We start from the raw sequence: 230112 nt of genomic DNA, 5'->3' as shown, positions 1-230112 counted from the left end.
GTTGAAGTGTTGTTCAGCGACGCCGTTGGCCTGGCCATCGGCAAGCCTGGGGACTATTTGGCGCGCCCGGGCTTCTGGCAAGGCGGCATCGGCATCGCCGCCTGCTGGTACGGCGCGGCACAACGCTTGGCGGAGGCCTTGCGCGAGCAGTGCGCAAAACGCCCGGAGCCCCACGCCCTGGCGCACCTTGGCAGCGTCGACAGTGCCTTGCACAGCGCGGCCTGTGTGCTGCGCGACAGCGCCACCCATATCGACCGGCAGCCCAAGGCAGATGCCCGGCTGTTGGCACAACAGGCACGGGCCTGTATCGAAGAAACCGTCGACCAGGTGATTCACCATGTCGGCCGCGCACTGGGCGCCGGGCCGTATTGCAAGGACCCGCATTTTGCCCAGTTGATGGCCGACTTGCCGGTGTACCTGCGGCAAAGTCACGCCGAGCGCGACCTGGCCGCCCTTGGTCAACAAGTCGCCGATGAGCGCCCAGGGAGATGGGAACTATGAAGATCAATCCAATCGTCGGCCAGGGCACGCCCTTGCATGTGTGGCAAGGCTCGTCGCGCCTGGCCGAGCTGCCTTGCGTAGACATTGCCGAACTGGTGCCTGAAGGCAGCCGCGCCGTGATCATCGCGCCACATCCGGATGACGAAGTCCTGGGCTGCGGCGGGCTGTTGCAAGGCCTTGCCGCGCTGGATCGCCCTATCCTGCTGATCTCCGTCACCGACGGCAGCGCCAGTCATCCCGGTTCACGCCGCTGGCCGGTGGAACGCCTGAGCGTGGTGCGGCCGCAAGAGTCGGCGCAGGCCCTGCACCGGCTGGGGTTGCCGTTGCACAGCCTGAAATGGTTGCGGGCCGGGTTCAGCGACAGCCAGGTCGCCGCAGGTGAAGAAGACCTGAGCCGCTTCATCGAGCGTTACCTCAAGCCCGGCGACGTGGTCTTCACCACCTGGCGCGAAGACGGCCATTGCGACCACGAGGCCGTGGGCCGTGCCAGTGCCAAGGCGACCCGGGCGGTGGGCGCAACCTTGCTCGAGCTGCCCGTGTGGACCTGGCATTGGGCAACCCCGGAAGACAGCCAGGTGCCCTGGGATCGCGCTCGTAAAATCCCCCTGACACCTGAAGCCGTGGCCCGTAAACGGCACGCCATCCATGCCTTCGCCAGCCAGTTGGAAGGCGACCCGCAGATCGGCCTGCCGCCGGTGCTCGCGCCCTATGTGCTGGAGCGCCTGCTGCAACCTTTTGAAGTGGTGTTCGTATGAGTGTCGCCACGCCCTATTTCGACGAGCTGTTTGCCGGCAACGACGACCCTTGGGCCTTTCGGCAACGCTGGTATGAACAGCGCAAGCGAGCCCTGACCCTGGCGCTGCTGACCCGGCCGCGCTATGCCTCGATCTTTGAACCCGGCTGCGCCAATGGCGAACTGAGCTTCGAGCTGGCCCCGCGCTGTGACCGCCTGCTCTGCTGTGACACGGCGCAAGCGGCGGTCAGCCTGGCACAGGCGCGGCTGCGGGGTTTCAGCCATGCCACCGTGCAGCAGAGCCGCCTGCCGCAGCAATGGCCCAGCGATACCTTCGAGCTGATCGTGCTCAGCGAGCTTTGCTACTACCTGGACCCGAAGGATTTCGATGGGCTGATCGATCGCGCCCTCGCCTCCCTGACGCCTGATGGACAAATCCTCGCCTGCCACTGGCGCCCGAACATCGAAGGCTGCCCGCAGACCGCCGAACAGGTGCATGCGCGCCTCGGCCAGCGCCTGGGCATGCCGCATCTGGCGCAGCATCACGAAAGCGATTTTCTACTGGATTTGTGGAGCCGCGACGGCACCACGGTTGCGACCCTGGAGGGACTGCGATGATCGGCATCCTGATACCCGTGCATAACGAAGAAAAACTGCTGCCCGAATGCCTGAAAGCTGCGATGGTCGCCGCCAGTCATCCGGGCCTGCTGGGTGAAGAGGTGCAGATTCTGACAGTGCTCGACAGCTGCAGCGACCGCAGCGCCATGATCGCCCGCGAATACCAGGTGCACAGCCTGGAAGTGCAGGCGCGAAACGTGGGCCACGTGCGCGGCGTGGGTGCGCGGCACCTGCTTAACAACGGCGCGCGCTGGATTTCCTGCACCGACGCCGACAGCCGCGTCGCTCCCGATTGGCTGGTGGCGCAACTGGCCCTGGGCGTGGATGCGGTGTGCGGCACGGTGACGGTGGACGCCTGGAGCGAGGGCTTCGACCCGGCGGCGCAGATCCGCTATCACCAGGCCTACACCGCCCGGGACGGGCATCGGCATATCCACGGCGCCAACCTGGGCGTCAGTGCCGGCGCCTACGTGCGGGCCGGCGGTTTCGAGCCCCTGCCCTGCCATGAAGACGTGGAGTTGGTGCGCCAGTTGGAGCGCTGCGGGGCTTCCATTGCCTGGAGCCACTCGCCCCAGGTGATTACCAGTGCCCGCCTGGATTGTCGCGCCCAGGGCGGCTTCGGTGATTACCTGAAGAGCCTGATGCAGGCCTCCTGAAAAAATTGCGACACCCGGCGGTGTTAAAGCGGCGATTCATAACTATCATCACTATTCCTTGCACGGCAATCCAGGGTTGGAACGCCGTCGCGCCGCGAGCGTGCAGTACCTGACGCTCGCGTACCACAAGAGCCGTCCCGTCAACGGGGTACGGCCTGCACCACCGATAAACAAGGACGTGACACCCATGAAGCCTGCACTGTTAAGTGACAACCGCCGGGGCCCCGCGCAAATCTGGAACAGCGCCCCGCAACTCGCGCAAATCCCTGCCATCAACCCCGCAACCCTGGTGCCCAAGGGCGCCCGCGTGGTGATCATCGCCCCGCATCCCGGCGACGAAGTGATCGCCTGCGGCGGTCTGCTGCAATTGCTCTGCACCCTTGAATACTCCCTGCAACTGATCTCCATCACCGACGGCAGCGCCAGCCATCCGGGGTCTACCGTGTGGCCGGCCAAACGCTTGAGCGTGGTGCGGCCCCAGGAAAGTGTCGAAGCCCTGCGCCGCCTGGGCGTGCCCCTGCACAGCCTGAAATGGATACGCGGCGGTTTCGCCGACAACGCCCTGGCCGCGCGGGAACAGCAAATGAGCCAGTTCATTGCGCGCTACCTGCAACCCGGCGACGTGGTGTTCACCACCTGGCGCAACGACGGCAATGACGACCACGACGCCGTCGGCCGTGCCGCTGCCAAAGCCTGCGCAGTCAAGGGCGTGCGCTTGCACGAACTGCCGATCTGGGCGTGGCACTGGCCGCTTCGGGAAACCGCCGCCATCCCCTGGCAGCGCGCGCGCAAGGTGCGGCTCGACACCTGGAGCGTCGCCCGCAAGCTGCACGCCGCCCACGCCTATGCCAGCCAACTGGCAGGCGACCCGGAAATCGGCCTGGCGCCGATCCTGGCACAGGTGCTGCTGGAGCGCATGCGCGAGCCCTATGAGATTGTGTTTTTGTAGGCGCACCCACTCGTCTATACCTGTAACTTCTGACAGTAGCGAACGCTCTCTCTGTGTGGCTAGCTTGGAACACCGGCTTGCAGGGAGGGCGAATCATGAGCACGCGGTTTTCATCAGTGACGTATCTGAGCGTCTGCAGCGTGACGACGCTGTTGCTCAATTGGCCCCTCCCCGCGCACGCCGCCTGTACGCTGGTCATAACCGCAGGCAACGACACCACCCTGTGCAGCGATGGCAGTGCTGGCGCGCTGACGGATTTACAAGGAAGCAACATCCTTGAGTTCCCCGTCGGCGGCACCGGCATCATCGTCGGCAACGTGACTTATGGAGCGGGAGATGATCGGGTCACGATGGATTCCGGCGCGATCAACGGTGCGATCAATCAAGGTGACGGAAGAAATATTTTCCAGCTGTTCAATGGCAATATCTCCGGCACGGTGACGCAAGGCGCGGGCGGTGATATTGCGCAAATCAGCGGCGGCAGCTCCGGTGCAATCTCCCAGGGTGACGGGGTAGACCAGTACTTCCAGAGCGGTGGCACCGTCGCCTCACTGGCTCAGGGCGACGGCCGTGACGAGTTCACCATGAGCAGTGGCAGGATTGTCGGTGCTTTTGAAGATGGAGATGTAGCGCTGATGACCGGTGGCAGCATCGGGCGGGTCGACATGAAGCTCGACAACAACCTGTTTGACCTGCGGGGTGGAGCGATCATCGGCAACCTCGTTACTGGCTTCGGAAACGACACCATCCTGGTGTCCGGAGGAACGGTTGGTGGCAACATCAGCGTCAGCGGCGGCGACGACATCATCAACGTCAGCGGAGGGGAAATAAGTGGGCAGATCCTCGCCAGCTTTGGCAACGATGAGTTCACTTGGGAAGGCGGCGGTCTGATCCATAAGGAAATCCTCATGGGTGATGGCGCTGACAGGGGTTTCCTGCTCAACCTGACCGAAACCACCCTGGCCTCCACACCACTTCTGGACGGTGGTTTGGGTAACGACACCCTGACCTTCGACAACACCCGATCCGCCACGCCAACCCGCTATGTCAACTGGGAAACCGTCAACCTGGACAACAATTCGCGCCTGACCCTGGGCGGCGACTTCAAGCTCGGTGACAGCGCTACAGCCACCGGTACCCTGAATATTTTTGGCAGTGCCGCCCTGCAGGTAACACAGGGCAGCATCAGCCCCTTCGCGGCCGGGCAACAAGCCAACCTGAACAACGGCGGCCTGATCGACATGACCACCGGCAGTTCCAGCGCCACCGACAGCCTGACCGTCAACGGCAACTACACCGGCAATGGTGGCGAACTCGCGCTGCAGTCGGTACTCGGCGCCGACGGCTCGGCCAGTGACAAGCTGGTAGTCAGCCAGGGCACGCTGCAAGGCGGCACTACCATCACCGTCACCAACCTTGCCGGCCCCGGCGCCATGACGCTGCAGAACGGCATCCAGGTGGTTGAAGCGCTTAACGGTGCCACGAGCAGCGACCTGGCGTTTACCCTGCGCGGTGGATCCGTTTCCGCAGGCGCCTATGAGTACTACCTGTTCAAAGGAGGCGTAACGCCGGGCACCGGGCAAAACTGGTTCCTGCGGTCCTCAGTGGTGGCGCCGCCGCTACCCAACCCTGGCGAACCTGAGAATCCCGGGAATCCCGGGAATCCTGGGAATCCTGGGAATCCCGGTAATCCTGAAAACCCGGTGGGCATCTTGCCCCCCGTTCCTGCCGATGGCACGCCAGAGCTCCCGGGGATCTTCCCGGGCGAAGACCCGATACCGATCTATCGCCCGGAAGTCCCGGTATATGCCGTGTTGTTTCCCGCCGTGCAGCAGATGGTCCAGGGCATGCTGGGCACCTACCACGAACGCACGGGCGACCAAAGCCTGCAACGTCAACCTGGCGCTTTAGCGGCCGGTTGGGGCCGGGTGTATGGCAGCAGCACGCGGCAATCATTCGCCGGCACCGTCAGCCCGTCGCTGGACAGCTCCCTGTCCGGTTTCCAGGTTGGCACTGACCTGTATGCCTGGACCAACGACGCTGGCCTGACCCAACGCTTCGGCTTCTTTGTCGGCCACAGCCGCCTGACCGGCAATGTGGCGGGTTTCAATGGCGGTTTTCAGGGCAAGGACGCCGGCAACACCACCCTGCGCGGTGACAGCCTGGGCGCGTATTGGACGCTCATCGGCGCCAACCACGCCTATATCGATGTCGTGCTGATGGGCACGCGGTTCGATGGCCACAGTGAGTCCGACCGGGGCGTCAAACTTCCAACCAAGGGCCACAACGTGCTGGGGTCTATGGAGGTGGGAATGCCGTTTGCGGTGTCTGAACAGTGGGAGGTTGAGCCGCAGGCCCAGGTGATTGTCGATAGAAGCTATGTGGACAGCCAGAACGACGGAATCTCGGATGTCTCATTCCGCGCCGACACTAACGTCGTCACCCGTCTCGGTGTCCGCCTCAAGGGCAGCTACAGCGTGAGCGGCATGCCCCTGCTGCCTTATGTGCGTACCAACGTGTGGCACGCCAGCGCCGGGAATAACACTGTCACGTTCAATGACAGCACGGACATCAACACCGAACAGAAATCCACCACGCTGGACGTCAGCACCGGGGCAACGCTGCAGGTATCGAGTACGGTCAGTGTGTATGGCGAGGTGGGGTACAACAGCAATCTGGACAGTAATCAGCTGAATGGGCGCAAAGGCACTATTGGCATAAGGGTCGACTTCTAAGCCACAACACGTCCCCACTGTGGGAGCGGGCTTGCTCGCGAATGCAGTGTGTCAGCCAAAAAATCTGGCACTGGTACTGCGCATTCGCGAGCAAGCCCGCTCCCACATGGGGTCTTCATCGTCTGGAAGTCAGGCGTCCGGTCGCAGGATCAGCACGCCCAATGGCGGCAGGTTCAACGACAGCGACAACGGCTGCCCATGCCTGGGCTCCTCCTCCGTAAACGCCCCGCCACCGTTGCCGAAGTTGGAACCGGCATAGGTGTCGGCATCGCTGTTGATCACCTCGCTCCAGCGCCCGGCAAACGGCACGCCGACCTTGTAGGCCTCGCGCGGTACCGGTGTGAAGTTGGCCACCACCAGCACCGGCCTGCCGTCCTTGCTCCAGCGCAACCAGGCGTAGACGCTGTTGATCGCGTCATCCCCAATCAACCACTGGAAGCCCTGTGGTGCGTCGTCCTGGTCATGCAGCGCCGGCTCTTCGCGGTACAGGCGGTTCAGGTCGCCCACCAGTTTCTGCACGCCCCGGTGTTCGGGGTATTGCAGCAGGTACCAGTCCAGTTGCTGATCGTGGTTCCACTCGCGCCATTGGCCGAACTCGCAGCCCATGAACAGCAGCTTCTTGCCCGGGTGCATCCACATGAAGCTCAGGTATGCCCGCAGGTTGGCAAATTTCTGCCAGCGGTCGCCGGGCATCTTGTCGATCAACGAGTGTTTGCCGTGCACCACTTCATCGTGGGAAATCGGCAGGATAAAACGCTCGGACCAGGCATACACCAGGCCGAAACTCAGCTCGTTGTGGTGATGGGCACGGTACACCGGGTCCTGCTGGATGTAGTGCAGCGAATCGTGCATCCAGCCCATGTTCCACTTGTAGTTGAACCCCAGGCCGCCCTGTTGGGTCGGCTGGCTTACGCCCGGCCATGCGGTGGACTCCTCGGCGATCACCAGCGCGCCGGGGGCCTCAAGGGCAACGACATCGTTGAGGTGGCGCAGGAAGTCGATGGCCTCGAGGTTTTCCCGCCCGCCGTGGCGGTTGGGTACCCATTCACCGGCCTTGCGCGAATAGTCGCGGTACAGCATCGAGGCCACCGCATCCACCCGCAGCCCATCGATATGGAAATGCTTGAGCCAGTGCAACGCCGACGCCAGCATGAAGCCGTGGACTTCGGTGCGGCCGAGGTTGTAGATCAGGGTGTCCCAATCCTGGTGGAAGCCTTCCAGCGGGTTGGCGTATTCGTACAGCGCGGTGCCGTCGAATTGCGCCAGGCCGTGGGTGTCGGTGGGGAAATGCGCCGGCACCCAATCCAGGATCACGCCGATGTCGGCCTGATGGCAGGCGTTGACGAAAAACGCGAAATCCTCCGGCGAGCCGAAACGTGCCGTCGGGGCAAATTGCGACAGCGCCTGATAACCCCATGAGCCGCCGAACGGGTGCTCCATGATCGGCATCAGTTCGATATGGGTGAAGCCCAACTGCTGTACATAAGGGATCAACCGCTCGGTCAGCTCGCGCCAACTGTACTGGCGGGACACCTCGCCGACTTCATCCAGCTCGCACTGCCAGGAACCGGCATGCAACTCGTAGATCGACAAGGGTGCGCTAGGCTTTTGTCGCTCGCTGCGCGATTGCATCCAGTCGTGGTCCTGCCAGTCGACCTGCAGCGGCGAAGCGACCTTGGACGCAGTATCCGGCGGCAGTTGCGTGGCCAGGGCCATGGGGTCGGCCTTGAGCGGCAGAATCCCGTGGGCGCCGAGGATTTCATACTTGTAGGCCGCGCCGGGTTGCAGGCGCGGGATGAAAATCTCCCACACACCGGACGGATGGCGCAGGCGCATCGGATGACGGCGCCCGTCCCAGATATTGAAGTCGCCCACCACCGAGACCCGGCGGGCATTCGGTGCCCATACCGCAAAACGCACGCCCTGGACCCCGTCGACGCTAGTCACTTGTGCCCCGAGGCAACTGCTCAGGTCGCGGTGATTGCCTTCGGCAAACAGGTACAGGTCCATCTCCCCCAGCAGCAGTTGCTGGAAGCTGTAAGGGTCTTCGGTGATCTGTTCGCCACCGGCCCACTGGATCTTCAGCAAGTACGCCTGACGGCTGCCGAAATGCCCGACAAACAAGCCCGGCACCTGGGTCGCATCGAGGCTGCCGATGTGCTCGCCGCTGTCGCGAGCCAGGACCTGGACACTCAGTGCTTCCGGCAGGAAGGCACGAATGAACTGGCCGCCCTGCTCGTCGTCATGGGGACCCAGGATCGAGAATGGATCATGGTGCTCGGCCCGCACCAGGGCTTCGATATCAGCAGGCTTGGGCATCACACTCAACTTTTCCTGCAGCGGTTCTTTGCTTGTAAAACTCATGACGTCTCCCCACCGCGTGCAGTTTTCGATATTGGTTTCAACCCGCTGAGCAGCCCGTGCAAACCTTGCAACGGCACCGGCAACCAGCTCGGGCGATTCTCTGCTTCGTAGGCCACTTCGTACGCGGCCTTCTCCAGGCTGAACAACGCCAGCGCTGCGTCCTGGCCTTTGGCATCCTGCCAGTCATGGGCCAGTGTAGTCGTGGCAGCGTGATAGGCCTGGATAAATGCCTGCCTGGCCTCATGCAAGTAGCGATCCGCCACACGTTGCCGGGACGCATTGGCCTCGGGCGACTGGTCGACGCCCTGCACATTCACCGCCATGGCCGCCGCGTAATCAAACGAGCGCAGCACCCCGCTCACATCCTTGTACGGGCTGTGTTTGCCGCGACGTTCAGGCAGCGGCCGCGCCGGTTCGCCCTCGAAGTCGATGAGGTAGGCATCGCCCTTGACCACCAGTACCTGGCCCAGGTGCAGGTCGCCGTGCACGCGAATGCGCAACCCGCCCACCGTGGCTTTCGCCAGGTCCTGAACGTGACTGGCGATGGCCTTTTTCTGCTCCAGTAAAGCACTGACCAACGCCTGATCGGCAGGGTTCAACTTGGTTTGATGCTGTTTGAGCAACTGCAAGGCGTGGTCGATTTGTGCGCCTACGTGCCTGGCCCAGCCCTGGCTGTCCTTGAGGGTTGTGACCTCGGGCTTGAACGCCTTGTTAGTGGTGGGCGCCGCCAGCACCAGGTGCATCTCGCCCAGGCGCTGGCCGAGCAAGCCGGCGAAATCCGCCAGCTCGCCAAGGGCGTTGTAGTGCTGTTCCTGCTCGGACATGGCTTCGGCCAGTTCGTCGCGAATCGCTCGCTCCAGGTTATTCTGGGTCCAGCCCCACGCGTCGCCCTGGTTGCTCAGGTAACCCTGGGCGATCATCAGCAGGTTGTCCTGGCCATCGGCGTCGTGGCGGATCACCGAGCCCAGCAGCGGCGAGATATGCTCGTAGCCGGCCTCGGTCAGGTAGGCGCCCATTTCCAGCTCGGGGTGAACCCCGGCGCTGACTTTTCGGATCAACTTGAGCACCAGGCTGCCGCCCACCACCACGGAACTGTTGGACTGCTCCGCCGCGAGGTAGCGCACTTCCGACTCGTCGTTCAATTCCAGTTTGGCCAACTGCGCCGTGGGCTCGAAGCGAATCTCGCCATCGGTGGAGTCGAGGACGGTTTTGGCCTGCAGGCCTTGGATCACGCTGCGGATATAAGTGTCGAGGCTGAAGGCATCGGTCACCAAACCTACCTGACGCACTCGCCGTACACGGGCAAGCGCGAGTTGTTGCGGCAAGGCGCTGGTGAACTGGTCTTCGCCAAGGAAGCCGAACGGCAGTTGATAGCGGCTGACCTGGCCGGCGCTGGTGACTTCGATTTCACTGAGCAACACCGGATGCTGCGGGTCGCCGAAGCGCACGCCATAAGCGATGTGCACGCTGTCGATTGCCGTATCCTTGCTGGCAAACCAGCGGCGCTTGGGCAGCCACGCCGGCAACGCATTCTGTTCCAGGGTGGTGCGGCACGGTGCTTCGAGCAATTCTTCCATGCGTTTCTTCAGCACCAGGGTGGTGAAGTCCGGGATGCTTTGTGCCGGTTCCACGTGCCAGCTTGGCATCTGGTTTTCCGCCGCCAGCACGAACCAGTAGAAGCCATACGGCGCCAGGGTCAGCAGGAAATTCAGCTGGCCAATCGGTGGGAAGGCATTGCCACCGAGCATCTCCACCGGAACCATGCCGGCAAACGCCGAGAGGTCCAGTTCTGCGGCCTGGGCACTGCGGGACACGTTGGCCACGCACAGGATGATTTCATTCTTGCCATCGGCGCCTGCGTATTCGCGGGTATACGCCAGGATGCGGCGGTTGCTGGGCGAGAGCATTTTCAGGCTGCCGCGACCGAACGCCTTGGACTGTTTACGCACCGCGAGCATGCGCCGCGTCCAGTTCAGCAAGGAGTGCGGGTCCTGGGTCTGGGTTTCGACGTTGACCGACTGGTAGCCGTATTGCGGGTCCATGATTGGCGGCAATACCAGGCTGGCCGGGTCGGCGCGGGAGAAGCCGCCGTTGCGGTCGATGGACCATTGCATCGGCGTACGCACGCCGTCGCGGTCACCGAGGTAGATGTTGTCGCCCATGCCGATTTCATCGCCGTAGTACAGGGTCGGCGTGCCCGGCATCGACAGTAGCAGGCTGTTGAGCAGCTCGATGCGTCGGCGGTCGCGTTCCATCAGCGGCGCCAGGCGGCGGCGAATCCCCAGGTTGATACGTGCACGGCGGTCGGCAGCGTAATAGTTCCAGAGGTAGTCGCGCTCTTTGTCGGTGACCATTTCCAGGGTCAGTTCATCGTGGTTGCGCAGGAAGATTGCCCATTGGCAATTGGCCGGGATCTCCGGGGTCTGGCGCAGGATATCGGTGATCGGGAAACGGTCTTCCTGGGCCAGCGCCATGTACATGCGCGGCATCAGCGGGAAGTGGAACGCCATGTGGCACTCATCGCCGTCGTCGCCCTTTTTGTCCCCGAAGTACAACTGGGTGTCTTCCGGCCATTGGTTGGCTTCGGCCAGGAGCATGCGGTCGGGGTAGTTGGCGTCGATCTCGGCGCGGATCTGCTTGAGCACGTCGTGGGTTTCGGGGAGGTTTTCGTTGTTGGTGCCGTCGCGCTCGATCAGGTACGGAATGGCGTCCAGGCGCAGGCCGTCGATGCCCATGTCGAGCCAGTAGCGCATCACCGACAGGACGGCTTTCATGACCTGCGGGTTATCGAAGTTGAGGTCCGGCTGGTGGGAGTAAAAGCGGTGCCAGAAGTATTGGCCGGCGACCGGGTCCCAGGTCCAGTTGGACTTTTCGGTGTCGAGGAAAATGATCCGGGTGCCGTCGTATTTCTGATCGTCATCGGACCATACGTAGAAATCCCGCGCCGCCGAGCCGGGCTTGGCCTTGCGGGCGCGCTGGAACCAGGGGTGCTGGTCGGAGGTGTGGTTGATCACCAGCTCGGTGATCACCCGCAGCCCGCGTTTATGGGCTTCGGCGATAAAGCGCTTGGCGTCGGCCATGGTCCCGTAGTCGCTGTGCACGCCGCGGTATTCGGCGATGTCGTAGCCATCGTCACGGCGTGGCGAGGGGTAGAACGGTAGTAGCCAGATGGTGTTCACACCAAGGTCGGCGATGTAGTCGAGCTTGGCGATCAGCCCGGGAAAATCACCGATGCCGTCGTTGTTGGAGTCGAAATACGATTTGACGTGAACCTGATAAATCACCGCGTCCTTGTACCAGAGCGGATCTTTGATAAAGGTGGCAGCCTTGGGTTTCTTCGCCATTGGAAACTCCTGGGAATTCGAAAAATTCTGCCTGAAGGAACTCGGTCAATGTGGGAGCTGGCTTGCCTGCGATAGCGGTGGATCAGCCAGTATTATCTGCACTGACACACCGCTATCGCAGGCAAGCCAGCTCCCACATTTGATCTCCTTTGGATTGGAGATCAGCTTCAGGAAACGGTAATGCGCCAGATGCCGAATGGCTGATGCCACGGTTCGATGCGCATCCACTGGGTCTTGCCGTACCAGGTCCAGCGGTGGCCGGTCATCAGGTCTTCGCCCTGGGTCTGGGCGTCGTCCGGCAGGCCCATCTCCCACAGCGGCAACTCGAAATTGGCCTCCTGGGCGTTGAACGGGTCGAGACTCACGGCCACCAGGATAAAGTTGCTGCCATCCTCGCTGCGTTTGCCGAAGTACAGGATGTTGTCGTTCCACGCGTTGTAGAGTTTGAGCCCCAGGTGCGTCTGCAAGGCCGGGTTCTGCCGGCGGATGCGGTTGAGCTGGGCGATCTCGGCAATGATGTTGCCCGGCGCCGTGAAGTCTCGCGGGCGGATCTCGTACTTCTCCGAGTCCAGGTACTCTTCCTTGCCCGGCACCGGGGCCGCTTCGCACAGTTCAAAACCCGAGTACATGCCCCACAGGCCTGAGCCCATGGTGGCCAACGCGGCGCGGATCAAGAAGCCGGCGCGGCCGGATTCATGCAGGAAGCCGGGGTTGATGTCCGGGGTGTTGACGAAGAAGTTCGGCCGGAAGCACTCGCGCCACGGCGACTCGTTCAGTTCGCTCAGGTACTCGCTCAACTCGGCCTTGGTGTTGCGCCAGGTGAAGTAGGTGTAGCTCTGGGAGTAACCAACCTTGCCCAGGCGCGCCATCATCGCCGGGGTGGTGAAGGCTTCGGCGAGGAAGATCACTTCGGGGTATTTAGAACGCACATCGCTGATCAGCCATTGCCAGAACGGCAGCGGCTTGGTGTGGGGGTTGTCGACGCGAAAGGTCTTCACGCCCTCTTCCACCCAACCGACCACGATGTCGCGCAACTCGACCCACAGGCTGGGAATCGCGTCGGCCGCATAGAAGTCGACGTTGACGATGTCCTGGTACTTCTTCGGCGGGTTCTCGGCGTATTTGATCGTGCCGTCGGGCCGCCAGTTGAACCAGCCCGGATGCTGTTTGAGCCATGGGTGGTCCTGGGAGCACTGGATGGCAAAATCCAGGGCGATTTCCAGGCCATGGTCGGCGGCGGCCTTGACCAGGTTGCGGAAATCCTCACGGGTGCCCAACTGCGAATGGATCGCCTCGTGGCCGCCCTCTTCGCTGCCGATGGCATACGGGCTGCCCGGGTCGTCCGGCCCGGCGGTCAGGGAATTGTTCTTGCCCTTGCGGTGGCTGCGACCGATCGGATGGATCGGCGGGAAGTACAGCACGTCAAAGCCCATGTCGTGGATCATCGACAGCCGTGAGTGCACATCGTTGAATGTGCCATGGCGCGCGGGATCGTCGGTGATCGAGCGGGGAAACAACTCGTACCAGCTGGCAAATTGCGCAGCCTCGCGCTCTACATCAATCGGATACACCGGGCTGATGCTCAAATAGGCGCGGTGATCGGCCTGGGTCATCAGGTGTGCACTGTCTTCGTGCAGGAACAACGCGACCTGCTCGGTTTCCAGCAAACCGGAGAGTTCGTGGTGCAGCAACATCAAGCGGTCACGCAGCTCATTGTCACTGCGCTCGGCGGCTTGCAACACCTGGCTGCGGCCTTCCTGCAACTCCAGGCTGACCGGCACCCCGGCCTCGTGTTTCTTGCTCAGTTCGTAGCGAAAGCTGGCAAACGTGTCGATCCAGGCTTCGATGCAATACTCATGCGGGCCCTGGGCGGTCACGGTGAATGCGCCCTCCCAGCCGTTGTTGCCGACATCGGTCATCACCACGCTGTGCCAGCTTTCTTCACTGCGCGGGCGCCAGCGGATCATCACCGCAAGCTTGTCGTGGCCATCAGCGAACACCTTGCTGGCAACCTGCACGCGCTGGCCAACCACAGCCTTGACCGCGAACTCGCCGCCATCGATCACCGGGGACGTGCTTTCAATCGCGATCCTTGGCAGCAACAGTGCCTGGGACAGCGGTAATGTGGAGGTTGAATCGTCTTGAGTCAGTGTTTCAGCAGTCATCGAGCATCTCCCCTTAACGCCCAGTGGACGCTCTTGTGCTTGATTCAAATTCTGAAACGACGCCACTCTCCCTGAGCAGGGCCGTCTAGGTTCCGAGCATGCCGACGAGTGAAAAGTTCAGGCGGATATCCCGCCATCGGGCGGGGAATCAAATCCACCACGCGATTGTCCACCGATAGAGCAAAGCACAAAGGAGGCCATACCGATGAATATCCCTATTCCGGCTGAAACGCCTGATCCCAATATAGATAAGCCCACATTACCGCCGACCGAACCCGACCCGGTTCCCGAGCAGGAACCGCCAGGCACACAGCCACCACCGGTGGAGGAACCACCGACGACGATGCCGCCGGTCATCGTCTAGTCCTTCTCCAGCAACCGCACAACCCTTGGCATCACACTGAACACCGCCAAGGCCAACAACGTGCTGAGTACCGCCGTGGATTCCCGCCCCATTCCCGCCGCCACCCCAATGGCGGCGGTCATCCACAAGCCGGCGGCGGTGGTCAGCCCTTTGACGTGCTGACCCTCCTCGTCTTCCTTGCCCTTTAGGATGGTGCCGGCGCCAAGAAAGCCGATGCCCGCGATCACGCCCTGCAGCACACGGCTCATGGCGTCTGCCTGGGAGCCGGACATGCTCGGCACCAACACGAACAGCGCGGCGCCCAGGGCCACGAGCATGTGGGTGCGTACCCCGGCGGCCTTGCCTTTCTGTTCGCGCTCGTAACCCAGGATCCCGCCCAATATCGCCGCAATCAGCAGCCGAACGGTGATTTGCGTGAGTTGCCGGGCATCGCCGATATCGGCAAATTCCGCTTGCAGGGTTACCCAGACTTCATGCCACCAGGCGTCCATGGACGTTTCCTTGTTGGGGGTCGATAGAACATGGACAGCATCGACCGTCAGTCAGTTGCGCAGAACCATTGCCTGCGCATCCCACCCTAATCAGTAATAGCCCACAAAAAGGAGATCGATATGCCCGTACGTATCGAAGGTCAGCAATGTTTCTTCACCGTCGATGTGGACGGCCACGAGAAACAACTGGAAGCCACCCATGTCACGGTCGAAACCGACAGCGAAAAATCCATGTCGTTCGTGAAGCTGAACGGTGACCGCACCTATATCACCGAAGCCGAAGCCGACGCATTGACCGTAGCGGGTGCCAAAGACGGCCGTAAGCACTTGAAAGCTACCGACGGTGATTCGGTGATTTGATTGACCTGGATCAGCCCCGCCTCAAAAGCGCTGCACCCCGCGCACCACCGGGTGCAGCACATTGTCGCAGGCATGCACGGGCGGCCCATCTGATCCGCTTTTTATCGCCATACCTGAGTCTGTTATGCAAACAGAGCGCCGGTCATAGTTCATCTGCCTGATGGAGGCTGATGAGCGAAAGACCATGAGCGATAGAATCCCCGTCCGAACCGTAGAAGTGTTTGAGCCTGCACATCCAAAGAAGATGAAGGCCAAATCCAGCGACAACCTGATTCACACCCGCAGTTTTACCGGCCTGTTCCGTACCTTGCGCGTGGCAGGCGCAGGCTTTCTGTTCCTGGCATTTTTCGGCACCGTGTGGCTGAACTGGGGCGGACGGCAGGCGGTGTTATGGGACCTGGCTGAAAGCAAATTCCACATCTTCGGTGCCACGTTCTGGCCCCAGGATTTCATCCTGCTGTCGGCGCTGTTGATCATCTGCGCGTTCGGCCTGTTCGCCATCACCGTATTCGCAGGGCGTGTGTGGTGTGGCTATACCTGCCCGCAAAGCTCGTTTACCTGGTTGTTCATGTGGTGCGAAAAGGTCACTGAAGGCGAGCGAAACCAACGCATCAAGCTGCAAGCTGCGCCCTGGAGCCTGGACAAGCTGGCGCGGCGCTCGGCCAAGCACACGCTGTGGCTGGGGATCAGCGTGCTGACCGGGCTGACATTTGTCGGCTACTTCACGCCGATCCGGCCGCTGGCCGAGGAGCTGCTGACCTGGCAAATGGGCGGCGTAAGCCTGTTCTGGGTGCTGTTCTTTACCGGCGCCACCTACATCAACGCCGGCTGGCTGCGTGAAGCGGTGTGCATGCACATGTGCCCGTATGCGCGGTTCCAGAGTGTGATGTTCGACAAGGACACCCTGACCATTTCCTACGACGTAGCCCGCGGCGAGAACCGTGGCCCGCGCAAACGAGACGTGCAACCGGCGGACGTCGGCCTGGGTGATTGCATCGACTGCCAGCTGTGCGTGCAGGTATGCCCCACCGGCATCGACATCCGTGACGGCCTGCAAATGGAATGCATCGGCTGCGCCGCGTGTATCGATGCCTGTGATTCGATCATGGATAAAATGGGCTATGCCCGCGGCCTGGTCAGCTACACCTCGGAGCATCAGTTGCAAGGTGGCAAGACCCATCTGCTCAGGCCACGCCTGATCGGCTACAGTGCCGTGCTGCTGGTGATGATCGGCGCGCTGGTGGTGGCGCTGGTAGAACGCCCGATGGTGTCGCTGGACGTGACCAAGGACCGGGGGATGTTCCGCGAGAACAGTGACGGCTTGATCGAGAACATCTACAGCCTCAAGGTCATCAACAAGACCCAGCAGCGCCAGGATTACCGCCTGGAGCTGATGGACGGCGACGGCTTCCAGCTGCAGGGCAAGACCGAGATCAGCCTGGCACCAGGTGAGATTACCGATGTGCCGGTGTCGGTGGCGATGACCGCAGAGAAGCCCGCCAGCAGTTCGCAGACGATCCGCTTCAAGGTCTCGGACGTGGATGAGCCGTGGATTTACAGCGCGGCGGACAGCCGGTTTGTGGCGCCATTGAATCGCTGAGCCCAGCTTTCAGCAACACTGGAGATCAAATGTGGGAGCGGGCTTGCTCGCGAAAGCGGTGTGCCAGTCAATGGATACATCAACTGAAAGATTGCTTTCGCGAGCAAGCCCGCTCCCACCGTTTGATCTGTGTTCAATCAGCAAAATCTGTTCAAAGCACTGAGCCCCAATGAAACGCTACGAAAAATTCGCCGACGACATCGCAGAACTGATCCGCTCCGGCGTGCTCGGGCCCGGCCAGCGCGTGCCTTCGGTGCGTTATGCCAGCCAGACCTACGGTGTCAGCCCGTCCACGGTGTTCCAGGCCTACTACCTGCTGGAGCGACGCGGGCTGATCCGCGCCCGGCCGCGCTCCGGGTACTTCGTCAACACCCATGCGCCCAGCCCGTTTTCCGAGCCGGTGGTGAGTGCCCATGTGCACGAGTCCACCGAGGTGGACGTCAGCGAATTGGTGTTCTCGGTGCTCGATTCCATCAAGGACCCGCAAACCGTGCCCTTCGGCTCGGCCTTCCCCAGCCCGACGCTGTTCCCGCTGCAACGCCTGGCCCGTTCCCTGGCCAGCGCCAGCCGGGAAATGGACCCGCGCATGGTGGTCACCGACATGTCGCCGGGCAACCCGCAACTGCGCCGGCAAATTGCCTTGCGCTACATGGTGGGCGGGCTGATGTTGCCCATGGAAGAACTGTTGATCACCAACGGCGCCCTTGAAGCACTGAACCTGTGCCTGCAAGCCGTGACCGAGCCGGGCGACCTGGTGGCCATCGAAGCACCGGCGTTCTACGCCAGCCTGCAAATCCTCGAGCGCCTGAAACTCAAGGCGGTGGAAATCCCCGTACACCCGCGCGATGGCATCGACCTCAAGGTGCTGGCGCACAGCCTGGAGCGTTACCCGATCAAGGCCTGCTGGTGCATGACCAGTTTCCAGAACCCGATGGGCGCAACCATGCCCGAGGCCCGGAAACAGGAACTGGTGGAGTTACTGCGCAGCCACCAGGTGCCGCTGATCGAAGACGACGTGTACGCCGAGTTGTACTACGGTCAACAGGCGCCCAAACCGGCGAAGGCGTTCGACACCGAAGGCCTGGTGATGCATTGCGGCTCGTTCGCCAAGAGCCTGGCTCCGGGCTACCGCATCGGCTGGGTCGCCGCCGGACGTTATGCGCAGAAGATCGAGCGGCTGAAATTGATGACGTCGCTGTGTGCCTCGATGCCCGCCCAGGCGGCGATTGCCGATTACCTGCAACACGGCGGGTACGACCGGCACCTGCGTAAATTGCGTTACGCGCTGGAAGAACAGCAAAGCGCCATGCTCGCCGCCATCGCGCGCTATTTCCCGGCGCAGACACGGGTCAGCCAGCCTGCCGGCGGGTACTTCCTGTGGCTGGAATTGCCGGAACAAACCGACTCGTTGAAGTTGTTCCAGATGGCGCTGGCCCAGGGCATCAGCATCGCACCGGGACCGATCTTCTCGCCGACACAGCGCTTCAGGAACTGCATTCGCTTGAACTACGGCAGCCCGTGGGATGAGTCGTGTGAGAAGGCGATGGAGACGCTGGGGAAGATTGTGCGGTCGTTTTAACCTACGGATGGGAACCGTAGCCGGGCTAGGAACCACACAGGAGTGCGCTATTTCTTACGATAGAAAGAGCGCATTCACTTGGTTCACATCAGAGATGCCTTATGACTATTTCTTCAGCTGCCGGCCTGCGACCCCTTCCCGTTCCTCCCCACTATATGCGTGCCGCAGAGCAGCAACAGGTGCGCGAAATGACAGGCGCTACCGGGCGCCCCGCGGGAGATCATCGATCGAGTGACCAGATTACCGAACAAAGCCCTGTGCTGAAGAACTTCCTGGATAACCGCGACCACTACGAAGTGAGCGATGACCTGAAGCGCCAGGTGGGTGACTGGAGCGCGGCCAACCAAGACCCGGACTCTCGCGCCGACGCCACCTACAACCTGGATAAGGTACTGCGATTTATCGACAACGTGGACGATCTCAAATTAAGCGCCAGCCATAGCCGCAACGGTGTCCTGGACGGTTTTTCGAATCACGGCTACGCCATTCATCCAGACTCGGAGGCCAGCCTGCTCAAGGCGTTTTCCCTCAGGGGCTATGAAGCGCTGCGCGGCGCCTGATACCTGGGCTGTGGCGAGCGGCGTGCCCCTCGCCACAGGCGGTACAAAACTACCGACCGCCCGCCAGGTCAAGAAAGGTTCCCGTCGCATAGGACGCCTTGTCCGAGAGCAGCCAGATAATCCCTTCCGCGACTTCCTCTGCACGCCCGCCACGGGCCATGGGGATGCCCGGTTCAAGCTTGCTGACCCGATCCGGGTCGCCGCTCAGGGCGTGGAAGTCGGTGAAAATAAACCCGGGACGCACGCCATTGACCCGGATCCCCTCGCCCGCCACTTCCTTGGAGAGCCCGAGAGTGAAGGTATCCAGCGCGCCCTTGGACGCGGCGTAATCCACATACTCCCCCGGCGAGCCCAACCGCGCGGCGGCCGATGAAACGTTGACGATGCTGCCGCCCTGCCCGCCATGCTTGGGCGACATGCGCAGCAGCGCATGCTTGGCACACAGGATCGGCCCCAACACATTGGTCCTGAGGGTCTTCAGAATGCGGAACTCGGACATCTCATCGACCCGCGACTTGTGCCCGACGGTACCTGCGTTGTTGACCAGTGCCGTCACCCGGCCCAGTTCGGTATCGACCCGGTGGAACAGGCCAATCACTTCGTCTTCGATGCTGACATCAGCCCGCACGGCAATCGCTTGGGCGCCGAGGGCACGCACTTGCTCAAGTACGCGGTGGGCGGCGTCTTCATCGGCCTGGTAATTGATACAGATGCGATAGCCCTGGGCGGCGGCCAGCAGCGCCGTGGCGGCGCCGATCCCACGACTGCCACCGGTGATGACGACGACTTTGTCCATGTGTAAGGTCTCCTGGTTCAACGTGAGCTGATGGATCCAATACTACCTGCGCCCTGCAGGTTTTGCATGGGCTCACATCACCGAATGCACACTCACCACCTGCTCGGCGCGCTGGATGTCGGCCATGAAACCCTCGGCCGGCAACGGATGCCCCAGCAGATACCCCTGAAGCGAATCGCAGCCCAGCCGGGTGAGGAAGCTCTGCTGTGAGTCGGTCTCTACACCCTCGGCCACAATGCGCAGGCCCAGGGCCTGACCGAGGGCGACGATGGCCGAGACGATAGCGGCGTCGTCGCTGTCGTGCTCCAGGTCACGCACAAAGCCCCGGTCGATCTTCAGCTCATTGGCCGGCAGGCGCTTGAGGTACATCAGGCTCGAATAGCCGGTACCGAAGTCGTCGATGGACAGGTCGACGCCCATGTCCGAAAGCTTCTGCAACACCGTCATGCTCGCGTCGGCATCGCTCATGGCGGTGGTTTCGGTGATTTCCAGGGTCAGGCTGTTGGCTGGCAAGCGGTGGCGTTCCAGGGCAGCGGCGACACTCTTGACCAGCCCGGCGTGGCAGAACTGCAACGCCGACAGGTTCACGGCAATGCGCCAGTCGTGATAGCCCTGGGCATACCACACCTGCATCTGGCGGCAGGCTTCGTTGAGTACCCATTCGCCGATGGGGATGATCAGCCCGGTCTTTTCCGCCAGCTCGATAAACTTGTCCGGCAACAACAGGCCTTGTTGCGGGTGTTCCCAGCGCAGCAGCGCCTCGGCACCGACCGGGCGGCCGCTGATGGCGTCGAACTTGGGCTGGTAATAAAGCCGGAACTGCTCGTGCTCCACGGCATTGCGCAAGTCCTGCAGCAGTTGCAGTTGCTTGCGCGCATTGGTGTTCATCGACACGTCGAAAAAGCTGTAGCCGTTCTTGCCCATGCCCTTGGCGTGATACATCGCCGCGTCGGCGTTCATCAGCAGTTCCTGGGGCGTGGCGCCGTTGCCGGGGAACAGTGCGATGCCGATGCTGGCGGAGATTTTCAGCTCATGCTCGGCGACGTGGAAGGCCTGGTTGATCATGCCCACCTGGCGCTCGGCCAGGCGCAACGCATCGTCGGGCTGGCCCAATTGCACCAGCAATACAAACTCGTCACCGCCGATGCGGGCCAGGGTGTCCTGGCTGCGCAAGTCTTCGCGCAGGCGCAGGCCGACTTGCTGCAACAGCTGGTCGCCCATGTGGTGACCAAAAGCGTCATTCACCGGCTTGAAGCCGTCCAGGTCGATAAACATCAGCGCGAAGCAGCCGCCCTCTTCGTTCACCCGCTGTATCGCCTGCTGGATCCGGTCGGCGAGCAGGGTGCGATTGGGCAAGCCGGTGAGCATGTCGTGCAGGGCCAGGTGGGTGAGTTCCTGGTTGGCCTGGGTCAGGGAGTCGGCCAACACCGCGGTGCGGGCTTCCAGGCGGGCATCGGCCAGGGAGGTCAGCAGCGCGATGATCAACACTGCCAGGGTGGTAACCAGCACCAGGTTATCCAGGCCCTTGCCACTCAAGCCGTCCAGGGCCGCGCCGCAGAAGCTGCCATCGGCGAAACGCGCGGCGGCCATGCCGGTGTAGTGCATGCCGACAATCGCCACGCCCATCACCATCGCCGCCCCGCCTCGGGCCAACCGCACATACGGCGTGTTGCGCCGCAGGTTGAAGGCAATCCACAACGCCGCCGCCGACGCACCCACGGCAATCAGCAACGAGGCGGTGAACAGCGTGGGGTCGTAGTCGATGCCGGGGGTCATGCGCATGGCGGCCATGCCGGTGTAGTGCATGGCGCTGATGCCGGCGCCCATGACCAATGCGCCAAATGCCAGTTGCCACGCCGGCAAACGCGGCTGGCTCACCAGCCACAAGGCAAAACCGCTGGACAGGATCGCGATCAACAACGACAGCGCCGTGATGCCGACGTCATAGCCGAGGCTGATGGGCAGGCGGAAGGCGAGCATGCCGATAAAGTGCATCGACCAGATCCCCACGCCCATCGCCAGCGCGCCGCCGCCCATCCACAGGTACACCGCGCGGCCCCTGGCAGTGGCGATGCGGCCGGTCAGGTCCAACGCCGTATAGGATGCGAGGATCGCGACGAACAGGGAAATCAGGACCAGGGCGGGGGAATAACTACCGGTGAGCATGGGACTTCTCGTGACCTATGGGCCGAACGGCATCCGTGCCGGGCTGAAAAGTCAGGGATTGTAGCGAGAATAAATCTTGTACACCTGAAATATTGTCGTATAGCCATCATTCAAAATTTGACGCCAATCCGCTGGCTCAAAAACACCGCAGAACCCTTGTGGGAGCGGGCTTGCTCGCGAAAGCGGCGGGTCAGTTCATACACAGTTGACTGCCCCACCGTTTTCGCGAGCAAGCCCGCTCCCACACAAGCCCGTACACCTGCCAGAGCGGTGTTTACTTCTTGTCGCTCAGCTGCATTTGGCCATCCCAACCACCGCCCAGTGCAGCGATCAATTGCACACTGGCAACCAGCCGGGTTTGCAGCAGGGTCAGCACCGTACGCTCGTTGCTCAGGGCGGTGGCTTGCACGGTGACCACATCGAGATAGGCGATCAACCCGGCCTTGTACTGGTTCTGGGTCAGGCGCAGGGATTCCCGGGCCGCTTCGAGGGCCTCGTTACTCACGACCGCCTCGTCTTCCAGGACCTTGAGCTGGACCATGTAGTTTTCCACCTCGCGGAAACCGTCGAGTACGGTCTGGCGGTACTTGGCCACGGTTTCATCGTAGGACGCCTCGGCGCGGTCAACTTCCGCCGAACGCTGGCCCCCGTCGAACAGGGTCATGGCGAGTTTCGGCCCCACCGACCAGAAGCGGTTCGGCAGGCTGATCCAGTCGGCGTAGGTGCTGCTGGAGTAGCCGCCGGCCAGGCTCAGGGTCAGGTCCGGGTAGTAGGCGGTCTTGGCCACGCCGATGTTGGCGTTGGCCGCGATCACCGAGCGCTCCGCCTGGGCGATATCCGGGCGGCGCTCCAGCAGTTGCGACGGCAGGCTCACCGGAATCTGCGGCAGCGCCGGAATGTCCGTGCTCACCGCCAGGTTGAAGTTGGCCGGTGGCACACCGATCAGCACGGCAATTGCGTTTTCCAGCTGCGCCCGCTGCCAGATCAGGTCGATCATGCTGGCCTGGGTGCTTTTCAGCTGGGTCTGGGCCTGGGCGATGGCGTCCTTGCCCGAGACACCGGCGCGGTATTGGTTCTGGGTCATCTGCAGGGAGCGCTGGTAGGTGTCCACCGTGGCTTGCAGCAAACGGGTCTGTTCGTCCATGACCCGCAGTTGCAGGTAATCCTGCACCAGTTCCGATTGCTGGCTCAGGCGCATCGCCGCAAGATCCGCCGCGCTGGCTTCGGCGCTGGCTTCATTGGCTTCCAGGCCCCGGCGCAGTTTGCCCCAGATATCGGCTTCCCAGCTCACGCCCAACTGGGTGTTGAGGGTGTCGCGAATACCGCTGCTGGAGCTGCTGAGGCTGGCGTTACTGCTGCCGGTACCCTGGCTGGCCCGGCTTTTCGAGGCACTCAGGTCAACCGTGGGGAAGAACGCCCCACGGGCACTGCGCACCTGCGAGGCGGCCTGGCGATAACGCGCCTCGGCCTGGGCCACGGTCTGGTTGGAGCTGTTGAGTTTTTCTACCAGCTCATTCAGTTGTTTGTCGCCGTACAGCTCCCACCAGGCGCCCCGGGCCAGCGAGTCGCTGGGCGCGGCCTGGCGCCAGCCCTGGGCCTCTTTGTACTGGGCAGGCTCGGTCAATTCGGGGCGTTTGTAGTCCGGGCCGACGGCGCAGGCGCTGAGCATCACGCCGCACAGGGCCAGGCTCAGCAGCTTTGAGCCGCGAGTCATCGCCAGACGTTGCACGGTGGGAAACGTTGAATCGGTCATAGCGCAGTGTCCAGGGCAGCATCGGTACGCACTCCGCGCCAACCGTTGAAACGGTGGCGCAGGCGGTCGAGATAAAGGTAAACCACAGGCGTGGTGTAGAGGGTCAGGATCTGGCTGAACACCAGCCCGCCGATAATCGTCAGGCCCAGAGGCTGGCGCATTTCCGCGCCTTCGGCCGTGCTGAGCAGCAGCGGCACGGCGCCAAGAATCGCCGCCAGCGTGGTCATCAGGATCGGGCGCAGCCGCACCAGGCAGGCGGCGCGGATCGATTCCAGCGGGCTCATGCCGTCCTTGCGTTCCAGTTGCAGCGCAAGGTCGATCATCAGGATCGCGTTTTTCTTCACCACCCCGATCAGCAGGAACAGCCCCAGCAGCGAGATCAGGCTGAACTCGCCCCCCAGCAGGTAAATCGAAAGCAAGGCGCCCACCCCCGCCGACGGCAAGGTCGACAGAATGGTCAGCGGGTGGATATAGCTCTCATACAGAATCCCCAATACCAGGTACACCGCTACCAGTGCACCGAGGATCATGAACGGCTGGCCTTTCTGGGTGGCGGCGAAGGCGTCGGCCGTACCGGCCATCTTCGCGATCACCTCTTCCGGCAGGCCGACCTTGGCAATCGCCCGCTCGATGGCGGCCGTGCCCTGCTCCACCGTGACGCCGGGCGACATATCAAACGCAATGTTTTCCGAGGCGAACTGGCCTTCATGGCTGACCCGGTCGTCCGCCAGGCTGTTCTCATAGTGAGCGATGGCCGACAGCGGCACGCGCGCACCGGTGGACGTGATCACCTGCATCTGATTGAGGGTGATCGGGTCCTGGGCGTACTTCGGATTGACCTCCATCACCACCTGGTACTGGTTGAGGCTGTCGTAGATGGTGGAAATCTGCCGCTGGCTGTAGGCGTTGTTGAGCACGGCAGTGACCATGTCCATGTCAATGCCCAGGCGCTTGGCCTGGTCGCGGTCGACAATCAACGTCACCTGGGCCGCCCCACGTCCTTCACGGGCATCGATGGCGGTCAGCTCCGGCAGCTCACGCAACGCGGCAACCACTTTCGGGTACCACAGGCGCAAGGCCGCCAGGTCGCCGCTTTGCAGGATGTAGGAATACTGCGAGGTGGTCTGGTCGCGGCCGCCGCCGAATTGCAGGTCTTGGTCAGCCATCAGCATCAGGCGCCCGCCGGGCACCAGTGGCACATTCTTGCGCATGCGCTCGATCACCGCCTGGGCAGAAATCTTGCGTTCGCTGATGGGCTTGAGCCGCACCAGCATCACCGCGTTGTTGGTGCCGCTGTTGCCGCCAATAAAGCCCGCCACGCTCAACACCGCGGGGTCCTGCAGGACCGCCTTGCGGAAAATTTCCATCTTCGGCTGCATCACACTGAATGACAGCCCGTCGTCGCCACGCACAAAGCCGATCAGTTGCCCGGTGTCCTGCTGGGGCATGAAGGTTTTCGGCACCACCACATACAGCGCGACGTTGACTCCGATGGTCACCAACAGGCTGAGCAGCGTCAGGCGCTTGTGGCGCAGCACCCAGTCCAGGCTGCGGGCGTAGCCGGCCACCATGCGATCGTTGATCTTCTGGCTCCAGCGCTGCAAGCCTGTTTCCTGGCCTTTGACATGCGGCTTGAGCCAGCGGGCGCAGAGCATCGGGGTCAGGGTCAGCGACACCACCAGCGAGACGATGATCGCCGCTGCCAGGGTGATGGAAAACTCGCGGAACAGGCTGGTAACGATACCGCCCATAAACAGGATCGAGAGGAACACCGCCACCAGCGAGACGTTCATCGACAGCAAGGTGAAGCCGACTTCCTGGGCCCCCAGGTAAGCCGCCTTCATCGGCGGCACACCCTCGTCGATGTGCCGGGAAATGTTCTCCAGCACCACGATGGCATCGTCCACCACCAGGCCGGTGGCGAGGATCAGCGCCATCAGCGACAGGTTGTTCAGGGAAAAGCCGAACAGGTACATCACTGCAAACGTGCCCACCAGCGACACCGGCACCGCCAGGGTGGGAATCAGCGAGGCGCGGAAGTTGCCGAGGAACAGGTACACCACCAGGATCACCAGGGCCACGGCAATCAGCAGGGTCATCTCGGCTTCGTGCAAGGTGGCGGTGATCACCGGCGAACGGTCCATGGCCAGGTTCAGCTTGACGCTGGACGGCAACACCGCCTGCAAGGCCGGCAGTTGTGCCTTGATCTGCTTCACCGTCTCGATGATGTTGGCGCCGGACTGGCGGTTGATCACCAGCAGCACCGCCGAGTCATTGTTGAAGAAGCCGCTGTTGTAGCGGTCCTCGACGCCGTCGCTGATCTTCGCCACATCCCCCAGGCGCAAGGCCGCGCCATTCTGGTAGCGGATCAGCAGCGGTTCATAGTCCTTGGCCTTTTCCAGCTGATCGTTGGCCTGGATCTGCCAGTTGCGCTGGCTGTCCTCCAGCGAACCCTTGGGCCGGCGCACGTTGGCATTGGCGATGGTATTACGCACATCGTCCAGGGCCACTCCGTACTGGTCGAGGGCCTTGGGTTCCAGTTCGATACGCACGGCGGGCAAGGAGCTGCCGCCGATCTGCACTTCACCCACGCCCGGCACCTGGGACAGGCTCTGGGACAGGATGGTCGAGGCCAGGTCGTACAGCTGGCCCTTGGGCAACACGTCCGAAGTCAGGGACAGCACCATGATGGGCGCCTGGGACGGGTTGATCTTCTTGTAGGTGGGCATGCTGCGCATGCCACTGGGCAGCAGGTTACGCGAGGCGTTGATCGCCGCTTGCACTTCCCGCGCCGCGCCGTTGATGTCGCGATTGGAGTCGAACGCCAGGATCACCCGGGTCGAACCCTGGCTCGACGAACTGCTCATGGTGGTAATGCCGGCAATCGCGCCGAAGGAACGCTCCAGCGGCGTGGCCACCGTAGACGCCATCACCTCGGGGCTGGCCCCCGGCAAGCTGGCCGACACCACGATCACCGGGAAATCGATCTGCGGCAATGGCGACACCGGCAACAGGTTGAAGCTGACGCCGCCCAGCAGCATGATCGCCAGGCTCAGCAGCATGGTGGCTACCGGCCGGCGAATGAAAGGTCCGGACAGGTTCATGACTCAACCGGCTCCAGGCGCACCGGCTCTTTGCGCCAGCGACGGCCGAGGCGGTCGAAATACAGGTAGATCACCGGGGTGGTAAACAGGGTCAACACCTGGCTCACCAGCAACCCGCCCACCATCACCAGGCCAAGCGGCTGGCGCAACTCGGCGCCGGAGCCGGTGGCGAGCATCAACGGCACGGCACCGAACAGCGCCGCCAGGGTGGTCATCAGGATCGGCCGGAAGCGCAACAGCGCCGCCTGGTAGATCGCGGTTTGCGGGTCCAGGCCCTGGTTGCGCTCAGCGTCGAGGGCAAAGTCGATCATCATGATCGCGTTCTTCTTCACGATGCCGATCAGCAGGATGATGCCGATGATCGCGATCATCCCCAGGTCGTTGCCACTGAGCAGCAAGGCCAGCAAGGCGCCCACCGCTGCCGACGGCAGGGTCGAGAGGATGGTGATCGGGTGGATATAGCTCTCGTAGAGCACCCCAAGCACGATGTACATGGTCACCACCGCCGCCAGGATCAGCAGCAAGGTACTCGACAGCGAAGCCTCGAATGCCTGGGCCGCGCCCTGGAACTGGGTCTGCACGCCCACCGGCATGCCGATGTCTTTCTGGGTCTGGTTGATCAGGTCGACGCCCTTGCCCAGCGCCACGCCGGGGGCCAGGTTGAACGACATCATCACCGCCGGGAACTGACCGATATGCGCGATTGCCAACTGGGCCTGGCGCTGTTCCACATGGGCCAGGCTCGACAGCCGCACCTGGCCGCCGTCGGTGGTTTTCACATGGATCTGGTTCAGGGCGTCCGGGCCGAGGGTTTCACCGGACTGGGCCTGCAATACCACGCGGTACTGGCTGGCCTGGGTGTAGATGGTGGATATCTGCCGCTGGCCGAACGCGTCGTACAGCGCGTCGGTGATGGTCGACACCGACACACCAAGGCGCGATGCGGCGTCACGGTCGATCACCAGGTACACCTGCAGGCCCTTGTCCTGCAGGTCGCTGGCGACGTCGGAGAGTTCCGGCAACTGGCTGAGGGCGTGTACCAGCTTTTCACTCCACAAGGCCAGCAGCTCGGCGTCCGGCGAGGACATGCTGAACTGGTACTGGGTACGGCTGACGCGGTCTTCGATGGTCAGGTCCTGCACCGGCTGCATGAACAGGCGAATCCCCACCAGCTTGTCCAGTTGCGGCTGCAGGCGCGTGATGATCTGTGCCGCGCTCAGGTCCCGTTCGCCGTGGGGCTTGAGGTTGATCAGCAGGCGACCACTGTTGAGGGTGGCGTTATCACCGTCTACCCCGATATAGGACGACAGGCTCTCCACCGCCGGGTCTTCGAGGATGATCTTCGCCAGTTCCTGCTGGCGCTGGCTCATCGCCGCAAAGGAAATCGACTGTGGCGCTTCGGAAATGCCCTGGATCACACCGGTGTCCTGCACCGGGAAGAAGCCCTTGGGCACCACCATGTACAACACCACGGTCAGGCCCAGGGTGGCGATGGCCACCAGCAGGGTCAGCGGCTGATGCCTGAGCACCCACTGCAACTTGCGCCCGTAGGCCTCGATCAGCCAGTCGATCCAGGCGCCGCTGGCCTTGTAGAAACGGCCCTGCTCTTCCTCTTTCGGCTCACGCTTGAGCAACCGCGCGCACATCATCGGCGTCAGGGTCAGGGACACCACCAGGGAAATCAGGATCGCCACCGCCAGGGTGATCGCGAATTCACGGAACAGCCGCCCCACCACGTCCGCCATGAACAGCAGCGGGATCAATACCGCGATCAGCGACAGGGTCAGGGAAATCAGGGTGAAGCCGATCTGCTTGGCGCCCTTAAGCGCCGCATTGAGCGGTGTATCGCCTTCCTCGATGTAGCGGGAAATGTTCTCCAGCATCACGATGGCGTCGTCCACCACGAAACCGGTGGCGATGGTCAGCGCCATCAGCGTCAGGTTGTTGATGGAGAAACCGGCGAGGTACATCACGCCGAAGGTGCCCACCAGGGACAGCGGCACGGCGATGGACGGAATGATGGTCGCGCTGAAGCGGCGCAGGAACAGGAACGTCACCATCACCACCAGGGCAATGGCGATCAGCAATTCGTGCTGTACATCCTTGACCGAGGCCCGGATGGTCTGGGTACGGTCGGTAAGCACCGTCACGTCCAGGCCCGCCGGCAGGTTGTCGGTGATGCTTGGCAACAGCGCCTTGATCCGGTCCACCACCTCGATGACGTTGGCCCCGGGCTGGCGCTGGATGTTCAGCAGGACCGCCTGGTTTTCGTTGGCCCAGGCCGCGAGGCGTTCGTTCTCGGCGCCGTCGACGATCTGCGCCACATCCTTGAGCCGCAACGGCGCGCCGTTGTTGTAGGCGAGGATCAGTTCGGCGTATTCCTTGGGCGAGACCAACTGGTCGTTGGCGTCGAGCATCGACACCCGCGTGGGGCCGTCAAAGTTACCCTTGGGCTGGTTGACGTTGGAGGCGGCGATCAGGGTGCGCACATCCGACAGGTTCAGGCCGTTGGCCGCCAGGGCCTCGGGGTTGACCTTGATCCGCACCGCCTGGCGCTGGCCGCCGGCGATGCTGACCATGCCGACGCCGCTGATCTGCGCGATCTTCTGCGCCATGCGCGTGTCGACCAGGTCATTGAGCTTGGGCAGCAACATGGTCTTGGAGGTGATGGCCAGGGTCAGCACCGGGGTATCCGCCGGGTTGACTTTGTTGTACACCGGCGGCGCCGGCAGGTCCTTGGGCAGCAGGTTGGTGGCGGCGTTGATCGCGGCCTGCACCTGTTGCTCGGCGACATCCATGTTGATGTCGAGGTTGAAACGCAGGGTCAGCACCGAGGCGCCGCCGGAGCTGGTGGACGCCATCTGGGTCAGGCCGGGCATCTGCCCGAACTGACGCTCAAGGGGCGCCGTGACCGCGCTGGTCATTACGTCCGGACTGGCGCCGGGGTACAGGGTCATCACCCGGATGGTCGGGTAATCCACCTGGGGCAAGGCCGAGACCGGCAGCAGGCGATAAGCGATCACGCCGGCCAGGACAATGGCCAGCATGCTCAGGGTAGTGGCTACCGGGCGAAGGATGAACAGCCGCGAGAGGTTCATGCGCCGCCCTTTTGCGCCTTGGCGGCATCAGCCGGGCCTTGTTGCGTCTTGGCTGCCGGTTGACCCTGGAGGTGTTCGGTCGGCGTGGTCGGCACCTCAGTGCTGTCGTTGACCACTTCAATGTCACTGCCGTCCTTCAGGCGGTCGGTGCCTTCCAGCACCACGCGGTCGCCGGCGGCCAGGCCTTGCTTGACCACGGTGTTGTCGCCGTCGGAATCACCGATCACCAGCGGACGCACCTTGACCTTCTTGTCGCCATCGAGCACGTAGACGAAGGTGCCGGTATTGCCGAACTGAATCGCCGCCGACGGCGCCAGCACCACGTTGTGCAGGGTGTCGGCCAGCAAGTGCACGTTCACGAACTGGTTGGGGAACAGCGCCTGGTCCTTGTTATCGAACCGCGCCTTGAATTTCAGGGTGCCGGTGGTGACGTCGATCTGGTTATCGAGGCTCTGCAGCACGCCCGTGGCTTTCACCGCGACATCGCCACGGTCCCAGGCTTCCACCGGCAGCTTGTTGCCGGCGTGATAACGCGCCAGCACGGTTTCCAGGGTGTTTTCCGGCAACGTGAAGACCACGCTGATGGGTTGGGTCTGGGTGATCACCGCCAGGAAGGTGGTGTCGTTGGCGGCGACGAGGTTGCCCACGTCCACCTGGCGCAGGCCGACACGCCCGGTAATCGGTGCGCGGATCTTGGTGAATTCGAGGTTGAGCTTGGCGTCATCCACCGCGCCCTGGTTGGTCTTGACCGTGCCCTGGTACTGCAACACCAGCGCTTCGGCGGTGTCCAGGGTCTGCTTGGCGATACTGTCCTGGGCATACAGGTCGCGATAACGCTGCACGTCGACCTGGGCGTTTTTCAGCTGGGCCTGGTTCTGCAGCAACGTGCCCTGGGCCTGGAGCAAGGCATTCTGGTAACTGCGCGGGTCGATTTCCGCCAGCAGGTCACCGGCCTTGACCATCTGCCCCTCTTCAAAGGCGATCTTGACCAGCTCTCCGCCAACCCGGCTGCGCACATTGATGGTGTTGAGTGCCGTCACCGTACCCAGCGCCTTGTAGTACACCGGGAATTCGCCCAGCACCGCCGGCGCCACACGCACCGGCACCGGGCCAGTAGAACCCCCAAAGCCCGGGCGCATCATCCCCGACTTGCCGGCATGCCCGGCGGGCTTCTTCTCGGCGCTGTCCTTGTGGCTGGTGCCAGGCCAGAACTTCCAGCACAGGCCGGCAATGACCAGCAGCACGAGCAGGCCGAACAGCCAGCGGCGGGAGTGACGAGGGGTGGATTGCATGGAGTGATCAACCATTGGGTGCGAGAGCTTCTTCTTCGGGAGGCTGAAAGATAAGCACTGGGGCGCGTTAAGAAAAGCGCCTTTACCGGCTATTTACCTTGGATTACAACTTTTAACTTCTGTGCTTAGTCCATTCGCTATCTGGCTAAGCCTCTGAAGCACAAATAAAAACGGCCTGGACTAGGCCAGGCCGTAATACTGCATCACGCGTGTTACTGCAAAACGACAGTAATGCGTAGTAACAGTTACTTCAAAACAGCCAGGGCTGCCTCGTAGTTCGGCTCTTGGCCGATTTCACTGACCAGTTCGCTGTGCAGTACGTTGTCGTTCTCGTCCAGTACCACGACGGCACGGGCGGTCAGGCCGCGCAGCGGGCCTGCGGCGATCGCAACGCCGTAGTCAACGGCAAAGCCGGCATCGCGGAAGTCCGACAGGTTCTTAACGTTTTCCAGGCCTTCGGCGCCGCAGAAACGTGCCTGGGCAAATGGCAGGTCAGTGGAGATGCACAGCACCACGGCGTTGTCCACGCTGTTGGCCTGGGCGTTGAACTTGCGAACCGAAGTCGCGCAGGTCGGGGTATCAACGCTTGGGAAAATGTTCAGCACTTTGCGCTTGCCGGCAAAGGTAGCCAGGGTCGCGTCCGACAGATCGCCAGCAGTCAGGGTAAAGGCTGGCGCTTTGGCGCCGACTTGTGGCAAGTCGCCGTCGACCTGGATAGGGTTGCCTTTATGGGTAACTTGAGCCATGAACGGAATCCTTCTAGTGGTGGTAGTGAAACGAATTTCAGGTGCCGAAGTTAAACACAAAGTTCGATGGGCACCTATGGGCGGACGCAAATTGTCATGGTGCGAGGCTCAACGCCCCGCCGCCACGAACCCGCGCTGCAGATCCTCGATCAACGCCTCCACATCCTCCAGCCCCACATGCAGGCGCACCACCGGGTTCAATCCACGGTCGGCGGCGCTCTGGCGATCCTGTGTATCGGCCAGGGTCACCAGGCTTTCAAAGCCGCCCCAGGATGCGCCCAGGCCAAACAGCTGCAGGCCGTCGATAAACCGTTCGACGTAGCCGGCATCCGCGCGGTCGAGTTCGAAGGACAGCAAACCGTTGCTCCCGCTGAAGTCACGCTTCCACAGCACGTGGCCAGGATGCTCCGCCAGTGCCGGATGAAACACCCGCCTGACCTGCGGCTGCGCCTGCAACCACTGGGCAATCTTCAACGCCTGGCGCTCGTGCACGTCCAGCCGGGAAGCCAGGGTGCGTGCGCCACGCAGGATCAGGTAGGCATCGTCGGCACTCACTGCATTGCCAAAGGTATCGCTCATTTTCGCCAGGGCCGGCCATGCCGCTTCGGTGGTGCAGACGCTGCCCATCATCACGTCACTGTGGCCGCCAAGGTACTTGGTCAAGGCCATGATCGAGATGTCGGCACCCAGCGCCAGCGGGCGGTACAGGTACGCCGAGCCCCAGGTGTTGTCCACCGCCAACAGAATGCCCCGCGGCTTGCACAGTGCGGCTAGCGCGGGCAGGTCACACAGCTCATACAGCAGCGAACCCGGCACTTCGGCGTAGACCATTTTGGTGTTGGCCTGCAGTTGCGCTTCCAGGCCGCTGCCGTCCGGGGCGAAATAGCTGACTTCGATGCCGAATGGCTGGAGGAACTCCCGGGCCAGTTTGCGCACCGGCGAATAGACGGCGTCGGTGATCAACACATGGTCGCCGGGCCGCAGGTAGGCCAGGAACGTCTGCGCCGCGGCGGCGAGCCCGGTGCCATACAGCCGTGTGCGATAGCCCCCCTCAAGTTCGGTGACCAGGTCTTCAAGGGCAAAAGCGGTGGGATTGCCGCGTGCGCCGTAACTCAGGACCCGCTCACTGTCGCGTCGGGAGCGCGCGTCACGCATCTGGGCCAGGTTGTCGAACAGCACGGTGCTCAGGCGGGTGATCGGTACGTTCACCGCCCGACCACCATTGCCGCCTTCGGTACGCGCCGCGTGAATCAGCCGGGTACGCACCCGTGACGCAGGCAACAACGGCTTGAGACTGGCGATTTCCGCTTCGCTCATCTGTGCCAACAGGCCAATTTCCCAGGCGAGATATTGGCGGGCAGCGTCCTTGTTGCCGCTGTGACGGTCGTGGGTGAAGAACAGGAAGTCGATGCACTGGTTGTCCGGAGGCGTTTGCGCATCCTCGATCACCGGCAAACCGGCCGCAACCCACGCGGCATAGCCACCGTCGAGCAAACGCACATCGCCGCCCAGGCCCAACGCAGCAAAAGCGGCCAGTGCCGGATCATCAGCCAGCAGCACCAGTGGACGCCCACCCGCGGTCAACCGCGAACGAATCGACCAGCGCGAACCGACAATCCGGCCCTTGCGATGGATCATGCTCGGGCGCAGGTCCACCAGGTCCACGGTGTCGTCCTTCAGCGCATCGGCCAGCGCCTGCACCGAGATCAGCGGCAGCGCGTCAAAGGGCACGGCCTCCTTGGCCTCCAGCGCCAATCCACTGTGGACGCCACCCTCCAGCACATACGCCTCATGCCCCAACTGCCGCAGCCAACTGGCGACAATCGGCGCACGCACACCATCACTGTCCAACAGCACCACCCGCGCCTGACGCACGCCGATGTACAGGTCAGTGGACTGGATCAACTGCCCGCCCGGCGTGTGTTGCGCCCCCGGCAAAGTGCCGGCGGCAAATTCTTCAGCGGTACGCACATCGCACAGGAACAGGCTACGGGCCGGGTCCGCCGCCCATTGCCGGACCTGCTCCGCCTTGACACTGACCACCCCTGTCCGCTCCGCCAACTGCCGGGCAGCCTCGCGCTGCTGGCCCAGATCCGTCGAGGCCTGGTCGGCATAACGCCGGGTGCTGCCGTGCTCCAGCTTGAAATCCGCCAGGTACCAACCCTGGGTACCGTTTTCCAATGCATAAACCGGGTTCTTCACACCCAGATTGATCAACGTCTGGGCACCGATAATGCTGCGGGTACGCCCGGCGCAGTTGACCACGATTGGCGTGGTTTCATCCGGCACCAGGTCGTGCACGCGGTAACCCAGCTCACCATTGGGGCAGCAGATGGAACCGGGAATGGTCATCTTGCGGTATTCATCGAACGGCCGACCGTCCAGCACCACCAGCGGCTCGCCCGTGGCCTGCCAGTCCGCCAGTTGCTGCGCGGTGACGTGGGGTGTGTGGCTGGCCTCTTCCACCAATTCGCCAAAGGCTTTCGACGGCACATGCACCCCGGCGAACAACTGCAGACCCGCCGCCTGCCAAGCGTTCGCACCACCTTCCAGTACATGCACATGGCGGTAGCCCAGCGCTTGCAAACGCAGTGCCGTGCGCGCAGCCACATCGCCGCCGTCCTGGTCGTAGATCACCAGGCGCACCCGGGGATTCGGTGCCAGGCGCTGCACCTCCAGTTCCAGGCGGCTATAGGGCAGGTTCACCCCGTGAAACAGGTGGGCCTCGCCGTATTGGCCGTGCTCGCGTACGTCGAACAGGGCGATTTCCTGGCCGTCAAACAGCCATTGTTGCAATTGCCCGGGTGTGATGGTCTGGCTCATGGAAGTCCCGCAAAAAATAGATGGGTTACTGCAAGGCCAGCGAACGCTCGCCGGCGGCCACTTCACGGCCCTTGGCATAGGCCCGCTGGACTGCCGGGCGCGCCTTGATGCGCAGACGCCAGGCCTGGATGTTCGGGTAGTCCGCCAGGTCCTGGCCTTGGCGCAGGGGCTGGATCCACGGGAAAATCGCCATGTCGGCCACCGAGTATTCGCCCGCCACATACGGCACCTCCGCCAGGCGCTGCTCCAGCACCCGATACAGGCGCGTGGCTTCGGCGTTCAGCAGGTCCAGGGCAAAGGGAATCGGTTCCGGGGCCTTCTCCTTGAACAGCTGCAACTGGCTCAGGTACGGGGTGATATGCCCTACCTGCCAGAACAGCCATTCCTGGACCTTCTGGCGCTCGGCGGTGCCGGCGGGCGGCAGGAAGCGCCCGGCCTTGTCCGCCAGGTAGTTCAGGATCGCCCCGGACTCGAACAGGCTCAGGGGTGCTTCAAGGCGGTGGTCGACAATCGCCGGAATCCGCCCATTCGCACTGATGCGCTGGAAGCTTTCCTGCTTCTGCGCGCCTTCGCGGATGTTGACCGGAATCAGGCGGTACTCCGCCTCCAGCTCTTCCAGCAGGATGCCGACTTTCAGGCCGTTGCCCGTAGGCCAGTAATACAGATCAATCATAAAAAACCCTGGATGAACGCGGATCCAATTGTGGGAGCGGGCTTGCTCGCTCCCACATTTGATGTGTGTTGTGCTCAGGAATAGGCCCGGATTGAAGGCGCCATCTGCGAGGCGTTGTAGTTGAGGATCCGGCCGTCTGCTTCAACGCCGTAACGGCCATTGAGGGATTCCAGCGGCAAGCCGTACAGGTGGAAATGCAAGGTCGCCTGCTCACCCTCAACGCGAATCCCGTGCAGGTCTTCACCGAGGAACGAGATAGAGGTGCCCGGCTGCACGACGACTTCTTTCTCAAGGGTCAGGGTGGTGAAGCCTTCCTCACGCCCTTCATCGTTGCGGCCATACACGTAGTTGATTTCCTGGCCTTCAACGGCACTGATGATCGCCCAGGTTTCGTGGTTGTGCGGGATGGTGCTTTTGCCCGGCAGCAACGAGTTCAGGTACAGGGTGGGCGTGTCGCCGTCGTCGTTCAGGCGATAGCGGAACGCGGTACTGCCCTGGCCCGGCACCGGCGCGGGGAATTCGCTGAAGTTGAACAGGTCCCGGCGCTCGGCCAGGGTTTCCAGCAGCCCGACGATTTCCACCAGGGCCGCGCGGTCTACGCCACGCTGGTTGATGACGCGGATCTGCTGCAGGAAGTCTTCGATAACGGCGGCACGGTTTGCGGTACTCATGACGAGGTTCCTCTTGTTAGACGGACAGGGTGTAGCGGCTCAGGTTGGTCAACAGGTACGGATCGTTGGCGATCGGCGGCCGACGGCCGGGATCGCCCAAGGCATGGCGCAGAAATTCCTGGGTCCGTTCACTGGTGGGGCGCTGGAAGATCTGCTCGGCGCTGCCGTGCTCGACGATCACGCCGTTTTCGGTGAAATAGACGATGTCGCTGATCTCTTCGGCAAAGCGCATTTCGTGGGTCACCAGCACGCAGGTCATGCCTTCTTCGGTCAGCTCGCGAATCACCGTCAGTACTTCACCGACGGTTTCCGGGTCCAGGGCCGAGGTCACTTCATCGAACAGGATCAGCTCGGGGCGCATCGCCAACGCCCGGGCAATCGCCACCCGCTGCTGTTGGCCGCCGGACAATTGGCCCGGATAGGCATCGGCCTTGTGCTCCATGCGCACCTTGGCCAACAACGCCCGGGCATCTTTCTCGGCATCGGCACGGTTACGACCGAGCACCTTGCGCGGGGCGATCACCAGGTTTTCCAGCACGGACAAATGCGGGAACAGGTTGTATTGCTGGAATACAAAACCCACACGCTTGCGCAACTCGATGCGCTGGGCTTCCTGGGTCAGCGTATCGACCCGGGTTTCGCCCACGCGAATGGTGCCGCGCTGAGGCTGCAACAGGCCGGTGATGCAACGCAGGATGGTCGACTTGCCCGAGCCCGACGGGCCGATGATCGACACCGCCTGGCCGCGATGCACGTCGAGGTCGATGCCCTTGAGCACCCGGTTGTCACCGAACGACAGCTGCAAATCCCGCAGGCTGACCAGGGGTTCAATAGAAGGCATAACGGCGCTCCAGGCGTTGGGTCAAACGGGAAATCGGGTAGCAGTAGGCGAAGAACAGGACCAACAGGCTGAGGTAGATCACCACGGTAAAGCCGGTCATGTTCACGGTGTTGCTGGCGATCTGTGCGGTGTCGATCACGTCGTGCACGCCCACCAGCGACGCCAGGGCGGTGCCCATGGTGACCACCGCGTAGAGGTTCATCCACGGCGGCAACATGCGCTTGAAGCACTGGGGCAGGATGATCGAGCTGAATATCTGGCCGCGGGTGAATGCCAGTGAGCGCGCCGCTTCCCATTGGGTGCTGGGGATCGAGCCGATGGCGCCGCGAAAGATCTCCGCCACGTTGGCGCTGGCCGGCAATGCCAGGCCAATCGTCACCTTGACCCAGTCCGGGAACGACACGTAGCTGCTGCCGATATGGATCTCGAACGGGAACACGTAGGTGGTGAAATAGATCAGCACCAGCCACGGTGCATTGCGGAAAACCTGCACCCAGATCCGCGCGGGCAACCGCAGCAGGCGCAACGGCGACAGGGCCAACGCGCCCACCATCAGCCCCAGCAGCGAACCAAGACCAATCGCCACCAGGCTGATCAGGATGTTCTGGCCGAAACCAGTCACCAGCGCCGGCGACCATTGCAGCAACGCCGACAGCACCGGGAATGAATCAATGGCCATAGCCGGGCATCCTCAGGCGCGCTTCCAGCCAGCGCCCCACACAATTGACGGTAAAACTCAGCAAGCCGAAAAAGCTCAGGATCAGAATCATCAGCTCCAGCACGTTGTCGCTCTGGGTCCAGATCATGATCGAGGCGTAGGTGATATCGCCCACGGCGATGGCCGAGGCCACGGCGGTCATTTTCACCAGGTCGATCAGGTTGTTGATCAGCGACGGCAGCGCGAAACGCAGGGCCAACGGCAACTGCACACTCCACAGCAATTGCCGGCTGCTGAAGGCCAGGGAGCTGGCGGCTTCCAGGGTCACGGCGGGCACCGCCTCGATGCCGGCGCGCAGGGCTTCGGCGTGGAACGCGCCCTTGTGCAGCGAAATCACGATCACCACCCAGGCAAACGGCGTCAGCGGGTTGGCCGCGCCGACAGCCTGGGTCAGCAGCATGTTCAACACCAGGAATGCGCAGTACAGCTGCACCAGGGTCGGCGTGTTGCGGGTGACTTCGATAAACACCCGCGCCGGTTTGGCCAGCCACGGGTTGCCGGAAGTCAGCAGCGCCGCCAGGCTGATCCCGGCCAGCAGGCTGCCGACGATGGTGAACAGGCACAACAGCACCGTGGTCAGCGCGCCCTGCTCCAGGGTGCCGCGCTGATAGCCATCCAGCAGGAAGCTGTAGTTGAGGCCGATACCGGCGGCCCAGTGCACAAAAAGCTCCAGCCAATGACTCATTCGACGCCCCGCAGCTTGCCGCAGGCGACAGCGATACGGCGGCCGGCCTCGGCCACGCTGTCGGTCGCCGTGGCGATGGACAGGCGAAACCACGGCGACAGGCCGTAGGCACTGCCCGCTACTCCGGCGACGCCCTCCTCCAGCAAGTACGCGACGACATCGCCATCATCGTCCAGGCGCTGACCGTCCGGGCGATAGCGGCCAAGCAAACCGGCGCAACGCACGAACACGAAAAAGCCGCCCTGGGGTTCGAGTACTTCCAGGCCTACGACGGTGCCGAGGGCCATCATCAACAGGTCCCGGCGCAGCTGATAGGCCGCTACCTGCTCGGCCAAAAAGCCCAGCCCGCCGGTGAATGCCGCCAATGCAGCAGCCTGGCCCACGGAGGAAGCACCGGAGGTGGATTGCGACTGAACAACCGCCATTGCATGGGTCAAGGCCTGCGGCCCGGCGCCGAAACCGATGCGCCAGCCGGTCATGGCGTAGGTCTTGGACACGCCGCCCACCAGCAGGCAACGGTCCTGCAAATCCGGCGCGACGTTCAGCAGGCTCTGGGCCGGGCGCCCGTCGAAGCGGATGTGTTCGTAGAGTTCATCCAGCAGCACCAGCACCTGGGGATGGCGACGCAGCACCTCGGCCAGCGCATGCAGTTCAGCCTCGCCATACACCGCACCGCTCGGGTTGCCCGGGCCGTTAAGGATCAGCCAGCGCGTGCGTTGATTGATGTGTTGCTCCAGCTGGGCGGGCAGCAGTTTGCAGCCCTGCTCCAGCCCGCACTCGATAAACACCGGCTCGCCACCGTTGAAGCGCACGCTGTCGGGGAACGACGGCCAGTAAGGCGTCGGCACCAGCACTTGATCGCCGTCGTCGAGGGTTGCGGCGAAGGCGTTGAAGATGATCTGTTTCGCGCCGTTGGCGATCACGATATTCGGCAGCGAATAGTCCCGGTGGTTTTCTTCGGCCAGTTTTCGCTGCACGGCCACGCGCAAGGCTTTTACCCCGGGTGTCGGCGTGTACTTGGTGGCGCCCGCAGCAATGGCTGCGCAGGCGGCTTGCTTGATGTGCTCCGGGGTATCGAAATCCGGCTCGCCGGTGGTCAGGTCCAGAATGTCGCGGCCGGCGTCACGCAGTTCCGTGGCGCGGGATTTGGCCGCCGCATTGGCCGACAGCGACACGCGCTGCACCCGCTTGGACAGGCGAACGGTCATGGCTGTACCTCCAGGACTTTGCCGGGATTGAGCAGGTTTTTCGGGTCGAGGGCCCGCTTGATGCGGCGCATCAGGTCCAGTTCCACCGGGCTTTTGTAGCGGCCCAGCAGGCCGACCTTGCGCTGGCCAATCCCGTGTTCGGCGCTGATGGAGCCGCCGTGGGCGTGGGCGCTGTCGTGTACCAGCAAGCTCAATTCGGCGTAGTTGCGCATGTGCTCGTCAACCGTTGAATCCAGCGGATGAGCCACGTTGTAATGCAGGTTGCCGTCCCCCAGGTGCCCGAACGTGAAGTTGCGAACACCGGGGAAATGCGTCTGCAACAGCGCATCGGTATGGGCGACGAAGGCGACGATTTGCGAAATGGGCACCGAGATATCGTGCTTCATATTGCGTCCGGCACGCTTCTGCGCTTCGCTCATGTTCTCCCGCAGCAGCCATAGCGCTTCGCTTTGCGCCAGGCTTTCGGCGATCAGTGCGTCGGCCAGCAGTGACTGTTCGAAGGCTTCACCGAGGACCGTTTCGAAGGCTTCGCGGGCGTGGCTTTCACCGTGGTTATCCGACAGCTCCAGCAAGGCAAACCAGGGTTGGCTGGCGTTGAGAAACGGTTGCGGGCCCTCTGGAAATTGCTCGCGCAGCAACGCAAGGCAATCGGCGCTGAGCAATTCGAATGCAGTGAGGTTTGCACCAAAACCGGCGCGGGCATGGGACAGGAACGCCACCGCCTGGGCCAACTCGTCAAACGCCAGCAGCGCTGTCGCCTGGGCCTTGGGCAGCGGGAACAGCTTCAGGGTCGCGGCGGTGATAATCCCTAGGGTACCTTCGCTGCCCACGTACAAATCCCGCAGGTCGTAGCCGGTGTTGTCCTTGCGCAACCCTCGCAGGCCATTCCAGATTTCGCCTTCGGCGGTCACTACTTCCAGGCCCAGGGTCAACTCGCGGGTGTTGCCATAACGCAGCACGGCCGTGCCGCCTGCATTGGTGCCAAGGTTGCCGCCGATGGTGCAACTGCCTTCGGCGCCCAGACTCAATGGAAACAGGCGACCGGCTTCACGGGCCACGTCCTGGATGTTTTGCAGGATGCAGCCGGCTTCGACGGTCAGGGTGTCGTTGTCGGTATCGATCACGCGCACCCGGTTCATGCGGTCGAGCAGCAACAATACCGCGCGGCCGTTGGCATCCGGTGTGGCACCCGCCATCAGGCCGGTGTTGCCGCCCTGGACCACGATGGGCGCTTCCAGGGCGACACACGCACGCACCACGGCGGCCACTTCCTCGGTGTTGGCCGGGTGCACCACGGCGATCACCTGGCCGGTGTAGCGGCCCTGTTTGTCGGTCAGGTACTGGGCGGCGTCTTCGCTGCGCTGCACATGGGCGGCGCCGAGCAGTTGTTGCAGGGTGGCGAATAGCGCTTCACTCATGGCTGTACTGCTCGTGCAGATCACGCAGGGCTTGGGACGGAGCCATGCCGGTACGTTCGCCGAGGGCGATCAACCAGCCGCTGCGATGCCAGTCGCGCACGATGGCGTCGAGCCTGGCCTGGGTGTCGTGTTCGCCTTTGCGGATCCAGATTACGGATTTGGACGGGATCAAATCCCCCGGCAACGGGATCTCGTAGCCGGACCATTCGGCATCGCCGAGCAGCGCGTGCATGGTCGGGCTGACGTGCACCGCCGCCACACAGCCATTGCCGCGCAACGACAGCAAAGATTCGGACTGGCTGCGGAACGCCTTGATCTGCGCGCCGTAGGTTTCCTGCAACGGCTTGATGAAGTTGCTGCCCTGGGACACGCACACCGGCTTGCCCTTGAGGTCGGCCCACTGGGTGATGCCGGCGCCTTTGCGGATCAACGCCGCGCCGCCGACCTCTTCATAGGGCGTGGGCACGTAGTCGAGAATCTCGGCGCGTTCGTCGGTGTACTGCATGTTGGCGATCAGCACGTCGACCTTGCCCTGTTGCAGGAACTGCACGCGGTTGGGCGCCAGTACCGAAACGGTCCTGGTCTCCACACCCAGCGCCTGGCCCAGGCCCTTGGCCAGTTCGACGTTGTAGCCCAGGTGTTCGCCGGTCTTGGGGTCGATGGTGCCAAACGGCGGACCGCTGAGGATCACGCCGACGCTGATGGCGTGGCGTTGCTGGATCTTGTCGAGGGTGGCGTCGGCGTGGACCAGGCTGGCGCACAGTGCCAGGGCCAAGGCAGTCAGGGTTCTCAATGTCATGTGTCAGGCGCCCTTGAACTGTTTCTGCAACTCCACCAGCGCCGGGGACGCCGGGGTGATGTGGTTGCGGGTCTGGGCTTCGATCAGCCAGCCGCTGCGGTGCAGGTCCTTGACGATGGGGTCGAGTTTGGCCTGGGTGTCGCTCTCGCCACGGCGGGTCCAGATTACCGATGGCGCCGGGTTCAGCTCGGGACTGAGGGTGCGGTAATCCTTCCATTCGGCGCTGTCGTTGATCAGCGGGTTGACCAGGGTGGAGTCATGCACCGCAGCGACGCAGTTGTTGCCGCGCAGGGCCAGCAGGGATTCCGAAGAGCTCTTGAAGGCCTTGATCTGCGCGCCCAGTTCGGTCAGCGGCTTGACGTAGCTGCTGCCCTGGGAGGTGCACACCGGCTGGTCCTTGAGATCTTCCCAGCGGGTGATCTTGCTGTCCTTGAGTACGGCAGCAGTGCCGCCGATCTTGTAGAACGGCGTCGGCACGAACCCGAGGATCTCGCCACGCTCGGCGGTCCATTCCATATTGGCGATCAGCAGGTCGACCTTGCCCTGTTGCAGGAACTGCACACGGTTGGCCGGCAATACCGGCACCAGCTGCACCTCGGCGCCCAACTGACGGCCCAGCTCGTTGGCCAGGTCGACGTTCAAGCCCCTGGGCTTCTGGGTGGTGGGGTCGATGCCGCCAAACGGCCCGCCAGACAGCAGCACGCCGACCACCAGCACATGGCGCTGCTGGATCTTGTCCAGGGTCGCATCGGCCTGAGCCACTGCGCTGCCGCCCAGGGCGATCAACGCGCCCAGGACCACAGGCAACCTTCGTTTTACCGCCGCGCGCACAAACCCCATGGAACTCCCCTCATTAGCGATCGGCGTACCCCGACCTGATGTGGGGGCATGCTAGGGAGAGTGCCGGGCTAACGGAAATTCAAATATCTAATATCGTTATAACTTCCCGTATATGGACGCGCTGACTTTTGGCCATATACTCGAATTCATTAGCCCTCGTAAAAACCCGGCGCGACAAAACATAAACATCTGTAATGTTTATCTTCGCACCCTTGATATAAAAAAGCCCTGGAATGGCCATGTCGACCCTCGATCTTGAACTGCTCCGCACCTTTATCGCCGTGGTCGACCACCACAGCTTTGCCGAAGCCGGCACTCACCTGGCACGCACACAATCTTCCGTCACCCAGCATATGCAGCGTCTGGAACAACAAGTGGGCGTCAGCCTGTTTGAAAAACGTGGCCGGCAAAAACAACTAACAGAACCCGGGATGCAGCTGTTGCGGCATGCGCGGCAGATGCTCTCGCTGAATGACGATGCACTCAATTCCCTGCGGGAAAGCAGCCTCAGCGGCGTACTGCGCATCGGCTCGCCCCACGACATCGCCGACACCATCCTGCCGCCGATCCTCAGCCACATCGCCCGCTCGGCACCGCGCCTGCGCCTGGAGATCGACGTCGGGCGCAGCCCGTTCCTGATGGATGACCTGCACCGGGGCAAGGTCGACATGGTGATTTCCACCCGCGCCGATGCCAACCTCGAAGGCTTTGCGCTGCGCACCTCGCCGGTGTGGTGGATTTGTTCGGCGCAATACATTCACTCGCCAAGCGAGCCGCTGCCATTGATTCTTGTGGATGAGCCGAGCATTTATCGGCGCTACGCCCTTGAGGCGCTGGAACGGGCGAATATCCCGTGGCGCCAGGCGTACCTGGCATCGAACCTGATCGGTATCAAGGCGGCAACCCGCGCAGGGCTCGGCGTGACCCCACGGAGCATGGAGATGCTAGGGCCGGATATGCGGGTATTGGGGGAAAACGATGGATTGCCGAGGATGCCGGAGGTCACGTACTACCTGTGGATCCGTCCGAACACGGCGAACCCGATTGCGCGCAAGGCATATGACCTGATCAGGGCCAGCCAGGGGCTGGCGCTGGGGTGACGGTTATTGCTGGGTCAATTGGGTCCACAGCGCGGGTGCGCCGGCAGACTTGGCGATCGCCTCAAGGCGCGCCGCGTGTTCGGCCATGTCCTGCTCGCTGGCGCGAATAATCGTGGTGGGCTGGCGATCCGCTGGCAGGCGGCGGATTTCCGAAGGACGATTGCCCGAGCCTTCCGCCGAACCATTGCCGTCCGAGGCATTACCGGCCAGGGACAGGCTGGTCTGGCCACCGGTCATGGTGAGGTAGACGTCGGCGAGAATCTCGGAGTCGAGCAACGCGCCGTGGAGTTCACGGCCGGAGTTGTCGACGCCATAGCGTTTGCACAATGCGTCGAGGCTGTTGCGCTGGCCCGGGTGACGCTCACGCGCCATCATCAAGGTGTCGAGGATCGAGCAGTGCCGGGTGATATCGGCCCGATCGGTCTGCCCCATCAGCGCGAATTCGTTGTTGATGAAGCCAACGTCGAACGCCGCGTTATGGATGATCAGTTGCGCGCCGTTGATGAACTCGAAGAACTCATCCGCCACTTCGGCAAACCGTGGCTTGCCCACCAGGAATTCGTTGGTGATGCCGTGGACGCCGATGGCGCCTTCGTCACTTTCCCGATCCGGTTGCAGGTAGACGTGGAAGTGCCGGCCGGTGAGGCGGCGGCCCATCAGTTCGACACAGCCGATTTCAATGATCCGGTGGCCGTCGGTCACCGGCATGCCGGTGGTTTCGGTATCGAGTACAACAGATCGGATGGCCATCAGGGTTCAGCTCTCAACGGTTTGGTACATTTCAAGGGGCGGGATCTTAACACGTCAGACGGCATCAGCTCTGTTTGTAGCCGCGCACTTCATCCACACCGCGGTTGGCCAGTTGGTCGGCCCGCTCGTTGCCGGGATGGCCGATGTGCCCGCGCACCCATTTCCAGGTGATGTTGTGGCGATTGCATTGCTCATCGAGCAATTGCCACAGGTCGGCGTTTTTCACCGGCTCCTTGGCCGCAGTCTTCCAGCCGCGCTTCTTCCAGTTGACCATCCACTCGTTGATGCCCTTCATCACGTACTGGGAGTCGGTCACCAGCAATACGTCGCAACGGCGCTTGAGCTCTTCCAGGCCACGGATCGCGCCCATCAGTTCCATACGGTTGTTGGTGGTGTTGGCTTCGCCGCCCCACAGTTCCTTCTCCACGCCCTTGCACACCAGCAAGGCGCCCCATCCGCCGGGGCCGGGGTTGCCCTTGCAGGCGCCATCGGTGAAGAGTTCTACGGTATCGGTCATTTCACTGTCCATTAAAGCGGGATCCATCAAAGCGGGTTGCCGATAATCGACCGACAAGTGCCCGAGGCCGAGAGGCTCGACCTGAAATCAAAAAGGTATGTTTACTGTTCGCTCTGCTTGCGATTGACCTTGGCCATCGGCATCGGCACCAGCTTGCCCATCGGCTCGCGACGCACCTGGCGTACCGGGCGCAGGCCAACGACGATCTTGCGCGCCACCAACAGGTAGAAACCCCCGCCGGACAATTGCCAGGCACCGGCCCTGCGTTCCCAGCCGGCCAGCCGGCCTTGCCACTTGACAGACGCAAGCGGCGGACGATAGCACCCGAAGCGGCGTTTCTCCAGCGCAAAGCCCAGCAGGTTCAACCAGTCGCCGACTCGCGACGGCGAGATGCAGCGAGCCTGGCGCAGCCCGTCATGGGCGAACACATGGCGCAAGCCCCAACTGCTCCAGGGGTTGATGCCAATGATCAGCAAATGGCCACCAGGGCGCACGCTGCTGGCCGCTTCGCGCAGCAAACCGTGGGGCGACAGGCAGAAATCCAGGCCATGCTGCATCACCACCACATCGGCCGCATGCTCGCTCAACGGCCAGGCCTGCTCCTCGCAGACGATTTCAACCCCCGGCAGCGGCGCCCCCAGGCGCACATTGCGTTGCACCTGGGGTGCCGACGGCGGGGTTTGTGCCGACGGCCCGTAATGCACCAGGTAACCACCAAAGAACCGACCCAGCTCGTCTTCGAGCATGCGCCGTTCTTCATCCAGTAAAAATTGCCCGACAGGCCCGGACAGCCATTCACGGGCGGCACTGATCAGTGCCAGCCACTCGGGATCGGCCTGGGCGAACGCTTTATCAGTCATTGCATTCTCCAACGCGCCAAGAAGCTCTAAGATGCACCAATGTGTTCAGCTTGGCGAATCAAAGAATGATACAGATCAGTGCCCTGCCCGCCTTCACCGATAACTACATCTGGTTGTTACAGGATCAGCCGAACAAGCGCTGCGCGGTGGTCGATCCCGGTGATGCCGCGCCCGTGCTGGCCTGGCTCCAGCAGCATCCCGAGTGGACCCTCAGCGACATCCTGGTGACGCACCATCACCATGATCATGTCGGCGGCGTCGAGCAACTTAAAAGTGTTTCAGGCGCCACGGTCTACGGCCCGGCAAATGAAAAGATCCCGGCGCGGGACGTGGCACTCCAGGATAACGACCGCATCAACGTGCTGGGTTGGGACTTCGAGGTGTTTGCCGTACCCGGCCATACCCTGGGGCACATCGCCTTTTATCACGAGGGCGTGCTGTTCTGTGGCGACACCCTCTTCGCCGCCGGTTGTGGCCGCCTGTTCGAAGGCACCCCGCAGCAAATGCACACCTCGCTGGAGCGCCTGGCGGCCTTGCCGGCCAACACGCTGGTGTACTGCACCCACGAATACACACAAAGTAACCTGAAATTCGCCCAGGCCGTGGAACCGCATAACGCGGATATCGCCGAACGGGTGGAGAACGTGCGGCAACTGCGGGCGAACGGCCAGATAACATTGCCTTCGACTTTGGCCCTGGAAAAACGCACCAACCCTTTTCTGCGAACCTCTGAAACATCCGTTAAAGAAAAAGCGGACGAACGGAATGGCCGCGATAACCGGGCCGGGAGTGAGGTATTTGCTAGCTTGAGGTCGTGGAAAGATACGTTCTAAGCGCGCGGAATTTAGTACGTAATTTCTGAATGGTTGACCGCAACCCACGCGCTTTCTAGAATCGCCCGACATTTTTGCCCGGAACTTACTTCCAGCCAATGTCGTCATCTATTCGTAAAACCAACCATTCAGACGCATTGACCCGCCTGGCTCAAGCCGTGGCGGTGGCTGTGTCCGCTACTCTGGCGGGCTGCCAATCGACCCATTTTGCCGCACAATCCACCGTGCAACCCAAGCCAAACCTTACCGCCAAGATCAAGCAAAAACCCCTTTGGCTATCAGAGAAGCCAAGCCCGGAAGTGCCCCAGGATGTCTGGGAACGCATGCGCCGGGGCTTTCAATTGCAGGACGGGTTAGGCGTCAACCCGCGCATTGAACAGCAACGATTGTGGTTTGCCAGCAACCCATCCTTCCTCGAGAACGCCGGCGAACGCGGCAGCCTCTATATTCATTACATCGTCGAACGCCTTGAAGAACGCAACATGCCCCTGGAGCTGGCGCTGCTGCCAGTGATTGAAAGTGCCTACAACCCAATGGCCTATTCCCGCAGCGATGCGGTCGGGCTGTGGCAGTTCGTTCCCGCCACCGGGCGCTATTTCAACCTGCGTCAGACCCGCGCCTACGACGGCCGCCGCGACATCACCGCCTCCACCACCGCCGCCCTCGACTACCTGACTCGCCTGCATGACATGTTCAACGGCGACTGGTTGCTGGCCCTGGCGGCTTACAACGCCGGTGAGGGCACGGTCAGCCGGGCCATCGAGCGTAACGAGAAGCTCGGTTTGCCGACGGACTACTGGAACCTGCCACTGCCCCAGGAAACCAAGGACTACGTGCCCAAGTTCCTGGCGCTGTCCCAGGTGGTGCTGGCCCCCGAGGCGTATGGCGTCAACCTGAACCCGATCGCCAACACTCCGTACTTCGAAGTGGTAGAAATCAAGACCAGCATGGACCTGTCACGGGTCGCCGCGCTGGCCGAGATCGACGAAGACGAACTGTTCCAGCTCAACCCTGCCTTGAAACAGCGCACCACCCTGGACGGCCCGCAGCATTTGCTGGTGCCGACGTCCAAGGCGCAGCTGCTGGCCAGCAGCCTTTCGGCGATGAAGCCCGAAGAATTGCTGAGCATGCGCCCGAAAAAGCCGGTGTTCGACGACGTTGAGCACAAGGCCATTGCCGGTCGCACCCGCAACTACAAGGTGCGCAGCGGCGACAACCTGACGCTGATCGCCAAGGCCAACAAGGTCGATGTACATGACCTGCAGCGCTGGAACAAGCTCAACGGGCAGGCGCTCAAGGTCGGCCAGACCCTGGTGATGCAGGACACCCGCAAGCTGGTGGCCAAGGCCGACAGCAAGAAGCCGGTGCAATACAAGGTCAAGAAAGGCGATTCGCTGTACATCGTCGCCAAGCGCTTCAACGTCGAGATGCAACATCTCAAGCGCTGGAACCCACGCACTGGCCAGGCCCTGAAACCTGGGCAGATGCTGGTGGTTTCCGGGCCGCGCTAAGCAGCAAACACGAGGGGGAACTGGCAACAGCTCCCCCTTTGTTCTTCACCCTGCCAACCCCCATCCAAGCCTGTAGTCTCCCTCCTGCGGCGCCAGCCTTTTTCCAATCGGAACAAGCTGTTACTGTACGGTTCATAAAGCCCAAGCCGCCTGGATCGGATCCCTGACTTGAAGCGTCCCCTCCTTCTACTAATAAGTCTGGCCTTGAGCTTTTCCGCGAACGCGACCATTACCGAGAGCCACGGTTATGCGCAGTTCGGCACGCTCAAGTACCCGGCCAAATTCACCCACTTCGACTGGGTAAACCCCGCAGCGCCCAAGGGCGGCACCTTGCGGGTCATGGCGTTTGGCACTTTCGACACCCTCAACCCGTACACCTTCAAGGGTTCCAGCCCGGTCTCCACCGCCAACTTCCTGCAATACGGCGTCAACGAGCTCAATGAGCCGCTGATGGTCGGCACCGGCCAGTACGCCCCCTCTGGCGATGAGCCGACTTCCAGCTACGGCCTGATTGCCCAATCGGTGGAATACAGCGAGGACCGCAGCTGGGTAGTGTTCAACCTGCGCCCTGAAGCGCGGTTTCACGATGGCAAGCCGATCACCGCCTACGACGTGGCGTTTTCCTATCGCACGCTGCTGACCGAAGGTCACCCGCAGTACCGCACCAACCTGCAGGAAGTGGCCCGGGTCGACATTCTTAACCGGCATCGCATTCGTTTTGTGTTCAAGCGCGCCGGCAACCCGTTGCTGATCCTGCGCCTGGGCGAGCTACCGGTATTGCCCCAGCATTACTGGAAAAACCGCGACTTCAAGGCCACCACCTTCGAGCCGCCGCTGGGCAGTGGACCTTACCGCATCAGCAAGGTCAGCCCCGGGCGACAACTGGTGTTCGAGCGGGTCAAGGATTACTGGGGCAAGGACCTGGCGGTCAACCGGGGTTTCTATAACTACGACAAGGTCGAGGTGGAGTTCTACCGCGACAGCGACGTGGCCTTCGAAGCGTTCAAGGCCGGCGAGTTCGATATCTATATCGAGCACCAGGCGAAGAACTGGGCCAACGGCTACAACTTCCCGGCGGTCAACCGGGGTGATGTGATCAAGGCACAGATCGCCCACCAGATCCCGACCCAGAGCCAGGGCCTGTTCATGAACAGCCGGCGCCCGGCCTTCAGCCAGGCCAAGGTCCGCGAAGCGTTGGGGCTGATGTTCGATTTCGAGTGGACCAACCGCACCCTGTTCAGCGGCGCCTATAAACGCAGCCTCAGCTATTACCCCAACAGCGAGTTCTCCGCCACCGGCGTGCCGACCGGCCATGAGTGGCTGATGCTGTCGCCCTATCGCGACCAACTGCCGGCCAACCTGTTTACCCAGCCCTTCAGCCTGCCCCAGACCGACGGTCGCGGCATTCCTCGCGACACGATGCGCCGCGCCCTGGCATTGTTGGCGGACGCCGGCTGGAAGCTGTCCGGGCAACGCTTGCTCAACAGTGACGGGCAGCCGCTGAGGCTGGAGATTCTGCTGGTGAACCCGAACCTGGAGCGCATCCTGCAGCCCTATGTCGAGAATCTGACAAGCATCGGCGTCGATGCCCGCTTGCGCACGGTAGACCGCGCACAGTACAAACAACGCCTCGATCAGTTCGACTTCGACATGATTCTGATGACCCTCAACCAGACCCTCAGCCCCGGCCTTGAGCAGTGGCAGTATTTCCACTCCAGCCAGGCGGGGATCAAGGGCAGCAAGAATTACGCAGGCATCGCCAACCCGGTGGTCGACCACCTGCTGGACCAACTGCTGGCGGCGCAAACCCGTGAAGAACAGTTGGCCGCAGGCCGGGCGCTGGACCGCGTCCTGCTGTGGCAGCACTACAGTATTCCCAACTGGTACCTCAACTATCATCGCCTGGCGTACCGCAACCGGTTCGCCTTCGTCACCACGCCGCCCTACAGCCTGGGCCTGAGCGCATGGTGGCTGAAAGCTTCGGAGAAAGCCCAATGATACCTTTGCGTACTGCGATCCTTGGCAGCCTGCTGTTTTGCGCCGCGGCCAATGCGGCCCCGCAACATGCCCTGACCCTCTACAACGAACCGCCCAAGTACCCCGCCGATTTCAAACACGTCGACTACGTAAATCCGGATGCCCCCAAGGGTGGTACCTTCCGCGTATCCAGCATGGGCAGCTTCGACAGCCTCAACCCATTCATCAGCAAGGGCGTGCCGGCAGATGATATCGGCCTGATCTACGACACCCTCGCCCAGCAAAGCCTGGACGAACCCATCACCGAATACGGCCTGGTAGCCGGCAAGATCGAAAAGGCCCCGGACAACAGCTGGGTGCGCTTCTACATCCGCCCCGAAGCGCGCTTCCACGACGGCCACCCGATCCGTGCCGAAGACGTGGTGTTCAGCTTCCAGACGCTGATGAAGGACGGCTCGCCGATCTTCAAGACCTACTACGCGGATGTCGACGAAGTGATCGCCGAAGACCCGCTGCGGGTGCTGTTCAAGTTCAAGCGCACCAACAACCGCGAACTGCCGCTGATCCTTGGGCAACTGACAGTGTTGCCCAAGCATTACTGGGAGGGCCGCGACTTCTCCAAGGGCAACCTGGAGATTCCGCTGGGCAGCGGCCCGTACAAGGTGGCCGAGGTCAAGGCCGGGCGCTCGGTCCGCTACGAGCGGGTCAAGGACTACTGGGCCAAGGACCTGCCGATCAACAAGGGTTTCTACAACTTCGATTACCGGGTCACCGATTACTACCGCGACAACACCGTGGCCCTCGAAGCCCTCAAGGCCGTGCAGTTCGATTACTGGCTGGAAATCAGCGCGAAAAACTGGGCCAATGCCTACAACACCCCCGCCGTCACCCAGGGCCGCCTGATCAAGGAAGAAATCCCCAACGGCAACCCCACCGGCATGCAGGGCTTCGTGTTCAACACCCGCAAACCGATGTTCCAGGATGTGCGGGTGCGCAAGGCCATCAGCCTGTTGCTGGACTTTGAATGGAGCAACAAGCAACTGTTCAACGGCGCCTACACCCGCAGCCGCAGCTATTTCGAAAACTCCGAGATGGCCGCCACCGGCCTGCCCGGCCCGGATGAGCTGGCGATTCTTGAACCGCTGCGGGACAAGATCCCGCCCCAGGTGTTTACCGAAGCCTTCGAGCCATCGAAGACCGACGCCAGCGGCATGATCCGCACCCAGCAGCGCGAGGCCTATCAACTGCTGCAAGAGGCCGGCTGGAAGATCGTCGACGACAAGATGGTCGACACCACCGGCAAGCCCGTGACCATCGAGTTCCTGCTGGCACAGACCGAGTTCGAACGCATCCTGTTGCCGTTCAAGCGCAACCTGGCAGACCTGGGGATCGACCTGGTGATTCGCCGGGTCGACATCTCGCAGTACATCAACCGCATCCGTTCGCGGGATTTCGACATGGTGGTGGGCAGCTTCCCGCAATCCTCATCGCCCGGTAACGAGCAGCGCGAGTACTGGAAGTCATCCAGCGCCGACAAGCCCGGCAGCCGCAACTACATCGGCCTGAAAGACCCGGCCATCGACCAGTTGGTGGAAGAACTCATCGACTCCGACTCGCGCAAGAGCCTGGTGGCCCACGCCAAGGCCCTCGACCGCGTGCTGCAGTTCGGCTACTACGTGATCCCCAACTGGCACATCAAGACCTTCCGCGTGGCGTATTGGGACCACCTCGGCCATCCGAAGGTCTCGCCACGGTATGACGTCGGCACCGCCACCTGGTGGAGCAAACCCGACGTGAAACCTGCGATAACCGTGGACACCAACCAGAGCGCCGATCCGGCGAGCGGGGGCGACTGAGATGCTGGCCTATATTTTTCGTCGACTGCTGCTGATCATCCCGACCCTGTTCGGCATTTTGCTGATCAACTTTGTGATCATCCAGGCCGCCCCGGGTGGCCCGGTGGAGCAGATGATCGCCAAGCTCGAAGGCTTTGAAGGCGCCACCAGCCGGATTGCCGGGGGCGGCGCCGAAGTCTCGGTGGCCGGTTCCAGCTACCGCGGCGCCCAGGGCCTGGACCCGGCGCTGGTGAAGGAAATCGAGAAGATGTACGGCTTCGACAAGTCGGCGCCGGAACGCTTGTGGATCATGGTCAAGAACTACGCCCGGCTGGATTTTGGCGACAGCTTCTTTCGCGATGCGAAGGTCATCGACCTGATCAAGGAAAAGATGCCGGTGTCCATCTCCCTCGGATTATGGAGCACCCTGATCATGTACCTGGTGTCGATCCCCCTGGGGATCGCCAAGGCTACGCGGCACGGCAGCCACTTCGACGTGTGGACCAGCTCGGCGATCATCGTCGGCTACGCGATCCCGGCGTTCCTGTTTGCGATCCTGCTGATCGTGGTGTTCGCCGGCGGCAGTTACTTCGACTGGTTTCCGTTACGCGGGCTCACGTCCAACAACTTTGACGAGTTGAGCTGGGGCGGCAAGGTCCTCGATTACTTCTGGCACCTTGCCCTGCCGGTGACCGCCCTGGTGATCGGCAACTTCGCCACCATGACCCTGCTGACCAAAAACAGTTTCCTCGACGAGATCAACAAGCAGTACGTGGTCACCGCCAAGGCCAAGGGCCTGACCAACCACCGCGTGCTGTACGGCCATGTGTTTCGCAACGCGATGCTGCTGGTGATTGCCGGCTTCCCGTCGGCCTTCATCGGCATTTTCTTCACCGGTTCGTTGCTGGTGGAAGTGATCTTCTCCCTCGACGGCCTGGGCCTGATGAGCTTTGAAGCGGCGATCAACCGCGACTACCCGGTGGTGTTCGGCACCCTGTTTATCTTCACCCTGCTGGGATTGGTGGTGAAGCTGATCGGCGACCTCACCTACACCCTGGTCGATCCGCGCATCGACTTCGCCAGCCGGGAGCATTGAGATGAATCTATCCCCCCTCAATCGTCGCCGGTTCGAGCGTTTCAAGGCCAACAAGCGTGGCTGGTGGTCGCTGTGGCTGTTTTTGATCCTGTTCGGCCTGAGCCTGGGCGCCGAGCTGATCGCCAACGACAAGCCGCTGGCGGTGCACTACGACGGCGACTGGTATTTCCCGGCGCTCAAGCGCTACCCCGAGACCACCTTCGGCGGCGAATTCCCGCTGGAAGCCAACTACAAGAGCCCGTATATCCAGGAGCTGCTCAAGGCCAAGGACGCGTGGACGTTGTGGGCGCCGATTCCGTACAGCTACCAGAGCATCAACTACGACCTGAAAGTTCCGGCCCCCGCCCCGCCGTCACGGGACAACCTGCTGGGCACCGATGACCAGGGCCGCGATGTGCTGGCGCGGGTGATCTACGGGTTCAGGATTTCCGTGCTGTTTGCCCTGACGCTGACCGTACTCAGTTCGATCATCGGCGTGATCGCCGGGGCCTTGCAGGGTTTCTACGGCGGTTGGGTCGACCTGGCCGGGCAGCGCTTCCTGGAGATCTGGTCGGGCTTGCCAGTGCTGTATTTGCTGATCATCCTCGCCAGTTTCGTGCAGCCCAATTTCTGGTGGCTGCTGGGGATCATGCTGTTGTTTTCCTGGATGAGCCTGGTGGACGTGGTGCGTGCCGAATTCCTGCGCGGGCGTAACCTGGAATACGTGCGGGCGGCGCGGGCGCTGGGAATGCAGAACGGCGCGATCATGTTCCGCCATATCCTGCCCAACGCCATGGTCTCCACCATGACCTTCATGCCGTTCATCCTGACCGGCGCGATCGGCACCCTCACCGCGCTGGACTTCCTGGGTTTTGGCCTGCCGGCCGGCTCGCCGTCCCTGGGTGAACTGGTGGCCCAGGGCAAATCCAACCTGCAGGCGCCGTGGCTGGGCATGAGTGCGTTTGCCGTGCTGGCGATCATGTTGAGTCTGCTGGTGTTTATCGGCGAGTCCGCTCGCGATGCCTTCGACCCGAGGAAATGAGATGAATCAGGACAATCTGATCGAAGTCCGCGACCTCTCCGTCGAGTTCGTCGTAGGCAACACCCACCAGCGTGTGGTGAACAACGTCAGCTTCGATATCAAGCGCGGCGAAACGCTGGCATTGGTGGGCGAAAGCGGCTCGGGCAAGTCGGTCACGGCGCACTCGATCCTGCGCCTGTTGCCCTACCCGCTGGCGCGTCACCCGTCGGGGACGATCCAGTACGCCAACCACGATTTGCTGACCCTGAAAGAAAAGACCATCCGGCATATCCGCGGCAACCGGATTGCGATGATTTTCCAGGAGCCGATGACCTCGTTGAACCCGCTGCACTCCATCGAGAAGCAGATCAACGAAGTGCTCGGCCTGCACAAGGGGCTTACCGGCAAGGTGGCCACCAAACGCACCCTGGAGTTGCTGGAACTGGTGGGCATCCCCGAGCCCCACAAACGCCTCAAGGCCATGCCCCATGAGCTGTCCGGCGGCCAACGCCAGCGGGTGATGATCGCCATGGCCCTGGCGAATGAGCCGGAGTTGCTGATTGCGGACGAACCGACCACGGCACTCGACGTCACCGTGCAGCTGAAGATCCTGGAGCTGCTCAAGGAATTGCAGGCGCGCCTGGGCATGGCGTTGCTGTTGATCAGCCACGACTTGAACCTGGTAAGGCGCATTGCCCACCGGGTATGTGTGATGCAAAAAGGCTGCATCGTCGAACAGGCCGAATGCGAAACCCTGTTCCAGTCTCCCCGACATTCATACACCCAGGAGCTGCTGGCAGCGGAACCCAGCGGCGGCCCCGCCACCAATGAAGTCGGCCCACCGTTGCTGGAAGTCGATGACCTGAAGGTCTGGTTCCCGATCAAGAAAGGCTTCCTGCGCAATACCGTCGATTACGTCAAGGCGGTGGATGGCATCAACTTCAGCCTGCCCCAGGGCCAGACGCTGGGCATCGTTGGTGAAAGCGGCTCGGGCAAATCCACCCTGGGCCTGGCAATTTTGCGGCTGATTGCGAGCAAGGGCGGCATCCGCTTCGAAGGCCATCAGATGGACAAGCTCAGCCAGCAACAGGTGCGCCCGCTGCGCCGGGAAATGCAGGTGGTGTTCCAGGATCCGTTTGGCAGCCTGAGCCCGCGCATGTGCGTGAGCGAGATCGTCGGCGAAGGCCTGCGTATTCACAAGATGGGCACTGCCGCCGAGCAGGAAGCGGCGATTATCGCCGCGCTGAAGGAAGTGGGCCTGGACCCGGAAACCCGCAATCGCTACCCTCACGAATTTTCCGGCGGCCAACGCCAGCGCATCGCTATTGCCCGCGCCCTGGTGCTCAAGCCCCGGCTGATTCTGCTGGACGAGCCGACCTCGGCCCTCGACCGTACCGTGCAGCGCCAGGTGGTGGAACTGCTGCGCAACCTGCAGGCCAAGTACAACCTGACCTACCTGTTCATCAGCCACGACCTGGCGGTGGTCAAGGCCTTGAGTCACCAACTGATGGTGGTAAAACACGGGCAGGCGGTTGAACAGGGAGATGCACCCGCGATCTTCGCCAACCCCCAGCATGCCTACACCCGGCAACTGCTGGAGGCGGCGTTTTTGGTGCCCGGCCCCTAGCAGTAGAACCACCGTAGCAGCTGTCGAGCCCCAGCGAGGCTGCGGCTCGACAGCTGCTACGCCATTGGGTGTCAGAAGTCGGTTGAGGCCGACAATTCACGCCAGGTGTCGGTCTCTTCCTTGACGTAGGCCAGCTTGTCCTCAATCGCCTGCAACGTGTCGGTACCCAGGGCCAGGCGCATTGGCGGATGCGGCGCTTCCACCAGCTTGATCATGGCCACTGCCAGCAGCTCCGGGTTACCCGGTTGCTGCTGGTTGTAGACCTTGGCCAGCTTGCGCACCTCGCCGGACGTGCCGGCGTAGTCGTCGATGATCAAGGGCGACTCCACCAGGGAGTTGCCATCCAGGAAGTCGGTACGGAAATAACCCGGCTCCACCACCGTCACCTTGACGCCCAAGGGTGCCAGCTCTGCGTGCAGCGCCTCGCTCAACCCTTCAACGGCAAACTTGGTCGAGCAGTACGTGCCGAACCCCGCACCCGAACGGAAGCCGCCCACCGACGAAATATTGATCACGTGCCCGCTGCGCGCCTGGCGCATGAACGGCAATACACCGCGGGTGACATTGAGCAGCCCGAACACGTTGGTTTCATACAAGCGGCGAACCTCATCGGCAGACGCCTCCTCCACCGCGCCCAGCAGGCCAAAACCGGCATTGTTGACCAACACATCAATGCGCCCGAAGTGCTCAATGGCGGCACGGGCAACGTCGGCAGCCTGGGATTCGTCGGTCACGTCCAGTTGCACCGCCAACAGCCCGGGTTGCTCACCGAAGCGTTCGGTGACGGTATGGGCGTTGCGGGCCGTCGCCACCACCGCGTCACCGTGGGCCAGAGCTGCCGCGACGATTTTCGCGCCGATGCCCCGGGAAGCCCCGGTTACCAGCCAAACACGCTTGAAGGAATGTGCCGTTGTCATGATCCGTACCTGATGGAGTGAATGTGAAGCCAAGGTACGCTGAGGCATTAGCCTGAAAAACCGTCTCGTGCTACAAGCACTCTGAAACAGAATTTCATAATGGCTAACCGATGAACCTTGATCCCTTCAATGGCTTGACCGAATTTCTCGCCGTGGCCGAACTGAAGAGCTTCACCCAGGCCGCTGCGCGCCTCGGCGTAACACCGACGGCGGTCAGCCATGCGGTGAAGACCCTGGAGAAGCGCACGGGTGTGGTGCTGTTCCAGCGCACCACGCGTCGGGTGGCGCTGACCGAGGCCGGCATGACGCTTTACAGCCGCCTGCGCCCCGCCGCCGGGGAGATTGACGAAGCGCTGGCGGCCCTCAGTGGCTACCGCGACCGGCCCATGGGCACCCTGCGGCTGACGGTGCCAAGGTTGTCGGGCAAGTTGCTGATCGAGCCGTTGATCCCGCGTTTTCGCGAGGCCTTTCCCGATGTGGTACTGGATATTTCCCTCGACGATGCCACGGTGGACCTGGTGACCCAGGGCTTCGACGCCGGTATTCGCCTGGGGGAATCCATCGACAAAGACATGGTTGCCGTGCGCCTGACCCCGGACCTGAACTGGTCGGTGGTGGGCTCTCCCGCCTATTTTGCCAAGGCCGGCAAGCCGACGACGCCGGAAGCGCTCACGGCCCATCAAACCATCGGTTATCGCTTCCTGACCTCGGGCATGGCACACCGCTGGGAATTCGAGCGGGCGGGCCGGGAATTTACGGTCGGCGTTCAAGGCGGGTTGATCGTCAATGACCGCAACCTGATGATCGCCGCCGCGCGGGCCGGCCAGGGCCTGGCGTACGTGAGTGATTTCGAGGTCATGGAGGACCTGGCTTCAGGCGCACTGGAGCCCGTGCTGCAATCTTTCGTACCGCCAAGCAGCGGGCTGTACCTGTATTTCCCCGCCCGAACCCAGAGCCAACCGAAACTGCGGGCCTTTATCGACCTGGCCACCGCATGGATTGCCGAGAAGCGTGGGCGCTGACAGCGCCGCAAAAGCAAACCAATATCATTTGCGCCGTGCCCGGCCCTTTGGTTTAATCGCGACCAATTCTTATTTACGCCAAGGCTTCTGCGCCACATGGATACTGTGTCGACCCCGTCCACCTCGTTCAGCGACCTCTACGGCAATCACCATTCCTGGCTGCTGGGGCTGCTGCGCCGGCGCCTGAGCAATCGCTGGGATGCGGCGGACCTGGCCCATGACACCTTCATCCGGGTACTCAAGCGCCCGCCGGCCGGCGCCGATGAGACGCGGGAGCGCTCCTACCTGGCCACCATCGCCCGGGGGTTGTGTATTGATCACTGGCGCCGGCGCCAACTGGAACAAGCGTGGCTGCAAAGCCTCGCGGACCGGCCGCAAGCCCTGCAACCGTCGCCGGAGCAGCGGGCAATCATTGTCGAAACCCTGTACGAAGTGGACGCCATGCTCGCGCGGCTGCCCCACAAGGTGCGCGAAGCGTTCCTGCTGGCGCAGTTGCACGGTACGCCCTACAAGCAGATCGGCGAACAGCTCGGGGTAGGCGAACGGATGGTGAAAAAATACCTGGCCCAGGCGCTGCTGCATTGCGCGGTGCTGGAAGCCGAACTGGACGGGATGCTCGTGGAGTGAACAGCCCCGGAAAGCTCAGCCATGCCAGCCTTGAGCAAGCGGCCCAATGGTACGTACGCCTGCAGGATCAGCCAGAGGCTGCCCAGCACTGGCAGGCATGGCTCGGGCAAAGTCCGGAACACCAGGCCGCCTGGGGCTATGTAGAACGGGTCAGCCAACGCTTTGCGCCGTTGGCCGAGCAATCCCACAGCGCCAGCCGTGCGTTGCGCAGCTCTCGGCGCCAGACGCTCAAGACCCTGCTGGTGCTGTGTGCCGGTTCAACGCTGGCCTGGGGCACCTGGCGCAACACCGCCCTGCCCCGGTTGGTGGGAGGCTGGAGTGCGGATTACGCAACCGCCGGCGGTGAAACCCGCGAAGCGCTGCTGGACGATGGCAGTCGCCTGTGGTTGAACGCCTTGAGCGCCCTGGATGTACGTTTTGACCGGGTCCAGCGCTTGCTGCACCTGCGCTTCGGCGAGGTGCTGATCGAGACCGCCAAGGACCCGAACCGCCCGTTCCTGGTGGAGACTCAACAGGGCCGCCTGCGCGCCCTGGGCACCCGCTTCAGCGTGTTGCAGGACGGCGACAGCACCGTGCTCAATGTGTTTGAAGGTCGGGTCGAAGTGCGCACCGCCGCCAGCCAGCAACAACGAATCATCGAGGCCGGGCAACAAGTGGCCTTCACCCGCGATGGGTTCAATCTCCATTCACCCGCATCCGCCACCCGTGAGGCCTGGAGCCGTGGCGTACTGCTGGCCGACAACCTGCCGCTTGGCCAACTGGTCGCCGAACTCAATCGTTTTCGCCCCGGCCACCTGGGCTGTGATCCAGCCGTGGCGCAATTGCCGGTAATGGGTTCGTTCCCCCTCAAAGACAGCGACCACGCACTGCGCCTGCTACAGGCCGCGCTGCCGATTCAGGTCGACACGCTCATGCCGTGGTGGGTCACGGTCAGGCCCAAACACCCAGGCACATAAAAACTTTCAGCCGTCAGTTCCCTTTTCCAAAACTCGTTCGGTTAACCCTGCAGATGCTTTCAATTCGCCGATCGATTTGATCCAAAGGGAATGTTCATGTCGCAACCCGTTCGCTTCACTTTGCGCCCGCTGGCGCTGGCCGTTACTGCTACCCTGTTGTGCCTGGGCGCGCTCGACGCGCAAGCCGCCGAGTCACCGTCGACGCAGGAAACGGCCCGCCACTACACCATCGCCGCGGGTTCGTTGGTCAACGTGCTGAACAGCTTCGCCGAGCAGTCCGGGATCTTTTTCGCCGGCCACAACAGCCTGGCCAGCGGCAAAACCAGCCCGGGCCTCAACGGCAGCTACACCCCAGCCAGCGGTTTGCAACGGCTGTTGCAAGGCAGCGGCTTGCAGGCCGTGCCCCAGGGCAACAACGGCTACGTGCTGGAGTTGGTCCCGGCCAACACCGGCGCCCTGGAACTGGGCGCCACCACCATCTCCGGCGAAGGCCTGGGCGCCACCACCGAAGACACGCACTCGTACACTACCGGCGCCATGGCCTCGGCCACCGGCCTGGCGTTGTCGATGCGCGAGACGCCGCAGTCGGTAACAGTGATCACTCGCCAGCAAATGGACGACCAGGGCTCCACCAGCATCGCCGACACCCTGCGCCGTGCGCCCGGTGTGAGCGTGCAGAACTACGACAGCGAGCGCTGGGAGTTTTCCAGCCGCGGCCTGCCGATCACCAATTTCCAGTACGACGGGGTCAACTCCACCTACGACGGCGTGTATGACTATGGCACCACCAGCACCGACATGGCGGTGTATGACCGCCTGGAAATCATCAAGGGTTCAGCGGGCCTGATGTCCGGCTCCGGCGATCCTTCGGCCACGGTCAACCTGATTCGCAAAAAGCCCACCCGGGATTTCAAGGCCTCGGTCACCCAGACCTTCGGCTCGTGGGACAACTACCGCACCGAAGGCGATATTTCCGGGCCTTTGACCGACTCCGGCAACGTGCGCGGGCGCTTCGTCGGCGTGTATCAGGATCGTCAGTCGTACCTGGACCACTACCAGAACACCAAGGACATTGCCTACGGCATCCTCGAAGCGGACCTGACGCCGGACACCCTGCTGACCTTCGGCATCGACCAGCAGGACACCCGCTCCCGTGGCGCCAGCTGGACCGGCTTCCCGATGTACTTCAGCAACTGTTCACGCACCGACTTCTCGCGGTCCTTCAACCCGGCCGCCGACTGGAGCCGCCGCGACTTCCAGAACCAGACCCTGTTTGCCTCGGTGCAACAAAAGCTCGCGAACGACTGGTCGCTGAAAGTCAGCCTTGACCGCAAGCGCAGCCAGCACGACACCCTGCTCGCCTCCGCCAGCGGCGGCAACCCGGACCCGGTCACGGGCGACGGGATGTACATGTTCATGGGCAAATACAAGGGTGACCAGGTGCAAAACACCCTGGACATCAACCTCAATGGCCCCTTCAGCCTGTTCGGGCGCGAGCATGAATTGATCATGGGCTTCATGGCCACCCGCTCGAAGCAGGACGTGCCGGTGTACGGCTCGATCTACCCGCCCGTGGGCGGCAGCATTTACGACTGGCGCGGCGAATACCCGAAGCCTGACATTCCCCGCAGCGGCCAGAACGACATCGTGCAACGCCAGACCGGCGCGTACCTGGCCACGCGCTTGAAACCCACCGATGACCTGTCGGTGATCCTGGGTACCCGCGTCAGCAACTTCAGCGGCACCGACAACACCGACTTCTACGACCCGACCAAGGCCGACAACCGTTTCACCTACCGCCAGACCGGCGTCGTCACGCCCTATGCCGGTATCGTCTACGACCTGAATGACATCTGGTCGGTGTACACCAGCTACACCAAGATCTACAAACCGCAAAACAGCAAGGACGCCGACCGCAAGTTGCTTGATCCGATTGAAGGCGACACCTACGAAGCCGGGCTCAAGGCAGCTTTCTTCGACGGCCGCCTGAACGCCAGCTTCGCCGCATTCCGCATCGAACAGGACAACGTTGCGCAGTACGTTTCCGGGTTTGAGACCGACTCGGTGTATCGCCCGATTGCCGGCGCCACCACCAAGGGCTTTGAAGTCGAACTGGCCGGTGAAGTGCTGGACGGCTGGAACGTCTCGGCGGGCTACACCTACCAGCACAGCCGTGACGCCAACGGCGATTACGTCTACGGCTCCGTGCTGCAAACCACCACGCCCCAGCAAGTGGTGCGGTTGTTCAACAGCTATCGCCTGCCCGGCGCCCTGGAGAACCTGACCGTGGGTGGCGGCGTGAATTGGCAGAGCGAGTTCTTCGGCAATGTGTTCCAGCCCGATCCCAACGACTCGGTGAATTTCGGCCACAACTCACGCATTACCCAGGACAGCTACTTCCTGGTGGACGTGATGGCGCGCTACCGCTTCAACGAGCACCTGAGCACCACGTTGAACGTGAAGAACCTGTTCGACAAAAAGTACTACACCGGCCTGGGCAACTTCGGTACCGGTTTCTACGGCGAGCCGCGCAGCCTGCAATTGGCGACCCGCTGGGATTTTTGAGCCCAAACGCCAGACTGCCGTAGCGCCCGCAACGGCAGTCGACTCGGGCTACACCCCGTCAGGAAGGTACGTCTTTTGTTCTGGCCCGGCCCATCCGACGATGCAGGCTCCGGTCGCCCATAGCACGTGGGCGACCTTGCACAGAGCCTGAACGCCATGGATGACTTACCCTTTCTGTCCCACCTGTTGAAGAATATTTCTCCCTCCGCCCTGGACCTGATCAAGCACCAGGCATTGCGCCTCAAGGACGATCAAGTGCTGATCGCCGAACTGATCGCCGGTTTGATCAGACTGGTTGCCCAAGGCACCACCCCGGCAACCGACCCCATCTTGATCAGCGTGCCGGAAAATACCATGCTCGGTCGCTGGGTGCGGCTCTTCTGTGACGCCATCGGCCGCCCGGCCTTCCGTGAGTGGGCCTCACGCCATGACCTGGAACTGGCGAGCCTGGTGTTTCGGGGCGGCGATCTGCAGGCCACGATCCTGGAAGGCACGGTCAAAACACCGTACACCTTCACCCTGGACAAAGACTCTGATTGGTGGCGCGTCGCGAATCCGATCCTGGAGGTGGTGCAGATTATCGATACGGTCAACGCCGGCTTGCCATTCATGGAAAACCTCGTCGAACCTCATTCGAGGACACTGCCTCTGAACCTGGTATTGCCCTTCTATGGCTACCCGTTACCGACCAATCATTTGCAGGCTCAGGTGATTCTCGAAGAGATCCATACCCTCGACACGCTGCCCGGTGTCGATGAAAGCGGGCGGCTCAAATCCACCCTGCGCAAGCGCTTGACCGAAGAGCAGCGGGATTACCAACAACTGGCCGATGCGCTGCAGACGCTCCTGGAACAAAGTACAAACGGCAGCCCGCCTTTCGATTGGCTGCAGCTCTACCTGCAACGATGCACGCTGGACTCGGACTCAATGTTGTCGAGCACCTTAAAGTACGCGGCACAGCTGCTTTACGCCGTGACGCAGGGCGAAGAGTTCGCGAGCCTCAACCCTGCCAGTCAAGGCGCTGCCCCCACTTACCGCTATTCCGTCGACCAAAAAGTAGTGATCGCCGTGACCGACGGCCGCGAGGCCAATACCTCACCTCTGGATCGCTCCAACAACTCAGCGCTGAATCAGCAATGGGATGAGCTGGAGCGCCTGGCCAATCTCGCCCATACCGACATATTGCCGGACGCCAGCCTCAGCCTGGCCGCGCTGATGACGGCGTATCGGCTACCCCGTCCTGCCAGTGCAGGGGACGTTCAGGTCCTGGTGGAACAACTGCGCGCCACCAGCGCAGCGACGTTTCCCTATGTCAGCTCGGCCGCCCACTCGTTGGTGGCCGTCAGCAAACACATGCGCCATATCGCAGTTCTCAATGACCGTTACACCATGCAAGCAGCACTCAAGTCGATCACCCTCGATACGCAGCTCACTAGCACCCTGGACATGACGTTCAACCTGGCGGCTGACTCGCCCTTTGCCATGCTGGTGGACAAAGGGGCGCAACTGCTCGCAGGTTTGCGCCAGGAATCGGCCTTTCAACGCGTGAGCGCCACCCGCCAATTCAACCTTGCCCGGGTGTATGTACTGAACGCGGACGGCGAACTCAGTGGTTACGCGCTGGACGATGCGCCCAAGGTACTCACCCGTGCGGACACACCGCTTTCAAGCCTGACCTCGATGGCCGAACCCCTGTTGGAACTGGCCCGCCAATCCGGCGGGCGCATCAGCACCAATGGCCAGGTCAGCTTGCGCCAGTTACTCAACCTCTACCAGATGGCGCTACCGGCTACCCGTGACGAAGCCCATGCCACGGCACGCATCCTGCGCATCCCGACAACCAAACAGCCACGCCACGGCAACTACTGGCGGGCATTGCAGGTGATGCCACTGCTGGCGGCGCAACGCAAACAGGTGCTGCAGACCGTCGCCGCCTTCCTGCCCAACCAGGACGTAAAACTGTTCGACTACCTGAGCGAAACAATCGTCGGCGAAAAAAACCGTGACCAGGTGCGCGCCGAGGCTGATCTGCTGCTGCACCAACTATTGGCATCGCCCCCGGCCCAGGCACTGGCCGCGCGGCTATCGGAAACCGTGGGCTGGTACGGTGAACACGCCAGCGCTGCAAACACCCGTGCCAGCAGAAACGCACTGTTGTTTGCCGCACTGATTCTCAGCCTGGACGCGAATGCTGGTAAGCAGCGGGCCACTGTCGCCGGCTATGACCTGACCGATTCCTACAACTGGGGCCTGACCTTCCATGAAGTCCGTAACGCCGTAGAAGCCATGGTCCAGTTCAAGGTCCTGCGCACCAGCGCCGTACCCATGGCCGCGCACCTGTTGCTGGCGGGCATCGCCCCGGAATTCCTGGTGCGGGACATCCCTGATGAGGTGTCGTACATGAGTTCCCATACCTGGGTACATTTCAAGCAATACGTGGACCTGATCGAAGCTGAAACACCGGGTGCATCACGGGCCATGCGCTTCACCGACTTCATGGCGGTGATCTACTTCATCATGCCCTCCCGCCGGGTTCGCCGAGGCAGTCTGCCGATCGTCGACTGGGCCGTGGCCAACGGAGTACTGGCCAAAAACGTTGATGGGCACAGTACCACGCAGAAGAATCGCGCCATTGCCGCGTTGAACGAGCAGCTCAACCAGTTGCAGATCAGTTCCGAGTTGAAGAAGAACGGGCATACCAGCCTGTATGAGATAGCCTTGCAGGATCTTCAGCGGGTGTTTGCCGGTAGCACCGATCTGGAGCGAATGGTCATACAATGGCAGGCCAGGCCTGGTAACCGCTCGGAGCCGGATATCGCCGCCAATACCGCCGTTTCCCTGGTTCAGTTGCACATGGCAGGCAAGCTGACCAAAGGCACAACGCAATGGCGCTCGACCCTCAAGGACGTTGATTTCGCCAGCATGGCGTCACGGTTCGATGAGTTGGGGTCAATCCATTCCACTTTCGCGGCCGAGTTCGAGAAGCGCTACACGGCGGTGCGCGCCGCGCTGCTACAGTCGATCGTGTATTGGATGTCACAACTGCCCCTGCTTAGCCGTAAAGGCATGGAATATGGCAGCCTGGAATTCCATCGCCTGCAAACGTCACGCACCAGTGCTGGCGGGCAGACATCGGGCATCGGGAGATTCGGGGTGCTGGTGTTGTGCAGGTACGCCGGCGACAAGCGCTTCTACGAATTTCTCCCAAAGCAACTGAAGGTTGCCCCATTACCGGGCCTGACCCTGCAAATATTCGAACAGGCCCTGCGCACCGGCAATACCCAAGGCAGCCCGCTGCCGATCGATTGGTCAGCGTACGCGCGCGGCACCATTCCCAACGGGCAGCAACACGCGACGGTCATTGCCCAACGTTTTGCCGAGCTGCCTGCCGTCTATGGGCCGGGCCCTGTGGTACCCAACACCTTCACCTCGCCACGCAGCCTGGCCATTGCCAGCATCGTGATTGACCAGCACTTGCTGGTAGGCGCCGATGAGGCGCGAGCGGCGGCGAAGCAACCCCTTTCCCTGGCAGACGCCATCAACGGCGTAGATCCGCGGATCGGCTTCCTGCGCAGAATGGAACCCGAAACCATGAAATGAAACGTTGCAGGCCGGTTTCTGTGTAATCATTCACTGCATTGTTTCCCGGTGAGGCTTGTAGTGATGCGATCGCCCCTCGAACCGACTGCCCCGTCCTTCTGGCGCGACGAACGCCTGCCGTTCATTGAGGCTCGCACCATCGCCGACGGGCGGAAGGTCTGCTACACCCGCCACGCCCACGAGCACTTTTCCATCGGCGCGATCACGGCCGGGCAGAGCCTGTACATCCATGGGGCATCGACCTTCAAGATCAGCACCGGCACCGTGGTCTTGATGAATCCCGGGGATGTCCACGCCTGCAACCCCATTGATGATCTGCCCTGGTCCTATCACATGCTGTATATCGATACGGCCTGGCTGACCGACCTGCAGCACCAGCTGGGTTTCAGCAAGGACCAGGACTTTCGTCCGTTCACCGCCACCCACACCACGGATGTCGCGTTGTACCGCGGGCTGAACGAGCTGTATGAGGTGCTGGTGGACAACCACGCCGAACACCTGCACAAGCAGAGTGCGGTGGTGAGTTTTTTCACCGAGGTGCAACAACGCCTTAACCCGTCGGAGACCCCGGTGCGCGAGGTCAATCACAAGCTGGAGCGGGCCGCCGACTATATCCGCGAACATTGCACCGAGGCCCTGAAGCTCGAAGACATTTGCCAGGCGGCTGAACTGTCGCCGTCGTACCTGATTCGTGCGTTCAAGCAGTATTACGGCATGACGCCCCACGCATTCCTGGTCAATCGCCGTATTCAGTTTGCCCGCACCCAGTTGCGCAGCGGCCAGTTGATCGCCGACGTCGCACTGGCGGCCGGCTTTTCTGATCAGGCGCATTTCCAGCGCACGTTCAAACAGCACCTGGCGGCGACGCCCGGGCAATATCGCGGCTGAATCAGGCCAGCAGCAGATACCCCACGCTGGCCACCAACAAGGCGGCCATCGAGCGATTGAACAGGCGCATGCCCTGGGGATTGCTCAGGTAGCGGCGCAGGAACGTCCCGGCGTACGCCCAGCACGCCACCGACAAGTAGCAAATCACCAGGTAGATCGTCGCAAACAGCCAGACTTGCTGCGCATCGCCATCGGCGACAAACAGCCCCATGCCTGCCACACACGCCAGCCAGGCCTTGGGGTTGAGCCATTGCATGATCGCCCCATAGAGCATCGACGGCGCCGCGGCCGTGCCTTCAGCGTCCAGGCGCCCATCGTCCACTGCCAGCTTCCAGGCCATGTACAACAGGAACGCCACCCCGCCCCATTGAATCAGTTGGGTCAGCAGCGGCCAGCGCACCAGCACCTCATGCAGCCCCAGGCCGATCAACACCAGCAGCAAGGTGAATCCCAACGCGGCTCCAGCCACGTGCTTTTGACTGGCGGCAAACCCAAAGCGCGCCCCCGAACTGATGGCCACCACATTCACCGGTCCCGGCGTGATGGAAGTGGCCAAAGCGAAAGCGGCCATGGAAATGATCAAGCTCATTGCAATTCCTTTTTGTTGTGCGGGTATGAGCTGAACCTTAAGGAGAAGACGGATCGCGGTATTGAAGAAAATGCCCCTGCCGGGAATGACCGAAAAAACCACCAGTTGAAACCCTTAGCCCACCCGCTGCAAAAGACAAATTTATTCCATTGATATAACTGTATTTTTCTCTTTCCAAAGGGCGTTTTTGATAGGAAAAAATGCGTGTTTCCCAAGGTAGGCACGGTGCTAGAGTCGAGCGCACATCTGGCCGGATGACCTCAACCTGCTCACAAAAAAGGAATCGCCATGTCACGTCGCTTATTGGCAGCTGCCTGCCTGTTGCTGTCCTTCTCCGGGGTTCAGGCCGCGGAACGCTGGGAAACCCTTCCGCCCACCCCGGCGCCGATTGCGGGGGCCAAGACCGGCTATGCCGCCGTCAATGGCATCAAGGTCTACTACACCAAGACAGGGCATGGTTCGCCGGTGATCCTGCTGCACGGTGGCCTGTCCAATTCCGATTACTGGGGCAACCAGGTCAAGGCGCTGGCTGCCAAACACACGGTCATCAGCCTCGACAGCCGTGGCCACGGGCGCAGTTCCCGGGACGAGAACCCCTTCGGTTACGACTTGATGGCCGATGATGTGGTCGCCGTACTCGACAGCCTGAAAATCCCCCGTGCCGATATCGTCGGCTGGAGCGACGGCGCAATCATCGGTATAGATCTCGCCCTGCGCCACCCCGACCGTATCGGCAAGGTGTTCGCCTTTGCCGCCAACACCCAGACCTCCGGGGTCAAGGATGGCGTAGAGAAAAACCCGACCTTCGCCGCCTTCATCGAGCGCGCCGGCAAGGAGTACGCCAGGCACTCGCCGACGCCAAAAGAGTACGACGCCTTCGTCGAGCAGATCAGCCATATGTGGGCCAGCCAACCCAACTGGACCGACGCGCAACTGGCGTCCATCAAGACTCCGATCCTGATTGTCGACGGCGACCACGATGAGGCGATCAAGCGAGAACACACCGAATACATCGCGGCGACCATTCCGGGAGCGGGCCTGCTGATTCTGCCGAACACCAGCCACTTCGCATTCCTGCAGGACCCGACGCTGTTCAATGCCGCGCTGCTGGACTTCCTGGACAGCAAATAGCCCCGCCTACTCTCCTGTCATCCGCTCCAGGCTGTTGCTCAAGTGCAACAGCATGGCGGCCCGGGCCGCGTCCGGGTCCTGGCGGCGGATGGCTTTCAGGATCGCCTCGTGCTCAAGGTTCGCCAGGCGCCCCAGTTCCATCAGGTCCGCGTCGCCGCGTTCCTCGGCATTGATCCGGGTGCGTGGGATTACCGAGTGGCCCAGGTGATAAATCACGTCGGTGAAATAGGTATTGCCGGTGGCCTGGGCGATCAGGCGATGGAAGCGCACGTCAGGCTCAACGGCACTGTCGTTGTTGGCCAGCGAGTCCTGGTAATCATCCAGTGCCTGGCGCATCTGCTGCAGTTGTTCATCGGTACGGCGCAAGGCTGCCAGGGCGGCTGCCTGGGTTTCCAGGCCCATGCGCAGTTCAAGAATGCCGCGCACGCTGGCGGCGGTGTCGTGGGTCAGGTGCAGGCCGTGGCGCTCGTCGCGCTCCAGCACAAAGGTGCCGACACCGTGGCGGGTTTCCACCAACCCGGCGGCCTGCAATTTGGAAAGCGCTTCGCGCACCACCGTGCGGCTGACGCCGTACTCGCCCACGATAGCGGACTCGGATGGCAGCTTCTCACCCGGCGCCATCTGTCCCAGGAGAATCTGCTGGGTCAATGCGGTGACGATGTCGTGGGCAAGGCCCGGGGAGCGCTTGCGATGAGGTGCCGAGCTGGGGTTTTGCATCAGGAATTCCGTTCTGGGGCGCCTGGCAATATTAGCATTCTTGCAAGCCCTTACTTGTATGACAACAAACAAATACCTGTAGGAGCGAGCCTGCTCGCGAAAAAACCCGTTGCAGCGCAAACATTGCACCAAACCTCGTAATCGTTGACGATTTTCGCGAGCAAGCTCGCTCCCACAAACGGTTGCCATCTCTGAAAATGCAGTTGTATGATGTCTATCAAGTTGTCAGACATCCCTGACAACCCAAATACGTCCCCGCACAACAATAATCAGTGGGAGTTTGACCCGTGACCCCTTCCAGCCCTGCGACAGCTGCGCCCGCCACCGACCCGGTCCTGGCCCGCGCGATCAAGAAGGTGAAGAGCCATGTGCTCCCACTGTTCGTGATCATGTTCATCGTCAACTACATCGACCGCGTCAACATCGGCTTTGTGCGTACCCATATGGAGCACGACCTGGGCATTGGTGCGGCCGCCTACGGCTTCGGCGCCGGGTTGTTTTTTATCGGCTACGCGCTGTTCGAAGTGCCGTCCAACATGCTCCTGCAAAAAGTCGGCGCGCGCATCTGGCTGACCCGCATCATGTTCACCTGGGGCATCACCGCCACATTGATGGCCTTCATCCAGAACGAAACCCACTTCTACATCCTGCGCTTTCTGCTGGGCGTGGCCGAAGCGGGCTTCTTTCCCGGGGTGATCTACTACTTCACCCGCTGGCTGCCCGGCGTCGAACGCGGCAAGGCGATTGCAATCTTCCTCAGCGGCTCGGCCCTCGCCTCGCTGATCTCCGGCCCCTTGTCCGGCGTGCTGCTGCAAATCACCGGGCTGGGCCTGCATGGCTGGCAGTGGATGTACATCATCGAAGGCATGGCGTCGGTGCTGCTGTGCTTTTTCGTGTGGTTCTGGCTGGACTCCAAGCCCCACGACGCCAAGTGGCTCAGCCTTGAAGAAAAGGATGCGCTGGTGGGCGAGATCGACCGCGAACAGCGCGAGCGTGACGCCGCCACCACGGTCAAGCCGACCCTGGGCAAGTTGCTCAAGGACCGTCAGATCATGCTGTTCTGCGCCCTGTATTTCTGCATCCAACTGACGATATATGCCGCCACTTTCTGGTTGCCGAGCATCATCAAAAAGATGGGCGACCTGAGCGACATCCAGGTCGGTTTCTACAACTCCATCCCGTGGTTGATCTCGATCATCGCGATGTACGCCTTCGCGGCACTGGCGGGCAAATTCAAGTTCCAGCAAGCATGGGTCGCTGCGGCACTGTTGATCGCCGCCGTCGGCATGTTCCTCTCCACTACCGGCGGGCCGATCTTTGCCTTTATCGCCATCTGCTTCGCGGCGATCGGCTTCAAGTCGGCGTCCTCGCTGTTCTGGCCGATTCCCCAGGGTTACCTGGATGCACGCATCGCCGCGGCGGTGATCGCATTGATCAACTCCATCGGCAACCTCGGCGGGTTTGTCGCGCCCACCACCTTTGGTTTCCTGGAACAGACCACCGGCTCGATCCAGGGCGGTTTGTATGGCCTGGCGGGCACTTCGATCCTTGCGGCCATCCTGGTGTTTTTCGCCAGGACACTGCCCGGCCCGACCACCAGCAGCGTGCTGCAACCCGCCCCCGTCTTGAGCAAATAAGGACTACACGATGAACACAGAACACCAGCACCACGCCAACAGCGCCCCGGTCGTTACCGGCCTGCAAGTCATCCCGGTGGCCGGCCACGACAGCATGCTGCTCAACCTCAGCGGCGCCCACGGACCATTTTTTACGCGCAATATCGTGATCCTTACCGACAGCGCCGGCCGTACGGGCGTCGGTGAGGTACCCGGCGGCGAACGCATCCGCGAGACCCTGGAAGACGCCCGCAGCCTGGTGATCGGCAAGCCCATCGGCCAGTACCAGAGCATTCTCAATGCCATGCGCCAGACCTTCGCCGCGCGGGATTCGGCGGGCCGGGGTTTGCAGACGTTTGACCTGCGCATCACCATCCATGCTGTCACGGCGATGGAAGCGGCACTCCTGGATTTGCTCGGCCAATTCCTCGAAGTCCCGGTGGCGGCCCTTCTCGGCGAAGGCCAGCAGCGCGACGCGGTGAAGATGCTCGGCTACCTGTTCTACATCGGTGATCGCCAGCAGACCGACCTGGCCTATCGCAGTGAAGACGATGCCGAAGACTGGTTCCGCCTGCGTCATGAACAGGCCATGACGCCCGAAGCCATCGTGCGTCTGGCAGAGGCGGCCAAGGCGCAATACGGCTTCAATGACTTCAAGCTCAAAGGCGGCGTACTGCGCGGCGGCGACGAAATCGAGGCGGTGACTGCACTGGCCGAACGCTTCCCCGATGCGCGCATCACCCTGGACCCCAACGGCGCCTGGTCACTCAAAGAAGCCATCGCCCTGTGCCGCGACCAGCATCATGTGCTGGCTTATGCCGAAGACCCTTGCGGCGCGGAAAACGGTTACTCCGGGCGCGAAGTCATGGCCGAATTCCGCCGTGCCACCGGGCTGCCCACCGCCACCAACATGATCGCCACCGACTGGCGGGAAATGGGGCATGCGATCCAGTTGCAGTCCGTGGATATTCCCCTGGCCGACCCGCACTTCTGGACCATGCAGGGCTCGGTGCGCGTGGCGCAGATGTGCCACGAATGGGGCCTGACCTGGGGCTCGCACTCCAATAATCACTTCGACATTTCCCTGGCGATGTTCACCCAGGTGGCCGCCGCCGCGCCGGGGGAAATCACGGCCATCGACACCCACTGGATCTGGCAGGACGGCCAGCGGTTGACCAAGGCTCCGCTGAAGATTGTCGACGGCCACATCAAGGTGCCGGCCAAACCGGGCCTGGGCGTGGACATCGACATGGACGCCGTGGCCCACGCCCATGAACTGTACAAAGGCATGGGCCTGGGTGCGCGCAATGACAGCGTGGCGATGCAGTTCATGATTCCGGGCTGGACGTTCGATAACAAGCGGCCGTGCCTGGTGCGCTGACCTCAGCTGAAGATCATCGAAAAGTGCGCGCCCACCCCGGCGCGCACACCCTCGCCGACCGCCAGCGCCACCGAGCCGCCGGCCAGGTTGGCATCGCCGCAGGCAAACACACCGGGCACGGTGGTCTGGCGCGTCTCGTTGGTCAGCAGGTAGGGCCCGGTCGGCCCTTCGACAAACTCACAGCCCAACTGCTCGGCCAATGGGCTGGCCATGCGCGTACGGGACAGGGTGAAAATACCGTCCAGCGCGATCATCCGCCCGTCTGCCAATTCCACATCCGCCCGCTCACCGACAATCCGCCGCACCGCCGAGCTTTCGACGCTGACCCCACGCCGATCCAGTTGCGCCTGCTGCTCGGCATCCGGCACAAATGTACCGTTGGTAAAAAGCGTGGTGGTGCCCCAGTCCGGCAGCAGCATGGCGTGATGCATGGCCAGTGGCGACGTCGCCAGCACGCCGATGCGGCCTTGATCCAGTTCATAGCCGTGGCAATACGGGCAATGGAACACATGCTTGCCCCAGCGCTCCTTCAACCCCTCGACCTCGGGTAACTCATCCACCACGCCGGTAGCGAGAATCAAGCGTTTAGCGTTGAACTCACCCTTGCAACGGGTTCGCACCACGAAGCCATCCTGGTTTCGAGTCGCTTCAACGGCGGTGTCCTGCACCCAGGTCACCGTCGGATATTCCATCAACTGCCCTCGCCCTTCGGCAGCGATCAGCTCCGGCGGCTGGCCATCCTGGCTGAGGAAACCGTGGGACGTGGCCGCAAACCGGTTGCGCCGCTGCCCGGCGTCAATCACCAGCACCTTGCGCCGAGCCCGCGCCAGTTGCAGCCCGGCAGACATTCCGGCGTAGCTGCCGCCCACGATAATCACGTCGTAAACCATGAAGATGACCTCTCTGGTGGCCCTTGCATCGGTTGCCGGGCACTCACGACACACCATAAGTTACATAAAAATACCTCGTCAAGCGTCTCGCAACTCCAATCGTTACGAACGATACTTTCGGGCAGGAAATCCAGAGGCTTGCAGATGAGAAACGACACCCGGCTTTCGCGCATGCTCCATGTGCTGATCCACATGGGCCGCCACGAGGAACGCGCCACCTCGGAGACCATCGCGCAGATGCTTGGTACCAACGCGGTGGTGGTACGCCGCACCCTGGGCCTGCTCAAGGAGAAAGGTTATGTGCGTTCGGAAAAAGGCCATCAGGGCGGCTGGATGCTGGGCAAGCCGCTGAGTGAAATCACCCTGCTGGACATCCACAATGCCCTTGGCACGTCGTCGATCTTTGCCGTCGGCCTGTCCACCGATCATCCGCAATGCCTGGTGGAACAGGCCGTCAATGCGGCGCTGAACCAGGCGTTTGACGATGCCCAGGCGTTGCTGCTGCAGCGTTTGGGAGAGGTGACGCTGGCACAGTTGGCGGATGATTTTGACGAGCGCTATCGGGTGGCGATAACGCCCGCACCCTGTGCGTGATGCACGCGACGCCCTAAGCGCCACCCACCGAGCGCCACGCTGCCTCGGCCAGGGTTTCCCGGTACACCCGAGGGCTGCTGGCCGAGCGCCCGGCCAGCCAGGCACGGCAGTAGCTGTCGGCCTGGCCGATGATCAGTGATGGCAAGAGTTCGGCGGGCACCTGGCTGAGCTGATCACCCCGTCCAGGCAGCACCATCCACTCCTTCAGCAACGCATTGCGCGCCTGATTGCGGCTTTCCAGTTCAGCGGCGAACGGGCCCTTGGTCACCGCGAAATGCGCGTGGTACTGGAAGCGCGCCCACTGCGGTTCGCTGTCCACCCAATCGACATAGCTGTGGACCAGTGCGTACACCCCCTCCTTCGCTGTTTTGGCCGATTCAAGGTAGCGCCCACGCAATTCGGCCTGATCCTCCAGCGCGGTAAAAAACAGCGCGGCGACCAGGCCTTCCTTGTTGCCGAAGTGATGATAAATGGCGCCGACGCTGGTATCGCAGCGCGCGCGGATCATCTCGATGGTGGTGGCTTCAAGGCCCTGCTCGTTGAACAGGTCCAGGGCTGCCTTGAAGATATCGCGCTTCAATTCGGCCCTTCGGCCAGGGAAGCAACGCTGAAGCAGATCCGGGGTTTGCATGCTGAACAGGAACTCAGTCAGTGAAGAAGAACAAGCCCGGGCAGCTTGACAGATTTCCCATGGGCAGAATACTGTTCCGTTACAGAACATTATTCTGTAACGGAACAAGATTCCGTAAAATTCATTTAATCAGCGAGGCAGCACCATGAGTCAGGCCCTGAGCATGTTCAACAGCGTTGGCCCCGAAGCGTTCAGCAAACTGGCGTGCCAGATGGCGCCCTACTTCAGCACCATCAATCCGTTGATGACCCAGTTGCGTCCGGGGTTTGCCTCGGTGGAAGTGCCGTTCAGCAAGGCCATCACCAACCACCTGGGCACGGTGCATGCCATTGCCATGTGCAACGCTGCGGAGTTGGCGGCGGGTACCATGACGGACGTTTCCGTGCCGGCGGGTGCGCGGTGGATTCCCAAGGGGATGACGGTGGAGTATCTGGCCAAGGCCAAGAGCAGCGTGACGGCGACGGCCAATGGCGAAGGTATCGACTGGCAAACGGCGGGTGACAAGGTGGTGCCGGTGGAGATGCTGGATGCGGAGGGGAAATTGGTGTTTACCGCGCGGATTATCATGAATGTAAAATTGGGGTGATGGGGTTGGGGGCATATCCGTTGCTGCGGTTATGGCCGCTATTGGGTTGCGCTCTCACAGCGGCCTACCAGCCGGCTTGAGTGGGGTGAAGCAACCGCAAAATCAAAGGCGGACACGGTCCAAATGTGGGAGCGGGCTTGCTCGCGAAGGTCGTTAACGATGACGTGGGTATCCTGATTCAACGTGGCGCTCTCAGGTTTTTCGCGAGCAAGCCCGCTCCCACATAAAGCGGCGGAGGCAGCTCCCTTTACTCACTTTGGGCTGGGCCGGCATTCCGGCTTTTCCAAAGTGACTCGCTGTAAGAGCGAAACCATAAGTCGCCGTTACCTGAATAACGGATATACCTCCCCAAAAAGCTACCCCCCACAATTCCCACCAATCACCTCCCCCGCAAACGCCTTACGCACAAACGGCGTCGAGTCCACGAGCGAACCATTGACCGTAGCGGAGTGATCCAGCTCAGGATAAAAATGCCATTCAATCCGGTCCCCGACCTTGCACGCATCCCTGACCAGCGCCTTTTGCCCAGGCACAAACACATCCTGATCCCGCCCCCCCGTACCGACAAAAACCGGAATATCCGTCTTCAACGTCGGATACGCCGACTCACGATAAACCTTGTCGAGCGCCTCTTTCGGCGACCGCTTGAAACTGTCATTGAAGCTGAGCCCATCAGCCATCACCCGCTGCTCAATGGCATGCAAACAATCCCGCCGGCTGCTCTCAAACGCAGGCACTGCACGCTCGCTCAAGTAATCCGCAGCCACAAACCCAGGATCAAACAACGTGACAGTACTCAGCCGCAGCAAGTTATAGGCAAAGGTCGGCACCACCGAACTGCGGGCCTTTTCCAACTCGGCACTGCCTCCCGTTTTATGGGTGGCCGCGTAAGGCGTACCGGTCGCCACCACCCCCACGATATCCAACTCGGGCGCATAGTCTTTCGCATAGACCGCCGTGGCAAACGCAGCACGGCCACCCTGTGACTGCCCAAACACCACCACACGTTTGGAGAGTTCGAAACCACCCGCCCCTACCGCGCGAATGCTGTCGAGCACCCCATAGGCCAGCGGACTGGTCAGCCCATACGGATGCAGGCCAGGCGTCCCAAGCCCCTGGTAATCGGTAGCGACAATCGCGTAGCCCTGAGCCAGCCAATAATTGAGATAGCGCGTATCCCGAGGGCTGCGACCGGCGAACGACGGCGCGCAGATATCGGCACTCCCCACCGTGCCGTGGGCCCACGCCATCAGCGGCCAGCCACCCGGTGGCGGTGTGCCCTTGGGCAGGAACAGCGCACCGGAAACGACAATCCGTTTATGGGTATCGAGACCGTCGGTGGACGTGTACAGGATGCGAATATTCTGCCCCGCCTCGGCCAGGCTTTGCTGTTCGGTCAACGGCTCGCTGCGCAGCATCCGCCCGGGTGACGCGGGCACCTTGTCCGCCCAGGTATAGAACGCGGGAACACCACCATCACCGACGGGCGTTTGCGCAGCACTCACACCACTGCATCCCCCCAGCAACACCGCCAACGCAAGCGATAACCGACGCGACATCACCAGCCCTCTTTCAACATCCGCAATTCAAGGTACTGCAACAACATGATGGTCTTGCCGTCGACGATCTCGGCACTGTCCACCATACCCAGGGCCTCCTCGAATCCCAACTCCAGCACTTCGATATCCTCACCTTCATCCTCCAGCCCGCCGCCATCACTGACTCGGTCGCCAGGCTGATATTCGCCGATGAAAAAGTGAATGCGCTCGGTCACCGAGCCCGGGCTCATGAAGGCCGAATAGATCTTTTCTACATGGCCCACACGGTAGCCCGTCTCTTCTTCCGCCTCCAGGCGAATGCGTTCCTCGGGGCTGGCGTTGTCCAGCAGGCCGGCGGCAGACTCGATCAGGTAACCGTGGTAGCCGTTAACGTAGGTAGGCATGCGGAACTGGCGAATCAGCAACACCGTGCGCCGCTCACGGTTGTACAGCAGGATCGTCGCGCCATTGCCCCGGTCATAGATCTCGCGGGTCTGGGACTGCCAACTGCCGTCGCGGCGGCGCAGGTCAAAGGTGTACTTTTTCAGCACATACCAATTATCCGAGAGCAGTTCTTCGGCGTGGATGCGGACGGGACTGTTTTCCATGGCAGGACCTTTTTGTCTTGTGTTATTCAGCATGTCGTGCAAAATCGTGCACAGTCAAGAAAAAACGTGCAGGAAGCTTCCGATGCTGACCCAACAACGTAAACAACACCTGCTGGATACGCTGCACCGCGACGGCCGGCTGATTGCCAAGGAGTTGAGCCAGGCACTGGAGGTTTCCGAGGACACGATACGGCGTGACCTGCGGGAAATGGCCAAGGAAGGTTTGCTGCTGCGGGTGCACGGCGGCGCCTTGCCGGCATCCCCCGCGATGGCTGATTTTTCGGTTCGGGAGCACTTGGTACCGGAGGAAAAAATCGCCATTGGCCGCACGGCTGCGCAACTTGTGCAGCCCGGCCAGGTGGTGTTTATCGATGGCGGTACCACGTGCCTGCAACTGGCCCATCACTTGCCGGCGGAACTGAATGCCACCGTGGTCACCCACAGCCCGTCGATTGCCATGGCCCTGGTGGATCATCCGCAGATTGAAGTGATCATGCTCGGCGGGCGGCTGTTTCGCCACTCACTGGTGGGGGTGGGGGCGGCCACGCTGGAGGCCATCGGCCGGGTCAATGCCGACCTGTATTTCATGGGGGTGTGCAGCGTGCACCCGAATGCCGGCCTGTCTACCGGCGATTATGAAGAGGCAGTGGTCAAGCGCGCGTTGTGTCACGCGGCCGCAGAAACCATCGTGCTGGCCACCTCGGAAAAGCTCAACACCGCGTCGCCCTACCAGGTGGTGGAGCTGGCACAGGTCAGCGCGATCGTCGCATTGGCCAGTACGCCGCGTGCCCTGCTGCAACCCTATGAAGCTCAGGGCCTGACGCTTTACCTGGCGTGACCGTCAACAGTCCTTGATGGCTTGCCATGACGCGGCGACTTGCGCAGCGTCCGAGGCGTTGACCCGCGCCAGGTCAACCGGATACTCGACCCCCGGATTTTCCGCGAACCGCGTGGCGGTGAACTGGCCGTTGCTGGCACGCAGGATATAGCCGCTGTCCTGGCACGCTGCCGAAGCCAGGAAGATCACCCCAGGCGTGACCCATTCCGGCTTGAGGTTGTACGGCTCGCCGGTCACGCCCCACATGCGGGTCTTGGCCACGGGTGAAATGGCATTGACCAGGATCCCGGCCTCCGCCCCTTCCCCGCTCAAGGCATTCATGATCCCCAGTTGCGCCATCTTCCCCGCGCTGTAGGCCGCCAGGCCCGGCTGGACGTAGCGCGTGTACATCGCACGGTCGGAGGTGGTCAGCACAATACGGGGTGCGGCAGATCGCGTGAGGTGCTGCCACGCGTGTTTGCACAGCCAGATCGGTGCATAGACATTGACGTCCATGGCCCGCCGGATGAAAGCCTCGTCGGCGGCCTCGATGGGCTGATAGCCGACCCAGCCAGCATTGTGGATCAGGATATCGAGCTGCCCGAAATGCGTGATGGCGCACTCGATCAGCGCTCGACACCCCGCTTCGCCGGACAGGTCACCCGCGTGGCCAACCACCCGCAGGCCTTCACCCTGCAGCGCCAGCGCGGCCGCCTGTACCACCTGGGGATCAGCCCCATCGCCGAGGGTGTCGGCACCGATATCACTGATTACCACCTGCGCGCCGAGTCGCGCCAACTCGCGCGCATAGCTGAACCCCAAGCCACGAGCCGCACCGGTCACGATTGCGGTTTTACCTGTAAAGTCCATCGTCGCGTTCTCCTGATAGGCACTCCACCCTAACAACCCGTGGCCGTCCTGTTTAATACTGAGAAACAGCGATATTGATACCTGCGCCGTATCAAGCCCCACACCGCCATCTACCTGAAGGAACAGCCCAGATGATCGAAACCCGCCTGTTGCGCCAGTTCGTTGCCGTTGCCGAAGCGCTGCACTTTCACCAGGCCGCGGAGCGCCTGCATATGGCGCAGCCAGCGTTGAGCCAGGCGATCAATCGCCTGGAGGCAAAGTTGGGGTTTGCCCTGCTGCAGCGTGACCGTCGTGGCGTGAAGCTGCTGCCAGCCGGGGCGGCGTTTCTTCAGACGGCCTACACCGTCCTCGGGCAATTGCAGCAAGGCATTGAGCAAGCCCGGCAGGTGTCCCAGGGAACCGCCGGCACACTCACCATCACCTCGGTGTCGATCACCGGCTATCCGTGGTTGCTGGATACCCTCAGGCAGTTTCGCCTGGCGTTCCCCAGGGTTCAGTTGGTGATCAAGGAAATGCCCTCTGCCAACCAGGCCAAGGCCTTGTTGAGTGGTGATACCGATATCGCTTTTTTGCGCTACCTGCCAGGCCAGGCAGATAACATCGAATCCCGGCTGCTGCTGGATGAACCGATCCTGCTGGCGCTGCCCGCAGACCATCCGAATGCGGATGACGCCGCTATCGAGCTGAAGGACTTTGCCGGCGCCGATTTTGTGTTCACGCCCCAGGCATTGGGCAGTGGCTATCACCACCAGTTGATCGCTTTATGCGAGGCCGCGGGCTTCTCTCCAAGGGTGGTCCAGGAAGCCGATCAATTACCCACCCTGATTGGCCTGGTGGCGTGCGGGTTTGGTGTGGCGCTGGTGCCGCAGTCCATTGCCCGTTCGATGCCCCGTGACAAAGTGGCGTTTGTGCCCCTCACCGCCGCGTCCTCCAGCATCGGGCTCTACCTAAACTGGAACACCAGCAATTCTTCCCCCTTGGCCGGGCACTTCTTTTCTCTGCTGGACGAGGCGATGTAATACTTTGCAAGCAATGTCCGGTGACGACCGTCTGAATATTTCCTGCGCGGCCAGGGCATCTGTTAAAACCCGTGCTTCGCCTGTGTCCTGGAACCTTCATGTCTTCACGTTTTCTGTCCCGTCTCGGCCTGCGCTGGTTTCCCCTGCTGTGCATGGCCGCCCTGATCATCGGCCTGCCCGTGGGTTGCGCCGTGCTGCAACACAAGGAACGCGAGTTGCTGTTTCGCGTGGAGCCGGGCACTGCCAGCTGGTACAGCGGGTTGCCGCGTGATGTGCAGGAATTCGACCTGAAACCCGCGAGTTTCAAGGCAGGGCAGAATATTCATGGCTGGTGGTGGCCAGCGGCACAGAAGGACGCGCCGGCAATTCTCTACCTGCACGGCGTGCGCTGGAACCTCACTGGCCAACTGTTTCGCATCGAACAGCTGCGGGCCCTGGGCTTTTCCGTACTGGCCATCGACTACCGCGGCTTCGGCCAGAGTCGAGGCGACCTGCCGTCGGAAACCAGCGTGTACGAAGACGCGCGCATTGCCTGGGAACGCTTCCAGGTGCTGCAACCCGACCCCGCCAAGCGCCTCATCTACGGGCACTCCCTGGGTGGCGCGGTGGCCATCGACCTCGCGGCGGAACTGGGCAAGCAAGCAGCGGATGATCATGTGCCGCCGCCAGTGCGCGGACTGGTCATCGAGTCCACCTTTACCTCCCTGGCAGATGTGGCCACGGCGGTAGCCAATACGTCATTGCCGGTGCGCTGGCTGCTGTCGCAGAAGTTCGATTCCATTGACAAGATCGCTGATATCCACATGCCGCTGCTGGTGGTTCACGGGCTCGCCGATGCCTTCGTGCCACCGCGCTTCAGCCAGCAACTGTTTGACGCCGCCCAACAGCCGAAACACCTGTTGCTGGTACCCGGTGCCACTCATAACGACAGCATGCGACTGGCCGGCAGCAGTTATCGCCAGGCGTTGGACAGCCTGATGCAATCGAAGCGCGCCACTCAGGTTGCCGGGCCCTCCACCGGGCGCCCAAACGACTCGTAAATCTGCATTTCGGCACCGGTTTCGCCGGTGCCTGTCAAGGCGCAAAGCCTGCCCATGCTGGCCATAAACAGTGACTGATCAAATATTAACCGCAGGTTAAATCGCCATACCCGCCGGGCTCAAGCGAAGTTATCCACAGAGATACCCACGGTTTTCGTGGACAACTCTTTTTACTTTTTTACGATTTTTTTGCTCAGTAATGCCCTGTTGGAAAGCTTGGCGGCAGCAAAATCTCCTGCATCACCTCGCGAATCGAAACCATGGGATTTGGTACCGGACCGGGTGTGGTTTTTCCATGGTGCTCAGCTCACTCGGCAGGGCATCACCGACACCCCAACCCATTGCGTTTGCGCCTAATGCTGATTAATCTCGCATAAACACGCATCAACGAGCAAAAACATGCATAACAGCCATGCTGCCATCGACCTGCCCTCCCTGCGCAAACAGAAAATCCTGTTGCTGCTGGAGCGCGACGGTAAAGTCACTGCCTCGGAGTTGGTGGAGCATTTCGCCGTTTCCCAGGACACCATTCGCCGCGACCTTGGCGAACTCGCCTCCGCCGGTCTGCTGCAACGCGTGCATGGAGGTGCGCTGCCACGGCCCAAGGACACCGGCAAGGATTTCTTCACCCGGTTTGGCGAAACCACCGCGACCAAACGCCACCTGGCACAACTCGCCGCCGATCGCGTGGAGGACGGCCAGATCGTGCTGTTCGACTCCGGTACTACCACCCTGCAAATCGCCCAGTCACTACCGCATTCCATCAAGCTGACCGCCGTCACGCACTCACCGATGATTGCCATCGCGTTGTCCGAACATCCCAATGTGACGGTGATCCTTGCCGGTGGCCAACTCAACCCGGTGACCATGGCCGCCAGCGGGCATGAAGCATTGCGGCTGATCCAGGGCATCAAGGCCGACCTGCTGTTCACGGGTGTGTGCGCACTGCATCCACAGGTCGGTATCAGCTCGTTGCACTTCGAGGAAGTGGCGGTAAAACAGGCTATGCTCGACAGCGCCTCCCACGTGGTGGCCGTCACCCTGGCCGACAAGCTGGGCGCCGTGGAGCCATTCGTAGTGGCACCGTGCAGCCGCATTCATACCCTGATTACCGAGTGGCACGTGCCGCCGGGCAGCGTCGAGGCTTATGAATGCCTGGGGCTGGAGGTGATGCAAGTGGATGCCTGAGGGGCGAGCGTCGCTTGAAGGGCAAGCGCATCGACCAGCGCATGACCGCTGGCCGTATTATCGAAAATACACCAAGTCGGAATGCCCTCCTCCAGGGAGGCTCTCAATACCTCGGCCAGCGCGCACAAACGCTCGGTTTCGTAAGCGCTGTGATAGATACGCGGCGAACCATGCAGGCGCCAATAGCGCACACCTTGCCAGCCTTTCGGTGCATCCCCATCAGCGATCACCGGCGGGTCGGCGGCGACCCGTCCTATCTGGTAATCCTGCAAAAGCCTGTCGGCCTGCACCCAGCTGGCGTGCCGCGGCTCAAGCACCACAGGGCCAGCGAAGCGTTGACGCAAGGCTGTGAAAAAGCCGCCGGCAATGATCGGGTCGTAGCTTAAAGAAGGCGGCAATTGCACCAGCAGGCAGCCCAGGCGGTCGCCCAATTGCAGGCACTGTGCAAGGAACTCATCCAATGCCGTATCGCAGTCACGCAGACGTAATTCATGGGTGATGTGCCGTGGCAGCTTGACCGAAAAACCAAAGCCCGACGGCACTGACTGCGCCCATCGTTCGTAGGTCTGCGGGCGATGGGGGCGGTAGAAGGAGCTGTTGATTTCAACCGCATTCAAGCACGCGGCATAACGTTGCAGATGAGTGCCCTGCCGGGGAAATCTTGGCCATTGCTCACGAGGCAGGATCCAACCGGCACAACCGAGAAAAATCGGCATCAGAACAACACCGACGCCGCATCCCTCATGAAAATCTCCACCGTCTTCGGCCCGACGCCCTCGAACGCATTCAAGCGTTTTTCAAACTCCCCACGGTCGGCACTGGCATCGTGGATATGGCTGATCCTGCCCGCGTACTCCGCATTCAACTTGCTGCTGAGGTCGAGCAGGCGTTGCGCGGTGCTTTCGTCGTAACGCACGTAATGCGCCTCACCGAGCATGGCCACCAGTTCGCGAGAGGTGCAGTGTTGCAGTTTGCGCGGGGTGTCCCGGCCATGCTTCACCACAATCACCTGATAGGCCTGCGCCGCGATCTGCGCCTGAATGCGCTTGCCCATCAGGAAGCTGGCGACAAACCACTTGAACAGTGCGTTGTCATCACCGGGCTTGAGCTCAATACCCAGTTCCCCGGCGCTGATGGATCGCCCCATGACTGCCTCCGTTCTTCACTGACCCAGCTTGCGCTCGGCCTTGGCGGCTTGCTCGTTGATCTGCTCGGTTTGCCGTTGTGTGTCCTTGATGGACGTCGGCGTGATCACCTTATCGACGGTTTCTGTCTTGGGATTGGGACGCTGTAAAGAACTGCCCTGATCGGCAGCCTGGCGACCTTTTTGCGCCTGTTCAGAGCTGATCGCATCAGGGGTTTTGTCGGCGGTTTTTTCAGTGCCCATGGGGATTCTCCTGCGGTTAAAAGGTCAGGCTCCAGCGCGGAGCCGTTATGCAGCAGAGCCCAAGGTTTTTCGATAGTTCAAGGAAATTGCCTCGGGTGCATGCACCGAAAAATAGGGCAAATTAATTTAAACCTTTTGCGCTGGCCCCCCCTCAACAGTCAGGTAACGGCATCGCGCCACTCTTCAGGAGAAGCATCATGAAGCACTTGCTGATGAAACAAATGGGACTGACCTTCGCGCTGGCCGCGGGCTCGATGGGTGTGGCCATGGCCGCCACTTCCAATGACTTCGTTGACGCCGCAGCCCAGGGCGGCATCACCGAAGTAGAAGCCGGCAAACTGGCGCTGGAAAAGAGCGGTGCCGCTGATATCAAGGCGTTTGCCCAGCACATGATCACCGACCACACCAAGGCCAACCAGGAGCTGACGGCCCTGGCGACGAAGCTCGACATCAAGGTGCCCGACGATGCCAGCCTCACCGACAAGGCCAAGAAAATGATCCTGGAAATCCGTGAAGAGTCCTTTGACAAGGCTTACGCCGACAACCAGGTAAAGGCCCACGAAGACACCGTGGCCCTGTTCAAAAAAGAAGCCGCCTCCTCGGATAACGCCGAACTGAAGGCTTTTGCCGAGAAGACCCTGCCGACTCTCGAAACCCATCTGAAGATGGCCAAGGAGTTGCAGTCCCAGCACGCCAATTAATCATTGACCCACTCAGGAGACACTCGACCATGAGTTCGCAACTGCACGGCAAGAAGATTCTGATCATCACCTCCAACACCGGTATCGAGCGCGACGAGTTGCTCAAGCCGCTGGAAGCCCTGCGTGGTTTCGGCGCCACGGTGACCCACGGTTCCAGCAAAGGTGGCAGCACCCAGACCTTTCTCAAGGACACCGAGAAAGACAGGACGGTAGAGTCCGACGCCAAGCTCTCGGACCTGCACGGCAGTGACTTCGATGCACTGGTCATCCCCGGGGGCACCGTCAATGCCGACACCCTGCGCCAGGACGCCGATGCACTGCGGCTGATCAACGACTTCGTCAAGGCCGGGAAAACCGTAGCCGCCATCTGCCATGGCCCTTGGGCCCTGATTGATGCCGGCGTGATCGGCGGCAAGACCCTCACCTCCTACAAAAGCGTGCGCACTGACCTGGTCAATGCCGGCGCAGCAAACTGGGTGGATACGCAGGTGAAGGAATGCCCGGCCAATGGCTGGACCCTGATAACCTCGCGCACGCCCGACGATTTGCCGGCGTTCAATGAGGCCATTGCCAAGACACTGGCGGCCTGACGCCCGCCAATGCAAACAGGCGCCCTCGGGCGCCTGTTTTTTTTCGATTCTGTCTTAGCCTTTGCCATGCTCAGTGGCATGTGTCGCCCGGTTCACACCCTTGGGTCCAAACAGCGCCCAGAGGATCAGCCCCAACAGCGGCATGAAGATCAGTACCACCAGCCATAAACCCTTGGTCTCCCAGCCACTGCCACTGCGCAGAACGCTGTTGATCGCCCACAGTTCCAGCAGCACCAGAATCACCGCCAAGCCAATCCAGACATATTCGATTTGCATGATTCATCCTCCTGAGGTCGTATGCGTTAGGTCAAGCAACGCGCCCGAGGGTTCATTAAAATTGCAACGGATGGCTCTCGCCCAACGGTTGCGGCACACGGGCCGTAACCTTCTAGACTCAAACGGACACTACCTTTTACCCCTTGGAGGCCCGGGATGACCGAGCACATCATCCACTTTCACTGCCAGATCGATCAGGGCACTACCGAGCGCTTTCGTGATTGCTGCCTGGACGCGATCGATCAAGGCGCCAGTTCGTTGCTGTTGAACCTGTCGACCACCGGCGGCAGCACCAATTTCGGTTTTACCCTCTACACCTTCCTCAAGTCCCTGCCGGTGCCGTTGTGTGCGATCAATGCGGGCAATATCGAGTCCATGGGCATCATCATGTTCCTGGCGGCAAACCGCCGGATCACCACGCCACACTCGCGCTTCCTGATTCATCCGATGAACTGGTACTTCAACCAGAACTCGGTAGACCACCAGCGCCTGCGGGAATACCTGTCGAGCCTGGACAACGACCTGGCGCGCTACGTGAAAATCTACGAACTGGAAACCGCCAGCGCCGAAACCCACCTGGATATTTTCAAGTGCCTCTCGGCCGAGGAAAAAGTCATCGCCGCCCACGAGTCACTGGCCTACGGGATTGCCCATGAGGTCGAGCAGATCGTGTTTGCCGACGACATCAAGCACTGGAAAGTCAGCGGCGGCTAGGCATTGTTTAATGCATGCAAGCCACCACTCGACCGTGCAACCTGCACGACCAGAGCCGCTTTTTATCACACATAACCTATTGTTTTATAAGCAGATAAATATTTTGTTCAACTTGGTACAACTCATGCTGTAGAGGTCTGCACAGGCGGGCAATTCGACCCGCCCTTTCGCTACCCGTGAGGTGTCACCCATGAATGCCATTGATCTTCTCAAGGCCGACCACGAACGCGTCAAAGCCATCCTGAACCAACTCAGTGAATCGACCGAGCGCGGCGTAAAGAAGCGCACTGAGCTCCTGGCCAAGCTGGAAATGGAAATCAGCCTCCACACCCGCCTTGAGGAAGAAATCCTCTACCCGGCTTTTCGCAAGGCCGGCGGCAAGGATCAGGAAATCATGTACCACGAGGCCAAGGAAGAACATCGCACTGTCGACTCCCTCGTCCTTCCGGACCTGAAGCAGACTTCGCCCTCCACCACCGAGTTTTCCGGCCGGGTGAAAGTCGTCAAGGAACTGTTGGAGCACCATATCGAGGAAGAGGAAAGCGAGATGTTCCCACAGGCCAGGAAGCTGTTGGGCAAGGCCTTGCTGGAAGAGCTGGGCGCGGAGATGGAAGCGATGAAAGCCGCGCACAAGAAAGCACCCGGCGCGAAGCCAATGGCGGCTTGATGTCCATTCGTCGCATGCCTGGAAACTATTTCAAACTTTGAATTGGCTGGAGGATTCCCAATTAGGCAACACCATTGATTCGCTCATCATTGAGGGTTTTCAAAATGGCTAATAGTGGAAAAACTACCCCAGGTGCTGGTCACAAAGACCAGAAAGACCCAAACCGTAAAAGCGGCGGCCAGGGTTCAGGCGGCAACTTCGCCAATGACCGCGAGAAGGCTTCTGAAGCGGGCAAAAAAGGCGGGGCTCATAGCCACGCCCCAGGCTCCAAGAAGTCTTGATTGAGGCGTCGCCGAAGCCTGGATGTGCTCCGGGCTTCGGTCCCCATCGCCAAGAGGGATTGAGTCATGAAGACCAGCATTTCCCAAAGGATCGTACTTGTCGCCAGCCTGGCGCTCGTACTGTATGCACCCGCCTACGCGGCCTTCGGCGACAACACCGCACCCGAGACGCCTGCCTTGAGCGGCAACAGCGTGCCAGGCTCGGCACTGCCGCCAGGCACCTATCCCAGCAGCCCGTCCGGGGCTGACAGCAGTGGCAACAAGGACGCTGAAACGAAAGCACCTGCACCGTCTAAAACCGTGAAGAGCACGCGCCATAAAGGCAACTCGACCCAGCATCCCGGTACCAAGACCGGCAAAAAGGCCGTGCCAGAATCGGGCAGTTGACCGATTAGTTCTCGCTGGGGCCGCCGATAAAGTCCAGGCGCAGGTTCATCCACTGCCGAACGATTTCCCGGGCTGCTTGCCTGGCATCAGCAGCAGAGAAGCCGCGCTCGCGTTGCAGCCAGTCACTCGTCGCTTGCCGTGCGGGCTCAATGGCGGCCAGCGCTTGCTGGCGTTGCCTGGCAGGCCACTGTTTATCCGCGCCCCAGTTGCGCAGGGCTGATTCCGGGTCCTGGGCCTGCGCTGCGGTGCCTGGCTGGAGAAACAGCCGAGGCGACGCGGTGGCCTTGAGGGAAAGCGTGTTCCAGTCGGCGTAGCTGGCAAAGCGGATGGTGCCTTCGTTCTGCGATGCAGTGGACAAAGGCTCGGTAAACGAATCGTCCAGCCGCTTCCAGGCCGGCTGTGCAAACAGATCACCCTGAGGGGCACAAATCGGCGCAAAGCTGTCGCGGGTGGAGCCGTACAACGACCCGAACGACTCATACGCGACCTCACCCTGCCGGCTGAAAACGAAACAGTGCACATACGGGCGTTGGTCGGCGTACATCTCATACTGTTGGCGCTCGATCATCATGCGCAGCAAGGTCAACATCACCCGGTCACGGCTGACAGCAGGATCATTCTGCAGGTCCTGCCAGATCGACCAGGGAAAACTGTCTTCCTTGAGTGCTATGAGAACCTGCTTGCGATTCTCCTCGGCCTCATTCTCCGTCACGCCACTGTCAGGTTCAAAACGCTGCAGGTAGACCAGCCAGGCGGCGGCCAGATCGTTCATCGGGTAGCGCCGAAGCCCTTCAACTGCCTGGGCCGGATGGTACGGAATACTGGCAATGATTGCGTCAAGGGCTGCGGTGTCTTTGTGGGTGATGGTTCCCACCTCGACCACTCTCTGGCTCAGTTGGGATTGCAGGCAGCCGGGCAATTGTTCCGGGGTACCGGCACACGCGTTGCGAGTCTGCAACCACGTGCGCTGGCCACGGCGCAATTCGTCGCGCTGGTCGGGTGCCAGTTTGGCCATTGCCTGGCTGTAGTACAGGCCCAGCGTAGTGTCGAGTTCGCTTAATTCAGGGCTGGCGCAAATGGACTTTTCCACCGTGGTGGAGGCCTTTTTACAATCGAAGGACGCGCCACTGGCAGGCATCCACGCACCCATCAGCACGCCAGTGAGCAACAACATTGGATAGGCAGAATGAATACGGCGGGCCATGGCTTTCCTAGGGTGAGTTCCTTTCAAGGCGCTTATTGTGCCGACGCGATTGCCAATGTCCAGTCTGTCGGCACTGTCCTACAAAGCACTCGCCATGGAAGGGCGATCACTTGCCAGCTCACGCTCAATCTGTTCGATGCTCGGCAAGCTGGTTTGCAGCTCTGCAGGCAATGATTCCACCAGTTGATACTCGGCAACACCAATGGGGCGCGAGCTGTCACGCAGGGCGTATTCGGCCACTACTTCGTTCTTGCTCTTGCACAGCAGCAGGCCGATGGTGGGGCTGTCCTGTGGGTGCTTGAGCTGGGCATCTACCGCCGCGAGGTAAAAGCCCAGCTGCCCCAGATGGTCGGGTTTGAATTTGCCGGCCTTGAGTTCGATGACCACGTAGCACCTCAGCTTGAGGTGATAAAACAGCAGGTCGACGAAAAACTCCTCGCCCCCTACGTCCAGCAATACTTGCCGTCCCACGAAGGCAAAACCGGCGCCCAGCTCCAGCAGAAAATCGGTGACATGTTTGACCAGGGCGTTTTCGATTTCACGCTCCTGCGCGTCAAGGGACAGGCCCAGGAAGTCGAAACGGTAAGGATCTTTAAGTGATTCGCGAGCCAGGTCGGATTGCGCCTTGGGCAGCAGTCCGTCAAAGTTGCTGACCGCGTTGCCGCTGCGTTCCAGCAGGCGACCTTCGATTTGCATCACCAGGATGTTGCGCGACCAGTTGTGTTCGATGGCCTGTGCAATGTACCAGCGACGGGTTTCGGGGCCGGGCAACCTGTCCAGCAACACCAGATTATGGCCCCAAGGCAATTGTGCAGCAGCCTGTTGCACAAATTCGGAATCCGGCCACGCCTCCGCAAATGCACGCATGTACTTCAGGTTACGCGGCGAAAAACCTTTCATCTCCGGAAACGCTGAACGCAAATCCTGCGCCAGCCGCTCAATCACCTTGGTCCCCCAGCCCTGCCGTGCCTGCCGGGTCAGAATATCCTGGCCGATTTGCCAATACAGCAACACCAACTCGCGGTTTACCGCCAGGGTGGCACGTTGCTGGGCGCAGTGGATTCGACTCTTGAGATCAGTCAGCCAGTCGCTGTATCCCTCGGGTGGTGTGTTCAGGCTATCGGGGGTCTCACTCATTCCTTTTCCCTCGTGGGTTGGGCAGGCGGTCGATGGTAGCGAGGGGACAATCCGGAATGGGCCAGCAGAATGCTTTCGATACAAATCAACTGGAACCGTACCTTCAGGCGCATCAAGGGGTGCCTCAACATGCGTGCTGTGGTCAAATGAGCCGGTCACTTCCATGGTTATTCCCGATCTATGAACGCCACACCCACCGACGACAGCCAGGCATCCACCGGGGACCGCATCCTGTTCCTGCTCAAGACCCGTGGTCCGCTGAAAACCACGGACCTGGCTGCACTGCTGGAAATCACCTCCGAAGCCGCCCGCCAGCAAATCCAGAAGTTGCAGGTCGCGCAGTTGATCGTCGGTGTATCGGCCCCCATCTCGGGTGCCGGCCGGCCCTCGTTGAAGTGGACATTGACCGAAACCGCCCAAAGCAAATTCCCCGATTCCCACAGCGTACTGACGTTGCACCTGATCGAGTCCATTGAAGGAATTTTTGGCAGCGAAGGCGTGGAAAAAGTCATCGCCAGCATGGAAACGACGGCCAGGCACGAATACACCCAGGCCTGCTCCGCCGCGTCGACCTTGCGGGAGAAAGTCGAGATCCTGGTACAGATTCGCGAACGCGCCGGGTACATGGCGCAGATGGAGCCGCTGGACGATGGCTGGCTGCTGGTGGAGAACCACTGCCCGATCTGCGTCGCCGCCCGTAAATGCCAGGGGTTCTGCCGCTCGGAACTGCAGATCTTCCAGGCAGCCCTGGGCGATGAGAATGTGGTGGAGCGGCGCGAGCATTTGATTTCCGGGGACCGGCGCTGCGCCTACAGCATCCAGCCCCGCCGCCTGTAAGAAAGAGGCTGCGATGGGCTGCGCAGCAACCGCAATTCCAGCGCCGCAGTGTCCCGGATACACCAACGGTTCAGGATTCACGACCGCTGCGCAGTCCATCGCAGCCTAAGCCTCACGCCGTACTCAAGCCCATTGCAGGAAGGACAGATTCCGGTGTAGTGGCGCAATGCCCACCAATCATATAACCAAGAGAGATCTTGGATAATACGTTGAGCGCTTTGAATTACACAAGCCAATACTTTTTACGGTGCCGTAAACAGCCTAAACCCTGACCCCCAGCATGCCGCTGGTAATGATGATCGTGACTATGGCGCCCATGCCGATCACCAGCCAGGTCAACAGCGAACTGCGTGACTCGCTGACATTGTGATTACGCAATACACCTCGCAAACCACAACCCAGATGCCCAATCAGCAGGAACACCGCCAGCGAGTAATGCGGCAGCAGCCGAATGCTCCATGGATCCGCCAATAACCCTACGGGCTCGGCCACGGCCCAGGCGTAATCGGTGTCGGTGCCGAAGTAACGCGCCAGGGTAAACACCGAGTTGATATGGGACGCGATAAACAGCGAGAGATAGGCGCCGGAGGCGGTTTGTAACGCGTCCAGCAGGTCGGCACGCGTGACGGTCTTCGGGCGAATCAACACCAGCCCGCTGAGAATCTGAAAGAAAAACGTGACAATGATCACCGGCTCCAGCCAGCCATTGCGATACACCCGTCGCAGCACGTCCATCACCGACTTATGCACATCGGTACCCAGTACACCCAGGAGGTGGTTGAACAGGTGCGGCGCGAGAAACACCAACAGGATCGCCACCGAGGCGATGCCGTGGGCGACACGCAGCTTGATATAGGTCTTGTCCAAGGTCACCAAGCTGATGCTCGGGCCCGTTGACGACACCATCGCAAAAAAGCCCGCCAGCGCCAGCCACAGCCCGCTCCATACCGCGATGTCGTGGCCCTCGATTTTCATCAGGTACAGCAAGACGCCCATAAGCGTGTACGCAGGAGGCGCAGCCACCGCCAGGCACGACAAGCGTCGCGCCAGGACCAGGCGTGCGCTCATGACCGGTTGAACACCGGTGACATACACACAGGCAAACGCCAACAGCGGCACCGCATAGGCACTCAGGATCAGCGCCAGGACGACCGGGGTGCCGGCGCCTGCCACATGCGCCTGGTTACTCCACGCCAGCGCCCACGGATAATACAGCGCCGCGGCGAACGGCAGCAGCCACAGCCATTCCAGCCAGGGTTTGATAGCTTTGCTTAACATATTGATTTCCCGGTGATAAATATCACCCGGATAGTGCCCAGCCATCGCCACCCGCGACAATTAGGCACCCAGGCAAAAGCCTTTTACCCAATGGTCATGCCTGGAAGGCTTGCACCATGTAGTCGACGAACAGCTTGACTCGCAGCGGTATCTTGTCGCGCTGCCGATAGCAGATGTAATGCCCCCTGCCCCGCGCCTGCGCCGCATAACCCGGCAGCAAAACGATCAAACGCTGTTGCGCGATCCAGTGCTGCGCCTGATAGCCGGCCAGCTGTGCCACACCACCGCCGGCTACGGCCGCGAGCGCCACTAGCTCCGGGTCATTGAACAACTGGCTGTAAGGCAACGGCAGCCGTATGAACTGCCCGTCGACTTCAAACTCCCACACATGCGGCTTGCCCGACTGCGCCAGGCGAAAGGCGATAGTCTTGTGCGCCGCAAGGTCTTCCAGGGTCTGCGGGTAGCCGGCTGAGTGCAGGTACTCAGGCGCGGCGCAGGTGACGAAACTCATCGGCGCCAGTTGCCTGGCGATCACATCGGCGTCCTCCAGCCGCCCGTTGCGAATCGCGACATCCACGCGACCTTCGGCGAAATCCACATGGCGATCATTCAGATCAAATTCGAGGGTGATGTCCGGGTGGGACTTACAGAACCCAGGCAACAGCGGCGCAATGCACTTGCGCCCAAAACCCACGGTAGAGCTTACGCGCACTACGCCGGACGGCGACTGGGTAGCGTGTTTCAGCGCTTCGGTCGTGCGCAACAGATGCTCGACACTGGGCAGGCACTCTTGAAAAAACCGGCGCCCTTCCTGCGTGACCGCTACGCTGTGGGTCGTGCGTTCCAGCAGCTTGATCGCCAGTTGGGTTTCCAGGCGGGTAATGCTGCGACTCACCGAAGGCACTGAAATGCCCAGGTCGCGTGCTGCCTCGCTGAAGCTTTCGCTGGCCGCGACTTTCATGAAGGCGATGACGCCGGCGAAGTTTTTTCCGATGGACATCGGTGAGGTTTCCTTGAAGGGCGCACGCCAAAAGCATCGACAGTACCCAACCGCAAACCCAAGCGCCCTAGCCAATCCGACGGTTTTTCGGTAGGCCAAACTGCGGCTTTACAGCCCTTTTGATCTGGCACAAAATCCCTCCTTATCTAGAAAATATCGGGATCGCGCCATGCTTGAACACCCATCGATTAAGTTTGGCGCGGCCCCCGTGCAAGGTTTGGTCCGGGAGTATTTGCCCGGCTTGCGTGAACCTCACGTTCACCCGGAACACGCGCAAATCATGTACGCCATCAAAGGTTCGATGACGGTACTGACGGCCGAAGGCATCTGGGTTCTGCCACCGCAGCGGGCGCTCTGGATTCCGCCAGGTGTCAGCCACACCTTCAAGCATTCGCGTCAGGTGTCGATGCGTACCGTATATGTGCGTCAGGGCGCGGCCAGCATTCCACCGTGGGCCCGCTGCGCAGTGTTAAATGTCGGGACGCTGGTGCGCGAGCTGATCCTGGCCTGCGCGCAACTGCCAGGCGAGTACCCCGAGCACAGCCGCGAAAGCCGCCTGGGCACCGTGCTGCTGGACCACCTGGCATTGCTTGAGCAAGACGCCTTTTACCTGCCTGAACCCTCGGATAAACGCGCGGTGCGCGCCGCCAACCTGATCAAGCAAAACCCCAACGACACTCGGCCGCTCAAGGAAATCGCCTTCGAGGTAGGCGCCAGTGCACGCACCCTGGAGCGGCTGTTTGCTGCCCAGACCCGCATGGGCTTCGGCGCCTGGCGCCAACGCTTGCGGATGATGGTGGCCCTGGAAAACCTCGCGGCGGGGGAAAGCGTCAGCAGCACCGCCGCCGCGATTGGCTACGAAAGCTCCAGCAGCTTTATCGCCGTGTTCCGCTCGGTGTTCGGTTGCAGCCCGGCCAGGTATTTCGCCCAGCGTTGAGCCGGCCTACAGCAAGGGAATGCTGTAGCTGACCATCAACCGGGCTTCGTCTTTGTCAGCGCTGTCATTACCCCGCAGCACCGCACCACGCCACATGAACCCAATCCCCTTGAAGGTGCCGGCAGGAATCACATAGTCAACCCGCACGTCCCGCTCCCACTCGGTATTGTCACGACCTGCCGTGCGGATGTGGCTGCCATGTATGTAGGTGACGCTGGTCTTCAGCCCCGCCACGCCCAGGTTCGCAAAATCATAGGCATAGCTGGCCACCGTGGCCTGTTCCCCGGCGTTGACGAACTTCAACGACTGGGAGTTGGTGATCAAATACACCGAGCGGCCCTGCCCCTGGTTGATATGGGGGAAGTCACTTTCGCCCGTGGTTTTCTGATACCCCAGGCTCACCGAATGGCCTTGCAGCGAATAAGTAAACAAGGCACTCCACAGGTTATTGTCGACCTTGCCATTGTTGACGCCCGGCCCGTAGTAACCCGAGCTGACGTAGCCCTCGGCACGCCCCGCCGCACTGGAGTTCTTACCGTCCGAGGTACTGTGGAAGTAGCGCAGGTCACTCTTGAACTGGCCCACCGGCAACTGCCAGTTGTGCACCAGGCCGAAGAAGTGTTGCTGGTAAAAGTTTTCAAGATTCGCGTAGTAATACTGCAACTGCATCTGCTTGCTTACGGCGTAATCCACACCACCGTAGTAAAACTGATTGCTGGACGTGCCCTTGACCGGATCGTTTGCGCCAGCGATGGACAAGCCCTAGCCGTTGCTGGAGTTACGGTCAAGCACCTGCTCGATTTTGCCGGCGACGAGGTTGAAGTCTTTCAGGTCCTTGGAGTCCACCTGGTAGCCACGAAAAGTCTGGGGCAACAACCGGCCGTCTTCATACATCAGTACCGGCACCCGGGGCATCAGCGTGCCCACTTTCAGTTGGGTCTGGGAGATGCGCACTTTGCCGGTGACCCCGGTCTTGCTGAAATCATTGGCAGCCTTGCCATCAGACAGCGGGAAGACGCTACCGGGTGTGTTGTCCTCCCCCACCTTGCCGGCACGCCCTGACGCATCCAGCCGTACGCCGTACAGCTCTTGCAGATCCAACCCCAGGCCCACCACCCCCTCGGTGAAACCGGACTGATAATTGAACATGAAGGCCTGGCCCCATTCCCGGTCCGAGGCCCCCTTGGCATTGCGCGTGTCCTGGTTGAGATAGAAGTTGCGCAGGTCCAGGGTCGCTTTACTGTCGTCGATAAAACCCGATGCAGCCGCCTGCTGTACAACGCCGAAAGAAACGGCCAGGGCCAGGTAAGTCTTGTGGTTCATGAAGGCTCCGAACAGTGAACACGACTGTCCCGTCGACCCAGTGATGGCAGCCGTTTTTTATTGTGTGTTGCAGTGTTTTCATTCGACGGGAGGCGCGCACGATATAGGCCTGGCGGTTGTGAAAACAGCCGCCAAAACGGGCATTCACTTTTCCAGTTTTTGTAACAATGAGGACGACGCGCAGGCGTCTGGAACGGGCTTTCCACGAGGGTCTTAAGTCAACTGCGAGTACAACGACTCACGCTGCAGTGCCGTCTCGCTCCGACAGCCAGCGGAGCTTTTCCAGCATGGGATCGAACATCGCGCGTACCGCCTCGACTGCCGCGTCTTCATCGCCAAAGATAATCGCCTGGACGACTTGCGCATGGGCTTCAAGCCCCGGCTCATACAACTCGTTGTCGGCAAAAATCGCCAGATACTGGCTGTGGAACGAAGAGCTGAATGCGCGGTACATCGACTGCAAGACCACGTTGTGGGAAGCCACGGCCACCGCACCGTGCAAGGCCTGGTCGCGGTCGACGAAATCGTCGAGTTGATCCCCGAGGTTATATTCGCCACGCCGCGCCAGGGCGTGCCACAACCGGCGGATATCCTCCAGGGTGCGACGGCGCGCAGCGAGTCGGGCGGTTTCGACTTCCAGCAGGTACTGGGCCTCCAGGTGGTCGCGGATCGCGCTACGTTGTTCACGAATGCCATCGATGATCGAGGCGACCCAGGCGTGATTGCAAAGACCGGCGTACATGGGCCACTCCTGAAAGATCATGCCCCTCGAGTATGGAGATTGATGCTCACCCAGACTCCTTCCGGCCCGCCAACTAGTCGCTCGATTGCGCCACTTTTTCTCCCCGCTGGTTGTAGTGGACCAGCGGCGATTGCGGGTCGAGCAGCGAGGTGCGGATGAAGTGCAGGTAGCTTTCCACCCGTCTCAGGGCTGAAGTCTCAAAGTTCCCGGCGAATGGCTCATCGGTCTGTTGCACGCACTCAATGGCGTGCTCGACAGCCTCCAGCGCGCGCTGCAAATAACCGGGCCCAGGCTTGACGAACAACCGCACCAGTGCGCGACCCATTGCCCGGATGGCGAGGCGCCAGGGCATGCTCTCGGCGTAACAGGCCTGCGCCGGCAACCGGGCCTGCTCGCGGCGCAACTCGATGATCGCGTGCCCCACGTCCAGTACCACGAACGTCCAGCGCAGCAGGCGATGCTGCACCGATGCCCTGCCCGCCGCAAAGTTATAGGCCTGGTTGAGCAGGTCGCGGGTGCCGCTTTCGAAACCGGAGCCCAGCGCCGGCAACGGCGCGCTGATGGCAACCACCACCTGGCGGCGCAGATCCTGTTCCAGCCGGCGCCACAGCCAAGGGCTGTTGGGTGGCAGGATAATCGCCCCCGCCGCGGCGCACACCAACATGCCAAACACCATGGCGAGATAGTCATTGATCAGCCCGTAGGGGTTGTACAGCGTCAGGTTGGCAGGCACTGAGCTGGTGCCGAAAAACACCAGCATGCCCAGGCCATAGCCGGCCAATTGCGGCCTCGCCAGCCAGAACGAACCCAGTACGATCACCGGCGCCATGACCACGCACAGCAACGGAAAACCGTCGATCATCGGGTACACGAAAAACACTTCGAAAATGCCAATCACCGCTGCCAGTAGCGTACCGCAGGCGATTTGAAACGACATGCGCCTGGGGTTGGCAGAGAACGCCGACAGGCCTACGGTCAGCGCCGACACCAGGGTCATGGCCGCGCCGCTGGGCCAACTGGTGGCAATCCACAACGTACTGAGCACCAGTAACACCACCGCGGCGCGCAACCCGGCCGCAAGGGTCGCCAGCCAGTTGGTCCGAGGTTGAAACGGTTCGTTCCATTGCTCTCGCACATGGTTGTGATCGGCGAGGGACGCATGCGTCTGGGCGTAGCTGTGCAGCTCGTCGACAAAGCGGTAGAGCAGTTCATACGCGGTGTGAAAGTCCAGCAGGTCATCGGCTACGGGAGCGGTATGTTGCAACGCCGCACGCAGGCGCCGGACCCGGTCTGGCAAGCCGGCTTTGTAGACTTTCAGTTCGGTGGACAGCACGGCCGCGTCACGGTCCGTCAATGGGTGCCCGGCGAAGGGTTTGAGCAGCTCGGCCAACGCGATCAACCCCGGATCGACGGCCTGGACCACCTCCACGCCACCGCGCAGGCGAACCCGTTCAAGCAGTTGATGCAGCGCGTTGAAACGCGTGGTGATCGCCATGAACTCGCTGTTGAGGCGGTTGATTCGCCCATTGCGCTGGCGCATGTAAGGGTCTTCGAACACGCTGACGCTGCGCATTACTTCCAGGCCAACGGCCTCGGCGATAAACCCCAGGTTGGCGCTCTCGAAGGCCGCCTGGTCACCGGTATCACGCAGGCGCTGCCGCACAAATCCGGCAAAGCGGCCAAAGCGTTGGTACAACGTGTTGCGCATCGCCACGCTGGAGGTTTTAGGCAATACGGTGGCGCTGATCAGCGTCGCGCAGACGATCCCCAAGGTGATCTCCAGCACTCGCCAGACGGCCGCCATGAATACCTGCTGCGGATGGCCCACCACGGGAAGCCCAACCATCACCGCCGTGTAGCCGGCGAGCACAAATCCATAGGCGCGGAAGTTGCGATTGCGCGCGGCACCACCGGAACACAACCCCACCCACAATGCCAGGCCCGCGAGAAACAGCTCGGTGCTCTGGGCAAACAGAGCCATCAACAGCACCATGAACGATGAGCCCACCAACGTGCCGATGAAGCGATAGATACTCTTGGCGAGGACGTGCCCGCTGTGGGGCTGCATCACGATAAACACAGTGGTGATCGCGGTGCTCGGTTGTGGCAGTTCCAGGCGCATCGCCAGCCACAGGGTCAGGTACGAGGCGATCAATACCTTGCCCAGGTAGATCCACATCACCCCATCGCTGCGGGCCCACTCCATGAAGCCCCGGCGCCAGGGCAGCGACACCAGCCAGCGGCCCGCTCTACCGGCGATATTGAAACGACGAACAGTGAGTCGAGGCACGCGACCTTCCGGCTGACGGGAAATGGGGCGGCGACTCTAGGGGCTTCTATGCGCCCCGGTAAGTCATCAGAAACGTGAATGACTGTTACGTAAAAATCCACAATAAATAGCGTTTACAGCCGTGGATGAGTTCATGCCACACTAAAAAACGTTCCACCTGGAGAGCATCGATGGACATCCTGCAGAACATGCGCATCTTCCGCTGCGTTGCCGAAGTCGGCAGTTTTACTGGCGCGGCAGTGCAGTTGAATAGCAACACCACCCATATTTCGCGCTCCATTTCCAACCTTGAAACCCACCTGCGAACCCGCCTGTTCAACCGCACCACACGCCGTACCGCACTGACCGAATCCGGCAAACGCTACCTGTTGCGTTGCGAGCAAATCCTGCGCTCCGTCGAGGAAGCGGAGCTGGAAGCCGGCGACGCCCACACACGCCCTACCGGCCAGTTGAAAGTGCACTCGATGACAGGCATCGGCCAGCACTACGTGGTGGACGCCATCGCACGCTACCGCAAGAACTACCCCGACGTGACGTTCAACCTGAGCATGAGCAACCGCACGCCGAACCTGGTCAACGAAGGGTTCGACGTGTCGATTGTGTTGGCCATTGACCTGCCCGATTCCAGCCACGTTTCACAGAAACTGGGCACGACCTACAGCATCGTCTGCGCCTCACCGTCCTACATAAAAAACCATGGTGCCGCGCAAACGCCGCAAGACCTGCTCAGCCACGCCTGCCTGCGGCTGGTCAGCCCGGTGATCCCGCTGGAAGACTGGACGTTCGACGGCCCCCGTGGCCAGGAGAGCGTCACCATCAGCAGCTCGCCGTTCCTGGTGGACTCGGTCGACGCCATGAAGACCGCCATCAGCAACGACATGGGCGTGGGCATCCTGCCGGTGCATGCGGCAATCAAGGGGCTGCGCAGCGGCACTCTGGTGCGAGTCCTGCCCGAGTACCGCCTGGAAGAACTGAGCCTGTACGCCATCTACCCTTCCCGGCACTACTTGGATGCAAAAATCAAAACCTGGGTGGAGTACCTGCGCAGTTCACTCCCGGAAGTGCTGGCCGACCATAAGGCTGTGCTGAAGATTCGCGACCGGGTCAGCTACGGCTGATCATCGCTGATAGTGCTGATTCAGCCATCCGAGTGCCCACCGGCGGGCACTGGCGTCGGCCTCCATGACGCCATACAGGTCCGTCACCGCCACCACCGGCTCCTTGTCCAGCACATGCCGGATGCACTCGGCGATCTGCATGAAGCCGATGCGTCCGTCCAGAAAGGCCTGCACCGCGACTTCATTGGCCGCATTGAGCGACGCCGGTGCCGTGCCGCCCACATCCGCCACCTCGCGCGCCAGGGCCAGGCAAGGAAAGCGCTTCTCGTCCGGTACTTCGAAATCCAGCCGGGCCACCTTGAACAAATCCAGTGGTTCAACCCCTGAATCGATCCGTTGCGGCCAGGCCAGGGCATGGCTGATGGGCGTGCGCATGTCCGGGTTCCCCAACTGCGCGAGCATTGAGCCGTCGACGTAATCCACCAGCGAATGGACGACGCTTTGCGGATGGATCACTACCTCGACCTGGGACGGCCTGGCGCCGAATAACCAACAGGCCTCGATCAGTTCGAGTCCCTTGTTCATCAGGGTTGCCGAGTCCACCGAAATCTTGCGGCCCATGGACCATTTCGGGTGAGCGCAGGCTTGGTCCGGCGTTACGTTGTGCAGTTGCGCCATCGGCGTTTGGCGAAACGGCCCGCCGGAGCCAGTCAACAGAATGCGCCGCACGCCCGCGTGGGCCAGGCCGTGTTGAGCATGGGACGGCAGGCACTGAAAGATTGCGTTGTGCTCGCTGTCCAGCGGTAACAGCACCGCCCCACTGCTGCGCACCGCCTGCATGAACAACGCACCGGACATCACCAGTGCCTCTTTGTTGGCCAGGAGGATTTTCTTGCCGGCCTCGACGGCGGCCATCGTTGCATTCAAGCCCGCCGCACCGACGATAGCGGCCACCACCGTGTCCACATCCCGGTGACCGGCGACGAATTTCAGACCGCTTTCGCCGCCCACTACCTGAGTCTGAGAGCCCTCCTCCAACAGTTGCTTCTGCAGCGTCGCCACGGCTTGCGGCGTGGGCACCACGGCGTAGTCCGGACGGTACAACAAGCATTGTTTTTTCAACAGCTCCAGTTGGGTGAACCCGCTGAGGGCGAAGACTTTATAGCGCTCGGGGTGACGCGCGATAACGTCCAATACGTTGACGCCCACCGAACCGGTAGCGCCCAGCACGCTGATGGCTTGCAAGCGTTGACGGGTGGCGATCACCTGGCGAATGACTTTTTTGCGCGGAATAAGCGACATGACGTAATGAGCCTGACGTAGAGAAAACAGCCGCCATTAACCAAGGAAAGTGCCAGCGCCGTCATCGCGATAACGCCAACAACTATCGCAAAAAAGCCAAGCCTTCGATCAGCTCGAAAACGGGCCTTGGTCATAACGACTACAGCACGTCATAAGGACTACATAACACTCGTGTCATATCGACTACAAAAAATATATCCAACTGATTTATAGGAACTTTTCATATGGCATGAATCCTGATCAGTGCTGCGCGCCCCTTTGGCAATCTATAAAGAGAACCCCATGAACAATGACTTCAACCACCGCCTTGCCGTAGTGACCGGTGCCAGTTCAGGTATCGGCCTGGCTGTCACCTGCAAGCTGCTTGAACAAGGTGCGCAAGTGGTCGCCATGTCGCGACAGATTGGCGAATTGGGCGCATTGGCGGAGCGTTTTGGCGAGCAGCTCTACTGGCTGGCGGGGGATGTCACCCAGGCTGCCGACCAGGCACGCCTGGCGCAGTTGACGGCGTCCATCGGACCGGTGGATTACCTCGTGCCCAATGCCGGGATCGCACAACTGGCCGATGGCCTGGACCTGGCCGCCTTTGACCGGCAATGGGCCGTCAATGGAGCCGCGGCTCTCAACACCCTCGGCAGCCTACGCGAGCAAATGGCCGCCCAGGCGTCGGTGGTATTTATCGGTACATTCCTGGAGCTGGCGACCTTCCCTGGGCTCGCCGCGTATATTGCTTCGAAGGCCGCCTTGCGGGCGCAAATGCGCACCCTGGCGGTGGAGCTGGCGCCCCATGGCATTCGTCTGAACATGGTATCGCCCGGCCCCACCGCCACGCCGATCTGGAGCACCTTGGGGCTCAGTGACGAAGCGTTGGGCGGCGTTGCCACCACAGTCAATCAGCGCCTGCTCAATGGGCAATTCCTAGAGCCGGGCGCTATTGCCGATGTGATCCTGTTCCAGTTGAGCCAGGGCGCACGCAGTGTGTTTGGCCAGGACTGGGTGGTCGACGGCGGCTACACCCTGCGTTGACCATGGCCCCGCAGGCCTAATGCGCAGCGCACAGGTCTGCGGGCAATGCCTTGGCGCCTCCGAACGCCAAGGCCTTCCACCCAATCACAAGCAATGACAGTGCGGCAAATATCAAGCCGCAGCCGATCACTCCGGTGGTGCCGAATGCATTGATAAACAGCCCGCCCACGGACGCCCCGATCACCACGCCGGCATTCGCCGAGGACACATACAGGCTGGTTGCGAACTCATGCGCCTCGGGCGCCGACGAGGTCAGCCAGACTTGCGTGACCACCAGCCCGCAGGTATGCGCAGCGCCCCACAGCAGCACAATCAAGCTCATCGACCACCACGACGGGCTGCCGAACGCGTACAAGACCACGTACGCCGCCGCCAGCACAATGGGGTACAGCACCACCGTCGCCACCATGCTTTTGCCCAATAACCGGCCCACCAACAGGTTGCCCGTGACACCGCCCACGCCGAAGATCACCAGCATGATGCTGATGGCCTGGCCATCCATGCCGGTCTGGGTCCTGAGGTACTCGGCGGCATAGCTGTAGACCGAAAACATCGTGGTGAACACCAGCACCGTCGCGATGATCACCAGCCACACCGACAGGCTGCGCAGCACCGCCAGTTGCTTGCCGAAACTCAGCGGCATCGGGCGTTCATGATGGGGCAGTTTCAACAGCAGTCCGACACCTGCCAACCCCGTTGCCAAAGCGCAGAAGAAGAACGATGCCTCATAGGAAATACTCGCGCCCACCCATGTGGTCAGCGGCACCCCAAGCACCAGGCCCAAGGTGGTGCCCACCACGGCCAGGGCCGTGGCATGCGCCGCGCGGTCCTTGGGGTAAAAGGACACCGCGGTGGAAAACGCAGCGGCAAAAAACACCGGGTGCAGCATCGCCGGAATTACCCGCAACGCCATCAAGGTTTCGAAGTTCGGCGCAAACGCCGACAGCACGCTGCACACGGAAAAACCAAAGAGCGCGCCCACCAGGATTTTCTTGCGCGCCAGGCGCGACGCCATCAGCACCAGGAAAGGCCCCAGCACCGCCACGATCAGCGCGAACAAGCCCATCAATAACCCGGCCTGAGACACGCTGATGCCGAAACGTTCGACGATCATCGGTAAAATACCGACCACACCAAACTCCAGGGTGTACAGGCCGAAAAGACCCAGAATGATGTAGTTCACCGGCCGACCTCGATCACGATCTTGCCAAAGGCACCGCGCCCGAGATGAGCGAAGGCTTCGGGCACTTGCTCGAAGCCGTAGGTGTGATCGATTACCGGCTCGATGCCGTGGCGGTCGATCATGGCAATCAGATCTTCCAATGCGCGGCGCGGCCCCACGGAGATGCCGATGATGGAGGCCCGCTTGCCCAGCAAGGCCATGACCGGAGCATTCAATTGGTCACTCTCCAGCAGGCCGATCACCGAGATGCGCCCACCGTTGGCTACCGCGTGCAGGGAACGCGTGAGGTTGTCACCGCCGGCCATTTCCAGGATATGTTCGGCGCCACGCCCATCGGTCAGCGCTTGCACCGCCGTGTGCCATTCCGGTACCCGGCTGCGGTTGATGCCATGGGTGGCACCCAGCTCTATGGCACGCGCGATCTTTTCATCGCTGCTACTGGTGATGATAACGCGGGCACCATTGGCCGCAGCCAGTTGCACCGCAAACAACGAGACGCCACCGGTGCCCTGCACCACCACGGTATGGCCGGCGTGCAGGTGGCCCAGTTCGAACAGCGCCATCCACGCCGTCAAGGCGGCCACTGGCAAGGTGCTGGCCTGCCCTGCGGTGAGGCTGAGGGGCGCATGCACGCACCATTCGGCAGGTGTTGCCACGTACTCGGCGAGCATGCCGGGGAGCGGGCCACCCTGAGGCGGCGCTTCACTCCAGGACAGCGGAGCGCCATCGACCCATCCGGCAAAAAACGTCGACAGCAGCTTGTCGCCCACCTTGAAACGCGTAACGCCCTCGCCCACGGCGACCACCGTGCCCGCCATGTCGGAGGCCGGCGTGAATGGGAATGTGAGGTCGGCACCCATGCTGTTTTCGACCACTTCACCGTCGCGGTAATTGAGCGAGACGGCCTCGACGCGCACCAATACCTCCCCGGCCTTCGCGATGGGGCGTGGCACGTCGGCAAGGCGCAGTGTGTGCAGTCCCAATGCAGGTGTTTCCCAGCGTTTCATGGTGTCGGTCATCTTGGTATTCCTCGTGAATGGGCAATGCCACAAGGATATGGGCCTGTCCTCACGGGATTAAGGGGGCGCCGGCTCCACTGTCTACGGAGCTTTTGTTCCGCAATCGGGATAAGGTAGCCAGGCCTCGCCTCAGCCAAACCGGAGCCTCGATGGACAGCCTCAACACCCTGAATGTTTTTGTGCAGGTCGCCGAAACCCGCAGCTTTGTCGCCGCCGGGCGCGTGCTGGGCGTAACGGCCTCGGCAGTCGGCAAGAGCGTGGTACGCCTGGAGGAACGCCTGGGTGTGCGCCTGTTCAACCGCAGCACCCGCAGCGTCACGCTGACTGCCGAGGGCGAGCTGTTTCTGGAGCGCAGCCGGCGCATCCTGATGGAGATCGACGAAGCCGAAGCCGAGCTTTCGCAAACCGTGTCGGCGCCTCGTGGCCGGCTCAAGGTCAGCCTGCCGCTGGTGGGCCATCCGTTCTTGCAGGTGCTCGCGCAATTCAAGAAAGCCTACCCCGAGGTGCAGCTGGACCTGAGCTTTACCGACCGCCGCGTGGACGTGGTGGAAGAAGGTTACGACGCCGTGCTGCGCAGCGGTGAAGCGCCCGACTCGCGCCTCACATCGCGCCTGATCGGCGGCTACCGGATGCTGCTGGTAGCATCACCGGCTTACCTCGCCGAGCGCGGCACGCCGCAACGGCCGGAAGACCTGGCTCAGCATGCATGCATCAAGTTCCGCTACCCCAACACCGGCAAAATGCAGCGCTGGCCCCTGCGCCAGGACGGGGTGGAAGCTGATTTCCCACTGCCCGCCGCGATGGTCTGCAACAACCTGGAAGCGCGCATCTGCTTTGCCGTGCAAGGTATCGGCATCGCCTACCTGGCGGATTTCGCCATTCGTGAATGGCTCGACAGCGGACAATTGGTGCCGGTGCTGGAGGCGTGTTCGGAAGCAGAGAACTTCCGGATCATGTGGCCTTCGGGCCGCCATCCAACGCCCAAGCTGCGGGTGTTTATCGACTACCTGCATGCGCACCTGTTTCCCGAGGATGGGCCTGCGAGCAAACGTGCAGACTGCCGGCCCACGTCTTGATCACAGCGCCTGATCAGCGTCGAACTGTTCCCGGGATCGCCTGAATCCGTCGGCATTTTCCACCACCCACGTCCACAACGGAATCATGTGCACCAGCAGCTGTTTGCCCAACTCCGATAGCTGGTATTCGACCTTGGGCGGCACCTCCTGGAAGTCATGGCGCAGCACCAGGCCATCGCGCTCCAGCTGGCGCAAGGTCCGCGTGAGCATGCGCTGGGTGACGCCCTCCATGCGTCGGCCGATCTCGGCGTGGCGCAGCCGGCCGTTCACGCCCAACAGGTGCACGATGCCCAACGACCAGCGGTTTCCCGCATGGGTCAGCACCTGCCGTTTGAGCCCGTCTTCATCGGCGCTAAGGGCTTCACAGGCGGCTTGTGAGCGCCTGATGATCTCGTCGTTATCCACCTTCTACTCCCGGTATCACTGGTGTGCCTTCTTATGCGCGGTCGGCAATTCTGCAAGCATGGCATGACTTTCACCTGAACCGAGACCCCTATGACTGCTTCGATCCTTGTACTGGGCGCCGGCGAACTGGGCCTGGCGGTACTGCGCCAACTGTCCCGCCTGGCTGCACCGCAAAATGTGTCTGTGACGGTGTTGCTGCGCCCCGCCACACTGAACTCCCCCGACCCGGCCAAACAGCAGGAAATCATCGAACTGCGCGCCTTGGGCATTGAGCTGCTGGCGGGTGACCTGGCCAATGGCTCCGAGGCCGAGCTGGCAACGGTGTTCGCCGACTATCACACCGTGATCAGTTGCATCGGCTTTGCCGCAGGCCCCGGCACTCAGCGCAAGCTGACCCGCGCGGTCATCGCAGGCGGCGTGAAACGTTATGTACCGTGGCAGTTCGGTGTGGACTACGACGTGATCGGCCGCGGTTCGGCCCAGGACCTCTGGGATGAACAGCTTGACGTGCGCGACTTGCTGCGCGCCCAGCAAGGCACGCAATGGGTGATTGTCTCCACCGGGATGTTCACCAGCTTCCTGTTTGAACCGTCCTTCGGCGTCGTCGACCTGGCGCAGAATACCGTGCATGCATTGGGAGATTGGGACACCGCTGTCACCGTCACCACGCCTGAGGACATCGGCCTGCTGACGGCACGCATCCTGTTCAGCACGCCGCCGATCACCAATCAAGTGGTGTACACCGCCGGCGACACCCTGACCTACGGCGAGCTGGCCGATACCGTGGATGCGCAACTGGGGCTCACCCTCAAACGCGAACGCTGGTCGGTGCGCTACCTGGAAGCGGAACTGGCCGCTGCACCCGAGGACAACCTGATGAAATACCGGGTGGCCTTCGCCCAAGGCAACGGCGTGGCCTGGGACCCTGCCATTACCTTCAATGGGCAACAACAGATCGCCGTGACCAGCGTTGCCCAATGGATTGAGCAGAACCTCAAGGCACCGGCAACCACCCGCTGAACTGCCCCTGGCTGTCCAACGTGCACCAGGCGAAATCCCAGGGCAGCGGCGGCAGCCTTTGCAGCGCCACGCCACTGCCCGGCTTCCAGTCCACCACCTGAAGCGGCGCGCCTTGCCAGGCCACAACCACGCCCCGGACCTGGCTGGTGTCATCGCTGACCCAACGGGCCGCGGCCGCTGTCATGAACGCTTCGATGGGCTCTTCATCGATCTGCGTGCGATACACCGAACCGAGCAGCCAACGGCACACGTTTACATGGTAGGTCCAGTCCAGGGAGGGACGATTGCGGTAAGCCCAGGTCATGAAGCTGCGAAACAGGTTCAAGCCCTCCGGCGGGTCGAGCTTGAGCAAACCGGGGCAGATGTCGAACAAGGTGTGCCAATACGGCAGCAACCGTGCATCCAGGTGGACGAAACAGCGGGCGTTACTCGGGTATTCGACAGACGGTAGCAACACGTCGCCGCGGGACGGACGGCGCGACGCCTTGCTGACCAGACGGGCAGCGCCGGAAGGCAGGATAGAGCTCATGGAACGCACTCACACTCGTGACGATAGAACGCCTCCTGGTATCAGGAAGCCCGGGGCACACGTCAGAATGCAGGGGAAGCGCGAGGGTTGGCCGAGGGCCAGGAATACCGTGGAGGGGCCTTGTTGCGCCGCTCATGGGCCGGGCGCGGCTTTTGCCCCAGGCCCAACAGCCAGGCCAGGCAAAACAGGAAGACGATGCCCAGGGTCACGGCGGAGCACACCGGGCAGGCGAAGAAGTTCGACCAGCTGCTGGCCGTCGGATTGCCCAGGCCGGCATCCGAGGCCGGCGCCTTGGTGCCCAGGCTTGAGCAGAACTGACCGCCCAGGCCATTGAGCTCAAGCCCCATCATCTGCCCATGGCCCAAACCGCAGACGAACACATTGAACAGGACGCAAAAATACAGGGTCCAGGCAATGAGCGAACGGTCCGGGCGGGAGAGTTTCATGGCGGCGACTTTACCATTCCCCCTGTAGGAGCTGTCGAGCTTTAGCGAGGCTGCGATGCAGGCGCCACGGTCTTGCAGGAATACCAAGCCGATCCCTTCGCAGCCTCGCTCAAGCTCGACAGCTCCCACATTTGGTCTTGCTCGGCAGGGCCTGTGACAGAACGTCGCAGATTACGCCCAGAGGCCCGGGTTGTTAGAATGCCACGCTCTCCTCGCCTGATTTAACGCTTCGTGGTACCCAGGCGCTTCACAGGATGCACAGTTGATGAGTACGTTATTCACCCGCCGCAAAGTCCTCTCCGGCATGGGATTGCTGGGCCTGGGCCTGCTGGCCGGCTGTGACAACAGCCCGAAACTGAACTTCAAGTACGGCAAGGATCTGAGCGACAAGATCATGGGCCGTACCTTCAAGCTCAAGAACACTGACGGCGAAACCGTCACCTTGAGTTCCTTCCGTGGCTTGATGCCAGTGGTGTTCTTCGGCTTCACCCAGTGCCCGGCCGTGTGCCCGACCACCCTGGCGCGCATGGCCCAGGCGAAAAAACTGATGGGCCGCGACGGCAAGATCATGCAGGTGGTGTTTATCACCCTGGATCCGGAACGCGACACGCCCAAGATACTCGACGCCTACGTCAAGGCCTTCGACCCCAGCTTCCAGGCGCTGTATGGCACCCCGGAAGAAATCGCCGTGGCCGCCAAGGAATTCGGGATCTTTTATGAAAAGATCCCCGCCGGCGACAGCTACACCCTCTCCCACACCGCCACCAGCTTTGTGTTCGACACCCGGGGCACCCTGCGCCTGGGCTTGTCTGCCTCGCTTAACGCCAAAGAGTGCGCAGAAGACCTGCTCACCGTCATGGAGGTCTGCTAATGACTGCCGTTCAACACCTCAAGCGCTTCGCCCTCGGTCTCTCCCTGCTGGGCCTCGCCGCCCACGCCAGCGCACAGGCAGTGGTCACCGACGCCTGGGTACGCGCCTCGGTACCGGGCCAGCCGTCCAGCGGCGCGTTCATGACCGTCACCGCCGACAGCGACAGCAAACTGCTCAGCGTGGCGTCGCCGGTCGCCAAGACCGTGCAGATCCATGAGATGACCATGAAGGACGACGTGATGCGCATGGGCCCGGTGGACTCGGTGCCATTGCCCGCCGGCAAGGCCGTCAAGCTCGACCCGGATGGCTATCACGTGATGCTGATCGACCTCACCGCCCAGATCAAGGAAGGCGACCAGGTGCCGCTGACCGTCACCGTGGAAAATGCCAAGGGTGAAAAACAGTCGATCGAAGTGAAGGCCCAAGTCCGTGCGTTGAATGAGACGGAAACCATGGATCACAGCAAGATGCACTAAAGCGCAGATCAAAATGTGGGAGCCGGCTTGTGTGGGAGCGGGCTTGCTCGCGAATGCGGTGGATCAGTCACCGGATGTATTGACTGATCCACCGCTTTCGCGAGCAAGCCCGCTCCCACATTGGCCCTTCAGTGCCTGAAAAATCGGGCGTCCGCTTCATACTTTTTTCGTCTCGCCTCAACACTTTCTATATATTTTCAATCTGCAATACAACTCGTTAGCCTGCGCAAGCCGGACGCGTCTCCCTGTCGCCGTCCGGCCAGATAATTCTAAAAATAAGCAGCAGACAACGGGAATAACAATGAACAAATCCCCCATTACCCTGGGCTTGACTTCGGCCACCCTCGGTTTGACCCTCGCCTTCCCAACCTTTGCCGAAGCTGACTTTTTCAAAGACAGCAAGGCCGACCTCGAATTTCGCAACTTCTACTTCAACAGCGATTACCGCCAGCCCAACGCGAGCCAGTCCAAACGCGATGAGTGGGCCCAAGGGCTGATCCTCAATTACCAGTCGGGTTACACCGAAGGCCTGGTGGGCTTTGGCCTCGATGCCATCGGCCTGCAGGGTTTGAAACTGGACTCAAGCCCCGACCGCCAAAACACCGGCCTGCTTCCCGTGGGCGAGGATGGCGCACCGGACAGCTACAGTCGAATCGGCGCCACCGCCAAGGCGCGGATCTCCAAAAGCGTGCTCAAATTCGGCACGCTGATCCCCAAGCTGCCGACCGTACTGCCCAACGATGGCCGGCTGCTGCCCCAGACCTTTCGCGGCACTCAATTGACCAGCCAGGACATCGCCGGCCTGACCTTCGATGCAGGGCGCCTGACCAGCAACACCCTGCGTAACGACAGCGGCCATGCAGACATCGAAGTCGACGGCAAAGGCATCAAGGGTGCCGTGCCCAGCGATAAATTCGACTTCGCCAGTGCCAGCTACAGTTGGACCAAAACCCTGGTCACCGGCTACCACTACGCCAACCTCGAGAACAACTACAAGCAACACATCTTCAACCTGGTCCATACCCTGCCACTGGGTGACGCGCAGTCGTTCAAGACCGACCTGCGTTACGCCGACTCCAGCAAGGAAGGCAACAGCAACATCGACAACCAGGCCTTCGGTGCCAAGTTCACCTACAGCCTCCACGGCCACTCGTTCGGCGCCGCCTACCAGCGCATGAAAGGCACCACCGGCTTCCCCCACCTGGACGGTACCGACTCCTACCTCGTCAACTACGTGATGATCTCGCCGGACTTCGCCAACCCCGAGGAAAAGTCCTGGCAGGCCCGCTACGACTATGACTTCGCCGCCCTCGGCATCCCCGGCCTGACCTTCATGACCCGCTACCTCAAGGGTGACAACTTCGTGCGTACCCGAACCCTGGAAGGCACCGAGTGGGAGCGCAACACCGATATCGGCTACGTGTTCCAGAGCGGTGCCCTGAAGAACCTTGAAGTGAAATGGCGCAATGGCACGTATCGCAGCAATGGCAGCGGCAGCGATATCGACCAGAACCGCTTTATCGTCAGCTACACCCTGCCCTTGCTGTGATTTTTCCCGGAGCGTTGCACATGAATAGCAGAAAAAGCCTGATCCACCTGGCCGTCGCCTTTGCCCTGTTCAGCAGTTACGGCGCCTACGCCGCCGACACCGGCGCGTTGCCCTGCAAAACCACCGAAGAATGCGCCGCCCAGGCGGCCAAAGTCGGCGCCACGCCGGGCTCCTCGCAAAGCGCCCACAAGGCCAAGGGCGACCCGACCCAAACCCAGTTCGCCTGGTTGAACCGCATCAACAAAGCCTCGATCGTGATGCTCACCGAAGAAGGCATCGTCAAGCCGGACATGGGCCACAAGATCGCCGGCGGCGTGCGCTTTGCCATCGACCAGGCCGACCAGCCCGATGGCAAGCGCCCGGAAGACGTGCTGCAACTGGAAAAAATCATGACCGACAAGATCGGTCCGGAAGCGTCGCTGATCCACTCCGGCCGCAGCCGCCAGGACATGCTCGCCACCTACCGCCTGGCCAAACTGCGCTCCCAGGTGCTGGCCTACAGCGAGGCACTGAACGCCACCCGCCAACGTATCCTGAACATCGCCGACAAGAACATCGACACCCTGGTGCCCGCCTACACCAACGGCGTGCAGGCCATGCCCATCAGCTATGCGCACTACCTGCTGGCGTTCGAAGCCGCATTTGATCGCGACGGCCAACGCATCCGTGAACTCTACACTCGCCTCAACCTGAGCCCGATGGGCACCGCGGTACTGGCGAACTCCGCTTACCCGCTGAACCGCGAACGCCTGGCCGAGTTGCTGGGGTTCGACGGCGTGCGGGAAAACTCCCTGGATTCGAGCCAGGTGTCGACCTACGACATCCCGATCGAGGCGGCCAACCTCGCGGCGTCTTCGGCGATCCGCATCGGCGCGATGATTGGCGATATCCATACCCAGTACCATCAGATCCGCCCCTGGTTGCTGCTGGACGAAGAGTCCACCTACACCAGCAGTGCGATGCCGCAAAAACGCAACCCGGGGTTGTTGATGCGCACCCGGGAATCGGCCTCCGACGTGGTGGGCCTGGCGCAAACCGTGACCTTGCGCGCGCATAACGTCACCACCGGCATGACCGACTACAAGTTTGCGTTCGATTCATTGGGGCTGTTCCAGTCCACCGATGACATGTTCAAAAGCATGGATGCCGTGCTCGATGCGCTGCAGATCAACCCGCAGCGAGCGCTGGATGAGCTGGAGTCGGAATGGACCACGTCCATGGAGTTGGCCGACACCCTGGAGCGTCAGTTCAAGGTGCCGTTCCGCATTGGCCACAGCTTCGCCTCGTTGATCGTCACCGAGGCGCGCAGCAATGGCACCACGCCGAAGACCTTCGCGTATGCGGACGCGCAGAAGCTGTACACGCAGGCCGCGGACAAATACAAATGGACGCCGAATACGTTGCCGCTGGATGAGGCCGGTTTCCGTGCTGCACTGTCGCCGACCACGATGGTCAAGACTCGCAAGGGTACGGGTGGGCCGCAGCCGGAAGAGGTCAAGCGGATGCTGGTGGAAGCGCGCAAGAATCTCGACGCGGACCAGAGTTGGTTGAAGGAGCGTCGTGAGAAGTTGAAAGGTGCTGAAGGCAACCTGGACAAGGCCTTCGACAAGTTGCTCAACGCCAAGGGCTGAAATGCGATCTGAATGTGGGAGCGGGCTTGCTCGCGAAGGCGGTGTATCAGTTAGCAGATTTATTGGCTGACCCACCGCATTCGCGAGCAAGCCCGCTCCCACATTTGACCGCGTTTGGGTCTGGAAAGCATGTTCGGCTCAGTGACTCAATTCCCGCTTCAACACCTCATGGTCAATCGACTTCTGCCACCCGCATATCGCCAGGCACGCCACGCAATTGCCCAGCACATTGGTCAACGACCGACACTTCATCAGCCGCTCCACTCCCAACAACAAACCCACCCCTTCCAGCGGTACCAGTTGCAGGATGTTCAAGGTAGCAATCAGGGTAAACAGCGCCGAGCCCGCCACACTGGTAGACCCCAGCGAGGTAAACAGGCAGATCACCAGTACCGCCAGCAACTCGGGCACGGCAATCTCCACCCCGGCCAGATGCGCCAGAAACATGATGGCGGTGGTCAGGTAAATATTGGTACCGGCCAAGTTGAACGTATACCCGGTGGTCAACACCAGACGCACTAATTGGCGATCACAGCCCAGCGCCTCAAGTTTGCTGACGCAACCTGGAAGTGCGGCCACTGAAGAGCCGGTGAACGTCACCAACAACAACTCTTCTTTCAAGTAAGCAATTAGCCGGGTCAATTTAACGCCGAGCAGGCGGGTAATCGTGGCGAACACTAGAATGACGAACACCGCGCAAACCAGGTAAATAACAACAATGAACTTCAAGAGCGGCAGCACCGAACCTAAACCGTACTTTCCCACCACAAATGCCATCGCCCCAAACGCCGCCAGCGGTGCGAACTTCAGGATAAACCGCAGCAACCAGAACAACCCGGCGACCGCCGCTTCCAGCCAACCGAGGCAGCGGTTTGCGACCTGGCCGCCACGCCCCAGCAGCAGGCCGCACAGCACCGCCACCAGCATCACCTGGAGCACCAGGCTTTGGGTGAAAACCTTGTAAAGGCTGGACGAAATCGAGGTCATCGACAGCTCGTGCAACAGCGTTTCGGGCGCGGCAGGCGGTGTCAGATGATCAAAATCCAGGTTGGCCACTGCCGTATGATCCAGGCTGAACAACCACCCCGTCGACATTCCCAACACCAATGCAGCAAGGGACATCAGCTGGAAATACGCCACGATCCGCCCCACTACATGCCGATGGTGGGGCTCGCGCTTGATACCTGCGACACCGGTCGACACCAGCACAAACAACAGAAATGGCATCAGTAACCCGACCACTTTTATAAAGGCGTCACTGAGCAGCTTCATCTCGATTGCCACGCCCGGATAAAACAGCCCTACAACCATGCCAAGAGCAATGGCAATCAAAATAGGCAAGGTGGCGTTATTCGAAAATCGGGTCGACATCAATGCTCCATGGTCTTTTTATTTATTGTTATTGTCGGATCAGGCCACTTTCGGCATATTGGTCGCCAAGGCGCATTCAGGCCACAAATAATAAAGTCTTGTCACGGGATATACCACCATGGAACTTCGCCATTTACGTTATTTCATCATGGTGGCCGAAGAGCGACATTTCACCCGCGCTGCCGCTCGCCTGAACATGCAGCAGCCGCCCCTCAGCCAACAGATACGTGCCCTCGAACAAGAGCTGGGATTCGACCTGTTCAAGCGCCACCCCAAGGGCGTCGACCTGACTGCCGGCGGGCTGGTGTTTCTCGATGAAGCGCGAGTGATCCTCGCCCGCGTCGAGCAAGGTTCACTCAAGGCGGCTCGCGCTGCCCAGGGTATCGAAGGCACGTTGGTCATTGCCTTCACCAGTTCCGCCGCCGCCCACCCGCTGATCCCGCGAATCATCCGCGCCTACCGCGAGCAATACCCGGGCGTGGAGCTCTCGATCAACGAAGGCAGCGCCCGGGAAGTCACCGAAGACACCATCGAAAAACGCATCGACATCGGCATCCTCCGCGCACCGGTGGGCGACCACCAAAGCCTCACGTTCCACCGCCTGCTCAACGAAGAAATGCTGCTGACCCTGCCCGTCGGGCATGCGCTGCTCAAGGGCGCCGAGCCAAAAATCACCATGGCCGACCTCAAGGACGAACGCTTCATCCTGGTCCGCCGCCCCGGCGCGCCGGGGATGTACGCCAACCTGATCAAGGCCTGCCAGAACGCCGGCTTCGAGCCGAAGATTGCCTTTGAAGTGGAGCGCATGCTGACCAACGTCAGCCTGGTGGCCGCAGGCGAAGGCATCTCGGTGGTGCCGGCGTCGATGCGCGACGTGCATCGCGAAAGCGTGGTGTACTGCCGGATCAGCGATGCACGGCCAAGGTTGCTGGCACCGATCACACTGGTGCGGCGCGCGTTCAATCCGTCGACGCCGTTGCAGAATTTCATTGGGCTGGCGCGGGAGTTGGCGGGGGTTTATCGCAAGGGTTGAGTCATCGCGTGAAAACTCTCGGTGAGCAGTTCCACTGCCGCGCGGATGCTGTCGCTTTGCCGTGGAACGGCGTACAGGCCGTAGTTGACACTCAAAATAGGCCCATCGCTTTCAGCCAAGGAAATGATGCGCATGGTCTCCGGCCGAATATTCTCCGCCGGCAGCAAGGCCACACCCAATCCGCCCTCCACCGCTGCGGTGATTACGCCAATGTTCGGGCTGGTCACCGTGACCCGAAAATCCCGCCCGGCGTTCAGCAAGGCATCAAACATCAAGCGCCGCCAGGCACAGGGTTCGGCATACACGATGACATCCAGCGGCAGCGCCGCATCGATTTCTTCATCAATTGCGCACACCCAGTACAGCTCGACGTTCCAGGCGTGCACAGGGTCGGCGTTGAACGATGAGCTGACGCCAATGGCCACGTCCAGCTCGCCGTCATTCCAACGCTCGGCGAGTGCGTCGCCGTGATCAACAACGACCTCCAGGTGTACATGCGGGCAGGCGCGCCGCAGCCGGCCGAGCGCTGCCGGCAACGCCGATACCGCCACGTCTTCCGAGAGCCCGACGCGCACATTGCCCATCACCGTGCGCTCTTTCAGGCGCGCTGCTACCGTCTCGCCCAAGGCCAGAATGCGCGTCGCGTAGGTGAGCAGCAGTTCGCCTTCGGTAGTGGGCACCACGCCCCGACCTGTTCTGCGCAACAGCCGCTGGCCTAGCAACTCCTCAAGCCGGCGGATTTGTGCGCTTAGGGCCGATTGCGCCCTGCCCGCCTGCTGGGCTGCGCCACTCAGGCTGCCGTGCTGGCATACCGAGATAAAGGTTCGTAGCAGATAGGGTTCAAACGCGTCAGATATCATGTTTGGGTTAACTCTGAATCAACAGCTATCACCCTACCTCGATAGCTTGAGCATGACTACCCTGCTGGAACGTTATCAACCAGGAAGAGCCTCATGACCCAGCTCCAGAACCAACGCATCGTACTGGCCGCCCGCCCCGACGGGCGCCCGCAACCCAGCGATTTTCGCGTGGAGTACAGCGCGATTCCCGCGCCTGCCGAAGGCGAAGTGTTGCTGGAAAACCTCTATCTGTCCCTCGACCCCTACATGCGCTGGCGCATGAGTGCGGCCAAATCCTATGCCGAGCCAGTGGGCATCGGCGAGGTGATGGTGGGCGGCACGGTCGCGCGGATCAAACATTCACGAAACCCGTTGTGGCAAGAGGGCGACATCGTGCTTGCCTATGCCGGCTGGCAGCGATTTGCGCTCTCGGACGGCCTCGACCTGCGGCTTCTGGATCCGGGCATCGCCCACCCCAGCACAGCGCTGGGAGTTCTTGGAATGCCGGGGTTCACCGCGTACTCGGGGTTGCTCACTATCGGCCAACCCAAGCCCGGTGACACCGTGGTAGTGGCGGCGGCGAGTGGCGCAGTGGGCTCGGTGGTCGGCCAGATCGCCCGCATCAAGGGCGCACGCGCGGTGGGTATCGCGGGTGGGCCGGAGAAATGCGCATTCGTGAAAAATGAACTCGGGTTTGATGCCGTCATCGACCATCGCGCAGCGGATTTTGCCCAGCAGTTGGCCGAAGCCTGCCCCAATGGAATTGACGTTTACTTCGAAAATGTCTCGGGGGCGGTTTGGGATGCCGTGAGGCCGCTGCTCAATGACTTTGCGCGGATACCCGTATGTGGGCTGATCGCCCATTACAACGACCGCTCGGTGCCTGGGCAACAGGTCGACCGACTGCCGGCGACTATGCACGACATCCTCGCCAAGAGCCTCACAGTGCGCGGCTTTATCCAGACCGAGTTTGTTGACGAGCAGCAGGACGACTTCTTGCAGGAAGCCGCGCAGTGGATTGATCAGGGCAAGCTGAAGTGGCGCGAAGACATTGTCGAGGGCCTAGAGCAAGCGCCTGAGGCGTTTATCGGGCTGCTGGAGGGGCGCAACTTCGGCAAGTTGATTGTACGACTGGCTTGACGCCTCAATCCACCACGAACAACTTCGCCCCGACGGTAGTCGATGACCGATGCCCCTCCATGTCATTGCCCACCTGATAACTCATCCCGGCAGTCAGCGTGAACTGCCGGCCATCCTCCAGCTCGGTGTGCAGCTCACCTTCCAGGCACAGCAGGATATGCCCGCGCCAACACCAGTGATCAGCCAGGTAACCGGCGCTGTATTCGACCATGCGCACGCGGGTTGAACCGAACTGGCAGGTGCGCCAATACGCACTGCCGGTTTCGCCGGGATGCATCACCGGCTCGAGGGTCGACCAGTCGGTGGTGCCAAAGGGGATTGCGGTCAGGTCCATGGTTTTCTCGGCATTGAATAGGTATGGATGAACCGTATCTATAAGGTGAATGCCGCGATAGAGACAGATCCGCTGCATTTGCGGGATACAGGGCGATGACTCTTGGTATTCTGCCAAGCCTCTTCGCATGGAAGCCCGTCGATGAAGATCGATCCATCCTTTGTTGTGCATGAGACCGAGCACTGGCTGCTCAATCATCACCTGTTATCCGCACTGCCGGGCTACCTGATGCTGGGTGCCAAGGCGCCGGTTGACTCACTGGCCGAGATGCCCGATGCGGCGCTCGCGGAGCTGGGTGGGTTGCTGGCCAAAACCCAGCGGGTCATGGAGGCTCAGTTGAAGCCCAAGTGGCTTTACATCAGCCGGTTCGGGCATATGCCGGGCTTCCCGCTGCACTTTCATTTCATACCGGTGTATGGATGGGTTGAAGCGCTGTTCTGGCAGGATGAGCGCTATCAGGTGTTGCAGAATTTCGGGACGCAGCAGAAGGCTACCGACGGTGCGGAGCTGACGCTTTTTATCTGGCGGGAGTTTGGTGAGAGCCCTAGGCCGCCGGTGGTTCAAGGAGCTTCGGTGAGCGAGGTGATCAGGTGTTTGCGTACGGAGTTCAATACCCAGGACGACACATGACCTGTGGCGAGGGAGCTTGCTCCCGCTGGGCTGCGCAGCAGCCCCAAAAAAGGTCAGCGAGTTCTTTCAGTCAGATTGCGCTGGCTTTATTGGGGCCGCTTCGCGACCCAGCGGGAGCAAGCTCCCTCGCCACAGCAAGCGCCCTCACCACAGTTTTTCCGTGTCAGCGCAAACGGCGCAGGTGTTTACGCATAGGAATACAGGCCAACTGCAACCCCGATGGCGAGTGGTAGATCGCCTGCTCATCGCCCACATACCCGCACCGCCGATAAAAATCCGCCGCATTCAACGTCGCGTCCAGGATCACTTCCTCGATCCCCAATTCCTGCGCCAACGCTTCCAGATACGCCAGTATCTGCTTGCCAATCCCGCGTCCGGTAAACCCGGGCAGCACAAACAGCGCACCGATTTCGTTGTTCGCCAGATCCAGCATGCCGGTGGCGACCGGCTCACCGTCGACACATCCCAGGTAAAAATGCTTGTCCATCAGCGCTGCATAACCATCTTCAGCCGAGCCTTGCGTCCACAACATCATCTGCTCGGACGTATAGGCGCCGATGCATTGGCTGCGTATGGCCAACAGGCGAATGTCGAAGGCTGCCTGTGCATCTTCCAGCGTGGCGCGTCGTATCTCGAGCATCTGTCCCTCCATGGACGTCAGGCGTTCTCGTCACCCGGCCGGGTAAACGAATAGCGATCAATATCGGTCCTCAACTGCCAGCCCTGGCCCTGCCAATAGCGGGCAGCACTGTCATTGGTCTTGAACACATCCAGGTGGCATTTGCGGATGCCCAATTGCGCCAGGCGGGTGAGGCAGCGCTCAACCAACGCATTCGCAATACCCTGGCGCCGATACGCGGGCAGCACCAGCAGGTGCTGCAAATACCCGCGCCGGCCATCGTGCCCGCACATCACGCACCCAACCAGCCCCCCGTCGACCTCGGCGACGAAACTCATGCCTGGATTGCGCTCCAGGTAACGCTCAGTGGCCTCGCGGGAGTCGGCATCGCGCAGGGAGATGCCAGGCGTTTTCTGCATCAGTTCGAGCACGGCGTCGTAGTCGGCAGTGCTCATTACGCGAATAGTGACCATGGTGTTCAAAGCCCTCTGAGTTCGCACTGATTTTGCCTGTAGTTGTGCCGGTCGCGCACGCATAAATACACGACCGGATAACCGCTTGAGTCAACGCAGCTGAAACCAGGTGGTTTTCAGCTGCGTGTACTTGTCAAAAGCGTGCAGCGACAAATCACGCCCGAACCCGGATTGCTTGCCACCACCGAACGGCACCGCCACATCCAGGGCGTCGATGGTGTTGACCGACACCGTCCCGGCATTCAGCGCCCGGGCCACGCGGTGCGCACGGTTGAGGTCATCACTCCATACCGAGGCCGCCAGGCCGTAGAGGCTGTCGTTGGCCTGCTGTATCGCCTGCTCTTCCGTGTCGAAAGCGCTGACGGCAAGCACCGGGCCGAACACTTCATCACGGGACAGGGCCATGTCGCGGGTCACGTCGGCAAAAATGCTCGGCTGGATGAAGTTGGAGGAGCCATTGATGGTCAACTGTTCGCCACCGCACAACAGCCTGGCGCCCTCCCCCTGGGCCTGGCTGATGGCGTGCATGATGCGTGCGGTTTGCTGACTGTCGACGATGGCACCGGCCGCACTGCCCGGGTCCAGCGGATCACCCGGCATCCAGGCGCGCGACTTGGCGATCAGGCGCTCGACGAATTCGTCATGGATGGAGCGTTGCACGTAGAGACGGGAGTTGGCCGAACACACTTCGCCCTGGTTGAAAAAGATGCCGAAGGCGGCCTTCTCCGCCGCAAGGTTTAGGTCCTGGCAGTCCTCAAACACCAGGTTCGGGCTCTTGCCGCCACACTCCAGCCACACCTGTTTCAGGTTGGACTGGGCGGAATACTGCATGAAGTATTTGCCCACCTGAGTGGAGCCGGTGAACACCAGGCAATCCACGTCGGGGTGCAGCCCCAGGGCCTTGCCGGCACTGTCGCCGAGGCCGGGCACCACATTCAACACACCTTCCGGGACACCGGCTTCCAGGGCAAGCTGGGCCAGGCGCAGGGCAGAAAACGGCGACTGCTCGGCAGGTTTCAAGACCACGCTGTTACCGGCCGCCAACGCCGGCGCGAGTTTCCAGGCGGCCATGTCGAGCGGGAAGTTCCACGGCACCACCGCCGCGATCACCCCCAGTGCTTCACGCGTGATGGTTGCCAACGCGTTGTGAGCGGTGGGCGCGACTTGATCGTAGAGTTTGTCGAGGGCTTCGCCGTACCAGGCAAACACATTGGCGGCGCCGGGCACGTCAACGTTGTAGGCGTCCATCACCGGCTTGCCCATGTTCAGCGAATCGAGCAGCGCCAGTTCCTCGCGGTGGGTCATCAGTAATTCGGAGAGCCTGATCAAAATTTTCTTGCGCTCCACCGGCGGCATCCGTCGCCAGGGGCCGGTCTCGAAGGCCTGGCGTGCGCTGCGCACGGCCAGGTCGACTTCTGCGTCACCGCAGGCTGCAACCCGCGACAGCAACTGCTGGGTCGCAGGGTTAATGGCATCGAAGGTCGCCCCGGATGCCGCATTCACTGAGCGGCCACCGATCAGGGCGGTGTTGATGAACGTCTGGCGGGCAACACGCTGTTGCCAGTAGTTAAGGTCGAACACGTTGTACTCCCAATGAATGGCGATGGATAAACGAGGGGTTCACTCGGCGATCTGCAGTTCCGGCATCTTCACGCGCAGCCCCCGCGTGATGCCCAGCAGGCACAGGAGCCCAAGCCCCATCCAGCACAGGCCGATGGTGAACGACAGGCTGGAAAGGCTGCTCCACAGCCAGATCGTGCTGAGGAACCCAAGCGCCGGCACAACCGCGTACAGCAAGTAGTTCCTGGTGCCGCGCAACTTCTGGTCGACCAGGTAGTGCTTGATCACCGCCAGGTTCACCGCCGAGAACGCAAACAGCGCACCGAAGCTGATCATGTTGGCGACGGTATCCAGCGTGATGAACAAGGCAATCAGCGAGAACAGGCTGACCAGCACGATGGCCGTGGCGGGCACGCGCTTTTTCGTCACCAGCTTGCCGAGCACACGGGGCAGCGCGCCGTCACGCCCCATGGCGAACAGCACCCGCGACACACTGGCCTGGGAGACCATCGCCGAGGCGAAGCAACCGGCGACATAGGTTGCGGTAAAGGCGGTCACCAGCAGTTCGCCGCCCACCCGGCGCATCACATCCACCGAGGCGGCATCCGGGTCGACGAAGCTGTTCCATTGCGGGAACACCATTTGCGCGAAATACGAAACCAGCAGGAACAGCAGTCCGCCGAACAGCGACACCACCATGATCGCCAACGGGATGGTGCGGCGTGGGTTGGGCGTTTCCTCGGCCATGGTCGACACCGCATCGAAGCCAAGAAACGACAGGCACAGCACCGCGGCGCCCGCCATGATCAGCGGCGCGCTGAAGCCTTCATGGTGGAATGGCGCCAGCAGCGACACGGGTGCGGACTGCTCGCTCAGGGTGTGCACCGACAACGCCACGAACACCACGATGAACACCAACTGGGCGACGATGAGTATCCAGTTGACCCGGGTGATGGACTCGATGCCCACCAGGTTCAGCGTGGTCACCAGGGCAATCGAGCCGAGCACCCACACGGCGGTCGGCACCCCGGGAAAATACTCGGACATGTAGATGCCGATCAGCAAATAGCTGAGCAATGGCAGGAAGATGTAGTCCAGCAACAGGGTCCACCCGGCGATGAAGCCGAAGTAGGCGCCAAACGCCTTGCGGGTGTAGGAGTAGACCGAGCCCGAATAGGGATGCGCCTGGACCATGCGCCCATAGCTGTAGGCCGTCAGCAGCATGGCGGCGAGGGTCAGCATGTAGGCGGTCGGCAAGTGGCCCTTGGTCATTTGGGTTACCAGGCCGTAGGTGGTAAACACTGCCAGCGGCACCATGTACGCCAGGCCGAACAGCACCAACCCGATAAGACCCAGCGGCTGACGGAAGCGGCGGGACGAGGCGGCTTTGGGTGAGGATTGATGAGCGGGTGTATCGGTCACGTTTGTTATTGTATTCATGGGTGACTCCTGGAAATGGGGATGCAGGGCGTCGCGGCATTCGATGGCATCGATGCCGTTCAGCGTTGCCTGATGGAGGTTGCGCACCACCCCTCGCCTGGGGTGGCGCGCTGGTCACTTCAGAGTTTTCCCGCGATCCGTGCGGTGCGATCCACGGCGATGCGGGTCTTTTCAACCAGCTCGTCCAGCTCAGTGCGCGTGGCCACCAGTGCCGGCGCCATGATCATGCGGCCCAGCGTCGAGCGAATGATTACGCCCTCTTCGAAACCAAACGTGCGGCACTGCCAGGCCAGGTCGTTTTCGTTCTCGAAGCGCTTGCGGGTGCTCTTGTCTTCAGCGAACTGCAAGGCCGCGAGCAAGCCCGTGCCCTGGATCTCGCCGATCATCGGGTGATTGCCAAACACTTCATGGAGGATTTTTTGCAGGTACGGTCCGGTGTCGTTCTTCACCTGGCGCACGATGCCTTCGTCCCGCAGCGCCTTGAGGTTGGCCAGCGCCACCGCCGCCGCCACCGGGTGCCCGGAATAGGTCAGCCCGTGGGCAAACACGCCGCCGCGCTCCACCAGCGCATCGGCCACGCGCTTGCTCAGCACCAGGCCACCCATCGGCAGGTAACCGGAGGTCAGGCCCTTGGCGATGGACAGGGTGTCGGGCTCGAAACCGAAGTGTTGATGGGCGAACCATTCGCCGGTACGGCCAAAGCCACCAATCACCTCATCGGCACACAGCAGCACATCGTATTGCCGGCAAATGCGCTGGATCTCGGGCCAGTAGCTTTCCGGCGGGAAGATCATGCCGCCCGCGCCCTGGAACGGCTCGGCGATAAACCCGGCGACGTTTTCAGCGCCCAGCTCGAGGATTTTCTCTTCCAGCTGCAAGGCGCAGCGGCGGCCGAACTCGGCAGGCGTCAGCTCGCCGCCATGGGCGTACCAGTAGGGTTCGTCAATGTGTGCCACATCGGGAATCAGGCCGCCCATCTCGTGCATGAACTTCATGCCGCCCAGGGCAGACGCCGCCAGCGTGGAGCCGTGATAACCATTCCAGCGCCCGATCATGATTTTTTTCTGCGGCTGGCCGACCACTTGCCAGTAACGGCGCACGGTACGGATCAGTACTTCGTTGGCCTCGGAGCCCGAGTTGGTGTAGATCACGTGGCTGTAGTGGCCCGGCAACAGGCTGAAGAGCAACTCCGACAGCTCGATCACCGCCGGGTGGGTGGTGTGAAAGAACATGTTGTAGTACGCCAACTGGTCCATCTGGGCGGCAGCGGCAGCGGTCAAGTCCCTGCGACCGTAACCCAGCTGGGTGCACCACAGGCCCGACATGCCGTCCAGGTAACGCTTGCCTTCGCTGTCCCACAGGTAAAGGCCCTCACCGCGCACCATCACCCGCGGGCCTTCGGCATTCAGCGCTTTTTGATCGACAAATGCATGGATGTGGTGGGCCGCATCCGACTTCTGGTAGTCCTCGGTCAGGCGGTTCAGTTGGGCGGGTACGTTCATGGTATTTCTCTCTTATTAGTAGTGACGCAAGGGCGAGCAACGCCGCTCAGCGGTGCTTGCTCATGTAGCTTTCAAGGGGGTCTTTGCTCAGGACGCCCTGGGCTTCGGCCAGCGAATCGATAAACAGGGCAAACAGTTCCGATTGCGCGCCGATATCGAGCTTGGTGTAGATGTGCTTGCGGTGGGACTTGATGGTGTCTTCCGAGACATCGAGGCGTTCGGCCAGCGAACGGGTGGAATGCCCGCGCAGGATCAGTTGGGCGATCCGGCATTCCCGCTCGGTCAATATCGACGAGCCGAAGTTGTTCAGCGCCGAGTGAATGCGCTGCTCCAGCAGGTTTTCGAATCGCGCCCCCTGGGCATCCAGGCCAACGAAATGCTTGCCCAGCACCGCCAGCACCCACGGCGCGATGCGTTTGAATTGGCCGGTGATGGTGGCGTCGAGCTTTTGCGTAAAGGCCAGCGACACCGCCAGGCTCGAGCCGTTGCTCGACTGCAGGATGTAGTTCAGCTCATCCTCCAGATGGGAGTGGCGGTAAAACGACTGGAAGTATTCGCTGAGCTCGAAGTGATCGGGGGCGACCTCGGCCAGCTCGTAACACCCGGAGCTGACGCCCTCCACACAGGCCCCGTAAAACGGGTCGAGCAGATAAAACCCCGACAGGTACTGGCGCACATTGCCTTGTGGCAACCATGGCCCGTCCAGCTCGAACAGCGCACTGGGCATGCCACCGCGCGGGTAGAAATACAGCGTGGTGGCCTGGATCGGCTGGAGATAACCGAGAGCCTCGAACAAGGTCGCGGCGAACCCCGATTGCCCGATGCTATCGGTCACCCGGGCCATCTGTTCGAACCATTGCGCAGAAGAAAGCCGGTCGTTTTCCACTTCAAACACTCGCTGAAAGAACTGCAAGGATGGTTGCACACCCGCTCCATCCTCGAAATCACCCGATAGGGTGAGCCTGCATCCGATATTTATGCTCACTTCCCAGCTTAATAATATTTTATTAAAAACCGCCCTCCCCCTAGCCTTGAAGCCATGCCCAAGCTGAATCCAACTGCATTACGCAAGGACAGACACATGACTCAAGCAATAACAAAAACAGACACGCTGGTGGTGGGAGCCGGTCAGGCTGGCGTCGCCATGAGCGAGCACCTGAGCAAGCAAGGCGTGCCGCACCTGGTGCTGGAGCGCAGCCGTATCGCCGAGCGCTGGCGCACCGGCCGCTGGGACTCGCTGGTCGCCAACGGCCCGGCCTGGCATGACCGTTTTCCGGGCCTGGCCTTCGATAACGTCGCCCCCGATGGCTTTGCGCCGAAAGAGCGTGTGGCAGACTACTTCGAAGCCTATGCACGCAAGTTCAATGCACCGATTCGTACCGGCGTCGACGTGACCTCGGTGGTGCGCAATGTCGGTCGCCCAGGCTTCACCATCCACACCAGCGAAGGCGTGATCGAAGCCAACCGCGTGGTGGCGGCCACCGGGCCGTTCCAGAAGCCGGTGATTCCGGCGATTGCCCCTCAAGACAGCGCGCTGCACCAGATCCACTCCGCCGACTACCGCAACCCCGCGCAACTGCCGGCCGGCGCGGTGCTGGTGGTGGGGGCGGGTTCCTCCGGGGTGCAGATCGCCGACGAACTGCAACGCTCCGGGCGCCAGGTGTACCTGTCGGTGGGTGCTCACGACCGCCCACCGCGTGCCTATCGCAACCGCGATTTCTGCTGGTGGCTGGGCGTGTTGGGTGAGTGGGACCAGGCCGCGATGAAACCCGGCCGCGAGCACGTGACCATTGCGGTGAGCGGCGCCCACGGCGGCAAGACCATCGACTTCCGCGAGCTGGCCCAGCAAGGCATGACCCTGGTCGGCCTGACCCAATCCTTCAACGGCAGCGTTGCGAGCTTCCAGCCCAACCTGGTGGAAAACCTGGCCCGCGGCGATGAGAACTACCTGGCCCCTGCTGGATGCGGCGGATGCCTATATCGAGCGCAACGGCCTCGACCTGCCGCCAGAGCCCGAAGCGCGTCGCGTATTTCCCGATGCCGAGTGCATCAAGCACCCGATCCTGGAACTGGACCTGGCCAAGGCCGGTATCACTTCAATCATCTGGGCCACCGGCTTTGCCGTGGATTACAGCTGGCTGAAGGTCGATGCATTTGACGCCGCCGGCAAGCCGCAGCACCAGCGCGGCGTGGCCAGCGAGTCGGGCATCTACTTCCTCGGTTTGCCATGGCAGTCGCGCCGGGGCTCGTCGTTTATCTGGGGTGTGTGGCATGACGCCAAGTACGTGGCCGACCATATCGCCATCCAGCGCCAATACCTTGAGTACCGCGAACCCACACCGGTTGTTCACACCTCACCTGTCAGCGCCTGATCACTTTTTTCTGGAGTTTTTTTGATGCCTACTCACACTCGCATCCGCATGTTCAACACCAAGGAAACCTACCCTAACCAGAGCCTGGACAATGACCTGTGCCAGGCCGTACGCGCCGGCAACACGGTGTATGTACGGGGCCAGGTGGGCACCGATTTCGACGGCAACCTGATCGGCCTTGGCGACCCGCGCGCGCAAGCCGAACAGGCAATGAAAAACGTCAAGCAACTGCTGGAAGAGGCCGGCAGCGACCTGAGCCACATCGTCAAGACCACCACCTACCTGATCGACCCGCGCTACCGCGAGCCGGTGTACCAGGAAGTCGGCAAGTGGCTCAAGGGCGTGTTCCCGATCTCCACCGGGTTGGTGGTTTCGGCCCTGGGCCAGCCACAGTGGCTGATGGAAATCGACGTGATTGCAGTCATCCCCGAGTAATCCAAGGAGGCACGACATGACCTTTTCAATCGTCGCCCGCTGCGCGGAAACCGGCCAGATGGGCATTGCCATCAGCTCATCGAGCATCGCCGTGGGCGCCCGCTGCCCATGGCTGCGGCCCGGCGTGGGTGCGGTCTCGACCCAGAACATCACCCTGCCCGCCCTCGGCCCGGACGTACTCGATCTATTGGAGCAAGGTCTTGCCCCTGCCGATGCCGTAGACAAGGCCCTGACCCGCAACGGCTACAGCCAATATCGGCAACTGACGGCGATTGATCACGTCGGGCGCACGGTGCATTTCAGCGGCAACGAAACCCTTGGCACCCACAATGCGGTGTCGGGCGAACAGTGCGTGGCCGCCGGCAATATGCTCGCCGACCGCGCGGTGATCGAGGCGATGGTCAAGGCCTTCGAGCAAGGCGAAGGCCAACTGGCAGACCGCCTGCTGGCCGCGATGCATGCAGCCATTGCCGCCGGGGGCGAAGCCGGGCCGGTGCATTCCGCCGCGCTGGTGGTGGTGGGCGAGCTGACCTGGCCGATCATCAACCTGCGGGTGGATTGGGCCGACGAGCAGCCGATCGCCGAGCTGCAAAAGCTCTGGGACGCCTACCGTCCACAGGTGCAGGACTACATCGACCGCGCCCTCGCCCCGGACCGCTCCCCGGGCTACGGCGTGGCCGGAGACGACCGATGAGCACCAGCCGCGAACTGCTGCAGGCGCTGGTGGGGTTTGATACCACCAGCCGCGAATCCAACCTGAAGCTGATCGAGTTCGTGCGCGATTACCTGGCAGGGTTCGGCGTGCCTTGCGAGTTGATCTACAACGATGAGCGCAGCAAGGCCAATCTGTTCGCCACCCTCGGCCCGGCGAATGTGCCCGGGATTGTGCTGTCGGGGCACACCGATGTGGTGCCGGTGGATGGCCAGCCGTGGACGTTGCCGCCGTTTGAGTTGACCGAACGCGACGGCAAGCTGTTTGGCCGGGGCACGGCGGACATGAAGGGCTACATCGCCTGTGTACTGGCGCTGGTGCCGGCCTTGGCAAGCGCAGACTTGCGCATGCCGGTGCACATCGCCCTGTCCTACGACGAGGAAGTCGGCTGCCTTGGGGTGCGTTCGTTGCTCAAGGTGCTGGAACAATGGCCGGTGAAACCGCTGCTGTGCATTATCGGCGAGCCCACCGAGTTGAAGCCGGTGCTGGGCCATAAAGGCAAGCTCGCCATGCGCTGTGAAGTGCATGGCGAGGCCTGCCATTCGGCGTATGCGCCCCAGGGCGTGAATGCGATCGAGTATGCGGCCGAGTTGATTGGTGAGCTGGGGCGAATCGGCCAGCGCCTCAAGGTGCATCAGGACGAGCGCTTTGACCCGCCGTTCAGCACCGTGCAAACCGGGGTGATCTCCGGGGGCAAGGCGTTGAATATCGTGCCTGCCGATTGCCGTTTTGACTTTGAAGTGCGCGCCCTGCCCTCGATGGACCCGGGTGAAGTGGCCGAGGAGCTGCAAGCCTATGCGATGCAGCAGGTGTTGCCGCGGATGCAGGCGGTGAGCCGGCAGAGTGCGATTCGCTTCAGTGAGTTGTCGGCGTACCCGGGGCTGGCCACCGACCAGCGCAGCCAGGCGGCGGAGCTGATTGCGGCGTTTTGCGACTCGCGGGAATTTGGCACCGTGGCGTTCGGGACCGAGGGTGGGTTGTTTGATGCGGCGGGCATTCCGACGGTGGTGTGCGGGCCTGGGAGCATGGACCAGGGGCATAAGCCGGATGAGTTTGTGAGTGTTGCGCAACTGAAGGCTTGCGATGCCATGTTGTTGCGCATGCTCGACTCGATTCGCGCCTGAAACGCGGGCCAAATGTGGGAGCGGGCTTGCTCGCGAATGCGGTGTGACAGTCACCCGATGTATTGACTGATCCACCGCTTTCGCGAGCAAGCCCGCTCCCACATTTTTAGTTCTGTGTCTAACCTAACAACCGCGCCAGCTCTTCCCGGCAATACTCCACAAACAACTGCACCGGCTTGGTCAACGGCGCCCGCCGCAACCACACCGCCGACAACCCCGACCCCGTCACCGTCTCCGCCAACGGCACGCACACCAGCTTCTGCCCGTCATAGGAATACGGCGAAAACGGCTTGGTCACCAGGATCGAAAACCCGAACCCGCGCCCCACCATCCCGCGCACCATCTCGATCGACGGCGAACTGAAGACAATATTCGGCGTCAGCCCACGCTCTTCAAAGATGCTCACGAAGTACGTCCGGCTCGGCAGCACATCCAGCAAAATCATCGGTTCCAGCACCAAGTCCGCCAACGACACCTTGGCCTGCTGCGCAAACCGATGATCCGCCGGCAGCAACGCATAGGGTTGCTGCGGCGGCATCAGCGGCGTGGTCTCGATGGCGCTGCCCAGGTCATGCTCAAACAGCATCGCCACATCGATACTGCCGGCCGTCAGCGCCTGCACCAGTTCCTGTTGTTCGCCATCGCGCAGACGGATTTCCACCCCCGGCCAACGCTCCCGGAAACCGGCAATCAACCGCGGCAAATACAGCGGTGCCACGGTTTCGAAGCAACCGATATCGATCTGCCCCGCCACCACGTCATTGTCTGCCAGGGCGTTCTGCTCAAACTCATGGGCCACCCGCAGCAGCTCCAGGGCTTTACGATAGAACCGCGCACCGCTTGGCGTCAGCGACACCCCTTGGGCGTGATGGCGGATAAACAGCTGCACACCGAAGCTGTCTTCCAACTGCTTGATGGCCGTCGACACCGACGGTTGCGCGATATAGAGCTTGCGCGAGGCCTCTGCCACGCTGCCGCACTCGGCCGTGGTTACAAAATATCTGAGCTGGCGCAGGTTATAGGCAGCCATCGGGACCTCCATAAACGTGGGATTTCGCCCCAAACAAGTGCGTGAAAATCGGCTTTTTCACACTGATTCAAGTGCATGCAACATACCGGAGCAAAAAACCCCGCGAGATATTATTTTTAAGGTCTATAGCAACAAACTTACTAATTTACCTCCCTGTGACCATTGCACATGATCACTCCAACAACAAAAGCGACGCACACGCGCCGCCCAGCGAAGTACGTCAACGTACTCACCTTGCCTTGGAGCTCGTCATGGTTACCACTGCAACATCCTCCGCCCCGCTTATCGAAAAACACACGATTGGATACGTGCCCCCGGAAGATCGCCACGGAAAGGTAAGAGACCTGTTCACCCTGTGGTTCGGCGGCAACATTGCGCCGTTGCCCATCGTCACCGGCGCGCTGGCCGTGCAACTGTTCGGCCTGAACCTGGTGTGGGGCATCATCGCCATCCTCGTCGGCCACCTCGTCGGCGGCGTGCTGATGGCGCTGCACTCGGCCCAGGGCCCGCAGATGGGCATCCCGCAAATGATCCAGAGCCGCGCCCAATTCGGCTCCCTCGGTGCGCTGCTGGTGGTGGTGATCGCCGGCGTGATGTACATCGGCTTCTTCGCCTCCAACATCGTACTGGCGGGCAAATCCCTGCACGGCGTGGTCGATGCGATCCCGGTGCCCGTGGGCATCGTCATCGGCGCCATCGGCTCGGGGATCATCGGCATCATCGGCTACCGCTTCATCCACGTCCTCAACCGCATCGGCACCTGGGTGCTGGGCGCGGGCATCGTGCTGGGTTTCGGCTACATCTTCACCCATGTGCAGACGGCCGACTTCCTGACACGCGGCAACTTCAACATCTCCGGCTGGCTGGCCACCGTGTCGCTGGCCGCGCTGTGGCAGATCGCGTTTGCGCCGTATGTTTCTGACTATTCGCGCTACCTGCCGGCGGATGTGCCGGTGGCGTCGACCTTCTGGACCACCTATCTGGGAACCGTGCTCGGTTCCAGCCTGTCGTTCATCTTTGGTGCGGTTGCGGTACTGGCTACGCCGGTGGGCATGGACACCATGGACGCGGTCAAACTGGCGACCGGCTCCATTGGCCCGCTGATGCTGTTGCTGTTCCTGCTCAGCGTGATCAGCCATAACGCACTTAACCTGTACGGCGCGGTGCTGTCGTTGATCACCCTGGTACAGACCTTTGCCTACCGCTGGATCCCGACCGCCAAGGCGCGTGCAGTGATCTCGGTGCTGGTGCTGGCGGCGTGCTCGATTGCGGCGGTGTTTGCGTCAAAGGATTTTATCGGGCACTTCGTGGACATGGTGCTGGTGCTGCTGGTGGTACTGGTGCCGTGGACGGCGATCAACCTGATCGACTTCTATGCGATCCATAAGGGCAAGTACGACATCGGTTCGATCTTTCGCGTGGATGGAGGGATCTACGGGCGGTACAACCCTCAGGCGCTGGTGGCCTATGCGGTGGGGATTGTGGTGCAGATTCCGTTTATGAATACGCCGCTGTATGTCGGGCCGATTTCGGCGCATATCAACGGGGCGGATTTGTCCTGGTTGGTGGGGTTGGTGGTGACGTCGCCGTTGTATTTCTGGTTGGCGAGTCGGGACAGTGCTTATAAGCGTCGGTTGGAGGGGGGGAAGTTGGTGGGTGGGGTTTAATAGAGCCTGGCCCAGTTACGAGAAAACCCGCATTTGCGGGTTTTCCAGTTATCCGGCTTGGCGAATATTGATGGTTCCAGGAAGGCCGCCATCGCGGCCTCGCTAAAGCTCGACGGCTCCCACAGGGGGGCGGTGGTGTGAGTGGTTTTTGTGTTCGGCGGTGCTGTCGGGGTGTTCTTTCTTTATCATGGGGGCCGTCGTTCAACTTCTCCGGTAACCCAATGCCCGCCCTCACCTTCCGTAACGCCAACCCCGCCGACGCCAACCGTTGCTACGAAATCGAAATCACCGCCTACGAAGGCGACGAAGCCGCGACCCTGGAAAAGATCGCCACGCGCATCGCGCTGTACCCGCAAGGCTTTCTGATCCTGGAGGCGGATGGCGTTGTGGTCGGTTTCATCAACTGCGGTTGCGCCGATGAAGTGGTGATGTCGGATGAGGCCTTCAAGGAGTTGGTCGGGCATTCAGCCGATGCGCCGAATGTGGTGATCATGTCGGTGGTGGTGGATCCCGCCCAGCAAGGCAAGGGCTACTCCACGCGCTTGATGACGGAGTTCGTGCAGCGCATGCAGGCGATGGGCAAGAAGACCATTCACCTGATGTGCAAGGACCGCCATGTGGAGCTGTATAAGCGCATGGGCTATCGCTATGTGCAGCCGTCGGCGTCGGACCACGGCGGGATGGCGTGGCATGAGATGGTGATGGATATCTAGCCATCGCACTCCACCCTGTGGCGAGGGAGCTTGCTCCCGTTGGGGTGCGAAGCGCCCCTGATTCAGTGGACGCGGTTTTTCAGAGACCTGGTGACTGGTTTTGGGGCTGCTGTACAGCCCAACGGGAGCAAGCTCCCTCGCCACAGGGAAAGCATTTGCCTTGGGTTACAGGTTTCCCCCGGCCCACACGTGCGGGCGACGTGCAGCCCAAGGCGTTGCCCGTTCCAGCTGCGTCGCCAGGCCAAGCAACATGCCCTCCTGGCCAAACGCGCCCATGAACTGCATGCCGATCGGCAGCCCGCTCCGGGAATCATGACCCAGCGGCACCGACATCGCCGGCGCGCCAATGACGTTGGCCAGCGCGGTAAACGGCGAATGCGCAAACACTCGATTCATCCACCCTCGCCCGTCCAGTTGCGCCTGGCCCTGGTTGTAGTCGCCGATCATCGGCGCCAGCCCGGGCAGTGTGGGCGACAGCAGCACGTCATATCGCTGGAACAGGCCACCCATGTGGCGCGCGACGATGTTGCGTTCCCACAGGGCCCCCAACAGGTCTGTCGCTTGCAGTGACTTGCCCAGGCGATACAACGCCAGTGTCGCCGGTTCCAGGTATTCAGCGCTGATCGAACGACCCGTAGCGCCGGCAACTGCGTCTATCCAGGCTGCCGTGTTCGACGACCAGAAACGCGCATTGAGTTCGACAAACGCCTCCCAACTCACGCCAATGTCCGGCTGGATTTCTTCAACCTGATGACCCAACGCTTCCAGTTGCCTGGCGGTATTGAACAGCGCCTGTTCCACCGCCGGATGCAGCTTCTGCCCGTTTAAAGGCAGGTGCTGGAGGGCAATGCGCAACGAACCAGGCGCCCGTTGGGCAAGGGCCGAAAAGCTGCTTTCTGGCGGTGCTATGTGAAACGGATCTCCAGGCGCGCCGCCATGGATCGCGTCGAGCATGCCAGCGCTGTCGCGTACCGAGCGGGTCAATACCCCGTGCACTGCCAAACCACTCCAGACTTCGTCGACGTCCGGCCCCATGGGCACGCGACCACGGCTCGGCTTGAGCCCGAACAGGCCGCACATGGACGCGGGTACGCGGATTGAGCCGCCGCCATCGGTCGCATGCGCCACCGGTACCAACCCCGCCGCCACCGCCGCTGCCGAGCCGCCGCTGGAACCACCGGCGCTGCGCTGCACGTCCCACGGGTTGCGGGTGGGGCCTGAAAAGCGGCTTTCGGTGGTGGTGCTGGCGGCGAATTCGGGGGTGGTGGTGCGGCCCAACGGCATGAGGCCGGCGCGGCGCAGGCGGGTCATCAGTTCCGAGTCGGCATCGGCGGTGCAGCCCTGCGCGAGCGCGCTGCCGAGTTCATTGCGGCGGCCTGCGGCGCTGACGCCCAGGTCTTTGAGCAGCAGCGGCACGCCATGGAACGGGCCTTGGGCCGCAACCGGTTCATCGTCCCAGGCTTCCACCAGGGCGTTGATCTGCGGGTTGACGGCTAAGATGGCTTGCAGGGCCACCGCGCGCACCTCGTCGACACTGACAGCGTGGGTGTGGATCAGGCGTGCCAGGCCGGTAGCATCCTGATCGGCATATTCAGACAGGTACATGAAACCCTCCAAACGGGTATGATGAATACTATTCGGTATCGGACGATACCGATAAGTATCATGCGATACTCCATGGTATCGCTGTCAAGTGGAGAATGTGCATGCGTGCGCAACGGACACCTCAACTGCCGCCCCGCGAGCGGATCGTCGATGCGGCGCAAACGCTGTTTGTCGAACAGGGCATCACCCGTGTCAGCGTGGATGCCATTGCGGCACTGGCCGCCTCGACCAAGATGACCGTGTACCGGCATTTCGAGAATAAGGATGCGCTGGTGCTGGAGTGGCTGGAGCGCCTGACGGAAAGCTACAGCGATGTGCTGGATGGCCTGGCGCAGCAACACCCCGACTCCCCCAGGGAACAACTGCTGGGCTTGGCGGTTTTTATCGTCGACGACCTGGAACGGGCGGGCTATCGCGGTTGCCCGTTTACCAACACCCTCGCGGAAATTCCGGAGGCCGATCACCCTGCGCGAGCGCTGATCCAGGCGCATAAAAAACGCCAGTTTGAGCGGGTGAAGCTGCTGTGCACGCAGCTCAAGGCGAGCAAGCCCGGGGAGCTGGCTGAAGAGCTGACGTTGTTGATGGAAGGTGCCCAGGTGGTTGCGCAAAACAAAGGCGTGGATCAGGTGGGTGAACGGCTGATGCGGATGGTGCGGGAACGGCTTTGACAGGGAGCAGAACCTGATGAAACAGCATTTGATTGAGATAGGTGACCAACCAGACGCCGAAGCCGAGCAGCTTCTCGGCAAGGGACTCGCCGCCTTCAACGAACACATCACCGGCTCCAATGACCGACGTCCGTTGACGGTGCTGATCAAGGATCCCGACACCGGTGAAACCCTCGGCGGCATCACCGGCAAAACCAGCCTCGGGATGGCGTTCCTCGACCTGTTCCATTTGCCCGATGCGCTGCGTGGTTCAGGCCTGGGTACATCGCTGCTGAAGGCGTTCGAAGACGAAGCCCGTCACCGAGGGTGCCGCTCGGCGGTGCTGTACACCATCAGTTTCCAGGCCCCGGAATTTTACGAGAAGAATGGGTGGGTACGTTTTGGTGAAATACCCTGCGACCCGCAAGGCAGCAGCCGGGTTTTCCTCAGCAAAACGCTCTGACGGCTAGACGCCAAGCCTTTTGCCAAACAACCGATTTTCATGGGTTTCATTCTGGAACGTATACGTAGGCGCCCCCAATAGCTCATAACCACGACGCGGGTAAAAACCCAGCGCCCGCTCGTTGCCGACCCACACCGTCGCCCACAACAAAGAAGCGCCACCCTGCCCTGCGCGCTGTTCAGCCGCTTGCAGCAAACGGTAGCCGAGTCCGAGCCCGGTAAACCGTTCCTGGATGTAGAGCCGCTGCAACTCCGCCGGTTTCGGGGTTGAGATCAGCGCATGGCCGGTGTCCATCGCCACCTGGGCAAACCCCACCAGATGCCCGTTGGCTTCAGCGACGATGATGGCCGTAGCCGGCTGGACGATCAGCGCGGAAATCGTCTGGGGCGAAAACGCTTGCAGCGCCTCGGCGGCGATTGAGTCGCGAATGCCTTCGGTGGCGTAAGTATCGAGAAAAACCTGCATGCCCAGCACACCAACGCATAACGCGTCTTCAGGCCGTGCATCGCGGATAAGCATGTCGGGAAGCATTCGAGGGGTACTCTCAAAATCAGCAAAGGCAACGTTTTAACACAACTGCACATCTCTTCAATTGCCAGCCTGAATTTGCCCCAGTAGGGTTGTCGCTTCCCCCGCCAACAGGAGCCAGCAATGACCTGGTTTTCAGATCCCGACGCTGTCGCCCGCTACGCCGAAGGCCCGGTGAGGCTGGTGCCGGGTTTCGAGTCCCTGCAGCGCATGACCACCCTGTTGCTGCGCGAAAGCGTCCCGGCCACCGGCAAGGTATTGGTACTCGGTGCAGGCGGCGGCCTGGAGTTGAAGAAGTTTGCCGACAGCCAGCCCGAGTGGCAGTTTGTGGGGGTGGACCCGTCTGCCGAGATGCTGAAGCTGGCCGAGGCCACCTTGGGTCAGCTGATGGCCCGGGTGCAGTTGCATGAAGGCTATATCGATACCGCGCCCGAGGGGCCGTTCGATGCCGCCACGTCCTTGCTGACCTTGCACTTCATCCCGGCCGAAGAGCGTCTGCAAACCTTGAAAGAACTGTGGCGGCGCTTGTTGCCGGGCGCGCCTTTGATTGCGGCGCATCACAGCTTCCCGCAGTCGTCGCCAGAGGAAAAAGCGCGCTGGCTGAAGCGTTATGCGGCCTATGCCGTGGATTCCGGCGTGCCGGCTGAAGATGCGCAGCGGGCGATTACCGCCATCAGCAGCCACTTGCCGGTGCTGTCACCCAACGACGATGAAGCGCTGCTACGGGAGGCAGGCTTCGAAGGTGTGGAACTGTTCTACGCGGGCTTCAGCTTCAAGGGCTGGGTTGCGTACAAGCCCGCCTAGCTTCCGGGGGAGGCTTACCAACTCCCCGACGCCCCACCCCCACCACTGGAACCACCACCACCCGATGAGCTGCTGCTGGAACTGGAACTCGAACCGGAGGAGCTGGAGCCCCCACCAGACCCCGACCCCGACCCGCCGCTGATACCGTGGGCAAAGATGAACAGCGCCGCGAACGAAGCGAAAGGAAACGCCAGCAGCCATCCCGTGGCGCCCTTGTCAATCAATGCCCCGACGATCCCGTACACCGCCAGCACCGCCACCAGCCGCACGACAAAGCCCACCTGGCTCTCTTGCCACATGCTCTTCATCACCAGGAACAGGCCCAGATACAGGCCCAGGACCAGCAACCCTGCGAATGGATAAGCCAGCCAGTGAATAAGGGATATCTCGCGCACGAAGTTATCGGTCAGCAGCACGCCGGCGATGTAGCCCAACAGCACCAGCACGGTGTAAAACGCCGCCCTCGCCTGCCACAACGCGCCGAAAGTAGCGCCACCGATCAGCATGCACAGGGGCAGCAACAGCAAATAGACCGGCCAGTCCTTGCCGCCCGCAACCGCGACCAGCACCACGGTGACAACGACCACCGCCATCAGGGCCCGGCGCCAAGGGAGTTTTTCGGCGCCCATCAATACCCCGACCACCCCGCCAAACATGAATGCCAGGAGTACCGCATACGCTTCAGGCGGGAAACCGGCCTTGGCCACCTCGGGCAAATTGCCCCCGTCCACCAACAGTGTCAGGTCGTCCACCGCTTGCTGCACGCCGCCTGCGTAATCGCCCTGGCGAAACGCCGGGGTGATGTGTTCCTCGATGATGCGGTGGGCCAGCAGGTCGGTGACCACGCCCTCCAGGCCGTAACCGACTTCGATCCGAACCTTGCGATCGTCTTTCGCCACCAGCAGCAGGATGCCGTCGTTGACGTCCTTGCGCCCCAGTTTCCAGGTACGGAACAGTTGGTTGGCGAAGTCCTCGATGCCAACGCCCTGGGTGCTCGGCAGCAGCATCACCGCCACCTGTGCGCCCTTGCGTTGTTCCAGACCGGCGAGTTGCGTGGTCATACGCGATTGAGTGGCAGCGTCGAGGGTTTGGGTCAGGTCGATCACGCGCTGGTCCAGCGCAACCGTGACCGGCGCCGGGGGAACGGTATCGGCCCACACCTGCGAGCCGGAAACGATCAGTAGCAAGCCCAAGACACATTGCCGTAGGAACACCATCATGTTTTGTTACCTGAAGTTTCATCCTGAATCGGCCGACTTTACCCTATCGACGCTATAAACAGGTGACCCGACGCCACCGACTATCTAGACTTACGCCACCCCCACACACGCCCTACACGAGAACGCCATGGACCTTCAGCAGCGCAACAACGTCAGGGTGTATGGCAGCGGTCCCTCGACCCTGGTTTTCTCCCATGGCTTCGGGTGTGATCAAACCATGTGGAATTATCTGTTTCCTCATTTCACCGGGCGTTTCCGTGTGGTGCTGTATGACCTGGTGGGGGCTGGCCAGTCCGACCTGGGCGCGTACGACAGCGAAAAATACAGCTCACTCGCCGGCTACGCCCATGACTTGGGCGAGATTGTTGATGAATACGCCGTGGGCCCGGTGGTGCTGGTGGGGCACTCCGTCAGCGCGATGGTCGGCGCCCTGGCCGATCGCCAGGCGCCCGGAACAATCGCCGCCCATGTGATGATCGGTCCTTCGCCCTGCTATATCGATTCCGGTGACTACACGGGCGGGTTCACCCTCGACGATATCCATTCGTTGCTCGATACCCTCGACAGCAATTACCTCGGCTGGTCCAGCACCATGGCCCCGGTAATCATGGGCGCACCCGGGCAACCGGCCCTCGGCGAAGAACTGACCAACAGTTTCTGCCGCACCGAGCCGGACATCGCCAAGCGCTTCGCACGGGTGACCTTCCTGTCGGACAACCGCCAGGACATCGCAGGCCTGATGACCCCCACCCTGATTCTGCAATCCACCGACGACTTGATCGCACCGGTGTGCGTCGGTGAGTACCTGCATGCCGCGTTGCCCGCCAGCACGTACTGCCTGGTCGATAACGTGGGGCATTGCCCGCACATGAGCGCACCCGGCGCCTGTTCAGCGGCCATGGACAGTTTCCTGTTGCCATGGGTGGGTGCCGATGCCAGCCGATAACCTGTCGTTGCCGGACTCTCAACGTTTGTTCGACGGTGCGCCCTGCGCCTTGGTAGTCACCCGGGAAGACGGCACCATCGTGCAGGCCAACCAGTGCTTCAGCGACTGGACCGGCTTCAGCGTCGATGAGTTGAAAGAACGACGATTCCAGGACCTGCTGACGATGGGCGGGCGGATCTTCCATCAGACGCACTTGGCGCCGCTGATGAAAATGCAAGGCTCCATCGCCGAAGTGAAACTCGACCTGCTGCACCGTGACCGGCGCACCGTCACGGTATTGCTCAACGGCGTCAGGCACGAACATGCCGGTATTGCCTACAACGAACTGGCCCTTTTCGGCACCACCGACCGCGACAAGTACGAGCGCGAACTGCTCAACGCCCGCAAACTGGCTGAAGCCTTGCTGCAGGAAAAGACCGCCGCTGAAGTCGCGCTGCATCAGGCCCAGGCCGAACTGAGCAGCGCCTATGAAATCGCCCAGCGCCGGGCGCTGTTTGCCGAGCAGATGGTCGCGATTGTCAGCCATGACCTGAAGAACCCGCTTACCGCGATCAAGATGGCCTCGGAGTTCCTCGCCCGTGGCGAGCGCAGCCCCAAGGAGCGCCAACTCCTGGGGCATATCGGTCTGTCCACCGAACGGGCGCAGCGGATGATCGCCGACTTGCTGGACTTCACCCAGGCCAGAGTCGGCCAGGGCATCAGCATCAATCCCGTAGCACTCGACCTGCACGCCGTCACCCGTGACAGTCTCGACGAGTTGCGGGTGGCGTTCCCCACGGTGACCCTCGAACATCACGCCACTGGCAGCGCCCGCACGTTCCTGGATGCCGACCGTATACAACAAATCATCGGCAACCTGGTGGCCAACAGCGTGGCGTACGGCGAACTGCAACAGCCGATTACCGTCACCTCGCACCAGGACGCGCAAGAGAGCCGGCTCTCAGTGCATAACCACGGCCCGGCCATTCCCGAAGCGTTGATGGCTGGCTTGTTTGAGCCCATGACCCGAGGCACGGAGCAAGACAGTGAGGTGCGTAGCGTTGGCCTGGGGCTGTTTATCGTGCGGGAAATCGCCAAGGCCCATGATGGAGGTGTTTCGGTGAGCTCAAGCCCGGACCGGGGCACTACCTTCAGTGTGCACTTTCCATTGCGCCACCCATGAGCGCGGCCGCCACAGTGCCGTGAACAACGGTTTGGACTGACCCCGTCAACACCACGCCGCCACGCCCATCCCAATGCACCGTCACGGTACCGCCATCGCATTGCACGTCGACGGTATCATCCAGCAGCCCACGACGAATCCCGTTGACCACCGCGCCACAACAGCACGAACCCGAGCCCTGCGGGATACCGCCGCCCCGTTCCCAGATGCGCAGGCGGATATGACCCCGGTCGAGTACCTGCACGAAATGCACATTGGTCTTGTTGGGGAACAACGGGTGGGTTTCCAGCGACGGGCCAACCGTCGCAATATCGACCGTCGCCAGGTCATCGACAAAGAAGGTGCAGTGCGGGTTGCCCATGCTGCACGCCGCCGGGTCACCCTCCAGCGGCAAGCGTTCGGTGTCCATCGCTTGCGCCAGCGGAATAGCTTCCCAGCCCACTGACGGCCGCCCCATGTCCACCGACACCCGCTGCGCCGATTCGCGCACGCAGGTCAGCAGTCCCCGGTTGGTTCGCAGCACGAGGGTGGCAGTGCCGGCTTCGCGCATCAGCATGTCTGCAACCCCGCGGGTGGCGCTGCCGCAGGTGTCGAGCGGGGTGCCGTTGGGGTTCCAGAATTTGATGCGGGCAGCCGCGTCAGTGCAGTCGAGCACCACGGCCAATTGATTGAAGCCGATGCCGCGATGACGGTCACCCAGGCGGCGGGCGATTTCAGCGGTGATCGGGTCATCCTGGCCGCGCCGGTCGATCACGATGAAATCATCACCGTGGGCGTGCATCTTCACGAACTGCAAAGTCATGGGGCGTCCTGTTCTCGACCGGGCTTGGCGGGCTAGGATAGAGGGCTGGCGGGTATTTCATCAAATTTCCATCACGGGCATGGTAGCGTGGCTGCGCCCCGATCGGGTCAATCCATCCCTGAGGAACAGCATGCTCCAACGCCCTCTGCACACCGTGGCCCTCGCCGCGCTGCTCGCCGCGTTCGCCAACGCCGCCTTTGCCGCGCCCCAGGTGCTGAGTGCCTGCCAGCCCGCCACTTCGAATCCGACCTCCAAATCACTGCTGGCTGCCGCCCAGCGCCACCTCGGCGACCAGCCCGACGCCCTGCCCCATCTGCACACCGAAGGTACCCTGCCGAACCACGGCATCCGCGAGCAAAGCATCGCCGCCGAGAAGGATTGGCCAGTCATGCGCCAAGCGGCCCTGGCCTGGCGCCTGAGCCGTGACACGCGCTACCTCAAGCAAGTGGATGACTACCTGAGCGCGTGGGCCAGCACCTACCAGCCGGACTTCAACCCGATCGACGAAACCAACCTCGACATGCTGATCAGCGCCTACGCCCTCACCGCCAGCGACCTTCGCCCCCAGACCCGCGACGCCACCCGCGCGCTGCTGACCCACCTGGGCAATGGCTATATCGAGCGCATCAAGCAGTTCCACGGCGAAAAGAAAGCCACCAACACCAATAACTGGCAGAGCCACCGCGTAAAACTGGTCACGGTGGCCGCCGCCGCACTGGGCGACCGCGAGATGCTCGAACAGGCCTTCCAGCTGTTCCGGCAACAGATCAACGACAACGTACTGCCCGACGGCTCGGTGAGCGACTTCCAGGACCGTGACGCCCTGCACTATGTGGTCTACGACCTGGAGCCGCTGGTACAGGCCGCGCTGGCGGCCAAGCCCTACGGCATTGGCGGCAACTGGCTGGACGTCACCGCGCCCCACGGTGGCTCGCTGAGCGAAGCACTGGACTGGCTGGCGCCGTATGCCAAAGGCCAGCGCAGCCACGAAGAGTTCGTGCATACCCACGTGCAGTTCGACCGGGACCGGGCCCGCGTAGGTGAGCCTGGCTACAGCGGCGAATGGAACCCGAAAAGCAGCAATACGCTGTACTGGCTGGCGGCGCAGTTGGACGCCCGGTATGTGCCAGTGGCCGAACAACTCGCGCCCAAGCCTTCGGACTGGATCGGCGCCTGTTATTTGAAGTGAGTCGCCCGGTAGACTGAGCCGACTCACCCCTTCGAAGGATCGACCATGCTTATTGTGTTCAGCGGCCTGCCCGGCACCGGGAAGACCACAATTGCCAAGGCCCTTGCCGGCCAATCCGGCGCCGTGTATCTGCGCATCGACACCATCGAGCAGGCCATCCGCGATGCAGGGGTCCTGGAGCAAGGTGTGGGCAGCAGCGGTTACCAGGTGGCCAATGCGCTGGCGTTGAGCAACCTGTTGCTGGGCCGCACGGTTGTCGTCGATTGCGTTAACCCGGCGGCTGAAAGTCGTCAGGCGTGGAGCGACACCGCGCTAAGCGCCGATACGCCGCTGGTGAATATCCAGGTGGTGTGCTCCGACCCACACGAACACCAACGTCGCGTGGAATCACGCACCAGCGATATTCCGGGGCTCACGCCGCCCACCTGGCAGTCCGTCCTGGCCCATGAATATGAGCCATGGGCCGAGTCGCCATTGACCGTCGATACGGCGCGCTTGCCTCCCCATGAGGCGCTGACGATGATCAACGCTCAGCTAAGCGCCTAGAGCGCACTCTCCATCGCTTTCATCAACACCGGGTCGCGCCCGTAAATGTCCGGCGCGTAGAGCAACGCGCCCTTGCCATCGACCTGCACCGTCCAATACCCCAGCAGCACCGGTACCGGCGTCGCGAGCCGGAACTCGTGGGTGGTTTCCGTCGCCAGCAATTCTTCGGTGCGGATCTTCTCCGCCGGGCTCACCAGCAAGTCCCGCAGCAGCAGTGGCTGCTCAACCCTCACACACCCCGAACTGAAAGCCCGCGGGCCCTTGGAGAACAGCGGTTGGCTCGGTGTGTCGTGCAGGTACACCGAATACGGGTTGGGAAAGCGCAACACGATCCGGCCCAGCGGGTTGCGCGGGCCGGCGCCCTGGCGCAGCAGGATGTTGCCGGGGTGCGACCAGTCGACCTGTTCCGGTGCCAGCGGGTTGCCCTGGCTGTCGAGCACTTGCAGGTTCTGCTGGCGCAGGTATTCGGGGTTCAGGCGGATCGCCGGCAGCTTGTCCTCGCGCATGATGGTGGGCGGGATGGTCCAGGTGGGGTTCAGGGTCAGCCGGGTGATGCGCGACTTCAGCAGCGGCGTCTGGCGGTCGGCGCGGCCGACTTGCAGGCGGGTTTGCCACACGGGCACGCCGCCCTGGTAGAAGCTCAGTTGCGCCGCGGCCACGTTCACCAGCACGCCCTCGGGTTCCAGGTCCCGGGACAGCCAGCGAAACCGTTCAAGGTTGATGCGCAATTGTTCGCGGCGAATCGCCGGGCTGATGTTCAGCTCGGTGACCGTGCCGGGGCCGATCACGCCGTCGGCTTGCAGGGAATGGCTCTGCTGGAAGGTCTTGACCGCGTTGACCAACTCGCCACGGTATTGCGTCCCCGCGGAGGTGGCGCTCAGGTAGCCGCCATTGACCATTCGCCGCGCCAGTTGCGGCACCCGCGAATCGTCCATGCCCGGGCGCAGCAACGGGCCGCTGGCCACGGCTTCCCAATGCTGCAACGGTTGCTGGCGCAAGGCGGCGTAGGCACTGCGCAGGCCAAGGTATAGCGGCGCGCTCGGGCGGGCCTGGTCGAAGGCTTGGGCGACGTTCTGCATGCCGGCCTCGGCCATGTCCAGCAATTGGGTGTCGGGGTCCGGGGCCGGTTGCGAATGCCAGACGGGCTCGAAGCGCGACTGCTGCAAGCGGCCGAAATGCAGGTCCTGCAGGGCTTGCAGGTACTGCTGGCTGGTACCGATATCGATGCACAGCACGTTCCCCGTGGCATCCGCCGGGGGCAGTCTATAGTGAATCGGGTCCAGGCCATCGTCGGCCAGCAACTGCAGTTGGGCTTGCAATGCGGCGCGGCGATCCCCCTCGGACCACAGCACCACGTCGCCCTGCTGCTGATAAAACGCCTGCAAACGCGCCAGGGAAGGCGCATCGACCTGCCCGGCCGGGCCTGGGCAAACGGTCGACAATTGCGAGAGCGCCAATTGCACCGGGGCCGGCGACACCACCAACAGGTCTTCGGCTGTCGCGACCAGCGGTGCAACGAGCAGGCAAATGCTCAAGTAACATGCGTGTTTTTTGAACAATCGCTTAGCTCCCATCCACGGCGGAGATGCTTTATACATGCTGACCTTTTGCTGCCGACTCGGCCTGATCATCTCGACCTTTGCCTCGCTGAGCACCGTTGCGCTCGCAGACACGGGTAAACCTCTTACTCTGTATAGCAGCCTCGCCCACGCCGCTCCAGAACTCAACCCCGATGTACTGAAAAGAGCCTTGAGCGCCATGCAATGCGCGGTGGGCAATGGCATCGAACAGTCCGACCGGCTGGCGGTGATCGACTATTCCCAACCTTCGACCGCTCGTCGCCTATGGATCTTCGACCTGCGCAAGAAGACATTAGTGCTGCGGGATTTGGTGGCCCACGGACAAAAATCCGGGGAAAACTTCGCCACCCAGTTCTCCAACCGTGAAGGCAGTTACCAGTCCAGCATTGGCTTGTTCCGCACCCAGGAGAGCTACGAAGGCGCCCACGGCTACTCGCTGCGCATGGACGGCCTGGAGCCGGGTTTCAATGACCGTGCACGGGACCGCGCCATCGTGATCCATGCCGCCGACTATGTAAGCCCGTTGTGGAGCAAGCGCGAAGGCCGTATCGGCCGCAGCCAGGGCTGCCCCGCCGTACGCCCGCAGGTAGCGCGCCAGGTGGTGGACAAACTCAAGGACGGCCAGTTCATGTTTTCCTGGTACCCCGACCAGCGCTGGCTGAAGTCCTCGGCTTACCTCAACTGCAAGCCGCGCCAGATGGCGAGTGCCGGTACTGTCAAAGGCGGTTGATGCTCTCGCTGTTGCCGTGCACCATGCGGCTCACGCCACCAGGAACTCCACCGTGTTCCTGGGCTTGATGAGAGAGAGAACCTGAGATGCTTTTACATCAATCCACCTGGATCGAGATTGGCCAGTTTCTGGAACGCAGCCGCAGCATCGTGATTCCCATCGGCTCCAACGAACAACACGGCCCCACCGGCCTGTTGGGCACCGACTGGATGTGCCCGGAAATCATTGCCCATGAAGCGCAGAAGAACGCCGACATCCTGATCGGCCCGACCTTCAATATCGGCATGGCCCAGCATCACCTGGGCTTCCCGGGCACCATTTCCCTGCGCCCTTCGACCTTTATCGCGGCGATTGGTGATTGGGTACGCTCGTTGGCAGGCCATGGTTTCGAGAAGATCCTGTTTCTCAATGGCCACGGCGGCAATATTGCCTCGATCGAAGCGGCGTTCTCCGAGCTGTATGCCGAAGCCAGCTTCAGCGGGCGCCCGTCGGGTTATGCGCTGAAACTGTGCAACTGGTGGGACCTGGAAGGCGTGAACGAGCTGGCGCACCAGCAGTTCCCGGTGGGCCATGGCAGCCATGCCACGCCGTCGGAGATTGCCGTGACCCAATGGGCCTACCCGGACGCGATCAAGTCGGCTGACTACTCGCCGCAAATCGCCAACACCGGCCCGATCCGCGAAGCCCGCGACTTCCGCGCGCGATTCCCGGATGGGCGCATGGGTTCAGACCCGGCGCTGGCCACCCCGCAAAAAGGCGGTGAGTTGGTGGCGTTGGCGGCCAAGGGGTTGGTGAAAGCGGTCGATACGTTCAGCAGCGAGCCAAAGCCGAGCTGAATCATTCGCTCAAGACAATGAAGATCAACTGTGGGAGCTGTCGAGCTTAAGCGAGGCTGCGATGGGATCACCTCGGTGTCACTGTCATACCGCAGCGATGCCATCGCAGCCTCGCTAAAGCTCGACAGCTCCCACATCAGATCCTCGCTCGTCGATTACAGGCAATCCTGCGCCGCATGCTCGAACCGCGACGGCTTGAACGTCGATGCCAACGGCTTGCGCTCGTACAGGAACACCTTGCCGCCGTCCTGGGACTTGTAGACTTCGAGGATGTTGTCCGCGGCGATCTTGCTGCTCACCACGATCCGGGCATGCCGCGAATTCTGCGTGACCGTGGAGGTCATGCCGTTTTTCTCGAACTTGGGCACCACGCACTGCACGTAGGCTTCAGGGTCCTTGGCGGTTTGCAGGGTAAGGGTTGGGGCATTGGGGGCGGATGCACAGCCCGTCATCAATAAAGAAGCAGAAGCCATCGCTGGCACTAACAACACGCGCATAAAAATTCCTGAAAAATAAACGAAGTGGGCTAACCGGCAGCGACCAACGCCTTGAGCGAGGCATCGAACTGCTTTAATGCGTTCAACTGAACGTCGCGCTGCTGCCCAATCTGTGCAGCGATCTGGGGCGCCGTTTTGTCATGTACCCACACATTAGGCAAGTGCATTTGCATCGAACCCTCGGCTTTGGCGATGTATTGCAGGTCAAGGTCATAGAACTTGGCAACAAATCGCGCTTCCACCAGGTCGTTACGCTGGGTCAGCAATTGGTTGTAGGTATCGAGCATCACCACCACATCCGGGTGCGCCTGCAACAGCGCATCAAGGTTGTCGTAACGGGTGACCGAGGCAAAGGTGTGCCGCAACGACGCCATCAGCCAGTCAATCGCCAGGTCCGGGTCGGAACTGTCGACGAAGGCCTGGCGAATCTGCTCGTCCAGCTGGCCCTTGGCACCATTGACCGCCATGGCGTGGTAGCGCGCCAGGTACTCAAGGTTGTCGAGGGTGTTGTCGCTGTAGAGCACGCCGACCGATTGCGAATGCTGCAACCCGACCGGGCTGGCGACGATTGGCGCCAGGTGGCTGGCTTGAAGCCCCCCGGCCGACGCAGAGCCAACCATTGTGCTCATCAGCAGCGCCACCAGGGCCAAACCGGTAAAAGTCCTCATCGCAGGGTCCTTGCACATCATGTTCAATGATGGCAATTGTCCTCCTTTTTCAGAAAAACAGAACTCGCAATACTTGATGGTGACTATTATCTAGAGCAATAGTGTCGTGCAGGCCGCCTCACACAAAATGATAAGGAACGCCTATGAAGCCCCACCAGAAAACCTTCGATCGCATCCGTGAAGCTGTGCTTCCGGAGTTTCGCGAGCGGGTTGCCGATTACCTGGTCGACTATGAGGAAGTGCTGCTGGACAACGCCGCCGAACCGGAAGTGATCTACGCGATTGCCCAGCAACTGCGTGGCTACTTGCGCGGCTTGAACACCACCCGGGTACTGGGCATGGCCGACTGGGAAGACCTTGACCGCCGGGTGGTGCAAACCTGGCTGGTGCTGCTCAAAGCCGAATAGCACCGCGCCTCAAGCTCAGCGTATATCCACGCGATAACGGAAATGTTCGGCGTGGCCACGGCCGCGTCGCAACTCCAGGGGTTGGCCGGCGTAATCCCGGGCCAGCCGCTCGATCACCATCACCGGGCTGCCCACCGGCACCTGCAACCAGCGGGCCCACACGTCATCGATGGACTCGGCAGTGAGGGCTTCCTCGGCAGAAGCGACTACTTGCCCGCAGACTTCTTCGTAAGTGGGGTACAACAGCAATCCCTGCCGGGTCAGATCCACGTCCAGCAGCGCCTGGAACCGCTCGCGCGGCAGCCAGATTTCCTCGGCCAGCACTGGCCCGGTGTCCAGCACGTGTACCCGCACGATGCAGATTACCGGCGCATCCGCTGCCAGCCCCAGCACCTCGCTCACCGACAACGGCGCCTTCACCGGCTTGACCGAGAGGATCCGGCTCTGCGGCAGCTGACATTCACCGCCCGGGCCCTGGAAGCGGAAACACCGGAACAACGACGACTGAAACTTCGGGCGGCGCACAAACGTACCACGGCCCTGCTGGCGCTCCAGAATGCCCTCGCCCACCAATGCCTCGATCGCTTTACGCACAGTGCCGGTAGACAGCTGGTACTGGGTGGACAACACCGCTTCAGGGGGAATAGCCGCACCGGCGCGCCAGTGATTATTGGCAATCTGCTCAATCAGATGATCCCGAAAACGCTGGTACAGCGGCAGGCGGGAGTCACTCGACAGTATATTCATGGATCAGGATTCACTTAGTAATTGAGGAGGTGACTACAGCGACGGTCGTGCCTGCTTGACCCATTCCTGGACCGAAGGCCGTTGCCATTGGTGCTGGGCATACGCCACCAGGTTGGCGGGCACGCTGTCACCGTTGAGGATCAGCCGGTTGAGCATCACGGCCAGGTCCACATCGGCAATCGACCACGCGCCGAACAGGTAGTCGCGGCCGTCGGCCAACAGCGCCTGCGCCGCGTTGATCAGCGTGTGGGCCGCTGCTTCAGCAACCGGCGACAGCGGTTCGCCCTTGAGCCCGTAAAACACCACCAGGGTCGAACGTTCCTGCCGAATCGGCATCAAGTCACTGCGCAACCACGCCTGCACCTGCCGCGCCCTCGCCCGCTGGCGGGGTTCGGCCGGGTACACCGGCACCTGCGGGAACACATCCTCCAGGTACTCGGTAATCGCCGATGACTCGGACAGCGCAAACTCACCCTGCACCAGGGTCGGTACGCGCCCCGTCAGCGACAAGTGCGTGTACGCGTCAGTCTGGTTCTCGGCCGTGTCGAGGTTCAAGGTGAGCAGTTCAAATTCAAGGCCCTTTTCCCGCAGGGTCACAAACGCCGACATCGCGTAGGGACTGGTGAAATGGGCGTCAACGTACAGGCTCAGCGGGCGATGGTTCACGGCGACATCTCCTTGGTGGGAGCACCACACTACGAGATCGCGTCGCGCAAATGAAATGCGCGGTTCTTATGGGGGCATTCCTGGCTGGAATACCATCGATAATGGCAATACTATGGCCCCTTGAACCCCACCCGTAACGCCCCGAAAAGCGGATCAAGGAACGATCACTAGATGAAACAAGCGGTTATCGTCATCCACGGAATCGGCGAACAGCGCCCGATGGATACCCTGCGTGGCTTCGTCGAAGCGGCGATTCCGGCGGACACCCCCGAGGCGACGCCTTTCTACTGGAGCAAACCCGACCGGTTTTCGCGCAACTTCGATTTGCGCGTGTTGAAGTCGGCGGGTCGCAACACCACCGATTTCTACGAGTACTACTGGGCCCACAAGATGCAGGGCACCAAGGTCGGGCACCTGCTCAGTTGGCTATGGGACATTTTCAAGCGCCCGCGCCGGGATATCCCGACGGCCATCGTGCCGATCTGGCGCGCCACGCGCTGGGCCTTGCTGGCCCTGCTCGTGCTGCTGGTCAGCGGAACCCTGGCGACGCTGTATGGCCGATTCCCCCACAGCGACAACCCCTTCGCCCTGATCCCGGTGCTGCTGGCGGTGATCGGCCTGGCCCTGAAGTACTCGGCACTGTCATACCTTGGCGACGCCGCCCGCTACCTGAGCCCCAACCCGCAGAACGTGGTGGTGCGCGAACAGATCCGCGCCGATGGCGTCGACCTGCTGCGCGCCCTGCATGACAAGGGTGATTACGACCGCATCATCGTCGTCGGCCACAGTTTGGGCAGCGTGATTGCCTACGACATCGTCGGCTACCTGTGGCACGAGCATCACGATCAGTTACGCCCCGGCGGCCCGGAACTCGCCGCCCGCTACGCCAACCACGAGCGATTGCAACCGGTGGTCCAGGACACGCTGCCAAAGGCTGGAAACGCCCTCGACGGCCGCCTGCAAAGCCTCCTCAGGTTCCGCGAACAGCAAGCCGAAGCCTTTATCGAACAACGCAACCTCGGCAACCCGTGGCGCATCACCGACCTCGTCACCCTCGGCAGCCCGATGGCCCACGCCAGCCTGTTGCTGGGCCGCAGCGTGAGCGACTTCCAGCGCCGCATCGAACGCCGCGAAGCCCCCGCCTGCCCGCCGACGCTCGACGATAAGGGCTACGGCTACAGCGGCCGGCTGCCCGTCACCGTCGGCGGTCGCCCATTTTCCCCCCTGTATTTGCACCATGCTGCGGCCTTCGCCGTGACCCGTTGGACCAACCTCTACTTCCCCGCGCCCCTGGGCCTGTTTGGCGACATCGTCGGCGGCCCGGTCAGCCCGGTGATGGGCCCCGGCGTGCTGGACCTGCCGGTCAGCGTGGGCAAATGGAAAGGCTGGCTCGCCAGGTCCTGGCTCAGCCACACCCATTACTGGAGCGAACGCGGCGGCGCCAAGGGCTACCTGAATAAACTGACCACCGATGACGCGGCAATTACCCAAGGCGAACGTCCGTCGGCGACTGAAGCGTTGCGTTGGGCGATTGATCTCAAGGGTGTGCGGCGTTTTCGCCAGGCGGGCGTCAGAGACTTAGTGGCTGAACCCGAGGCCTAGCCCGAAAAGCCACCGTCCTCCAGGAACGCCCGCTCCTCCTCTGTCGTGACCCTGGCCAACACCTCATTACGATGAGGAAAGCGCCCGAACCGCTCGATGATGCGGGCGTGCTCCTTGGCCCAGCGATAGGTATTGGCATCAAGGTCCTTGTTCAGGGCCAGCGACAGCTGTTGATCCCCGGGATCTTCAGAATGCTCGAAGGGCAAATAACAAAACGCCCGCAACGGGGTTTCGATCGACTTGTCCATCCCCGCCTCGACCATCTGCCGCGCGTACAAACGCGCCAGCGGGTCGGTGGCGAACATATGCGCCGTGCCACGGAAGGTATTGCGCGGGAACTGGTCCAGCAGCAACAGCAACGCCAGCGCGCCTTCCGGCGTTTGCATCCAGCTCTCCAGTTCGCGCCGGGCCGCCTGCAAATGCGTGGTGTAGAAAGCGTCGCGAAAACGCCGGTCAAACCCTTCATCCTTGGCAAACCAGAGCTTGGGCCCCGCCTGTTTCCAGAACTGAATAACCGCCATTGCTGCATTTTCGATCGTCGTCACAATCCTCTCCTCACTCACTCCACAAATTTCATCATCACTCTAAACAAAATCTATAAAGTTTCGGAACGTGTCTGAATGTTTCCAACGCACACAGGTAGTGTTGATGATCCTACGCCTTGCCCAGATTTTCAGTGACTCCAGCACCCGGGTTCGCGCCAAGCTGTTTGGCATCTACGGGTTGTTGATCGGCATTAACGTCGTCGCCTGGATCTGGGCGCTGGTGGCGTTCCATGAGCACCCGGTGCTGCTCGGCACCGCGCTCCTGGCCTACGGTTTCGGGCTGCGGCATGCGGTGGATGCCGACCATATCGCCGCCATCGACAACGTGACCCGCAAGCTGATGCAGGAAAAGAAACGTCCGGTGGCGGTGGGCTTCTTTTTCTCCCTGGGACATTCTTCGGTGGTGGTCCTGGCATCCATTGGCGTCGCGTTTGCGGCCTCGGTGATGCAGGCGCGGTTTGAAGGGTTCAAGGCCATCGGCGGGGTGATCGGCACGTCGGTCTCGGCCTCGTTCCTGTTGGTCATCGCCTTGATGAACCTGGTGATCCTGCACGCGATCTACAAGGCCTGGCGCCATGTGCGCCAGGGCGGTGCGTATGTGGAGGACGACTTCGACCTGCTGCTGGCGGACCGGGGTTTCATGGCGCGGATTTTCCGCCCGGTGTTTCGCCTGATCAGCCGCAGCTGGCATATGTACCCGTTGGGTTTCCTGTTCGGCCTGGGCTTTGATACGGCCACCGAGATCGGCCTGTTGGGGATTTCTGCGACCCAGGCCTCTCAAGGGCTGTCGCCGTGGGCGATCATGGTGTTCCCGCTGCTGTTCAGCGCCGGCATGTCCCTGGTGGACACGCTGGACGGCCACCTGATGCTGGGGGCATACGGCTGGGCGTACATGAAGCCGATCCGCAAGATCTACTACAACATGACCATCACCCTGGTATCGGTGGTGGTTGCGGTGGTGATCGGCAGTATCGAGGCGTTGGGGTTGATGGGTGACCAGTTGGACCTGAAGGGATCGTTCTGGAGTTTTATCGGCTCGCTGAACGACAGTTTCGGGATGCTGGGCTACATGATCATCGGGATCTTCGTGGCCAGTTGGGCGATCTCGGTGATGCTGTATCGCCTCAAGGGCTTTGACCGGATTGAAGTGAATGCGGGTTGACCGAGGGACATTCAGCCTTGTTGTGGCGAGGGAGCTTGCTCCCGCTGGGTCGCGAAGCGGCCCCAATAAGGCAATCGAGAGCCACCTGAAAGAACACCGTGTCCTTTTTTTGGGGCAGCTTCGCAGCCCAGCGGGAGCAAGCTCCCTCGCCACAGGTTGTTCATTCACCCGATAGGGTTTTCCAGGCTCAGAAATCCACCGTCGCCGACAATTTCACTGTCCGCGGCTCACCCTGGGTCAGGTAGTTATTGGCCGTCGACGCCGACGACCAGTACGCCTTGTTCGCTACGTTTTCGACGTTGGCGCGCAGGGTGATGTATTTGTCATCCGCTTTGAAGCCATACCGCGCCCCCAGGTCGACGCGGGTCCAGGCCGGGATGCTCAGGCTGTTGGCGGCGTTGACGTATTCGCCACCGGTGCGCAGCATCCGTGCGCTGACCGCCGCACCCTGGATGCCCGGCACATCCCAATCCGCACCGACGTTGTACTGGAAGCGCGGCACACCCGCGGCGCGGTTGCCGTCGGTGGCACCGTTGGAAGTGCTCTTCTGTTCGGTGTCCATCCAGGTGGCACCGGCCAGCAGGCGCAGGCCGTCGATGGGCTCGCCGAACACGTTGAGTTCCACGCCTTTGTTGATCTGTTCACCGTCGACAGTGAAGGTGTCGAACTTCTGGCCCGGGAACCGGGTGGTCGCGTTGTTCGGCTGTTCGATGCGGTACACACCCAGCGTGGCGCCATAGTTTTCCCAGTCCAGCTTCACCCCGGCTTCCGTCTGCTTGCTGCGCTTGGGCGGGAAGACTTCGCCAGGGTTGGTCACGTTCGTGAGTGGCGCCGTCGGGCCCTGGGCCAGGCCTTCGATACGGTTGGCGTAGAACGACACGTGCTCCCATGGCTTGATCACCAGGCCATAGACCGGTGTGGTGATGGACTCGGAGTACGGTGTACCCCGTGCCCCCGTGGCCGTGTTCCAACTGTCCACCTCGATGGTCTGGCGCCGCACGCCCAGGGTCAACAGCACCCGATCATCCAAAAAGCCCAGGGTGTCGGACACCGCCGCACTCTTGATGCGGTTCTTGCCGACAACCCGCGGGTCGTGAATATCACTGCCGAAATAGGTGTTGGTAGGTCGCGGCGTTTGCGTCGGGTCGTACAGGTTGCCGGGCTGGCGGTTGGCTTGCAGGATCGCCTCGTAGGACGAGCGCTGCTCGCCCCAGATCCCCGACAGCCCGAAGTTCATCTGATGGGTCACAGGCCCCGTCGCAAAGTGCCCGTTCAAGCCGGCCATGGCGCTTTTGTTGTCTTCGTCATGGGGTGAATAGAGGAAGCCCACCTTGGCGCTGCCATCGTTGGCGACATACAGCGACGAATACTGGCCGTTCTCCCGAGTGTGCTTGGCGCCACCTGCCGCGTAGGCCGTCCAGTTATCGTTCAAGTCATATTCGGCGTTGACCATGCCGTAGGTGTCTTCCAGCTGCGACCAGCTCCAGTCCTGGGCGTAGTTGTTCTTGGCCGACGGCGGGCTGGGCACTTTGGTGCCGGTCAGGTAGACCACCGAGCGGCCGTTATTGATGCGTTCTTTCTGGTAGCCAAAGTCGGTGGAGATCCGCAAGCGCTCGCCACGATAATCCAGGGCAACGGCGATCAACTGCGAGCTTTTGTTTTCGTCATCCACAGCGGTTTCGCCGCCGTGCCGCGCCAGGTTGACCCGGGCGCCAAAGCGGTTGTCTTCGCCAAAGCGTTGGCCAAGGTCGATGTGGCCGCCGGCCTGGCTGTCGCTGGCGTAATCGAGGGTGACGCTGCGGGTGGGCGTGTCTTCAGCGCGCTTGGGCACCAGGTTGACGCTGCCGCCGATCCCGCTGCCCGAGGGCGACACGCCGTTGACGAAGGCATTCGGGCCCTTGAACAACTCCACCCGTTCCAGGGCTTCGGTAGTGATGATCTGCCGGGGCAGCACGCCGTACAGGCCGTTGAATGCGATGTCATCGGTGCTCAGCGGCAGTCCGCGAATGGTGAACACCTGAGAGAAGTTGCCAAACCCGGACGACTGGCGCACCGACGCGTCGTTGAGCAAAACGTCGCCGACGGTTCGCGCTTGTTGGTCGGCGATGGTTTTCGAGGTGTAGCTGACCACGCTGAATGGCACGTCGTTGATGGACCGATTGCCCAACACGCCCAGGCGTGCAGAACGTGCCACCTGGCCACCGGCATACGTGTCTGCCTGCGCCCCGCTCGCTTCACCGCTGATGGTGGTGGCGCCCAACTCCAACGCACCACCGCTGGCCTGGGGCACCACGGTATAACCGTTGGTGCCGGTGCCTTGCAGGGTGTAGCCGCTGCCTTGCAGCAACTGGGCAAAACCCGATTGTGCGCTGTAGCTGCCTTGCAGCCCCGGGCTTTGTTGATCGTTGAGCAACGTGGAATCGAACGACAACGGCACCCCGGACAACGCCGCAAACTGCGCCAGCACATTCCCCAGCGGCCCCGCCGCGATGTTATAGCTGCGCGCCGCACTGCTTGGCGCAGCGTCTTCTGCCTGGGCGTTCTGCAACGGTGCGACGGCGGCAAGGGCGACCGCCAGGCTCAGTGCCTTCAACGGACGGGGGCAGTACGGGAGCGGTCTGGCGGTCATGGGCATTCCTGTCGGCGCGGAGCAATGTTGAGGGTTCTCCCCTACACCGGGCGACAACGAAAAAGGTATCAGCGAAAGTTGAAAAAGATCAGCGCGGCTCGACCGTCACCCAATACCCGGTCAGGCTGCTGACCTTGACCGGCAAGGTTTCCTGCAACAGGTGCAGGCTGGCATCGGTATCGCGCAGGGGAAACGCACCCGACACCGTGAGGTCGGCAACCGAGGCATGGCAGCGCAATACGCCGGCGCGATAACGCCCCAGCTCATCCAGCAGGTCCGCCAGGCGCATATGCTGGGCCAGCAGCATGCCGTTCTCCCAGGTCAGGGTGCTGACGTCCAGCGGCTCGACGGCGGCTACCCGGTCAACACTGAAGGCGCCCTGCTCGCCCGCCTTGACGATCACCCCCTGGCCGGCATGCGCCGCCAGCAACTCCACCGCGCCTTCGGTCACGGCCACTCGGCTTGCCTGCTCACCCACCCGCACGCTGAATCGGGTGCCCAAGGCCCTGGCGGTACCGTGGCGGGTCTGGACGATGAACGGGCGATGGGCCGAATCCTTGGCGGTGGTGATCAGCACTTCGCCCTTGAGCAGCTCGATACGCCGCACCTGCTCGGAGAACGCGATATTCAGCGAGCTGCCGGTGTTGATCAGCAAGCGTGTGCCGTCGGGCAAGGTGAGGTTCCTTTGTTCGCCGATGGCCGTGTGCTGGTCGGCGGTCCACTGCTGCCACGGCACCTGCCGATACGCCAGCCAGGCCGCCGGGCCGGCCGCCAGCAACAACCCGAGCGCCTGGCGTCGGCCGAGGGATTTTTTGCGCCCGATGCGCTTCAAGGTATCGCCGGCAATCGCCGCCGGCACGCTGTTGAAGTCCCCCAGAATCGCCTGCGCCCGTTGCCAGGCCTGGGCATGCTGGGCGCTGCGGCCCTGCCACTGGGCGATGGCGCGGCGGTCTTCATCGGTGGCGCTGCCGGATTGCAACTGCACCATCCAGTCGGCGGCTTCACCGAGGATCAGCGGATCAATCGACTGGCTCATGCCACGCTCAGGCAGGCCAGGAAGGCATCGCGCATGTAGCGTTTGACCGAAATCAGCGACACACCCAGGGCATCGGCAATCTGCTGATAGGTCAGGCCGTCGATCTGCGACATCAGGAAGGCCTGGCGGGTTTTTTCCGGCAGATCCCGCAGCATCGCCTCAATGCGGTACAGCGCTTCGAGGATCAGCCAGCGGGTTTCCGGCGAAGGTACATGCTGTTCGGGCAGGTGGGCGATGGTTTCCAGGTAGGCGCGTTCCACTTCCTGGCGGCGCCAGCTGTCGATCATCAGGCCCTTGGCGATATGCGTGAGCAACGCCCGTGGTTCGGCGCCCAGGTGGGTGCTGGTTTGCCGGGTGAGCAGGCGCATGAACGTGTCATGGGCCAGGTCCGCGGCATCGCTGGCGTTGCCCAGCTTGCGGTCCAGCCAACGGTGCAACCATCCATGGTGTTCGCAGTACAGGTCCTGGATATGCAGATTGAGGGGAGACGACATGCCGATCACCGGGGCGCGCCGGGCGGTGAGACCCAAGCGTAATTAAGAATTGATCGCATTCTAGTCTGCGCGGGGTAATGCTGGCAATTTCATGATTTTGATAACGCCGGCGACCCAACGTGGGAGCGGGCTTGCTCGCGAATGCGGTGGGTCAGTCGACATCTCCAGCGGCTGATACTCCGTATTCGCGAGCAAGCCAGCTCCCACATTTTTGATCTTCACCCGGCGTGTGATTCCGGGTGTTGGATCAGGCCAGTTCGGCCCGCAGTTGACGCGCCGCTGTCACCATGTGAATCAGCGCCGCTTCAGTCTCCGGCCAGCCACGGGTTTTCAGGCCGCAATCCGGGTTGACCCACAGGCGTTCGGCCGGGATGCGTTTGGCTGCCTTGCGCAGCAGGTTGGCCATTTCCGAGGCATCCGGCACCCGTGGCGAGTGGATGTCATACACACCTGGGCCAATGTCGTTCGGGTAAGCGAAGGCTTCGAATGCCTCCAGCAGTTCCATGTCCGAGCGCGAGGTTTCGATGGTGATCACGTCGGCATCCATCGCCGCGATGGACTCGATCACATCGTTGAATTCGCTGTAGCACATGTGGGTGTGAATCTGGGTTTCGTCACGCACGCCGGAGGCGCACAGGCGGAACACTTCAGTGGCCCAATCCAGGTATTCCTTCCACTGCGCCTGGCGCAACGGCAAGCCTTCGCGGAACGCGGCTTCGTCGATCTGCACGATCTTGATCCCGGCGGCTTCCAGGTCCACCACTTCGTCACGAATCGCCAGGGCGAGTTGCCGCGCCTGTTCTTCGCGGCTCACGTCTTCACGGGGGAACGACCACATCAGCATGGTCACCGGGCCGGTCAGCATGCCCTTCATCACCTTGTTGGTGAGGCCCTGGGCGTAGCGGATCCACTCCACGGTCATGGCTTTCGGACGACTCAGGTCACCGAAAATCACCGCCGGTTTCACACAACGGGAACCGTAGCTCTGCACCCAGCCGAAGCGGGTAAATACATAACCGTCCAACTGTTCGGCGAAGTATTCGACCATGTCGTTACGCTCGGCTTCACCATGCACCAGCACGTCCAGGCCAAGGTTTTCCTGCACTTCGACAGCGTGGCGGATCTCGCTGTGCATGGCTTCGACGTATTCGGCTTCGCTCAACTTGCCGGCCTTGTAGGACTGGCGAGCCAGGCGGATCGAAGCAGTTTGCGGGAACGAACCGATGGTGGTGGTCGGGAACAGCGGCAGGTTAAGGCCGGCACGCTGTTTCTCGATACGTTGGGCAAACAGCGAGTCACGCTGGCTGTCCTTGGCGGTGATCGCCGCCACACGGGCTTGCACCGCCGGCTTGTGGATACGCGGCGAAGCGGCACGGGCCGCCTGCACGGCAAGGCTTTCGGCCAGGGCGGCGATCACGTTCGGCGCTTCAGGCTGGTTCACGGCCTGGGCCAGCACCGCCACCTCTTCGCACTTCTGCACGGCAAACGCCAGCCAGCTTTTCAGCTCGGCATCCAGCTTGTCTTCACGGCACAGGTCTACCGGGCTGTGCAGCAACGAGCAGGATGGCGCCACCCACAGGCGATCCCCCAGGCGCTCATGAGCATGCTGCAAGGTGGCCAGGGCTTTTTCCAGGTCGCAGCGCCAAACGTTACGGCCGTTGACCACGCCCAGGGACAGCACCTTATAAGCCGGCAGGCGATCGAGGATGGTCGGGTACTGATCCGGTGCACGCACCAGGTCGATGTGCAGGCCGTCCACCGGCAGGTTGGCTGCCAGCCCGAGGTTCTCTTCCAGGCCGCCAAAATAGGTGGCCACCAGCTTCTTCAGCGGGTCGCGCTGGATCAGGTTGTAGGCACGCTCGAAGGCGTTTTTCCAATCCTGCGGCAGGTCCAGCACCAGGATCGGCTCGTCGATCTGCACCCATTCCACGCCCAGGTCCGCCAGGCGCTGGAAGATCTGGCCGTACAGCGGCAGGAGGCGGTCCAGCAGGTCGAGTTTGTCGAAATCACCACCCTTGGCCTTGCCCAGCCACAGGTAGGTCAGCGGGCCGATGACCACTGGCTTGACGGTGTGGCCGAGGTCACGGGCTTCCTTGACCTCTTCGAACAGTTGCTCCCAACCCAGCTGGAATTGCTGGTCGGCACTGAATTCAGGGACCAGGTAGTGATAGTTGGTGTCGAACCACTTGGTCATTTCCTGGGCGTGGGCACCGCCGCAGCAGTTGTCACTGACGCCACGGGCCATGCCGAACAGGGTGTGCAGGGTGGCTTTGCCGTCGGCCGGGCGGAAACGCTCGGGGATCACACCGAACATCAGCGAGTGAGTCAGTACCTGGTCGTACCAGGCGAAGTCACCGGCGGGCAACAGTTCGATGCCGGCTTTCTTTTGCAGGTCCCAGTGCGTCTTGCGCAGTTCACGACCTACGGCGCGCAGGCCGGCTTCGTCGAGCTCGCCCTTCCAAAACGCTTCCTGCGCTTTTTTCAGTTCACGATCGCGACCAATGCGCGGGAATCCAAGGGAATGGGCAACAGCCATGACGTAAAGCTCCAATGTGTTTGTATGGGAGCCATTGTCGGGATCGAGTGATAGTGAGACAAACTCATTTTATTTGAGATGATCACAAGTTCCACTCATGATGAAATGCACCGCCCAGGCTTGAGTGATCGCGCGGCGCTCACGCTCCATGCGCACGGGAGTGGGTGGGCCTTCGTTTTGCTTATCACTGAAATAGCTGGCGGCGTCTGTTTCGGTGCCCGGCCGCTCAGCATACTTTTGCTTCCCAAGCCCCAAGGAAGCCCCCACATGGAACAGCAGCAGCCACTGACCACCCTCCTCGTTCACTTCGTAGCCCTTGGGCTCACACTCCTCGGCATCGGCAGCCTGGCGCTGCTGATGGCTTGGGCCGGGCGTCTGATTTTCTAGTTCAATCGGCGGGAATATCGGCGCTCAACGTGCGGATCAACGCTTGCGCCTGAGAGTCCCGCTGCGCCGTATACAGCACCACTTCACGACTGGGCAGCGGCGGCAGGTCGAAACGCTGCTCCACGTCGACGCAGCCACCGGGCGCCATCCGCCCCACCATCGCACCGATGCCAATCCCCGCCACCACAGCAGCGCCGATCGCCAGGATCCCGCTGCCCACGAACGCCTCTTCCCAGGCACGGTTCTGCTCGGCCAGCGCCGCCATCACCATGCTGCGCATGCCGCAGGGTTCCGGCTGGATCGCCAGGGGCAACGCCCCGCCCTGGCGCAATTCGAAGTCGTGGGAAGCCATCCAGCCAAAGCGTTCGACGCCCACCACTTCGCCGTCCTGGCGACGGTTGTCGTGCCGCAGGATCATCGCCACATCCAGCTTGCCCTGCTCGTAGTTCATCAACATATCCCGCGAGGTGCCGAGGCTGAACGCCACGATCACGTCCGGGTCGGTGGTCGCCAAACGCCGCAGCCACAGGCTGAGATCGGCGCCGACAATGTGGTGGCTGACGCCCACGCGCAAGGTGCGTTTCTGCGGGCCAAAACAGTTCATCGCTTCCTGGTAGTTGTCCAGCAAGCGGCGGGCACTGGCCAAAAACATCTGGCCATGGGCCGACAGCGTGACCCGTCGCGGCGTGCGTTCCAGCAGCTTGCGGCCAAGGCTTTCTTCGAGGCGTTTTATCTTCAGGCTGATAGCCGCCTGGGTGCCGCCGATGGCATCGGCAGCGCGGGTAAAGCTCTTGAGTTCGGCGACCAGGACGAACGCCTGGATGGCGTCGATATCGGGCATTTTCATGGATGGGCTGGCGATAGAGAGTCAAGACGTGACGTTAGCATGCCGCGCCTGCTGACCAAACCACTGCATGATGAGCACGCAGCCTGGGTGTGACGCCGCCGGCGATTGCACGGTTGGCCACTCGGTGGTGGACCAAATTGAAGACCAATACGTGATACCGGGAGAGCGTTATAGTCGCTGCATTGAGTAGGGAATTGAGTCAATACAGTGGATTGATGTCAGTGTGGGCGGGGTTTTGGAGTCCGCTGAAGATCTCATGTGGGAGCTGTCGAGCTTGATCGTTCCCACGCTCTGCGTGGGAATGCATCCCGTGACGCTCCGCGTCACCACTGCGCAAGACTTGAACCTTGCATCGCCCGATGGACGCAGAGCGTCCGAGGCGACATTCCCACGCAGAGCGTGGGAACGATCAATTGCAGCGTCCATGCGTCCATTCTCACCTCTCGTCGCCCAAGCCGTGGTCCGTTATCAAAGCGGCTCATCATACCTACGGGCTGTCATATTCACAGGCCAGCTTATAACCGGGCCAGCAAATTCCGCTGACTAACCTTTCGATCTGTCCCAAGTGCGGGCACAATGCGTGTCCTTTTTTGGCAGGCACCGCCGCAGGCTCTGAAAATGATCAAAACGCCGTACTACCTCATCGACAAACAGAAGCTTCTGGTCAACATGCAGAAGATCGCCTACGTGCGCGAACAGTCCGGCGCCAAGGCTCTGCTGGCCCTCAAATGCTTCGCCACCTGGTCGGTGTTCGACCTGATGCAGGAATACATGGACGGCACCACCTCGTCGTCGCTGTACGAGCTCAAGCTGGGTCGCCAGAAGTTCGAAGGTGAAGCCCACGCCTACAGCGTGGCCTGGGCCGACGATGAAATCGAAGAGATGCTCGACAACTGCGACAAGATCATCTTCAACTCCATCAGCCAGCTGCAGCGCTTCGCCGAGCGCAGCGAAGGCAAGACCCGCGGCCTGCGCGTCAACCCGCAAGTGAGCAGCTCCGACTACCTGCTGGCCGACCCGGCGCGCCCGTTCAGCCGCCTGGGCGAGTGGGACCCGGTGAAGATCGAAGGTGTGATCGAGCAAATCTCCGGCTTCATGTTCCACAACAACTGCGAGAACGGTGATTTCAACCTGTTCGACCAGATGCTCAACACCATCGAAGAACGCTTCGGCGCGCTGCTGCACAAGGTCAACTGGGTCAGCCTCGGCGGCGGCATCCACTTCACCGGTGAAGGCTATGCCATCGACGCCTTCTGCCAGCGCCTCAAGGCGTTCTCGCAGAAGTACGACGTGCAGGTGTACCTGGAACCCGGCGAAGCGGCGATCACCAACAGCGCCTCCCTGGAAGTGACCGTGCTCGACACCCTCTACAACGGCAAGAACCTCGCCGTGGTAGACAGCTCCATCGAAGCCCACCTGCTGGACCTGCTGATCTATCGCCTGAACGCCAAGCTGGCGCCAAGCAATGGCGAACACACCTACATGGTGTGCGGCAAGTCGTGCCTGGCCGGGGACATCTTCGGTGAGTACCAATTTGATCAGCCGCTGGCCATCGGCGATCGACTGTCGTTCATCGACACGGCAGGCTACACCATGGTCAAGAAAAACTGGTTCAACGGCCTGAAAATGCCGTCCATCGTAGTGAAACAACTCGACGGTACAGTCGAAGTGGTTCGTGAATTTGGTTACGACGACTACCTGTCCAGCCTTTCGTAAAGCGGACAGATAAAGGAGAGATAAAGCAATTGAAAAAGAACGTTCTTATCATTGGTGCAGGAGGTGTCGCCAAGGTGGTGGCCCACAAGTGCGCGCAGCACAACGACGAACTCGGTCGTATTGCTATCGCGTCGCGCAACATCTCCAAATGCCAGGCCATCATCGACAGCGTCAAGGCCAAGGGTAGCCTCAAGGTACCCGCCGACATCCAGGCCTTCGCGCTGAACGCTTTGGACGTGGAAGCGACCAAGGCACTGATCCGCGAGACTGAATCGCAGATCGTCATCAACGTCGGTTCCGCGTTCCTCAACATGTCGGTATTGCGTGCCTGCATCGACACCGGCGTGGCGTACCTCGACACCGCCATCCACGAAGAGCCGGGCAAGGTCTGCGAGACCCCGCCGTGGTACGGCAACTACGAATGGAACCACCTGGAAGAGTGCAAACAGAAGAACATCACGGCCATCCTTGGCGTGGGCTTCGACCCGGGTGTGGTCAACGCTTATGCAGCGCTGGCGCAACAAAAGCATTTCGACCGCATTGATTCGATCGACATTCTCGACGTCAATGCCGGCTCCCATGGCAAATATTTCGCCACCAATTTCGACCCGGAAATCAACTTCCGCGAATTCACCGGACAGGTGTGGAGCTGGCAGAACAGCCAGTGGACCAGCAACACCATGTTCGAAGTCAAACGCACCGACGACCTGCCTGTGGTCGGTTCGCAGAACCTGTACCTGACCGGCCACGATGAAGTGCACTCGCTGTCGAAAAACCTCGACGTGCCCAATGTGCGTTTCTGGATGAGCTTCGGCGAACACTACATCAACGTGTTCACCGTGCTGAAAAACCTCGGCCTGCTCTCCGAAAAACCGGTCACCACCGCCGAAGGCCTGGAAGTCGTGCCGCTGAAACTGGTCAAGGCCGTGCTGCCCGACCCGTCGTCGCTGGCGCCTGGCTACACCGGCAAGACCTGCATCGGCGACCTGGTCAAGGGCACCAAGGATGGCCAGCCACGCGAGCTGTTCATCTACAACGTGGCCTGCCACGAAGAAGCCTTCGCCGAGACCGACAGCCAGGGCATTTCCTACACCGCCGGCGTACCGCCGGTAGCCGCAGCGCTGCTGGTTGCCCGTGGCGAGTGGGACGTGAAGCACATGGCCAACGTCGAGGAACTGCCGGCTGAGCCGTTCCTGAAGGCGCTGGACGTGATGGGCTTGCCGACTCGGATCAAAGACGAGAACGGTGACCGTGCCTGGGATGCGATTGCCTGACAGGCGATAGTTGACCGAACAAAAAAATGCGCCCTCAGGGGCGCATTTTTTGTTGGGGCCAATCCAAACCTCAAACACAATGAAAATCAAATGTGGGAGCTGGCTTGCCTGCGATAGCGGTGGGTCAGCCAATACAGTGGCTACTGCGAGACCGCCATCGCAGGCAAGCCAGCTCCCACAGTAGATCTCCAGTGAATGTGAAGTCTCGGATTAGTCGAGGTTACGGGCCGAATTGCTCAACGCCCTTGAGCACTGCAACAACGCCGGCGCCAACTGCTTCTCTGCATCCGCCCGGCTCCAGCGACTGGTCGGCGCCACCACATGCACCGCCGCCACCGGCCGACCGTTCGCCCCCAGCACCGGCGCGCCGATGGTCATGTCCCCCAGGAACAGTTCCTGGCCATTCACCGCATAGCCCTGCTCGCGCACCTGCTGCAGCGACTCCATGATCCTGTCGACCTCAGTCAACGTCTGGCTGGTGTGCGCCACCCGCTGGCTGTGCTCGATCAATGCCAGCGCCTCATCCTGCGGCAACGCACTCAGATACGCGCGCCCCGACGCCGTGCAATACATCGGCACCCGCGAGCCAATCGGCATGTGTACCGGCACGAAGCCCGAGCTGACAAACCGCGCGATATACGTCATGTCGTAACCCGCAGGCTCGGTCAGGCACGAGGTTTCTCCCGTCAGGCGGGTCAATTCCGAGAGGAACGGGTTGGCCACTTCAATCAGCGAATGCGCATCCAGATAACTGAAGCCCAACTCCAGCACCCGTGGTGTGAGTTGGTAATGACGGGTGCGCGAGTGTTTCCGAAGGTAACCCAGGCTCTCGAGGGTAAACACCATGCGCTGGGCCGAGCTTTTGGTCATGCCGGCGGCTTCGGCCACCTCTGCAAGGCTCATGCTGCGGCGCTGGGCGCTGAATGCCTTGAGCACCGACAGGCCCTTTTCCAGGGATTGGTTGTGCAAGCTGTTGCGTTCTTCGGACATGGCGAACTCGCGGTCAGGTCGATCAAGCGTGGCGATATTTCTACACGAAATCGCGAAATTCGACCACTAAAAATCGCATACCGATACGAATGGTTCATTTTGTTTAATTTCAGTAGCGTAAAACGATTTTATTTAATCGAAATGGCACAGAGCTTGCGGTTTGCTCGGTAACCGCTCGCGGTACTGACGATCCGTTTTCCTTCTGGAGTAACCCGATGAACAGTCTTTCGCCCTTGTTTCGCCGCCTCGCCTTCGGTCTTTGCGCCACCTTTTGCGTGGCCACCGTGCACGCCGCCGGTGCAGCCTCGTACAAAGTCGGTGCAACGGCCAGCGGTTCGCCGTTCACCTTCCTCGACATCAAGAGCAACAGCATCCAGGGCGTGATGGTCGACGTCGCCAACGCAGTGGGCAAGGCCGGTGGTTTCACCAGCGAAATCGAGCAGACCAACTTTGCCGCGCTGATCCCGTCCCTCACCTCGGGCAAGCTCGACTTCATCGCCGCCGGCATGCTCAAGACCCCTGAGCGTGCCCAGGTGGTGGACTTCAGCGCGCCAGTGTACGCCTACGGTGAAGGGCTGATCGTAAGTGCCGACGACAACGCGACCTATACCGACCTCAGCTCCTTGAAGGACCAGGTAGTGGGCGTACAAGCCGGCACGATCTTCTACGACATGCTCAACAAGCTGGGGATCTTCAAGGAAATCCGCACCTACGACTCCATCGGCGAAATGGTCCGCGACCTGAGCCTGGGCCGCATCAAGGCCGCCGTGGGTGACCAGCCGGTGGTGGCGTACCAGATCCGCCAGAAGCTGTTCAAGGGCGTGAAGCTCGCCGCCGACTACAAGCCGGTCAACGTCGGCGAGGTGTGCCTGGTGGTGCGCAAAGGCGACAGCGAAACCCTCGCACGCCTGAACCAGGCCATCGCCAGCATCAAGGCCGACGGCACCCTGGACGCGATCCTGAAGAAGTGGGGGCTTGATGCCCGGGTGCAGCCATGAACCCGGCTGAATTCCTGCAAAATGCCCGGGACTTCCTGCCGATCCTGCTGCAAGGCGCCTGGGTGACGATCCAGATCACCGTGCTGTCGTTCCTGCTCAGCAGCGCTATCGGCCTGGTGCTGGCGCTGCTCAAACTGTCGCCGATCAAGGCGCTGTCGTGGGCGGCGAGCACCGTGATCAATGTGATTCGCGGCCTGCCGATCATCGTGCAGCTGTTCTACATCTACTTCGTGTTGCCGGACATGGGCGTGCACCTCAGTGCATTCCAGGCGGGTGTGATCGGCATGGGCATCGCCTACTCGGCGTACCAGGCGGAGAACTTCCGTACCGGCATCATCGCCGTCGAACAGGGCCAGCGTGAAGCCGCCGAAGCCCTGGGCATGCGCTCGGTGCTGATGATGCGCCGGGTTATCCTGCCCCAGGCGTTTCGCATCGCCTTGCCGCCTTACGGCAACACCCTGGTGATGATGCTCAAGGACTCATCGCTGGTGTCGACCATCACCGTGGCCGAGATGACGCGCCAGGGCCAACTGATCGCCTCGTCCACCTTCCAGAACATGACCGTCTACACCCTGGTCGCCCTGCTCTACCTGCTGATGAGCCTGCCGCTGGTGTATGGCCTGCGCCGCATGGAACAGCACCTGGGCCGGAGGAAAAAAGCATGATCGAGATTCGCCAACTGCAAAAGCACTACGGCACCCATCGCGTGCTGCACGGCGTCGACCTGGACGTGGCCAAGGGCGAAGTGGTGTGCCTGATCGGCCCGTCCGGCTCGGGCAAATCCACCTTGCTGCGCTGCATCAACGCCCTGGAAGCCTACGACGGCGGCACCATCAACGTGTTCGGCGAAACCGTGCAACGTGGCAGCAAGACCGTACACGCCCTGCGCAGCCGCATGGGCATGGTGTTCCAGCGCTTCAACCTGTTCCCCCATCGCACCGTGCTGGAAAACGTGATGGAAGGCCCGGTGTACGTCAAGGGCGAACCGCTGCAACAGGCCCGGGAAGAAGCCTTGGCGCTGTTGGATAAAGTCGGCCTGTCGGCCAAGGCCGATGCCTACCCGGAACAACTCTCCGGCGGCCAGCAACAGCGGGTGGCCATCGCCCGCGCACTGGCGATGAAACCCGACGCCATGCTGTTCGACGAACCCACTTCGGCCCTCGACCCGGAACTGGTGGGCGATGTGCTGGAGGTGATGCGCACCCTCGCGGACGAAGGCATGACCATGATCGTGGTGACCCACGAAATGGGCTTTGCCCGGGAAGTGGCCGACCGCGTGTGCTTCCTGCACGGCGGCTACATCGTGGAGAGCGGGCCGGCCGAGCAGGTGCTGGGCAACCCGCAACAACCGCGCACCCAGGACTTCCTGCGCCGCGTGCTGCACCCGACGGCCAACACCCGGAGCCTGCCATGAAGTCACTCTGGGCCGCGACGGCGCCCGCTGCACCGCAAACACCCGCGTTGGCTGAGTCATTAAAGGTGGACGTGGCCATCGTCGGCGCCGGGTATACCGGCTTGTCCACGGCGCTGCACCTGGCGGAGCGCGGCGTGAGCGTGTGCGTGCTGGAGGCCAACGAGCCTGGCTGGGGCGCGTCCGGGCGCAATGGCGGGCAGGTCAACCCGACACTCAAATACGACCCGGATCAACTGGTGCAGATGTACGGTGCCGAGCGCGCCGAGCCACTGATCAACACCGTGTCCAACTCTGCCGACCTGGTGTTCAACCTTATCGAGCGCCATGGCATTGACTGTGCGCCCACACGCAAGGGCTGGATGCAGGTTTCCTATTCCGAAAAAGGCGTGGAGGGCCTGCACGCCCGGGCCGAACAGTGGGCACGTCGCGGGGTGCCGGTGCAGCGCCTGGATGCCGGCGCGGTGTCCGCCCGCATGGGCAGCCAGGCGTTTGCCGGTGGCTGGCTGGACGGTCGCGCGGGCGCCATCCAACCCTTGGCCTATGCTCGGGGCCTGGTGCGTGCAGCCCAGGCGGCGGGCGTGCGCATTCATGGGCAGAGCGCAGTGACCGCGATGCAACAGGCGGGCGCGGGCTGGAAGTTGCAGACCGCGAGCGGCGCGCAGGTGTCGGCCGGCCAGGTGGTACTGGCCACCAACGGCTACAGCGGCGACTTGTGGCCCGGCATGGCCCAGAGTGTGCTGGCGGCCAACAGTTTTATCGTCGCCACCCGGCCCTTGAGGGGGCCTGCGGCCGAGAGCATTTTGCCGGGGCAGGAAACCGTCTCAACCGCACAGCGCCTGTTGCTTTACTTTCGCAAGGATGCCCATGGCCGCCTGCTGATGGGCGGGCGCGGGTTGTTCGAAGATCCCACCGGGCCCGCGGATTTTGCGCACCTGGAACGTTCGCTGGCACTGTTGTTTCCCCAGTTGGGCAAGCTGGACTTCGAGTACCGCTGGGCGGGCCGGATCGCGATCACCCGGGACTTTATGCCTCACGTCCACGAACCCGCACCCGGCCTGACCCTGGCATTGGGCTGTAACGGACGCGGGATAGCCCTGTGCACCAGCCTCGGCCAGCAATTGGCCGGGCGCTTGTGTGACAGCCGCTCCGACTTCGCTTACCCGGTAACGCCTTTGCAGCGGTTGCCACTGCATGGCTTGCAACGCTTCTACATCGGCGCGGGCGTGGCGTGGTACAGCCTGCTGGATCGCCTCTCCCTGTAGGAGCGAGCTTGCTCGCGAAAAAACCGAAGGCGCCGCGTGTCCTCAGGAGACCGGCGCCTTCGTCAAAGCTCGCAGACCTTTCCCTCATCACTGAAGAAATAGATATTTTCATGCTTGTAGCCCCAGCGACCGCCTCGCTCGCGAGCATGCGGCTCGAAGGTAAAGCACGTCACCTCCTCCAGGCGCCGATGATTGCCCGCCTCGATGTAGAGCCTTTGGTCACGCTGCTCGCAGATGCTGTGGCCGACGTTGCCGGCGAAATCGAGGTTCTCGAAACCCTCGGATGCGATCAGGTCATTGGCGAACGCGTGGAGATCGTTGAACGTGGTTTCAGGCCGGGCGAATGTGCGCATCATCGCGTGTAGCAGGTGCTCGACTTCATAACCCCTGCTGAACTCGGCCCCCACCGGCACCGCCCGGCACACGCCCTCCTCCACATAGAAAGAGCGGGCACAGTCGCCCCACACATTGCCTGCTCTCGGGCTCAAATCCACCGTGATCAGATTGTGTAAACCAACGGCTTCATCACTGGGCCGATAGTCGCGTCCCGACACCGAAAGCGCACTGCGCGAACCCAGCAATACGAAGGCCGGGCAGTCGTAATACCAGGTCTGCGGATAGCCGGAATCCGCGAGCATCTGCGTCGCCATTTCGGCGATGGAGGCTTCGGTGGACTGTGGCGTGATCCGCGTAACGAGCTGCTGCAGCACCGACTTGGCGGCGGCCTGGACCACGCGATTAGGCAACATGGATTGTCTCTGACTGATGAGGGATTGCGTCGATGGTAGCAGCACTCTCCTCGACAGGGAGACGCACTCGGATTTTAAGCTCGTTCCCACGCTCCGCGTGGGAATGCAGACCGTGACGCTCCGCGTCACAAAGGCAGACGCAGAGCGTCCAGGGCTGCGCTCCCACGCAGAGCGTGGGAGCGATCAATAGCCGGAGCACCGACTTGGCGGGGCCTGGACGACACGATTGGGCAACATGGACCGTCTCTGACTGAGGGAGACATGCTCGGATTTTTCCGACAACTGTTTCAGGTTGTCGGTCGGACCCGGGCTGACTAACTCCCGCAGTCGCTGCCAATTCAGCGACCGGATTTGACCGTCCGCAACCATAGAACAACTGCGCCAAAACCGATCTTGGGCGTTTTTTTTACGCCTGATGTATTGTGTCGCGGCAGCTGTGCGCGGGATACCTTCGGGTATGCCGGTTTTGTTCTTTGGGCCGGTCGGTCAACCCGCGTATAGCTGCCACCCTAATCGTTTGACCGCGAATCGTGGCAGCTCCATTCACAAAGGAGCTTCACCATGATTAAAGACAGCCCCAATCCCCCACCGCACACCGACCGGCTTCAAGAAGCCGCTTACCGCGCCATTCACCACTATCTGAAACCTGACGCCCAACCCCAACCGCCTGAACCCACCGAGCTACCGTTCGATGGATTATTTACCGTGCGTACGGACCTGGACACGGAAACCTTGCTGGCCAATGCCTCGCAAGACCTGGCGTCGATCAATGTCATCGCCGCTCACCTGGCCTTCGAAGTCGATGGTACCCAGCGCAACGTGGCGCTGGGCATTTGCCGGATGCTGGAAGGTGTGCAGATGCTGGTCGACAAAGCGCTGGATCGATGCGCGCAAACCAGCCCGCGCTGAGCTCGTTCCCACGCTCCGCGTGGGAATGCAGACTGTGACGCTCCGCGTCACAAAGGCAGACGCAGAGCGTCCAGGGCAGCGCTCCCACGCAGAGCGTGGGAGCGATCAAGTCTCTTCAAAAAACCGACCATCCGATACGCTCGCTCAACAACTCCAACGCCTTCATCCCCGCCAGGGAATTGCCCGCCGCATTCAACTCCGGCGACCACACGCACACCGTAAACTGCCCCGGCACCACCGCGAGAATCCCGCCGCCTACCCCGCTCTTGCCCGGCAAGCCAACGCGATACGCAAAATTCCCCGCCTCGTCATACAGCCCGCTGGTGGCCATGATCGAGTTCACTTGCTTGGTCTGGCGCGCCGTCAGAATCTGCTCGCCGCTGTGGGTGCACACCCCCTCATTCGCCAGGAAGCAAAATGCCTTGGCCAGGTCCAGGCAGCTCATCTGCAATGCGCAATAGTTGAAGTAGCTGTGCAGCACTGCATCCACGTCATTGTGGAAGTTGCCGAAGGACTTCATCAGGTACGCCATCGCCGCATTGCGCGCACCGTGCTGGGCTTCGGATTCGGCCACCACGCTGTTGACCAGGATCTGCGGGTTGCCCGACAGCCGCCGCACAAAATCACGCATGGACAAAATAGGCACGGCAAAGCGCGATTGGTTGATGTCGCAGATCACCAGCGCACCGGCGTTGATAAACGGGTTGCGTGGCCGCCCACGCTCGAACTCCAGCTGCACCATGGAGTTGAACGGCTGCCCCGAAGGTTCGTGGCCCAGGCGTTCCCAGATGCTCTCGCCGCCATGGTCGATGGCCTGCACCAGGCTGAATACCTTGGAGATGCTCTGTACGGAGAACAAGGTATGGGCATCGCCCGCGCAGTAGGACGAGCCGTCATTGCCATACACGGCAATGCCCAGTTGCTGGGCCGGCACGTCGGCGAGCGCGGGGATGTAGTCGGCGACCTTGCCGAGGCCGATCAGTGGACGGACTTCGTCGAGGATCGACTCCAACAGGGCCTGCATGTTGTGTTCTGGCATGGTTTGGAAAATAGTGATTGGCGGGCGCGGAGGATACCTGAAACCCAGGGGGTAGAAACGCGCAGGCGCGCACAACGAGGTCTTCGTTTATTCAGACTTTAACTGTTGGTCGATCCATGAAGAGTCGGGCATTCGGTCGCAGCGTTTCTTATGGTCTCTACTGGCAGTGGCGTCAACGTGTCCACACCACATATTCGTGTGCACGATGCGCCGTAATGCCTCGGCATTGCTCAAGCGACAGCGGATGGTTACTCGCGATCAGCGTCACCTTTGGCCGGTTAGCCGGGTCAGTCAGGTTCAGCATGGCGGGGAGCCCACATGTTGCAGGCAGACCTGGGATGTCATTGGCAATCGTCACCGAAAACGGTGGTTCGCTTGATTGCTGCGGGTCATCCCAGAGTTCGTAAACCCGCTCAAAATCCAACTGCTGGATCCTGACCCAAATACCGATGTGAAAAACCTCCTCGCGACCCAGCACCGGCAATGGCAGCAACGCACGAATGAAAAATTGCTTACCGCCGATGATGGCCAGGTCATTGTTCTCCTGGACCCCACTCTCTCTGTCGTCTTGCGATAGCGCCATAACGGCATCAGGACGTCGAAACGCCAGCTCCATCTCGTCAATCCGGTGTTCTTCTTCGCACTGGTTGCACAGCAATTAGCGTCTCCTTCAAACATTCTGGCCGCACAGTCGACTCGCTGCGCCGGGCCATTCTAGCGCGATACCAACGCTGCGCAACGCCGCTTTGCGGGCGCCATGCGTCAATCAGCCGGCTCTGCCGCCACCCGCTCCCGCCCCTTGAACGCCAGCGAAAAACAAAAAAAGATCACCAGCGCAAAACCCGCCGGAAACAGCCAGATGCTGCGCCAGTCATGGCTGCTACCCGCCGCCACATAGTGGTCGGTCACCTGCCCCGCCACCCAGAACCCAATCAACATGCCCACACCGTACGTAGCCAGGGTAATCAGCCCCTGCGCCGAACTCCTGAAGCGCTCCGGCGCTTTCGCGTCGGTGTAGATCTGCCCCGAGACAAAGAAGAAGTCATAGCAGATGCCATGCAGCGCAATCCCGGTAAACAGCATGAAGGCCAGCTCGCCGTTATTCCCATAGGCGAACAGTGCATAGCGCAGCGCCCACGCCAGCATGCCCACCAACAGGGCGACCTTGATGCCAAAACGCTGGATGAACAGCGGCAACAGCAGCATGAACAGCACTTCGGACACCTGCCCAATAGCCATCTTTGCCGTGGGGTTGGTCACGCCGATTTCCGCGAGAAACGGGTTGGCGTTCTGGTAGTAGAACGCCAGGGGAATGCAGATCAGGATCGAGGCGATGAAGAACACCAGGTAGCTGCGATCCTTGAGCAACCCCAGCGCATCCAGCCCGAGCAGTTGCTTGATATCACCCTTGCCCGCCTCGGCTTTCAAGGGCGCGGTACGCGGCAAGGTGAAGCTGTAGAAACCCAGCATCACTGACGCGATGGCAGACATCAGGAAGGTGTTGCGCAACGCGCCCGTGGTGATCGACTGCTGCGAATCCCAGGCGAACACAAAGCTGATCACCAGCCCCGCAACAATCCAGCCCAAGGTGCCCCACACACGGATGCGCGAAAACTCCTGGGCCGGGTCGCTCATTTGCCGGAAGGCCACCGAGTTCACCAGTGCCAGGGTCGGCATGTAGATGACCATGTATGCCAGCACGTAGGGATAAAAGCCGACGAAGTCCGGCGCGCGGTACAGCTGGTACAGCAGCACCGCGCCGATCAGGTGCAGCACCGCCAGGATGCGCTCGGCGTTGAAGTAGCGGTCGGCGATCAGGCCGATGATAAACGGGGCGATGATCGCCCCCCACGACTGGGTGGAAAACGCCATGCCGATCTGCCCGCCGCTGGCCCCCAGGTTGCTGGCGAGGAAGGTGCCGAGGGTGACGAACCAGCCGCCCCAGATGAAGAATTGCAGGAACATCATGACGCTCAGTCGCGCTTTCATTGTGGTCACCGTTTTATTGTTATTTTGGGGCAGAGGCGCTGTTCAGGCGTCGGGCAGGCCCAGCAGCCGTCGGTTGGATCGCTCGTCGGATGTCACGCCGGCGAAGTCATCGAATGCCTTGCTGGTCTTGCGGATCATGTGCTGGCGGATGTACTCCGCCCCTTCTGCCGCGCCTTGTTGCGCGTCCTTCAGGCAACACTCCCACTCCAGCACGGCCCAGCCGTGGAAGTCGTACTGGGTGAGCTTGCTGAAGATCGATTTGAAGTCGATCTGGCCATCGCCCAATGAGCGAAAACGGCCAGGGCGGTCGACCCATCCTTGGTAGCCGCCATACACGCCGGAGCGCGCGTCGGGGCGAAACTCGGCGTCCTTGACGTGGAACATGCGGATGCGCGCGTGGTAGCGGTCGATGAAGCCCAGGTAATCCATTTGCTGCAGCAGCAGGTGGCTGGGGTCGTAGAGAATGTTGGCCCGGGGATGGTGGTCGACGGCTTCGAGGAAGCGCTCGAAAGAGGCGCCGTCGTGAAGGTCTTCGCCGGGGTGGATTTCGTAGCACAGGTCGACGCCGGCCGCCTCGAAGCAATCGAGAATCGGCAGCCAGCGCTTGGCCAACTCGGCAAAGCCTTGCTCCACCAGGCCGCTGGGGCGTTGTGGCCAGGGGTAGATGTACGGCCAGAGCAGCGCGCCGGAGAAGGTCGCGTGGGCCGTCAAGCCAAGGCGCTGGCTGGCGCGGGCGGCGAGTTTCAATTGGTCGATGGCCCACTCGGTCCGTGCCTGGGGCTGGCCGCGCAGATGGGCCGGGGCGAAGTCGTCGAACAGCGTGTCGAATGCCGGGTGCACGGCCACAAGTTGGCCCTGCAGGTGGGTCGATAGCTCGCTGATTTCGACGCCGGCATGGGCGCAGGTCGCCTTGAGTTCATCGCAGTAGGCCTGGCTTTCTGCAGCGCGGGCCAGGTCAATGTAGCGGGTGCCGAGTGTGGGCAACTGGATCGCCTTGTAGCCCTGGGACGCCGCCCATTGGGCGATGTTGGCCAGGGTGTCGAAAGGCGCTTCGTCCGAGATGAACTGGGCGAGAAAAATGCCTGGGCCGCGCATGTCTGTAGTCTCCTTCATGGGTGGTTCGCCAAGGTGGTCCACTTCGCCTCGCCGCGATGGTTGGCGATCACGGCTTCGATAAAGGCCATGCCGCGCACGCCGACTTCGATGCCGGGTACGCCAACGGCCTCGGTGCCCTGGCGAATGGCCTTGGCGAAGTCGCGGTAGAGGTTGGCCATGGCTTCCAGGTAACCCTCGGGATGCCCGGCGGGCAGGCGCATGCGCTGCAATGCCGCGTCGCACAGCCAGGGCTGGCCGACGCCGGAACGCAGGATGCGCAGCGGTTGGTCGAGGGAACGATGGATCAGACTGGCGGGTTCTTCCTGGCGCCATTCCAGGCCGCCCTTGTCGCCATAGAGGCGGATCTTCAGCGGGTTCTCTTCACCGGCACACACTTGGCTGGCGATCAGCACGCCGCTCGCGCCGGAGGCCATCTTGAACAGCATGGCGGCATCGTCATCCAGTTGCCGGCCGGGTACATGGATGCCCAGGCTCGCGCAAAGCTGTTCGATCGGTTGGTCGGCGATGAACTCGGCCAGGGAAAAGGCGTGGGTGCCGATGTCGCCGATGCAGCCGCCCAGTCCCGACAGCTCGGGCCGGCTGCGCCAGTCCGCCTGTTTGTTGCCCTGCCCGGCCACGTCCTGGCTGAGCCAGCCTTGTGGGTACTCGACGATCACTTTGCGCAACGCGCCGATCACGCCATTGCGCACCATGTCGCGGGCCTGCCACACCATCGGGTAACCCAGGTAGGTGTGTGCCAGCCCATAAAGCCCGGAACTGTTTTTGACAACGTCTGCCAGCGCCTGCACTTCAGCAAGATTGAGCGCGGCCGGCTTCTCGCTGAACACGTGGAAGCCCGCCTGCAGCGCCTGGGTCGCAATCGGTGCATGCAGATGATTGGGGGTGACGATCACCAGCAGCTGCATGCGCTGCTCGGCCGGGAGCGCCTGTTCGCCGGCGAGCATCTGCTGCCATTCGCTGTAACAGCGGGACGCGGGCAGGCCCAGCGCATTGCCGGTGCTCCGGTTGTTCTCGGGCTCACGGCTGAAGGCACCGCACACCAGTTCATAACACCCATCCAGCCCCGCCGCCTGGCGGTGAGCCTGGCCGATGAAGGCGCCTTCGCCGCCGCCAACAAAGCCCATTCTTATTTTTTGCACAGCAACCGTCATCGCAAGTCTTCTCTTTATGGGCAATTACCGATCATGATGTAACCGGTTACATCGTGCCGGAAATTTAGGCCTGGTTGCTCGCGGTGTCAAACCCCGACTGCGGTAAACTTGCAGGCTGCTGTTCTGATAACGAGGTGGTCTTGTCCAATATTCGTGAAGTCGCCCGCCTGGCCGGGGTCTCGGTGGCCACCGTGTCCAGGACCCTGGCCAGCCCTGAACGCGTGTTGCCCGAGACCCGCGACAAGGTCAACGCCGCCGTGGAACAGACCGGTTACCGGCCGAACCGCATGGCGGTGCAATTCCGTTCGCGGCGCACCGGCAACCTGGTGATCCTGGTGCCGGCGATTGCCAACACGTTTTTCGCCCGGGTCATCAGCGGTGCACAGCAAGCGGCGCAGGCATCGGGTTATCGATTGCTGTTGTGCGACACCCGGGGCCAGGCAGAAATCGAAAAACAGTTCGCCGAACTGGTCCACGCCCATCAGGCCGATGGTGTGATTCAGTTGCGGGCCTCAGACCCATTCAGCGACTGCAGCGACTCACCGCCACTGGTGAACGCCTGCGAGGTGATCCAGGACGGTCGCCACCCCACCATCAGCCTCGACAACCGTGGCGCCGCCCGGGCCATGACCCAGCACTTGATCGACCTCGGCCACCGCCGCATCGGCTTGATCAAAGGCCCGAAAAGCAGCCCACTGACCCGTGACCGCGTGGCCGGTTATGAAGATGCCTTGCTCGCGGCGGGCATCCGCCGCGACCCGGCGCTTATCTGCCACGGCGACTTCACCCTGCACGCCGGTTTCGAGGGCGCAGGCAACATGCTCGCCCTGCCCGAGCGGCCCACTGCGCTGTTCTGCGAGAACGACGAAATGGCCATCGGCGCCTTGAAGCGCATCAAGCAACAGGGCCTGCGCGTGCCCCAGGATATTTCCCTGGTGGGCTTTGATGACATCCCCTTCGCGGCCTACTGCGACCCGCCGCTGACCACCATTGCCCAGCCTGCCGAAATCTTCGGCCGCAAGGCGGTCGAGATGCTCATCGCACTGATCGAGAAAACGCCGCTGTCGGAGCGTCAGGTTGTAGTGCCGTTCGAACTCACAGTACGCGGCAGCACGGCAGCGCCCCACACTCAATAGTGCGCCACATCCGACACCTGGGTATCCAGCACATCCCGCGCCAATGCCCAGGCCTGATCCGTGGATTCCACCACCAGCAACGGGTAGCCCCACGCCTTGCCGAACATCACGGCAAACGGCTTGAGCGCCAGCCGCTTGGCTGCGCTGGGCTCCACCTGGATCATGCCTTTGACGAAAGTACGCAGGGCCACCTTGTGCTTCTTCATCCAGATCGAGGCCTGTTTGCGCTCTTCGTGGGAGTGCTCGTGAGTGCTTTCATCCACGGCTTTCTCGTGCAGCAGGACGAAGGGTTCCTCGCGCTGCAACAAGGCCTCGAATGCGCCAAAGGTATCTTGCGGGGGAGTGTCGCTGGGGGCGTCAAACACGATTTTCACCACGGGGAATGTTGAACTGTCGAGTTGCATGGGAAGCTCCTTTAACGAGAATGTTTCTCATGATAGCCATGCCATCACTGGACGCCATTGCACAGAATGGCCAGAATGTTTCGCATTCCAGCCAAGACGCCGCGCCGCCATGTACAACCACCGCCTCGAAACCCGTGACCCCTTGCGCCCGGCCCTCGCCGATGCAATTCCCCGTGCGGTGGTTGCAGTGAGCGCTTCAAGCACCTCTGCGAGTTGGGAGCACGCACCGCACCAGCACCGCAAGGGCCAGTTGATGTACACATTGCGCGGGGTGATTCATTGCGTCATCGAAGAAGGTATCTGGATCGTGCCCCCCCAGTGCGCGTTGTGGATTCCGGGCGGCCTTTCCCATGCCGCGCGCGGGTCGGGGGCAGCGGATATCTACTGTCTGTTGGTCGACCCCGACGCCGCCGGCGCCCTGCCCCGGCAATGCTGCACCCTGGCGGTATCGCCGTTGTTACACGAATTGATCAGCAAGGCCGTCAGCTTCCCGCCGCTGTACGACACCGAGGGCGCCCAGGGCCGGTTGGTGGCCACGCTGCTGGACGAACTGGCACTGGCACCGGTGGAGGCCCTGCACCTGCCCATGCCCCGGGACACTCGGCTGCGGCGCCTGGCCGACAGTTTGCTGGCCAACCCCAGCGACAAGGCCACCCTGGGCGAATGGGCCGTACGCATCGGCATGAGCGAACGCAGCATGACGCGCTTGTTGCTGGAGGAGATCGGCCTGAGTTTCGGCCGCTGGCGCAGGCAACTGCATGTGATCCTGTCACTGCAGCGCCTGGCGAAAGGCGAAAGTGTGCAGACGGTGGCGCTGGATCTCGGCTATGAAAACGCCAGCGGCTTTATCACCATGTTCCGCAAGGCCATCGGCCAACCGCCGGCGCGCTACCTGGCTGACCGCGCGAGCATACCCCAGCACACGACGCCCGCTATCGCCTTGCTGGATTATTATAAATAGTCACGTATAAGCATTTTTAGAGCCAAGGGACTAGAAGGCTTAAATCATTCCAGCCAAAAAAAATCAACCCGCCTAAAATACTTATCGCACACTAAAAAATTTGCACTAGCATATGAGTACTCCGGTCCACAAACCCGCTCTCAACACCCGCCTGAAATCCGCCTTACCCCCCGCAAATAAAGTGCCGAATGTTAAAATTTGTCACGTTTTGGCGTATTCAATTCGATTAACATCTAAACGCCTGCAGCGATTGAATTGACGGCCTCGCATGCCGGAAAAGGGAGCAACGTGATGCATTTTTCCAACGTCCTCGCTATTGCACGGACCCCATCGAAATCCGAGGACTTCAGCGAGCTTATAGTTCGTACTGTACCGAAAAATCTAAAAGTCGATACACGCTCCTACGGCCAACTAATCGGTCCCTATGCAAGCCATGGACATTACCGTGCCATCATCATAGAGATCGACACCCCCTCTGCCAGCACCCAAACGCTGGACATCATTAAAAAAACCAGATCGGAAAATCCTGGCAGCACCATTTTCCTGGTTGTCACCTTCGCCACTACACTAAGCAAAACCAAATATTATCTCGCAGGCGCTGATTACTGCATAAAGGTCGTCGAGAGCTCGCCCGAGAAAAAACTTGCCCTGTTTGCCGCGTTCCTCAGCGAGACATACTGGCTAAGTAATACTGATTTGCTACTCGATCAGGACCGCATGTGCATCTACGGGGGTGGCAAAAAGCTCGAAGTGTCCTTTGTCGAAATGAAAGTACTGGAAGCGCTCATTCATAATCGATTGCTCAGCCATGATGAAATCGCCGTGGTAATGGGGCTGAATCCCCGATTTTATGATTCAAGAGCCCTCGAAAAATCGATTAGCCGGTTACGTGGCAAAATAAAATCACATTACGGAAGCAATATAATTCAGAGCATTCGCGGTTACGGCTACAAACTAAGCAGAGGGCTGGCTTCGGTTAATCATATCCACCCCGTCAGGGAGCGGTCGAACCGTGAATAGCGGAACCTTATTACGTGAGGCGTCAGCCTGCTTCACCTTTTCGCGGCAAGCGATACTTGAACGAAGTTGCACGCTGTGGGGCAGTGAGATCCGCGTCCACGCCGAGCCTGCGCTCGACAGCCCGCGTGATGACGCCTGCCCGTTTTATTCCGAACAACTTAAAGACGCCTACAGCGAAGCCCTGCAACATGCCAGGCCGAGTTCATTTGCCCGCACAAGTAAACGTTTGCGCGCGGATAAAAGCCCGGGCCTCCACAAGTTTTTCCGAATTGAGCAATCGCTGTTGATGAATGAGGACCTGCTCAAGGAAATTATCGATACTTCACACACGCTGGAAAAAAACAGACAACAACTCATTGTCAGCGTTGAAAACACACTGGACACCCTTCCGGGCCCGCTGGAACGCCGGAGCATGATCCGTCAACTGTATAGCCTGAAAGACCAGAGCAACCTGAAGCTTGCCTATAACAATTACACATTAAATACAAAAAACACCGACCTGCTGATCGACTTGAGTCTTTATGACTATATAAAAATGCCTTTTCCAGACTCGGCCCTCAGGCTCAGTCTGAACACCCGCTCGGGGCTGTTCGACCGGCTTTACGACCAGATGCTGGGGCTGATGAGCACCACCCGGGTCTCCTTCATCGCCGACAACGTCGAGCACGCCGACAGCGCACTTCTCGCCAGACGCTTGCCTTTTGACTATTTTCAGGGCCCCTACTTCTCCCCTGCTGATAGTTTATGAACCCCCGTACTTTCCTGGAATCGGTGAATGCCATGAGTTCTCTCAAGAAACACACATTTACATCGACGTACCCGTCAATCGCACTGCACGATTTCACGCCAAATGTGGCATTTTTACATTACGACGTCGACAGCGGGCCGCTGATCGAAACCGTGGAAAAAACATCGGACGCTTCGACCAGTTCCTACGCCGTTACCAAAGAGCAGAATTTCAATCTGTGGCTCAGTAACTATGTCGCCGCCAAAAGACTTTACGAAGCCAGTAATCGACTGACCCGACAACTTTACGACGCGTCAAAAAAACCTAGCATCACGGCTCTAAAATCAGACGTCACACACCCGGCCCTGAATAACACCACCACGGAAACAGTTAACTCATCCTCTGCATTACGCGGCCCCGATGTCTGGCTACTTACCCAGCAAGATCGTGCGCTGGTGAAAGGTGGGCTACGCATTTCCTTGACCACTATTGAGTCGGCATTGATCAAGAAAATGTTGAACCATGAAGAACGTGTGGTCAGCAAGGAAGAACTTATCCGCAACATCGGACGTGAGCCCGACCTCTATCGCGGGCTTGAAATGTGCCTTAGCCGATTGCAGGACAAGTTCAAGCGCGTGAATGATGGCGAACGCCTGTTCCGCGCGGTGCGTAACCGTGGCTACTGCCTGACACAAAAAATAAAAAGCCCGCTGAGCAGTCGCGCGAACGTCACAGAACAATAATTATTTCATAAAAATTACAATTCACCCTGCCTATTAGAACGCCTTTCTATCTGCCATTTTATAACAACATGACCGCGTTATAAGTCGTCAGCCATTGCTCCCTGCCATTTATTACTATCAATACGCACGCCTACGCGTGCGCCTGCCATTTGATAGTCATTAAAACCACGCCTCGCTTTAACCTGCCAGCACGTGAGTGGATACCACAGGGAGCAGAAGTATGCTTAACAACAGAAGAATGCATCGTAACCTTACACCCAAAGGCCTGACCTTTTGGGGACAGTGGGCAATTGCCCTGAGTGTGGTCGTTGTACTTTTGTTTTCACTGGTACTTTTCAAGACCGGGCAATTGGAATCCCACTACCGGATATTGGCAGCCATTACAATACTGGCCTCTATACCGGCCTACATGTTATGTGACGTCTATAGCAAAAAAGATGACTTTTTTGTTGGGCTGGGACGATTATTCACCGGCTGGTTATTGACCCTGGGCATATTGTTCGCGGTCGGCATAGCCTGTAATGCCAGTTCGCTGTTTCCCTTCGAGATCCTGCTACTGTGGGCCGCTGTCAGCTATCCAATACTAGCCCTTTGCTACATTCCCATTCACAGTCTATCCAGGTACTACCACCGGCAACTACATGAGCGCCAGAAATCGCTGATTATTGGTACGGGAAAACTTGCAACCGACTTGGCCAATACTCTCGCCAGGCAAAAACGCTCCCCTCTGGTCGGTCTCGTAGGTCCCCGCACCACCTCCCCCCAGGCCGGCACCCAGCCTCAGATCCTCGGTGACTTGCCCGATCTTCCCGCGCTGATCCGCCAGCACGGTATCCGCCGCCTGTACATCACTCACTCTCTCCAGGAAGCGACCCACATCGAGGCGCTGTACCTCAACCTGCTGGAGATCAGCGTGGACGTGATCTGGGTGCCCGACCTCAACAACATGCTGCTGCTCAACCACAGCGTGGCCGAGGTGGATGGATTGCCCGCGATCTTCCTCAATGAAAGCCCGCTGACCAGCCGGCCGACCGCAGCACTGAGCAAGTCGCTGCTGGACAAGAGCCTGGCCCTGTTGGCGATCATCCTGCTCAGCCCGTTGCTGCTGCTGTTCGCCCTGCTGATCAAACTTACCTCTCCCGGCCCGGTAATTTTCAAGCAGGATCGTCACGGCTGGAACGGCGAGGTGATCAAGGTCTGGAAGTTCCGCTCGATGCGCGTGCATGACGACCACGAAGTGCGCCAGGCGAGCCGCAACGACTCACGCATTACCCCCGTAGGGCGCTTTATCCGCCGCACCTCCATCGACGAGCTGCCCCAGCTGTTCAACGTGCTGCAAGGGCATATGGCACTGGTCGGCCCACGCCCGCATGCCGTCGCCCACAATGACTACTACTCGGGCAAGATTCGCGCGTACATGGCGCGGCATCGCATCAAGCCCGGCATCACCGGCCTGGCGCAGGTCAATGGCTGCCGGGGTGAAACCGAGACCCTGGAGAAGATGCAGCAACGCGTCGATATCGACCTGCGCTATATCAACAACTGGTCGCTGTGGCTGGACATCAAGATCCTGTTCAAGACGCCGTTTACCCTGCTGTCCAAAGACATCTACTGACCCCGCCCTTCCCCGTGCCGCTGCATCGGCGGCGCGGGGCACCAGGCGCGCTTTGCGCCCTCCCCGCCACCACTCCCCGCAAGGCGCAACGATAGCGCCCACAGCGACGCCCGGGCCCGGGCCATTCGCATAGTCATCAAAGAGGAAAGTCAGGCAAGTGTTGCGCGCCGGCATTGCACCTGGCGCTGTAGCGTTCGGCGTGGCGACTGCCCGGCGCATTCAACGCCGGGCAGTCGACAACCTGGTCGGCAGATGCCGCACCGTCACTCCGTGATCTTCTCGAAGTTGTTGTAGAACAACTCGCTGTCACGCCCGTCGGTCATGGTCTGCAGCGAATAGCCGCGGTTCAGGCGTGCGCCGCCGTCACGGGTCAGTGGCGCCCATACGACGTTGGCCCGACGCATCGTCGAGGTGCTCATCAATTCGTCGAAGGGGACGGAAATATAGATACCCTTGTCGAAGCTGCCTTCGCCATATTCTTCCTTCGAGGCGGTGGTCAGCGTCACCCAGCCACCAAACTTCACGCCGTTCTTGAACTGGCGCGAGATGTCGACGGTGGTGCCCCAGTCCCGCGCCAGGTAACGCCCCACACTGACGGCGGCCAGGGTGTCATAGGGCAGCTCGGTATAGCTGGTGACATGGCCGGTGATGGTCTGGTAATCCCGCAGGCCGAAGCCCTGGTTGAAATCACGCTGGCGCACGAAGTTCAGGTCTGCGCCCACTGACCAGTGCTTGCCCGCCGGCCGGAACAACACCTCGCCGCCCACCCCGGCGTACATGGACTCCAGGTAGCCGCCGTAGACCATGCCATACAGGTCGCGGTCCAGGCGCTGCGCATGGTTGACCTGGAAGTTCGGCATCGTCACATCGGACGTGGTCATGTATTGGCGCAGGTCGGTGCGTACTCGCGGCAACCCGCTGGGTGCGTCGTAGGTGAACTTGTCGTAGTTGTTCAGCAGGTTGGCGCTGAGCAAGCCGCTCCACCAGGTATTGCGGGTAAAACGGTACTCCGCGTCGGCGTCGGCAGTGAACTGATAAAGCAGGCCGTCGGGGCCACCGATGTTCTGTTTGTAACCCAGGCCGAGGCCATAGTTGAACGGCTCGGATTTTCCGCTGTAGAGCGTGGTTTCCCGATGGGCAACCGCCGGATTGACCTCGGTATTACGGTGCAGGTCCGTCAACGGCTGCTGGTTGTTCACCACGGCGCGGAAGGTCGCACGGGGCACGCTGGTTTCTTCGATGGGCATGTCATAGCGCTTGTTCACCAGGGTGAACCAGTCGATATCCTGATTGGCGCTGTTGTCGAGAATCCGGCTGGCGCGTCCCACGGCCTTGGCTGAATAGAAGTAGCGTTGCTGCTCGCCATACACCATCAATTCCGAGCCGCGCCGGGCAATGCGCTCCACCTTGTAGCCGGCATTCTGCTGCAGCCTGTCGGCGACGTTGGCCCAGTTGACCTGGTCGGCCGGGGTGGTGGGCATGCGCGCCGGCAACGGTTCGGCGGGCGGGTCATAGGTCTTGACCGGTGCCTTGCGGCTGACAAAGTTGGTGTGCAGGGTGATGCCGAACATCGCGGTATTCCCGCGTTCCCAGGCCGCACTCAGGTCGACGCTGTCAGCCAGCTTATAGACCACGCCAATGTTTACCGGCGAGTCCTGCTTGATCGGGTTGTCCAACGGCTCGTGCTTGTAGTCATTGCCCTCGTATTCGAGTTTCAGGCTCAGGGGTTCCCAGGGCGTTTGATAGGCGATCCCGCCGAACAACGAAGGGCGGCCCCTGAAATAGGCGTTGGAGTTCACGTCCCCTGCCCTGGCGACGACCGCAGTGCTCTTGGGCCGGTCGTTGAACTTGCTGCCGAACACCGACAGCGGGTTGCCGAAGTCGCCTCGGTTTCCCAGGTAGCCCCAGGCGATGCCGAGGCTGAAATCCAGGTTGCCGTGGCGCTTGTTGGCGACAAAGTATTCGCTGGAAAACAGCCCGGTACCGCCGATGTCCCGGGCACCGAAAGCCACCTGCGGTGCCCACCGGCTTTCCTCCCAGAGCCGCGCCTTGAAGTCGATGGCCTTGTCCTTGAAGCTCTGGCTTGCGCTCAACGCCTCGGCGCCGTACCTGCGGTTGCTGATGGCGGTATAACGAAACGAACCCTCCAGCCAATCAAACGGTTGCAGGGAAAAACTGTAGCGCGAGTAGGGATCGGTGCGGTTGGCGTTGGCGCTCAACTCTCCCGCCGGGGCCATGCGTGCGGTGGGGGTCTGTAGCAGGCCCACGCCGCCGAAATCATTTTGGGTGTAACGGGGGTCACCGTGAGCCAACCCGCAAGGCAACAGCAGTACAGCCGCAAAACGTAAATTCAAGGGTTCACCTCAGCCAACGGTTGAGTGGCGAAAAACTCGGCCAGTTGTTGGTTGAGATCAGGGGTCGGCGTCTCAAGGTCGTCGCTGCGGATCGGCACCAGGATCCTGCTGCCGGGGGCCGCCACCACGCCGTCCTCGCGATTCCACGCCGCCACGCCCACGCGCCGTACCTGGCCGTCGGGCTGGATCAGCCACAGGTCATCGCGCTCGGCGTCATCGAGGACCGTGCAGTCGCCAACATAATCCCGCACCTCGCGCATGGCCCGGTACGGCACATCACAGGACTGCGCGACCGCGCCGAGCACGTGCACGGTGGACGGCCTCAGCGGGTAGACAAGCCGGTCCCCGTCATCCAGCAATGCGTTGCGCGCGAACCCCGCCTCCACGGCGATCGGGTCCAGCACTTGCACCTGGCGGCCGGTGACCGGCAACTGTTCGACCTGTCGATACAGACGCGCACTCAAGTCCGCCCGGGAGCCACGGTCATCCAGCAAGGCCCCTCGTTGCAGCAGTTTCAGATCGAACAAAACCCCTGCCTTCAAGCGTTCCTGCGTGCTCACCAACGACTGGTGCAGCCACGCGGCGCCCAACCAGTAGCTTTCTGCATTGGGTTGGGCCACACGAATAACGTCCAGCAAACGCGCACCCGGCTTGACCTCGAAGGCGCCAGGGCTGCGCACATCGCCACTGACTGTAACGGCCGCCTGGCCAGTGCCGGGGCCGATCAGCAACAGGCCCAGCCATAAAAGCTTCGAACACTTCATCGGGCTGCCTCCCGGTCGGGACGCAACTGCACGATTTTCAGGGCCAACCGGGGCGTCAAATGCTGCTCGCTGCGCCAGATGAAACCATCCTGCGGGTCGACCCAATAATGGTTGGTGGCGCGGAAATTCAAGGTGGGAGCGTCCACCTGCTCGTCGATGCGCAGCAAGGCGTAATCCTTGTCCAGAATGCGGAGGGTCTCGATACCGTGGCTGCTGAAACGGCTGTTGACCGCGATACCGATTCGGTTGCCGTCGTAGAGGTCGATCCAGCGTGTGCCGGTGTAGCCGTCGGGCAGATGCTGGAGCCCGCGCTTGAACGGCGATTCGCCACTGAAACGCGTGCCATCCAGGGAAACACCCAGCCCGACAGTGCGTACCACCAGGCCGTCACGCATCATCACCACTTGCTTGCCGGAAGCGACCCAGAACTGCAGGTCGCCCCGGCGCCGGGCCATGGCCATCACGCCCTCGCTGACGGCGGTGGTCACCAGGATCTGCGGGTATGGCACCGCGTCGACCTGGGCGCGGGTCACGTTGATCGGGGCCGGGCCCGTCACAGAAGTTTCGAGGGTGTACCACGACGCCCTCATCAACGGGTTACACCCGCACAACAAGAGCGCCATCGACAGGCAGGCGCTGGTAGGCAACATTTTCACCACGGGATAACGCCTTATCTGCTGTTGACTTCACTGAGGTCATTGGCCGATCGGGCACCAATCCCAATGGCACTGGCGGTCGGCAGCAACTGGCTGATCAGGCGGTTCCAGCGCGTCACGCCGGCCGGCCCGACGTACACGATGTCCTGGGGTTGCAAGTCGAACCGGGTGGCCAGCACCAGCGCGGAAGGCGACTGGGCATCGAGTTGGAACACCTTGGCCGGTTCGGCTTCGAGGTTGTCCACGCCGCGAATCACATAGACCGCATTGCCATTGGAAGTGGTCTGGTTCAAGCCGCCTACGGTACCCAGGGCATCGGTCAGGTTGATCGACTTGCCCTTGAAGCTCAGGGCCCGGGGCTGATTGACTTCGCCCATCAGGTAGACACGTTTCTGGTCGTTATAGGGCAGGTACAACCGGTCGCCGCCCTTGAGGTAGATGCCCTGCAGTTGCGAGCCCTGGCGATTGAGGCTGTCCAGGTCAAGCGTGTACTCACGGCCGTCGCGCGTCAGGGTCAGGCTCGAGAGGTCGGCATTCGTGGGGTCGACACCGGCGGCGCCAATGGCCTCGACAGCGCTCAATGGCGTGGTGGTGATCGGCTGTTGCCCGGCCTTGATCACCGCCCCGGTCACCACCACTGTCTGGCTGGCAAACCGCAGGACGCTGACGTCGACCTGTGGGCTTTCAATAAATTGCGACAAGCGCCCGGCGATAAAGGCCCGCAGCTCTTCGATGGTCTTGCCGGCCACCGGGACGTTGCCGATATACGGATAAAACAACGTGCCATCGGGGCGAACCAGGCGCCCGTTGGCGTCGATCTGCTGTTGCGGCCCGGACGGTGCCGTCAACTCGGGATGGTCCCAAACCGTGATAAACAACAGGTCATTGGCACCGACGCGATAGCCACCGGGCACATAAGACAACAGTTCTGCCGGCACCGATTCACGAACATGCGTGGCGGCATCCATGGCAATCAATTTGGGGGTGATGGGAATCAACTCTACCCGAGTACTTTCGGGAGAACCCTCACTGGACATTTGACTGGTGTCCATATGTTGACCAGGCGAAAACATGCAGCCGTGCAAGCTGAAACTTGCCAGCAAAAGAACAGGTAACCTACGAATCATAATGGCACTACGCTAGTCGAGGGCGAGTCTAAAAAAGATCACCCAGAAGTTCCGGGTGATCTTGAACAACACACATTGCGGGTTATTAGTTGGTACCGGTGGTACCGCCTGTACCGGTGGTGCCGCCGGTGCCGGAAGTACCGCCATTGGAACTGCCGCCCGAGTTGGAAGCCGCCGCCGCAGCGCCGACTACCGCGGTACCGACCCCGACGGTTTCACCGAGCGTCACGCCGCCCACGAGCGGGGTGCTCAACGACAGGGGCTCGCTCGCGCCGGCCGCATCGCTCAAGGCCTCGCTCGCGACTTCACCTGCCGCCAATGCCGCAGTACTGCTAAAGGCCAGCACGCCGGCCAACAGTATTTTCCTCATATCAGACTCCTTCTCGATATTTACCCCTTATCAAATAATGCAATAAGGGCGTAGTGATGGAACGGAGATAAACAGGCTATGCAAACTGCGCAAAGATCCTGTTGGATCACGCACTTAACCTCCTCGAAATCATCTCACTTGTGGATAGCTCAAACCACCAATGTTAATAATCGTCAGGATTAAACAACGGGGCGTACCGATAACCCGCGACCAATACCGTAATACTCGAAACCATTGGCTTTCATACGCTGCGGATCAAATATATTGCGGCCGTCAAAGATCACCGGCGTGCTCAGTTTTTCTTTTATCAAGTCCAGGTCCGGGGCCTTGAACTCCCGCCATTCGGTCACGATCACCAGCGCATCGGCACCTTGCAACGCCGCTTCCTTGGTGCCCATCAGCAACAGGTCTTCGTTCATCCCGTAAATGCGCTGGGTCTCGGCCATCGCTTCGGGGTCGAATGCCTGGACCCTGGCACCCACGCTGCGCAGTTGTTCGATCAACACGCGGCTCGAGGCTTCGCGCATGTCATCCGTATTGGGCTTGAAGGCCAGGCCCCAGATGGCGAAGGTCTTGCCCTCCAGCTGGCCGCCGAAGTGGTGGTGAATATGCCCGAACAGGTGCTGCTTCTGGCGCTTGTTGACTTCCTCGACGGCAGACAACAGCGTTGCCTGATAGCCGATCGACGACGCGGTGCGCTCCAGCGCCTGCACATCTTTCGGGAAGCACGAGCCGCCATAACCGCAGCCTGGGTAGATAAAGTCGTAGCCGATCCGTGGATCGGAGCCAATGCCTTTACGAACCGCCTCAATGTCGGCGCCCAAGCGTTCGGCGAAATTGGCCATTTCATTCATGAAGGAAATCTTGGTGGCCAGCAGGCAGTTGGCCGCGTACTTGGTCAGCTCGGCACTCCTGATGTCCATCGTGATGATCTTTTCGTGGTTGCGGTTGAAGGGTTCATACAGCTCCCGCATGCGGTCCACGGCGTAACTGCTGTCGCTGCCGATGATGATCCGGTCGGGCCGGGTGCAGTCGGCGACCGCCGAACCTTCCTTGAGGAACTCGGGGTTCGAGATCACGTGGAACTCCACCTCAAGCCCCCGCGACGTCAACACCTCGGACACCTTCGCCCGGACCTTGTCCGCCGTCCCCACCGGCACCGTGGACTTGTTAACGATAATCTTCGGCTCGGTCATGTTGAGCGCAATGGTCGCGGCAACGGAGAGCACGTACTTGATGTCGGCGCTGCCATCGTCATCAGGCGGGGTGCCCACGGCAATGAACTGCACCTCTCCATGCCGCACGCCTTGCGCGGCGTCGGTGGTGAAGTGCAAGCGTCCGGCATCATGGTTCTTCTGGACGAGCGCACTCAGCCCGGGCTCAAAGATCGGAATAATGCCGGCCTTGAGGTTCTCGACTTTAGTCGCGTCCACGTCGACACAACACACCTCATGCCCCGCGTCGGCCAGCACCGCTGCCTGCACAAGACCCACATAGCCGATTCCAAATACAGTTACATTCATTTCAATCTTCCTTTAAACAAGCTCGAGGCGGCCATAGCGGTCTTCAAAGCGGATGATGTCGTCCTCGCCCAGGTACGAGCCCGATTGGACTTCAATCAGCTCCAGCGGGATTCGCCCCGGGTTTTCGAGGGAGTGCACAACGCCAATGGGGATGTAGGTGGACTGGTTCTCGGTCAGCAGCACTTGCTTGTCGGCGATTTGCACATTCGCGGTGCCGGACACCACGATCCAGTGCTCGGCCCGGTGGTGGTGCAGTTGCACCGACAGCTTGTGCCCCGGCTTCACCGTGATCCGCTTCACCTGGTACCGATAGCCCTGGTCCACCGAGTCATATTTGCCCCACGGCCGATAGACTTCGCGGTGGCTGGTGCTCTCGATCCGGTGCTTTTCAGTCAGCTGCGCGACTATTTTCTTGACGTCTTGCGCGTGGTCCTTGGTGGTCACCAAAATCGCGTCGGCAGTCTCGACGACCACCACATCATTGATCCCTGCAACCGTGACCAGGCGGTGGCTGGCATGCACATAGCTGTTGGTGACGTCCTGCAGCAGCACGTCGCCCTGGGTGCAGTTCTGGTTCTGATCCTTGAGGCCCGCTTCCCACACTGAGTCCCAGGCACCCAGGTCGCTCCACGGCGAATCGAGGATGACCACCGACGCGATGTGGGTCTTTTCCATCACCGCGTAATCGATCGACACGTTGGGTGCGTTCACAAAATCCACCTGGCTGAGCCGGGTGAAATCCTGGTCATGGGCCGCGTTGGAGAGGGACAGTTCCGCGGCCACCATGATCTCCGGGCTCAGGCGCTCCAGCTCGGCCTTCATCACCGAGGCGCGGAACATGAACATGCCGCTGTTCCAGAAGTAGTTGCCTTGTTCCAGGTAGCCTTGCGCGGTCGCCAGGTCGGGCTTTTCCACGAAGGCATCGACATGCGCGGCGCCGTCCACCGCAGCCGCTTGAGTACGGATATAGCCGTAGCCGGTCTCCGGCTTGGTGGGCACAACCCCGAAGGTGACGATCTTGCCTTTGTTGACTTCCACCTTGGCCAGCGTCAAGGCCGCATTAAAGGCTTGGGTATCGCCGATCACATGGTCCGCCGCCAGCACCAGCAGGATCGGATCGTCCCCATCCGCCAGCGCCGACAGGGTTGCCGCCGCAATCGCCGGGGCGGTGTTGCGGGCGGTCGGCTCAAGGAGGATTTTCTGCGGGATCACGTCCAGTGATCGACTTTGCTCGGCCACGATGAAACGGTGTTCTTCGTTGCACACAATGATCGGCGGGCTGACGGTCTCGCCCTCTATCGACAGGTTCTTGATGCGATCCAAGGTGGCTTGAAACAAACTCAAGTCACCGTGCAGCGCAATAAACTGCTTTGGTTTAAGCGCTCTTGAAAGCGGCCACAGGCGCGTGCCTGAACCGCCAGACAATATAACTGGGATCATAACGATTACTCGATGATTAAAGGCAATAAGAGCGGATTGACAAACAGCCGAAACTTAAGAAGTGAATGACTTCACATAACTGATCAAGCGGTCCCTTTCGGTAAAGTCCAGTGAACTTTCGGCACTGCTGTAGTTAAGCGCCGAATCAATCGCCGAAAAGAACGCATCTTTATCATGGGCGATAAACACAGAGGGAAGGTCTGAAAAGTTTTCGGCGGTGTCGTACTGGTGATTATTGATGTGTTCACCGCGCCGACTGTCGCGCGGGACAATAACAATCGGTTTGCCCAGTTCAAGGGAGCGAATGATATTGCCCATGCCCGCATGGGAAACAATCACCTTTGACGCATTGAAGTTTTTGGAAAACAGCGGCTCGGCGATGGTCTTGTAAGCCGTAATGCGCCCCAGGTCATTTTCGTTATTGCCCACCTGGGCAACAATCGGGACCTGCGGGTTTGCATGACTCCACTCATGCAAGTAGCCGAGCATTCTTTCAAAGGGTGCTTGAGTGCCAACGCTGCAAAATATCATTTATACAATCCTCCCTTTATATTGGGCGCGGCTGTTTTGCGACAGCGTGGGCCACTGGGTCAGCAACTCATCGACAAAATACACAGCGATCCTGCCGGACAACGAGAGCTTCTTGGGATTGGCAATGCTGTCGATCCACAGGGTCTTTTTGCCCATCAGTTTTCCCGCGACCAGCCCCAGCAACCCCGGTGCCGCCCCGGTGGAGATCACGTACCTGGCCTTGCTGCGGTAAACGATCGCAAAGATCTGGCAAAAGCCCTTGATGATCTTCAACGGTTCACTGCGATTAAAGTCCGGGACTTGCGCGAAGGCATGGGTTGGATACTGCGAGCCAATGCTGATATCCACGGTGGCGATGGTAACTTTTTGACCGTCGAAGGCAGGCAGCAACTTGCTCATTTGTACCCAGTGCCCACCTCCAGAACAAATCAATAAAACATCACTTGATTGACTCATGACGGTTCCCTTCCTGTCAGGTGTAATAGACATCATTAAATAGTGGCGGCAGTTCTTAATAGTTGTGCCTGGCCTTTCCAGCGGGTTATTCGCTTGGCTTTGAGCAAGGCCGATTTCTCTTTATAGGTTTCTTGATTGGCGATGAGCTGCGCGACGCCGGCCTTGATGGACAGCGGGTCCAGGGTGTCGACAAACACCGCCGCCTCGGAAAACAACGAGCGCAGTACCGTGGTATTCGAAAGCGCCATCGGCCTGCCGGCGCTGACCGCTTCGTTGGCCACGCTCAGTTGGACGTTGTCGCGGGTGGTCAGGCCGAGCACCACATTCGCGTGGCACAGCAGCTGTTCAAAGGTCGCCTTGCTGAGGAAGCCGGTCAGCTTGATGTTCTCGGGGAGTGACGCCACGAGCTCCTCGGAGAGCTTGCCCTGATGCTTGCCGGTGATCAGGAAGTCGACACCGGGCATTTCCCGGGCGGCGTTGATCACGATCTCGATCGGTTCATCGATATCAAACGAGCACGGAAACAGTACATAGGGTGTCTCGCGCTCACTGGCGGGCGCCGCGTGAAAGTCACACGGCAAGTCTTCCAGGATAAAGATATTGGTGTCCTTGACGCCCAGGCCGGCCAACTCTTCTTTGACTTTAAAATTATGAACGACGACGGCATCGATTCTATTCAACAGCGCTACCGTGCCCGGAAAGCCTATCCATTGTTTGCGCAACAGGCTGTTGTGGGCATCGGCGATAATCTTCAGCCGGCGGTTGAATATAAACTTGTAGGCCAGTGCTATATGCAATACCGGGCTCGGCGGCAACTGCACCCACAGCACGTCAGGCGAACCGGCCAACAGGGTCTTCAGGGTTTTAAACGACTTGATCAAGTAATCCAGCGGCCGCGCGGATTTCTTCTTGAACTGGTTGGGCAGATGCAGAATGTCATACGCCCAGTATTGCTTCATGGTATCGGCGCGTCGTTGATAGCCAATCCATGCAATCATTAATGATTTCACGTCAGAGTCCTGCATAAATAAAGGTGGGGCCAGTGAGATTGCTTACACTGCAAACCAGATCGGAAAGTCGGCGTTGTATCGAATGATGTTGTTTCTGAAGCGGATATGTTTGGCCGGATTGCCACCCACGATCGAATACGCTGCAACGTTGCGCGTGACCACACTGCCCGGATAAACAACCGCGCCTGTTCCGATGGTGACGCCTGGCATCACCATCACATTGGGAAAGATCCAGGCATTGTCTTCAATCAACACCGGCTTCCCCACCAGGCAACTCATGGGGTCATCAATATCGTGGCCCAGCGTATAAACCCGGGTGTTATGGGAAATATTGACGTTGTCGCCGATGCGGATGCCCGCCCGGTTATCCAGGTAGCAGTCGTAATTGACCGTGCAGTTTTTCCCGACCGAGAAGTTGCCGAAGGAGAAAAACACCACGTTGCGGTGGATCGTGGTCCGCGCGCCCACCCGGCATCCGGTTGCCCGGAGCAACGCGCGCCGCAGATTGAAAAACAACGCCAGGCTGAGCAGCGTATTGAATAGCGCAACAGCGGCCTTCTTGATGTTCAGTTTCAGGTTCTTCATCTACTCGCCCTGCCCTGAAGTATCCGTTACGCGCTGTGAACTCATCACAAAATTCCTGAAGCGGATATTGGTACTCACCGGCGTGGCGAAAGACGGGTTATTGCCACCGAAGAACGTCGAAAACAGCAAGCCGTCGATGGTGATCTCCGGCGTGTCTCTAAACGTCAGCCCGGTTTCCGAGTGCACCAGCTGGTTGTCGTACCAAATGGAAATCACACCGTCGGCCTGCCCCGGCGTATTCAACTTCACCAGTTGCTCCAACTTGTGCCATTGCCCCACCGTAAAGATCCAGGAACCCAACCCGACTGCCGTGCCCCAGGTTTTACTGGTGGGCAAATACGCGTAAATGGCGCCGGCGCCCTTTTCTTTCCAGATGTAGCGCGTGGAAAAGCCGTCATGGCCGTTCGGTATCTTGCCGCCCGTATTGCCGGTGCCACCGTAGAGGCCCGGGAGCTTGCCGCCTTTTACAAAGTCGAAATTCCTGTCGAACTTCAACTCATAGGTCAGTACCAGGCATTCCCTGCCCGGTTGCGGCAATGGGGATTTGAATTCAATGCCGCCGTAGGGCAACCCAAGCCGCACCATCGAACCCGGGTCATAGGAGCCGGCCGGAAAATGCACGGCAATGTCCTTGATCTTTTGGCTGTAGGCCTTGTTCGTCAGATTGGCCCTGCCCTTTATGCTGCTTTGCGCCTGGGGTCCGTCGGCCATCTGCGAAACGTCCGGCAGTGACGGGTAGATGTTCTTGATGCCTGGCTCGCAACGGTCGTTCAACTCAGATGCGCCGCTGGCAGCCACCTGCAGGGCGCACGCCACAATGAGTAGCGTCGAGGCTGTCTTTTTCACGTCGGTTGCCCCTCCACTTTATTTTTCATCGACCCATTTCAAAAAGTCGTCGACCGCTTTTTGCGCAAGGGAAGAACGCTGGGCGATCTCCTGCTTGAGGTGCTCGGCCATTTGCGCCTTGGATTGCCGGAATTCGCCGATGGTGGCCTTGATCACCTCAGGGTCTGGGGTGCTGACCAGCCGGGTGCCCTGCGGCAGCATTTCATGGACTTTTTTCAGCTTGTTTTCGATTTCAACCGCGATGGTGGGAAAGCCCAGGGAAGCCGGCAGCAGTACACCGTGTGCACGGGCGCTGATGATCACGTCGGACTCGACGATCAGTTTCGCCATGAAGGTTTCTGGCGTATCGCCCGCCGCGTCCCAGCACAACCATTCGAACGTGTGGTACTTGTCGATCAGGTGCTGGTCACGTTCCTTGTACAGCGAGACCAGGCGTACCTGCTCGCCACGCTTGGCGAGCTCATCCGCGGCCTGGACCATCGCCTTGATGAACTGTTGCCCGTTCGCGTCATGGGGCCAGTCGCGCAGGATGAAGGACAGGTACTTGCCCTTCTTGAGGCTGCCGACCTCCAGGTCTTTGCTGGAGATCCACAGGTCGGAAAGCAGGCTGGGGTCGGTGTACACCTCGACGTCGGACTTTCCGAAGGCCTTGCAATGCTGCTGGCTGGTACCGTCCCGCACGGAAATGTAGTCACAGCGATTGATCACGCTGACGGCGCGGGTCAGCAGCTTGCCGCCGCCATCGAAGGGGCCCAGGCCAATGCAGAACGCTGCCAGGCGCCGGTGGAAATAGATCCTGTCGACACCACCGCGCAACCCGACATACAAACGCAGAAGCGTGGACTTCAGGTCGGTCTGCGCCTTGATGCTCTTGCACAGCTTCGCCACGATGCCTTTGTTGGCAGCCGCCTCTTTGGCCGGTGGGATGAACGAGAAGAACTGGCCCCCACCGCCCAACACCACCAGGTCAGCCTTGACCGGCTCCTTGATGTGCAGCCACTTGATACGCGGGTTGAAGTTCCTGGCGATCTGCGGATGATCGACACCCACCGCTATATCCGATTCCTTAAAGCGTTTTTTCAGAATATTGATCACGCATAGCATTAATACGTCATCACCCAAATTACCAGGACCGTATGCCCCCCGGATATATACTTTGCTGACATTCATGCTGGGCTTCCATTTTCCACGGGGTCATTAAACACGGCATTCAAGGCAAACGTTGTTGCGAGAATGTAGATAAATATCAGCGCCATGATCATCAATCGATACAGCACACTTTCGACATAGGCGCTTGATATGAAACTGATGAACGGCAATGTCCACAAGATCAGGATCCTGGGAGATACGAGCAACTCCAGAGGTAATATCTTCTTGTAGACGAAATACGGCAGTCCCAGCAGGAAGTGAATAAACTGCGAACCGATAAATGCCTTGGCAATCCCGATTGCACCTTCTTCCCGAAGCCACAGTGCTCCGGCAATGAATAACACTCCCCATAGAATGTTACTCATCACACTGAACCAGGCCAGGTTCATCACGATCATCTTTCTTGAAATACCGGACTTGAATGCACTGAGCAGCGAACCCAGGATTACCAGGACTAATGTCACTTCAAAATCCCGCCCCAGGAAACTGCTGCCATACAGTTTGGCCAGCAACTCGGGGAACATGATCACCGGCTGTATGATCACCAACACCACCAGCCAGCCCGACAGAAAGTTCAAGGCGTCCAACTTGCGGCTTTTACCGCCCAGCGCGGCGGCCAGCATCGGCACCAGCACAGAGCCCAACACCACGGAAACATGGGAAAAGATCGCGTTCCATTGCATCGCGGCGGCGTACATGCCCAATGCGGCAAGGCCGTTAGTTGTTTCCGCCAGCAACTTGTTGGCGAACCAGTTCATCGGGGCGACCATCAACCCCGTCAGCAATACCGGCAGGCCAACCGACAGCACTGCGTGCTTTTCAGTCATTGCACCTTTGAAACTCAGCGTGGTATTTCGGGCCTTCAAAGTCTTCCAGCAGGCCAGTGCGCTGAAGAACACGATCAGCAATTGAGAACCGGCCAAGCCCAGCAGCGCACCATTGAGTCGCAACTGCAGGGTCAGGAAGTACGTCGCCGGAATCGCGACAATCGCAATGATTCCGTTGATGGTCGCGATTGTCCGGTATTGGCCCCAACCGGTCAGGCAGCCCTGGGTCCATCCCGACAGGATAATCAACGTGATGGTGCTCAATACGATCAGCGATGCAGCGCTGAGGCTGTCTGCCCCAAGGATAACGCTGGAGAAAAAGTGCGGGAAAAACAGCGCTGTCCCGATGATCATCCCGCTGAACACAACCGAGAACAGCAGCGTCAGCGCGATGCCCCTGCCGGTCTTCTCGGGACAGGTCTCCTTGAACTGCCCGATATGCTTGGCCGTCGCCGTGGTGGTGGCTTGGGCGGCGACGTTGGCAAGCATCACAATCGCGCTTTGGATCAAGCCATACTCGCCAAACGATTGCGCACCCAATACCCGGGCAACCAGGATGCCGGTGATGACCACCGACACTTTGGTGGCCACGGCAGAAACGAAACTCCATGCCGTACTGGACACGAACTTTTTCAACAGTGTGCTGTTCATCCGGCATTCACCTGCAAGGGTGTGGTTATCAGCGGCTGGCCAGGCTTGAGGATCTTTTTGCGTTGCCTGGCGGTGTGTTCGGAACAGACCCGCAGCACAATCGCGCCATACGCGATACCGATGGCGTACGGCTGATAAGGCGTGGCCGAGACAACGAACATCACCCCCAGAAAGATGGCGATCGAAACCGCCACCCGGCTGTTCATGTGCTGGGTAATCGAGGTAATGAACACGTACAGCAAGTACACGCCGATCAGCCCGTACTTAACGAAGTAGGTTAGGTAGGCACTGTCGATATTCGAGTTCTTGTCATCGAGGCCACGGTACTCGAACCAGGGAATCTCGAACGGCGTGCCCGCGCCCAGTCCCACAAAGTAATGCAGCGGGTTCATGCCGCGGATCAACTCCAGCGCCGGGCTGAAGCGCGTGGCCAATTGGGCGGCCATGCCTTCGGACGACAAACCATCATTGATTCGATCAGCCCCGATCATATTGCTGATGCCAATGAACGCCATCAGCACCACCGCCCCGGCCAGGGCAACGCCTATCATGCGGGCCGGCCGGGTGTATTGGTGGATGATGATCGCCGCAAACACCGAGACAAAGATGAAGCGAGAGTTGGCAATGAACAAACAGATGAATGAAGTGGCCAGGCAAATGCTTGCGAGCTTTTTCCTGTGTTCGAACAGCCGTGGGTCTATGAAGTAATAAATCAGGTAGGCCACGGCGGCGTACGTACCGCCGTCCAGGTAGCGGTAGGCGTTTTCTTCATAGTAGACGTCTTGAAACTTGTACAAGCCCAAGCGTAACCAGGCAATGTCCAGCACATTGAAGGCGGTCATCGCGATCAATAGCAGGAGCACCGTCTGCAACTTCAGCGTTTTTGCGGCAAGGGTCGCGATGTTCGAGAGCACGATAAATGACAGGATCATTATAAACGGCCGAACATCCTTCAACAGGTACTTGTTCGAGGACTCCAGCAGGCCGCAGGCGAGTAACACCACATACAGCCCGCAACCAAAAAGCAGGCCGCCCGGTACCGTCAATTGTTTCTTCTGTGTAGCCACCTGCCGGATCAGCAGTGCGCCCAGCCCGCCCACGATATAAAAGTCAAAGAAGTAGATACCCTTGAGCGAGATTATTTCGCTGTAGGAGTTACCCGTGGGAATAACAGCCAGCATTATCCCGAACACTACGATTGAGTATTTTGGATTTTTCGCCGCGAGCAAACCCGCTGACAGCGCGATAAGGGATAACAGGTAAAACATGGCTGGGTATTCTTTATGCTGATTTGAATTTGGCACGCTACCGCCCCAGGATTTTTCGTTCATTTCCTGAAAACGTGACCTCTATCCTGCAATTACAGTGGTGAATCAGCTCCGATCAGCCTGGTATTCGTACTGGTAATACCCGTAGTTGCCGTAGCCATATTTGGCCGAAGCTTTCTTTTCAACGCCGTTGAAGATCGCGCCCCTGAGCACGATGCCGTTCTGGGCAAATCGGCGCATGGTGTGCTCGATCTCTTTTGCCGGGTTCAAGCCATAGCGGGTGACGATCAGGTTGGTCCCCGATTGCCGTCCCACGATGGCTGCGTCGGTCACGGCCAAGAGCGGTGGCGTATCCAGAATCACCAGGTCATACCGTTCGCTGACCTGCGCCAACAGCTCGGTCAGGTTGCGGTGCATCAGCAGCTCGGAAGGATTCGGCGGTATTTGCCCGCGGCTGATGATGTCGAGGTTTTCAATGGCGGTTTTGTGGATGGCGGATTCAAGGGTGCATTGATTGGAGAGGATGTCGGAAAGCCCATCCTTGGCCGGCACACCCAGCACTTTGTGCAGGTAGCCCCGTCGCATATCCACGTCAATCAACAACACGCGCTGCCCGGTTTGCGCGATGACCGCCGCCAGGTTCACCGAGACAAAGGTTTTACCCACCTCGGGGCTGGGGCCGGAAATCATGATCCGGTTATTCGGCGCCTCGAGCATCGCGAAGTGCAAACTGGTGCGCAAACTGCGCAAGGCCTCCACTGCCAGGTCCGTGGGGTGACTGATGGCCAGCAATGAAGAACCGGCATCGGCACGCCCACGCCCGCGGGTGATTTTGTCTTCTTCGACCTTTTGCAGCGTGCTGTACGGAATCGACGCGTACACCGGCAAGCCCAGTTGCTCGATGGCCTCGGGGCTTTCCAGGCCACGGTTCAGCGCCTTGCGCAGCAGTACCAGCGTCACCGCCAGGAAGCCGCCCAGCAGCGTCGCGATCAGCACGATGAGGATCTTTTTCGGCTTGATCGGCTTGAAGAAATTGACGTCTGCGGTGTCGATCAGGCGCACGTTGCCCACGGTGCCCGCGCGCATCACATCGAGTTCCTGGGACTTGTTGAGCAACTGGGTGTAAATGGCCGTGCCGACCTCGACATCCCGGGTGAGGCTCAGCAGCTCCTGCTGGGTGGAAGGCAGGCTCTCGACCCGGCTCGCCAGGCTCTGCTGCTTGCTGGTCAGCTCGCCGATCTGGGTCAGCAATGCGCGATACGCGGGATGCTGGCGGGTGAACTTGCGGTCCATCTCGGCCTGTTGCAGCTTCAGCTCGGAGATGCTGGTATCGAGGCCCACGATCTGGTCGAGAATCGCCTTGGTTTCCAGGGTGATGTCCACCGACTTGCTGCGGGTCTGGTATTCATTCAAGGCCTTCCCGGCTTTTTCCAGGTCCTTCTTGACCTCCGGCAGTTGCTCCTTGAGAAACGCCAGGCTTTGCGCCGCCTCAGCCGAGGTGCGCTCCACGTTCTGCCGCACGTAGATCGCCGCGATCTGATTGAGGATTTTGATCGCCTGGTCCGGCTCGGTGCTTTCCAGCGCCAGGCCGATCATGCCCGACTCCTTCCCTCGCTCGACCACATCCAGGTTCTCCTGATAGTCGAGGATGCTGGTCAGTCGCGCATTGCGGATCACCCGGAAACGCGTGCCGGGCTTGGCGCGCAGTTCTTCAATCTGGAATGCCACGCCATTTTGCTCGAACGGCTGCCCGGCCTCGCCGGCCGCCAGCACCTGGTCATCTTCATCCACCAGGGTGTAGTGCGCGTTTTCACCCACGGTCAGGGTCAGCTTCTTGCCCAATTGCCCGTCGGGCAGGTCCAGCTTGAAGATCTTCAGCGACTCGCCGCCCCAGGCGAAGCTGTCCAGGCCCAGCAGCGGCTCGGCGATTGCACCGGGGTTGGCCTTCTGGAAGCGGCGCGCCAGGAACTCACCCACCACCGGGAAGTACATCGGCTGTACGACAATATCGAGTTTCAGGTTGTCGACGGTTTTGCCAATCACGTAGCGGGACTGGATCAGCTCGATCTCGGTGGCCGACGGCGACTCCTTGCCCAGCATCCCGCCGATGTCCGAGAAGCCCAGCAAGTCGTTCTTTTTCGCTTCGACCTGCAGCAGGGCATTCGCCTGGTAGACCGGGGTTGCCAGCACCGCATAGGCGGCGCCAGTGACCATAAAGGCACCGGTCACCGCAGCGATCAGCCATTTATGGTCGATCAGTGTTCCAAACAGACCGAGGAGATCAATCTCCCCGTTATCGTCTTCCTGTACGGTGACTGCTGGCGTTTGCTGCATAAGTCGGATTCTTAGCCTTTATTTCGATTCAAAAAGTAGTGGCGATCAGCGTGCAAGACGCTGCGCCCATGCGTTTACAGCTTCTTCGATCAACGCATAAGCGTGCACAAACGCGGCCTTGCCTTGACGGTACGGGTCGCTGATCTCTCGCTCGTTTTGCCATTTGCCCAGCAGCAAGACCTTGCCTCGTGCCTCGGGCGCCATGCTGAGTACGGCATTGATGTGCTGTCGTTCCATGACCAGGATCAGGTCGGCTTCACTGATCGCCTGTGGCGCCAACTGGGTGGCCTGGTGCTTGTCGGCCGGATGACCGTGGGCTTCGAGTACCGCACGGGCGGTGGTTTCAATCGGCTTGCCGACCAACGCGGCAATACCTGCAGAACTGATCTTGATATCGGAGCACGGGAGTGCGCCACGCAAAAGACTTTCCGCGGTGGGACTACGGCAAATATTGCCAATACAGACAATCAACACTCTTTTAAACAAGGCACTATCCCCGGGCCATCCATTACCCCATGAAGCAACCTCTTCAACTTTATTACTTCACGGCAGTATTTATTAACACGTAACCCTTACTTCCCCCAAAATTATCTCCGGACGAAAAATAACAACCACCGCCTTCAAACCGACAATTTATAACATTCATTACTTCGTCACCCCCATCGGTTTTAAATTACAGCCTTGTCACGTATCGCCTTATATAGGAAGAGGAACTCCCATGAGCGCAAATGCCAACAAAGCCTGGTACCTGGTCCAGTGCAAATCCCGGCAGGACGAGCGCGCCGAGGAGCACCTCCAGCGCCAGGGCTATACCTGCTTCCGGTCTACCTATAAACGCGAACGGCTGTTGAAGGGCCAGCGCAGGACCACCCGTGAATCGTTGTTTCCCGGTTATCTGTTTATTCAAATGAGCCAGCAGGACAGCTGGAGCTCACTGCGCTCGACCCGCGGTGTGTCGCGGGTGGTGGCATTCGGCGCGCACCCGTTGCCCATCAGCGACACGCTGGTGGACGAACTCCAGGAGCGCGACCACCAGGCCGTGGTGAGCGCCCTGTTGCAGCCCGGCGAAAGCGTGCGCATCAATGAAGGGCCGTTTGCCGAACTTGAAGCGGTCTTCCTGGCCATGGACGGTGAGGAACGTGTGGTGTTGCTGATGAACTTCCTGCAACGGGAACAACGCATCAACTTGCCATTGGCAGAAATCAGCCGAGTGCAAAGAAGTGACTGATAGCGGCGCTGAACAGACAAGAAATAACATTCAACTTAATAACAGACTAAAAATAACATCCGCTTACTTTTTCACCTCTTGAGAATAAAGTAATACGTGAATTAACAGCGAGGGACGGCCATGAAAAGTTCAAAGCTATTGGTAGAGCGTATCGGCCTGTTTCCTTCTTCGGGAAACATTCACGTCAAGGTTAATAGTTCAACCACCGTTGTAGAACGCATGCAGGTGTTATACGCCGGCCATTCCCTGGACAGTGACGAATCCTGTACCGGGCTTTCAATGGTGTTTGCCGACTGGCGCTTCAAGTTGCAGGTGAGCAATCCCCTGTCCATCTGCCTGTGCGTGGAGAGCCGCGGCGACAGCCACCTGATGCAAATGAAGACGGCCGAACTATTGGCGAATATTTCCTGCACCGAGGAGCGGCCATGAGCATTTATGAGGATCTGAAACGGGCCTACGCCTTGAAAAGGCTGACGAACACGTTTGAAGGTTTCGTGGGCCTGGCACCGCACGAACAACTGCCGGCGGAGCAATATGCGCGCAACACCCGGATCATGTCCCACTGGCTGGATCAGCTGCGCGGCATCTCACCGCAGGACATAACCGACACGCTGTTCAAGCAGATGAAGCGTTCGCAGCGCCGTGGCGATGCCCGGCGCTTCAATTGCCAGACGGTGCTGCTGGAGCTGCTGGTGGAAAGTAACCTGGCCCTGGACCTGGCCACTTACTCGGCGTTCAACTGCATGGAAGAGGCCCGCCAGGAAGGCTCCTGATGGGCCTGGTCGGCACCTGATACGGCCACTGCCACATGGTTGAGCAGCTTCTCGGCGTTGTACTTGGGTGCCATCGCACTTAACAACAGGATCACCATTCCCCCACCGATCAACGATGGGGAAACCCGCACTTCAACCACCTCAAGGCGCCACAGAAACGCCAGTGCCGCCATGCCGCCCAAAAAGCCACCGGCCAGTGCTTCGTTGAGTGGGTGAATATAGGGTGCCACGCAATAGGCACTGAACCAGCCGGCGATCAACATCCCGGCGATAGCTGCGGGCCAGCGCCACTCGGGGTTGACCCGGCGCGCCACCAGGCTCATCGCCACGGGCACCATCAACGACGTATTCATGGCGTGACCGCTGAGCACCGCAATATCCAGTTGCTGGAGCGCCACGCCCCAGCCCTTGAACAGCAACTTGCTGAACGCCACGATGGAATAGGTGCAGGCGATGGTCATCAGCCACCACTTGACCGCCTGGGGCCGGGAATACCAGAGCCAGACGGCGATCACCACTGCGGCCGGAATCATGACGGTGATACCGCCATATTGCGCCAGTTCTTCCCGTATCAAGTGCTGTTCCCTACCCGCAAGTTTTTCCCGGACCCATGAGACCTCAGGTCCGGGCAAAACACAACGACTTCAGGGCGCGCCAGCCAGCGATTGCGGCGAAAACACCTCGGTATCCGTCAGTTTCCGTACCTCTACCCGGTGCGGGAAAATCTTCTTTTCCACAAACAAATCATCCACCTGCTGCAACGCCTGCACATCCCGCTCCTCTACTGGCAGCAGCGACTCATCACCCCATGTGCGCAGCAACTGTGAAACCTTGAGCGGGATATCGTTGACCGTGGCAAACACCCGTGCGTATTCCTCGGGGTTCTGCTGCGCCCATTCAAAGGCCTTGGCGAACCGCTGCAAAACGTCACGCAACGCCTGGCGCTTGAGCGGGTCGCTGAGCACTTCATCGGACGCGGTAATAAACGTCAGGCCGGTATTGATGCCCTCCCCGCTGATCAGCACCCGCGCGCCCTGCTGTTCGGCGAACGCCTGGTACACCCCGAAGGTCGCCCAGGCTTCGATCTTGCCGGCGTTGAACGCAGGTAATGCATCGGTGGGCAGCACGAAGCCGACGTTGACGTCCTTTTCATCCACGCCGGCATTCGCCAGGGCGCGGATCAGCAGGTACTGGGAAATGCTCCCACGGGCCGACGACACCACCACATTGCGTCCTTTCAGATCGGCCACGCTGTGGATCGGTGAATCGGGCGGCACCAGGATCGCAATGCTGCGCGCCTGACTGCGGCGCACCGCAACGATACGCAGCGGCGTGCCTCCGGTGGCAGCCGCCAGCACCGGTGTATCCCCGGCCGGGCCGAGGTCCACGGCGCCGGCGCGCAAGGCTTCGAACAGCGGCGCGGCGCCCTGGAAGTTGGCCCACTGGACCTTGTAGTCGATGCCATCCAGGGCGTGGGCGGCCTCCACCACCGTACGCAAGCCCTTGGCCTGGTCACCGAGGATCAGGGTCACACCCGACAAATCCGATGCAGACTTCGGCGCTTCAGCGGCTTTGTCGCAGCCGCCCATCAGCAGTGCAGCCGCCAACAGGCAAAGGGTTCTGAATTCAACCATGGGCAAACCGCCTGACGCTGGCGTTCGCAGGCTGGGCGGCCGGGGCGTCCACTTCAACCCCCAACAGGCTCAGCAAGCGCGCGCGAATCGCCTGGAAACCGTCCTGGCCGGTATCCCGTGCACGGGGCAGGTCGATGCGCAGTTGCTCGGCAATCTTGCCCTCCGCCAGCACGATCACGCGGTCGGCCAGCAGGATCGCTTCGTCGACGTCGTGGGTCACCAGCAACACGGCCGGCGTGTGTTTGCGCCAGAGTTCGATGATCAGGCGATGCATCTTGATGCGGGTCAGCGCATCCAGCGCGGCGAACGGTTCGTCGAGCAACAGCAGCTTGGGCTCGCGCACCAGGCCGCGGGCCAATGCCACGCGCTGGGCCTCGCCGCCGGAGAGGGTCGCCGGGTACGCCTCCAGCCGATGGGCCAGCCCGACTTCCGTCAACGCCTGCACCGCACGGGCCTTGGCGTCGGGAACCCGCAGGCCGAGAATCACGTTTTTCCAGGCGCGCTTCCACGGCATCAGGCGTGGCTCCTGGAATACCGCCGCCCGGGCCTTGGGCACGCGCAACTGGCCGCTGTCGATGCTGTCCAGGCCCGCGAGGCTGCGCAGCAAGGTGGTCTTGCCGGAACCGCTGGCGCCCAGCAACGCAACGAACTCCCCCGGGGCGATATCCAGGTCCAGGCCGTCGATGACCCGCTGCTGGCCGAACTGGCGCACCACATTGCGCAACTGCACCGGTGCTGTTGAAGCTTCGAGAATCGACATGTCAGTTCCTCACAAACGATGGGCGCCAGGCCAGGGCAAAACGTTCCAGGGTGCGGATCAAGCCGTCGATCAGCAGGCCCAGCACGCTATAGATCAACAGGCAGATCACGATCACGTCGGTGCGCATGAAGTCCCGCGCATCACTGGCCAGGTAGCCGATACCGGCGGTGGTGTTGATTTGCTCGACAAACACCAGGGCCAGCCAGGAGATGCCCAGGGAATAGCGCAGGCCGACAAAAAACGAAGGCAACGAGCCCGGCAGGATCACGTGCCAGATCAGCTCGCGACGGTTGAGGCCGAGGGTGTTGGCGGCCTCGATCAGTTTGGGGTCGATGTTGCGGATGCCGGCGAACAGGTTGAGGTACACCGGAAAGGTGGTGCCGGTAACGATCAGCGCGATCTTGGTGAACTCGCCGATGCCGAACCAGAGGATGAACAACGGCACCAGTGCCAGGGAAGGAATGGTGCGCAGCATCTGCATCGGTGAGTCGAGGATTACCTCGCCGCGCTTCGACAGGCCGGTGATCAACGCGGCCACCACCCCGATACTCACGCCGATGCTCAAGCCCAGCAGCGCCCGTTGCAGGGACACCAGCAGGTGCTTGCCCAGCTCTCCGGAGACGATCATCGCCCACAGGGTGCCGCCAATCTGAGACGGCGCGGCGATGATCCGTGCCGGGATCAAGCCCAGCTCGGAGGCCAGTTCCCACAGCAACAGCAACACAATCGGGCTGACCAGCCGCAGCAACACATCGGGGGTGCGCCAGTTGCGCAGCCAGCGCGGAATCAAGCGGGATGCAACGCCGGCTTGACCCTCGGCCTTGTCGACGGAAAACGAACTGGCGTTAAGGGACTTTTCAGTCATCGGGCTTCCTTCCTCATCAAGAACACGGCCAGGAGCGCCGCTGCGGTTTCATGCTATTCGCATAAAAAACCTCAGTGAAATTCTATTTGGGAATAACCTAATACGATTAAAATGCGCATTACTGATAACTATATAAAACTATGATTCTGTATTTTTATAATTAGGATAGAACCAATCGGCATTTTACAGGCTCGGGTGCGGCCCCTATTTTCGATAGCAGCTTTATTCCTGCCCTCAACAAGGACTGACCATGAGCATCGAATTTATCGGCTATATCGGCGGCCACCACGCCTCCGAGATCCACCCTCGCAGCGGCCCGACCTTGCAGCCCGACTACGTGGAGACCGTGGCCCACGCCCACGAAGAGGCCGGCTTCGACCGCGCGCTGGTGGCCTTCCATTCCAACAGCCCGGACAGTACGTTGATCGCTGCCCATGCGGCCAGCGTGACGAAAAAGCTGCAGTTCCTGATTGCCCACCGGCCCGGCTTCGTCCAACCCACCCTCGCTGCGCGGCAGTTCGCCACGCTGGATGTGTTCAACGGCGGGCGCACCGCGGTGCACATCATCACCGGCGGCGACGACCGTGAACTGCGGGCCGATGGCAGTCATATCGACAAGGATGAGCGTTATGCGCGCACCGACGAGTACTTGAGCGTGGTGCGGCAGGAATGGACCAGTGAAAAGCCCTTCGACCATCACGGCACTTACTACCGGTACGAGGGTGCGTTTTCGACGGTGAAGTCGCCGCAGCAGCCGCATATACCGTTGTATTTTGGCGGGTCTTCAGCGGCGGCCATTGCGGTGGCGGGCAAGCATGCGGATGTGTATGCGCTGTGGGGTGAGACCTACGAGCAGGTGAAGGAAGTGGTCACCCAGGTGCGGGCTGAGGCGGCCAGGCATGGGCGTACGGTTCGCTTCAGTTTGTCGTTGCGGCCGATTCTGGCAGAGACTGAAGCGCTGGCTTGGGAGCGTGCGGACAGCATCCTGGAGCAGGCGACGGCGTTGGCTGAGAAGAATGGGTTTGTGAGGCGTGAACCGCCGAATGAGGGGTCGCGGCGGCTGTTGGCGGCGGCGGCCCAGGGGTCGCGGTTGGATAAGCGGTTGTGGACCGGGATTGCGGGGTTGCTGGGGGCCCAGGGTAACTCTACATCGCTGGTGGGTACGGCCGATCAAGTGGCCGAGGCGTTGCTGGATTATTACGACCTGGGTATCACGACGTTTTTGATTCGTGGGTTTGATCCGCTCAATGATGCGATCGATTACGGCAAGCGGCTGATTCCGCTGACCCGGCAGTTGGTGGCTGAACGGGAACGCCAGGCGGCGGAAAAAGTCGCCTGAAACTACCTGAAGGAGCTGCCCACGCAGCTCCCGCAGAGAAAATCGCTGATTGCATCCAACCCTCTCGCCACGCTAAAGTTGAGAATAATTATCAATCACTAGCTGGCACCCGCATTCCATGAACAACCGCAGCAGTTTCGAACAGGACGTCGAACACCTCTACCTTGAACACAGTGGGTGGTTGAAAAACTGGTTGCGCAAACGCCTGCACGAAACCGCCGATGCCGATGATCTTGCCCAGGACACATTCGTGCGAATCATCGGTGCGCGGCGTCCGGTCAATGAATTGCGCCAGCCCCTGGCCTACCTTGCCACCATCGCAAACAGCCTGTTGATCAACCGCTGGCGCCGCCAGGCAGTGGAGCGCGCTTACCAACACGTGTTGGCCGAGCAACCACAAGCGCTGGAGATATCGCCGGAAGACAAATACCTGCTGATCGAAACCCTGGTGGAGGTCGATGAACTGCTGCATGGGATGCCCGCCGGCATGCGCGAGATCTTCCTGCTGTCGCAGCTCGACGGGCTGACCTACAAGCAGATCGGCAGCCAGCTGGGCCTGAGTGTGGACAAGGTGCAAAAGTCCATGAGCAAAGCGTTCGCCCTCTGCTATGCCAGCCAGTTCGAGTAAGCGCCGTGTCGGTTCAGGATCATCAGGAACACCCCATCCCCGAATCCGTGCGTGACCAGGCTGTCGCCTGGTTCACCCTGGCGCAATCGGGTGAGATCAGCCCCCAGCAGCAGGAACAGTTGCAACAGTGGCGCCAGGCCGACCCCCAACACGAACGCGCCTGGCAACGCTTCACCACCCTCACCCAACAGTTGCAACGGCGCAGCCAGCAACTGAGCACCCCGCTGGCACGCCAGACCTTGCAACAGACCCGAACCCTGGAGCGTGATCGTCGCCAGGTGTTGAAACTCCTGTTGGGTGCCGGCTTGTTGGGCGGTACCGCCTGGCAGGCCAGTGACAGCTTTTGGGTACAAAGCGCCCTGGCCGATTACCACACCGCAACCGGCGAACGCCGCCACCACACGCTGAGCGACGGCACACAAATCTGGCTTAACACCCGAACGCTGCTGGATGCGCAATACGATACCCAGGAACGCCGCCTGACCCTGCGTCAAGGCGAAGTCGACATCCTCACCGCCAGCGACCCCGCCGGGCGCCCCTTGCTGGTGTACACCGCCGAAGCGCGCCTGCAGCCGTTGGGCACGCGGTTCACCGTACGGCGCGAAAACGATGGGCACGGAACCCTGGTGTCCGTCAGCAGCGGCCGGGTCGCCGCCCGCCTCAAGGCAGGAGGCGAGGCGCTGGTGGTAGACGCCCACTCACAGGCCTGGATCAGCAGCACTCGCGTCTACCCGGCACAACCGGCCAACCTGAACGATACGGCATGGATCGACGGATTCATCGTGGCCGAACGCATGCGCCTGGAGGATTTCGCCCAGGAACTGGCGCGGTATCTGCCAGGCATTTTGCGCTGCGAACCGGCGGTCGCCGACCTGCGACTGAGCGGCTCTTACCCGCTGAACAATCCCGGGCAGATCTTCTCGATGCTTGAACAGAGCCTCCCGGTGAAGGTGCAGCAGCGCACGCGTTATTGGGTCACATTCACCGCGCGGTGAGCCTGCCATGAAAATAAACTGAAAAAAGCTGCAGGTTTTTCATTCTCGTTTGGCTTATGGGCGACTCCCGCTCATTGCAGTGGCGGGAAAGCCCTCCTCCTGACTCCGGAAACCTGCCATGAAAGACCGCTCCGCCCCTCGCCCACGCAGCAGCAATCATCGCTGTGCATCAACCCTCAGCCTGGTCCTGTTCAGCGGCGCGGTACTTGCGCAAAGCGTGCTCGCACCGGTAGCCCTGGCGCAAACGGCAGACAGGCAGATCCACTTCGCGGTCGGCGCAGGGCCGCTGGACCAGGTGTTGGGCCAGTTCGGATTGCAAGCAGCCATTGCGGTGTCCGCCAACGCGAGCCTGACCGCCGGCAAAAACAGTCCGGGCCTCGAGGGTGCCTACACAGTAGCCCAAGGCTTTGCGAGGATTCTGGCGGGCAGCGGTTACACCGCCGCGCTGCAAACCAACGGCAGCTATGTGCTGGTGCCCGAGGCCGACAGCACTGGTGCCCTGGAGCTCGGCGCCACCAACATCAATGCCACGGGGCTGGGTGCTACCACGGAAAATACCGGCTCCTACGCCACAGGCTCAATGCAGACCGCCACCAAGCTGCCGCTGTCGCTGCGTGAAACGCCGCAATCGGTGACCGTCATCACCCGTCAACGCATGGACGACCAGGGCATGCGCAGCCTCGACGATGTGGTGCAGGCAACCCCAGGGCTGCGCATGTCCGCAGCACGGCCGGCCAACAGTGAGTATTTCTCCCGCGGTTTCCCCATCAACAACCTGATGTTCGACGGATTGCCCACCACCTACAACGCCGACTGGGTCGCCGCTGCCGACATGGCGCCCTACGACCACGTGGAAATCGTGCGCGGCGCCACCGGTCTGATGCAAGGCGCCGGCAACCCGTCCGCGGCGATCAACATGGTGCGCAAGCGGCCGACGCGGGAGTTCCAGGCCAGCGTCACTGGCAGCGCCGGCAGCTGGGACAATTACCGCTCCGAGCTGGACGTGTCCGGCCCCCTCAACGACAGCGCCAGCGTGCGCGGACGGTTTGTCGGGGCGTACCAGGACAAGGACAGCTTCCAGGATTACGCCGGCCGCGAACGGGGGGTGTTCTACGGCATCAGCGAGTTCGACCTGAGCGACAGCACCACCCTGACCCTGGGAGCTTCGGATCAGAACGATAACAACAACATCAACTGGGGCGGGTTACCGGTCAACAGCGACGGCAGCCATGCCAACTTTTCCCGTTCAAAGACCTTTGGGTATAGCTGGAGCCACCAGGACATCGACAACAAAACCGTATTTGCCGAGCTGGATCACCGTTTCGACAATGACTGGCGCCTGCACCTGGCCGCGTCAAAGAACTGGTCTGACTTCGCGCTGACCGGTGCCGTACTGGAACACTACGGCGCCTACCAGCAGCGGGTGTTCAACCAGACCCGCAACTACGATCAGTCCACTTATGATGCCTACGCCAGCGGACCATTCAGCCTGTTGGGGCGCCAGCATGAACTGGTCGTGGGTGCCAGCAAGCGCCAACTCAAGACCAGCGGCAAGGGCGGCAACACCTTCATTCCAGTGGCCGACATCATCAACTTCAGCCCCCGCAGCGTACCCAAGCCCAGTGTTCCGGACAGCTACGACCTGAATGAAAAAGTCGACCAGGAAGGCCTCTACATCACCACCCGCTGGAGCATCACCGACCCGCTGAAAGTCATTCTCGGCGCACGCCTGGACTGGTACGACACCACCTCGATCTACAACCAGATCAATGACGGTTACTACACCAACAGCCAATACAAGGTCACCCGCAACCTGACGCGCTACGCGGGCGTGATCTATGAACTGGACGAGCACCACTCGGTCTACGCCAGCTACACCGACATTTTCATGCCGCAAAGCGAGGTCGCCAACGACAACTCGGTGATCAAGCCGATCGAAGGCAAGAACTACGAAATAGGTATCAAGGGTGAATACTTCGGCGGCGCGCTCAATGCCAGTGCCGCGCTCTTCGAGATCGACCAGGAAAACCGCGCGGCCTTGCTCGACAACCAGTCCCAGTGCGCACGCAGCAACGACGGTGTGTACTGCTACGAAGCCGCCGGCAAGGTCCGCAGCCAGGGTATCGACCTGGAATTGATCGGCGCCCTGACCCCTGATTGGCAAGTGGGCGCCGGCTACACCTTCGCCCAGGCCAAGTACCGCAAGGACGCCGACCGCACCAAGGAGGGCCGCCTGTTCGACACCGACCTGCCACGCCATATGTTCAAGTTGAACACCGTGTACACCCTGCCAGGGGAGCTGGATCAGTGGCGTGTCGGCGCCAACCTGTATGGCCAGAGCAGCATGTTCAACAAGGGCAGCAACTCAAGTTTCGGCCCCTACCATATCGAACAGGAGGCCTATGCACTGGTGGGATTGATGGTGGGCTACAAGGTCAATCAACACCTCGATACCCGGCTGAACGTCAACAACCTGTTCGACAAAAAGTACTATCAGGGCATCGCCAGCAACAGCACCTGGAGTCCGTATGACGTGTACGGCGATCCACGCAATTTCACGGTGACCGCCAAGTACAGCTTCTGACCCGACCTGCGGTGAGGGAGCAGTCTCTCTCACCGCATCGATCAGTTCTTGTAATCGGTATCGCTGCGCTCCAGCTGCCGAATCAACGCATTCCAGTGCCGCGCCACCCCCGGCCCATCCCCGCTCTTGAACACTTCTGCCTGCTTCTCCACCTTGGCCACCACCTCCGCCGGCGGAAAGATCAACTCGGCATTCCCCCCCGCCTGCGCCGCAATCTGGATATTGCACGCCCGCTCCAGCCCCTGCAGCTGCTGGAACGCATGCTCCACACTCACCCCCGCCGTCAGCAATCCATGGTTGCGCAAGATCATCACACTCTTGTCCCCCAGGTCCGCCACCAACCGCTCACGCTCATCCAGGTCAAGGGCCACACCTTCATACCCGTGGTACGCAACGCGCCCGGAAAACCCGATGGAATGCTGGGAGATCGGCAACAACCCGTCCTTCTGCGCCGACACCGCAATACCGTCGCGCGTATGCGTATGCAGCACGGCCTGCAAATCGTGGCGAGCCCCATGGATAGCGCTGTGGATCACATAGCCCGCATAGTTGATCCCCAGGCCCGTAGGGTCATCGACAATCGTGCCGTCGATATCCACCTTGACCAGATTCGAAGCGCTGATCTCATCGAACAACAGCCCGTAGGCATTGATCAGGAAATGCTCCTCAGGCCCCGGCACCCGGGCGGAGAAGTGCGTGTAGATGTGGTCGGTCCACTTGTACAAGGCCGCCAGCCGATAGGCCGCCGCAAGTTTAACGCGCACCTCCCACTCTTCCGGGGTAACCCGCTGGCGGACGTTGTTCGAGACACTGGAGATCGAGGTGACGCTGCTCATGGCAAAACTTCCTGGATGGCCTTAAGGACTTCCAGGCAAGCCTAGGGGATGACCAAAAATAATAAAAAGCACATTTTAATCTAAGCTAATTATTATTTTTTTTCATATCACGCCGCATTGCGCACCTTGTGCAAAGACGCCGCCACCAGCTTGCCAAACGCGTCCACCGGCCCTTGCAGGTTGCCCAGGAAATGCGGGTAGATCAGCCACAGGTCCATCACCGGCTTGAAGTCCTTCAGTGGCATGGCCGCCAGTTGATCGCGATGGGCACTGCGCTCCAGCAGCGGGCGTGGCACCAGGCCGAGGCCCAGGCCGTCAGCCACCAGGCCCAACTGTAGCTCGGTGCCGAAGGTCTCCAGGTTGACCCGCAACGCCAGGCCCTGGTCCGACAGGGTGCGTTGCAACCCGGCACGGAAACCGCAGCCATCCGGGTTCAGGATCCAGCCATTCTGGTACACGTCCGCCAGCTTGCAGGGCTTCTTCGGCAGTTGGGCCTTGGCACACACCACCACCAGTTCCATCTTGCCGATGGACTCGCCGACGATGTTATCCGGGAAGATCTTGCCCGCCGGAAACAGCGCCGCCGCCGCGTCCAGTTCGCCGCGCTCGATCTTGCCCACCAGTTGGCTGCCCCAGCCGGTAGCCACCTGGGCCCGCAGCTCGGGGAATTCACTGCGCAGGTGCTTGAGGGCGTCCAGCAACACCACGTCGCCAATGGTCTGCGGCACCCCCAGGCGCAGCAGGCCGGTGGGCGGCGCGTCGGTGGCCACCAGTTCCCGCAGGGCGTCCATTTCCCGAAGGATCGAACGGCACTGTTCATACACCCGCGTACCGATCAAAGTAGGCTTGAGCGGCTTGGTGTTGCGGTCGAACAACTCCACCCCCAGCGCCTGCTCGAAGTTCTGCACGCGACGGGTAATGGCCGGCTGGGTCAGTTGCAGCGACTCGGCGGCATGGCTGATGGACTGGCAACGAATCACTTCGACAAAGGCATCGATATCGTCAATTTTCATTTGGGCCGCACATAGAGAACAGTCATTAAGATGTGTGAAAAGCATAGTTCCATAAACGGTGGCTGGATAGCCCAACCCCCGGATCGATAACGTCTAACGCTATTCAAACCGGTTCTAAATTACTTTCCGCTATAACCTAATCATTAAAAAATAGCATATTAACTATAAACATTATGCTTAGATAAACCCATCACCACGAACCACCCACGATGGAATTGTCATGACCCAGGCCCGACACCCGGAGAGACTCAGAGCATTCATTGGCGCCCTGGCGGAATTGATCGACGGCAACCCTCGCGAAGGCGACCTGCTGCACCGAGGCGGCAAGCTGCTGGCGCAACTGGTCAGCCACGATGACTGGCTGCCGGACGAGTTTGCCCAACCCGACCCCGAGCGTTATCAGCAATTCCTGCTGCACGCCGATTCGCGCCAGCGCTTCAGCATCGTCAGCTTTGTGTGGGGGCCGGGGCAGACCACGCCGATCCATGACCATCGCGTGTGGGGGCTGATCGGCATGCTGCGCGGTTCCGAGTATTCCCAGGGCTTTGCGCGTAACGCCGAGGGCGCACTGGTCGCCGACGGCAAGCGCATCCAGCTGGAACCCGGCCAGGTGGAAGCCGTGTCGCCGAAGATCGGTGACATCCATCAAGTCAGCAATGCCTTCAGTGACCAGGTGTCCATCAGCATTCATGTGTATGGCGCCAACATCGGTGCGGTGCGCCGCGCCGTGTACCAGCCGGACGGCAGCGAGAAACTGTTTATCTCCGGTTATTCCAACGCTTTTCTCCCGAACATCTGGGATTTGTCCAAAGACGCCCTGTCCAAAGAGAGCCCTGCCCCATGACTGTATCGAACCGCAGCTTCGCCCAGATTCGCCAGGCCCTGCTGGACCGTGAAGAAGTCGCCCTTGTGGATGTGCGCGAGGAAGCGCCTTTCGCCGAATCCCACCCGCTGTTCGCCGCGAATATCCCGCTGTCGAAACTGGAACTGGAAGTGTATTCACGCATCCCACGCCGGGATACCCAGGTGACGGTGTACGACAATGGCGAAGGCCTGGCACAGATCGCCGCCCAGCGCTTGCAGGCGCTCGGCTATACCGAGGTCAGCCTGCTGGAAGGCGGCCTGGACGGTTGGCGCAGCGCCGGTGGCGAGCTGTTTATCGACGTCAACGTGCCAAGTAAATCCTTTGGCGAGCTGGTGGAAAGCCAGCGCCACACACCGTCGCTGGCGGCTGAAGAAGTGCAGGCGTTGCTCGACAGCAACGCCGACGTGGTGGTGCTCGACGCCCGCCGCTTCGATGAATACCAGACCATGAGCATTCCCACCGGCATCAGCGTGCCCGGCGCCGAACTGGTGCTGCGCGCCCGTGAGCTGGCACCGGACCCGGCCACGCGCATTATCGTCAACTGCGCCGGGCGTACCCGCAGCATCATCGGCACCCAGTCGCTGATCAATGCCGGCATCGCCAACCCGGTGTCTGCCCTGCGCAACGGCACCATCGGCTGGACCCTGGCCGGGCAGAAGCTGCAACACGGCCAGGCTCGACGCTTCGCGCCGACCTCGGAAGAACACCGCCAGATCGCCGCCAGGGACGCCCGCCAAGTCGCCGACAAGGCCCGCGTAGGCCGCGCCACCCTCGCCGACCTGCAACGCTGGCAGCAGGAAGCGGCGCGCACCACTTACCTGTTCGACGTACGCACCCCGGAAGAATTCGAAGCCGGCCACCTGCCCGGCTCGCGCTCCACACCGGGCGGCCAACTGGTGCAGGAAACCGATCACGTCGCCAGCGTACGCGGCGCCCGGCTGGTACTGGTGGATGACGACGGCGTGCGGGCCAATATGTCTGCGTCCTGGCTCGCACAACTGGGTTGGGAAGTGCATGTGCTGGATGACCTGCAACCTGCGCACTTCAGCGAACCGGGGGCCTGGGTTGCCCCCGTCCCGGCGCCGCAACAGGCCGAACTCATCAGCCCGCACACCCTCGCCGAATGGCAGGCTCATGGCGACACCGCAGTACTGGATTTCACCGCCAGCGCCAACTACGTCAAGCGCCACATTCCCGGTGCCTGGTGGGCGTTGCGCGGGCAGTTGCCCGAAGCCTTGCGCAAGGTGCCTGCTGCCGAACGCTATGTGTTGACCTGTGGCAGCAGCCAGCTGGCGCGCCTCGCGGTGGCGCAAGTCGAAGCGCTGACCGGCAAGCCCGTGTTCCTGCTGCAGGACGGCACTGCCAGCTGGATCGCCGCGCAACTGCCGCTGGAGGAAGGCGAGACCCGCCTCGCTTCACCGCGCATCGACCGCTACCGCCGCCCGTACGAAGGCACCGACAATCCGAAGGAAGCCATGCAGGCCTACCTCGACTGGGAGTTCGGCCTGGTGGACCAGCTGGCCCGCGACGGCACCCACGGGTTTTATGTGATCTGAACACCCCAAGGAGCGAGTCCGCTCGCTCCTCTTCCCACTACCAGCCGACCCCTTCTCCAGGCGGAGGCGACTGAACGCAAGACCTAGCCTGGAGCCCGCCTGATGCGCTTTACCCTTGCCCTTTTACTGGCCGCCCTCACCCTGGGGGCGACTTGCCAGGCCGCCGACCTGCAGCCCCTGCGAGTGGCCAACCAGAAATCCACCATCAAGGCGCTGCTGGAAGTCGCCGGCGAAACCCGGGATGTGCCCTACGAAATCCAGTGGTCCGAGTTCCCCGCCGCCGCACCGCTGGGCGAAGCCCTCAACGCCGGAGCCGTGGACATCGGCGCGCTGGGGGACGCGCCCTACGTGTTCGCCCTCGGTGCCGGAGCACCGCTGAAGGTGGTGAGCATCATCCACGCCGAAGGCCGCAACACTACCGCGCTGATTGTTCCGAAAGATTCCCCGATCCACGATCTTGCCGACCTCAAGGGCAAGCGCATCGTCACCACCCGCGGCTCCATCGGGCACTTCCTGGCGATCAAGGCGCTGCGCAGCGCCGGCCTTTCCACCCACGACGTGCAGTTCATCTTCCTGCTGCCCAGCGAGTCACGGCTGGTGCTGGATAACGGCACCGCCGATGCCTGGTCGACCTGGGACCCCTACACCACCGTGGTCACCAGCCAGAGCCAGGCAAGGGTCCTTGCCAGCGGCAACAACCTGCTGAGCAATCACCTGTACCTCGCCGCCACCAGCAAGGCGATTGCCGACAAGCGCGTGCAGCTGGACGACTTCGTGGCCCGGGTCGACCGCGCCTACCGCTGGAGCAACGATCACCCGCAGGCGTTCGCCGCCGCCATGGCCAAAATCACCGGCTTGCCGCTGGAGGTGCACGTAGCCGTGGCCAACGCCACCCATATGCAACCGGTGGCGATTGACGACTCGGTGATCAGCGGCCTGCAAACCACCGCCGACATCTATCAGGACGAAGGCCTGCTGACCAAACACATCGACGTCTCCCAAGGCTTCGACAAAAGCTTCAACGCCAAACGTGCCCCGCTTACCCAGGCTTCCCGCTAAAAGGAGAGAGAACATGAGCAAACGCCAACTGAAACTCGGTGCCATGGTGCACGGCGTCGGTCACGGCTGGGGCGAATGGCGCCACCCGCAGGCGCAGCCCAATGCCAGCGTCAACTTCGGGTTCTACAAGCATCAGACGCAACTGGCCGAAGGCGCGAAGTTCGACTTCGTGTTCATCGCCGACAGCCTGCATATCCATGAAAAATCCAGCCCGCACTACCTCAACCGTTTTGAGCCACTGACCATTCTTTCGGCCCTGGCCGCCCTGACCTCGAACATCGGCCTGGTGGCAACCGTCACCGTGAGCTACACCGAACCATTCCAGGTGGCACGCCAGTTCGCCTCCCTGGACCACATCAGCGGCGGCCGCGCCGGCTGGAACGTGGTGACTTCGTGGCTCAGCGGCACCGCCGACAACTTCGGCAAGGCCGAGCACCCGCCCCACGCCGTGCGCTACCGCATCGCCAGGGAGCACGTGAATGTGGTCAAGGGCCTGTGGGATTCCTGGGAAGACGATGCCTTTGCGTACAACAAGCAAAGCGGCGAATTTTTCACCCCTGGCAAGCTGCATGCACTGGAACACAAAGGCGAGTTTTTCTCGGTCAAGGGCCCGCTGAATATCGCCCGCTCGCGCCAGGGCCAGCCGGTGATTTTCCAGGCGGGCACTTCCGAGGACGGGCGCAATTTTGCCGCCGAAAACAGCGACGCGATTTTTGTCCATGCCGAGACCTTCGACGAAGCCAAGGCCTACGCCCAGGACTTGAAGAAACGCGCCCGCAGTTTTGGCCGTGATGCTGACCAGTTGTCGATCCTGCCGGGCATCCGGCCGATTGTTGGCCGCGACGAAGCCGAGGTGGAAAGCCGCTATCAGCAAGCTGTGGAGCTGGTGACCGTCGAGGACGCAATCGTCGCCCTGGGCCGCCCGTTCAACGACCACGATTTCAGCAAGTACCCGCTGGACGAACCCTTCCCGGAACTCGGCGACCTGGGCTCCAACAGCCAGAAAGGCGGCTCCGACCGCATCAAGCAACTGGCCCGCGATGAACGCCTGACCCTGCGGGAAGTGGCCCTGCGGTTCTCCCGGCCCAAGCGCGATTTTGTCGGTACCCCGGAGCAGGTCGCCGACGCGATCCAGACCTGGTTCGAAGCCGGCGCGGCCGACGGCTTCATCATCAATTCACTGCTGCCGGACGGCTTGCAGTACTTCACCGAGCTGGTAGTGCCGGTGCTGCAACAACGCGGGCTGTTGCGCAGCGAATACAGCGGCGCCACCCTGCGGGAAAACCTTGGCCTGGACGTGCCGGCGAACCGCTACAGCACCCCGTTCGAAACTCAACCAACGCAGATCGCCATCTGACCAGGGCACGACCATGACGAACACGATCAAACACGGACAGTTCAATCGTCGCGGCTTCCTGGGTGCCAGTTCGATTGCCCTTGGCGCCCTGGGCCTCGCCTCGCTGGTGCCCCGGGCTTTCGCTGCACCTGCGAAGCTCTCGGACCTGACCCTGGCCGTCGCCACCTACCGTGGCCAGGACTCGTATTTCACCGACGACGCCGGCACTTCCAACACGCCCTATAAAGTCGACTACGCCGAGTTCGCCGGCGGCAACCTGATCGTCGAAGCGCTGGCCTCCGGCAGCCTGGACATTGGCGGCATGAGCGAGATCCCGCCGATCTTCTCGATCCAGAGCCACCGCGAGCCGAAGCTGATTGCGGTGCTGCAAGGTGACGTGAATAACCAGGTGATCCTGATTCCCAAGGAGTCGAAAATTGAATCCATCGCCCAGTTGAAAGGCAAGCGTGTGGGCTATGTGCGCTCCACCACCTCGCACTACTTCTTGATCAAGGCCTTGAAGGAGCAAGGGCTGACCTTCAACGACATCACCCCCGTGGCACTCACGCCACAGGACGGTTTCAGCGCGTTCCAGAGTGGCCAACTGGACGCCTGGGTGATCTATGGGGTGTTTATCCAGCTGGCGAAATTCCGCAGCGGCGCCCGGGTATTGAAAACCGCCCTCGGCTACCTCTCCGGCAACTACCTGATCGGCGCCCGCCCCGCCGCCCTGGAAGACCCACTGCGCAAACAGGCGATCCAGGATTACTTGCAGCGCCAGGCGCGCACGCTGGAATGGATGAACAACAACCCTGAGCCGTGGGCTGAAAAATCGGCGAAGTTGCTCGGTGTGGACAAGGCCGTGTTCCTCGACGTGTACAACAACCGCAGCCAGCCCTACAGCGTGATCGAGGTGAACGACCAGGCCATCGCTTCGCAGCAGGAAGTGGCGGACCTGTTCTTCAATGCCGGGGTATTGAACGAGCGGCTGGATGTCAGCCCGTTGTGGGACCGGCAGTTCAAGTTGCTGCCGATATAACCCGCCTTCGAAAACGCCGAATAACCCATGTGGGAGCGGGCTTGCTCGCGAAAGCGGTGGATCAGCCAACGGATGTGCAACCCGACACACCGCTTTCGCGAGCAAGCCCGCTCCCACATTTTGAACGAGTACACCCATCATGAGCCTTTCTTCTCAACCGTCACTGCGCTCCGTGGAAGTGGCCAATTTCGAAGCCTTGCTGGAACGCCTCAGCGCCCAGCTCGCCGCCACTGCACACATCGTTGATGAAAGCGGCACCTTCCCCCACGACAACTTCAAGCTGCTGCACGAACACGGCCTTGTCGCCCTGACCGTGCCCAAGGCCCTCGGCGGTGGCGGTGCCAACCTGAGCCAGGCGCGCAAGGCCATCAGCGCAATTGCCAAGGGCGAGCCGTCCACCGCGTTGATCCTGGTGATGCAGTACCTGCAACACACGCGCCTGCAAGACAGCAAAACCTGGCCGCCCGCCCTGCGCACCCAGGTCGCCGAAGACGCTGTGCGCAATGGGGCGTTGATCAATGCCCTGCGCGTCGAACCCGATCTCGGCACCCCGGCCCGTGGCGGCCTGCCCGCGACCATCGCCCGGCGTACCGCCGCCGGCTGGCGCATCAGCGGGCGCAAGATCTACTCCACCGGCAGCCATGGCCTGAGCTGGTTCAGCGTGTGGGCCCGCAGCAGCGATGAAGACCCGTTGGTAGGCGCCTGGCTGGTGCCCAGGGACAGCCCCGGCATCAGCATCATCGACACCTGGGACCACCTCGGCATGCGCGCCACCTGCAGCCATGAAGTGGTGTTCGACAACGTGCTGGTGCCGCTGGACCACGCGGTCAGCGTCAGCCCCTGGAGCGCACCGCAGGCGGAACTGGACGGTGACGGGTTCCTGTGGATGTCGGTACTGCTCTCATCGGTGTACGACGCCGTGGCCCAGGCCGCGCGCGACTGGCTGGTGGACTGGCTGGAACAACGCAAGCCGTCCAACCTCGGCGCCGCGCTGTCGACCTTGCCGCGCTTTCAGGAGACCGTCGGGCATATCGACACTCTGCTGTTTGCCAACCGCAGCCTGCTGGATGCCGCCGCCGACGGGCACACCCCGACGGCCCACGCCGCACAGATCAAATACCTGGTGACCGGCAACGCGATCCGTGCCGTCGAGTTGGCCATCGAGGCGTCCGGCAATCCCGGCCTGTCCCGACACAGCCCACTGCAGCGGCATTACCGCGACGTGCTGTGCAGCCGCGTGCATACCCCGCAGAACGACGCGGTGCTGCAAGGCGTCGGCAAGGCCGTCTTCGCTCAACGACACAAGGAACGCCCATGAGCCAGGTGATTATCGCCAGCCAGCTGGACGAAGATTTCAATCAAGTCATCCGCCAGCGCCTGGCCCTCACGCACCCCGGTGCTGAGGTGATCAGCGTGCCGGCCGGTGTGCCCAGCGACTTGCCGGCCCAGGCCAATATCCTGCTGGCCCGGCCGATCAATGTGCGCGGCTACACCGCGCCGGACACACCGCCCCCGGGTTGGCCGTACGGCGTGCAGTGGATCCAGGTGGTGTCGTCGGGCATCGACTTCTATCCCAGGTGGCTGTTCAACGGGCCGCCGGTGAGCACCTCACGGGGCAGCGCCGCCGAAAACCTCGCCGAGTTCGCCCTCGCGGCAATCTTCGCGGCGGCCAAGCATTTGCCGGATATTTGGGTAAAGGATGCCCAGTGGCAGTTCACCCCGTTGCGCCCGCTCAAGGGCACCACCCTGGGGATTCTCGGGTTTGGCGCGATTGGCCGCAGCCTGGCGCAGAAGGCTCATGGGTTGGGGATCAAGGTGGTGGCATTACGCCAAAGTGACACGCCGTTTGACGTGGAGGGTGTGGACGCGGCGCGGGATATCCATGACCTGTTTGCGCGTTCCGATCACCTGGTGCTGGCAGCGCCACTGACCGAGGCCACACGGCATATCGTCGATCGGGAGGCGCTGGCGAATGCCAAGCCAGGGTTGCACCTCATCAATATTGCCCGGGGAGGATTGGTGGATCATGAGGCGCTGCTGGAGGCGCTGGACAGCGGCCATATCGGGCTGGCTTCGCTGGATGTGACCGAGCCCGAGCCATTGCCGGACGGGCATGCGTTGTATGGGCATCCGAGGGTCAGGGTGTCGCCGCATACGTCGGCGATTTCGACCAATAGCCGGCATGATATTGCGGACAGTTTCCTGGGCAATCTGGAAAGGTATCTGAGTGATCGGCCGCTGGAAAACCTCGCTGATACCCAACGCGGTTACTAAACCCAACAGAGATCAAAATGTGGGAGCTGGCTTGCCTGCGATAGCAATGGATCAGTCGATATCAATGTGACTGACCTACCGCTATCGCGAGCAAGCCCGCTCCCACATTTGTTTTTTGTCGGCCGAAAAATATCATCAGCCTTACGCATCACATTCAAACCAATACATACCTATTTTTTATAATTAACTTATAACTAATCGGACTTTTACGCCCGGCGTTTATACAAATACTGTTACATCCAGTACCGACCCCTGACCAGGTGGAGGCCCAATTTTGCCTAAACCGTCAACCACCTCAGGGGTCCATCATGAGTCCTACCGCCGTACCCAATCGCCTGGCACTGGCCATCTCCCTCGCCCTGTTCGGCCTCGCCGTTCACGCCGACGACACCGCCCTGCCGGTGGTCAACGTCACTGCCGAGCACCGCAGCGAAGACCTGCAAAAAACCCCGCTGGCGATTTCCGCGTTTGATGAAAAGGCCCTGGAAGACAAGCAGATCAACAGCGTGCGCGACCTCTCGGGCCAGGTGCCGAACCTGACACTCAGCCGCCAGTCGATCTCCTACAGCGCGCAGACCTACGGCATTCGCGGTATCGGTGAAACCGACCCGATCCAGGAAGCCGCCGTCGCCGTGTATGCCGATGACCTGTACATCCCGCGTGCGATTTCGTCGATGCTCGACTTCAACGATGTGGAGCGTGTCGAAGTGCTGCGCGGGCCCCAGGGCACCCTGTACGGACGCAACAGCAGCGCCGGCGCGATCCGCGTGATCACCCGCGATCCGACCCAGGAAACCCGTGGTTTTGTAGAGCTGGGCGCCGGCAACTACGATGCGCAGAACGCACGCCTGCTGATCAGCGGCCCGCTGGTGGACAACGCGCTGTTCGGCAGTTTCTCGGCGATCCGCCTGAGCCGCGACGGCACCGTCTCCGACCCCACCCGGGGCAAGGATGTAAACAACGTCGACATCCAGTCCTATCGCGGCAAGCTGCGCTACAAGCCGGTGGATTCGCCGTGGGATGTGCAACTGACCCTGGCCGGTACCTTCGACCGGGGCGACACCACCAGCTACACGCCTTTCGACGCCAACGGGCATTTCGACAAATTCAAGAGCTACAGCAGTCTCGACCCGAAAAACCGCCTGGACCAGGGCAGCTCGGTACTGCGGGCGATTTACGCGATCAATGACAACCTGAACTTCAAGTCGGTGACCGCCTACTCGGCGTTCCATCAACCGGTGGACTACGACAACTCAGGGCAAGCCGCGCTGATCCAGAACAACCTGATCCTGTACAAGCAGAACTATGCGACCCAGGAGTTCCAGCTCAACGGCGACTACGACGATTTCAGCTTCAGCACCGGGGTGTACCTGTACCGCGAGAAGTTCGACGCCGACCGCGACAACCTTACCTATTCCATCGCCCGCAATCGGGTGATCGGCCAGGGCCAATACAGCACCACCAACACCGAAAGCTATGCGCTGTATGGCCAGGGCACCTACAAGCTGACGCAACAACTGTCGCTGATCGCCGGCCTGCGCTTTACCCGCGAGCACAAGAATTTCGACTTCACCAACTACGCGATCAACACCGACCGGCAAATCACCGGCACCAACTTCACCGCCGAGTCGAGCAAATCCTGGCAGTCCACCAGCCCGAAGATCGGCTTCGAATACGCCTGGACCCCGCACCTGAACCAATACGCCTACGTCGCCAAGGGTTTCAAGGCCGGTGGCTACGACAACCGCGCCCCCACCCAGGCCGCCGCCGAACAGGCGTTCTCCCCGGAAGACGTGACCACCTGGGAAACCGGGGTCAAGGGCGACTTCTTCGACCAGCGCCTGCGGGCCAACGTCGCGCTGTTCTACAACGACTACAAAGACCTGCAAACCAACGCCTATGACCCGGCGCTGGGGGTGAGCCTGCGCACCAACGTCGGCCGTGCCCACACCTACGGCGTGGAGCTGGAAACCCTCACCGCCCTGAGCCGCGACCTGCAACTGACCGCCAACGTCGGCTACCTGCAAAGCAAGTACGACGACTTCCAGAACGCCAGCGGTGCCGGGGTGGATGCCAACGGCAAGCAATTGGTGTTCTCGCCACGCTGGAACGCGAGCGTTGGCCTGAACTACACCATCCCGGCCGGGCTGCCGGGCACCTGGCTGGCAGGCACCGATGCGCAGTTCCAGACCAAGTCCTACGCCAACGCATTGAACGACGACATCCAGGAAATCCCGCAACAGACCTTCTGGAACGCCAACACCCGCTACATCAGCGGCGACGGCCACTGGACCACCACCCTGGCGGTGAAAAACCTGCTGGACCGCGCCTACCCGCAGTCGGTGGGCTACGTGCCCTCCAGCGGCGCCCGCTACTACTCGGTCAACGACCCGCGAACCCTGTTGCTGACCGTGCGCTACGACCTCTGACAAACCGCTATCTCAAGGAGCGAATCATGGCTTTTACCCGCAGGGAACTGATTTCCCGTATTGCCGCCGTGGGCGGTTATTCCGCCGCTGTCAGCGCATTGGGCGCGCTGGGGCTGACGCCTCAGGCGGTGGCATCGAGCTTTACCCCGCTGCAATTGGGCAGCACCGGCAAAGGCAAGCAGGTGGTGGTGGTCGGCGCCGGGATCTCCGGGCTGGTCAGCGCCTATGAGCTGCGCAAGGCCGGGTTCAACGTGACGATCCTGGAAGCCCGCGACCGGGTGGGTGGACGCAACTGGACCCTGCGCCGAGGCACCAAGGTCGATTTCGACGACGGCGTCAGCCAGACCGTCGACTTTGATGACGGGCAGTTTTTCAACGCCGGCCCCGCGCGTATTCCCAGCCACCACCAGACGATCCTCGGCTACTGCCGCGAGCTGGGCGTGGAGTTGCAAGTACTGGTCAACAGCAGCCGCAACGCCCTGGCCCGGCCGGATACGCAGCGACCGGCATTCCAGCTGCGCCAGGCGGTCAACGACACCCGCGGCCAACTCTCGGAACTGCTGGCCCGCACGGTCAGCCGCAAGGCGTTGGACCAGGACCTGAGCGTGGATGACCGCAAGGCGCTGCTGAGTTTCCTCAAGGTGTACGGCGACCTCAACGGCGACCTGCAATACAAGGGTTCGGTGCGCTCCGGCTACACCCGCGTGCCCGGCGCCGGCGACCAGACCGGCGTGACCCGCGCGCCGCTGGAGCTGCAGACCTTGCTCAATCCCAAGCTGTGGGGCGCGCTTGTGTTCGATGAAATCCCGGAGTTTTCCTCCACCATGTTCCAGCCGGTGGGCGGCATGGACCGTATTCCGTATGCCTTCTACGAGCATCTGAAAGATGCGGTGCGCTTCAACGCCGAAGTCAGCGATATCCAGACCTCGGAGCAAGGCAGCCGGATCACCTACCGCGACCGTATCAGCGGCAAGACCCAGGTGCTGAGTGCCGACTACGCGATTGTCACCGTGCCCTTGCCGCTGCTGGCCAAGCTGCCAACCAACTTCACGGCACCCTTCAAGCAGGCGATCCAGACCGCGCAAAGCGACCAGGCCAACAAGGTGGCCTGGCAGGCGCCGCGCTTCTGGGAAACCGACTTCAACATCTACGGCGGCCTGTCGTACCTCGACCATGAAGTCAAAGGCCTGTGGTACCCCAGCGACCGCCTCAACAGCGCCCAGGGGATTCTGGTGGCGGCCTACAACACCAGTGAATCGGCCCAGACCTTCAGCCAGAAATCCCTGGCCGAACAGTTCGCCTCCTCACGCCAGGCGGTGGAGCTGTTGCACCCCGGCCACAGCGCCAAGCTGCAAAAACCGGTGGCGATCAACTGGTCGAAAGTCAGCTACAGCAAGGGCCCGTGGATCGTCAACGACGAGGTCGGCGAAAGCGCCTACCGCCTGCTCAACGAGCCCCAGGGCCGCACGTACCTGGCCAGCGACGCCCTCGCCCACGGCGGCGTCGGCATCTGGCAGAACAGCGCCGCCGATTCGGCGCGGCGCATCGTCTCGCTGATCGGCCGGCATGCCGAACGCCAGCAACCGGGCGTCGCCGCCTGACTTTTCTCTCTCAAGGAATGAACCGATGAAGACGCTTTTTGCAGGACTGCTGATGACCGCCACCACCCTTGCCGCCCACGCCGATGAGATCAAGCGCGTGCCGCTGCCGAACTCGAATTTCCCTATCTCGTTGGCGGTGTCGGTACCGCCGCAGACCGAGCTGCTGTTTGTGAGTGGGTTGTTGGCCGACCTGCATGACCCCAAGGCGCCGAAAGACTCGTTTGCCGCCTATGGCGACACGGCCATCCAGACCACGTCGATCCTCAACAAGCTCAAGGGTGTGCTGCAAGGCCAGGGCCTGGATTTGGGAGATGTGGTGCAGCTGCGGATATTCCTGGTGGGCGATCCAGCCAAGGGCGGCAAGCTCGACTTTGCCGGGTTGCAGGAAGGCTACACGCCGTTTTTCGGCAGTGCCGAGCAGCCGAAAAAACCGGCGCGCACCGCGGTGCAAGTCGTCGCGCTGCCATTGCCCGGCGGGCTGGTAGAAATCGAAGCGGTTGCCGCGCGCAAACGCTGACAGGGACATCACTCGAGACCAAGGAGCTCCACTCTCATGCGAAAATTCAACTGGCTGACGGCACCTTTGTGGCGAGGGAGCTTGCTCCCGCTGGGGCGCGTAGCGGCCCTGAAGCCTGACTCCGCAATTTCCTCGGAAGACCGTATTGGGGCTGCTACGCAGCCCAGCGGGAGCAAGCTCCCTCGCCACAGCAAGCTCCCTCACCACAGCAAGCTCCCTGGCCACAGCAAGCTCGCTCATCGTAAAAGGCTACATCGGTACAATCATCTGAAACTCCTGCCGCTCTCGCTGGCGTGCGGCCTGGCGTCCTTCGGCGTCGAATCTGCCGAAGACCGCTCCCCCACCCTCGACACCGTGGTGGTCACCGGCAACCGTGGCGCCGAACAACGCACCGTCACCACCAGCCCCACGCCGATTGATGTGATCAGCGGCGAACAGCTGCGGGCCGTGGGCAAGCCGAGTTTGCTGGAGGCATTGGGCAAGCTCATCCCCTCCTTCAACCTGCCCGACCGCGCCGGCTGGGATGCCAGCGGCGTGGTGCGTTCGGCCACCTTGCGCGGCCTCACCGCCTCTCACGTACTGGTGCTGGTCAACGGCAAACGCCGGCATACCAGCGCCACCCTGAACATCAACGGCATCAACAGCGGCGCGGCCCCCAGCGACCTCGACCTGATCCCGGTGGCTGCCATCGACCATGTGGAGGTGCTGCGAGACGGTGCGGCGGCGCAGTACGGCTCGGATGCGATTTCCGGGGTGATCAACATCATCCTCAAACAGACCACCGGCGGCAGTTCCGACACCACCCTGGGGCAGAACTACGACGGCAAGCGCGGCACCGGCCAGGAGGCGCTGAACTATGGCTTCCAGGTGGGTGAAGCCGGGGTGCTCAACGTGTCCCTCGACACCCGCTACCAGGAGCGCGACAACAAGGCCGGCAGCAACGGCTACAGCAGCCATTACTACCCGCTGGCGGACGGTTCCCCCGACCCGCGCGAAGCCACCTCCAGCCACCACACCTACAAAGGCTACGGCTCGCCCCGCAGCCAGCTGGGCGATGTGGCGTACAACCTCGACCTGCCGCTGAACGACAACCTGACGCTGTACTCGTTTTCCACCCTGGCCACCCGGGAGAACAACGACGGCCAGAACTTCCGCCTGCCCAACGGCCGCAACACCATCACCACCGGGCCCAATGGGTACCCCGACGGCTACAGCCCGTACTGGCTGGTCAACGAGACCGACTTCCAATCGGCCTTCGGTGCCAAGGGCAATGATCTTGGCGGTGGCTGGGGTTGGGACCTGAGCAGCACCTACGGGCGCAACTACGCCAAGCAGCGCACCTACGACAACCAGAACCCGTCCCTGGGCGAAAGCACACCGAACAAGTTCACCTCCGGGATCTACATCGCCGACCAGCTCACCACCAACCTCGACCTGAAAAACACCTACGAGATCGGCCTGGCCAAGCCGCTGGACGTGGCGTTCGGCCTGGAGCACCGGCGCGAAAGCTACGAGACCCGCGCCGGCTCCGAGGCTTCCTATATCGATGGCGGCTACGTGTTCCCGGCAGGCCATCCGCGTGCCGGGCAGCGTCCCGATCCGGGGGCCCAGGTCACCAACGGCATCCGTCCGGAAGACGCGCAGAAGGTCAGCCGCAACAGCGTCGCCAGCTATGTCGACCTCGGGTTCTACCCCACCGAGCAGTGGTACGTCGGCGTGGCCGGACGCTACGAACATTACAACGAAGGCGTCGGCGGTACCCGCAGCGGCAAGCTCAGCACGCGGTATGCGTTCAACCCGGTGTTCGCCCTGCGCGGCACCGTGAGCAACGGCTTTCGCGCACCGTCCCTGGCCAACGAGATCTTCACCGCACGCTCCACCGGGTTCGACACCATCAATGGCGTGTACCAGTCGTATAACTACGTGATCCTGCCGGTGGATTCCGACGGCGCCCAGGCATTGGGTGCCAAGTCACTGAAGCCGGAGCGCTCGACCAACTTCAGCCTCGGTTTCGCCGTGACCCCAAGCGATGACTTGAGCCTCACGGTGGACGGCTACGTGATCAACCTGCGGGACCGCCTGGTGCTCAGCGAACGCTTCCAGGGCCCGGGCATTGCCTCCCTGCTGGACAGCATCGGCGTACCGGCCACGGCGGGCGCGCAGTACTTCACCAACGGCGCCAACACCCGCACCTCCGGGGTGGACGTGGTGGGCAACTACCGGCAGAACCTCGACCGCTACGGCTCGGTGAAATGGACGGCGGCGCTGAACTACAACCACACGCAGATCCTCAGCGTCAACGACACCCCGGCGCAGCTCGCCGCCCTGGGCAACTTCCAGTTGATGGGTCGCCAGTCACGGGCACTGATCACCAAGACCTCACCCAGCAGCAAGATGATCTTCTCCGCCGACTGGGCGATCCACGACTTCGACGTCAACCTGCGCCTGACTCGCTACGGCACCTACACCGAGGTCAACAGCTCCAGCGACGCGAGCCTGGACCGCACGTATTCGGCCAAATGGATCACTGACCTCGACGTGGCCTACGCGATCAGCAAACAGCTGACGGTGGCCGTAGGTGCGCAGAACCTGTTCGACAAATACCCGGATCACATCGGCGTGAAGAACTCGTCGTTCGGCGATAACTGGGGCAGCTATTCGCCGTTCGGGTTTACCGGCGGGTATTACTACAGCCGGGTGCAGTACGCGTTCTGATTCAACAACCGCCGGCCAGGCGTTCACGCAGGAACTCGATCAACGCCTGCACCGGGCGCGAGCTCTGGCGGTGCTGGGGGTAAACGGCGGAAAGGGTCAGGGGTTCGGGCGCGCAGTCATCCAGCAGCGTCACCAGGCGGCCGTCCTGCAAGGCTTGGGCAACGATAAAATGGGGTAGGTAGGTGATGCCCAACCCGGCCACGGCGGCATCCCGCAGTAGCTCACCGTTGTTGACCCGCATGCGCCCGCTGACGTTGCGGGTGTGGGGTTTGCCATCGACCTTGAAGTGCCATTGCACCTGGCGACCATGGCCGTAAGGCAGGCATGCGTGATCGGCCAGGTCATCGGGACTCTGCGGCGTGCCGTGGCGGGCCAGGTAGTCGGGACTGGCGCAGTAGACGCGCTGCACACTGGCGATGCGTCGGGCGATCAGGGTCGAATCCTCGAGGGTGCCGATGCGCAGCACCAGGTCGTAGCCCTCGCTGATGAGGTCTACCGGGCGGTCGCTGAGGTCCACTTCCACGGTGACGTGAGGGTGGCGTTGCAGGAACAGCGGCAACAGGCAACCCAGGTGCGCCATGGCAAACGACAAAGGCGCGCTCAGGCGAATGGTGCCTCGGGGCTCGGTGTTTTGCCCGGCGATGCCCTGCTCCACTTGCTCGACTTCACTGAGCAGGCGCAGGGCGGATTCGTAGTAACTCTGGCCCAGCGGCGTGACGTCCAGGCGGCGGGTGGAGCGGTTGAGCAGGCGTACGCCGAGGCGCTCTTCCAGCTGGATCAGGCGGCGGCTGACAAACTGCTTGGACAGGCCAAGATGCTCGGCGGCAGCGGTGAAACTGCCGGATTCCATGACCTGGCAAAACAGGCGCATGTCTTCGAAGGGGTTCATTGTCGCTTCTCGGTGGACGCTGGGCTGTTTTATAGCCGGTCAGTCGCCACACCACAAATCAAAATGTGGGAGCGGGCTTGCTCGCGAAGGCGGTGGGTCAGTCGGTACATGTATTGACTGGCACACCGCCTTCGCGAGCAAGCCCGCTCCCACATTGGATTACCTGCATATCAGAGAGCGGTTTATTTGGCCGTCAGCGCCGAGTAGCTGTTCATCAAATTGCGATAGTTGGGAATACGCGGCGACAGCAGATTCGCCAGGCCTTCCATGTCGTTGCGCCAGTCCACCTGCAGCTCGCAGGCCACCGAGAACCAGTTCACCAGTTGTGCACCGGCCGCCGTCATGCGTGCCCACGCCGCCTGTTGCACGGTCTCATTGAAGGTGCCCGAAGCATCGGTGACCACAAACACTTCAAACCCTTCAGCCAGGGCCGACAGCGTCGGGAAGGTTACGCACACGTCGGTCACCACACCGGCAATGATCAGTTGCTTGCGGCCGGTGGCTTTCACTGCCTTGACGAAATCTTCGTTGTCCCATGCGTTGATCTGGCCAGGGCGCGGGATGTACGGCGCGTCCGGGAACAGTTCTTTCAGCTCCGGCACCATCGGGCCGTTGGGGCCGCTTTCGAAACTGGTGGTGAGGATAGTCGGCAGCTTGAAGAACTTGGCCAGGTCCGCCAGGGCCAGGACGTTGTTCTTGAACTCGTTGGGCGAGAAGTCCTGCACCAGGGAAATCAGGCCGGTCTGGTGATCCACCAGCAGGACCACGGCGTCATCTTTGTTCAGGCGTTTGTAAGTCATGGGAATACTCCTTTGAGGTTAGATTCAGAAGGCAAAACACGAGCAGCCAAACGCGCCCCAGAAACCCTGGAAGTCGCTGACCGGCACGTTCGAGAGACGCGCCCGTTCATGGCTATGGGCATGCACGCCACAGGGGCCGCTGCATTGGTGCACCTGGGCTTGCAGCGCTGAGGCCGGGCGCCAGTGGCCCGGGACCTTGACCACCGGCGACCAGTCCGGCAGCACCGGCACGCTGGGTGGTGCGAAATCTTCAAAGTCGCCGGCGCCGTACACCACCTTGCCGCCGACCACGGTGAGTACCGATTCGATCCACTTGATGGCCTCCTCATCGACACTGAAGAAGTCCGCCGACAGTGCCGCCACGTCCGCCAGTTGGCCGACCTTGATCTGGCCCTTCTTGCCCTGCTCGGAGGAGAACCAGGCGCTGCCGTGGGTGAACAGTTCCAGGGCCGTCAGCCGGGGCAGCCCCTCGGCGTGCAGTTCCAGCCCGCCGACGGTGCGGCCGCTGACCATCCAGTACAGCGAGGTCCAGGGGTTGTAGCTCGACACCCGGGTGGCGTCGGTGCCAGCGCCCACCGGCACGCCTTCGGCGAGCATGCGTTTGATCGGCGGCGTGGCCTCGGCGGCCTTGGCGCCGTAGCGCTCCACAAAGTACTCACCCTGGAACGCCATGCGGTCCTGGATCGCGATGCCGCCGCCCAGCGCCCGCACGCGCTCGATGTTCTGCGGGGTGATGGTTTCGGCGTGGTCGAAGAACCATGGCAAGCCGTTGAACGGGATGTCGCGGTTGACCTTCTCGAACACGTCGAGCATCCGCGAGATCGATTCGTTGTAAGTGGCGTGCAGGCGGAACGGCCAGCGCTGTTCCACCAGGTGGCGCACCACCGGCTCCAGTTCCTGCTCCATGGTCAGCGGCAGGTCTGGGCGTGGTTCGAGGAAGTCTTCGAAGTCGGCCGCCGAGAACACCAGCATTTCGCCCGCGCCGTTGTGGCGCAGGTAGTCGTCGCCCTGATGCAAGGTCACGCTGCCGGTCCAGTTCTTGAAGTCGCTGAGTTCTTCCTTGGGCTTCTGGGTGAACAGGTTGTACGCGATGCGCACGGTCAGTTGCTGGTCCTTGGCCAACTGTTCGATCACCGCGTAATCGTCGGGGTAGTTCTGGAAACCACCGCCGGCGTCGATGGCACTGGTCAGGCCCAGGCGGTTGAGTTCGCGCATGAACTGGCGGGTGGAATTCACCTGGTATTCCAGGGGCAGTTTCGGGCCCTTGGCCAGGGTCGCGTAGAGAATCATCGCGTTGGGCCGCGCCACCAGCATGCCGGTGGGGTTGCCGTTGTGGTCGCGCACGATCTCGCCGCCGGGCGGGTTCGGTGTGTCCTTGGTGTAGCCAGCCACGCGCAGGGCCGCGCGGTTGAGCAAGGCACGGTCATACAGGTGCAGCACGAACACCGGCGTGTCGGGGGCGGCCTGGTTGAGCTCGTCGAGGGTGGGCATGCGTTTTTCGGCGAACTGGAATTCGTTCCAGCCGCCCACCACCCTCACCCACTGCGGCGTGGGCGTGCGGTCAGCCTGATCCTTGAGCATGCGCAGGGCATCGACCAGGGACGGCACGCCTTCCCAGCGCAGTTCGAGGTTGTAGTTCAGGCCGCCACGGATCAGGTGCAGGTGCGAGTCGTTGAGGCCAGGGATGACGGTGCGACCCTTGAGGTCGATGACCTGGGTACCACTGCCGCGCAGGGCCATGGCTTCGCCGTCGGTGCCCACCGCGACGAAGCGTCCCTGGTGGATCGCAACTGCCGTGGCGCGGGGATTTTCACGGTCCACGGTGTGGAACTGGCCATTGAACAGAATCAGGTCGGCGTTCATAGGGTTTCCTTTACAGAGGCTTCAAGCCAGGGCGCGAACAGGCGGGTGGCCGCCGGCATCAGCAGGTAAACCACCAGTACAACGATGGTCAGGGTGACCAGGAAGGTGGCGACGATGTAGTTGGACAGGAACGGGTGCAGCCGCAGTACCGGGCCCCAGATGATCGGCACCAGCAAGGTCAGCGGTAGGATCACCAGCAGCGTGACCACTGCCTGTTTCCAGCGCGGCGGCTTGGCGGCAGCATCGGCCAGGGGCGAGAACCAGAACTCGTTGACCGCGCCGATTTCGGTCTGGTCGCCGTCGGCGAGCATCGGTGCGGCTTGGTTGATCAGCTCCAGGCGCTGCGGCGAATCGAGCCAGCGCTCCAGGTCTTCGGTGGAGCGGTAACGCAGCACGCAGGTGAACAACGCAAGGCCGCCCTGCTTGCTGCGCACAACGTCAACGCCGAGGTGGCCGGGACGCTCACCGGCAATACGCACGATGCGTCGCAGCCAGGCTTCGTAGTCGGCTTCAAGCCCGGGTTTTATGCGGTGCTTGACCACCAGGGTCACGACCTCGTCCGGCCCGCCTTGTGCTGTTGAGTCCATCGTGCCCTTCCCCTGGATGCTTGAACGTTCGCGCTAGTGTGCGACGGCCCGATCCAGAAAAATTGCATGCATGTGCTCAGTTCAACAGATGCTTGCAGCGGTCTACACTGGGGATTCATTCACCGGTAAGGTGTGTGAAAACAAGCGCCCATCGACCACGGATAGCGATCATGGCTCAACCAGCAGCTGCAACCGGAACCCTGTGTTCAGAGCGGGAACAGAGGGTCAAGCAATTGATCCTCGCCAATCTTGCTGGCCCCCTGGAGGTGACGGAACTGGCTCGCGCCTGTGAGCTGTCCCGCAGCCATTTCTCCAGGGCCTTCAAGCGCACCACCGGTGTATCGCCCCAGGAATGGATTCGCCAGCAACGCATCAAGCAGGCCAAGGTGCTGATCACCGGCTCCGCCCTGAGCCTGACGCAGATCAGCCAGGAATGCGGGTTCTGCGACCAGGCGCACTTCTGTCACCTGTTCAGCCGCAGCGAAGGCGTGAACCCAATGGCCTGGCGCAAACTTCAGCTGCGCTACCGCCATCATCTGCGGACGGCACAGCTGGCGATCGTCAACCTAAAAGAGACAGTCATTCCGATTTCAGCTTCTTAATCAACCTATCGTTAACCAGTAATCTTCTCCTCACACCGAAGCCCTGCATCTCGCAGCCAGGCTTCCCTTGAGGAGAACACCCCATGCTGACCCTTCGCAAAGCCTCGGAACGCGGCGCCGCCAATCACGGTTGGTTGAAGTCGTTCCACACCTTCTCGTTCGCCAACTACTGGAATCCCAAGGAACAGGGTTTTTCCGACCTGTTGGTGATCAACGATGACCGGGTTGCCGCAGGCAAGGGCTTCGGCCAACACCCGCACCGCGACATGGAGATTTTCTCCTATGTGCTCGAAGGCGCCCTGGAACACAAGGACACCCTGGGCACCGGTTCGGTGATTCGCCCCGGCGACGTGCAACTGATGAGCGCCGGCAGCGGCGTGGCCCACAGCGAGTTCAACCACAGCCACACCCAGGGCGTGCACTTCCTGCAAATCTGGATCGTGCCGGACGTGGCGGGCGCCGAACCGCGCTATCAGCAGGAGCACTTCACCGAGGCGCAGAAACGCGGCCGGTTGCAGTTGATCATCTCGCCGGAAGGCACCGACGGCTCCCTCGGCGTGCGCCAGGACGCGCGGGTGTATGCCGGGCTGTTCAACGGCTTTGAAACCGCCAGCCTGCCGCTGGCCCCGGAACGCTACGCCTACATCCATGTGGCGCGGGGCAGCGTTGAAGTCAATGGCCAGCGCTTGCACGAAGGCGACGGTGCCCGAGTGCGCGATGAGCGGGAGATTCACCTGAGCCATGGGGAGGACGCCGAGGTGCTGGTGTTCGACCTGCGCCCTCGCGAACTGCCAGAAATGCCGTGATGAGCGACGCGATGGCCCGGGAAAACGGGCCATCGCTGGCGTCGATAGTCACCATCAGCCCAATGAAGTTCTCTTAAAAAATCTGCCGCGTAACATCGCATCCATACCAACCAACGACTTTCCCGGAGCACACCCTCATGAAACGCCAACTCTTGCTTAGCCTCGCTTTCTCGGTACTTGCTGTAAGCGCCTTTACCCAACCTGCCCTCGCTGAAGGCGGCGCGGATCGCCTGATGGACAGCCGCGTGGCTG

The 230112-nt window shown here is 61.3% G+C and carries 212 protein-coding genes and 2 pseudogenes (2 of these 214 running past the window's edge); 104 read left to right on the top strand and 110 right to left on the bottom strand.

Translation table 11 applies throughout. The features are described from left to right. The 6 genes from QF039_RS10280 to QF039_RS10255 all read left to right on the top strand — a co-directional run. On the top strand, positions 1-501 hold the 3' portion of the coding sequence (locus tag QF039_RS10280; protein ID WP_307517854.1) for an acyl-CoA dehydrogenase family protein. It extends 498 nt beyond the left edge of the window; the window shows 501 of its 999 coding nt (coding positions 499-999); its start codon lies beyond the left edge, outside the window; it ends in the stop codon at positions 499-501. Beyond that, entirely contained in the window at positions 498-1256 is a 759-nt protein-coding gene (locus tag QF039_RS10275) for a PIG-L deacetylase family protein (RefSeq protein ID WP_087692378.1), read from the top strand. The genes QF039_RS10280 and QF039_RS10275 overlap by 4 nt, the downstream gene beginning before the upstream one ends. After that, a complete protein-coding gene (locus QF039_RS10270; protein ID WP_307517851.1) occupies positions 1253-1852 on the top strand; it encodes an SAM-dependent methyltransferase in 600 nt (199 codons plus the stop codon). Before QF039_RS10275 ends, QF039_RS10270 begins: the two co-directional genes overlap by 4 nt. Beyond that, complete coding sequence (locus QF039_RS10265) at positions 1849-2508, top strand: glycosyltransferase family 2 protein (RefSeq protein ID WP_003207526.1); 660 nt, start codon at positions 1849-1851, stop codon at positions 2506-2508. Before QF039_RS10270 ends, QF039_RS10265 begins: the two co-directional genes overlap by 4 nt. Before the next feature lie 187 nt (positions 2509-2695). Further along, positions 2696-3457, top strand: coding sequence for a PIG-L deacetylase family protein (locus QF039_RS10260; protein WP_307517849.1), 762 nt, complete (start codon positions 2696-2698; stop codon positions 3455-3457). A 95-nt stretch (positions 3458-3552) separates the two neighbouring features. After that, positions 3553-6192 carry an autotransporter outer membrane beta-barrel domain-containing protein gene (locus tag QF039_RS10255; protein ID WP_307517847.1) on the top strand — a complete coding sequence of 880 codons (2640 nt, stop codon included), beginning with the start codon at positions 3553-3555 and terminating at the stop codon, positions 6190-6192. A 129-nt stretch (positions 6193-6321) separates the two neighbouring features. Here QF039_RS10255 and glgB read toward each other — a convergent pair whose 3' ends face one another. The 4 genes from glgB to QF039_RS10235 all read right to left on the bottom strand — a co-directional run bounded on the left by glgB (position 6322) and on the right by QF039_RS10235 (position 14920). Further along, on the bottom strand, positions 6322-8556 hold the full coding sequence (glgB, locus tag QF039_RS10250; RefSeq protein WP_003207521.1) for a 1,4-alpha-glucan branching protein GlgB: 2235 nt from the start codon (positions 8554-8556) through the stop codon (positions 6322-6324). Continuing rightward, entirely contained in the window at positions 8553-11900 is a 3348-nt protein-coding gene (gene treS, locus QF039_RS10245) for a maltose alpha-D-glucosyltransferase (protein WP_307517845.1), read from the bottom strand. Before treS ends, glgB begins: the two co-directional genes overlap by 4 nt. Positions 11901-12067: 167 nt before the next feature. Continuing rightward, entirely contained in the window at positions 12068-14065 is a 1998-nt protein-coding gene (locus tag QF039_RS10240; protein ID WP_307517843.1) for an alpha-1,4-glucan--maltose-1-phosphate maltosyltransferase, read from the bottom strand. Positions 14066-14425: 360 nt separating this feature from the next. Further along, positions 14426-14920: an MgtC/SapB family protein gene (locus QF039_RS10235; protein WP_003207516.1), complete on the bottom strand. Its 495-nt coding sequence runs from the start codon at positions 14918-14920 to the stop codon at positions 14426-14428. A 120-nt stretch (positions 14921-15040) separates the two neighbouring features. On the opposite strand from QF039_RS10235, the gene QF039_RS10230 reads away from it, so the two are divergent. From QF039_RS10230 to QF039_RS10215, 4 genes are all read left to right on the top strand, one after another. Then, positions 15041-15280, top strand: coding sequence for a DUF3203 family protein (locus QF039_RS10230; RefSeq protein WP_003207514.1), 240 nt, complete (start codon positions 15041-15043; stop codon positions 15278-15280). A gap of 184 nt (positions 15281-15464) precedes the next feature. Then, the gene (gene ccoG, locus QF039_RS10225) at positions 15465-16880 is read left to right on the top strand and encodes a cytochrome c oxidase accessory protein CcoG (protein WP_023658783.1); all 1416 of its coding nucleotides are present in this window, start codon (positions 15465-15467) and stop codon (positions 16878-16880) included. Between the two features lie 169 nt (positions 16881-17049). Further along, the gene (gene mapR / locus QF039_RS10220) at positions 17050-18459 is read left to right on the top strand and encodes a GntR family transcriptional regulator MpaR (RefSeq protein ID WP_178911525.1); all 1410 of its coding nucleotides are present in this window, start codon (positions 17050-17052) and stop codon (positions 18457-18459) included. A gap of 188 nt (positions 18460-18647) precedes the next feature. Continuing rightward, positions 18648-19019, top strand: a complete 372-nt coding sequence (locus QF039_RS10215) for a hypothetical protein (protein WP_008435173.1) — start codon at positions 18648-18650, stop codon at positions 19017-19019. Between the two features lie 49 nt (positions 19020-19068). Here the strand turns inward: QF039_RS10215 and QF039_RS10210 are convergent, their stop codons facing one another. The 17 genes from QF039_RS10210 to QF039_RS10130 all read right to left on the bottom strand — a co-directional run bounded on the left by QF039_RS10210 (position 19069) and on the right by QF039_RS10130 (position 42650). Then, positions 19069-19815, bottom strand: coding sequence for an SDR family oxidoreductase (locus QF039_RS10210; RefSeq protein WP_008435175.1), 747 nt, complete (start codon positions 19813-19815; stop codon positions 19069-19071). Positions 19816-19887: 72 nt separating this feature from the next. Continuing rightward, complete coding sequence (locus QF039_RS10205) at positions 19888-21981, bottom strand: bifunctional diguanylate cyclase/phosphodiesterase (protein ID WP_177081481.1); 2094 nt, start codon at positions 21979-21981, stop codon at positions 19888-19890. A 274-nt stretch (positions 21982-22255) separates the two neighbouring features. Beyond that, positions 22256-23734, bottom strand: coding sequence for an efflux transporter outer membrane subunit (locus tag QF039_RS10200; protein ID WP_177044761.1), 1479 nt, complete (start codon positions 23732-23734; stop codon positions 22256-22258). Continuing rightward, positions 23731-26838, bottom strand: a complete 3108-nt coding sequence (locus QF039_RS10195) for an efflux RND transporter permease subunit (protein WP_003207502.1) — start codon at positions 26836-26838, stop codon at positions 23731-23733. The genes QF039_RS10200 and QF039_RS10195 overlap by 4 nt, the downstream gene beginning before the upstream one ends. Next, a complete protein-coding gene (locus QF039_RS10190) occupies positions 26835-29936 on the bottom strand; it encodes an MdtB/MuxB family multidrug efflux RND transporter permease subunit (protein ID WP_177019994.1) in 3102 nt (1033 codons plus the stop codon). Before QF039_RS10190 ends, QF039_RS10195 begins: the two co-directional genes overlap by 4 nt. Next, positions 29933-31243, bottom strand: a complete 1311-nt coding sequence (locus QF039_RS10185; RefSeq protein ID WP_003207498.1) for an MdtA/MuxA family multidrug efflux RND transporter periplasmic adaptor subunit — start codon at positions 31241-31243, stop codon at positions 29933-29935. The genes QF039_RS10190 and QF039_RS10185 overlap by 4 nt, the downstream gene beginning before the upstream one ends. Before the next feature lie 230 nt (positions 31244-31473). Then, positions 31474-31974 (bottom strand): thiol peroxidase, encoded by a 501-nt coding sequence (tpx, locus tag QF039_RS10180; protein ID WP_102368881.1) that lies wholly within the window; start codon positions 31972-31974, stop codon positions 31474-31476. A gap of 108 nt (positions 31975-32082) precedes the next feature. Beyond that, positions 32083-34797 carry a cystathionine beta-lyase gene (gene metC / locus QF039_RS10175; protein WP_307517830.1) on the bottom strand — a complete coding sequence of 905 codons (2715 nt, stop codon included), beginning with the start codon at positions 34795-34797 and terminating at the stop codon, positions 32083-32085. Positions 34798-34822: 25 nt separating this feature from the next. After that, positions 34823-35470, bottom strand: a complete 648-nt coding sequence (locus QF039_RS10170) for a glutathione S-transferase family protein (RefSeq protein WP_032899376.1) — start codon at positions 35468-35470, stop codon at positions 34823-34825. A 74-nt stretch (positions 35471-35544) separates the two neighbouring features. Continuing rightward, positions 35545-36141 (bottom strand): cysteine dioxygenase, encoded by a 597-nt coding sequence (locus tag QF039_RS10165; protein ID WP_102368879.1) that lies wholly within the window; start codon positions 36139-36141, stop codon positions 35545-35547. Positions 36142-36157: 16 nt separating this feature from the next. Beyond that, positions 36158-36982 carry an amino acid ABC transporter ATP-binding protein gene (locus QF039_RS10160; protein WP_003207489.1) on the bottom strand — a complete coding sequence of 275 codons (825 nt, stop codon included), beginning with the start codon at positions 36980-36982 and terminating at the stop codon, positions 36158-36160. After that, entirely contained in the window at positions 36969-37661 is a 693-nt protein-coding gene (locus QF039_RS10155; protein WP_003207487.1) for an amino acid ABC transporter permease, read from the bottom strand. The genes QF039_RS10160 and QF039_RS10155 overlap by 14 nt, the downstream gene beginning before the upstream one ends. After that, on the bottom strand, positions 37651-38385 hold the full coding sequence (locus QF039_RS10150; protein ID WP_307517826.1) for an amino acid ABC transporter permease: 735 nt from the start codon (positions 38383-38385) through the stop codon (positions 37651-37653). Before QF039_RS10150 ends, QF039_RS10155 begins: the two co-directional genes overlap by 11 nt. Next, on the bottom strand, positions 38382-39593 hold the full coding sequence (locus QF039_RS10145) for an aminotransferase class I/II-fold pyridoxal phosphate-dependent enzyme (protein ID WP_307517824.1): 1212 nt from the start codon (positions 39591-39593) through the stop codon (positions 38382-38384). Before QF039_RS10145 ends, QF039_RS10150 begins: the two co-directional genes overlap by 4 nt. After that, a complete protein-coding gene (locus QF039_RS10140) occupies positions 39590-41011 on the bottom strand; it encodes an FAD-binding oxidoreductase (protein WP_307517822.1) in 1422 nt (473 codons plus the stop codon). The genes QF039_RS10145 and QF039_RS10140 overlap by 4 nt, the downstream gene beginning before the upstream one ends. Then, positions 41004-41810, bottom strand: a complete 807-nt coding sequence (locus tag QF039_RS10135; RefSeq protein WP_008435192.1) for a transporter substrate-binding domain-containing protein — start codon at positions 41808-41810, stop codon at positions 41004-41006. Before QF039_RS10135 ends, QF039_RS10140 begins: the two co-directional genes overlap by 8 nt. 3 nt (positions 41811-41813) lie before the next feature. After that, a complete protein-coding gene (locus QF039_RS10130; RefSeq protein ID WP_008435195.1) occupies positions 41814-42650 on the bottom strand; it encodes a transporter substrate-binding domain-containing protein in 837 nt (278 codons plus the stop codon). Positions 42651-42889: 239 nt separating this feature from the next. Here QF039_RS10130 and QF039_RS10125 point away from each other — a divergent pair, with 239 nt between their 5' ends. Beyond that, positions 42890-43750: a LysR substrate-binding domain-containing protein gene (locus tag QF039_RS10125; RefSeq protein ID WP_003207477.1), complete on the top strand. Its 861-nt coding sequence runs from the start codon at positions 42890-42892 to the stop codon at positions 43748-43750. Positions 43751-43753: 3 nt separating this feature from the next. Here the strand turns inward: QF039_RS10125 and dnaQ are convergent, their stop codons facing one another. From dnaQ to QF039_RS10110, 3 genes are all read right to left on the bottom strand, one after another. Continuing rightward, positions 43754-44494, bottom strand: coding sequence for a DNA polymerase III subunit epsilon (dnaQ, locus tag QF039_RS10120; RefSeq protein ID WP_162835175.1), 741 nt, complete (start codon positions 44492-44494; stop codon positions 43754-43756). A 70-nt stretch (positions 44495-44564) separates the two neighbouring features. Next, entirely contained in the window at positions 44565-45017 is a 453-nt protein-coding gene (gene rnhA / locus QF039_RS10115; protein ID WP_003207474.1) for a ribonuclease HI, read from the bottom strand. Between the two features lie 101 nt (positions 45018-45118). Next, positions 45119-45877, bottom strand: coding sequence for a class I SAM-dependent methyltransferase (locus QF039_RS10110; protein ID WP_307517818.1), 759 nt, complete (start codon positions 45875-45877; stop codon positions 45119-45121). A gap of 65 nt (positions 45878-45942) precedes the next feature. On the opposite strand from QF039_RS10110, the gene gloB reads away from it, so the two are divergent. From gloB to QF039_RS10075, 7 genes are all read left to right on the top strand, one after another. Continuing rightward, on the top strand, positions 45943-46710 hold the full coding sequence (gene gloB / locus QF039_RS10105; protein WP_003207471.1) for a hydroxyacylglutathione hydrolase: 768 nt from the start codon (positions 45943-45945) through the stop codon (positions 46708-46710). A 98-nt stretch (positions 46711-46808) separates the two neighbouring features. After that, a complete protein-coding gene (locus tag QF039_RS10100) occupies positions 46809-48221 on the top strand; it encodes a lytic transglycosylase domain-containing protein (RefSeq protein ID WP_008435202.1) in 1413 nt (470 codons plus the stop codon). 168 nt (positions 48222-48389) lie between these two features. After that, positions 48390-50219 (top strand): extracellular solute-binding protein, encoded by a 1830-nt coding sequence (locus QF039_RS10095; protein WP_177019986.1) that lies wholly within the window; start codon positions 48390-48392, stop codon positions 50217-50219. Then, positions 50216-52054: an extracellular solute-binding protein gene (locus QF039_RS10090; RefSeq protein WP_307517813.1), complete on the top strand. Its 1839-nt coding sequence runs from the start codon at positions 50216-50218 to the stop codon at positions 52052-52054. Before QF039_RS10095 ends, QF039_RS10090 begins: the two co-directional genes overlap by 4 nt. 1 nt (position 52055) lies before the next feature. Then, complete coding sequence (locus tag QF039_RS10085; RefSeq protein WP_008435207.1) at positions 52056-53129, top strand: microcin C ABC transporter permease YejB; 1074 nt, start codon at positions 52056-52058, stop codon at positions 53127-53129. A gap of 1 nt (position 53130) precedes the next feature. Further along, positions 53131-54150 (top strand): ABC transporter permease, encoded by a 1020-nt coding sequence (locus QF039_RS10080; RefSeq protein WP_008435209.1) that lies wholly within the window; start codon positions 53131-53133, stop codon positions 54148-54150. Between the two features lies 1 nt (position 54151). Further along, complete coding sequence (locus QF039_RS10075) at positions 54152-55756, top strand: ABC transporter ATP-binding protein (RefSeq protein ID WP_307517810.1); 1605 nt, start codon at positions 54152-54154, stop codon at positions 55754-55756. Between the two features lie 71 nt (positions 55757-55827). On the opposite strand, the gene QF039_RS10070 is transcribed toward QF039_RS10075, so the two are convergent. Further along, positions 55828-56673, bottom strand: coding sequence for an oxidoreductase (locus QF039_RS10070; RefSeq protein WP_307517808.1), 846 nt, complete (start codon positions 56671-56673; stop codon positions 55828-55830). Positions 56674-56783: 110 nt separating this feature from the next. On the opposite strand from QF039_RS10070, the gene QF039_RS10065 reads away from it, so the two are divergent. The 6 genes from QF039_RS10065 (at position 56784) to QF039_RS10040 (ending at position 66331) form a co-directional block, all read left to right on the top strand. Then, positions 56784-57695: a LysR family transcriptional regulator gene (locus QF039_RS10065; protein WP_307517806.1), complete on the top strand. Its 912-nt coding sequence runs from the start codon at positions 56784-56786 to the stop codon at positions 57693-57695. Positions 57696-57791: 96 nt separating this feature from the next. Further along, positions 57792-58322, top strand: a complete 531-nt coding sequence (locus tag QF039_RS10060) for a sigma-70 family RNA polymerase sigma factor (protein WP_134326409.1) — start codon at positions 57792-57794, stop codon at positions 58320-58322. Beyond that, positions 58319-59278, top strand: coding sequence for a FecR domain-containing protein (locus tag QF039_RS10055; protein WP_307517803.1), 960 nt, complete (start codon positions 58319-58321; stop codon positions 59276-59278). The genes QF039_RS10060 and QF039_RS10055 overlap by 4 nt, the downstream gene beginning before the upstream one ends. A gap of 96 nt (positions 59279-59374) precedes the next feature. After that, positions 59375-61843, top strand: a complete 2469-nt coding sequence (locus tag QF039_RS10050; protein WP_373461979.1) for a TonB-dependent siderophore receptor — start codon at positions 59375-59377, stop codon at positions 61841-61843. A 156-nt stretch (positions 61844-61999) separates the two neighbouring features. Beyond that, positions 62000-65443: a hypothetical protein gene (locus QF039_RS10045; RefSeq protein ID WP_177044787.1), complete on the top strand. Its 3444-nt coding sequence runs from the start codon at positions 62000-62002 to the stop codon at positions 65441-65443. 63 nt (positions 65444-65506) lie between these two features. Next, the gene (locus tag QF039_RS10040; protein WP_003207444.1) at positions 65507-66331 is read left to right on the top strand and encodes an AraC family transcriptional regulator; all 825 of its coding nucleotides are present in this window, start codon (positions 65507-65509) and stop codon (positions 66329-66331) included. Between the two features lies 1 nt (position 66332). On the opposite strand, the gene QF039_RS10035 is transcribed toward QF039_RS10040, so the two are convergent. Further along, on the bottom strand, positions 66333-66920 hold the full coding sequence (locus tag QF039_RS10035) for a LysE family translocator (RefSeq protein ID WP_003207442.1): 588 nt from the start codon (positions 66918-66920) through the stop codon (positions 66333-66335). A 288-nt stretch (positions 66921-67208) separates the two neighbouring features. On the opposite strand from QF039_RS10035, the gene QF039_RS10030 reads away from it, so the two are divergent. Next, entirely contained in the window at positions 67209-68051 is an 843-nt protein-coding gene (locus QF039_RS10030) for an alpha/beta fold hydrolase (RefSeq protein ID WP_177019981.1), read from the top strand. 6 nt (positions 68052-68057) lie between these two features. On the opposite strand, the gene QF039_RS10025 is transcribed toward QF039_RS10030, so the two are convergent. Next, positions 68058-68768 (bottom strand): FadR/GntR family transcriptional regulator, encoded by a 711-nt coding sequence (locus QF039_RS10025; RefSeq protein ID WP_008435219.1) that lies wholly within the window; start codon positions 68766-68768, stop codon positions 68058-68060. Positions 68769-69055: 287 nt separating this feature from the next. Here QF039_RS10025 and QF039_RS10020 point away from each other — a divergent pair, with 287 nt between their 5' ends. After that, positions 69056-70405, top strand: coding sequence for an MFS transporter (locus QF039_RS10020; RefSeq protein WP_008435222.1), 1350 nt, complete (start codon positions 69056-69058; stop codon positions 70403-70405). Between the two features lie 10 nt (positions 70406-70415). Next, on the top strand, positions 70416-71765 hold the full coding sequence (gudD, locus tag QF039_RS10015; protein ID WP_003207434.1) for a glucarate dehydratase: 1350 nt from the start codon (positions 70416-70418) through the stop codon (positions 71763-71765). Positions 71766-71767: 2 nt separating this feature from the next. Here gudD and QF039_RS10010 read toward each other — a convergent pair whose 3' ends face one another. After that, a complete protein-coding gene (locus tag QF039_RS10010) occupies positions 71768-72655 on the bottom strand; it encodes an NAD(P)/FAD-dependent oxidoreductase (RefSeq protein WP_307517792.1) in 888 nt (295 codons plus the stop codon). 144 nt (positions 72656-72799) lie between these two features. Between QF039_RS10010 and QF039_RS10005 the strand changes: the two genes are divergently transcribed. Further along, positions 72800-73249 (top strand): Rrf2 family transcriptional regulator, encoded by a 450-nt coding sequence (locus tag QF039_RS10005; protein ID WP_008435227.1) that lies wholly within the window; start codon positions 72800-72802, stop codon positions 73247-73249. 13 nt (positions 73250-73262) lie between these two features. Here QF039_RS10005 and QF039_RS10000 read toward each other — a convergent pair whose 3' ends face one another. After that, entirely contained in the window at positions 73263-73880 is a 618-nt protein-coding gene (locus QF039_RS10000; protein ID WP_032899370.1) for a TetR/AcrR family transcriptional regulator, read from the bottom strand. Between the two features lie 145 nt (positions 73881-74025). On the opposite strand from QF039_RS10000, the gene QF039_RS09995 reads away from it, so the two are divergent. Beyond that, positions 74026-74466, top strand: a complete 441-nt coding sequence (locus tag QF039_RS09995) for a hotdog fold domain-containing protein (protein ID WP_008435232.1) — start codon at positions 74026-74028, stop codon at positions 74464-74466. A gap of 356 nt (positions 74467-74822) precedes the next feature. On the opposite strand, the gene QF039_RS09990 is transcribed toward QF039_RS09995, so the two are convergent. Further along, complete coding sequence (locus QF039_RS09990; protein ID WP_307517787.1) at positions 74823-76025, bottom strand: lipase family protein; 1203 nt, start codon at positions 76023-76025, stop codon at positions 74823-74825. Then, complete coding sequence (gene nudK / locus QF039_RS09985) at positions 76025-76612, bottom strand: GDP-mannose pyrophosphatase NudK (RefSeq protein ID WP_003207421.1); 588 nt, start codon at positions 76610-76612, stop codon at positions 76025-76027. The genes QF039_RS09990 and nudK overlap by 1 nt, the downstream gene beginning before the upstream one ends. Positions 76613-76694: 82 nt before the next feature. Between nudK and QF039_RS09980 the strand changes: the two genes are divergently transcribed. Further along, positions 76695-77450: a DeoR/GlpR family DNA-binding transcription regulator gene (locus QF039_RS09980; RefSeq protein WP_307517784.1), complete on the top strand. Its 756-nt coding sequence runs from the start codon at positions 76695-76697 to the stop codon at positions 77448-77450. A 3-nt stretch (positions 77451-77453) separates the two neighbouring features. On the opposite strand, the gene QF039_RS09975 is transcribed toward QF039_RS09980, so the two are convergent. Further along, complete coding sequence (locus tag QF039_RS09975) at positions 77454-78299, bottom strand: SDR family NAD(P)-dependent oxidoreductase (protein ID WP_307517782.1); 846 nt, start codon at positions 78297-78299, stop codon at positions 77454-77456. A 131-nt stretch (positions 78300-78430) separates the two neighbouring features. Here QF039_RS09975 and QF039_RS09970 point away from each other — a divergent pair, with 131 nt between their 5' ends. The 3 genes from QF039_RS09970 (at position 78431) to QF039_RS09960 (ending at position 81546) form a co-directional block, all read left to right on the top strand. Continuing rightward, positions 78431-79318, top strand: coding sequence for a LysR family transcriptional regulator (locus tag QF039_RS09970; RefSeq protein WP_307517780.1), 888 nt, complete (start codon positions 78431-78433; stop codon positions 79316-79318). Between the two features lie 98 nt (positions 79319-79416). Next, positions 79417-80358, top strand: a complete 942-nt coding sequence (locus tag QF039_RS09965) for an alpha/beta hydrolase (protein WP_177039895.1) — start codon at positions 79417-79419, stop codon at positions 80356-80358. A gap of 399 nt (positions 80359-80757) precedes the next feature. After that, on the top strand, positions 80758-81546 hold the full coding sequence (locus QF039_RS09960) for a DeoR/GlpR family DNA-binding transcription regulator (protein WP_102368864.1): 789 nt from the start codon (positions 80758-80760) through the stop codon (positions 81544-81546). Here QF039_RS09960 and QF039_RS09955 read toward each other — a convergent pair. Genes QF039_RS09955 through QF039_RS09945 form a run of 3 tightly spaced genes read right to left on the bottom strand, consistent with a single transcriptional unit; the run spans position 81504 to position 82933 of the window. After that, positions 81504-82262 (bottom strand): DUF72 domain-containing protein, encoded by a 759-nt coding sequence (locus QF039_RS09955; protein ID WP_307517774.1) that lies wholly within the window; start codon positions 82260-82262, stop codon positions 81504-81506. The genes QF039_RS09960 and QF039_RS09955 overlap by 43 nt on opposite strands. Further along, positions 82262-82693 carry a hypothetical protein gene (locus QF039_RS09950; RefSeq protein WP_003207407.1) on the bottom strand — a complete coding sequence of 144 codons (432 nt, stop codon included), beginning with the start codon at positions 82691-82693 and terminating at the stop codon, positions 82262-82264. Before QF039_RS09950 ends, QF039_RS09955 begins: the two co-directional genes overlap by 1 nt. Before the next feature lie 15 nt (positions 82694-82708). Further along, the gene (locus QF039_RS09945) at positions 82709-82933 is read right to left on the bottom strand and encodes a hypothetical protein (RefSeq protein ID WP_307517771.1); all 225 of its coding nucleotides are present in this window, start codon (positions 82931-82933) and stop codon (positions 82709-82711) included. A gap of 197 nt (positions 82934-83130) precedes the next feature. Here QF039_RS09945 and QF039_RS09940 point away from each other — a divergent pair, with 197 nt between their 5' ends. Together QF039_RS09940 and QF039_RS09935 are read left to right on the top strand one after the other, a co-directional pair. After that, positions 83131-83634, top strand: coding sequence for a DUF4142 domain-containing protein (locus tag QF039_RS09940; RefSeq protein ID WP_003207404.1), 504 nt, complete (start codon positions 83131-83133; stop codon positions 83632-83634). 29 nt (positions 83635-83663) lie between these two features. Then, positions 83664-84224: a type 1 glutamine amidotransferase domain-containing protein gene (locus tag QF039_RS09935; RefSeq protein ID WP_003207402.1), complete on the top strand. Its 561-nt coding sequence runs from the start codon at positions 83664-83666 to the stop codon at positions 84222-84224. A 54-nt stretch (positions 84225-84278) separates the two neighbouring features. On the opposite strand, the gene QF039_RS09930 is transcribed toward QF039_RS09935, so the two are convergent. Beyond that, positions 84279-84500: a PLD nuclease N-terminal domain-containing protein gene (locus QF039_RS09930; protein ID WP_003207401.1), complete on the bottom strand. Its 222-nt coding sequence runs from the start codon at positions 84498-84500 to the stop codon at positions 84279-84281. Positions 84501-84656: 156 nt separating this feature from the next. On the opposite strand from QF039_RS09930, the gene QF039_RS09925 reads away from it, so the two are divergent. The 4 genes from QF039_RS09925 (at position 84657) to QF039_RS09910 (ending at position 86549) form a co-directional block, all read left to right on the top strand. After that, on the top strand, positions 84657-85214 hold the full coding sequence (locus QF039_RS09925; RefSeq protein WP_008435011.1) for an ATP-dependent Clp protease proteolytic subunit: 558 nt from the start codon (positions 84657-84659) through the stop codon (positions 85212-85214). Positions 85215-85404: 190 nt separating this feature from the next. Continuing rightward, positions 85405-85881: a hemerythrin domain-containing protein gene (locus tag QF039_RS09920; protein WP_008435010.1), complete on the top strand. Its 477-nt coding sequence runs from the start codon at positions 85405-85407 to the stop codon at positions 85879-85881. A gap of 104 nt (positions 85882-85985) precedes the next feature. Continuing rightward, positions 85986-86162, top strand: a complete 177-nt coding sequence (locus QF039_RS33715) for a KGG domain-containing protein (RefSeq protein ID WP_177045051.1) — start codon at positions 85986-85988, stop codon at positions 86160-86162. 66 nt (positions 86163-86228) lie between these two features. Beyond that, on the top strand, positions 86229-86549 hold the full coding sequence (locus QF039_RS09910; RefSeq protein ID WP_307517765.1) for a hypothetical protein: 321 nt from the start codon (positions 86229-86231) through the stop codon (positions 86547-86549). A gap of 4 nt (positions 86550-86553) precedes the next feature. On the opposite strand, the gene QF039_RS09905 is transcribed toward QF039_RS09910, so the two are convergent. Then, the gene (locus QF039_RS09905; RefSeq protein ID WP_307517763.1) at positions 86554-87753 is read right to left on the bottom strand and encodes a lysozyme inhibitor LprI family protein; all 1200 of its coding nucleotides are present in this window, start codon (positions 87751-87753) and stop codon (positions 86554-86556) included. 78 nt (positions 87754-87831) lie between these two features. Then, entirely contained in the window at positions 87832-88890 is a 1059-nt protein-coding gene (locus tag QF039_RS09900; RefSeq protein WP_307517762.1) for a YhcG family protein, read from the bottom strand. 180 nt (positions 88891-89070) lie between these two features. Between QF039_RS09900 and QF039_RS09895 the strand changes: the two genes are divergently transcribed. Further along, on the top strand, positions 89071-89727 hold the full coding sequence (locus tag QF039_RS09895) for a metalloregulator ArsR/SmtB family transcription factor (RefSeq protein ID WP_307517760.1): 657 nt from the start codon (positions 89071-89073) through the stop codon (positions 89725-89727). Between the two features lie 261 nt (positions 89728-89988). Here the strand turns inward: QF039_RS09895 and QF039_RS09890 are convergent, their stop codons facing one another. Next, complete coding sequence (locus tag QF039_RS09890; RefSeq protein WP_177008590.1) at positions 89989-91005, bottom strand: hypothetical protein; 1017 nt, start codon at positions 91003-91005, stop codon at positions 89989-89991. A gap of 94 nt (positions 91006-91099) precedes the next feature. After that, complete coding sequence (locus QF039_RS09885; protein WP_003207388.1) at positions 91100-92005, bottom strand: LysR family transcriptional regulator; 906 nt, start codon at positions 92003-92005, stop codon at positions 91100-91102. A gap of 208 nt (positions 92006-92213) precedes the next feature. Between QF039_RS09885 and QF039_RS09880 the strand changes: the two genes are divergently transcribed. Further along, complete coding sequence (locus QF039_RS09880) at positions 92214-92942, top strand: helix-turn-helix transcriptional regulator (protein WP_158213527.1); 729 nt, start codon at positions 92214-92216, stop codon at positions 92940-92942. A gap of 6 nt (positions 92943-92948) precedes the next feature. Here QF039_RS09880 and QF039_RS09875 read toward each other — a convergent pair. From QF039_RS09875 to QF039_RS09865, 3 genes and pseudogenes are all read right to left on the bottom strand, one after another. After that, a pseudogene (locus QF039_RS09875) lies at positions 92949-94265 on the bottom strand (OprD family outer membrane porin). Between the two features lie 238 nt (positions 94266-94503). Beyond that, positions 94504-95007, bottom strand: a complete 504-nt coding sequence (locus QF039_RS09870; RefSeq protein WP_003207381.1) for a FadR/GntR family transcriptional regulator — start codon at positions 95005-95007, stop codon at positions 94504-94506. A 73-nt stretch (positions 95008-95080) separates the two neighbouring features. Further along, positions 95081-97213 carry an FUSC family protein gene (locus QF039_RS09865; RefSeq protein WP_307522945.1) on the bottom strand — a complete coding sequence of 711 codons (2133 nt, stop codon included), beginning with the start codon at positions 97211-97213 and terminating at the stop codon, positions 95081-95083. A gap of 254 nt (positions 97214-97467) precedes the next feature. On the opposite strand from QF039_RS09865, the gene QF039_RS09860 reads away from it, so the two are divergent. Next, complete coding sequence (locus QF039_RS09860; protein WP_003207376.1) at positions 97468-98415, top strand: LysR family transcriptional regulator; 948 nt, start codon at positions 97468-97470, stop codon at positions 98413-98415. Here QF039_RS09860 and ispC read toward each other — a convergent pair whose 3' ends face one another. Continuing rightward, positions 98416-99657, bottom strand: coding sequence for a 1-deoxy-D-xylulose-5-phosphate reductoisomerase (gene ispC, locus QF039_RS09855; protein ID WP_307517753.1), 1242 nt, complete (start codon positions 99655-99657; stop codon positions 98416-98418). A 282-nt stretch (positions 99658-99939) separates the two neighbouring features. On the opposite strand from ispC, the gene QF039_RS09850 reads away from it, so the two are divergent. Then, complete coding sequence (locus QF039_RS09850) at positions 99940-100683, top strand: SDR family NAD(P)-dependent oxidoreductase (protein WP_003207372.1); 744 nt, start codon at positions 99940-99942, stop codon at positions 100681-100683. Positions 100684-100699: 16 nt separating this feature from the next. Here QF039_RS09850 and QF039_RS09845 read toward each other — a convergent pair whose 3' ends face one another. Continuing rightward, on the bottom strand, positions 100700-101866 hold the full coding sequence (locus QF039_RS09845; RefSeq protein WP_307517749.1) for an MFS transporter: 1167 nt from the start codon (positions 101864-101866) through the stop codon (positions 100700-100702). Further along, entirely contained in the window at positions 101863-102885 is a 1023-nt protein-coding gene (locus tag QF039_RS09840) for an NAD(P)-dependent alcohol dehydrogenase (protein ID WP_003207368.1), read from the bottom strand. Before QF039_RS09840 ends, QF039_RS09845 begins: the two co-directional genes overlap by 4 nt. Positions 102886-103034: 149 nt before the next feature. On the opposite strand from QF039_RS09840, the gene QF039_RS09835 reads away from it, so the two are divergent. Next, entirely contained in the window at positions 103035-103961 is a 927-nt protein-coding gene (locus tag QF039_RS09835) for a LysR family transcriptional regulator (RefSeq protein WP_003207367.1), read from the top strand. Here QF039_RS09835 and QF039_RS09830 read toward each other — a convergent pair whose 3' ends face one another. Then, a complete protein-coding gene (locus QF039_RS09830) occupies positions 103962-104366 on the bottom strand; it encodes a helix-turn-helix domain-containing protein (RefSeq protein ID WP_003207365.1) in 405 nt (134 codons plus the stop codon). 90 nt (positions 104367-104456) lie between these two features. Between QF039_RS09830 and QF039_RS09825 the strand changes: the two genes are divergently transcribed. Then, positions 104457-105386, top strand: a complete 930-nt coding sequence (locus tag QF039_RS09825) for an aromatic alcohol reductase (RefSeq protein WP_177068545.1) — start codon at positions 104457-104459, stop codon at positions 105384-105386. Here QF039_RS09825 and QF039_RS09820 read toward each other — a convergent pair. Continuing rightward, positions 105361-105915 carry a putative natural product biosynthesis protein gene (locus tag QF039_RS09820; RefSeq protein WP_003207361.1) on the bottom strand — a complete coding sequence of 185 codons (555 nt, stop codon included), beginning with the start codon at positions 105913-105915 and terminating at the stop codon, positions 105361-105363. The genes QF039_RS09825 and QF039_RS09820 overlap by 26 nt on opposite strands. 62 nt (positions 105916-105977) lie before the next feature. Further along, entirely contained in the window at positions 105978-106361 is a 384-nt protein-coding gene (locus QF039_RS09815) for a DUF2946 domain-containing protein (RefSeq protein WP_003207359.1), read from the bottom strand. 265 nt (positions 106362-106626) lie between these two features. On the opposite strand from QF039_RS09815, the gene QF039_RS09810 reads away from it, so the two are divergent. The 4 genes from QF039_RS09810 to QF039_RS09795 all read left to right on the top strand — a co-directional run bounded on the left by QF039_RS09810 (position 106627) and on the right by QF039_RS09795 (position 110888). After that, entirely contained in the window at positions 106627-107232 is a 606-nt protein-coding gene (locus QF039_RS09810; RefSeq protein WP_003207358.1) for an SCO family protein, read from the top strand. Beyond that, positions 107232-107708 carry a copper chaperone PCu(A)C gene (locus QF039_RS09805; protein WP_307517742.1) on the top strand — a complete coding sequence of 159 codons (477 nt, stop codon included), beginning with the start codon at positions 107232-107234 and terminating at the stop codon, positions 107706-107708. The genes QF039_RS09810 and QF039_RS09805 overlap by 1 nt, the downstream gene beginning before the upstream one ends. A gap of 301 nt (positions 107709-108009) precedes the next feature. After that, on the top strand, positions 108010-109257 hold the full coding sequence (locus QF039_RS09800; protein ID WP_307517740.1) for an OprD family porin: 1248 nt from the start codon (positions 108010-108012) through the stop codon (positions 109255-109257). Positions 109258-109277: 20 nt separating this feature from the next. Beyond that, positions 109278-110888, top strand: a complete 1611-nt coding sequence (locus tag QF039_RS09795; RefSeq protein WP_003207353.1) for an argininosuccinate lyase — start codon at positions 109278-109280, stop codon at positions 110886-110888. Positions 110889-111026: 138 nt separating this feature from the next. Here the strand turns inward: QF039_RS09795 and QF039_RS09790 are convergent, their stop codons facing one another. Further along, positions 111027-112259, bottom strand: coding sequence for a cation:dicarboxylate symporter family transporter (locus QF039_RS09790; RefSeq protein ID WP_307517737.1), 1233 nt, complete (start codon positions 112257-112259; stop codon positions 111027-111029). A gap of 118 nt (positions 112260-112377) precedes the next feature. Here QF039_RS09790 and QF039_RS09785 point away from each other — a divergent pair, with 118 nt between their 5' ends. Beyond that, the gene (locus QF039_RS09785) at positions 112378-113292 is read left to right on the top strand and encodes a LysR family transcriptional regulator (protein ID WP_003207349.1); all 915 of its coding nucleotides are present in this window, start codon (positions 112378-112380) and stop codon (positions 113290-113292) included. Here QF039_RS09785 and QF039_RS09780 read toward each other — a convergent pair. Beyond that, positions 113277-114152 carry a LysR family transcriptional regulator gene (locus tag QF039_RS09780; protein WP_023658772.1) on the bottom strand — a complete coding sequence of 292 codons (876 nt, stop codon included), beginning with the start codon at positions 114150-114152 and terminating at the stop codon, positions 113277-113279. The two genes, QF039_RS09785 and QF039_RS09780, sit on opposite strands and share 16 nt — an antisense overlap. Positions 114153-114245: 93 nt before the next feature. Here QF039_RS09780 and QF039_RS09775 point away from each other — a divergent pair, with 93 nt between their 5' ends. Beyond that, positions 114246-115271 (top strand): NADP-dependent oxidoreductase, encoded by a 1026-nt coding sequence (locus tag QF039_RS09775; protein ID WP_177044814.1) that lies wholly within the window; start codon positions 114246-114248, stop codon positions 115269-115271. A 4-nt stretch (positions 115272-115275) separates the two neighbouring features. Here the strand turns inward: QF039_RS09775 and QF039_RS09770 are convergent, their stop codons facing one another. Continuing rightward, positions 115276-115605 carry a DHCW motif cupin fold protein gene (locus tag QF039_RS09770; protein WP_003207343.1) on the bottom strand — a complete coding sequence of 110 codons (330 nt, stop codon included), beginning with the start codon at positions 115603-115605 and terminating at the stop codon, positions 115276-115278. Positions 115606-115746: 141 nt separating this feature from the next. Between QF039_RS09770 and QF039_RS09765 the strand changes: the two genes are divergently transcribed. Further along, positions 115747-116235 carry an HIT family protein gene (locus QF039_RS09765; protein ID WP_307517732.1) on the top strand — a complete coding sequence of 163 codons (489 nt, stop codon included), beginning with the start codon at positions 115747-115749 and terminating at the stop codon, positions 116233-116235. Between the two features lie 163 nt (positions 116236-116398). On the opposite strand, the gene QF039_RS09760 is transcribed toward QF039_RS09765, so the two are convergent. From QF039_RS09760 to QF039_RS09735, 6 genes are all read right to left on the bottom strand, one after another. Continuing rightward, entirely contained in the window at positions 116399-116875 is a 477-nt protein-coding gene (locus QF039_RS09760) for a GNAT family N-acetyltransferase (protein ID WP_307517729.1), read from the bottom strand. Positions 116876-116892: 17 nt separating this feature from the next. Next, on the bottom strand, positions 116893-117390 hold the full coding sequence (locus QF039_RS09755) for a GNAT family N-acetyltransferase (RefSeq protein WP_256343956.1): 498 nt from the start codon (positions 117388-117390) through the stop codon (positions 116893-116895). Positions 117391-117417: 27 nt separating this feature from the next. Then, positions 117418-118908, bottom strand: coding sequence for an aldehyde dehydrogenase (locus tag QF039_RS09750; protein ID WP_307517727.1), 1491 nt, complete (start codon positions 118906-118908; stop codon positions 117418-117420). Positions 118909-118947: 39 nt separating this feature from the next. Further along, positions 118948-120327 (bottom strand): APC family permease, encoded by a 1380-nt coding sequence (locus tag QF039_RS09745; RefSeq protein WP_023658770.1) that lies wholly within the window; start codon positions 120325-120327, stop codon positions 118948-118950. Positions 120328-120446: 119 nt separating this feature from the next. Then, entirely contained in the window at positions 120447-121829 is a 1383-nt protein-coding gene (locus QF039_RS09740) for an aspartate aminotransferase family protein (RefSeq protein ID WP_008435341.1), read from the bottom strand. Between the two features lie 46 nt (positions 121830-121875). After that, the gene (locus QF039_RS09735) at positions 121876-122715 is read right to left on the bottom strand and encodes a helix-turn-helix transcriptional regulator (protein WP_177022031.1); all 840 of its coding nucleotides are present in this window, start codon (positions 122713-122715) and stop codon (positions 121876-121878) included. 153 nt (positions 122716-122868) lie between these two features. On the opposite strand from QF039_RS09735, the pseudogene QF039_RS09730 reads away from it, so the two are divergent. The 4 genes and pseudogenes from QF039_RS09730 to argE all read left to right on the top strand — a co-directional run bounded on the left by QF039_RS09730 (position 122869) and on the right by argE (position 126472). Then, positions 122869-124201, top strand: a pseudogene (locus tag QF039_RS09730) (flavin-containing monooxygenase). 24 nt (positions 124202-124225) lie between these two features. Beyond that, positions 124226-124636, top strand: coding sequence for a RidA family protein (locus tag QF039_RS09725; RefSeq protein WP_003207327.1), 411 nt, complete (start codon positions 124226-124228; stop codon positions 124634-124636). Between the two features lie 16 nt (positions 124637-124652). Further along, on the top strand, positions 124653-125330 hold the full coding sequence (locus QF039_RS09720; RefSeq protein WP_087692430.1) for a DUF1028 domain-containing protein: 678 nt from the start codon (positions 124653-124655) through the stop codon (positions 125328-125330). Then, positions 125327-126472 carry an acetylornithine deacetylase gene (argE, locus tag QF039_RS09715; RefSeq protein WP_177019955.1) on the top strand — a complete coding sequence of 382 codons (1146 nt, stop codon included), beginning with the start codon at positions 125327-125329 and terminating at the stop codon, positions 126470-126472. Before QF039_RS09720 ends, argE begins: the two co-directional genes overlap by 4 nt. Positions 126473-126590: 118 nt before the next feature. Here argE and QF039_RS09710 read toward each other — a convergent pair whose 3' ends face one another. Beyond that, the gene (locus QF039_RS09710) at positions 126591-127502 is read right to left on the bottom strand and encodes a LysR substrate-binding domain-containing protein (RefSeq protein WP_003210159.1); all 912 of its coding nucleotides are present in this window, start codon (positions 127500-127502) and stop codon (positions 126591-126593) included. A 251-nt stretch (positions 127503-127753) separates the two neighbouring features. Here QF039_RS09710 and QF039_RS09705 point away from each other — a divergent pair, with 251 nt between their 5' ends. Together QF039_RS09705 and QF039_RS09700 are read left to right on the top strand one after the other, a co-directional pair. Further along, entirely contained in the window at positions 127754-129169 is a 1416-nt protein-coding gene (locus QF039_RS09705; protein ID WP_003210161.1) for a cytosine permease, read from the top strand. A 221-nt stretch (positions 129170-129390) separates the two neighbouring features. Next, on the top strand, positions 129391-129882 hold the full coding sequence (locus QF039_RS09700; protein WP_177039883.1) for a GNAT family N-acetyltransferase: 492 nt from the start codon (positions 129391-129393) through the stop codon (positions 129880-129882). A gap of 165 nt (positions 129883-130047) precedes the next feature. Here QF039_RS09700 and QF039_RS09695 read toward each other — a convergent pair whose 3' ends face one another. After that, complete coding sequence (locus QF039_RS09695; RefSeq protein ID WP_307517717.1) at positions 130048-131487, bottom strand: amidase; 1440 nt, start codon at positions 131485-131487, stop codon at positions 130048-130050. 101 nt (positions 131488-131588) lie between these two features. Between QF039_RS09695 and QF039_RS09690 the strand changes: the two genes are divergently transcribed. After that, a complete protein-coding gene (locus tag QF039_RS09690; RefSeq protein WP_177019951.1) occupies positions 131589-132155 on the top strand; it encodes a TetR/AcrR family transcriptional regulator in 567 nt (188 codons plus the stop codon). Positions 132156-132171: 16 nt separating this feature from the next. After that, positions 132172-132597 carry an N-acetyltransferase gene (locus QF039_RS09685; RefSeq protein ID WP_008435362.1) on the top strand — a complete coding sequence of 142 codons (426 nt, stop codon included), beginning with the start codon at positions 132172-132174 and terminating at the stop codon, positions 132595-132597. A 3-nt stretch (positions 132598-132600) separates the two neighbouring features. On the opposite strand, the gene QF039_RS09680 is transcribed toward QF039_RS09685, so the two are convergent. Beyond that, entirely contained in the window at positions 132601-133116 is a 516-nt protein-coding gene (locus tag QF039_RS09680; RefSeq protein WP_307517715.1) for a GNAT family N-acetyltransferase, read from the bottom strand. Between the two features lie 132 nt (positions 133117-133248). Between QF039_RS09680 and QF039_RS09675 the strand changes: the two genes are divergently transcribed. Further along, positions 133249-133929: a class I SAM-dependent methyltransferase gene (locus tag QF039_RS09675; RefSeq protein ID WP_307517714.1), complete on the top strand. Its 681-nt coding sequence runs from the start codon at positions 133249-133251 to the stop codon at positions 133927-133929. A gap of 14 nt (positions 133930-133943) precedes the next feature. Here QF039_RS09675 and QF039_RS09670 read toward each other — a convergent pair whose 3' ends face one another. Next, the gene (locus QF039_RS09670) at positions 133944-135149 is read right to left on the bottom strand and encodes a YgcG family protein (protein WP_307517713.1); all 1206 of its coding nucleotides are present in this window, start codon (positions 135147-135149) and stop codon (positions 133944-133946) included. Positions 135150-135276: 127 nt separating this feature from the next. Between QF039_RS09670 and QF039_RS09665 the strand changes: the two genes are divergently transcribed. Together QF039_RS09665 and QF039_RS09660 are read left to right on the top strand one after the other, a co-directional pair. After that, positions 135277-136095 (top strand): alpha/beta fold hydrolase, encoded by an 819-nt coding sequence (locus tag QF039_RS09665; protein ID WP_307517711.1) that lies wholly within the window; start codon positions 135277-135279, stop codon positions 136093-136095. Beyond that, positions 136082-137257, top strand: coding sequence for a PAS domain-containing sensor histidine kinase (locus tag QF039_RS09660; protein ID WP_307517710.1), 1176 nt, complete (start codon positions 136082-136084; stop codon positions 137255-137257). The genes QF039_RS09665 and QF039_RS09660 overlap by 14 nt, the downstream gene beginning before the upstream one ends. On the opposite strand, the gene dapF is transcribed toward QF039_RS09660, so the two are convergent. Then, the gene (gene dapF, locus QF039_RS09655; protein WP_307517708.1) at positions 137226-138059 is read right to left on the bottom strand and encodes a diaminopimelate epimerase; all 834 of its coding nucleotides are present in this window, start codon (positions 138057-138059) and stop codon (positions 137226-137228) included. The two genes, QF039_RS09660 and dapF, sit on opposite strands and share 32 nt — an antisense overlap. 130 nt (positions 138060-138189) lie before the next feature. On the opposite strand from dapF, the gene QF039_RS09650 reads away from it, so the two are divergent. Both QF039_RS09650 and QF039_RS09645 read left to right on the top strand, forming a co-directional pair. Beyond that, positions 138190-139248: an alginate lyase family protein gene (locus QF039_RS09650; RefSeq protein WP_307517706.1), complete on the top strand. Its 1059-nt coding sequence runs from the start codon at positions 138190-138192 to the stop codon at positions 139246-139248. A 45-nt stretch (positions 139249-139293) separates the two neighbouring features. Continuing rightward, a complete protein-coding gene (locus tag QF039_RS09645) occupies positions 139294-139794 on the top strand; it encodes an AAA family ATPase (protein ID WP_373461978.1) in 501 nt (166 codons plus the stop codon). Here the strand turns inward: QF039_RS09645 and QF039_RS09640 are convergent. Further along, a complete protein-coding gene (locus QF039_RS09640) occupies positions 139791-141353 on the bottom strand; it encodes a murein L,D-transpeptidase (protein WP_307517705.1) in 1563 nt (520 codons plus the stop codon). The genes QF039_RS09645 and QF039_RS09640 overlap by 4 nt on opposite strands. 37 nt (positions 141354-141390) lie before the next feature. On the opposite strand from QF039_RS09640, the gene QF039_RS09635 reads away from it, so the two are divergent. Both QF039_RS09635 and QF039_RS09630 read left to right on the top strand, forming a co-directional pair. Continuing rightward, entirely contained in the window at positions 141391-142104 is a 714-nt protein-coding gene (locus tag QF039_RS09635; protein ID WP_023658766.1) for a murein L,D-transpeptidase catalytic domain family protein, read from the top strand. Positions 142105-142190: 86 nt separating this feature from the next. Beyond that, entirely contained in the window at positions 142191-142940 is a 750-nt protein-coding gene (locus tag QF039_RS09630; protein WP_102368837.1) for a creatininase family protein, read from the top strand. Between the two features lie 155 nt (positions 142941-143095). Here the strand turns inward: QF039_RS09630 and QF039_RS09625 are convergent, their stop codons facing one another. Beyond that, positions 143096-143437: a hypothetical protein gene (locus QF039_RS09625; protein ID WP_003210199.1), complete on the bottom strand. Its 342-nt coding sequence runs from the start codon at positions 143435-143437 to the stop codon at positions 143096-143098. Positions 143438-143466: 29 nt separating this feature from the next. After that, positions 143467-144105: an ATPase gene (locus tag QF039_RS09620; RefSeq protein WP_087692442.1), complete on the bottom strand. Its 639-nt coding sequence runs from the start codon at positions 144103-144105 to the stop codon at positions 143467-143469. A gap of 143 nt (positions 144106-144248) precedes the next feature. Here QF039_RS09620 and QF039_RS09615 point away from each other — a divergent pair, with 143 nt between their 5' ends. Then, entirely contained in the window at positions 144249-144512 is a 264-nt protein-coding gene (locus QF039_RS09615; RefSeq protein WP_003210203.1) for a hypothetical protein, read from the top strand. Between the two features lie 15 nt (positions 144513-144527). Here QF039_RS09615 and QF039_RS09610 read toward each other — a convergent pair whose 3' ends face one another. Next, positions 144528-145259 carry a GntR family transcriptional regulator gene (locus tag QF039_RS09610; protein ID WP_003210205.1) on the bottom strand — a complete coding sequence of 244 codons (732 nt, stop codon included), beginning with the start codon at positions 145257-145259 and terminating at the stop codon, positions 144528-144530. A 33-nt stretch (positions 145260-145292) separates the two neighbouring features. Then, positions 145293-145925, bottom strand: coding sequence for a glutathione transferase (yfcF, locus tag QF039_RS09605; protein ID WP_102605989.1), 633 nt, complete (start codon positions 145923-145925; stop codon positions 145293-145295). A 171-nt stretch (positions 145926-146096) separates the two neighbouring features. Between yfcF and QF039_RS09600 the strand changes: the two genes are divergently transcribed. Then, on the top strand, positions 146097-147527 hold the full coding sequence (locus QF039_RS09600; RefSeq protein WP_307517698.1) for a hypothetical protein: 1431 nt from the start codon (positions 146097-146099) through the stop codon (positions 147525-147527). Here QF039_RS09600 and QF039_RS09595 read toward each other — a convergent pair. Next, complete coding sequence (locus QF039_RS09595; protein WP_307522942.1) at positions 147524-148048, bottom strand: DUF924 family protein; 525 nt, start codon at positions 148046-148048, stop codon at positions 147524-147526. The two genes, QF039_RS09600 and QF039_RS09595, sit on opposite strands and share 4 nt — an antisense overlap. 127 nt (positions 148049-148175) lie before the next feature. Here QF039_RS09595 and QF039_RS09590 point away from each other — a divergent pair, with 127 nt between their 5' ends. Further along, a complete protein-coding gene (locus QF039_RS09590) occupies positions 148176-149234 on the top strand; it encodes a HoxN/HupN/NixA family nickel/cobalt transporter (RefSeq protein ID WP_003210212.1) in 1059 nt (352 codons plus the stop codon). A 187-nt stretch (positions 149235-149421) separates the two neighbouring features. Here QF039_RS09590 and QF039_RS09585 read toward each other — a convergent pair whose 3' ends face one another. The 6 genes from QF039_RS09585 to QF039_RS09560 all read right to left on the bottom strand — a co-directional run bounded on the left by QF039_RS09585 (position 149422) and on the right by QF039_RS09560 (position 157163). Then, complete coding sequence (locus tag QF039_RS09585) at positions 149422-151863, bottom strand: TonB-dependent receptor (RefSeq protein WP_307517695.1); 2442 nt, start codon at positions 151861-151863, stop codon at positions 149422-149424. Between the two features lie 88 nt (positions 151864-151951). Next, on the bottom strand, positions 151952-152899 hold the full coding sequence (locus QF039_RS09580) for a FecR domain-containing protein (protein ID WP_177019939.1): 948 nt from the start codon (positions 152897-152899) through the stop codon (positions 151952-151954). Beyond that, entirely contained in the window at positions 152896-153393 is a 498-nt protein-coding gene (locus tag QF039_RS09575; RefSeq protein ID WP_093210076.1) for a sigma-70 family RNA polymerase sigma factor, read from the bottom strand. The genes QF039_RS09580 and QF039_RS09575 overlap by 4 nt, the downstream gene beginning before the upstream one ends. Positions 153394-153640: 247 nt before the next feature. Next, a complete protein-coding gene (gene metE / locus QF039_RS09570) occupies positions 153641-155929 on the bottom strand; it encodes a 5-methyltetrahydropteroyltriglutamate--homocysteine S-methyltransferase (RefSeq protein ID WP_307517691.1) in 2289 nt (762 codons plus the stop codon). A gap of 69 nt (positions 155930-155998) precedes the next feature. Beyond that, the gene (locus QF039_RS09565) at positions 155999-156235 is read right to left on the bottom strand and encodes a hypothetical protein (RefSeq protein WP_301049938.1); all 237 of its coding nucleotides are present in this window, start codon (positions 156233-156235) and stop codon (positions 155999-156001) included. An 82-nt stretch (positions 156236-156317) separates the two neighbouring features. After that, positions 156318-157163, bottom strand: coding sequence for a LysR family transcriptional regulator (locus QF039_RS09560; RefSeq protein ID WP_307517688.1), 846 nt, complete (start codon positions 157161-157163; stop codon positions 156318-156320). Positions 157164-157781: 618 nt separating this feature from the next. Here QF039_RS09560 and QF039_RS09555 point away from each other — a divergent pair. Together QF039_RS09555 and QF039_RS09550 are read left to right on the top strand one after the other, a co-directional pair. Beyond that, positions 157782-158879: a carboxynorspermidine decarboxylase gene (locus QF039_RS09555; protein WP_003211413.1), complete on the top strand. Its 1098-nt coding sequence runs from the start codon at positions 157782-157784 to the stop codon at positions 158877-158879. A gap of 29 nt (positions 158880-158908) precedes the next feature. After that, the gene (locus QF039_RS09550; RefSeq protein ID WP_003211412.1) at positions 158909-160153 is read left to right on the top strand and encodes a saccharopine dehydrogenase family protein; all 1245 of its coding nucleotides are present in this window, start codon (positions 158909-158911) and stop codon (positions 160151-160153) included. A 210-nt stretch (positions 160154-160363) separates the two neighbouring features. Here QF039_RS09550 and QF039_RS09545 read toward each other — a convergent pair whose 3' ends face one another. Beyond that, positions 160364-161143 (bottom strand): IclR family transcriptional regulator, encoded by a 780-nt coding sequence (locus QF039_RS09545; RefSeq protein WP_307517685.1) that lies wholly within the window; start codon positions 161141-161143, stop codon positions 160364-160366. A gap of 215 nt (positions 161144-161358) precedes the next feature. On the opposite strand from QF039_RS09545, the gene QF039_RS09540 reads away from it, so the two are divergent. Genes QF039_RS09540 through QF039_RS09525 form a run of 4 tightly spaced genes read left to right on the top strand, consistent with a single transcriptional unit; the run spans position 161359 to position 164817 of the window. Further along, complete coding sequence (locus QF039_RS09540) at positions 161359-162141, top strand: ABC transporter substrate-binding protein (protein ID WP_177035429.1); 783 nt, start codon at positions 161359-161361, stop codon at positions 162139-162141. Then, positions 162138-162806: an ectoine/hydroxyectoine ABC transporter permease subunit EhuD gene (ehuD, locus tag QF039_RS09535; protein WP_003211406.1), complete on the top strand. Its 669-nt coding sequence runs from the start codon at positions 162138-162140 to the stop codon at positions 162804-162806. The genes QF039_RS09540 and ehuD overlap by 4 nt, the downstream gene beginning before the upstream one ends. Further along, entirely contained in the window at positions 162803-163555 is a 753-nt protein-coding gene (locus QF039_RS09530; protein WP_087694235.1) for an amino acid ABC transporter ATP-binding protein, read from the top strand. The genes ehuD and QF039_RS09530 overlap by 4 nt, the downstream gene beginning before the upstream one ends. Continuing rightward, entirely contained in the window at positions 163552-164817 is a 1266-nt protein-coding gene (locus QF039_RS09525) for an FAD-binding oxidoreductase (protein ID WP_023658763.1), read from the top strand. The genes QF039_RS09530 and QF039_RS09525 overlap by 4 nt, the downstream gene beginning before the upstream one ends. Positions 164818-164879: 62 nt before the next feature. Here the strand turns inward: QF039_RS09525 and QF039_RS09520 are convergent, their stop codons facing one another. Next, complete coding sequence (locus QF039_RS09520) at positions 164880-165566, bottom strand: M24 family metallopeptidase (RefSeq protein ID WP_087694233.1); 687 nt, start codon at positions 165564-165566, stop codon at positions 164880-164882. A 561-nt stretch (positions 165567-166127) separates the two neighbouring features. On the opposite strand from QF039_RS09520, the gene QF039_RS09515 reads away from it, so the two are divergent. Beyond that, positions 166128-166475 carry a DUF6124 family protein gene (locus QF039_RS09515; protein WP_003211399.1) on the top strand — a complete coding sequence of 116 codons (348 nt, stop codon included), beginning with the start codon at positions 166128-166130 and terminating at the stop codon, positions 166473-166475. A gap of 115 nt (positions 166476-166590) precedes the next feature. Here the strand turns inward: QF039_RS09515 and glsB are convergent, their stop codons facing one another. The 5 genes from glsB to QF039_RS09490 form a co-directional block, all read right to left on the bottom strand. Next, positions 166591-167499: a glutaminase B gene (glsB, locus tag QF039_RS09510; RefSeq protein WP_003211397.1), complete on the bottom strand. Its 909-nt coding sequence runs from the start codon at positions 167497-167499 to the stop codon at positions 166591-166593. 187 nt (positions 167500-167686) lie between these two features. Continuing rightward, positions 167687-168172 carry a DUF2199 domain-containing protein gene (locus QF039_RS09505; RefSeq protein ID WP_307517675.1) on the bottom strand — a complete coding sequence of 162 codons (486 nt, stop codon included), beginning with the start codon at positions 168170-168172 and terminating at the stop codon, positions 167687-167689. 104 nt (positions 168173-168276) lie between these two features. Continuing rightward, a complete protein-coding gene (locus tag QF039_RS09500; RefSeq protein WP_307517673.1) occupies positions 168277-169503 on the bottom strand; it encodes a nucleoside permease in 1227 nt (408 codons plus the stop codon). Positions 169504-169545: 42 nt separating this feature from the next. Then, entirely contained in the window at positions 169546-170598 is a 1053-nt protein-coding gene (locus QF039_RS09495; RefSeq protein ID WP_307522940.1) for a sugar phosphate isomerase/epimerase, read from the bottom strand. Between the two features lie 14 nt (positions 170599-170612). Next, positions 170613-171743 carry a Gfo/Idh/MocA family protein gene (locus QF039_RS09490; RefSeq protein WP_307522937.1) on the bottom strand — a complete coding sequence of 377 codons (1131 nt, stop codon included), beginning with the start codon at positions 171741-171743 and terminating at the stop codon, positions 170613-170615. A 167-nt stretch (positions 171744-171910) separates the two neighbouring features. Here QF039_RS09490 and QF039_RS09485 point away from each other — a divergent pair, with 167 nt between their 5' ends. Beyond that, entirely contained in the window at positions 171911-172906 is a 996-nt protein-coding gene (locus QF039_RS09485) for a LacI family DNA-binding transcriptional regulator (RefSeq protein ID WP_307517671.1), read from the top strand. Here the strand turns inward: QF039_RS09485 and QF039_RS09480 are convergent. Beyond that, positions 172900-173310: a hypothetical protein gene (locus tag QF039_RS09480; protein ID WP_003211385.1), complete on the bottom strand. Its 411-nt coding sequence runs from the start codon at positions 173308-173310 to the stop codon at positions 172900-172902. The two genes, QF039_RS09485 and QF039_RS09480, sit on opposite strands and share 7 nt — an antisense overlap. A 109-nt stretch (positions 173311-173419) precedes the next feature. Here QF039_RS09480 and QF039_RS09475 point away from each other — a divergent pair, with 109 nt between their 5' ends. The 5 genes from QF039_RS09475 to QF039_RS09455 all read left to right on the top strand — a co-directional run bounded on the left by QF039_RS09475 (position 173420) and on the right by QF039_RS09455 (position 178376). After that, positions 173420-174271 carry a helix-turn-helix domain-containing protein gene (locus tag QF039_RS09475; RefSeq protein WP_003211383.1) on the top strand — a complete coding sequence of 284 codons (852 nt, stop codon included), beginning with the start codon at positions 173420-173422 and terminating at the stop codon, positions 174269-174271. A 291-nt stretch (positions 174272-174562) separates the two neighbouring features. After that, the gene (locus QF039_RS09470) at positions 174563-175291 is read left to right on the top strand and encodes a winged helix-turn-helix domain-containing protein (RefSeq protein WP_003211381.1); all 729 of its coding nucleotides are present in this window, start codon (positions 174563-174565) and stop codon (positions 175289-175291) included. Then, entirely contained in the window at positions 175284-176039 is a 756-nt protein-coding gene (locus QF039_RS09465; RefSeq protein ID WP_177019929.1) for a hypothetical protein, read from the top strand. The genes QF039_RS09470 and QF039_RS09465 overlap by 8 nt, the downstream gene beginning before the upstream one ends. A gap of 32 nt (positions 176040-176071) precedes the next feature. Next, a complete protein-coding gene (locus tag QF039_RS09460) occupies positions 176072-176761 on the top strand; it encodes a winged helix-turn-helix domain-containing protein (protein ID WP_307517662.1) in 690 nt (229 codons plus the stop codon). A 220-nt stretch (positions 176762-176981) separates the two neighbouring features. Then, positions 176982-178376 carry an undecaprenyl-phosphate glucose phosphotransferase gene (locus QF039_RS09455; RefSeq protein WP_087694227.1) on the top strand — a complete coding sequence of 465 codons (1395 nt, stop codon included), beginning with the start codon at positions 176982-176984 and terminating at the stop codon, positions 178374-178376. Between the two features lie 263 nt (positions 178377-178639). Here the strand turns inward: QF039_RS09455 and QF039_RS09450 are convergent, their stop codons facing one another. The 17 genes from QF039_RS09450 to QF039_RS09370 all read right to left on the bottom strand — a co-directional run bounded on the left by QF039_RS09450 (position 178640) and on the right by QF039_RS09370 (position 196753). Beyond that, positions 178640-180730 (bottom strand): YjbH domain-containing protein, encoded by a 2091-nt coding sequence (locus QF039_RS09450; protein WP_307517659.1) that lies wholly within the window; start codon positions 180728-180730, stop codon positions 178640-178642. Further along, entirely contained in the window at positions 180727-181494 is a 768-nt protein-coding gene (locus tag QF039_RS09445) for a capsule biosynthesis GfcC family protein (protein ID WP_307517657.1), read from the bottom strand. Before QF039_RS09445 ends, QF039_RS09450 begins: the two co-directional genes overlap by 4 nt. After that, a complete protein-coding gene (locus QF039_RS09440; protein WP_032899416.1) occupies positions 181491-182150 on the bottom strand; it encodes a YjbF family lipoprotein in 660 nt (219 codons plus the stop codon). The genes QF039_RS09445 and QF039_RS09440 overlap by 4 nt, the downstream gene beginning before the upstream one ends. Positions 182151-182164: 14 nt before the next feature. Further along, positions 182165-183277: a polysaccharide export protein gene (locus QF039_RS09435; RefSeq protein WP_134326351.1), complete on the bottom strand. Its 1113-nt coding sequence runs from the start codon at positions 183275-183277 to the stop codon at positions 182165-182167. 85 nt (positions 183278-183362) lie between these two features. Next, positions 183363-183647: a hypothetical protein gene (locus QF039_RS09430; protein WP_003211359.1), complete on the bottom strand. Its 285-nt coding sequence runs from the start codon at positions 183645-183647 to the stop codon at positions 183363-183365. A gap of 179 nt (positions 183648-183826) precedes the next feature. Beyond that, positions 183827-185170 carry a UDP-glucose/GDP-mannose dehydrogenase family protein gene (locus tag QF039_RS09425; RefSeq protein WP_003211357.1) on the bottom strand — a complete coding sequence of 448 codons (1344 nt, stop codon included), beginning with the start codon at positions 185168-185170 and terminating at the stop codon, positions 183827-183829. A 12-nt stretch (positions 185171-185182) separates the two neighbouring features. Then, positions 185183-186610 (bottom strand): mannose-1-phosphate guanylyltransferase/mannose-6-phosphate isomerase, encoded by a 1428-nt coding sequence (locus tag QF039_RS09420; RefSeq protein ID WP_134326350.1) that lies wholly within the window; start codon positions 186608-186610, stop codon positions 185183-185185. A gap of 54 nt (positions 186611-186664) precedes the next feature. Continuing rightward, positions 186665-187141, bottom strand: coding sequence for a glycosyltransferase (locus QF039_RS09415; RefSeq protein ID WP_003211352.1), 477 nt, complete (start codon positions 187139-187141; stop codon positions 186665-186667). Next, complete coding sequence (locus QF039_RS09410; RefSeq protein ID WP_003211350.1) at positions 187142-187540, bottom strand: polysaccharide biosynthesis protein; 399 nt, start codon at positions 187538-187540, stop codon at positions 187142-187144. It lies immediately after the preceding gene. A gap of 92 nt (positions 187541-187632) precedes the next feature. Next, entirely contained in the window at positions 187633-188595 is a 963-nt protein-coding gene (locus QF039_RS09405; RefSeq protein ID WP_087694223.1) for a hypothetical protein, read from the bottom strand. Between the two features lie 54 nt (positions 188596-188649). After that, the gene (locus QF039_RS09400; protein WP_307517647.1) at positions 188650-189192 is read right to left on the bottom strand and encodes a DapH/DapD/GlmU-related protein; all 543 of its coding nucleotides are present in this window, start codon (positions 189190-189192) and stop codon (positions 188650-188652) included. Next, on the bottom strand, positions 189193-190038 hold the full coding sequence (locus QF039_RS09395) for a polysaccharide lyase (RefSeq protein ID WP_307517645.1): 846 nt from the start codon (positions 190036-190038) through the stop codon (positions 189193-189195). An 18-nt stretch (positions 190039-190056) separates the two neighbouring features. Further along, a complete protein-coding gene (locus tag QF039_RS09390; RefSeq protein WP_177067516.1) occupies positions 190057-191208 on the bottom strand; it encodes a polysaccharide pyruvyl transferase family protein in 1152 nt (383 codons plus the stop codon). After that, the gene (locus QF039_RS09385; RefSeq protein WP_134326348.1) at positions 191205-192665 is read right to left on the bottom strand and encodes an oligosaccharide flippase family protein; all 1461 of its coding nucleotides are present in this window, start codon (positions 192663-192665) and stop codon (positions 191205-191207) included. The genes QF039_RS09390 and QF039_RS09385 overlap by 4 nt, the downstream gene beginning before the upstream one ends. Further along, on the bottom strand, positions 192662-193933 hold the full coding sequence (locus QF039_RS09380; protein WP_008435476.1) for a DUF6369 family protein: 1272 nt from the start codon (positions 193931-193933) through the stop codon (positions 192662-192664). Before QF039_RS09380 ends, QF039_RS09385 begins: the two co-directional genes overlap by 4 nt. A gap of 105 nt (positions 193934-194038) precedes the next feature. Continuing rightward, complete coding sequence (locus tag QF039_RS09375) at positions 194039-196267, bottom strand: polysaccharide biosynthesis tyrosine autokinase (protein WP_177022022.1); 2229 nt, start codon at positions 196265-196267, stop codon at positions 194039-194041. Positions 196268-196312: 45 nt separating this feature from the next. Beyond that, on the bottom strand, positions 196313-196753 hold the full coding sequence (locus QF039_RS09370; protein ID WP_032899408.1) for a low molecular weight protein-tyrosine-phosphatase: 441 nt from the start codon (positions 196751-196753) through the stop codon (positions 196313-196315). A 232-nt stretch (positions 196754-196985) separates the two neighbouring features. On the opposite strand from QF039_RS09370, the gene rfaH reads away from it, so the two are divergent. From rfaH to QF039_RS09355, 3 genes are all read left to right on the top strand, one after another. Further along, positions 196986-197495, top strand: a complete 510-nt coding sequence (gene rfaH, locus QF039_RS09365) for a transcription/translation regulatory transformer protein RfaH (RefSeq protein ID WP_003211330.1) — start codon at positions 196986-196988, stop codon at positions 197493-197495. A gap of 120 nt (positions 197496-197615) precedes the next feature. After that, positions 197616-197924 carry a hypothetical protein gene (locus tag QF039_RS09360; RefSeq protein WP_023658750.1) on the top strand — a complete coding sequence of 103 codons (309 nt, stop codon included), beginning with the start codon at positions 197616-197618 and terminating at the stop codon, positions 197922-197924. After that, positions 197921-198268 carry a hypothetical protein gene (locus tag QF039_RS09355; RefSeq protein ID WP_087694217.1) on the top strand — a complete coding sequence of 116 codons (348 nt, stop codon included), beginning with the start codon at positions 197921-197923 and terminating at the stop codon, positions 198266-198268. Before QF039_RS09360 ends, QF039_RS09355 begins: the two co-directional genes overlap by 4 nt. On the opposite strand, the gene QF039_RS09350 is transcribed toward QF039_RS09355, so the two are convergent. From QF039_RS09350 to QF039_RS09335, 4 genes are all read right to left on the bottom strand, one after another. Continuing rightward, positions 198220-198843, bottom strand: a complete 624-nt coding sequence (locus QF039_RS09350; protein WP_087694216.1) for a hypothetical protein — start codon at positions 198841-198843, stop codon at positions 198220-198222. The genes QF039_RS09355 and QF039_RS09350 overlap by 49 nt on opposite strands. 69 nt (positions 198844-198912) lie before the next feature. Next, entirely contained in the window at positions 198913-199902 is a 990-nt protein-coding gene (locus tag QF039_RS09345) for an ABC transporter substrate-binding protein (RefSeq protein ID WP_008435483.1), read from the bottom strand. Next, positions 199895-200662 (bottom strand): ABC transporter ATP-binding protein, encoded by a 768-nt coding sequence (locus QF039_RS09340; RefSeq protein WP_008435484.1) that lies wholly within the window; start codon positions 200660-200662, stop codon positions 199895-199897. Before QF039_RS09340 ends, QF039_RS09345 begins: the two co-directional genes overlap by 8 nt. 1 nt (position 200663) lies before the next feature. Continuing rightward, positions 200664-201527, bottom strand: coding sequence for an ABC transporter permease (locus QF039_RS09335; protein ID WP_003211316.1), 864 nt, complete (start codon positions 201525-201527; stop codon positions 200664-200666). 250 nt (positions 201528-201777) lie between these two features. Between QF039_RS09335 and QF039_RS09330 the strand changes: the two genes are divergently transcribed. The 4 genes from QF039_RS09330 to QF039_RS09315 all read left to right on the top strand — a co-directional run bounded on the left by QF039_RS09330 (position 201778) and on the right by QF039_RS09315 (position 207073). Further along, positions 201778-202866, top strand: a complete 1089-nt coding sequence (locus QF039_RS09330; RefSeq protein WP_307517631.1) for an LLM class flavin-dependent oxidoreductase — start codon at positions 201778-201780, stop codon at positions 202864-202866. A gap of 118 nt (positions 202867-202984) precedes the next feature. Next, positions 202985-203494 (top strand): sigma-70 family RNA polymerase sigma factor, encoded by a 510-nt coding sequence (locus tag QF039_RS09325; protein ID WP_177008630.1) that lies wholly within the window; start codon positions 202985-202987, stop codon positions 203492-203494. 5 nt (positions 203495-203499) lie between these two features. Further along, positions 203500-204489, top strand: a complete 990-nt coding sequence (locus QF039_RS09320) for a FecR domain-containing protein (protein WP_307517628.1) — start codon at positions 203500-203502, stop codon at positions 204487-204489. A 118-nt stretch (positions 204490-204607) separates the two neighbouring features. Beyond that, the gene (locus QF039_RS09315; RefSeq protein WP_307517626.1) at positions 204608-207073 is read left to right on the top strand and encodes a TonB-dependent receptor; all 2466 of its coding nucleotides are present in this window, start codon (positions 204608-204610) and stop codon (positions 207071-207073) included. 41 nt (positions 207074-207114) lie between these two features. Here QF039_RS09315 and QF039_RS09310 read toward each other — a convergent pair whose 3' ends face one another. Continuing rightward, on the bottom strand, positions 207115-207909 hold the full coding sequence (locus QF039_RS09310; RefSeq protein WP_177008632.1) for a class II aldolase/adducin family protein: 795 nt from the start codon (positions 207907-207909) through the stop codon (positions 207115-207117). 107 nt (positions 207910-208016) lie between these two features. Continuing rightward, positions 208017-208922: a LysR family transcriptional regulator gene (locus tag QF039_RS09305; RefSeq protein WP_008434597.1), complete on the bottom strand. Its 906-nt coding sequence runs from the start codon at positions 208920-208922 to the stop codon at positions 208017-208019. 220 nt (positions 208923-209142) lie between these two features. On the opposite strand from QF039_RS09305, the gene QF039_RS09300 reads away from it, so the two are divergent. The 11 genes from QF039_RS09300 (at position 209143) to QF039_RS09250 (ending at position 224313) form a co-directional block, all read left to right on the top strand. After that, complete coding sequence (locus QF039_RS09300) at positions 209143-209766, top strand: cysteine dioxygenase (protein ID WP_087694851.1); 624 nt, start codon at positions 209143-209145, stop codon at positions 209764-209766. After that, entirely contained in the window at positions 209763-211343 is a 1581-nt protein-coding gene (locus QF039_RS09295) for a rhodanese-related sulfurtransferase (protein WP_102368807.1), read from the top strand. The genes QF039_RS09300 and QF039_RS09295 overlap by 4 nt, the downstream gene beginning before the upstream one ends. Positions 211344-211445: 102 nt before the next feature. After that, a complete protein-coding gene (locus tag QF039_RS09290; RefSeq protein ID WP_003211301.1) occupies positions 211446-212402 on the top strand; it encodes an ABC transporter substrate-binding protein in 957 nt (318 codons plus the stop codon). 13 nt (positions 212403-212415) lie between these two features. After that, complete coding sequence (locus tag QF039_RS09285; protein WP_008434605.1) at positions 212416-213759, top strand: LLM class flavin-dependent oxidoreductase; 1344 nt, start codon at positions 212416-212418, stop codon at positions 213757-213759. A 13-nt stretch (positions 213760-213772) separates the two neighbouring features. Next, positions 213773-214777 carry an ABC transporter substrate-binding protein gene (locus tag QF039_RS09280; protein WP_003211303.1) on the top strand — a complete coding sequence of 335 codons (1005 nt, stop codon included), beginning with the start codon at positions 213773-213775 and terminating at the stop codon, positions 214775-214777. Positions 214778-214916: 139 nt separating this feature from the next. Further along, positions 214917-216095: an acyl-CoA dehydrogenase family protein gene (locus tag QF039_RS09275; protein WP_177028405.1), complete on the top strand. Its 1179-nt coding sequence runs from the start codon at positions 214917-214919 to the stop codon at positions 216093-216095. Further along, positions 216092-217051, top strand: coding sequence for a D-isomer specific 2-hydroxyacid dehydrogenase family protein (locus tag QF039_RS09270; RefSeq protein ID WP_177008637.1), 960 nt, complete (start codon positions 216092-216094; stop codon positions 217049-217051). Before QF039_RS09275 ends, QF039_RS09270 begins: the two co-directional genes overlap by 4 nt. Positions 217052-217359: 308 nt before the next feature. Then, on the top strand, positions 217360-219480 hold the full coding sequence (locus tag QF039_RS09265; RefSeq protein ID WP_087694856.1) for a TonB-dependent receptor: 2121 nt from the start codon (positions 217360-217362) through the stop codon (positions 219478-219480). 26 nt (positions 219481-219506) lie between these two features. Beyond that, entirely contained in the window at positions 219507-221081 is a 1575-nt protein-coding gene (locus QF039_RS09260) for an FAD-dependent oxidoreductase (RefSeq protein WP_307517615.1), read from the top strand. A gap of 25 nt (positions 221082-221106) precedes the next feature. Then, entirely contained in the window at positions 221107-221598 is a 492-nt protein-coding gene (locus tag QF039_RS09255) for a RidA family protein (RefSeq protein WP_003211308.1), read from the top strand. Positions 221599-221634: 36 nt separating this feature from the next. Then, positions 221635-224313 (top strand): TonB-dependent siderophore receptor, encoded by a 2679-nt coding sequence (locus QF039_RS09250; protein WP_307517612.1) that lies wholly within the window; start codon positions 221635-221637, stop codon positions 224311-224313. A gap of 1 nt (position 224314) precedes the next feature. Here QF039_RS09250 and QF039_RS09245 read toward each other — a convergent pair whose 3' ends face one another. The 4 genes from QF039_RS09245 to QF039_RS09230 form a co-directional block, all read right to left on the bottom strand. Then, positions 224315-225202: a LysR family transcriptional regulator gene (locus tag QF039_RS09245; RefSeq protein WP_102368803.1), complete on the bottom strand. Its 888-nt coding sequence runs from the start codon at positions 225200-225202 to the stop codon at positions 224315-224317. Between the two features lie 182 nt (positions 225203-225384). Next, positions 225385-226008, bottom strand: a complete 624-nt coding sequence (ycaC, locus tag QF039_RS09240) for an isochorismate family cysteine hydrolase YcaC (protein ID WP_161635723.1) — start codon at positions 226006-226008, stop codon at positions 225385-225387. A gap of 18 nt (positions 226009-226026) precedes the next feature. Continuing rightward, the gene (locus QF039_RS09235; RefSeq protein ID WP_307517610.1) at positions 226027-227865 is read right to left on the bottom strand and encodes an amidohydrolase; all 1839 of its coding nucleotides are present in this window, start codon (positions 227863-227865) and stop codon (positions 226027-226029) included. Further along, on the bottom strand, positions 227862-228452 hold the full coding sequence (locus QF039_RS09230) for an antibiotic biosynthesis monooxygenase (RefSeq protein WP_307517608.1): 591 nt from the start codon (positions 228450-228452) through the stop codon (positions 227862-227864). Before QF039_RS09230 ends, QF039_RS09235 begins: the two co-directional genes overlap by 4 nt. Before the next feature lie 170 nt (positions 228453-228622). On the opposite strand from QF039_RS09230, the gene QF039_RS09225 reads away from it, so the two are divergent. From QF039_RS09225 to QF039_RS09215, 3 genes are all read left to right on the top strand, one after another. Beyond that, positions 228623-229054 (top strand): AraC family transcriptional regulator, encoded by a 432-nt coding sequence (locus QF039_RS09225; protein WP_023658747.1) that lies wholly within the window; start codon positions 228623-228625, stop codon positions 229052-229054. 83 nt (positions 229055-229137) lie between these two features. Continuing rightward, positions 229138-229860, top strand: a complete 723-nt coding sequence (locus QF039_RS09220; protein WP_008434624.1) for a pirin family protein — start codon at positions 229138-229140, stop codon at positions 229858-229860. A gap of 137 nt (positions 229861-229997) precedes the next feature. After that, positions 229998-230112 carry the start of a hypothetical protein gene (locus QF039_RS09215; protein ID WP_307517603.1) on the top strand. 194 nt of this gene lie beyond the right edge of the window, so only the first 115 of its 309 coding nucleotides appear in the window; its start codon is at positions 229998-230000; its stop codon lies off the right edge, out of view.

The organism is Pseudomonas sp. W2I6 (assembly GCF_030815935.1).
Taxonomy (GTDB): domain Bacteria; phylum Pseudomonadota; class Gammaproteobacteria; order Pseudomonadales; family Pseudomonadaceae; genus Aquipseudomonas.
Note: the sequence above shows the minus strand (reverse complement) of the source record. Positions and strands in the feature narration are given on the sequence as shown.

What these genes read in the sequence shown, in the direction of transcription:
- QF039_RS10275 (WP_087692378.1), top strand. Translation starts at nt 498, where the DNA reads ATGAAGATCAATCCAATCGTCGGCCAGGGCACGCCCTTGCATGTGTGG.
- QF039_RS10270 (WP_307517851.1), top strand. Translation starts at nt 1,253, where the DNA reads ATGAGTGTCGCCACGCCCTATTTCGACGAGCTGTTTGCCGGCAACGAC.
- QF039_RS10265 (WP_003207526.1), top strand. Translation starts at nt 1,849, where the DNA reads ATGATCGGCATCCTGATACCCGTGCATAACGAAGAAAAACTGCTGCCC.
- QF039_RS10260 (WP_307517849.1), top strand. Translation starts at nt 2,696, where the DNA reads ATGAAGCCTGCACTGTTAAGTGACAACCGCCGGGGCCCCGCGCAAATC.
- QF039_RS10255 (WP_307517847.1), top strand. Translation starts at nt 3,553, where the DNA reads ATGAGCACGCGGTTTTCATCAGTGACGTATCTGAGCGTCTGCAGCGTG.
- glgB (WP_003207521.1), bottom strand. Translation starts at nt 8,556, where the DNA reads ATGAGTTTTACAAGCAAAGAACCGCTGCAGGAAAAGTTGAGTGTGATG.
- treS (WP_307517845.1), bottom strand. Translation starts at nt 11,900, where the DNA reads ATGGCGAAGAAACCCAAGGCTGCCACCTTTATCAAAGATCCGCTCTGG.
- QF039_RS10240 (WP_307517843.1), bottom strand. Translation starts at nt 14,065, where the DNA reads ATGACTGCTGAAACACTGACTCAAGACGATTCAACCTCCACATTACCG.
- QF039_RS10235 (WP_003207516.1), bottom strand. Translation starts at nt 14,920, where the DNA reads ATGGACGCCTGGTGGCATGAAGTCTGGGTAACCCTGCAAGCGGAATTT.
- QF039_RS10230 (WP_003207514.1), top strand. Translation starts at nt 15,041, where the DNA reads ATGCCCGTACGTATCGAAGGTCAGCAATGTTTCTTCACCGTCGATGTG.
- ccoG (WP_023658783.1), top strand. Translation starts at nt 15,465, where the DNA reads ATGAGCGATAGAATCCCCGTCCGAACCGTAGAAGTGTTTGAGCCTGCA.
- mapR (WP_178911525.1), top strand. Translation starts at nt 17,050, where the DNA reads ATGAAACGCTACGAAAAATTCGCCGACGACATCGCAGAACTGATCCGC.
- QF039_RS10215 (WP_008435173.1), top strand. Translation starts at nt 18,648, where the DNA reads ATGACAGGCGCTACCGGGCGCCCCGCGGGAGATCATCGATCGAGTGAC.
- QF039_RS10210 (WP_008435175.1), bottom strand. Translation starts at nt 19,815, where the DNA reads ATGGACAAAGTCGTCGTCATCACCGGTGGCAGTCGTGGGATCGGCGCC.
- QF039_RS10205 (WP_177081481.1), bottom strand. Translation starts at nt 21,981, where the DNA reads ATGCTCACCGGTAGTTATTCCCCCGCCCTGGTCCTGATTTCCCTGTTC.
- QF039_RS10200 (WP_177044761.1), bottom strand. Translation starts at nt 23,734, where the DNA reads ATGACCGATTCAACGTTTCCCACCGTGCAACGTCTGGCGATGACTCGC.
- QF039_RS10195 (WP_003207502.1), bottom strand. Translation starts at nt 26,838, where the DNA reads ATGAACCTGTCCGGACCTTTCATTCGCCGGCCGGTAGCCACCATGCTG.
- QF039_RS10190 (WP_177019994.1), bottom strand. Translation starts at nt 29,936, where the DNA reads ATGAACCTCTCGCGGCTGTTCATCCTTCGCCCGGTAGCCACTACCCTG.
- QF039_RS10185 (WP_003207498.1), bottom strand. Translation starts at nt 31,243, where the DNA reads ATGGTTGATCACTCCATGCAATCCACCCCTCGTCACTCCCGCCGCTGG.
- tpx (WP_102368881.1), bottom strand. Translation starts at nt 31,974, where the DNA reads ATGGCTCAAGTTACCCATAAAGGCAACCCTATCCAGGTCGACGGCGAC.
- metC (WP_307517830.1), bottom strand. Translation starts at nt 34,797, where the DNA reads ATGAGCCAGACCATCACACCCGGGCAATTGCAACAATGGCTGTTTGAC.
- QF039_RS10170 (WP_032899376.1), bottom strand. Translation starts at nt 35,470, where the DNA reads ATGATTGATCTGTATTACTGGCCTACGGGCAACGGCCTGAAAGTCGGC.
- QF039_RS10165 (WP_102368879.1), bottom strand. Translation starts at nt 36,141, where the DNA reads ATGAGTACCGCAAACCGTGCCGCCGTTATCGAAGACTTCCTGCAGCAG.
- QF039_RS10160 (WP_003207489.1), bottom strand. Translation starts at nt 36,982, where the DNA reads ATGCCTTCTATTGAACCCCTGGTCAGCCTGCGGGATTTGCAGCTGTCG.
- QF039_RS10155 (WP_003207487.1), bottom strand. Translation starts at nt 37,661, where the DNA reads ATGGCCATTGATTCATTCCCGGTGCTGTCGGCGTTGCTGCAATGGTCG.
- QF039_RS10150 (WP_307517826.1), bottom strand. Translation starts at nt 38,385, where the DNA reads ATGAGTCATTGGCTGGAGCTTTTTGTGCACTGGGCCGCCGGTATCGGC.
- QF039_RS10145 (WP_307517824.1), bottom strand. Translation starts at nt 39,593, where the DNA reads ATGACCGTTCGCCTGTCCAAGCGGGTGCAGCGCGTGTCGCTGTCGGCC.
- QF039_RS10140 (WP_307517822.1), bottom strand. Translation starts at nt 41,011, where the DNA reads ATGAGTGAAGCGCTATTCGCCACCCTGCAACAACTGCTCGGCGCCGCC.
- QF039_RS10135 (WP_008435192.1), bottom strand. Translation starts at nt 41,810, where the DNA reads ATGACATTGAGAACCCTGACTGCCTTGGCCCTGGCACTGTGCGCCAGC.
- QF039_RS10130 (WP_008435195.1), bottom strand. Translation starts at nt 42,650, where the DNA reads ATGGGGTTTGTGCGCGCGGCGGTAAAACGAAGGTTGCCTGTGGTCCTG.
- QF039_RS10125 (WP_003207477.1), top strand. Translation starts at nt 42,890, where the DNA reads ATGTCGACCCTCGATCTTGAACTGCTCCGCACCTTTATCGCCGTGGTC.
- rnhA (WP_003207474.1), bottom strand. Translation starts at nt 45,017, where the DNA reads ATGACCGATACCGTAGAACTCTTCACCGATGGCGCCTGCAAGGGCAAC.
- QF039_RS10110 (WP_307517818.1), bottom strand. Translation starts at nt 45,877, where the DNA reads ATGACTGATAAAGCGTTCGCCCAGGCCGATCCCGAGTGGCTGGCACTG.
- gloB (WP_003207471.1), top strand. Translation starts at nt 45,943, where the DNA reads ATGATACAGATCAGTGCCCTGCCCGCCTTCACCGATAACTACATCTGG.
- QF039_RS10100 (WP_008435202.1), top strand. Translation starts at nt 46,809, where the DNA reads ATGTCGTCATCTATTCGTAAAACCAACCATTCAGACGCATTGACCCGC.
- QF039_RS10090 (WP_307517813.1), top strand. Translation starts at nt 50,216, where the DNA reads ATGATACCTTTGCGTACTGCGATCCTTGGCAGCCTGCTGTTTTGCGCC.
- QF039_RS10085 (WP_008435207.1), top strand. Translation starts at nt 52,056, where the DNA reads ATGCTGGCCTATATTTTTCGTCGACTGCTGCTGATCATCCCGACCCTG.
- QF039_RS10080 (WP_008435209.1), top strand. Translation starts at nt 53,131, where the DNA reads ATGAATCTATCCCCCCTCAATCGTCGCCGGTTCGAGCGTTTCAAGGCC.
- QF039_RS10075 (WP_307517810.1), top strand. Translation starts at nt 54,152, where the DNA reads ATGAATCAGGACAATCTGATCGAAGTCCGCGACCTCTCCGTCGAGTTC.
- QF039_RS10070 (WP_307517808.1), bottom strand. Translation starts at nt 56,673, where the DNA reads ATGACAACGGCACATTCCTTCAAGCGTGTTTGGCTGGTAACCGGGGCT.
- QF039_RS10065 (WP_307517806.1), top strand. Translation starts at nt 56,784, where the DNA reads ATGAACCTTGATCCCTTCAATGGCTTGACCGAATTTCTCGCCGTGGCC.
- QF039_RS10060 (WP_134326409.1), top strand. Translation starts at nt 57,792, where the DNA reads ATGGATACTGTGTCGACCCCGTCCACCTCGTTCAGCGACCTCTACGGC.
- QF039_RS10050 (WP_373461979.1), top strand. Translation starts at nt 59,375, where the DNA reads ATGTCGCAACCCGTTCGCTTCACTTTGCGCCCGCTGGCGCTGGCCGTT.
- QF039_RS10045 (WP_177044787.1), top strand. Translation starts at nt 62,000, where the DNA reads ATGGATGACTTACCCTTTCTGTCCCACCTGTTGAAGAATATTTCTCCC.
- QF039_RS10040 (WP_003207444.1), top strand. Translation starts at nt 65,507, where the DNA reads ATGCGATCGCCCCTCGAACCGACTGCCCCGTCCTTCTGGCGCGACGAA.
- QF039_RS10035 (WP_003207442.1), bottom strand. Translation starts at nt 66,920, where the DNA reads ATGAGCTTGATCATTTCCATGGCCGCTTTCGCTTTGGCCACTTCCATC.
- QF039_RS10030 (WP_177019981.1), top strand. Translation starts at nt 67,209, where the DNA reads ATGTCACGTCGCTTATTGGCAGCTGCCTGCCTGTTGCTGTCCTTCTCC.
- QF039_RS10025 (WP_008435219.1), bottom strand. Translation starts at nt 68,768, where the DNA reads ATGCAAAACCCCAGCTCGGCACCTCATCGCAAGCGCTCCCCGGGCCTT.
- gudD (WP_003207434.1), top strand. Translation starts at nt 70,416, where the DNA reads ATGAACACAGAACACCAGCACCACGCCAACAGCGCCCCGGTCGTTACC.
- QF039_RS10010 (WP_307517792.1), bottom strand. Translation starts at nt 72,655, where the DNA reads ATGGTTTACGACGTGATTATCGTGGGCGGCAGCTACGCCGGAATGTCT.
- QF039_RS10005 (WP_008435227.1), top strand. Translation starts at nt 72,800, where the DNA reads ATGAGAAACGACACCCGGCTTTCGCGCATGCTCCATGTGCTGATCCAC.
- QF039_RS10000 (WP_032899370.1), bottom strand. Translation starts at nt 73,880, where the DNA reads ATGCAAACCCCGGATCTGCTTCAGCGTTGCTTCCCTGGCCGAAGGGCC.
- QF039_RS09995 (WP_008435232.1), top strand. Translation starts at nt 74,026, where the DNA reads ATGAGTCAGGCCCTGAGCATGTTCAACAGCGTTGGCCCCGAAGCGTTC.
- QF039_RS09990 (WP_307517787.1), bottom strand. Translation starts at nt 76,025, where the DNA reads ATGTCGCGTCGGTTATCGCTTGCGTTGGCGGTGTTGCTGGGGGGATGC.
- nudK (WP_003207421.1), bottom strand. Translation starts at nt 76,612, where the DNA reads ATGGAAAACAGTCCCGTCCGCATCCACGCCGAAGAACTGCTCTCGGAT.
- QF039_RS09980 (WP_307517784.1), top strand. Translation starts at nt 76,695, where the DNA reads ATGCTGACCCAACAACGTAAACAACACCTGCTGGATACGCTGCACCGC.
- QF039_RS09975 (WP_307517782.1), bottom strand. Translation starts at nt 78,299, where the DNA reads ATGGACTTTACAGGTAAAACCGCAATCGTGACCGGTGCGGCTCGTGGC.
- QF039_RS09970 (WP_307517780.1), top strand. Translation starts at nt 78,431, where the DNA reads ATGATCGAAACCCGCCTGTTGCGCCAGTTCGTTGCCGTTGCCGAAGCG.
- QF039_RS09965 (WP_177039895.1), top strand. Translation starts at nt 79,417, where the DNA reads ATGTCTTCACGTTTTCTGTCCCGTCTCGGCCTGCGCTGGTTTCCCCTG.
- QF039_RS09960 (WP_102368864.1), top strand. Translation starts at nt 80,758, where the DNA reads ATGCATAACAGCCATGCTGCCATCGACCTGCCCTCCCTGCGCAAACAG.
- QF039_RS09955 (WP_307517774.1), bottom strand. Translation starts at nt 82,262, where the DNA reads ATGCCGATTTTTCTCGGTTGTGCCGGTTGGATCCTGCCTCGTGAGCAA.
- QF039_RS09950 (WP_003207407.1), bottom strand. Translation starts at nt 82,693, where the DNA reads ATGGGGCGATCCATCAGCGCCGGGGAACTGGGTATTGAGCTCAAGCCC.
- QF039_RS09945 (WP_307517771.1), bottom strand. Translation starts at nt 82,933, where the DNA reads ATGGGCACTGAAAAAACCGCCGACAAAACCCCTGATGCGATCAGCTCT.
- QF039_RS09940 (WP_003207404.1), top strand. Translation starts at nt 83,131, where the DNA reads ATGAAGCACTTGCTGATGAAACAAATGGGACTGACCTTCGCGCTGGCC.
- QF039_RS09935 (WP_003207402.1), top strand. Translation starts at nt 83,664, where the DNA reads ATGAGTTCGCAACTGCACGGCAAGAAGATTCTGATCATCACCTCCAAC.
- QF039_RS09930 (WP_003207401.1), bottom strand. Translation starts at nt 84,500, where the DNA reads ATGCAAATCGAATATGTCTGGATTGGCTTGGCGGTGATTCTGGTGCTG.
- QF039_RS09925 (WP_008435011.1), top strand. Translation starts at nt 84,657, where the DNA reads ATGACCGAGCACATCATCCACTTTCACTGCCAGATCGATCAGGGCACT.
- QF039_RS09920 (WP_008435010.1), top strand. Translation starts at nt 85,405, where the DNA reads ATGAATGCCATTGATCTTCTCAAGGCCGACCACGAACGCGTCAAAGCC.
- QF039_RS33715 (WP_177045051.1), top strand. Translation starts at nt 85,986, where the DNA reads ATGGCTAATAGTGGAAAAACTACCCCAGGTGCTGGTCACAAAGACCAG.
- QF039_RS09910 (WP_307517765.1), top strand. Translation starts at nt 86,229, where the DNA reads ATGAAGACCAGCATTTCCCAAAGGATCGTACTTGTCGCCAGCCTGGCG.
- QF039_RS09905 (WP_307517763.1), bottom strand. Translation starts at nt 87,753, where the DNA reads ATGGCCCGCCGTATTCATTCTGCCTATCCAATGTTGTTGCTCACTGGC.
- QF039_RS09900 (WP_307517762.1), bottom strand. Translation starts at nt 88,890, where the DNA reads ATGAGTGAGACCCCCGATAGCCTGAACACACCACCCGAGGGATACAGC.
- QF039_RS09895 (WP_307517760.1), top strand. Translation starts at nt 89,071, where the DNA reads ATGAACGCCACACCCACCGACGACAGCCAGGCATCCACCGGGGACCGC.
- QF039_RS09890 (WP_177008590.1), bottom strand. Translation starts at nt 91,005, where the DNA reads ATGTTAAGCAAAGCTATCAAACCCTGGCTGGAATGGCTGTGGCTGCTG.
- QF039_RS09885 (WP_003207388.1), bottom strand. Translation starts at nt 92,005, where the DNA reads ATGTCCATCGGAAAAAACTTCGCCGGCGTCATCGCCTTCATGAAAGTC.
- QF039_RS09870 (WP_003207381.1), bottom strand. Translation starts at nt 95,007, where the DNA reads ATGTACGCCGGTCTTTGCAATCACGCCTGGGTCGCCTCGATCATCGAT.
- QF039_RS09865 (WP_307522945.1), bottom strand. Translation starts at nt 97,213, where the DNA reads ATGGAGTGGGCCCGCAGCGATGGGGTGATGTGGATCTACCTGGGCAAG.
- QF039_RS09860 (WP_003207376.1), top strand. Translation starts at nt 97,468, where the DNA reads ATGGACATCCTGCAGAACATGCGCATCTTCCGCTGCGTTGCCGAAGTC.
- ispC (WP_307517753.1), bottom strand. Translation starts at nt 99,657, where the DNA reads ATGTCGCTTATTCCGCGCAAAAAAGTCATTCGCCAGGTGATCGCCACC.
- QF039_RS09850 (WP_003207372.1), top strand. Translation starts at nt 99,940, where the DNA reads ATGAACAATGACTTCAACCACCGCCTTGCCGTAGTGACCGGTGCCAGT.
- QF039_RS09840 (WP_003207368.1), bottom strand. Translation starts at nt 102,885, where the DNA reads ATGACCGACACCATGAAACGCTGGGAAACACCTGCATTGGGACTGCAC.
- QF039_RS09835 (WP_003207367.1), top strand. Translation starts at nt 103,035, where the DNA reads ATGGACAGCCTCAACACCCTGAATGTTTTTGTGCAGGTCGCCGAAACC.
- QF039_RS09825 (WP_177068545.1), top strand. Translation starts at nt 104,457, where the DNA reads ATGACTGCTTCGATCCTTGTACTGGGCGCCGGCGAACTGGGCCTGGCG.
- QF039_RS09820 (WP_003207361.1), bottom strand. Translation starts at nt 105,915, where the DNA reads ATGAGCTCTATCCTGCCTTCCGGCGCTGCCCGTCTGGTCAGCAAGGCG.
- QF039_RS09815 (WP_003207359.1), bottom strand. Translation starts at nt 106,361, where the DNA reads ATGAAACTCTCCCGCCCGGACCGTTCGCTCATTGCCTGGACCCTGTAT.
- QF039_RS09810 (WP_003207358.1), top strand. Translation starts at nt 106,627, where the DNA reads ATGAGTACGTTATTCACCCGCCGCAAAGTCCTCTCCGGCATGGGATTG.
- QF039_RS09805 (WP_307517742.1), top strand. Translation starts at nt 107,232, where the DNA reads ATGACTGCCGTTCAACACCTCAAGCGCTTCGCCCTCGGTCTCTCCCTG.
- QF039_RS09800 (WP_307517740.1), top strand. Translation starts at nt 108,010, where the DNA reads ATGAACAAATCCCCCATTACCCTGGGCTTGACTTCGGCCACCCTCGGT.
- QF039_RS09795 (WP_003207353.1), top strand. Translation starts at nt 109,278, where the DNA reads ATGAATAGCAGAAAAAGCCTGATCCACCTGGCCGTCGCCTTTGCCCTG.
- QF039_RS09790 (WP_307517737.1), bottom strand. Translation starts at nt 112,259, where the DNA reads ATGTCGACCCGATTTTCGAATAACGCCACCTTGCCTATTTTGATTGCC.
- QF039_RS09785 (WP_003207349.1), top strand. Translation starts at nt 112,378, where the DNA reads ATGGAACTTCGCCATTTACGTTATTTCATCATGGTGGCCGAAGAGCGA.
- QF039_RS09780 (WP_023658772.1), bottom strand. Translation starts at nt 114,152, where the DNA reads ATGATATCTGACGCGTTTGAACCCTATCTGCTACGAACCTTTATCTCG.
- QF039_RS09775 (WP_177044814.1), top strand. Translation starts at nt 114,246, where the DNA reads ATGACCCAGCTCCAGAACCAACGCATCGTACTGGCCGCCCGCCCCGAC.
- QF039_RS09770 (WP_003207343.1), bottom strand. Translation starts at nt 115,605, where the DNA reads ATGGACCTGACCGCAATCCCCTTTGGCACCACCGACTGGTCGACCCTC.
- QF039_RS09765 (WP_307517732.1), top strand. Translation starts at nt 115,747, where the DNA reads ATGAAGATCGATCCATCCTTTGTTGTGCATGAGACCGAGCACTGGCTG.
- QF039_RS09760 (WP_307517729.1), bottom strand. Translation starts at nt 116,875, where the DNA reads ATGCTCGAGATACGACGCGCCACGCTGGAAGATGCACAGGCAGCCTTC.
- QF039_RS09755 (WP_256343956.1), bottom strand. Translation starts at nt 117,390, where the DNA reads ATGCGTGCGCGACCGGCACAACTACAGGCAAAATCAGTGCGAACTCAG.
- QF039_RS09745 (WP_023658770.1), bottom strand. Translation starts at nt 120,327, where the DNA reads ATGAATACAATAACAAACGTGACCGATACACCCGCTCATCAATCCTCA.
- QF039_RS09740 (WP_008435341.1), bottom strand. Translation starts at nt 121,829, where the DNA reads ATGAACGTACCCGCCCAACTGAACCGCCTGACCGAGGACTACCAGAAG.
- QF039_RS09725 (WP_003207327.1), top strand. Translation starts at nt 124,226, where the DNA reads ATGCCTACTCACACTCGCATCCGCATGTTCAACACCAAGGAAACCTAC.
- QF039_RS09720 (WP_087692430.1), top strand. Translation starts at nt 124,653, where the DNA reads ATGACCTTTTCAATCGTCGCCCGCTGCGCGGAAACCGGCCAGATGGGC.
- argE (WP_177019955.1), top strand. Translation starts at nt 125,327, where the DNA reads ATGAGCACCAGCCGCGAACTGCTGCAGGCGCTGGTGGGGTTTGATACC.
- QF039_RS09710 (WP_003210159.1), bottom strand. Translation starts at nt 127,502, where the DNA reads ATGGCTGCCTATAACCTGCGCCAGCTCAGATATTTTGTAACCACGGCC.
- QF039_RS09705 (WP_003210161.1), top strand. Translation starts at nt 127,754, where the DNA reads ATGGTTACCACTGCAACATCCTCCGCCCCGCTTATCGAAAAACACACG.
- QF039_RS09700 (WP_177039883.1), top strand. Translation starts at nt 129,391, where the DNA reads ATGCCCGCCCTCACCTTCCGTAACGCCAACCCCGCCGACGCCAACCGT.
- QF039_RS09695 (WP_307517717.1), bottom strand. Translation starts at nt 131,487, where the DNA reads ATGTACCTGTCTGAATATGCCGATCAGGATGCTACCGGCCTGGCACGC.
- QF039_RS09690 (WP_177019951.1), top strand. Translation starts at nt 131,589, where the DNA reads ATGCGTGCGCAACGGACACCTCAACTGCCGCCCCGCGAGCGGATCGTC.
- QF039_RS09685 (WP_008435362.1), top strand. Translation starts at nt 132,172, where the DNA reads ATGAAACAGCATTTGATTGAGATAGGTGACCAACCAGACGCCGAAGCC.
- QF039_RS09680 (WP_307517715.1), bottom strand. Translation starts at nt 133,116, where the DNA reads ATGCTTATCCGCGATGCACGGCCTGAAGACGCGTTATGCGTTGGTGTG.
- QF039_RS09675 (WP_307517714.1), top strand. Translation starts at nt 133,249, where the DNA reads ATGACCTGGTTTTCAGATCCCGACGCTGTCGCCCGCTACGCCGAAGGC.
- QF039_RS09670 (WP_307517713.1), bottom strand. Translation starts at nt 135,149, where the DNA reads ATGATGGTGTTCCTACGGCAATGTGTCTTGGGCTTGCTACTGATCGTT.
- QF039_RS09665 (WP_307517711.1), top strand. Translation starts at nt 135,277, where the DNA reads ATGGACCTTCAGCAGCGCAACAACGTCAGGGTGTATGGCAGCGGTCCC.
- QF039_RS09660 (WP_307517710.1), top strand. Translation starts at nt 136,082, where the DNA reads ATGCCAGCCGATAACCTGTCGTTGCCGGACTCTCAACGTTTGTTCGAC.
- dapF (WP_307517708.1), bottom strand. Translation starts at nt 138,059, where the DNA reads ATGACTTTGCAGTTCGTGAAGATGCACGCCCACGGTGATGATTTCATC.
- QF039_RS09650 (WP_307517706.1), top strand. Translation starts at nt 138,190, where the DNA reads ATGCTCCAACGCCCTCTGCACACCGTGGCCCTCGCCGCGCTGCTCGCC.
- QF039_RS09645 (WP_373461978.1), top strand. Translation starts at nt 139,294, where the DNA reads ATGCTTATTGTGTTCAGCGGCCTGCCCGGCACCGGGAAGACCACAATT.
- QF039_RS09635 (WP_023658766.1), top strand. Translation starts at nt 141,391, where the DNA reads ATGCTGACCTTTTGCTGCCGACTCGGCCTGATCATCTCGACCTTTGCC.
- QF039_RS09630 (WP_102368837.1), top strand. Translation starts at nt 142,191, where the DNA reads ATGCTTTTACATCAATCCACCTGGATCGAGATTGGCCAGTTTCTGGAA.
- QF039_RS09625 (WP_003210199.1), bottom strand. Translation starts at nt 143,437, where the DNA reads ATGCGCGTGTTGTTAGTGCCAGCGATGGCTTCTGCTTCTTTATTGATG.
- QF039_RS09620 (WP_087692442.1), bottom strand. Translation starts at nt 144,105, where the DNA reads ATGAGGACTTTTACCGGTTTGGCCCTGGTGGCGCTGCTGATGAGCACA.
- QF039_RS09615 (WP_003210203.1), top strand. Translation starts at nt 144,249, where the DNA reads ATGAAGCCCCACCAGAAAACCTTCGATCGCATCCGTGAAGCTGTGCTT.
- QF039_RS09610 (WP_003210205.1), bottom strand. Translation starts at nt 145,259, where the DNA reads ATGAATATACTGTCGAGTGACTCCCGCCTGCCGCTGTACCAGCGTTTT.
- QF039_RS09600 (WP_307517698.1), top strand. Translation starts at nt 146,097, where the DNA reads ATGAAACAAGCGGTTATCGTCATCCACGGAATCGGCGAACAGCGCCCG.
- QF039_RS09595 (WP_307522942.1), bottom strand. Translation starts at nt 148,048, where the DNA reads ATGGCGGTTATTCAGTTCTGGAAACAGGCGGGGCCCAAGCTCTGGTTT.
- QF039_RS09590 (WP_003210212.1), top strand. Translation starts at nt 148,176, where the DNA reads ATGATCCTACGCCTTGCCCAGATTTTCAGTGACTCCAGCACCCGGGTT.
- QF039_RS09585 (WP_307517695.1), bottom strand. Translation starts at nt 151,863, where the DNA reads ATGACCGCCAGACCGCTCCCGTACTGCCCCCGTCCGTTGAAGGCACTG.
- QF039_RS09580 (WP_177019939.1), bottom strand. Translation starts at nt 152,899, where the DNA reads ATGAGCCAGTCGATTGATCCGCTGATCCTCGGTGAAGCCGCCGACTGG.
- QF039_RS09575 (WP_093210076.1), bottom strand. Translation starts at nt 153,393, where the DNA reads ATGTCGTCTCCCCTCAATCTGCATATCCAGGACCTGTACTGCGAACAC.
- metE (WP_307517691.1), bottom strand. Translation starts at nt 155,929, where the DNA reads ATGGCTGTTGCCCATTCCCTTGGATTCCCGCGCATTGGTCGCGATCGT.
- QF039_RS09560 (WP_307517688.1), bottom strand. Translation starts at nt 157,163, where the DNA reads ATGAAAATGCCCGATATCGACGCCATCCAGGCGTTCGTCCTGGTCGCC.
- QF039_RS09555 (WP_003211413.1), top strand. Translation starts at nt 157,782, where the DNA reads ATGATCAAAACGCCGTACTACCTCATCGACAAACAGAAGCTTCTGGTC.
- QF039_RS09545 (WP_307517685.1), bottom strand. Translation starts at nt 161,143, where the DNA reads ATGTCCGAAGAACGCAACAGCTTGCACAACCAATCCCTGGAAAAGGGC.
- QF039_RS09540 (WP_177035429.1), top strand. Translation starts at nt 161,359, where the DNA reads ATGAACAGTCTTTCGCCCTTGTTTCGCCGCCTCGCCTTCGGTCTTTGC.
- ehuD (WP_003211406.1), top strand. Translation starts at nt 162,138, where the DNA reads ATGAACCCGGCTGAATTCCTGCAAAATGCCCGGGACTTCCTGCCGATC.
- QF039_RS09530 (WP_087694235.1), top strand. Translation starts at nt 162,803, where the DNA reads ATGATCGAGATTCGCCAACTGCAAAAGCACTACGGCACCCATCGCGTG.
- QF039_RS09525 (WP_023658763.1), top strand. Translation starts at nt 163,552, where the DNA reads ATGAAGTCACTCTGGGCCGCGACGGCGCCCGCTGCACCGCAAACACCC.
- QF039_RS09520 (WP_087694233.1), bottom strand. Translation starts at nt 165,566, where the DNA reads ATGTTGCCTAATCGCGTGGTCCAGGCCGCCGCCAAGTCGGTGCTGCAG.
- QF039_RS09515 (WP_003211399.1), top strand. Translation starts at nt 166,128, where the DNA reads ATGATTAAAGACAGCCCCAATCCCCCACCGCACACCGACCGGCTTCAA.
- glsB (WP_003211397.1), bottom strand. Translation starts at nt 167,499, where the DNA reads ATGCAGGCCCTGTTGGAGTCGATCCTCGACGAAGTCCGTCCACTGATC.
- QF039_RS09500 (WP_307517673.1), bottom strand. Translation starts at nt 169,503, where the DNA reads ATGAAAGCGCGACTGAGCGTCATGATGTTCCTGCAATTCTTCATCTGG.
- QF039_RS09495 (WP_307522940.1), bottom strand. Translation starts at nt 170,598, where the DNA reads ATGCGCGGCCCAGGCATTTTTCTCGCCCAGTTCATCTCGGACGAAGCG.
- QF039_RS09490 (WP_307522937.1), bottom strand. Translation starts at nt 171,743, where the DNA reads ATGGGCTTTGTTGGCGGCGGCGAAGGCGCCTTCATCGGCCAGGCTCAC.
- QF039_RS09480 (WP_003211385.1), bottom strand. Translation starts at nt 173,310, where the DNA reads ATGCAACTCGACAGTTCAACATTCCCCGTGGTGAAAATCGTGTTTGAC.
- QF039_RS09475 (WP_003211383.1), top strand. Translation starts at nt 173,420, where the DNA reads ATGTACAACCACCGCCTCGAAACCCGTGACCCCTTGCGCCCGGCCCTC.
- QF039_RS09470 (WP_003211381.1), top strand. Translation starts at nt 174,563, where the DNA reads ATGCATTTTTCCAACGTCCTCGCTATTGCACGGACCCCATCGAAATCC.
- QF039_RS09460 (WP_307517662.1), top strand. Translation starts at nt 176,072, where the DNA reads ATGAGTTCTCTCAAGAAACACACATTTACATCGACGTACCCGTCAATC.
- QF039_RS09455 (WP_087694227.1), top strand. Translation starts at nt 176,982, where the DNA reads ATGCTTAACAACAGAAGAATGCATCGTAACCTTACACCCAAAGGCCTG.
- QF039_RS09445 (WP_307517657.1), bottom strand. Translation starts at nt 181,494, where the DNA reads ATGAAGTGTTCGAAGCTTTTATGGCTGGGCCTGTTGCTGATCGGCCCC.
- QF039_RS09435 (WP_134326351.1), bottom strand. Translation starts at nt 183,277, where the DNA reads ATGATTCGTAGGTTACCTGTTCTTTTGCTGGCAAGTTTCAGCTTGCAC.
- QF039_RS09430 (WP_003211359.1), bottom strand. Translation starts at nt 183,647, where the DNA reads ATGAGGAAAATACTGTTGGCCGGCGTGCTGGCCTTTAGCAGTACTGCG.
- QF039_RS09425 (WP_003211357.1), bottom strand. Translation starts at nt 185,170, where the DNA reads ATGAATGTAACTGTATTTGGAATCGGCTATGTGGGTCTTGTGCAGGCA.
- QF039_RS09420 (WP_134326350.1), bottom strand. Translation starts at nt 186,610, where the DNA reads ATGATCCCAGTTATATTGTCTGGCGGTTCAGGCACGCGCCTGTGGCCG.
- QF039_RS09415 (WP_003211352.1), bottom strand. Translation starts at nt 187,141, where the DNA reads ATGATATTTTGCAGCGTTGGCACTCAAGCACCCTTTGAAAGAATGCTC.
- QF039_RS09410 (WP_003211350.1), bottom strand. Translation starts at nt 187,540, where the DNA reads ATGAGCAAGTTGCTGCCTGCCTTCGACGGTCAAAAAGTTACCATCGCC.
- QF039_RS09405 (WP_087694223.1), bottom strand. Translation starts at nt 188,595, where the DNA reads ATGATTGCATGGATTGGCTATCAACGACGCGCCGATACCATGAAGCAA.
- QF039_RS09400 (WP_307517647.1), bottom strand. Translation starts at nt 189,192, where the DNA reads ATGAAGAACCTGAAACTGAACATCAAGAAGGCCGCTGTTGCGCTATTC.
- QF039_RS09390 (WP_177067516.1), bottom strand. Translation starts at nt 191,208, where the DNA reads ATGAATGTCAGCAAAGTATATATCCGGGGGGCATACGGTCCTGGTAAT.
- QF039_RS09385 (WP_134326348.1), bottom strand. Translation starts at nt 192,665, where the DNA reads ATGAACAGCACACTGTTGAAAAAGTTCGTGTCCAGTACGGCATGGAGT.
- QF039_RS09380 (WP_008435476.1), bottom strand. Translation starts at nt 193,933, where the DNA reads ATGTTTTACCTGTTATCCCTTATCGCGCTGTCAGCGGGTTTGCTCGCG.
- QF039_RS09375 (WP_177022022.1), bottom strand. Translation starts at nt 196,267, where the DNA reads ATGCAGCAAACGCCAGCAGTCACCGTACAGGAAGACGATAACGGGGAG.
- rfaH (WP_003211330.1), top strand. Translation starts at nt 196,986, where the DNA reads ATGAGCGCAAATGCCAACAAAGCCTGGTACCTGGTCCAGTGCAAATCC.
- QF039_RS09360 (WP_023658750.1), top strand. Translation starts at nt 197,616, where the DNA reads ATGAAAAGTTCAAAGCTATTGGTAGAGCGTATCGGCCTGTTTCCTTCT.
- QF039_RS09355 (WP_087694217.1), top strand. Translation starts at nt 197,921, where the DNA reads ATGAGCATTTATGAGGATCTGAAACGGGCCTACGCCTTGAAAAGGCTG.
- QF039_RS09345 (WP_008435483.1), bottom strand. Translation starts at nt 199,902, where the DNA reads ATGGTTGAATTCAGAACCCTTTGCCTGTTGGCGGCTGCACTGCTGATG.
- QF039_RS09340 (WP_008435484.1), bottom strand. Translation starts at nt 200,662, where the DNA reads ATGTCGATTCTCGAAGCTTCAACAGCACCGGTGCAGTTGCGCAATGTG.
- QF039_RS09335 (WP_003211316.1), bottom strand. Translation starts at nt 201,527, where the DNA reads ATGACTGAAAAGTCCCTTAACGCCAGTTCGTTTTCCGTCGACAAGGCC.
- QF039_RS09330 (WP_307517631.1), top strand. Translation starts at nt 201,778, where the DNA reads ATGAGCATCGAATTTATCGGCTATATCGGCGGCCACCACGCCTCCGAG.
- QF039_RS09325 (WP_177008630.1), top strand. Translation starts at nt 202,985, where the DNA reads ATGAACAACCGCAGCAGTTTCGAACAGGACGTCGAACACCTCTACCTT.
- QF039_RS09315 (WP_307517626.1), top strand. Translation starts at nt 204,608, where the DNA reads ATGAAAGACCGCTCCGCCCCTCGCCCACGCAGCAGCAATCATCGCTGT.
- QF039_RS09310 (WP_177008632.1), bottom strand. Translation starts at nt 207,909, where the DNA reads ATGAGCAGCGTCACCTCGATCTCCAGTGTCTCGAACAACGTCCGCCAG.
- QF039_RS09305 (WP_008434597.1), bottom strand. Translation starts at nt 208,922, where the DNA reads ATGAAAATTGACGATATCGATGCCTTTGTCGAAGTGATTCGTTGCCAG.
- QF039_RS09300 (WP_087694851.1), top strand. Translation starts at nt 209,143, where the DNA reads ATGACCCAGGCCCGACACCCGGAGAGACTCAGAGCATTCATTGGCGCC.
- QF039_RS09295 (WP_102368807.1), top strand. Translation starts at nt 209,763, where the DNA reads ATGACTGTATCGAACCGCAGCTTCGCCCAGATTCGCCAGGCCCTGCTG.
- QF039_RS09290 (WP_003211301.1), top strand. Translation starts at nt 211,446, where the DNA reads ATGCGCTTTACCCTTGCCCTTTTACTGGCCGCCCTCACCCTGGGGGCG.
- QF039_RS09285 (WP_008434605.1), top strand. Translation starts at nt 212,416, where the DNA reads ATGAGCAAACGCCAACTGAAACTCGGTGCCATGGTGCACGGCGTCGGT.
- QF039_RS09280 (WP_003211303.1), top strand. Translation starts at nt 213,773, where the DNA reads ATGACGAACACGATCAAACACGGACAGTTCAATCGTCGCGGCTTCCTG.
- QF039_RS09275 (WP_177028405.1), top strand. Translation starts at nt 214,917, where the DNA reads ATGAGCCTTTCTTCTCAACCGTCACTGCGCTCCGTGGAAGTGGCCAAT.
- QF039_RS09270 (WP_177008637.1), top strand. Translation starts at nt 216,092, where the DNA reads ATGAGCCAGGTGATTATCGCCAGCCAGCTGGACGAAGATTTCAATCAA.
- QF039_RS09265 (WP_087694856.1), top strand. Translation starts at nt 217,360, where the DNA reads ATGAGTCCTACCGCCGTACCCAATCGCCTGGCACTGGCCATCTCCCTC.
- QF039_RS09260 (WP_307517615.1), top strand. Translation starts at nt 219,507, where the DNA reads ATGGCTTTTACCCGCAGGGAACTGATTTCCCGTATTGCCGCCGTGGGC.
- QF039_RS09255 (WP_003211308.1), top strand. Translation starts at nt 221,107, where the DNA reads ATGAAGACGCTTTTTGCAGGACTGCTGATGACCGCCACCACCCTTGCC.
- QF039_RS09250 (WP_307517612.1), top strand. Translation starts at nt 221,635, where the DNA reads ATGCGAAAATTCAACTGGCTGACGGCACCTTTGTGGCGAGGGAGCTTG.
- QF039_RS09245 (WP_102368803.1), bottom strand. Translation starts at nt 225,202, where the DNA reads ATGAACCCCTTCGAAGACATGCGCCTGTTTTGCCAGGTCATGGAATCC.
- QF039_RS09235 (WP_307517610.1), bottom strand. Translation starts at nt 227,865, where the DNA reads ATGAACGCCGACCTGATTCTGTTCAATGGCCAGTTCCACACCGTGGAC.
- QF039_RS09230 (WP_307517608.1), bottom strand. Translation starts at nt 228,452, where the DNA reads ATGGACTCAACAGCACAAGGCGGGCCGGACGAGGTCGTGACCCTGGTG.
- QF039_RS09225 (WP_023658747.1), top strand. Translation starts at nt 228,623, where the DNA reads ATGGCTCAACCAGCAGCTGCAACCGGAACCCTGTGTTCAGAGCGGGAA.
- QF039_RS09220 (WP_008434624.1), top strand. Translation starts at nt 229,138, where the DNA reads ATGCTGACCCTTCGCAAAGCCTCGGAACGCGGCGCCGCCAATCACGGT.